Below are 210,246 nucleotides of genomic sequence, written 5' to 3'. Positions count from 1 at the left end.
CCTACGGTCATCCGCAGCCACGTCAGGAAAAGAAACTGAGTCGTACCGCCTTTGCCATTGCCGGCTGAAAGGAAACCCCATGTTCCTGTTGTTTCCCCTCCCGCGTTTGCTTTGAGACTGATCGCCCATCATGGCTAAACGGATCGCACCGACACGGATTGACGCCGATAACTCTTCCGGCAGCTTGCCTGCCGCTTGTACCGATTGGCGCACCGTGAGCAGATTCCATGTCGGCACGGGTCATAGAGAACCCACACCAGATGCCGGATATACGACTGCATGCGCTTTCCAGCTGCCAAACCTATCGTTCAGTTTCCTTGATTTCCGGGGGAGTCCATATATGAAGACGTTAGCCATGTCGTTCCCCATGGCTGGACGAAGCATGAAAAAGTCCCGATCTCGACTCAGCGTGCAGTATTTTGCTTCCCGCAGGGCCACTAGGATTTCCACATCTTGCCGTGTGTCCGCAACGATTGCCGATACATGGTCTGGAGCCATCGGCGAACCGGAAATGAAAGCGAGCAACGTACTCACCTTCGATAGCTGGGTTAAGAACCAATCAACATCTTGTGGTTGATTCGGTTTGATTCGAAGACACGCGGATGTTTTGACTGTGATGTCAGTGATTAGGTCTCCCGAAAAACTCCTATCAATCCCCCAGCCCAGTTCCATGTCTAGGCTGGGGATAGATGTCGCTTCTTCTGATAGGCCATCGATCTGGTAAATAACACCTGCGGGGGAGTTCTCAGTCTTTGGAATAATCGTTCGCTGGATCCCTGATCTGCATAACCAAATTTGCAGACCAGGTATTCTGAACCGAATTTCGCTGTATCTGGTTTGAGGGGTTACGTGGGCGCCGACGATGACCAAACTGGAAATCAATCGTTCAGACTCGCGAAAGCCGGCTTGGCCGATATTTATTTGCGCACCAGTCCTCAATGCGCGAAGCACGCTAACTATGTTGTTCGTTGTCGTTCCATGGATGGCTTGATAACGATGTTCTTCATTTCCAAAGATGGAGCCTCGAAGAGGGGTAAAAGTGTCGTTAAGTTGGAGTGTTGCCTTCCCGGATGACCACGAGAGTGTCCCCGGGATTTGTTCGGAACTTTCGTTTTCTGCTGGAAGACACCACTCACCGACAAAATCGACCGAGTCAGGAATCACATGTCGGGCCATATTATTTCTCCAGTTAATTAGTTATCTGTCAGGTTGATTGAAAATAAATGGTGAAGATAGAGATTCGCAGTAGCTGAATATTTTCGTATCGTCATCCGCTCCGCCTGTTCCACCCGGGTACGATGACCTTTTCCCCCTCAGGAGCGAACATGGACCTTCTTCTCGATCAGGTAGCCAGCAACTTCCCGGAAGGCGGCGACCTGCTAGCGCAAGGGCTGGGATGCTGAAACAGGGCGGCCTATCCGGCTGAAGGCTTCATGTGACTCGGCTGCTACACAAAAAAAACGCCGCAGTGACGCGGCGTTTTTTGTGGGTGCAGGGCAGCTCAGTCTTCGCCAGCCAGCTGCATGATGAAGCGCAGCACGTACCAGAGCATCAGGGCCACCGAGGCGAACAGGTGCAGGGCGGCGCCGGCGGGGCGGTCGGTGGGGTAGTGGCGGATGATGTTGGAGGTGTCGTAGAGGATGCAGCCGGCAGCGAACAGGATCATCAGGGCCGAGAACCAGATGCCCAGGGAGAAGCCCAGGATGATGCTGGCGACGATGGCGCCCAGGGCGATCAGGCCGCCGGTCCGGAGCATGCCGCCCAGGAAGGAGAAGTCCTTGGTGCTGCTCATGGCCGTCCAGGTCAGGCCGCCCATCAGCAGGGCGGTGGCGAACACGGCAGCGGTGATGGCGCCGGGCACGGCCACGCTGGCCAGGGTGAACATGGGCGAGAAGATGCAGGCTTCGGCGATCACGTAGATGCCCAGGGCGGTGAGCTGGGCCATGTTGCTTTCGGCCTTGTCCGCCATGGAAGTGGCCAGCCAGCCCACCACCATGAAGCCCCCCAGGATGGCCAGCCAGGCGAACTTGGAAGCGGAGATGAACTTCAGCATGACCACGCCGAAACCGCTCAGGTGCAGGACGAAGGAGAGCAGCGCAAAGGCCACGATGGCGCCGCCCAGGTACAAATAGGTGGTCTTGATGAACTGGGAGCGGCTGACTTCGCCCCCTTGGGCGTTGACTGACAGGTACTCATCCATGGTGGGTTTCCTCGCTGATGACGTGCTGATGGTGAAAATTGATGGCGGCGGGAACCTGCCGTTCCGCGCCGCCGCAAGCCGGGAATATGCCATTCATTTAGGGCGAAAACAACTCCGGCGGAATATCCCAGGAGCCCGGGGCTTTGCCCGCCGGGCCCCGGGCCGCATATCATGTGCCCATGGAAATCCTGATCGTAGATGACGAGCCGGCCATTGCCGACACCCTGGCCTATGCCCTGAAGACCGAAGGCTATGCCGCCGACTGGTGCGGCCTGGGCCGCGAAGCCATCACGCGCCTGGAGCAGCGCGCCTATGCCCTGGTGATTCTTGACGTGGGCCTGCCCGACATGAGCGGCTTCGATGTCTGCCGCCAGTTGCGCCGCCATTCCGAGGTGCCGGTGATCTTCCTCACCGCCCGGGCCGAGGAGGTGGACCGCATCGTCGGGCTGGAGCTGGGGGCCGATGATTACGTGGCCAAGCCTTTCAGCCCCCGGGAAATGGTGTCCCGGGTGCGCGCCATCCTGCGCCGGGCCCGGCCGGCCGCCCCGCCCCCGGCCGAGCCGCCGCCCCCGGCAGCGGCGCCCCTGTTCCAGGTGGACCGGGAGGGTCTGCGCATCGCCTGCCGGGGCCAGTGGCTCACCCTGACCCGCTATGAGTACCTGCTCCTGGCCTGTCTGCTGGAGCGCCCGGGCCGGGTCATGAGCCGCGCCACCCTGATGGACCTGGTCTGGCGCGATGCGGAGGAAACCGAGGAGCGCACCGTGGATACCCACATCAAGACCCTGCGAGCCAAACTGCGCCCCTGCCTGCCGGAGCGGGACCCGATCACCACCCACCGGGGCCTGGGCTACAGCATCGATCCATGAGCCTGAATTCCGCACCACAGAGGCCCGGAGGTACAGCGCCAGGCAGTCTTCAAGGCTTCATCCCCCTGCCTGGCGCAAGCCGGAAGCCAGGGCGGCAGGGCCACACAAGGACTGCCGCCGCGTTTTCCGTCTCTCTGTGGTTCGAATAAGGTTTCAAGGATGAACATCTCCGTCCGTCTCTTCCTCGGCTATTTCCTGGTGGTGGGCCTGGCCGCCTGGTTCGTGCTCAACACCTTCTCCCAGGAGGTGGAGCCGGGCATCCGCCAGGCCACCGAGGAAACCCTGGTGGATGCGGCCCATCTGCTGGCCGAGCTGGCTGCCCAGGATCTCGCCCACCAGCGCATCAACAGCGGCGCCTTCGCCGCCTCCCTGCGCGCCGCCCGGCACCGGCTGCCGGCCGCCACCATTTCCGGGGTGCGCAAGGAAAGCATCGATTTCCGGGTCTATGTGACCAACCCCCAGGGCCGGGTGGTGTTCGATTCGGAAGGCCAGTCGGTGGGCAGCGACTTTTCCCAGTGGCGGGACGTGGCCCGGGTGCTGCGCGGTGAATACGGGGCCCGGCACACCCAGGAGGACCCGGACGACCCGGGTTCCGCCGTCATGTACGTGGCCGCCCCGATCTACTGGCAGGGGGAGCTGATCGGCGTGCTGTCCCTGGCCAAGCCCATGACCACCCTGCTCCCCTACGTCCAGCGCGCCGCAGCCCGGGTGCGCCAGAGCGGCCTGCTGATGCTGGCCGCCTCGGCCTGCATCGGCCTGGTGTTTTCCCTGTGGCTGACCTGGTCCATCTACGGCCTGATCCGCTACGCCCGGGAGGTGAGCGCCGGCCGCAAGGTGGAAGCCCCCACCGGCGGCGGCCGCCAGTTCTCGGAACTGGCCCGGGCCCTGGCCCTGATGCGGGAGCGCCTGGAAGGCAAGCAGTACGTGGAGAAATACGTGCAGAACCTGGCCCACGAAATGAAGAGCCCCCTCACCGCCGTGGTTTCCGCCGCCGAACTGCTGGAGGAACAGCCGCCGGAAGCCGAACGGCGCCGTTTCATCCAGGTGATCCGCGACCAGGCCCTGCGCCTGCAGCAGACCATAGAACGGATGCTGCAGCTGGCCCGGGTGGAACAGCTGCAGAGCCCCGAGGGCAGCCGCCTCCTGGACCTGGCGGAGCTGGCCCGCCAGGTCCTGGAAAACCGCCGCACCGCCCTGGAGGCCCGGGACCTGGAAGCCCGCCTCCAGGCCGAAGGGGAATTCCCCTGCCGGGGCGACGCCTTCCTGCTGCAGCAGGCCCTGCTCAACCTGATCGACAACGCCATCGACTTCTCCCCCCCGGGCGGCCTGCTGGACATCCAGCTGGAGCGCCAGGGCCCGCTGCTGCGCCTGCACGTGGCCGATCAGGGGGAAGGGGTGCCCGATTACGCCCTGCCGCAGATTTTCGAGCGTTTCTATTCCCTGCCCCACCCGGCCACGGGCCGCAAGAGCACCGGCCTGGGCCTGCCCCTGGTGCGCGAGGTGGCCCGCCTGCACGGGGGCGAGGCCCGCTTTGCCAACCGCCCCGAAGGCGGCGCCCGGGCCAGCCTGGAGCTGCCGGCGGCCTGAATCCGCACCACTTCACCCTGACTTCACCCTGCCTTCCCGGACGCTTCCCGCGCTGTTCACAGGTCCTGCCTATCCTGCCGGCATCAACCACCACCGGAGAAGGACATGGACCGCAAACTCTTGTACAAGCTGCTCAGCATCGGCTTGCTGACCCTGCTGCTGATGCTTCCCCTGTTCATGATCGAGGATCAGATCAGGGGGCGCAGCCTGCGCCAGGACGAAGTCAAGGAAAACATCGCCCGCAGCGCCGCCGGGGCCCAGACCCTGGTGGGCCCGGTGCTGGCCATCCGCTACCGGGAGCGGGGCGCCCCGGAAACCCGCAAGGACCCGGACACCGGCCAGATCACCACCTCCCGCCCTATCCATGAGCACCTGCTCACCCTGCCCGCCAAGGCCCTGGACATCCGCGGCAAGGCCACGGTGGAGCGCCGCAGCCGGGGCATCTACCAGGCCCGGCTGTTCCACCTGGACCTGAGCTTCGCGGGCAACTTCCAGGTCCCCGGCCACCTGGGCCTGTCGTCCCAGGTGGAGCTGGTGGACGCCCAGGCGGTGCTGCTCCTGGGCCTGGCCGATCCCCGGGGGGTGAGCAACGATCCGGAAGTCAGCATCAACGGCCAGATCCGGCGCTTCGAGGCAGCCCAGGACGGGCTCCTGGAACAGACCCTGCCCGGCAAGCGCCTGGAGCTGGACCTGGGGCCCCTGCCCCTGGATGAGGCCAAACGCTTCGACTTCTCCTTCCCCCTGAAGCTCACCGGCACCGAGGAGCTGGCCATCGCCCCCAGCGCCGAAGCCAATACCATCGAGCTCACCTCGGACTGGCCCCACCCCAGCTTTCAGGGCCGCTTCCTGCCCCGGGAACGGCGGGTGGATGGGCAGGGCTTCGCGGCCCGCTGGGAAGTTTCCCACCTGGCCCGCAGCCTGGAAGCCACCTTGCAGGCCAACGACGCCCGCTTCGCCAATGACTCCCGCCGGGAGGTGCTGGGCATCAGCTTCATGGACCCGGTCAATGTGTACCTGCAGGCGGAGCGGGCGGTGAAGTACGGCAGCCTGTTCATCGTGCTCACCTTTGCCGCCTTCTTCCTGGGGGAACTGCTGCGCCGCCGGCCCGTGCATCCCATGCAGTACCTGCTGGTGGGGCTGGCCCTGGCCATGTTCTTCCTGCTCCTGATCGCCCTTTCCGAGCATTTCTCCTTCCTGCTCGCCTACCTGATCTCCGCCGCCGCCTGCATCGGGCTGATCTGCACCTACCTGGCCGGGGTCCTGGGCGGCCGCCGTCCGGCCCTGGCCTTCGGGGCCGGCTTCACCGGCCTGTACGGGGTGCTCTACGGGGTGCTGCAGTCCGAGGACAACTCCCTGCTCATGGGCAGCCTGCTCCTCTTCATCGCCCTGGGGGCCATCATGCTCAGCACCCGCCGCCTGAACTGGTACCGGCTCGGGGAGCCCGGCCACGGGGAAGGAGAAGCCTGATGCAAGCCCTGCGCCTGCCCCGCCCCAGCGGCGCCCTGCTGGCCTGGACCCTGCTGCCCCCCCTGGCCGGCGTGGCCCTGCACCTCAAGCACCCGCTCCTGTACCTCTGGCGGGACTGGGAAACCGCCATCCTCCTGGGCCTGGCCCTGCTCGGCCTGTACGGCGCCCGACGGGCCTGGCACCAGGCCCAGACCCGGCGCCAGCGCCTGGAACCCGGCCTGCGCCTGCTGGCCTGGCTGGCCCTGGCCCTGCTCACCCTGGGCCAGGAGGCCTGGTTCCGCTGGCAGCAGTACCAGGTGTTCCAAGGGGGCGTGGCCATGGAGCGCATGGGGCGGCATTTCGTGGTCGGCTTCCGGGACTTCGCCGAGCTGGCACCCCTGGCCGAACAGGGCCTGATCGGCGGCATCTACCTGAGCCGGCGCAACATCCGGGGCCTGGAGGCGGGCCAGCTGCGCCGGGAAATCGACGCCCTCCAGGCCCTGCGCCGCCGGGCGGGTCTGCCGCCCCTGTTCGTCATGGCGGACCAGGAAGGCGGCAGCGTCGCCCACCTGTCGCCCCTGGTGGAGGCCCAGCCCGCCCTGGCCAGCCTGACCCGGGAGCCGGAAGGGCTGGAGGGCCGGGCCCGGGCCTATGGGGAACGCCAGGGCAAGGCCATGGCCGCCCTGGGGGTGAACATGAACCTGTCGCCGGTGGTGGATCTGCACCCGGGGCAGAAAGGCAACTGGCAGGACAAGCACACCCGCATCGAACGGCGCGCCATCGCCGCCGATCCCCGGCTGGTGACCCGGGTGGCCACGGCCTACAGCGCCGGCCTGAGCGCCAGCGGCGTGCTGCCCACGGTGAAACATTTCCCCGGCCTGGGCCGGGTCAAGGGAGACACCCACCTGGTCCGGGCCAGCCTGTCCCTCAAACCGGAGCAGCTGCGCGACGACTGGCTGCCCTTCCAGGCCGTCACCGCCAGCACCGGCGCCGCCATGATGCTGGCCCATGTGCATCTGCCCCAGGTAGATCCCCTGCAGCCGGCCTCCCTGTCCCGCCCCCTGGTCCAGGAGCTGCTGCGCCGCCAGTGGGGCTACCAGGGCCTGCTGATCACCGACGACCTGAACATGGGCGCCGTCTACGGGGACGGCATAGACCGGGCCGCCGTGGCCGCCCTGGACGCGGGCGTGGACCTGCTCCTGGTGTCCTACGACCCGGACCAGTATTTCCGCGCCCTGTACGGAGCCGCCCGGGGCTGGCGCCGGGGGGCCGTCGGCGCCCAGCGGGAGGCCGCCAGCGCCGCCCGCCTGGATCGCCATTGGCGGCAAAGCCGGGCAGAGGACTGACGGGAGCCGGGGGCGAGGGTGTAAAATCCCGGGTTTTTCCAGCCCACCCGCCCCATGCGTCAGCTGCTTCTCGACCTGCTTCCGGAAACGCCCCCCTCCCTGGACAACTTCGTCCCCGGCGGCAATGGCGAAACCCTGGCGGCCCTGACCGCCTGGCTGGCAGGAGGCCACGGGGAATCCAGCCTGCTGCTCTGGGGCGAACCGGGTTCGGGCAAGAGCCACCTGCTCCTGGCCAGCGGTTTCTGCTACCGGGATGCACGCCAGGACCCGGACCTGGCCGGGCTGGAGGAGCTGCCGGAAAACCTGGCGGTGGATCACGTGGAAGCCCTGTCGGCCCCAGGCCAGATCGCCCTCTTCAACGCCTTCAACCGGATCCGGGCCGCCCGGGGCCGGCTGCTCACCGCAGCCGCCCAGGCGCCGGCCCACCTGGCCTTGCGCGACGATCTGCGCACCCGCCTGGGCTACGGCCTGATCTACCGCCTCCTGCCCCTTTCCGACGCCGAAAAGGCGGCGGCCATCCAGCACCAGGCGGCGGAACGGGCCATGAAGTTCCCCCGGGAAGCCCTGGATTACCTGCTCCGCCACGCCCCCCGGGACATGCGTGCTCTGTCCGCCCTGGTGGTGGCCCTGGACCATTACTCCCTCGAACAGAAACGCCCCATCACCCTGCCCCTGCTCAGGGAGGTGCTGGCCTCACCCCTGGAAAACTGACATGCAACTCGCACTTTTCGATCTGGACAACACCCTGCTCTCCGGCGACTCGGACTTTGAATGGGCCCAGTTCCTGATCAGCAAGGGGGTGCTGGACCGGGAGGTCCAGGAAGCCAAGAACGTCCAGTTCTACGAACAGTACAAGGCCGGCACCCTGGACATCTACGAGTTCCTGGCCTTCCAGCTGGCGCCCCTGGCCCGCCACGAGCGCGCCGAACTGGATGCCTGGCACCGGGAATTCATGCAGACCCGCATCCGCCCGATCATGGGCGCAGCCGCCCGGTCCAAGGTGCAGGAACACCTGGAGGCCGGCCACCTGTGCCTGCTGGTGACCGCCACCAACAGCTTCGTCACCGGCCCCATCGCCCGGGAATTCGGCATTCCGCACCTGATCGCCACCATCCCTGCCTGGGAAAACGGGGCGTTCACCGGGCTTTCCCGGGGCATCCCCTCCTTCAAGGAAGGCAAGATCACCCGGGTGGAGGAATGGCTGGAGTCCCAGGGGCTCTGGTGGGGCAGCTTCAGTGACAGCTGGTTCTACAGCGATTCCCACAACGACCTGCCGCTCCTGGAACGGGTGAGCCGCCCGGTGGCGGTGGACCCGGACGACAAACTGCGCCAGACGGCCCTGACAAAAGGCTGGGAAATCATCAGCCTGCGCGGGAATGCAGTATGATGGCGCACTTTCCAGAATGATCCACGGATGATCCGCAAATTCATCAGCCGGGTACTGAAACTCGGCAACGACAAGAAACCGGCCGGCAAGCGCGAGGCCGCCATCATTCCCCGTTCCAGCCACGGCATCAGCCGCGACCAGATCAGCCCCGGCAGCCGCCGGGTGTGCGACACCCTGCAAGCCGAAGGTTACAAGGCCTACGTGGTGGGCGGCGCCGTGCGCGATCTGCTGGCCGGAGCCAAGCCCAAGGATTTCGACGTGGCCACCGATGCCACGCCGGAACAGGCCAAGCGCTGCTTCCGCCGCTCCCGCATCATCGGCCGCCGCTTCCAGATCGTGCATGCCTACATGGGCCAGGAGATCATCGAGATCACCACCTTCCGGGGCGCCCTGGGGGACGATGCCAAGACCGATGCCCACGGCCGGGTGCTGCACGACAATGTATTCGGCTCCATGGCCGAGGACGCGGCCCGGCGTGATTTCACGGTCAACGCCCTGTACTTCGATCCGGCCAGCGAGCAGATTCTCGACTACCACCACGGGGTCGCCGACCTGAAGCAGAAGACCCTGCGCATGATCGGCGAACCCAAGGTGCGCTACCGGGAAGACCCGGTGCGCATGCTCCGGGCCGTGCGCCTGGCAGCCAAGCTGGGACTGTCCATAGACCCGGAGGCCCGGCACCCGATCCGGGAACTGGCCAGCCTGCTGGAAAACGTCCCGGCGGCCCGGCTCTTCGACGAGATGCTGAAGCTCCTCACCAGCGGCCACGCGGTCAAATGCCTGCAGCAGCTGCGCGCCGAGGGCCTGCACCACGGGGTCCTGCCCCTGCTGGACGTGATCCTGGACCAGCCCCTGGGCGAGAAATTCGTCATGCTGTCCCTGGCGGACACGGACGAACGCATCCGCCGGGGCAAGACCTCCTCCCCCAGCTTCCTGTTCGCCACCCTGCTCTGGCACGAGGTGCTGAGTGTCTGGGAACGGATCAAGAACGGCGGCGAATCCCCCATTCCGGCCCTGCATCAGGCCATGGAGGAAGTCCTCAACGTCCAGGGGGAAAAGCTCGCCATCACCCGCCGTATCGCCACCGACATCAAGGAAATCTGGGCCCTGCAGCCCCGCTTCGAACAGCGTTCCGGCAAACGTCCTTACGGGGTTCTGGAACATCCGCGCTTCCGCGCCGCCTACGATTTCCTCTGCCTGCGGGCCGAGGCCGGCGAACTGGATCAGGAGCTGGCCCAGTGGTGGACCGATTTCCAAGCCGCCGAAGGGGAAACCCGGGCCCAGATGCTGCTGCCCGACCAGGGCGGCGCCCGCAAGAAACGGCGGCGCCGCAAGAAGCCAGGCCAGGGCGCCGGGGAAGGCCCAGCCGACACTGCCGCATGAGGAACCGCGCCTACGTCGCCCTGGGCGCCAACCTGGGCGACCCCCAGGCCATGGTGCGGGCCGGTATCGCGGCCCTGGACAGCCTGCCCCTGACCCGGCTGCAGGCGGCTTCCTCCCTTTACCTGACCGCCCCGGTGGGGCTCCTGGACCAGCCCGACTTCGTCAACGCCGTGGCGGCCGTGGAGACCGGGCTGGAAGCCGAAGCCCTGCTGGCGGCCCTGCTGGACCTGGAACAGGCCCGGGGCCGGGTGCGCAGCGTCGCCAATGCGCCCAGGACCCTGGACCTGGACCTGCTGCTCTACAACGATCAGGTCCTGAACTCCCCCCGCCTCACCCTGCCCCATCCCCGGCTGCATCTGCGCGCCTTCGTGCTCGCCCCCCTGGCCGAAATCGCCCCCGACCTGCAACTGCCGGGCCGGGGCAGCCTCGCCGCCTGGCTGCCGGCCGTGGCCACCCAGCAGATCCGGCGGCTGCCATGCTGAACCAGCCGGTGTTCTGGCAGGCCACCGGCCTCCTGGTCCTCTCCAACCTGTTCATGACCTTTGCCTGGTACGGCCACCTGAAACATCTGGCCGACCGCCCCTGGTGGATTGCCGCCTTCCTGTCCTGGGGCATCGCCCTGTTCGAATACCTGCTGCAGGTCCCCGCCAACCGGATCGGCCACACGGCCCTGAGCCTGGCGCAACTGAAAATCCTGCAGGAAGTGATCACCCTGTCGGTATTCGTCCCTTTCGCGGTAATCTACATGCAACAACCACTGAAGCTTGATTATCTGTGGGCTGCCCTATGCCTTTTGGGTGCGGTCTACTTCATTTTCCGGGCCTGAGGAGGCCTCCAAAAAAAACCCAGACAACAACGAGGGAGACGTAAATGTTCGGTTTGTTCGGCCCCCGCCAGGATCAAGTTGCCCTGGCCCGCATCGCTGCCCTGGAACAGGAAAATACCGCCCTGACCCAGCGCCTGCACGACATGGAACAGCAGGTCGAGGATGCGGAAAAACGATGTAATTCAGCCCTTTGCGTGACCCAGGGCTGGGAGCACCTGCTGCGCAACCTGGAAAATTTCGGCGGCAGCCTGGGCGTATCCCAGCAGACCCTGGCCCTGCTCGCCGGAGAACTCAAGGAAGAGAAGACCGAAGCCCTGCATGCCGCCAGCGTCTCCGCCGCCAGCCGTGACCTGATGCAGAAGATCAGCCGCGACCTGGCTGTCCTGGCCCAGGAATCCCGCCAGACCATGAGCATCGTCGATGGTCTCAACAGCAGCACCGAGCAGATCGGCAGCATCCTTTCCCTGATCAAGGAAATCGCCGACCAGACCAATCTGCTCGCCCTCAACGCCGCCATCGAGGCGGCCCGGGCCGGGGAAGCCGGCCGGGGGTTCGCGGTAGTGGCCGATGAGGTGCGCAAGCTGGCAGAACGCACCAGCAAGGCCACCAGCGACATCTCCAACCTGGTGAACAACATCCAGCGGGATACCGGCAACGCCCACTCCAGCATGGAAAACCTGGCCCACATGTCCGCCGACTTCGGCAGCGACGGGGCCGAGGCCGCCGAGCGCATCGAAGGCATCATCGAAACCTCCCACAAGATGGAATTCGCCATCGCCGTGGCCGCCCTGCGCAGCTTCACGGAACTGGCCAAGATGGACCACCTGGTGTTCAAGTTCGAGATCTACAAGGTGTTCATCGGGGTTTCCGACAAGAAGCCCGAAGATTTTGCCAACCACTGCATGTGCCGCCTGGGCAAGTGGTATTACGAGGGCGAAGGCAAGCAGTGTTTCTCCCGCCTGGATGGCTACGCGGCCATGGAAAAGCCCCACATCGCCGTCCACCAGCATGGCCGGGAAGCCGTACAGAAGCTTTACGCCGGAGATTTCCAGGGGGGCACCGATTCCGTGGCGCGCATGGAAGCAGCCAGCATGGACGTGCTTGAATGCCTGGAGCGCATGGCCCGGGCCGGGGCCGACAACCCCGACATCCTCTGCATGGAACACTGAGTGGAAGCTTGCAGGCGCCGGGGGACACCCTGGCGTCTGCACATGCACAAGAATCGGTTTTCGCTGTTAGGATAACGCCCCCGATTCATTGAATACCCCCATGTCCGCACAGACCCAAACCCGCCGCCTGACGCTCCTGGATCTGGCCAAGATGCGCCAGAACGGAGACAGGATCACCGTACTCACCTGCTACGACGCCAGCTTCGCCCAGCTTCTGGACGAACAGGGCGTGGATGTGCTGCTGGTGGGAGACTCCCTGGGCATGGTGCTGCAAGGCCAGGATTCCACCCTGCCCGTGACCCTGGAACACATGGCCTACCACACGGCTGCCGTGACCCGTGGCAGCCAGCGCTGCCTGGTGGTGACCGACATGCCCTTCGGCACCTCCCAGATCAGCCCCGAGGAAACCTTCCGCAACGGCGCCCGGCTGATGGCCGCCGGCGCCCACATGGTCAAGCTCGAGGGCGGCGCCGAAATGGCCGCCACGGTGGAATTCCTGACCCGGCGCGGCATTCCCGTCTGCGCCCACATCGGCCTCACGCCCCAGCATGTGCACCAGCTCGGGGGCTACCGGGTCCAGGGCCGGGACGAGGAGGCCGCCAGCAAACTGCTGGAAGACGCCCGCGCCCTGGAAAAGGCCGGCGCCAGCCTGATCGTGCTGGAAGCCATTCCCGCACCCCTGGCCGCCGCCGTCACCCAGGCCCTGACCATTCCCACCATCGGCATCGGCGCCGGGGCCGATACCTCGGGGCAGGTCCTGGTCCTGCACGACATGCTGCACATCAGCGGCGGCAGGAAGCCCCGCTTCGTCAAGAACTTCATGGCCGGCGCCGGCAGCATCCAGGAGGCCATCGCCGCCTATGTGCGCGAGGTCAAGGCCGGCACCTTCCCGGGCCCCGAACACACTTACTGATCCATGGAAATCCACGCTCCCATTCCAGCCCTGCGCCATGCCCTCCAGGGACGCGGCCGCATTGCCTTCGTCCCCACCATGGGCAATCTGCACGAGGGTCACCTGACCCTGATGCGCCAGGCCCGCCAGCACGCCGACACGGTGGTGGCCAGCATCTTCGTGAACCGCCTGCAATTCGGTCCCGGTGAAGATTTCGACAAGTATCCACGCACCTTCGAAGCCGACTGCGCCAAGCTGCAGGAAGCCGGCGTGGACGTGCTGTTCGCCCCGAGCGAATCCGACCTGTATCCGGAACCCCAGAACTTCTTCGTGGAGCCCCCCGACCTCCAGCACCTGCTGGAAGGAGCATTCAGGCCCGGCCACTTCCGCGGCGTGGCCACCGTGGTGCTCAAGCTCTTCAACTGCGTCCAGCCCCAGGCGGCCCTGTTCGGCAAGAAGGATTACCAGCAACTGATGCTGATCCGCGCCATGGCCCGGCAACTGGCCCTGCCCATGGACATCGTGGGGGTGGATACGGTGCGGGCCGAAGACGGCCTAGCCCTCTCCTCCCGCAACGGCTACCTCAGCCCTGCGGAACGCCAGGAAGCCCCCCGCCTGATCCGTACCCTGGAGCACCTGCGTGAGCAGCTGTTGCGCCAGGGCATCAGTGCACGGGAGGCACTGGAGCAGGAAGCCGCCGCCAGCCTGGACAAGCACGGCTGGAAGACCGATTATGTTGCAGTGCGACAACAATCCGACCTGCACCCGCCCCGGGACATGGATCAGAAATTGGTGATTGTTGCCGCTGCGCGCCTGGGTCATACCCGGCTCATTGATAATCTTGAGGTTTGACAAGGGTTTGACGGCTTTTCCAGCCCGGATTCTCTGTTTGACAGCAGGGATTTAGCCGCTACAATGCGGGTCCCCCAACACCTTGTGACGGATGACGCCATGCAAAGAATCATGCTCAAGTCCAAGCTGCATCGGGTAACCACTACCCATGCCGACCTGCATTACGAAGGCTCCTGCGCCATTGACGAGGACCTGCTGGAAGCTGCCGATATCAAGGAATACGAGCAGATCGACATCTGGAACATCAATAATGGCGAGCGTTTCACCACCTACGCCATCCGTGCCGAGCGCGGCTCAGGGATCATTTCCGTTAATGGCTCCGCCGCCCGCAAGGCCGCTCCCGGGGACCTGCTGATCATCGCCACCTTTGTCAGCATGAGCGATCTGGAACTGGCCAAGCACGAGCCCAAGCTGGTCTATGCTGATGCCAGCAACCGTATCGCCCGCACCAGTCACGAGATGCCCCTCCAGGCCGCCGCCGCCTGATCGACCTCCCCCGACTGCCCCAAACCCGGCCCTGCCTTGCACAGCCGGGTTTTTTATCGCCGCAAACCCGCAGGACATCGGGGAGACACAGGAAAAGAAGCAAAAAAAACGCGACTCCGGGGAGTCGCGTTAAATCCACACCAAAGGAGGAGGGTGGAGGAGACAAGGGTCGAAACCGGCATCGAATCCTGCTTGCTTTTCGATCGTTTCGTTGGGTTCATTATGAACCAAGCCAAAAGGGATAGCAAGCCTGATTGTGCATTGCACAACACAACCTAAAATCATCACATAGAACAAATTTATTGAATTTAAGTAATTGATATTAAACGATTTTAAACAACAAAATTAAATAAATAAACCATTATTTAACAATAAGAACCATAATTACAGACGCATTTAGGCAAAGCTGTTTGTGCAACGCAACAAGGCAGACAAAGGCCAGCTCGGCTAAAATGCCGGGCCTTTTACAGGAGACACCAAAACATGGAATGCACAGTGAAGTGGCTGGGCCAGGAAAGCGGTATGTCTTTCATGGCAGAAACCGGCAGCGGCCACATGGTGGCCATGGACGGCGCCCCGGAAGCCGGTGGCCGCAATCTGGCGCCACGCCCCATGGAAATGCTGCTGGCCGGCACGGGCGGCTGCACCGCCTTCGATATCGTGATGATCCTGAAGAAGGGACGCCATCAGGTGAGCGGCTGTGACGTGCGCCTGGAAGCCGACAGGGCAGAAACCGATCCCAAGGTATTCACCCGCATCCACTTCCATTTCCGGGTCAGCGGCCACAACCTCAAGCCCGAAGCAGTGGCCCGGGCCATCGACCTGTCCAAGGACAAGTACTGCTCCGCCTCCATCATGCTGGGCAAGACGGCCAGCATCACCCACGACTTCGAAATCATCGAAACCCATTGAGACAAAGCCCCACCCGCTCCCGGGTGGGGCTTTGTCTGCACCAGCCCAGCCAGGTTCAGATGCGATAGGCGGTCCGGGTCATGACCTTGGCGGACAGGCGCATCAAACGCTTCACCGGCTCCGGCAGCGGCGCCCCGCCCAGCCGCACGGCGGTTTCGGCATGCTTCACCTCATCCACCTTCATCTGCTCCAGGATTTCCCAGGAACGCCGGTCCTGGGCCGGCAGTTTTTCCAGATGGCTGTCCAGGTGGGCTTCCACCTGCCGCTCCGTTTCCGCCAGAAAACCCAGGTTCCACTTGTCGCCGAATTTTCCGGCCAGTATCCCTATGCCCAGGGCCCCGGCATACCAGAGGGGATTGAGCAGGCTCTTGCGCCCGCCCAGCTCCCGGATGCGTTGCTCGGTCCAGGCCAGATGCTCGGTTTCCTCGTGGGCGGCCTCCTCCAGGGAAGCGCGTATTTCCGGGCTTCTGGAAGTCAGCGCCTGCCCCTGGTAGAGAGCCTGGGCACAAATCTCCCCCACATGGTTGATGCGCATCAGCGCCGCCGTATGCCGGCGCTGACCGGGGCTCTGCTCAACTTCGGGTTGCTCGGCACCGGGCACGGGACGCACGCTGCGGGCCTCGGCAAAAACCGTGCGCAATCCCTTGTCGAATTCAACGATGAGCCTGTCACTCCAATTCATCTTCCATCCTTTCTGAGCTGCACCCACAAGGTTTATGATTTTCCCCTCAACCACCGGGAGTCATCCATGAAAAAAATCCTGCTCGCCCTGCTGGGCCTTGGCTTCACCCTGCCCACCTTCGCCGCCCAACCTGCCAAGGCAGGTCTGTGGGAATACAGTTTCCGCATGGAAATGCCCGGCATGCCCACCCAACCCATGACCCACAAGGTCTGCCAGAGCGCCCAGGACATGGAAGCCAGTCCGGTACCCCAGGACGACCACTGCAAGCTGAAGAACTACAAGCTCTCCGGCAACACGGCCACCTGGCAGGTCGAATGCCAGGGGGAGGCTGGGGAGAAGATGAGCGGCGAAGGCAGCGTCACCTTCCAGAACGACAGCGCTTACAGCGGTGAAACCCGGATGCGCATCCAGGCCAAGGGCCAGCCCGCCATGGAGATGAAGCAGAAGTTCAGCGCCAAGCGGGTGGGCGACTGCAAGAAGTAAGAAGGCTCAGGGCCTGCCTCCCAGAGGCTGCCCCTGTTTCTTCAGGGCCCGACGGATATCTTCCACGGCATAGTTCAGCACCCCGTCGGGACAGAAGAAGTCGGTGAACAGGGCCGCATGCTGGCGGTTGCTTGTCGCCTCGCGCACCGGCAGCCAGCGCTCCGAACGGGCCCTGGACCAGGTGCCGTCAGAGCGACCGGAAGCATAGATGCGCCGCTCACGGGTCTGGCAGCGCATTCCTTCAAAGGTGATGTTGCGCACGCCGGAAGGAGCAATGGCCATCAACACATAGCGCACCACCCCGTCGCTGCCCACGGTGATTCCCGGCACATCCACGTAAAACCGGCTGGAGGCCGTGGCGCTCACGTAAAACTCCTGGAACTGCCCATCCTGGGGAAAGGGGGGCAGCTGGACTTCGATCTCCTGCCAGGGTTTCTGTTCGAACTCATCATCCCCGGCATCCGCCCAGGCCACGCCGCTGACCAGCCAAAGCCCCGCCAGCAATGTCAGCACACGCCTAATCATGGTCATCCCGCCCCCCTGCCTCCAGCCCTTCGGCCAGGTCTTCACGGCGCCCCCGCCGACGCTTGTCGGCATCGAGAAAACGCACCAGCTCGTTGAGGGCCTGGGAATAGACACCCCGCTTGAACTCGATCACGGTATCCAGGGGAACCCAGTAATCATGCCAGCGCCAGGCATCGAACTCCGGGTGGGTGCTGGCCCGCAGGGAAACGTCGCTATCCCGCCCCACGAGGCGCAGCAGGAACCAGATCTGCTTCTGGCCCCGATAGGAGCCCCGCCACTCCCGTTTGATCCAATGTGTCGGCACTTCATAACGCAGCCAGCCCTTGGTCCGACCGAGGATAAGCACGTGTTCGGGGCGCAAACCCACTTCCTCGTGCAGTTCGCGATACATGGCCTGCTCCGGCGTTTCGCCGCGCTTGATGCCACCTTGCGGAAACTGCCAGGAGTGTTCCCGAATCCGTTTACCCCAGAAAACCTCGTTCTTGGCGTTGCATAGAATGATGCCGACGTTCGGGCGAAAGCCCTCCCGGTCAAGCATAACGATATCCTGCTGAATATTTGGTTGGGCCCAATTCTTTCACAACTGTGACGCCCATGCAAAACTGCCCTCGGGTGTAAAATCCCGCCTTTGCCAGATTCCGGATTTGTTTCCCATGCGTTCTTCCCAGTTTTTCTTCACCACTCTCAAAGAAGCCCCTGCTGACGCCGAGGTCATCAGCCAGAAGCTCATGCTGCGCGCCGGCCTGATCAAGCGTGCCGCCTCCGGCATCTATACCTGGATGCCCCTGGGCCTGAAGGTGTTGCGCAAGGTGGAAGCCATCGTCCGGGAAGAAATGAACCGGGCCGGGGCCCTGGAACTGCTGATGCCCGCCGTGCAACCCGCCGAGCTGTGGCAGGAATCCGGCCGCTGGGAGAAGTACGGCCCGGAGTTGCTGCGCTTCAAGGACCGCCACCAGCGTGACTTCGTCATCGGCCCCACCCACGAGGAAGTGATCACCGACGTGGTACGCCGGGACGTGAAGAGCTACCGCCAGCTGCCCCTGCACCTGTACCAGATCCAGAGCAAGTTCCGGGACGAGATCCGCCCCCGTTTCGGCGTCATGCGCGGCCGGGAATTCCTGATGAAGGACGGCTATTCCTTCCACAGCAGCTTCGAGGACCTGAAGCGGGAATACCAGGTGATGTACGACACCTACAGCCGCATCTTCACCCGCCTGGGCCTGCACTTCCGCGCCGTGGCGGCGGATACCGGCTCCATCGGCGGCACCGGCTCCCATGAATTCCACGTGATCGCCGAGACCGGCGAGGACGACATCGCCTACTGCCCGGATTCCGACTACGCCGCCAACGTGGAACTGGCCGAAGCCCTGGCGCCTGCCACGCCCCGCCCGGCCGCTGCCGCCGGCCTGACCAAGGTCAGCACCCCGGGCAAGACCGCCTGCGTCGACGTGGCCGAATTCCTGAACATTCCGCTCTCAGCCCTGGTCAAGGCCATCGCCGTGGTCAGCGAGCCCGAAGAAGGCCCCAAGACTTTCGCCCTGCTGCTCCTGCGCGGCGACCATGAGCTCAATGAAATCAAGGCAGGCAAGATCGCCGGCCTCAACCCCTTCCGCTTTGCCACGGAAGAAGAGGTGGAACAGTTCCTGGGCTGCAAGCCCGGCTACATCGGCCCCGTCGGTGTGGATACCGGCAAGGTGCGCGTCATCGCCGACCGCACGGTGGCGGCCATGGGCAACTTCGCCTGCGGCGCCAATGAAGCCGGCTTCCACCTGACCGGCGTCAATTTCGGCCGGGACTGCCCGGAACCTGAGGTAGCCGACCTCCGCAACGTGGTGGCCGGCGACCCCTCCCCGGATGGCAAGGGCGACCTCGCCATCTGCCGCGGCATCGAAGTGGGCCACATCTTCCAGCTGCGCACCACCTACGCCAAGGCCCTCAACTGCAGCTACCTGGATGAGCAGGGCAAGAGCCAGATCATGGAGATGGGCTGCTATGGCATCGGCGTGTCCCGCATCGTCGGCGCCGCCATCGAACAGGGACATGACGACAAGGGCATTATCTTCCCCGCCGCCATCGCCCCCTTCCAGGTGGCCATCGTGCCCATGGGCTACCACAAGAGCGAAACCGTGAAGGCGGCCGCCGACCAGCTCTACGGCCAGCTCAAGGACGCCGGCCTGGACGTGCTGCTGGACGACCGGGACGAGCGGCCCGGCTCCATGTTCGCCGACATGGAACTGATGGGCGTGCCCCACCGCATCGTGGTGGGCGAGCGGGGCCTGGCCAACGGCCAGCTGGAATACAAGGGCCGCAAGGATGCGGAAGCCACCATGGTTCCCGTGCCCCAGGTACTGGCCATGCTGCAGGAGAAGCTGTGCGCCGCCTGACGGCCCTGCTGCCCTTTGTACTCCTGGCCCTGGGCCTGCCAGCCCAGGTCTGGGCGGGGGCCCAGCAGTACGAGCCCCTGTCGGCGAGCGTCCAGGCGGCCCTGTCCGGCGCCATCGCCGACAAGAAACCGCCAACCAGTTCCTTCAAGGATTATTCGGAGGCTGTGGACTGGCTATCTGCCATGGCCCCGCGCCTGGAAAAGCGCATCCCCAACCAGGAGTATCGACTCGAACTGCTGCGCGCCATCCACTACGAGGCCACCCGGGCCGGCCTGGACCCGCAGCTGGTTCTGGGACTGATCCAGGTGGAGTCGGGCTTCCGCAAGTACGCGGTGTCGTCGGCTGGCGCCCGGGGTTACATGCAGGTCATGCCCTTCTGGATCAAGGTCATCGGCCAACCCACGGACAACCTGTTCCACATGCGCACCAATCTGCGCTACGGCTGCACCATCCTGCGCCACTACCTGGATATCGAAAAGGGCGACCTGTTCCGTGCCCTGGGCCGTTACAACGGCAGCCTGGGCAAGGCTGAATACCCCAACCTGGTCCGGGGCGCCTGGAACCAGTGGCGCTACGAGCGCCAGCTGGCCATGGGCCAACCGGCGTCGCCCAAACCCTGAGCGGCTTCCCGCTGAGCCGCTGCTACCTGGCTCAGCGCCCCATGCCGGGCAGCATGCCCTTCATGCCACGCATCAGCTTGCCGATGCCGCCCTTGGTGAATTGCTTCATCATCTTCTGGGTCTGCTCGAACTGGTTCAGCAGGCGGTTCACTTCCTGCACCTGCACCCCCGCCCCCATGGCAATGCGCCGCTTGCGGCTGGCTTTGATCAACTCAGGCTTGGCCCGCTCCGCCGGCGTCATGGAGTTGATGATGCCCTCCACCCGACGGATCATCTTGTCCTCGGTCCCCGCCGGCAACTGACCGGCAGCCTGGGCAATCTGAGCCGGCATCTTGTCCATCAGGGCGGCCATGCCACCCATCTTGCGCATCTGCCCGATCTGCTCCTTGAAATCGTTCAGGTCAAAACCCTTGCCGGATTTCAGCTTCTTGGCAAAGGCCATGGCCTTTTCTTCGTCCAGCCCCTTCTTGGCCTCCTCGATCAGCGACAGCACGTCGCCCATGCCCAGGATACGCGAAGCCATGCGCTCCGGATGGAAGGCCTCGAGCCCGCTCAGCTTTTCCCCCACCCCGGAAAACTTGATGGGCTTGCCGGTCACATGGCGCACGGATAGGGCGGCCCCGCCCCGGGCATCACCATCGAGCTTGGTCAGCACCACCCCGGTCAGGGGCAGGGTCTCATTGAAGGCCCGGGCCGTATTGACCGCGTCCTGACCCAGCATGGCATCCACCACGAACAGGGTTTCGATGGGGTTCAGAGCCCCATGCAGCGCCTTGATTTCGGCCATCATCGCCGCATCGACGGCCAGCCGGCCGGCCGTATCCACCAGCACCACATCGCAATAGTGCCGCCGGGCCCAATCCACGGCTGCCAGGGCAATCGCCTCGGGCTTCTCTGCAGTGGTGGAAGGGAAGAACTCGACGCCGGCCTGCTCGGCCACCGTCTGCAACTGCTGAATGGCCGCAGGACGGTAAACGTCACAGGAAACCACCAGGACCTTCTTTTTCAGGTTTTCCTTCAGGTATTTACCCAGCTTGCCCACCGTGGTGGTCTTGCCCGCCCCTTGCAGCCCCGCCATCAGCACGACGGCGGGAGGCTGGGTGGCCAGATTCAGGCCTTCATGAGCCGCCCCCATGAGCCGGGTCAGCTCCCCATGCACCACCCCCACCAGGGCCTGACCTGGAGTCAGGGAAGCGATCACTTCCTCGCCCAAGGCCTTTTCCTTCACGGCCGCGATGAATTCCTTCACCACCGGCAGGGCCACGTCGGCCTCCAGCAGGGCCATGCGCACTTCGCGCAAGGCATCGGCGATGTTCTCCTCCGTCAGACGGGCCTCCCCACGGAGGGTCTTCATCACTTTCGCAAGGCGCTGGGTCAGGTTGTCAAGCATGGCAAATGGGCTTCGAGTAGAATTTTGGAATGGCGACTATTGTAAATCAGCTCATCCCTCTTGGTCTGGCAGGCTTTCTCTATCTGGTGCTCGGCCGCCACTTCTGGCTCACCCGCTGGTCGGAATCCCTCCCCTCATCTCCCACTGGCCTGGACGCCCCGGCCTGGGAAAAGCTGGCCATCGGCACCACCTTGCTGCTCCATGCCGTCGGCCTGAAACTGGCCCTCTTCAACGATGACGGCATGCAGTTCTCTTTCAGCCTGGCCTTCAGCCTCATGGTCTGGCTCGCGGTCCTGATCTACTGGCTGGAGAGTTTCCGGGTCCGCATGGATGGCCTGCAGCCCATGGTCCTGCTGACCGGCGTCCTGGCAAGCCTGTTGCCCCTGCTGTTCTCCCAGACCCACACGATCACCCACGCCCAGGCCCTGGGTTTCCGGGTGCACTTCCTCTCCGCCATGCTGGCTTACAGCCTGTTCACCCTGGCGGCCGCCCACGCGGTGTTCATGGGCTTTGCCGAGCGGCGCCTGCACCAGCGGCAGCTTTCCCGACGCATGGCCAGCATGCCCCCCCTGCTGGCCATGGAATCCCTGCTGTTCCGCATGCTGACCATTGCCTTCGTGCTCCTGACCCTGGCCCTGGGCAGCGGCCTCTTCTATTCCGACCTGCTGTTCGGCAAGGCCCTGCCTTTTGACCACAAGACCTTCTTCGCCATCGCCTCCTGGATCATCTTCGCCATCCTCCTGGGCGGGCGGCATATCTACGGCTGGCGCGGCCGCATGGCCCTGCGCTGGACCCTGGCCGGCTTTGCCGTGCTGCTGCTGGCCTATGTGGGCAGCCGCTTCGTGATCGAGGTGCTGCTGCACCGTCCTTGACAGCCCCCCGGGGCCTCCCCATAGTACCCGGGTCCCGGCTTCCCATCCCTCCCCTTGGAACAGATTCCCCTTTCGGTGCTGGTCACCATCCTGGTCATCCTGCTGGCCCTGTCGGCCTTCTTTTCGCTCAGCGAAACCGCCATGATGGCCGCAAACCGCTACAAATTGCGCCACCGGGCCCAGCAGGGACACCTGGGTGCGAAACTTGCCCTGGCCCTGCTGGCCCAGACCGACAGGCTGCTTGGGGTGATCCTGCTGGGAAACAACCTGGTAAACACCGGCGCCGCCACCCTGGTCAGCCTGATCACCATCGAATTGTTCGGCAACGACAAGTGGATACTGGGCATGGCGACCCTGCTGGTTACCTTTGCCATTCTGGTGTTCTCGGAAATCACGCCGAAAATCATCGGAGCCACCCATGCTGACCGGATCAGCCAGGTACTGGGCTACATCTTCACCCCCCTGATCCGGATTTTTTACCCGGCCATCTGGTTCGTTAATCTGTTCGTCGGCGCCCTGCTGCGTCTCCTGAGACTCTCCCGACATGCCACAGCCGAGGCCCCCAAGCTGACGCCGGAAGAGCTGCGCACCCTGGTGATGGAGAGCCGGGAGCTCATTCCGCCCACCCACAGCACCATCCTGGTCAACCTCTTTGATCTGGGCAAGATTGCCGTGGAGGATGTCATGACCCCCAGGGGCGCCATCGAAATCCTGGATCTGGATGCCCCCCGGGAAGAACTGCAGAACCGCATCGCCACCAGCCAGCACCTGCGGCTGCCCGTCTGCCGGGAATCCCTGGATCAGTTGCTGGGTGTGCTCCCCATCCGACGGGTCACGCCCCATCTCCACGACCTGGATTTCTCTGAAAAAGAGCTGCGGCAACAACTTTTGCCCCCCTACTACATTCCTGCCGGAACGCCCCTGTTCGCGCAACTGGGTTTTTTCCAGGAGAACCGGCAACGCCTGGGGTTTGTCGTGGACGAGTATGGAGAAATTCTTGGCCTGCTGACCCTGGAAGACATCATCGAGGAAATTGTCGGTGAATTCAGCAGTTCCGTGGCCGGCGCCCCCCATGAACTGACCTGGGACGACGAAGGTTGCATCATGGTCGAAGGAAGTACACCGCTACGGGACCTGAACCGGAAGCTTGATCTGCATTTTCCCCTGGACGGCCCCAAGACCCTGAACGGTCTGATTCTGGAGCATTTCGAAGACATTCCCGAAGCCGGGGTGAGCTTCAAGTTGCATGGAATAGCCGTGGAAATCATCCAGACTCAGGACAGGAGCGTAAAAACAGCAAGAATCCAGCGCCTCTCCGGCCCTTGAAAACATTGCCAAAAATCAGCACCTCCAGGATGCATCCAGCCCCCAAGCTTTACAAAGCCTTGAGCTCGTTGCATCATCCCCATTCATTTAATACGCATTTATTTCCTTCGTCATGGTTGCTGCTTCCACATCAAATCTGAGTGCTTTGGCGCGCGCCCTGGTTCAGGGAGGCCGGTTGAAGGAAAACGATGCGGAGCAACTGCTGACCCAGTCTCTCAACAACAAGACCTCGTTTCCTGAAGAACTGGTCAACAACAACAAGATTCCCGCCATCGAACTGGCCCAGTTTGCCTCGGAAACCTTCGGCGCCCCCCTGTTCGACCTGTCCGCCTTCGAAGAAGCTCACGTCCCCAAGGGCGCTGTTGATCCCAAGCTGATCCGCACCCACCGCATCATTCCCTTGTTCAAACGGGGGAACCGCCTGGCAGTCGCCACCGCAGACCCGGCCAACCTTCACGGCCTGGAAGAAATCCGTTTCCAGAGCGGCCTGAGCATTGATCCCATCGTGGTGGAGATCACCAAGCTGCTGCCCCTGGTGACCAAGCTGTCCGAATCTGCCGAAGAGTCCATGAAAAATCTGGGGGGCGAGGATGTCAACCTGGACTTTCTGGAAGAAGGTGGAGAAGCCCCAGCCGAAGAAAGCACCGCCACGGATGTGGACGACGCCCCGGTTGTCAAATTCCTGCAGAAGATCCTGCTGGATGCCATCAACGAGGGGGCGTCGGACATCCACTTCGAGCCCTACGAAAAATACTACCGTATCCGTTTCCGGGTAGACGGCAACCTGCGGGAAGTGGCTAATCCACCCCTCGCCATCAAGGACAAGCTTGCCTCCCGCATCAAGGTGATCTCCCGGCTCAACATCGCCGAAAAGCGGGTGCCCCAGGACGGACGGATGAAGCTGGTGCTCTCCAAGACCCGGGCCATCGACTTCCGGGTCAGCACCCTGCCCACCCTGCATGGCGAGAAGATCGTCATGCGTATTCTGGACCCCACCTCCGCCACCTTGGGCATCGAAGCCCTGGGCTACGAAGAGGACCAGAAAGCGGCCCTGCTTGACGCCATCGGCCGCCCTTACGGCATGGTGCTGGTTACCGGCCCCACGGGCTCGGGCAAAACCGTGTCCCTGTACACCTGCCTCAACATCCTCAACGAACCCGGCATCAACATTTCCACGGCGGAAGATCCGGCGGAAATCAATCTGGCCGGCATCAACCAGGTCAACGTGGACGACAAATCGGGCCTGACCTTCGCGGCGGCCCTCAAGTCCTTCCTGCGCCAGGATCCGGACATCATCATGGTGGGGGAAATCCGCGACCTGGAAACGGCGGAAATCGCGGTCAAGGCCGCCCAGACCGGCCACCTGGTGCTGTCAACCCTGCACACCAATGATGCCCCCCAAACCCTGACCCGGCTCATGAACATGGGGATACCCACCTTCAACATCGCCTCCAGCGTACTGCTGATCACGGCCCAGCGCCTAGCGCGAAAGCTCTGCAACTGCAAGCAGCCCATGGATGTTCCCAAGCAGGCCTTGCTGAACGCCGGTTTCAAGGAAGCAGACCTGGACGGCTCCTGGACCCTCTACGGCCCCGGCGGCTGTGACCGCTGCAAAGGGAGCGGCTACAAGGGCCGGGTCGGCATCTATCAGGTCATGCCCATTTCAGAAGAGATTCAGCGCCTCATCCTGGCCAGCGGCACCGCCCTGGACATTGCCGCCCAGGCCGCCAGGGAAGGGGTGAGAACCCTGCGCGAATCGGGTTTGCTCAAAGTCAAACAAGGTGTCACTTCTCTCGATGAAGTGCTCGGCACCACCAATATCTAATAGGGAAGGGCGATTACCATGGCAACAGCAGGTAAAACCAGGCCGAATCTAGGCGTCAAGGAATACACCTTTCTGTGGGAAGGCAAGAGCAAGGACGGCAAGATCGTGCGCGGGGAAATGCGTGCCGCCACGGAAACCGTGGTGCAGAACACCCTGCGTCGACAAGGGATTCTGGTTTCCAAGATAAACAAGCAGCGCTTCAAGGGCGGCGGCAAGGTAACGGACAAGGACATCACCCTATTCACCCGTCAGCTGGCCACCATGATGAAATCCGGGGTTCCCCTGCTGCAGTCCTTCGACATCGTCGGCCGGGGCCATGCCAACCCTGCCGTGGGCAAGCTGCTCCTGGATATCAAGGCAGACGTGGAAACCGGCAGTTCCCTCTCTGCGGCCTTCCGCAAGTTCCCCCTCTATTTCGACGCCCTGTTCTGCAATCTGGTCGCTGCGGGGGAACAAGCGGGTATCCTCGACTCCCTGCTGGATCGCCTGGCCACCTACAAAGAAAAGATTCTGGCCATCAAGAGCAAGATCAAGTCAGCCCTGTTCTACCCCGTAGCCGTGATTGTGGTGGCCTTCATCATCACCGCAGTCATCATGATCTTCGTCATTCCCGCCTTCAAGGAAGTGTTTAAGGGCTTTGGTGCCGACCTGCCAGCCCCCACCCTGTTCGTCATGGCCATATCTGATTTCTTCGTGGATTACTGGTACCTGATCTTCGGCGGCGTCGGTGGCGGCGTCTTTGCCTTTTTCTATTTCTGGAAGAGATCTGAAAAGGTACAGATGTTCATGGACCGTCTGCTGCTGAAGACTCCAGTCTTTGGCGATCTGGTCCGTAAGTCGGTCATTGCCCGCTGGACCAGGACCCTGGCCACCATGTTTGCCGCCGGGGTGCCCCTGGTGGAGTCCCTGGAATCCGTGGGCGGCGCCTCGGGCAATTACGTCTATAAAGTAGCCACCCGGGAAATCCAGAACGAGGTCAGCACCGGCACCAACCTCACCACTTCCATGCAGAACACCAATCTGTTCCCCAACATGGTGGTGCAGATGGTGGCCATTGGCGAGGAATCCGGCTCCCTGGACTCCATGCTCTCCAAGATTGCCGACTTCTTCGAGGCCGAGGTGGACGATGCCGTCGACGCTCTGTCCAGCTTGATGGAACCCATCATCATGGTCATTCTCGGCACCCTGATCGGCGGCATGGTGGTTGCCATGTACCTGCCCATCTTCAAAATGGCGGCTGTTATCGGATGACCTCCCTGCTACATGAGCCAGTCCCATTCTGCGTTACGCTAGCCACGCTGGGTCTCCTGGTCGGCAGCTTCCTCAACGTGGTCATACACCGCCTCCCCAAAATGATGGAGCGGGACTGGCTGGCCCAGTGTGCGGAACTGCGCGGAGAAGCTGCAGCTGAGGGCGAGACCTTCAACCTATCCACCCCCAGATCCCGCTGTCCCCATTGCGGTCATCAGATCACGGCCCTGGAGAACATTCCTGTCCTGAGTTACCTGTTTCTGCGGGGAAAATGCAGGGGCTGCCACGCTCCGATAGCGTTACGCTATCCCCTGATCGAGCTCGGCGCCGCCCTGCTGAGCGGTTACGCTGCCTGGCATTTCGGCCCGGGTTGGCAGGCGGTCGGTGCCGCTTTGCTGCTATGGACCTTGCTGGCACTGGCCATGATCGACATGGACACCCAGCTGCTGCCTGACAGCCTCACCCTGCCCCTGCTCTGGCTGGGGCTGCTCTTCAATCTGGAAGGGCATTTCGCTTCTCTACCGGAAGCCGTCGTGGGTGCCATGGCTGGCTACCTGTCCCTCTGGTCAGTGTATTGGCTGTTCAAGCTCGCCACCGGCAAGGAAGGCATGGGTTACGGGGACTTCAAGCTGCTGGCGGCCCTGGGGGCCTGGATGGGCTGGACCCTGCTGCCCAGCATCATCCTGCTTTCTTCCCTGGTTGGCGCCCTGGTGGGCATCAGCCTCATGGTCCTGGCCAGGCATGGGCGCAACATTCCCATTCCTTTTGGCCCCTATCTGGCTACAGCCGGAGGCATCGCCCTGTTCTGGGGCAAGGACCTGAATCGCCTCTACCTGGGCATGGCTATCTGAATCGGGCTTGATTTTCCGGAGCCCGCCCCCAGCTACCGCAGCGCAACAGAGTGTTCAGGCAGTGCCTGGCACTCGGTTATAATGCGAGGCTCTTCTGGAGATTGACCATGCCCATCTACGAATATCGCTGCACCTCCTGCGGTTTTCAGAAAGAACATCTGCAAAAGCTCAGTGATCCCACCCTGAGCACCTGCCCTGAATGTGGCCAGGAAACCTACAGCAAACTCCTCTCCGCCGCCGGTTTCCAGCTCAAGGGCAGCGGCTGGTATGCCACGGACTTCAAGAGCAAACCCGCCAGCCCGCCGCCCTGCCAGGGGGGCGAAGGCGCCTGCCCTTCCGGAGCCTGCTCGGGTAACTGACCCCCACCGTGTTCAAGCGCTACTTCATCACCGGTTTGCTGATCTGGGTCCCCCTGGCCATCACGGCCTGGGTACTCTCCATGATCATCCGCGCCATGGACCAGTCCCTGCTGCTCCTGCCGGAAGCCATACACCCCATCAACCTCCTGGGTTTCCATATTCCCGGCGCGGGTACGGCATTGACTTTGGCGATCATCCTCATCACCGGGCTGCTGGCCGCCAACTTCATCGGCCAGAAGCTGGTCAGCTGGTGGGAGCAGATTCTCGCCCGCATCCCGGTGGTGAACTCCCTCTACAACGCGGTCAAACAGGTTTCGGACACCATCCTGTCCCCCAATGGCAACGCCTTCCGCAAAGCCCTGCTGGTCCAGTACCCCCGCCAGGGGAGCTGGACCATCGCTTTTCTCACCGGCCAACCGGGTGGGGACGTGGCCAACCACCTGGATGGCAAATACGTCAGTGTCTACGTTCCCACCACCCCCAACCCCACCTCGGGCTTCTTCCTGATGATGCCTGCCGAGGACGTGGTGGAACTCAAGATGAGCGTGGACGAAGCGCTCAAGTACATCGTTTCCATGGGCGTGGTTCCCCCATCCCCCAAGCCGCGCCGGCGCGGCAAGACAGAATCCCCTCAATCCATCTCTTCTGGAACACCCTGATGCGAACTCATTATTGCGGCGAACTCAACGCCACTCTCTGCGACCAGATCGTCACCATCGCCGGCTGGGCCCATCGCCGCCGGGACCACGGCGGCGTCATCTTCATCGACCTCAGGGACCGGGAAGGACTGGCCCAAGTGGTGTGCGACCCGGATCGCGTCGACGCCTTCAAGGTTGCCGAGTCGGTGCGTAACGAGTTCTGTCTGAAGATCACCGGCAAGGTGCGCCCGCGGCCAGCCGGCACGACCAACGCCAACCTGGCCTCCGGCGAAATCGAGATTCTCTGCCATGAAATCGAAGTCCTGAATCCTTCCGTCACCCCCCCGTTCCAGCTGGATGACGAGAACCTGACGGAAAACGTCCGCCTGACCCACCGGGTCATCGACCTGCGCCGGCCGCAGATGCAGAACAACCTGATGCTGCGCTACAAGACGGCCCGTGCCTTCCGCCGTTTCCTCGACGACAACGGCTTCATCGACGTCGAAACGCCGATGCTGACCAAGTCCACCCCGGAAGGTGCGCGCGACTATCTGGTGCCGTCGCGCGTCCATCCCGGCCAGTTCTTCGCCCTGCCGCAGTCGCCGCAGCTGTTCAAGCAGCTGCTGATGGTCGCCGGTTTCGACCGCTACTATCAGATCACCAAGTGCTTCCGCGACGAGGATCTGCGCGCCGACCGCCAGCCGGAATTCACCCAGGTCGATATCGAGACCTCGTTCATGAGCGAGGCCGAGATCACCGCTCTGATGGAAAAGCTGATCCGCACCGTGTTCAAGGAAGCGATCGACGTGGACCTGCCCGAATTCCCGCGCATGACCTATGCCGAAGCCATGCGCCGTTTCGGTTCGGACAAGCCGGACCTGCGCGTCACCCTCGAACTGGTCGATGTTGCCGACGCCTTCAAGGACGTCGCCTTCAAGGTCTTCGCCAACATTGCCAACAGCGAAGGCGGCCGCATCGCGGCCATGCGCATCCCCGGCGGCGCTTCGCTGACCCGCGGCGAAATCGACGAATACACCAAGTTCGTCGGCATCTACGGCGCCAAGGGCCTGGCCTACATCAAGGTCAACGACGTCAGCCAGGTCAATGAAACCGGCCTGCAGTCGCCGATCGTCAAGAACCTCTCCGAAGCCTCGCTGCGCACCGTGCTCGAACGCACCGGCGCCCAGTCCGGCGACCTGATCTTCTTCGGCGCCGACAAGGCCAAGATCGTCAGCGACGCCCTCGGTGCCCTGCGCATCAAGATCGGTCACGAGAAGGGCTTCGTCACCGGCGCCAAGTGGGCACCGCTGTGGGTCATCGACTTCCCGATGTTCGAGTACGACGACGAGTCCAAGCGCTGGACTGCCTGCCATCACCCGTTCACCAGCCCGAAGGACGAACACCTCGAATTCCTGGTCACCGATCCGGGCAAGTGCCTGGCCAAGGCCTACGACCTGGCGCTGAACGGCTGGGAACTGGGCGGCGGCTCGGTGCGTATCCACCGCGCAGACGTGCAGGAAAAGGTTTTCGCTGCGCTCAACATCGGCCCGGAAGAGCAGCAAGCCAAGTTCGGCTTCCTGCTCGACGCACTGAAGTACGGCGCCCCACCGCACGGCGGCCTGGCCTTCGGCCTGGATCGCATCGTTACCATGATGACGGGTGCCGAGTCGATCCGCGACGTGATCGCCTTCCCGAAGACCCAGCGCGCCCAGTGCCTGCTCACCGACGCCCCGTCGGCGGTCGACGAGAAGCAGTTGCGTGAGCTGCACGTCCGCCTGCGCCAGAAGGTCGAAACCCAGGTGGAAGTCAGCCCGCAAGCCTGATCTCAGGACTTGCCCCGCATCACATGCCCGCTTCGGCGGGCATGTGGCTTTCTGGATGTAGCTTTTTCTGCTTACACTACCCACTCCCCATCCCATTGCCCCGCCCATGACCTGGTTCCGCACCCTCCTGTTCCTGCTCGGCCTCTGCCTCGCCCCTGGCGCCTGGGCTTTCTTCAACGAAGACAGCATCACCGTCCGGCAACTACCTCCGGAAGGACAGCAGGTCCTGCAGCAGATCAAGAATGGCGGCCCTTTCGCCTACCCGAAGAAGGACGGCAGCGTTTTCAACAACTTCGAGAAGCGTCTGCCGCGGCAAGCCCGGGGCTATTACCGGGAATACACGGTCCCCACCCCGGGCGTCAGAAACCGGGGTGCCCGCCGCATTGTCACCGGCGGCCATCCGCCCCGGGAGTTTTACTACACCGACGATCACTACAACAGCTTCCGCCGTATTCAGGAATAGCCCATGAACCCCCAGACCCCACTGCAGGATATCGCCCGTGCCGGCCCCTACCGTCTGCCCCCAGGCCAGGAGACCGGGCTGCTCGCCAGCGCTGCAGGCCTCGGCCTGCAGCACCTGATCTACCGTCCGGAAGGGAGCCCGGACACCCGAGCCTGGCTCACCGGTCTGGGGCAGACCCTGGGCTTTCCGGCACACTTCGGGGCCAACTTCGATGCCCTGTACGACTGCCTCACCGACCCCGACATCCTCTCCCAGCCGGGACTGCTGCTGGTCCTCGGCAATCTCACCCCTTTGGGAGAAGCAGTGGATATCCTGATTGCCATCTTCCAGGCCGCCAGTGACGAATGGCGGGACCAGGAACGCCCCCTCTGGGTGCTGTTCGACGCCCCCGACCTGGACCTGGACCCACTGCCCAAGGCATGAACACCGCGCCCCGCTACAAGAAGCCTGTTTCCGTGCTGGTGGTGATCCACAGCCCGGAGCTGCAGATTCTGCTGCTGGAACGGGCGGCGCACCCGGGCTACTGGCAATCGGTCACGGGCAGCCAGGAGGACGGGGAAGAGCTGATCCAGACCGCCCTGCGGGAAGTGGCGGAGGAAACCGGCATCCAGGCCACGAAGGAAACCCTGTGCGACTGGCGACAGCAGCAGGATTACGAAATCTTCCCCGAATGGCGGCACCGCTACGCTCCCGGCGTCACCCGCAACACCGAACACGTCTATTCCCTGCAAGTCCCCTCCACCCAAGCGGTGCGGCTGGTCCCCGGAGAACACCGGGACTACTGCTGGCTAGACCTCCACGCCGCCGCCGCCCGCTGCTTTTCCTGGAGCAACCGGGACGCCATCCTGGCCCTGCCCACCCGCCTCGGCCGCTGACCAGGCCCGCAGGCAGTCCGGGCAGAGGCAATCCCGATAGGGAGGTGGATGCTCCAGGGGCGGCAGCGCCATGCACCAGCAACGCCCGACCCGGGCGCCGCAGGAAAAACCCCGGCCGCAGGCAGGACAGCGTTTTTCCTCCTCATGATTTCCCATCACAGCCCCCTCTTGAAAGCCTCAGGCCCAGACCTATATTGGTGACAAAGATGCTGCTTCCAGCCAGTTGTTCCATGACATTTCAAGGAGGAAAAGATGAGCAATATTACCCGTCATGATCCCCTGGATGAACTGTTCCGGGGCTTCTTCGTCCGCCCCATGGATCTCCATGCCGGCAATGGCCAGGCCAGCACGCCCTCCATCCGCATGGATGTGAAGGAACAGGAAAAAGCCTACCTGGTCCACGCCGAACTGCCCGGGGTCAGAAAGGAAGACATCCACGTCACGGTGGATGGCAACCAGGTTTCCATCAGTGCCGAAGTCCGCCAGGAACACGAGGAAAAGGAAGGGGAGCGCATCCTCCGGGCCGAACGCTATTTCGGCAAGGTATCCCGCTCCTTCCAGCTGGCCCAGGACATCGACGACAGCCAGGCGGTGGCCAAATTCAACGATGGGGTGCTGGAACTGACCCTGCCCAAACGGGCCGCCACCAGCAGCAAGCGCCTCGCCGTACTGTAGGCCCCCTGCCCCTAGGACAAGACCGGAATCCATTTCCGGTCTTTTTCTTTAAATACACGGGGGTTACAATCCGCCGCTATTTCCCCCGGAGACTTCCATGCCGTTCGAATCCATCGCCCCTGACATCAAGGCCGGCATCCTGGCCGAAGCCCTGCCCTACATCCGCAAGTTCCACGGCAAGACCATCGTGGTCAAGTACGGTGGCAACGCCATGACCGAGGAACACCTGAAGCAGTGCTTTGCCCGGGACGTGGTGCTCCTGAAGCTGGTGGGCATGAACGTGGTGGTGGTGCACGGCGGCGGCCCCCAGATCGAGAACCTGCTCACCCGGGTAGGCAAGAAGGGGGAATTCATCCAGGGCATGCGCGTCACCGATGCCGAGACCATGGAAGTGGTGGAAATGGTCCTGGGCGGCCAGGTGAACAAGGACGTGGTGAACCTGATCAACCAGGCGGGCGGCAAGGCGGTCGGCCTGACCGGCAAGGATGGCAACCTCATCCGCGCCAAGAAGCTGATGCTGCCCAACAAGGACAACCCGGGCGACCTGATCGACGTGGGCCAGGTGGGCGACATCACCGCCATCGACCCCTCCCTGATCGGCCTCCTGGACTCAGGCGCCTTCATCCCGGTGATTGCCCCCATCGGCGTGGGCAAGGATGGAGAAACCTACAACATCAATGCGGACGTGGTGGCCGGCAAGATCGCCGAAGTCCTGAAGGCGGAAAAACTGGTGCTGCTCACCAATACGCCCGGAGTGCTGGACAAGGCGGGCAAGCTGCTCACCGGCCTGACCCCCACGGACATCGATAACATGGTGGAAGACGGCACCCTGTCCGGCGGCATGCTGCCCAAGATTGCCTCAGCCCTGGATGCCGCCCGCAGCGGCGTCAAGAGCGTACACATCATCGATGGCCGGGTGGAGCACGCGCTGCTGCTGGAAATCCTCACCGACCACGGGGTCGGCACCATGATCCGCAGCCACTGACCCGGCTCAGCGCCCGTCCTGCAGGACCTCCACCAGCTCCTCCTGAATATCCAGGAGGTCCTGCTCCCCGATCCCCAGGTGCTTCACGGCCCGGTCGAACAGCAGTCCCACCTCCACATCCCGCTCTTCCAGGATTTCCGCCGCCAGGTACTCAGCCACCTGGGTCACGGCAATCAATGACAGGGCCTCTATGGGCAGCACACTCTCCGGCAGGCCATAGGCCTGTGGATCATGGTGATGGCGGACAGCCCGGGCGAGCAGATCGGAAAGCCCCCAGTTCCGCGCCAGCAGGGCCCCGACGATGGCGTGATCACACTGGAAGCGCTGCATTTCCATTTCCGCCAGGGGCAAGCCCTGGGCGTTGGCCTCTTCCAGCAGGCCCGAATAACTCTTGAAACGGCGCATCAACACCGGAATCGCCGCGTCATGAAACAGGGCATAGGTATAGGCCGCATCCCGGGAGATGCCGTACAGCCGTCCGGCAATCACCCCGGAACCCACGGCAATCATGGAAGCCCGATCCCAGAAACGCTCCAGCAGGGACTCCGGCAAGCCGGAAGACATGCTGCTTTTCAGGGCCGCAGCCACCACCACGCAGACGATGTTGCGCACCCCGAGCCGGGCGATGGCCTGGGGCACACTATCCACATGGGCATTGCCCCGGAACAGGGGGGAATTGGCCAGCTTGATGGTCATGGCCGCCATGCCCACATCGCTGGAGATGAGGGAAGCCAGCCGCCGGGTATCCGGCTCGTCCCGCTGGGCCTCGCTCATGACCTGCATGACATGGCTGGGACAGGGAGGAATATCGAAAGACCCGAGCACTTTTTCCAGCTCGGCCGGGGTCAGGGTTTCAGTTACCGGCGCATCCATGGAAACCTCTTTGGCCTGTTATATTCACCAGAAACACCCGGCCAAGTTACGACGGGCGCTCCGGAAGCGCAACCAGACTTTAGTGGTATATCCAGAATAGCAACAAAGAATCATATGCTTGCAAAAACACTCACCTGGATCTTCGATCTGGACAATACCCTGCACAACGCCAGTGCCCACATCTTTCCCCACATCAACCAGGCCATGCGGCGTTACATCCAGACCCACCTGGAACTGGATGAAGAAGCCGCCAACCGCATCCGCATGCACTACTGGCAACGCTACGGCGCCACCCTGCTAGGCCTGATGCGCCACCACCAGACCGATCCCCATCACTTTCTCCGGGAAACCCACCAGTTCCCCGAGCTGAAACAGATGCTCGTCTTCGACCGGGCCGTCAAGGCCATGCTCCGGCGCCTGCCTGGCCGCAAGATTCTCTACTCCAACGGTCCCGCCCATTACGCCGAGGCCGTCCTGCAGATCACGGGTATGGCCCCCCTGTTCGATGCCGTCTATCCGGTGGAAGCCACCCGCTTCCAGCCCAAACCTGCCCCCAACGGCTTTCGCCTCCTGCTCAAGGCGGAGCGGCTTGATCCCCGGCGCTGCGTCATGGTGGAAGACAGCCTGGAAAACCTGCGCACCGCCAAGCGGCTGGGCATGAAAACCGTGTGGATCAGCCGGACCACCCGCTGCCCCGCCTACGTGGACGCCCGCATGGCTTCGGTACTGGCCCTGCCCTCCTACCTGGGACGACACTGAAGCCGGAACCACACCGCAAACCCGCCGACCCGATCGGCGGGAGCGTGCCTCAACCCTGCTCGCGCATCCAGGTAGCAGCGTCCAGGGCAAAGTAGGTCAGGATGCCATCGGCTCCAGCCCGCTTGAACCCCAGCAGGCTCTCCATGACACAGGCCCGCTCGTTCAGCCAGCCGTTCTGGATAGCCGCCTTGAGCATCGCGTACTCGCCGCTGACCTGGTATACGAAAGTCGGAACCTGGAACTCGTCCTTCACCCGCCGCACGATATCCAGGTAAGGCATGCCCGGCTTCACCATCACCATGTCAGCCCCCTCTTGCAGGTCCAGAGCCACCTCCCGCAGGGCTTCGTCACTGTTGGCCGGGTCCATCTGGTAGTTGTACTTGTTGCCCTTACCCAGATTGCCGGCCGTTCCCAGGGCATCCCGGAAGGGACCGTAGAAGGCCGAGGCATACTTGGCGGAATAGGCCATGATCCGGGTATGCACATGCCCGCCGGCCTCCAGGGCGGCACGGATGGCGCCAATCCGGCCATCCATCATGTCCGAAGGGGAAACGATGTCCGCCCCGGCTTCGGCGTGGGACAGGGACTGGCGCACCAGCGCCTCCACAGTGATGTCGTTCTGGACATACCCCTGTTCATCGATGATGCCATCCTGACCATGGGTGGTGAAAGGATCCAGGGCCACGTCCGTCATCACCCCCAGCTCGGGAAAACGGGCCTTCAGGGCCCGCACGGCCCGCTGGCACAGCCCCTCTGGATTCCAGGCCTCCCGGGCATCCAGGCTCTTGGCCGCCGGATCCACCACCGGGAAGATGTCCAGGGCGGGAATCCCCAGCTCCAGCATCTGCTCGCCCACCCGCAGCAGTTCATCGATGGAAAGGCGCTCCACCCCGGGCATGGAAGGGATGGGCGCACGCCCCGGCAGTTCATGGACAAATACCGGGTAGATCAGGTCATCGGCACTGAGGCGATGCTCCCGCATCATGCGCCGGGAAAAATCATCACGGCGCATGCGCCGGGGACGGGTCAGGGGAAACTGGTAGGAGACGGACATGCTGAACCTCTAGCTGCTGGCACCAGGTGCCGGAATCCCCAGGGCCAGGGAACAGCCCTGGGATGAAAAATTTTTACGGGATTCTGGAACTTCTTCAGACAGCGTCACTCTGAGCTTGCAGATGGTGGTTTGCGCCGTCTCCCGCTTCACCTCCCTGAGCGGGTGCCTTAACCCCATTAAGGCATTTAGCCCCCGGTCCTCCCTTGACCGGGGGTTTTTTCTTGGGCTCGGGCACGGGAATATCCAGCCAGCGGCCCAGGACTGCCTCGCACTCTTCGATACCGGTCTTCTTGAGACTGGAAAAGAGCTGCACGGTACAGCGCTCACTGATCTCCCCTAGGGCCTGGCGCACCTTGCGTAGCACCGCCGTCTGCTCCTGGCGGGAGAGCTTGTCGGCCTTGGACAGCAGTACGTGGATGGGACGCCCGGAGGGCAGGAACCAGTCCATCATGCGCTTGTCCAGGTCCGTGAGTGGATGGCGGCTATCCATGATCATCACCAGCCCGGCCAGGGGCGAGCGCTGCTGCAGGTAGGGGCCCAGCAGGCCCTCCCACTGGCTGCGCACCGCTTCGGGAGCCTTGGCATAGCCGTAACCAGGCAAATCCACCAGATACTTCCCCGGTTTGACCGTGAAATAGTTCAAGTGCTGGGTCCGCCCCGGGGTCTTGCTCACGTAGGCCAGACGCACCCGCCCGGCTAGGGTATTGATTGCCGAAGACTTGCCGGCATTGGAACGGCCGACGAAAGCCACCTCCACCTCGGCGTCCTGGGGCAGGTCCCGCAGATGCGCAACGGTGGTGAGAAAAGTGGCTTGCTGGAGAAGAGGCATGAAGGCTCCGAATCCCTTAAGGACAGTACATAATTAATCGAGTTGATATAGAATAGCAGGTTTGTAAATATCGACACTTGGCAGACTTACTCGCCTCTCTCGCGTAAAAGGAGTTTGGACATGATTCGCACCATGGCGCTGGCGGCACTTCTTGTGGCCGGTTTCACCGTTAATGCAGCAGAGGAAGCCGCGCCCAAGGCTGATCCGGCCAAGGGCAAGGTCCTGGCTGAGAGCATCTGTGTAGCCTGCCACGGCGTCGACGGCAACAGCCCGACCGCACTGTACCCGCACCTGGCCGGCCAGGGCGAAGCCTATCTGATCAAGCAGCTGCAGGCCTTCAAGAGCGGCGCCCGCGTCGATCCGGTGATGACCGGCATGGCCGCCACCCTGGTGGATGATGCCGCCGTCCGCGACGTGTCCGCCTGGTATGCCAGCCAGCAGGCCAAGCCTGCCGTCGCCACCAACGAATCCCTGGTCGCCCGGGGCAAGCAGCTCTGGCGTGCAGGTGATGCCGCCAAGGGCGTCCCTGCCTGCGCCGGTTGCCACGGCCCCGCTGGCAAGGGTCTGCCGGCCCAGTACCCCCGTCTGGCTGGCCAGCATCCCGAGTACACCGAAACCCAGCTGAAGCGTTTCCGGCTCGGAGAACGCGCCAACGATCCCGAGCAGATGATGCGCGCCATTTCCGCCAAGCTCTCCGACGCCGACATCAAGGCTGTTTCCGAGTACGCCGCCGGCCTGCGCTGAACCTCGCTGTGCCCCCTGCAAAAACCCGCCCATCGGCGGGTTTTTTATTTGCAGCCTAATTCCCGCCAATGGACTTGGCATGAACCAGCAAGCCCTCTAGACTCTGCACACAAAACAACAGGAGGAAGACCATGCAGACCTTGAAGCAATTGCTGGAAGAAAAGGGCGGGCTCCCCGTCGTCGTCTCGCCCAAGGACAGTGTCTATCATGCCCTGAGCGTCATGGCCGACAACGATGTAGGCGCCGTTCTGGTCATGGACGGGGAGAAGCTGATCGGCATCTTCACGGAACGCGATTACGCCCGCAAGGTGATCCTGCTGGGCAAGAACTCCAAGGACACCCGGATCGAAGAGATCATGACCCAGAAGGTGGCCTACGTGACCCCCGCCAACAGTCTGGAAGAGTGCATGAGCCTGATGACCCAGCACCGCTTCCGCCACCTGCCGGTGCTGGACGAGAACCAGGAAGTGATCGGCGTGGTTTCCATCGGCGACTTGGTGAAAGCCACCATCAGCCACCAGAAATTCATCATTGCCCAGCTGGAGCACTACATCACCGGCTGATCACTGGAAACGGGCCAGTTCCGCCTCGGAAAAGCCCGCCGCCAGGCGGGCTGCTTCATTGAAAGGGCGCCGGGGCCGGGGCGCGTCATAGGCCTGCAACAAGGCCTGAAAGGTGGCTTCCGGCTCCAGCCCCCGCTCGGCGCAAAGGTGCCGGAACCAGCGATCTCCAAGGGCCACATGCCCGACCTCTTCGGCCAGGATTACCTGAAGGATGGTCACTGCCCGCCGGTCGCCCACCCCCTGAAACTTACGTATGATGGCCGGCGTCGCATCCAGGCCCCTGGCCTCGAACAGGCGCGGCACCAGGGCCATGCGCACCAGAGGATCATGGGCCGTACGCCGAGCCATCTCCCAGAGCCCGTCATGGGCCGGCAGATCCCCGTAACGGCAGGCGCAGCTCTGTTCCATGTGCTCACAGACCAGGGTGAAATGCCTGGCCTCCTCGGCCGCCACCTGCAGCCAGCCGTCGAGAAAATCCCGGGGCAGGGAAGGAAAGCGCAGCAGCGCATCCAGGGCCAGGTTGATGGCGTTGAACTCGATGTGGGCAATGGCATGCAGCAGCGCCGCCCGCCCCTCCCGGCTCACCGCATTCCGCAGGGGCACCTGTTCGGGGGCCACCAGCAGGGGCTGTTCCGGACGCCCGGGCTCCAGGGGCAGAGCCGGGTCGGGGCTCCCCAGGGGCAAGGCCCGGGCCTGCCAGGCATGCCAAAGGGCCTCGACGCGGGTACACTTCAAGCCGGGACTGGGCTCCAGGAATGCGGCCCGGGCCTGCTGGAAAAAGGTTTCGCCCTGATTCATGCCCCACCATCCTTCTGCCAAAAGGCCGAGTTTACCCCTTGCTCCCGAACGCCCTCAAACGTAAGCTATCAGCATGACCGACCCAGCCTCCACCAACGCCCTGCATTTCCGCATCCTGGAAGACATCGCCAAGGACCTCTCTGGCGACGTCAATTTCCCCACCTACCTGGACGCCAGCCTCACTGTCCGCAACGTGCTCAAGGATCCCCTGGTCTCGGTGGACAAGGTGGCCCAGGTGGTTGGCGTCGAACCCCTGATCGCCTCAAAACTGCTGCGCCTGGCCAACTCGGTGGCCTACAACAGCTCGGGCAAGAGCATTTCCGATCTGCGCCAGGCCATCCAGCGGGTGGGCTTCGAAACCGTGCGCACCACCTCCCTGAGCGTGGCCATGGAACAGATGCTGCGTTCCCGCAACCTGGTCGCCTTCGAGGATATTGCCCGGCTCACCTGGGAGCATTCCCTGCAAGTGGCGGCCATCGGCCGGGTCCTGGCCCGGCGCATCGGCCGGGTCAATCCCGAAGACGCCATGCTGGCCGGCATGGTGCACGACATCGGCGTGTTCTACCTGCTCTACCGGGCCGCCGAATATCCGGAATACAAGAACTGTCGGGAAGACCTGCTGAGCCTGGTGATCGGCTGGCACGAAAGCATAGGCGAGAGCCTGCTCACGGCCCTGGGGCTGCCGGACCACATCATCAGCGCCATCCGGGAACACGACCAGCTCAAGCACGTGGCCAATCCCTGCTCCCTAGCCGATGTGCTCTACTTCGCCAACCTGCTGGCCGGCGGCAATTTCGAGTGGCTGGGCCAGACCAGCGGTCAGGCGGACACGGAACAGACCGCCGCCGACCGGGCCCGCTACGCCGATCTGCTCGACGAAGCCTGGGACGACATCCGGGCAATCCAGGCCGCCCTGAGCACCTGAGCGGCTGCCGGCGGGAATCTTTCGCCGGTACCGGGCTCCAACCTGGGTGTTTCGAGGTGCGCTCCCATGCTGATCAAGAACAACGACCCCGCCGCCCCCTGCCCTTCCGAAATCACGGGAAAGGACCTGTACCAGGGACGGCGCCGCTTCCTGCGCCAGGCCGGCGCCCTGGGAGGCGCCCTGTGGCTGGGACAGGCCGAAGCCAACCCGGCCCCGGCACAGCTGCCTCCGTTCAAACCCGGCCAGCCCCTGCCTGACGAGCCCCTGACGTCCCTGGACACCCTCACCAGTTACGGCAATTTCTACGAATTCGGCCCGAACAAGGACAGCCCGGGACGCAACGCCCACACCCTGAAAACCCGCCCCTGGAGCGTGGAAGTGGATGGGGAAGTGCTCAAACCCCGCCGCTTCGACCTGGACGAACTGCTGCGCCTGGCCCCCCTGGAGGAACGCATCTACCGGCTGCGCTGCGTCGAAGGCTGGAGTGCCGTGGTGCCCTGGATAGGCTTTCCCCTGGCGGAACTGATACGCCGGGTCCAGCCCACGGGAAATGCCCGCTACCTGGAATTCTGGAGCCTGGCCGACCCGGTACAGATGCCCTTCGTCCAGTATCCCACCCTGGATTGGCCTTACCGGGAAGCCCTGCGCCTGGACGAGGCCATGCATCCCCTGGCGATCCTGGCCGTAGGCCTGTATGGACAGGTACTACCCAAGCCCAACGGCGCCCCAGTGCGCCTGGTGGTGCCCTGGAAATACGGATTCAAGAGCGGCAAGTCCATAGTCCGCATCCGCTTCCTGGAACAGCAGCCGCGAACCTCCTGGATGAAGGCCGCACCGGACGAGTACGGTTTTTACGCCAATGTGAATCCCGCTGTTTCCCACCCGCGCTGGAGCCAGGCCAAGGAACGCCGGCTGGGAGAGTTCTTCCGCCGTCCCACCCTGCCCTTCAACGGCTACGCTGCCCAGGTGGCCTCCCTGTACGCCGGCATGGACCTGCACCGGAACTACTGAAATGAACCTGAAAACCCCATTTGCACCACAGAGACACAGAGAACAGCGAGGCAAAACAAGTCTTTGTGTTACCAGGCTGCCACACCTTCAGGTGGCGCAGGACAACAGGATGGAGCCTGCAAATCCTGACTTTCTCCCCGCCTTTGGGCCTCAGTGCTGAGGAGGTCAGGATGAATAGCGCCAGAACCCCCTGGACCCCGGGTCCGACCCAGCTGCTGCTGATCAAGCTGCTACTCATCGCCCTGTGCCTGCTGCCCCTGGCCCGGCTGTTCGGCGACCTGGGCCCCAACCCGCCGGAGTTCGTCAGCCGCCACACGGGCACCTGGACCTTCAACCTGCTCCTGCTCACCCTGAGCGTCAGCCCCCTGCGCGCCTGGACCGGCGCCCACTGGCTGCTGCGCCTGCGGCGCAGCCTGGGCCTGCTCACCTTCGCCTATGCCTTGCTGCACTTCGCCAGCTTCGCCCTGTTCGACCATGAACTGGCTATCCAGGCCATCGCCACCGACATCGTGGACCGCCCCTTCATCGCCGTGGGCTTCGCCGCCCTGCTGCTGATGCTGCCCCTGGCCCTGACCTCCAGCAACCGGGCCATTGCCTTGCTGGGCGGCCGGCGCTGGCAGGAGCTACACCGCAGCATCTACCTGATCGGCATCCTGGCGGCCATCCACTACCTGTGGCTGGCCAAGATCACCACCTACTTCTACCCCCTGACTTACACGCTGCTGCTCGTCCTGCTGCTGGCCTGGCGGGTGGGCGCGCGGCTAAAAAAGGCCAGCGCCCCGGCCCCGGGATTCCGGGGTGGGTCCCAGCCCATCAAGTTTTTCAGGGAAAAGCCGGACAGGTAAGAAAGCAGCGCCTCAGCGCCGCTCGAAGCGGATGATGCTGCGCCCGTCGGCAATCTGCCGGGGCTCGGGCTTCCAGGCGTGTCCGTAAATGACTTCGAAGGTGGCGGGCAGGCGTCCGTCGGGACGGCGCCAGGTTTCGTAATGGGCCTCCAGGGCCTGACGCAGGCCCCGCCCCGCCAGACTGCGGCGCCGGTCCTCCATGGCGCAGCCGGCCCCGGCACCACGCAGGTCGGCCAGCAGGGCATCCAGGTCCGCATAGGTGAGGGTAATCACTTCCATATCCACCACCGGATCGGCAAAACCGCTCTCCAGGAGCATGTCTCCCAGATCGTGCATGTCGGCAAAACGCTGGGTGTGGGCATAACCGTCCCGGAAACCGCCACGCAGCTCCCGCAGGGTGTCCGGCCCCAGGGTGGAGAACATCAGCAGCCCCCCGACCCGGAGGCTGCCCAGCACCTCCCGGAACAGGGGACGGGGCTCCTCCAGCCAGGGCAGCAGCATGTTGGCCCAGGCCAGGTCCAGCCGTCCCGGGGCCAGGGGCAGCTGCTCCGCTGTAGCCACCGCGAACGAGGCAGCGCCTTGGGATCGCCCGAACCAGCGCCGCCAGCCTCCGGGGCGGGAATCCCGGGGCAGCATGGCGGCTTCCTGGTCCAGCCCCAGGCAGCAGGCCTGGGGATAGCGGGCCTGGAGGCCCGGCAGGGACAGCCCGGGACCACAGCCCAGGTCGGCTATCCAGCGGGGTTCCAGGCGCACGTAGTCGAGGCGCTCCTGCATCCGCGCATCCACCTCCCGGGCCAGGAAATCGGCCTGGGCATAGCGCCCCGCGACGCGCCGGAAATTGCGCCGTACCCGGGCCCGGTCGATGAACTCGGCCACTGGAAGACGGACCGGGAGGCTCAGACGGCGCGCAGGCCCAGGCGCTCGAACAGGACTTCGTCCCGGGATACGTCCGGCAGGCCCGTGGTCAGGAGCTTGTCCCCGTAGAACATGGAGTTGGCCCCGGCCAGGAAGCACAGGGCCTGGAGCTCGTCGCTCATGTCCTGGCGGCCGGCGGACAGGCGCACGTAGGAGGCGGGCATGGTGATGCGGGCGGCGGCAATGGTGCGCACGAACTCGAAGGGATCCAGGGGCGGCAGTTCCCCCAGGGGCGTGCCCGGAATCGGCACCAGGTTGTTGATGGGCACGGATTCCGGCGGCTGCGGCAGGTTGGCCAGCTGCACCAGCATGGCGGCCCGGTTGCGGCGGGATTCGCCCATGCCGACGATGCCGCCGGAACAGACGCTGATGCCGGCGCTGCGCACCTGTTCCAGGGTATCCAGGCGGTCGTCGTGGGTGTGGGTGCGGATCACCTGGCCGTAGAATTCCTTGTCGGTGTCCAGGTTGTGGTTGTAGTAGTCAAGGCCGGCTTCCTTGAGCTTTTCCGCCTGGCCTTCCTTGAGCATGCCCAGGGTGACGCAAGTCTGCATGCCCAGGGCCTTCACCTCGCGCACCATTTCCAGGACCTTGTCCAGATCATTGTCCTTGGGACCCCGCCAGGCCGCGCCCATGCAGAAACGGGAAGCCCCCTTCTCCTGAGCCACCTTGGCGGCTGCCACCACGTCCTCGATGGGCATCAGCCGTTCCCGTTCCACGTCGGTGTCGTAACGGGCCGACTGGGAGCAGTAGCTGCAATCCTCCGAACAGCCCCCGGTCTTGACGGACAGCAGGGTCGAGCGTTGAATGGCGTTGGCATCGAAATGCTGGCGATGCACCTGCTGGGCGCGCCACACCAGGTCCATGAAAGGCATTTCGTACAGGGCCAGCACCTCCTCCACCGTCCACAGACGGTGAGCGGAAACGGGGGATGAGTCCGGGGCCTGGGCCACGGGAGCCGGAGCAGCAGCTTGCATATCGGGAGTCCTACGGAAGATGAACAGAGCACGGCACCCGGATGCATTTCCGGCCATCGGCGACAGCCGGCCCCGGGGGCGCGTAATTATGGATAATCAGCCATGGGCCATGGAAAGTCAATTTTGACACGGACCGCCCTGGCAGGGTTCAGGGAATTTGCCGCCCGGCTGGCCGATGCGCTGCTGCCTTCCTCCTGCCTGCTCTGCGGTAGCCCCTGCTGCGGCGCCCCCCTCTGCCCCGGCTGCCTGGCAGACCTGCCGCCCCTGGCGACCCGGCACTGCCCCCTTTGCCTGGAAGCCACCACCCACGGGGAACGCTGCGGCGCCTGCCTGGCCCGGCCGCCCCACTTCGATCAGGTGCACGCCCTGTACCGCTACGCCTTTCCCCTGGACCACCTGATCAGCGACCTGAAATACCACGCCCGCTTTGCCCTGGCCAAACACTGGGGCCGGCAGCTGGCCGGGCTGACGCCTCCGCCGGACCGGATCATCCCCCTGCCCCTGCATCCAACCCGGCTGGCAGAGCGGGGCTACAACCAGGCCCAGGAGATCGCCCGGCATCTGGCCCGCAGCCTGGAGCGGCCCCTGGACCCGGACAGCCTGGAAAAATCCAGGGCCACCCGCCCCCAGGCGGAACTGAGCCACAAGGAAAGACAGGGCAATCTCAAGGGCGCCTTCGCCTGCACCCGGGACATGGACGGCCTGCATCTGCTGCTGGTGGATGACGTGCTGACCACCGGGGCCACCCTGGACGAAGCTGCCCGGGTCCTGAAACTGCACGGTGCGGCCCGGGTCGAGGTGGCGGTGGTGGCACGCACCCCCCGGCATTGATCAGCGCAGCTTGCGCTCCACGAAGGCGCGCAGGTCCGGGCTCAGGGAGCCGCTCTGGGCCGCCTGGCGGAACGCCTCCCTGGCCTCGGGCTCGTGCCCGGCCTCTTCCAGGGCCAGCCCCAGCCCCACCCACCAGCGGCCTTCCCGGGCAGACAGGGACAGGGCCTGGCGATAATGCTGGGCAGCCTTGAGGGGCTGCCCCAACTGGCGTAACAGGGCTCCGGCCAGGGCCTGGTACTCCCCATCACCTGCAGCCCAGGGCAGACCTGGCTCCAGACTGCTCCAGGCCCCCTGGGCATCCCCCTGCTCCAGCTCGAGACGGGCCAGCAAGGTGCGCCAGGACAGCTGGCGGGGATTGAGGCGTACCCCCTCGCGCAGCAGTTCCATGGCCCGGACCCGGCTGCCCTGCTCCAGCAGCAGCTGCACCCAGAGCTGACGTACCGGCCCGTGGGCGGGATCGTCCTGGAGGGCCAGACGCAGTTCCTGGGCCGCCTCGCCGCCCTGGCCCCGGGCCACCAGCTCCAGGGCGTTGCGGTAACGGAACTCGGCCTTTTCCGCCGCCGTGGCCTGGCGCTGGGTCTTGTCGATACGCCCGGGCGCAGCCGCCGGAGCCGCCGGAGCCGCCGGGCGGAAGGCTGGAGCTGGAGCTGGAGCTGGAGCTGGAGCCGGAACGGGTGCGGGTGCGGGTGCGGGTGCGGGTGCAGCAGGCAGGGTAAGGCTGGGGTCCAGCCCCGGGGTGGCCATGGCAGGCACAGGTTCCGGCGGCGGCTGGGATACAGCAGCATCGGCTTCCCCGGCGGGGGGGACGGTCACGACGGCAGCCGGTGCGGAAACCGGCGCGGCGGCAGGCGGGGTCTCCGGGGTTGGCGCTGGCTGCCCCTGAGAGGCGAGCAGGGCCTGGAGCCCGGACCAGACCCCCGGCTGCCAGGCCAGGGCGGCAGCGGCTGCCGCAACAGCCAGCAGCAGCAACAGGATCAGGAGTGGCCGGAAACTGCGGCGGCGCCCCAGGGGCACCACCTGCTCGGGCAGGCCGGCCCGGTCGCTGCCTATGGCCTGGCGCTGGTCCAGGTCCTGGAGCATGCGGTTGATCAGGCTCACCGGCGCACCCTCACCACCAGAAGCCCGTGCGGGCCCCTTCGGTATCCCGGGCCGCCGCCTTCACATGGCCCGGTTTGACCAGCCGGGAGCCTTCGCCGTAGGCGGCCATCAGGGCCTTGTTGGCGAGGATGTTCACCAGCCTGGGCGTGCCCCGGCTGGATTTGTACAGGGCCCCCAGGGCCCGGTCGGTAAACAGGTTGCCGCCGGTACTGGCGCCGGCCACCCGCATCCGGTGCGCCACGTACAGGGGAATTTCCTCGGGCAGCAGCTCCCCCAGTCGATAGTGGAAGGTGATGCGCTGCTTCAGCTGGCGGATGGCCGGGTCGCTCAGGTGGCTGTCCAGCTCCGGCTGGCCGAACAGGACGATCTGCAGCAGCTTGCGTTTTTCGGTCTCCAGGTTGGAGAGCAGGCGCAGGGTTTCCAGGCTGTCCCGGGGCAGGGCCTGGGCTTCGTCGATGCACACCACCACCCCCTTGCCCAGGCGCGCGAATTCCAGCAAGGCGTCGTTCAGGAGCTTGGTGAGCAGGTGGGCGTTGTCGTTGCCCTCCAGGGGCAGCTGGAATTCCTCGGCCAGGGCCACCAGGAGTTCCGTGGGGGTCAGGTTGGGATTGGGCACATAGGCGGTCACCGCCTTGCCCTTGAGGGCATTGAGCAGGCGGCGGCAGAGCAGGGTCTTGCCCGTGCCCACCTCGCCCACGATCTTGACGAAGCCTTCGCCGCTGTTGACCGCCACCAGCAGGGTGTTGACCGCCTCCTGGTGGGCCCGGGTGCCAAAGGCGAACTGGGTGTCCGGCGTCAGGCTGAAGGGCGCCTCGCGCAGACCGAAATGGGCCAGGTAGGGCGGCACGGGGACGGCCCCGCCGTTACTGACGGCCATGGTCCTGGCCGCGCCCTGCCGTGACCGGATCGGCCAGGGCCGGATACTTGCGCGGGTCGTAATCCTTGAGGCGCTGGTTCAGGGCATCCATGTCCTGCTGCCAGTCCCCCTCCCCGCGGATCACCGTGGGCTTGATCAGCACCACCATTTCCCGCTTGCGGGTGGCCCGGTTGGTCTGTTTGAAGAAATGGCCGAAGAAGGGAATGTCCCCGGCACCGGGCACCTTGCTCTCGTCGGCCGCCTGTTCCTGGGACATCATGCCGCCGATGGCGACGATCATGCCGTCCTTCACCCGCACGATGCTGTCGGTTTCCTTCACCCGGCTGGAGGCGAACGGCAGGGTGTAGGTGCCGGCCTGGCTGCCCAGGTTCACCACCAGCTCCTTGGTGGTCACTTCCGTCACCGCCGGGCGGATGTGCAGGGTGATCATGCCCGCATCGTCGATCTGGGGCGTCACGTCCAGGGCGATGCCGGAGAAGAAGGGCTGGGCCGTGATGGTGGGCGGATTGAAGGTGTTGTTGTTGCCGCTCCCCACGGTGGTGGTCCCCGGCTCCACCCCGGTCACGTAGTAATCGTCGGAGCCCACCTTGAGCACGGCCTTCTGGTTGTTCAGGGTGGCAATGCGGGGGTTGGACATCACATAGACCGTGCCCTGGGTCTCCAGGAACTGGATGATGGAAGCGAAATCCGAGGTCTGGAAGGAGAGCCCCAGGGCTCCCGCCACCGGGAAGCTGTTGAGCAGGCCGGAAGCCCCGCTCAGGGCCACGCTTTCCCAGTTCCGGGTGGTGCCTTCGGTGCTGGAATAGGTCTCCGAGGTCAGGCGGCGCAGCTGCCCGTCCTGGCTCTGCACCGGCCACTGGTTGTTGTTGGCGTTCATGCCCCAGCGCTGGCGGCCGAACTTGTCGAAGGCCGTCCAGTTCACCCCGCTCTGGAAGCCGTCGTTGAGTTCCACCTCGATCAGCTTGGCTTCCAGCATCACCTGCCGCTCCACCCCGGCCTGCATGGCCTTGAGGAGTTCATTCACTTCGCGCAGCTCGGCAGGCAGGGCCCGCACCATCACGGTGCCGGACTGCTGGTTCATCAGGAAGCGGCGCCCCTCGGGGCACTCCAGCTTGCTCAGGCGCAGCCCCAGCATCTGCCCCATCAGGCCGCTATTGGCACCGGCGCCGGTATCGCTGGTGACCTCGTACTTGCAGTCCAGGGCCGTGGCGATGCCGACCCCCAGCTCCAGCCAGAAATCCGAGACCTGGCCGGTAAACACGTTGGTGGTCTCCGCCGCCACATTGTTGCGCGTAGCGCTGGAAGAGGAGCCGGAAGTACCGTTGCCGGAGCCATTGTTGCTGGCATTGGAGGACACTACCCGGGTGGCGGAAGTGCCGCCCCGTTTGCTGGCCAGGTAGCTGACCTGGAAGATGCGGGTCTGGGGGGTATTGGGCTGCACCGCGATGCGGTTGCCCTGGATGCGGAAGTCGTAGCCGTAGAGGTCCCGGATCACTTCCAGGGCTTCCCGCACCGTCACGTTCTTCAGGTTCAGGGTGATGCTGCCGCTCACGTCCGGGGGCAGCAGCATGCTGTAGCGGGTGCCATCCACCAGGGCCAGGAACACCTGGGCCGCCGGGGCTTCCGCCACGGCCAGATCGAAGCGGGGCTCCAGGGGCTGGGGCGCCACCGCGGCCGGCAGCTGGATGGGCGGCAGCAGGGCCGCGTCTATGGCCGCCCGTTCGGCGGGCGGATTGGGCTTGGGCTGCTGCAGGCTGGACTGGATGCTGTCGTAGGTTCCCTCCCGGGGCAGCATGGGGGAACAGCCGGAGAGCAACAGGGCGAGCAACAGGCCCGACAGGAGCAGACTTTTCCCCTGATGGGGCGCATGGGTTTTCTTCATCATCTCATTTCCCTCCTGGGGCCGATGGGCGCTGCACACCGGGGGTGAGGCGCAGTTCCTGGCGCCCTTCCGCCCCTTCCAGGAGCACCGAGGTCGCACCGATGCGGACCAGGCGCAGGCCGCGGATTTCCTGCCCCAGATGCAGGTTGTTGCCATTGATGGTGGCCAGGGGCCGCCCTTCGGGGCCCCGCTTGATGGCTTCCAGACGCAGGGCGTCCGCCTCCCCCGGGGTTTCCCGGGCGGCCCAGTCCGCAGGCCGGGTCGGATCGCGCAGGGGCAGCTCCTGGGCATGGAGGCCAAGACTGCAGGTCAGGAGCAGCAGGGCGGACAGGGTTTTCATAGTTCCAGCCAGTGGGCATCCATGCTCAGGGTGGACACCGTCAGGGTCAGCTCCGCCTCCGGGTAGGCGGGGACGCTGAGCTGGGCCCGCTGCCACAGGAGCCGCTGGGGCTGGGCCTCCAGGGTCTTCAGGTAGGCCAGGATGTCCAGGTAGTTGCCCCTGAGCTTGAGTTCGAAACCGTGCTGGTACACATCCAGGCTCCGGGGCGGCAGTTCGGCCTGCTTCTCGGCGGCGGTCCGCTGCTTGTCCCTGGCGGCCAGGATGCCCTGGGCCGGCAGGGTCTTGAAACCGGCCACCCGCACCCCCGGATGGCGCCGCACCAGCCCTTCCAGCAGGGCGGCAGCCCGATCCGGCGGCACCAGGGATTCGTTGAAGGCGGCCAGGCGCGCCTCGGCTTCGGCAATCTGCTGCTCCACGACCGCCAGCTCCTGGCGCAGGGGAGCATCGGGATCGCTGGCCACCTGCTGGCTGAGGATCTGGATCTGGGTCTGCAGGACCGTCAGATCCGCTTCCTGGGCAGCGGCCTGGCGCCCGTAGGAAGCAGCCCGGGAAAACATGGGCTGGGCCCAGAGCACCCCGCCCAGATAGGCCAGCAGACCGATGGCAGCGGCGGCCACCAGGCCCCGTTCGCGCACGCTCAGGGCCTGGTAACGGGCGGCCCAGGCCTGCCACAGTTTCTGCATGCTTGCGGGCAGGACCATCATCTGCGCTCCCGGGAAAGTTGCCCGCCCAGGGTGAAGCTCCAGTGGGGCGGGACGGCCGTCGGCGCCACCGGATCGGGCAGGACCTGGTTCAACTCCAGGGCCGCGAAGGTGCGCCCCTTGAGCAGGGGCTCCTGGTCCATCTGTTGGATGAACTGGGGCAGCAGGGGTTCGGTGCGCATGCGCCCCTGGAGCAGCACCTGCTGCCCCCCCTCCTGGAGATCGAAACCGGTCAGCCACAGGCCTTCAGGCACCCGCCGGGCGAAAGCCCCCAGGTAACCGGAAAAACCGTCCTGCTGCCCCAGGTCGCCGCTTTCCAGGGCGGCCAGCACCTCCCGCTTGCTCTCAAGCACCGCCTTGCGCTCGGCCAGCTGGCGCTCCAGGGCCGGGCTGATGCGGCGACTGGCCTGCATGGCGCCCAGCTGGGAGAGCTGCTCCTGGGCCACCCGCATCTGCTGTTCCTGGGCCCCCAGGCGGTGCAGTTCCACCCCTTCCCGCTGGCGCCCCCAGCCGGCCATGAGCAATACCAGCATCAGCACCAGGCTGGAGGCCAGGGCCACGTGATTCAGGGTGAGCAGCTCCACCTTGGGGCGCAGCTCGGGGTTGAGCAGGTTGATCTGCTGGCTCATGGCTGGGACTCCTGGCGCAGGGCCGCCCCCAGGGCCAGCAGGTGGCGGGATTGCTCGGCCGGCTGCTGCAGGGTGGGACAGGCTTCCAGGTCCAGGACCTGGGACAGGTCCATCTGATCCACGGGCACGTACAGGGAACTGCCCAGGTAATCTAGGAGGCCGCTCAGTTCAGGCCGGGGGGCGAGCAGCAGGCGGCTCACGGAGATGAAGCTGTACTGGCGGTCAAAGGCATCCAGGGTGCGCTGCAGTTCCAGGCCGACGCGTTCGAACAGGGTCTGGCGCCGTTCCAGATCGGCCCCGGTGAACTGCTCCAGGGGAATTTCGATGCGCCGGCTGGCATAGAGCTCCCCCTTGAAGGTGAGCACCAGCAGGCCCCCATGCTGATCGAAGCTGAGGCTGGCCAGCCCCCGGTTTTCGTCTTCCAGCAGGGCGGCCACGTTGCGCAGGGCCAGTTCGGGAATGTCGATGGCCTGGAGATTGAGATGGGCCCGGTCGTAGCGGGCCATGATCTCCCCCACCTGCTCATTGCGGGCCACGGCCACGAACACCATGTGGGGCCGGCCCGGAGCGTGGCTTTCGGTGGGGATGTCCAGCACATCGAAGGTGGCTTGCTCGGCGGGGAAGTCGATGAAGTCCTTGAGCTGCCAGCGCAGGGCTTCCTTCCATTCATGGCGAGGCACGGCCGGCGCATTCATCTGCAGCAGCTGGTAGCTGCCCGGCGGCATCAGGGTGGTGATCCGGTAGGCGGACAGGCCCCGGCTGCGGGCCAGCCGTTCCATTTCATCCATCCCCGTCGTCAGGGCCTCCACCCAGAGCACCCGGGCCCGGCCCTGGCCGCCTGCCAGCACATGCACCGCCGCCGGGCTGCCGGCAGCCGGACACAGGGCCACCCAGCCGGGTTTGCTGCGCTTGGGACGGAGCGGGAACAGGCGGGACATGAAAGAAGGAATCTGCCTAAGGTAGTAACAGGCGCAATATCAACACACTTCACTTTAAATGTGAAGTGCAAACCCATTATTTATTAAGGATTTTTCCTAAAATCAAGCACATTTCCCCGTTTCGGCACCGACGCTGCCAGGCTCAGCGCAACTCGCGCCGGAAAATCACCGGGGAGCGGGGTCCGCAAACCCCGAAGCAGGCGCGCACCGTAGGCACGGCCAGATCCAGCCAGCCATTGCCGCCCCCCAGGATGCCCAGGGGGATGTCCAGGTAGCCGTAGTTACCCGCCCCCGGCGCCGACAGCCGCAGGCCGGCATCCCCCTTCACCACCTTGTGCGTGGCCCCGTTGCTGCCCTGCAGGGTGGCGAGGGTTTCCCCGGCCGCCAGCTGGTTGCGGGCCCCCGGCGGGTAGAACAGCAGCCCCCCGTTGTCCTTGGTCGGCAGGGTCAGCAGGGTGCAGCTGTCCAGCAGGTTCCGGGTCCAGCCGGTGGCGCTCCAGTACTGCACCTGGGCCGGCACCGGCAGGGGCAGGTACTCGGAGCCATAGGCGTTGGCGGCCCACAGCCGGCCATGACGGATCATGGTGGAGTTGCTCGCATCGTCCGTCACCTGGGCCGGGGTACTGGCCAGCAGCTTGGCCCCATCATCGTCCTTCACCTCCACCTTCAAACGGTAATCGTCAAAGGGCCCGTCGGGAGGGCTCGCCTTGGCGAAGCGGTAGGTATCCTCCAGCTTCCAGACGCCGGCTGACCAGAGACTCTTATCCGGCATGGCGGGCAAATCCGGCTGATCCAGGCGCAAGGGGGCACTTGCCCCGCCATTGATGGCCGTCACGGTGACACTGCCGGCCTTGTAGCGCGCCGTCACCGGATCGCTGGCGGATGCCGCGCCGCTTCCCTTGGCATGGGCCTTGATCGCCAGGGAAACCTGGAGGCTGTCGTCACCCATGTAGGTGAAGCCCCCGGCCGCACATCCAGGGGTCAGCGTCCCGGCAAAGGAAAAGTGGCTGGGATACCAGCGCCCCAGGAGGGGAGTTTCCGCACTGCCAATGTTGCAGCCGTAGCGCACCTCCCCATCCTTGAGGATATTTCCAGCGCTCCCGGTCAGGCAGTCCGGTACCGCCTTGCCCTGATCCACCGCTGTAAAGTTCTCATCCACTACTGCATTCTCGGGAAAGCGGATGTTGCCCACGTCCCGGTACTGGAAGGTGCCGCTGGCCTTGCTGCCGGTGGCCGCATTGAAGCTGCCGGTCAGGGTGCCTGCGGTGATGAGATCGCTGTCATCGCCAGAGGCCGTCACCAAGCCTTCTTTGATCACCGGGGTGCCGTCATAGCCACTGGCCACATCGGCCTGGGCGTCCAGGGTGAAGTCCGTGCCGGCCACTGCCGCCGGGGTGCCACTGGCCCCGGCATTGTTCATCAGGGGAGCACTCACCGTCAGCTGCTGCGGGCGAATGGCAAAGTTGTCGTAGGAACAGGAAGGGGCGCTGCTGCCCACCTTCATCCGCACCCGCACATTCTTGGCCGCGGCGGCGTAGGTAAACTCGGCCTCCTTGCGCCCCTTGTCGGCGGCGGCAAACACCAGGTTCTGAGCCGTGTTCAGACCCGCGCCCGTGGGACAGCTGGAGCTCGAGGTATCCACCAGGTCCACGGCCACGGTGCCCGTATAAGCGGCATTGACGATCCCGCCCCCGGACAGGGCCAGCACATCCAGCTTGAAGGCAGTCTGGGCAAGCTTGGTGTAGATGGGGGTCTTGGGGTCCGCTTTTTGTTCCACCGCATCGAAACTGCAGGAGGCGGAGGCGAAATTCATGGTGCAGTTTTCCGTCGCCCCGTTGAAGCAGCGCAGGCCGTTGCTGGGCGTCGGGTTGATGCTGTTGTAGCCGATGGCTACATCCCCGGCCGTGGCGGAGCTGATCTGGGTGGACGTGGCACCGCCGGAAAAGGTGAAGGTGCTGCCCCCCGGGGTGAGGCGGGCCGTCACGGTCCCTGGATAAAGCTTGGTGCAATCCACATCCAGACAGGCCAGCACTTCCACCGACTCAGGGTTGCAGATGGAGGCGGTGCCATCATGGATCACCCGCAGATGATCGAAAGCGCCGCTGCAACTGCGCCCCAGGGTCATGTCAGCCTGGACCTCGGCCTGGGACAGCTCGTAGTTGTAGAGCTTGACCTCGTCGATCTTGCCGCGGAAATTACGGGCCGGCATGAAGGGACAGCCCGCCGAGGTGGAGACGTCGCCGCCGATGTAGAAGTTGCAGCCATTGGGCTGCAAGGTCCCCTTCCAGCTGCCGGTGTTGCCGTCCCGTACCCCGTTGATGTAGATGTACTGGCGGCCGCTGACCGAATCGAAGGTGATGGCCACGTGGGTCCATTTATTCAGGGGAATGGTGCTGGCCGAGGTGAGGTTGGAAGGATTCCACCACCAGTAGAGCTTGCCGCTGGGGTTGATGTGGAACTCATAGTTCTTGTCGTTTGACAGGATGGAGTACAGGTCGCTGGAAGGCCGGGCCGTGGGGTAGATCCAGGCCGTGGCCGAGAGCTTGGTGCTGTAGTCGAAGCGGGAATCCCCGGGCACCATCACCACCCCGCCCCCGTCAAAACTGCCCGCATTGCAGAAGCTTCCGTCCACGCTGGCAAACTGGGACTCGATGGTGGGGTCGGGAGTGACCACATTGGTGCCGGTGCTGGCAGTGGTGGCCATGCGCCGGCCGTGCAGGGCCGTGCCACCGCTATCCACCACCTCCCCGTCGGCGCCCGTCCAGGAATCTTCCACCTCGTCCATGCGGAAGTGGGTAGTGGCCTGGGACAGGACCAGGATGCTGCGGCTGACGGAAATGGCCCCGGGCGAGGACAGGGTATTGGTCAGGCTGCCCTGCTGGTTGAGGCGCACCACCAGGGTCATCTGGGCACTGGCCTTGCCGGCCAGGGAAGGCAGGGTCCATGTAAGGCTCTGACCGCTCACCACGACGCTGCCCTGCTGGGCCACGTGATTCACGTAAACCATGCCGGCCGGCATGACATCGGTGAGCACCAGGTTGTTCAGGGGGTCGTCATTGGGATTGCTCACCGAGAGGGTGAAGGAGACCACGTCCCCCACCACGGCAGAGGCGGCGCTGGACGTCTTGCCCAGCACCGGCGGCAGGGTGGTCTTGCACAGGGCCAGACTGCCGCCGCTGCTGTTGCTGTAGCAGGCGCTGTTGAGGGGCAGGCAGCTTCCTCCCCCGGAAAGACAGCACACCCCGCCGGCCCCCGACTGCCAGCCGTTCAACTGGATACTGTTGCTGCTGTTGCGGGTGGTCCTGGCGCAACCATTGACCCGGGTGTTGTAGCCCAGGCTGATGATCCCGGTGGCCACGGCATCCCCCCCCACGGTGAGGCTGCTGCCCCCCAGGTTGATGGCGCCGGCAGTGGCCTCCACCCCGCCGCCGATGCTGCTGCCGCTGGCGCCGGCAGCCGCCACCGCAGCCGCCTTGACGGAACCGGCAATGGTGCTGTTGCTGGCCAGCAGGGTGAAGGTGCCGGAGGTGGAGATCAGCCCCCCCACGTTATTGCCACCGGCCAGGGTGACGCTGCCGGAACCCCCTTCGGCGCGGATGTCCCCGGCCACGCTGGCCCCGTAGCCCAGGCTCACGGCCCCGCTGCTGGCGGTGATGCTGCTGCCGTACACGGCATTGCTGCTGGTATCGGTGACGCTGGCGGCGCTGACCGGGCCGTTGATCCGGGCGGCCGCTCCCACCAGCAGCGCCCCGGACGAGGTGATGCTGCCATCGACGGTGACATTGGAACTGGCGAGGGTCAGGGTCCCGGTGCCCATGGTGATGCTGCCCGTGATGCCGCTGCCGGAATTGAAAATGGCCGTGCGGTTGCCGCTGACCTGGAGCTGGGCCACGAGACTGCCCTGGGTGCTGAAGTTGCCGCCCACCACCAGGGTCAGCTGGCTGGCGGAACCGCCGCCGTTGATCACCGCATTGCTGGCATCGAAAGCACCGGTGAAACTGATCCGGGCCGGCCGGCTGTCGGCCTTGATGCTCACCGTGTCGTTCCAGGCCAGGGTCACCGCACCGCAGGAAAAGTTGTAGACTCCGCCGCTGTAACCCCCGTAACTGCAGCCCTTGGGCATGCTGGCGCCGCTGCTGGCAAACAGGTAGGCGGCCGCCTGGGCCAGGCCTGCCCAGCCCCCCAGCAAGCACAGGCAGCACAGCAGGCCGGCCCGCAAGCCCCATTGGCGCGCAAATGTCATGGCGGCTCTCCTCTCAACAGTCGTAAGGGGGGGCGGTGATGGCCGGATCCCGGCACTTCTCCAGGGTCACTTCCACCACCCGTTCCACCCCCAGGGGCGGCGCCGCCCCGTTACCCGCCGTGGCGGTAATCCGGTAGAGGCGGATCTGCCGCCCCCCTTCAGTATAGGGACCAAAGGCGGTGCAATTCACCGCGATGGTCATACCCGGGAATTCTGCCAGGGGCGGCAGGGTGCTGGCGGCAAAGCAATTGGGCAGATCATCGCTTTCGCCATTGGGGTCGAGCTGGAACATGCCCCACTCCGCCCCGGCCTGGGCCCCGTGGGCGGCCTTGCTGCCCATGATGTTCTGGGCCGAAGTGGCCTGGCCGCCAGTACCGAGAACCGCGAACAGGCCTGCCAGGGCTGCGAACAGCACCAGCAGGAAGATGGCGGAAATCAGGGAGACCCCCGCCTGGGTCCGCCGCCGGAGAGGATGCCTGACCGTGTTCATGGGGTGTTGTCGATGGGAATCTGCTGCTGCAGGCTGACCGTCTCGCCATTGAGGGTCAGGGTCAGCCGCAGGGAAACCAGGCCGTTACGCTGCAAGGCCCCCGGAATGTAGGCGAAGGAACAGCCGCCGGCCGGGTCCAGGTTATCCACCAGGACGGCGGCATTGCCGGCCGCCAGGGCCTCATTAGTATCAGGCTGGCTGTCATGAAAACCATAACCCCAGTGGCGGCGGATCACCCGGTTGGCGGGGTCGCAGACGAAGGTGACCGGCTGGCCCACCACGTGAAAGCGGCTGGCCGGGGATGCGAAGGGAAAGCCGAAGGGCGCCGCGGCCGTGATCTCGGTCAGGGCCGCGCCGGTGGCGCTGGGGGCACGGCGGTTGTCGCCCGCATACACATCCCCGCCCGGCACCCCCAGGTTGAACACCACGATTTCTTCCCCGGCGGCTACCCGGACCGGGGGACCCAGCACATCGAAATGGTCGGCGCTGGCGCCAAGGCCGAAATCCAGGGGAAAATCCGCCCCGCCCCCGGACTCGGCCCGGTAACGGCCCGCATCCATGATGGGCACGAATTCCAGGTAGTTGCCGGAAACCCTGAGGCTGTTGGGCAGGGCCGCGCGGATTTCCCGCTCCATGCGCCCCAGGGCCGTGTCCGCCGCATCGGCCAGCTGCATGCGGGCGGACACCTCCACATAGGCATCGATCTGGTGCCGCACGAACATGCCCACCATGGCCAGCAGCAGGCCGCCGATGACCATGGCCACGATCATCTCGATCAGGGTGAAGCCCCTGGACTCAGTAGCGTGGCGCATAGCGGAACCTGTAACCGGTCACATCCAGACTTTCCGGCCCCCGGGTGACGCGCACCGTCACCCGCAGCACGGCATCATTGGCAAGCCCGAAATCCGCCCCCGCCTGGGTGATCGTCACCAGGGTGGCGTAGCCGTCCATCACCTGGCCGCCGATGGCGTCGCTGGCGGCCCCCTGGCCATAGCCCCCGTAATCGGCCACGTGGTCGAACACCGCCCCGGGGCCGCCATTCCGGCTCTCGCCCCCGGGCACCGGGGTCACGCCGCTCTGGGCCATGCCGGCCGTGCAATCCCCGAAGCCCATGGCGCTGGCTGCGTTGGGGTCATCCGGATCGCACCAGGTGAAGGGCTGCTGCAGGATTTCCTCCAGCAGGGACTCGGCCACCGCCAGGGTCTGGCGGGTCACCATGGGGTCGGCGGAATCCTGCACGGCCCGGTTGAAACTGGCCAGCAGCCCTACCACCCCGATGCTGATCACCACGATGAAGATGATCTGCTCGATCAGGCTCAGCCCCCGGGCCCGACGCCAGTCAATGGACATAGCCGGTCTCCGCCTCGATGCTGATGCCGGGCACCTGGTCGATATTGAGCACCTGGGTGGCGGCAAAACTGGGCCGGCCCAGGCTGTCGAAGCTGAAGGGCTTCGGCTGTGGCGCAAAGCTGACCCCACCCGGGGCCTGCACCGTCAGGGCGTTGCCCCCGGGGCCGCGGAGGGCGGCGCCAGTGTTGCAATCCCCGGCCCCGGCGGCCGCGGCGATGCGAAAACTCACCTGGGTGGTATCGGGAAAATCAACGCACACCCGGCGCCGGGCGGCAATGGCGGATTTCTGGGCATAACGCAGGGCCACCAGGGTTTCGTCCCGGAAACCCCGGGCCTCGAAACCGGTCTGGCCGGAAAAGCGGGGCACCACGACGGCCGCCAGGATGCCCAGGATGATCATGGTCACCACCAGCTCCACCAGGGTGAAACCCCGCGCGGCCTTCAGCATGGCCGGCAGTTTCCTGCCCCGGGAAGAAAAAACCCCGTAACGGGTACGGGGTTTTCCTGGCCTGGCCACCGGCATTGGCGCTTAGCAGCCGGTAACGGTCAGGGCGTAGGTGGGCGGCACGACGGGGTTAGTGCCCGTCTTGCTGGCGGCGGTATAGGTGACACTGCAGGAAGCCGGAGTGGTCGCACCGGAGTGCTGGATGATGGTGGTGCCGGACGTGGCAATCTCGGGACTCAGGTCCATCACCTTGACCAGTTCAGTCACGTTGGACGCAAAACCGTAAGCGGTAGTCACGCTGGCGCCCCCCACGGTAACGGTGCCGGTGGCCCCCAGGGCGTTACCGGTGGCCGCCTTGGCGTAGATCATGGCGTTGGCGCTGCGCATGGCCCCTTCGGTGGCCTTGATCACGGACTGACGGGCATCGGAGCCCAGGTCGATGAACTTGGGCAGGGCCGTGGCGGCCAGGATGCCCAGGATGACGATTACCACCACCAGCTCGATAAGGGTGAAACCTTTGGCTTTCATTAGTACTTTCCTCCTATTTTCAAATCAGAACCAATCATAATCCACAGTTTGCAGCAAAACCAGACTTTCAACAGGGATATGGCCTGCCGGCATCTCCCCCCGAACCCCGACGCGCCAGCGGATCTCCTGGCGCCCCGGCGGCCCACTGCGGGCCTGAAAGCCGCTGGCGTGGTTCAGCTTGTAGGCCAGCTCCCGGGTCTTCTGGTCGAAATACCAGCTGCCGCCGGGCAGCAGGTCGGCGGGCATGTCCTTGTATTCCCCCATGTAGCCCTGGGGCGGCTGGGCCAGGAAGGCCACGGGATTGCTGCCTAGCAGATCGCTGCCATCCCGGCCGGTCTGGCGCACCAGCCGGTCGGCAATCTGGTGCAGCAGACCAGTCTTGATGCGCACCACGGTGATGTCCACGGCCATGCGCTCCGCTTGCTCCTGGTAATGGCGGATCACCTGCAGGAAGGCCCCCGCCAGCAGGGCGAACAGCAGCACCACGACAAAGAACTCGAGGCGGGAAATGCCGGCCATGGGGCGGCGCATGTTCACCCCCCCTTACCCATGGCCACCTTGCCCAGGTCCCACAGGGGCAGGAAGATGCCCATGGCCAGGACCAGCACCATGATCCCCAGGAACACGATGAGGATGGGCTCGATCTGCTGGGCCAGGGTCTTGAGGTCATACTCCACCTCCCGCTGATACATCTCGGCGATCTCCTGCATCATGTCGTCCAGGGAGCCGGACTCTTCCCCCACCGCCACCATCTGGATCACCACCGGGGTGAACACCCCGGCGCCGATGGCGCTGCGCAGCACGCTCTCGCCCCGCTCCACCCCATCCCGCATGCGCTCGATCTTGTCGGAGATGAAGGCGTTGTCCACGGTCTGGGCCACGTTGGAGAGGGCCTGGATCACCGGCACGCCGCTCTTGGAGGCCAGGGCGAAGCTGCGGGCAAAGCGGGCCAGGGTGGCCTTGCGCACGATCTTGCCGGCGATGGGCACGCGCAGCTTGAACTTGTCCCAGGCATAGCGCCCCCCCCGGGTCGCCACCCAGGAGCGGAAGCCGAACACGGCCGCCACCACCAGCAGCAGCATGTAGATCCAGTTGGCCACCATGAAATCGGAAAAGCCGATCAGCACCCGGGTCATGAGTGGCAGTTCCGCCTTGAAACCCTTGAACACCTTGGCAAAGGCCGGGATCACCCAGATATTCACCACCACGATGGCCACCCCCATGGCGAGCACCACGAAACTCGGGTAGCGCAGGGCGGAACGGACCTGTTCGCGCATGAAGCGCTCGAACTCCATGTGGTGGAAGAGACGCAGGAAGATTTCCTCCAGCATCCCGGTCATTTCCCCCACCCGCACCATGTTGATGGAAAAACCGTCGAACACCCGGGGATGGCGGGCCATGGCGGCGGACAGCTCACGCCCGGAATCCAGGCTTTCGCGCAGGTCCTGGAGCACCTTCTTCATGCCCTGGTTCACCGCCGATTCCTGCAGCCCCGTGAGGGCCCGCATGATGGGCACCCCGGCCTTGAGCAGGGTGTAGATCTGGCGGAAGAAGAGCAGGATGTCCTCGTGCCTGACCTTTTCCTCGAACAGGCCCTGGAAGGAGCCCCCCAGCTTGATGCTGCGCCCGGCTGCCGCCGCAGCCTTCACCTCCAGGGGCGTCACCCCCAGCCCCTGTACGGCCCGGGCGGCCTCGTCCCGGCTGGGCGCTTCCAGCTGACCCCTGACCTCCTGGCCGCTGCTGTTCCTGCCCCGGTAGGTGTAGCTGGGCACCGCTTATTCCTCGTACTGGCTGCTGACCCGCATGGCTTCATCCACGGTGGTCTTGCCGCGCAGCACCTGACGCACCGCATCCCGGCGCAGGGTTTCCCCGCCCATCTGGCGGCGGGCCGCCGCCATGAACAGGGCCGGATCATCCTGGTTGGTGGCCTCCACCAGCTCGTCGCTCATTTCCAGGAACTCATAGACCCCGGTCCGCCCCTGAAAACCGGTGTTGTTGCAATGGGCGCAGCCGGCGCCGCGGAAATAGGTGTGTTGGCCCACCTGATCATGGAGCTCGTAACGCAACCATTCCTGCTCGTGGGGCTGCAGGACATGGGGCTCCCGGCAGTTCTCGCAGATGGTGCGCACCAGGCGCTGGGCCAGGACCATGTGCACCGACAGCGCCACCATGTAGCGGGGCACCCCCATGTCCAGCAGGCGGATGGGGGTGGTCATGGCGTCATTGGTATGCAGGGTGGACAGCACCAGGTGGCCGGTCATGGCGGCCCGCATGCCGATCTCGGCAGTCTCCTGGTCGCGCATTTCCCCCACCAGCACGATGTCCGGGTCCTGGCGCAGCACCGTGCGCAGCACCTTGCCGAAGGTCAGGTCGATCTTCTCGTGCACCTGCACCTGGTTCAGACCCGGCAGGCGGTATTCCACCGGGTCCTCGACGGTGATGATCTTCTTCTCGGGGCTGTTGAGCTCGTTCAGGGCCGCGTAGAGGGTGGTGGTCTTGCCCGAGCCGGTGGGGCCGGTCACCAGCACCATGCCGCTGGGCCGGTGCAGGGCATGGCGCAGACGCTCCAGGACCCGCTTCGGAATGCCCATCCGGTCCAGGGACAGGAGCCCCTGGTTCTGGGCCAGCAGACGCATCACCACCGATTCCCCGTACTGGGTCGGCAGGGTGGAAATCCGGATATCCACCGGCGCATTGCGCACCTTGATGTGGAAACGCCCATCCTGGGGCAGGCGCTTTTCGGAGATGTCCAGGCCGGACATGAGCTTGAGGCGCAGGGCCACGGCAGAGGCAATCTTGGCATCCGCCTCGGTCTGGATGTGCAGCACCCCATCGATGCGGAAACGGATGCGCAGGCTCTTTTCCTGGGGCTCGATGTGGATGTCCGAGGCCCGGGTGCGCAGGGCCTCCTCGAACACCATGTGCAGGAGCTTCACCACCGGCGCGTCTTCGGCGTTGCTGGAGAGACCCAGCAGTTCGCCGAACTCCACCGGAATGTCGGACATCTCCGCCGTCAGCTCCTTGGCCAGGCCGGAAATTTCCTCGGTGCGGTGATAAACCCGGTCCACCATGCCGAGCAGCTGGGACTCGGTCACCACGGCCAGATCGATGTCCCGCCGCACGATGCGGCTGATGTCGTCGTAGGCCTGCAGGTCGGTGGGATCCACCAGCCCCACCTGCAGCATGCCATTCACCTCGTCCAGCACCAGGGCCCGGTAGCGGCGGGCCTGGGCTTCGGGAATCAGCTTGATCAGCTCCGGCCGGGGCTGGAATTGGCGCAGGTCCACGAAAGGAATCTGCAGCTGCTTGGCCAGGGCCTTGGAAATGCCATCTTCGGTGACGAAGCCGCTGTCTACGAAAATGCGCCCGAGCTTGCGGCCACTGCGTTTTTGCTCATCCAGGGCAAATTTCAGCTGCTCATCGGTCAACAATCCCTGTTGAATCAACAGGTCACCGAGACGCACTTTCTCCGGGCGGGCCATGCCAGACTCCCAATCTGCACCACAATTCACTTGAATAAAGTGGCTTAATTACCTGATACTAAGCCAATTTTCAGACGGTACCCCGTTTCAGCCCGGAAAACAAGTGTTCGCCATCGTTCTGTTCGAGCCGGAAATCCCCCCCAATACCGGCAACATCATCCGCCTCTGCGCCAATACCGGCACCGAACTCCACCTGGTGGAACCCCTGGGTTTCAGCTTCGAGGACAAGGCCCTGCGCCGGGCCGGGCTGGATTACCACGAATACGCCCGGGTCCGCATTCATCCGGACTGGAGCGCCTGCGCAACCGCCCTGGCGGGACGGCGCTGCTTCGCCATGAGCACCAAGGCCAGCCATTCCTACGCGGAGGTGGCCTACGCAGCCGGGGATGTCTTCCTGTTCGGCCGCGAATCCCGGGGCCTGCCGGCGGCCATGCTGGAACAGTTTCCCGAAAACCGGCGCCTGCGCCTGCCCATGGTGCCCGGCAACCGCAGCCTGAACCTCTCCAACGCGGCAGCGGTGACGGTGTTTGAAGCCTGGCGCCAGCTGGGTTTCAGCGGCGGCCAGTAGCTCCGGTCAGCAGGATTCGTCCCGGGGATCCCGGGCCAGCAGCTGCTCCACCACGTCGCGGACCGCCACCCGCCCTTGGAGCACCGCCGCCACGGCGGCCGTGATGGGCATGTCCACCCCGAGCCGGGCGGCCAGACGATCCACTTCCAGGGCCGTGGGCACCCCTTCGGCCACGTGCCCCAGGTCGGCCAGCACCTGCTCCAGGGACTTGCCCGCCGCCAGCCCCAGGCCCACGCGCCGGTTGCGCGACAGGTCGCCGGTACAGGTGAGGATCAGGTCCCCTACCCCGGCCAGCCCCATGAAAGTCTCCTTGCGCGCCCCCAGGGCCACTCCGAGGCGGGCGATCTCCGCCAGCCCCCGGGTCACCAGGGCGGCCCGAGCATTGAGCCCCAGCTGCAGACCATCGCAAACCCCGGTGGCGATGGCCAGAATGTTCTTCACCGCACCGCCCACCTCGGCCCCCACCAGGTCGTCGGAAGCATAGATGCGCAGGTGCCCGCCATGCAGTTCCTGAGCCATGGCGCGGGCAAAATCGGCATCCCTGGCGGCCAGGGTGATGGCCGTGGGCTGGCCGCCCGCCACTTCCTGGGCAAAGCTGGGCCCGGACAGCACCCCGCAGGGCACCCCGGGCATTTCCTCCTGGACCACCTGATGGGGCAGCTTGCCGCTGCCGGCTTCAAACCCCTTGCAGACCCAGAGCAAGGGCAGCCGGACCCCCTGGGCGGCGAGGGCCCTGACAGTGGGCCGCAGACCGGCAATGGGGGTAGCCACCAGGATCAAGCCGGCCTGCTGCACTGCAGCCTGCAGGTCGCTGGTGATCTCCAGCGCATCGGGAAAGGGAAAACCGGGCAGGAAGCGGAGATTTTCCCGGCGGGCCTGCATTTCTTCCACCAGATCCGCCTCCCGGGCCCACAGGGTCACCGGATGTCGGGCGGCAAAGGCCAGAGCCAGGGCCGTTCCCCAGGCCCCGGCGGCAAGTACGGCGATCTTCATAGACCCCAGACTTGGGTGATGCGGACGTAGCCGCTGGCGCCGTCCCGGTGCTTGACCTTGGCCCAGCCCATGGGCGCCGCCTCAAGCAGTTCGAGAATGACCCATTTTTCGGCCTGGAACACCAGGGGCGATTCGGCACTGGCGCTCTGGCGCACATCCGCCATGGGCGCCGTGACCACCAGGGTACGGCGGGCAGCAAGGGCGTTGCGGTCAATCCAGGCGATCGTACCCTCGGCATCGCGCACCTTGGTCCAACCTTCCACCTGGACCAGCACCTCCAGGGGGGTGCCCTCCTTGACCATGAACAACTTCTTGCCCTGGGCCGAAGGCACATCGTAGAACAGCGCCACGGGCACGGACACGGAACGGTAATCCAGGGCCAGGGCCCCGCCGCTCAGGGCGAGGCCGGTGGCCAGGGCGGCAACAAGGCGGCGGACCATGGGGCCTCCCGGCATTACTGGATGGGAACCTCGTGGGGCTGCTGCCCCTGAGCCGCGGCCTGCTCCTGCAGGCGGGCCAGGTACAGGGCCTCGAAGTTGATGGGTTGCAGCAGCACCGGGGCGAAGCCGGCGCGCACGGTGGCGTCGGAAATGGCTTCACGGGCATAGGGCTGCAGGATGTTGGGGCAGGCCACGGCCAGCAGGGGCTCCACCTCGTGCTCGGGCACGTTCACCATGCGGAAGATGCCGGCCTGACCCACTTCCACCAGGAACACGGTCTTCTCACCCAGCTTGGCAGTGACGGTGACGGTGAGGACCACGTCGAACACCCCGTCCCCCAGGTGGGTACCCTGGGTGTTGAGCTGGATGTCCACCTGGGGCGCTTCACGCTCCAGGAAAATGGTCGGCGCATGGGGCACTTCGATGGAAAGGTCCTTGACGTACAGTTTTTCGATGCCGAAGGACGGGGCTTGCTGATTCTGTTCCATGAATGACTTTCTGAGAAAGGTGGTTCGGTAATGGGGTTCAGCCGGCCAGGAGCGGCAGCAGCTTGCCCTGACCATCCAGGGCGTAAAGATCGTCGCAGCCGCCCACATGGGTGTCGCCGATGTAGATCTGGGGCACGGTACGCCGGCCTGTTTTCTCCATCATGACAGCCTGCTGGGCCGGGTCCAGATCGATGCGGATTTCCTCGATCTCGGTGACGCCCCGGGCGCTCAGAAGCTGCTTGGCGCGGATGCAGTAGGGACACACGGCAGTGGTGTACATCAGGACCTTGGCGTGGCTCATTTCTTCTTGCTCCCACGCTTGATGGGCAGCCCCGCCTTTTCCCAGGCATGCACACCGCCATCCAGGTTGTTGAGCTTGGCAAAGCCCAGCTTCTGCAACTGGGCGCAGGCCTGGCCGGAACGGACGCCGGAGGCACAGACCAGCAGCAGGGGCTTGTCCTTCAGGGATTCCAGCTCCCCGGCCCGGGTGGCCAGGTCCTTGAGGGGGATGTTGCGGGCGTCGGGCAGATGCCCGGCGGCGTACTCGTGGCTGTCCCGCACATCGATGATCACCGCGTCTTCCCGGTTGATCAGCTGGGTGGCCTGGGTGGTGTTGAGGTCGCTGCCAGCCCGGCGCAGACCGGGCCAGACCAGCATCACGCCGCTGATGACGGCAATGGCGATGGTCAGGATGTTTTGCTGAATGAACTCCATGGGCACTTCAGGGGACTCCTTGAGGAATTAAGACGCGGACACGCCGCAGAACACTTCCCGCATCATGCCGATCAGCTGCAGGATGCGGGCATCGCCCACCCGGTAGAACACCCGGTTGGCATCCTTCCGGGTCAGCAGCACGCCCTTTTCCCGCAGGATGGCCAGATGCTGGGAAATATTGCTCTGGGAGGTGCCCACCACATCCACGATCTCCTGGACGCAGGCTTCCTGATCACCCAGCACGCAGAGGATCTTGAGCCGCAGGGGATGGGCGATGGACTTGAGGGCGCGGGCCGCCGTTTCGATGTGTTCCTGCTTGTCGATCAGATTGAAGGATAGGGGTTGCACGATATGCACTCGCTGGGCAATAACGGATCATTATAGAATAGTTTCTTTTCGCAGCCCCTTCCCCGTTCGCCTTTCTCGCCCCCGGCGGAGAGGACGGACCTGCCGGACACGAACTTGCATCCAAGATCCCGCCGCCTGCTGTCAGGCACCGCCCTGCTCGCCGCCCTTCTGGCCGGCTGGCCCCCCGGCGCCCTGCCCCAGAGCAACAGCGACATCGCCGACAAGAAGGAAGACCTGAAGGAACTGCGCGGCCGTATCGACGCCATGCGCAAGGAACTCTCCGCCAGCGAGGAATCCCAGGCCGATGCCGCCGACCAGCTGAAACAGGCGGAACGGCAGATCTCCGAAGCCCAGCGCAAGCTCCTGGAACTGAAGAAGAACCAGACCCGGCTGCAGAACACCCTGCAGGATCTGGGACGCCAGTCCCGGGAGCTGGAATCCACCCTGACCCAGCAGCAGACCCAGCTGGAAAAGCTCCTGCACCACCAATACCTGCAAGGCTCCCCGGACGCCCTGCAACTGCTGCTGAACGGCGACGACCCCAACCAGCTGGCCCGGGATCTCTACTACCTGTCCACCATCGCCCGCAGCCGCACCGAACTGCTGGGCAGCATCCGCGGCACCCTGAAAAAGCAGAAATCCCTCACCGAGGACGCCAAGGCCCGGGCTGCGGAACTGGCCCAGGTGGAAGCCGAACAGCAGGCCCAGCACGAGGAACTGCTGCAACAGAAGGCCGAGCGGCAGAAAATCCTGAACCAGATCGCCGGCAAGGTGAAAGCCCAGAAACAGGAAATCGGCAACCTGCAGCGCAACGAAAAACGCCTCTCCAACCTGGTGGACCGGCTCACCAAACTGCTCGCCGAGCAAGCCAGGAAACCGCCCCCACCGCCGCCCAGGCCGAGCGGCACGGACAAGCCGGCCAGCAACGCCGGCAGCAGCGGCCCGGAAAACAGGCATGTGCCCGCCGCCAGCTCGGGCAACTTCGCCCGCCTCAAGGGTCAGCTGCGCCTGCCCGCCCGGGGCCAGATCACCGGCCGCTTCGGCGCCCCCCGGGAAGGCAGCAGCACCTGGAAGGGGCTGTTCATCCGCGCCGCCGAAGGCAGCGAGGTGAAGGCCATTGCCAGCGGCCAGGTGGTCTATGCCGAGTGGATGCGCGGTTTCGGCAACCTGCTGATCATCGACCACGGGGCCGGCTACCTGACCGTGTATGGCAACAACGACGCCCTGCACAAACAGGTGGGCGACCGGGTCCAGGGCGGGGAAACGGTGGGCACCGTGGGCAACAGCGGTGGCAACCAGGATTCCGGTTTATACTTCGAGCTCCGCCATCAAGGCCAAGCACTCGATCCGATGAAATGGGTCTCCCTCAAATGAGCAAGTTCAAGTCCATCAGTCTCGTCGTCGGCGGCTTCGTCGCCGGCACCCTCATCAGCCTGCAAATGCCCGCCTTCGCCGAAAAGGATGTGAAGGCCGGCCTGCCGGTGGAAGAGCTGCGCACCTTCGCCGAAGTCTTCAATGCCATCAAGCAGGGCTATGTGGAGCCCATCGAAGACAAGAAGATGATCGCCAACGCGATCTCCGGCATGCTCTCCAACCTGGACCCCCATTCCTCCTACCTGGACCCGGAATCCTTCAAGGAGCTGCAGGTGGGCACCCAGGGCGAATTCGGCGGCCTGGGCATAGAAGTGGGCATGGAGGACGGCCTGGTGAAGGTGGTCTCCCCCATCGAGGACACCCCCGCCTACCGGGCCGGGCTCAAGGCCGGCGACCTGATCTTCAAGCTGGACGACACCCCGGTGAAGGGCCTGACCCTGAACGAGGCGGTCAAGCGCATGCGCGGCAAGCCCAAGACCCAGATCCGCATCTCCATCCTCAGGAAGGGTGAGGCCAAGCCCATCGAAGTCACCCTGACCCGGGAAGTGATCAAGGTCCAGAGCGTCAAGTCCAAGCTGGTAGAACCCGGCTACGGCTGGGTGCGCATCACCCAGTTCCAGGAAAACACCATTCCCTCCCTGGCCAAGCACCTGAACGAGCTCTACAAGCAGGGCGAGCTCAGGGGCCTGGTCCTGGACCTGCGCAATGACCCCGGCGGCCTCCTGAACGGCGCCGTGGGCGTCTCCGCCGCCTTCCTGGCCCCGGGCACCAAGGTGGTCTCCACCGACGGGCGCACCCCAGACGCCAAGCAGGAATACATCGCCGCCCCCGAGGATTACCTGCGCGGCACCCGGGAAGACCCCCTGAAGAGCCTGCCCGCCGCCGTGAAGAAGGTGCCGATGGTGGTGCTGGTCAACAGCGGCTCCGCCTCCGCCTCGGAAATCGTCGCTGGCGCCCTCCAGGACCACAAGCGGGCCGTAATCATGGGCACCCAGACCTTCGGCAAGGGCTCGGTGCAGACCGTCCTGCCCCTGCCCGGCAATGCGGCCATCAAGCTCACCACCGCCCGCTACTACACCCCCAGCGGCCGCTCCATCCAGGCCAAGGGCATCGAGCCCGACATCCAGGTGGAAGAAAGCAGCAACGGCCAGAAGGCCGCCCACCTGCGTGAAGCCGATCTGGAAGGCCACCTGGAAAACGACCGGGACGGCGCCCCCGCCAAGGAAGCTGCCCCCAAGGAGGCAGCCAAGCCCCAGGACAAGAAATCCGCCCCGGGCAAGAAGGGCAACGAACAGAAGGGCGAGGACGAGCTGCCGCCCCGCCTGGAATACGCTTCCCCCTCCGATCACCAGTTCCAGCAGGCCCTGAGCCTCCTCAAGGGACTGCAGATCATGCAGAATGTAAGCAAGTAAGCAGCAAGGGAGCCGGCCCGGCCGGCTCCCCAATTCACCGGAGGAAACTGCCATGACCGATTCCGACCTGCACAAGCGGCGCGAAATCCTCTTCTCCAGATTCCCCCCCGGCCAGATTCCCGAGGCCGCCGATCACCTGCACCGCCTGGAAAACCTGAGCACCGAAGCCAAGCTGGAAAAGCGGGCCGTGGATGTGAGCTACGACCTGCGGCACCACACCCTGGAAAACCTGGAAAACCAGCTCCAGGACAAGGGTTTCCATCTCGACAACACCCTGATGAGCAAGCTGGTACGGGCCCTGATCTACTACGTGGAAGAAACCCAGCTGCACAACCTGGGCGCCACCGAACGCCCCCTGAAGCAGTCCCAGGAAGCCTATGTGCAGGCCTGGGAACGCCATCCCCACGGGGACCACGACGAAACCCCGCCCGAGTGGCGGGAGTACAAGTGAACGACGGGCAACTACTCCGCTACAGCCGCCACATCCTGCTGGACGCCCTGGGCATAGAAGGTCAGGAACGCATACTCCGGAGCCGCGTCCTGGTGCTGGGGGCCGGGGGGCTGGGCTCTCCGGCAGCCCTCTACCTGGCCTCTGCCGGGGTCGGCACCCTGGTCCTGGCGGACGGGGATACGGTAGACACCACCAACCTGCAACGCCAGATCCTGCATACTGATGCCCGGGTCGGCCAGTTGAAGGCCCTCTCCGGCCAGATCGCCCTGGCTGCCGTCAATCCCGAAACCCGGGTCATCCCCGTCACCGAGCGCCTGGAAGGCACCGCCCTGGAGGCCCAGGTGGCCGGGGCCGACCTGGTGCTCGACTGCAGTGACAACTTCGCCACCCGGCACGCCCTCAACCTAGCCTGCGTCCGGCACCGCAAGCCCCTGGTTTCCGGTGCCGCCGTGCGCTTTGACGGGCAGGTGAGCGTCTATGACCTGTCCCGTCCCGAATCCCCCTGCTACCACTGCCTGTTTCCGGAAGGGGAAGAGGTGGAGGAAACCCGCTGTGCCGTGATGGGGGTGTTCGCCCCCCTGACCGGCATCGTCGGCAGCCTCCAGGCCAGCGAGGCCCTGAAGCTCCTGGCCGGCATCGGTGAAGCCCTGGTGGGACGCCTGCTGCTGGTGGATGCCCTGAGCCAAACCTGGCGTACAGTGAAGTTCAGGAAAGACCCGGCCTGCCCGGTATGCTCCGGCCAGCCGGCCTGAGCCCCTCCCCGTTCCCCCATCACCTATTCCTGCCAGCGCCCCCGGACCAGCACCTGGGTGGCCTCCACGGCGGACAGGGGCCGCCCGCACAGGTAACCCTGCATTTCCTCGCAGCCGCTGGCCCCCAGGAAGTCCAGCTGCTCCCGGGTTTCCACCCCCTCGGCAATTCCCTTCAGCCCCAGCTTGCGGGCAATGGACAGGATGGCCTCGACGATGGCGGCATCGTCCTGGTCAGCGGGAATGTCCTGGACGAAGGAGCGGTCGATCTTGATCTTGTCGATGGGAAAGCGTTTCAGGTAGCTGAGGCTGGAATAGCCCGTCCCGAAATCATCGATGGAGATCTTCAAGCCGATGGCCTTGAGGGCCCGCAGGACCTGGATCACCCGCTCGGAATCCTGCATCACCACCGATTCGGTGATCTCCAGCTCCAGGTACTCGGGGGCCAGGCCCGTCTCCCGGAGGATGCCTTCCACCATGCTGCACAGGTCCGGATGGCGGAACTGCACGGCGGACAGGTTCACCGCCACGGTCACCGGCGCCAGCCCCTGCTCCTGCCAGGACCTGTTCTGGCGACAGGCCTGGCGCAGCACCCATTCTCCCAGGGGCAGGATCAGGTTGCAGGCCTCGGCCACGGGAATGAAGCGGCCCGGGGGAATCAGCCCCTCTTCCGGATGCTGCCAGCGCACCAGGGCCTCGAAGCCCACCAGGGTCCGGTCGGCAAGACGGAACTGGGGCTGGAAGTGAAGCAGCAGCTCCTGGCGCGGCAGGGCCTTGCGCAGGCTGGATTCCAGCCACAGGCGCTGGGACACCAGCTCGTTCATCTCCGGCGCGAAGAAGCGGAAGCCGGCCCGCCCGGCGGCCTTGGCCTGGTACATGGCCAGATCGGCATTCTTCAGGAGTTCCTGGATGTCCTGTCCGTCGCCGGGATAAACGGCAATCCCGATGGAGGCGGACAGGCTGAGTTCCTGCCCCGGGACCTCGAAGGGCTCGGCCACCGTGGCCAGCAACCGCTCTGCCAGACGCGCCAGATCGGCGCTGCTGCCGCCGCCGCTCACCAGCAGCACGAATTCATCGCCCCCCTGACGGCTGACCATGTCATCGGCGGCAAGGCACTGGCCCAGACGTTGGGCCACCACCTGCAGCAGCCGGTCCCCCACGTCGTGGCCCAGGGATTCATTGACGTGCTTGAAGTGATCCAGGTCCAGGAGCATCAGCGCGATCTGGCCCCGCTGTTCCGCCTCCCGCCCCAGGATTCTGGCCAGCTGCTCGCTCAGCATCAGGCGGTTGGGCAGATCGGTGAGACGGTCGTACTGCTCCCGGTGCCGGGCCTCTTCCAGGGCCAGCCGGTAACTGCGCTGCCAGGAGAGGATCAGGCCGAACATCAGCAGGCAGAGGAACAGACCGCTCAGGATGTACATCAGCACCTTGCGCCACCAGGCCTGCAACACCCCGTCCACCCCCACGCCCACATTCACCACCAGGGGATAGTTGGCCACCTGGCGGAAGGCATAGACGCGGTTCACTCCATCCACGAAGGAATGAGTGCGGTAGACCCCGGCCCGGCGCCCCTGCTGCAGCTGCTCCAGGAGCCCCGAGGGACGCATCACCGAGCCCATGCGCTCGGGCACCCGGGGATAGCGGGCCAGCAGTCTGGGCTCCAGGTCGGAGACGGAGACCACCTCATCCTGGCCCCGCTGCAGCTGGGCGTAGAAATTCTCGAACAGGGTGGCCGGCACGGCCGCCTGAACCAGGCCCAGGAATTCTCCCCCGGGCCCTTCCAAGCGACGGGACAGGGTGATCACCCAGTTGCGGGTGATGCGGGCAAAAATGGGTTCGGAGAGCACCAGGCCGGCCCCCGGTTCCCGGCGCTGACGCAGGAAATAGGCTCGGTCGGTGATGGTGGCAGTAGACAGAGTGCCGCTGGCGTCGTGGATGAAATGGCCGTGGGCATCAGCGATGCGCAGGCTCTGGGATTCGGGAATGCCGGCCAGGACCTGGGCCAGGCGGTTATTGACGCCGGCACTGCCCTCCTGCTGCTGCCAGCGGCCGTAGTTGTCGGCCACGAACCGCAGGGCCACATCGATCTTTTCGATGGAGGCCTGGGCATGGCCCTCCAGGACCCGGCTCAGGATTTCCAGATTGTGCTCGGCAAAACGCAGTTCCCGTTCCCGCGCCCGGTAGCCGTCCAGTACCAGAAGCGCGATGAAACCGCCCAGGAACAACAGGCCCAGCAGGGCGTAGAGGCGCTCCCGGCGCAGGAAATCAAGGAGCGGCATGCAGCCCCCGCCATCTCCCCCGGGGCAGCGGAATCCGCCGCCAGCCTGTTGCGTCCATGCCCTCTCCCATCCCCTTGTTATGGATAGCCCGCCCGGCCAAAGCGCGTCCGGACGTGGCTGCCTTTATGACTTCGGCGGTATTGTTACCCCAGACGCCGGGATGCACAAGCTCCGCCGGGCTTCAGTCGGAGCGGAGCAGTGAGGGGAACTGGCGGCCCAGCTTGGCCAGCTTGGGCGGGATCAGGGCGGCGCAATAGGGCTGCTCGGGATGGCGGGCGAAAAACTGCTGGTGCTCCGCTTCTGCCGGCCAGAAGGGTTGGGCGGTGAGCACCTGCGTCACGATGGGCGCCGCAAAAACCGCCTCGGCCTGGAGCTGTGCCAGCACCTCCCCGGCCACCCGGCGCTGGGCTTCGGACTGACAGAAGATCACCGAACGGTACTGGCTGCCCCGGTCATGGCCCTGGCGGTCGGGCGTGGTGGGGTCGTGGGTAGCGAAGAACACCAACAGCAGCTCGGCAAAGCTGATCTGCTCCGGGTCGAACTGGAGGCGCACCACCTCCGCGTGGCCGGTCCGACCCGAACACACCTGGTCATAGCCGGGTGCGGGCAGCTCGCCGCCGCAGTAGCCGGATTCCACCCGGGACACGCCGCCCAGGGTGGCAAACACCGCCTCGGTGCACCAGAAACAGCCGCCGCCCAATACCGCCACTTCAGTTGCCATGATGTCCCTCAGTCCTGGAGCCTGGCCAGAAGCCGCAGGTCGCCGCCCACCTGGGCCAGGCTCTGCAGCTCCAGCTTACGACGCCCTTCCAGGCTGACAAGTTCCGGCAGATGGAACAGCCCCTGGGCTTTGTCGCCCAGCAGGCAGGGCGCCAGGTAGAGCAGCAGCTCGTCCACCAGCCCGGCCTGGAGCAGGGAGCCGTTCAGCTTGAAGCCCGCTTCCCCGTGCAGTTCGTTGATGCCGCGCCGCCCCAGCTCCTGGAGCAGGGCCGCCAGATCCACCTTGCCCCGGGCGTCGGGCAGACATACCCACTGGGCGCCCCGATCCAGCAGGGGCCGGGCCCGGAGCGGATCATCCACGGCGGAAGCCACCAGCACCGGCCCCCCGTCGAAGAGCCGGGCCGTGGCGGGCAGCTCCAGGCGGCTGTCCACCACCACCTTCAGGGGCTGGCGCCCGGTATCCACACCCCGCACGTTGAGACGGGGATCATCGTCCCGCACCGTGCCGATGCCGGTCAGGATGGCACAGGCCCGGGCCCGCCAGCGGTGTCCGTCCTGACGCGCTTCCGGGCCGGTGATCCACTGACTGGCGCCGTTGTTGAGGGCGGTTTTTCCATCCAGGCTGGCGGCCGCCTTGAGCCGCAGCCAGGGCCGCCCCCGGACCATGCGGGAGACGAAGCCGATGTTCAGCTCCCTGGCCTCCCGCTCCAGCAGACCGCTGGCAGTGGCGATGCCGGCCCCGGCCAGGCGCTGCAGCCCGGTCCCGGCCACCAGGGGATTGGGGTCCTCCATGGCGGCCACCACCCGACTCACCCCGGCGGCGATCAGAGCATCGGCACAGGGCGGGGTGCGGCCGTGGTGGGAACAGGGTTCCAGGGTCACATAGGCAGTGGCGCCCCGGGCCTGCTCGCCGGCCTGGCGCAGGGCGTGGACTTCCGCGTGGGGCTCCCCGGCGCGCACATGCCAGCCACGGCCCAGCACCTGGCCATCGCGGACCAGGAGACAACCGACCCGGGGATTGGGAGACGTGGTGCAGAGGCCGAGTTCCGCCAGCCGCAAGGCCTCGGCCATGTGGGCATGATCGGCAGGGGAGAAGGTCACGGAAAGGACTTCAGGCGGGATCGGCCTTGCGCCGACCGGAAGGGGAGACTTCCTTGATCACCCGGGAGAAGGCGTCCACGTCCTCGAAATTGCGGTAAACGGAGGCAAAGCGGATGTAAGCCACCTTGTCCAGCTTCTTCAGCTCGGCCATCACCAGTTCCCCCAACTGCTGGGAGAGGATTTCCCGCTCGCCGGAAGCCAGCAGCCGCTCTTCGATGCCGTCGATGGCACCGTCGATGGCTTCCACGGTCACCGGGCGTTTGCGCAGGGAGAGCTCCAGGCTGGCGCGCAGCTTGTCCCGGGCGAAGGGCACCCGGGCGCCGTTTTTCTTGACCACCAGGGGAAGCTGCACATCGGCCCGCTCGTAGGTGGTGAAGCGCTTGTCACAACGGGTACAACGCCGCCTGCGGCGCACCACGTCCCCCTCGTCGTTGATACGGGTATCAACGACGGTGGTATCGGTGGTGCCGCAGAACGGGCATTTCATTTAAGGCAGTCCAGAGTGGTGGGGCGGGAGTGGTGAGTGGCGCGTCCCTCGACCCACCACTCGCCGCGCTCGACTATGCCCCGTAAACCGGGAACTGCTTGCACAGGGCGCTGACCTGCTCGCGCACCTTGGCCAGCACGGCCTGATCTTCGGGGGCATCGAGCACGTCGGCGATCAGGTGGGCGATCTTCTCGGCCTCGATCTCGGTGAAGCCCCGGGTGGTCATGGCGGGGGAGCCGATACGGATGCCGGAAGTCACCATGGGCTTTTCCGGGTCCTTGGGGATGGAGTTCTTGTTCACGGTGATGTGGGCCTGACCCAGGGCAGCTTCGGCCGCCTTGCCGGTGATGTGCTTGGAACGCAGGTCCACCAGGAACACGTGGGACTCGGTGCGGCCGGAGACGATGCGCAGACCGCGCTCCTCGCCCAGCACCCGGGCCATGACGCGGGCGTTCATGATCACCTGCTCCTGGTACTTCTTGAACTCGGGGGTGGCGGCTTCCTTGAAGGCCACGGCCTTGGCGGCAATCACGTGCTCCAGGGGACCACCTTGCAGACCGGGGAAGATGGCGGAATTGAGGGCCTTCTCATGCTCGGCCTTCATCAGGATCACGCCGCCCCGGGGACCGCGCAGGGTCTTGTGGGTGGTGGTGGTGACCACGTCGGCGAAAGGCACGGGGTTGGGGTAGTAGCCGGCGGCGATCAGGCCGGCGTAGTGGGCCATGTCCACCCAGAAAATGGCGCCCACTTCCTTGGCGATCTTGGCGAAGCGCTCGAAATCGATACGCAGGGAGTAGGCGGAGGCACCGGCCACGATGATCTTGGGCTTGTGTTCCCGGGCCAGGGCTTCCATGGCCTCGTAGTCGATGGCTTCATTGGCGTCGAGGCCGTAGGCCACCACGTTGAACCACTTGCCGGACATGTTGAGGGGCATGCCGTGGGTCAGGTGGCCGCCTTCGGCCAGGCTCATGCCCATGATGGTGTCGCCAGGCTTGGCAAAGGCCATCAGCACGGCCTGGTTGGCCTGGGAACCGGAGTTGGGCTGGACGTTGGCGGCTTCAGCGCCGAACAGGGCCTTCAGACGGTCGATGGCCAGCTGCTCCACCACGTCCACATGCTCGCAGCCGCCGTAGTAGCGCTTGCCGGGATAACCCTCGGCGTACTTGTTGGTGAGCTGGGAGCCTTGGGCTTCCATCACCGCGGCGGAAACGTAGTTTTCGGAGGCGATCAGTTCGATGTGATCTTCCTGGCGGCGATTCTCGGCTTCAATCGCCTTCCAGAGTTCGGGATCAACCTTAGCGAGCGTGTCTTTGGCGGAAAACATGGATGTTGCCCTCAAGCCTTTGAAAAAGGGCTCAATTCTACAGGATGAAGCGGGGAAAACAGAACCGCCTGCTGCAGCGCAATAGCCGCCGGGGCGAAAGCCCCTATTTCAGCTCGTCCAGGGCCCCCGCCGCCAGGTGCCCAGTCTCGCCCCAGGACTCCAGCTGCCAGCCCCCGGGACCATGGCTGATCCAGTTGAGACCGGCGTTGGGAATGAGGAAATCCCGGGGAGTATCCAGGGGATTGCCGCGCACGAAACGGTTGATGATGTCCAGAACCCCGCCATGCATCACCAGCACCAGGGTCTGCCCCCCGTGCTCACTGGCCAGCTGGCAGAGGCGGTCGGTAACCCTGTCGTGGAACTGGCGCAGGCTTTCGCCCCCGGGAATGACGAAATCCGGCTCCCGGGCCTCATGCCGGGCGTACGGCCCGGGATGGGTGACCCGGGCCTCGGCGTAGGTGAGCCCCTCGAAGATGCCGTAGCGGCGCTCCCTCAGCTCAGGTGCAGGACGGGGCTGCAGCCCCAGGGCCGCGCCGATGTGCTCGGCCGTGCGCCAGGCCCGGGACAGGTCGCTGGCGTAGAGATGGTCTATGCCCCCCTGCCGGGCCAGCCAGCGCCCGGCGGCCCGGGCCTGGCTCTCGCCATTGTCGTTCAGGCCGATGTCCAGCTGGCCCTGCAGCCGGCGTTGGGTGTTCCAGGCCGTCTCCCCGTGGCGGATGCAGCAGAAGCGGGTCGTTTCCATCTCAGCCCCGGCTCTGCATGAAACGGTCCAGGGGGGTCTCGGCGACGCTGAACCAGCTGTTCTGGTTCTTGCGGTAGCGGTTCCAGGACTCATGCAGCTTGGCGAAGGCAGGATTGCGCCCGCTTTCCTCCGCGTAGAAGGCCAGGGTGGCCTCATGGGCGGCCTTGAGCACCTCCTCCGGATAACGCTCCAGCTTCACCCCCTGCTGCAGCAGCCTGGCCATGGCCAGGGGATTGCCGTGGTCGTACTCGGCCGTGGTGAGCAGATTGGCCTCTGCCGCCGCCACCCGGAAGGCGTCCTGGTAGGCCTTGGGCAGCCCCTCCCAGGCCTTGCGGCCCACGAAGAAATGAATCATCGGCCCCGGCTCCCACCAGCCCGGGGTGTAGTAGTGCTTGGCGACCTGGAACAGGCCGGTCTTTTCGTCGTCGTAGGGGCCCACCAGCTCGGCCGCATCGATGGTGCCCTTTTCCAGAGCCGGGTAGATGTCGCCACCGGCCAGCTGCTGGGGCAGCACGCCCAGCTTTTCCATGACCGCGCCGCCAATGCCGGCGATGCGCATCTTCACCCCCTGGAGGTCGGCCAGGGAATGGATGGGCTTGCGCCACCAGCCCCCCATCTGCACCCCGGTGCTGCCGGCCGGGAAGGAAACGATGCCATAGCTGGCGTAGAACTCGTCCAGCAGGGCCTGGCCGCCGCCGAAATAAACCCAGGCATTCATCTGCCGGGCGTTCATGCCGAAGGGCATGCTGGTGCCGAAGCCGAAGGTCTTGTCCTTGCCCACGTAGTAGTAGGAGCAGGTGTGGGTCATTTCCACGGTGCCCTGCTGCACCGCATCCAGGGCCTGGAGCCCGGGCACGATCTCCCCAGCCGGGAAGACGCGGATGTCGAAGCGGCCATCGGTGAGCTCCCGCAGCCGCTGGGTGAAATGCTCGGCATTGCGGAACAGGATGTCCAGGCTCTTGGGAAAGCTGGAGGTCATGCGCCAGCGCACGGCGGCATCGGCATGGACCGCCGGGGCGGCCGGGGCGGCGGCGGCCCCCTGCTTGTCCTTGCAGGCCCCCAGGCCCAGGGCGGCGACGGAAGCGGCGGCAGCGCTGCCGGCCCGGCGCAGGAAGTGACGACGTTTCATGGTGTATCTCCTTCGGCTGGCGCCTGTTTCAGGCTGCCACTGTCAGGGCGTCGAGCAGGATCGAGCCGGTGCGCTTGGAACCCCGCACCTGGACGTCCCGGCCCACGGCCCGGATATTCCGGAACATGTCCTTGAGATTGCCGGCGATGGTGATTTCCTCCACCGGGTGGGCGATGCGCCCGTCCTCCACCCAGAAGCCGGCAGCCCCCCGGGAGTAATCGCCGGTGACGTAATTGACCCCGTGCCCGAGCAGCTCCGTCACCAGCAGGCCCCGGCCCATCTGGGCCAGGAGGCCGTCCAGGTCGTGCTCGCCGGGCGTCAGGATCAGGTTGTGGCTGCCCCCGGCATTGCCGGTGCTGGGCAGCCCCAGCTTGCGCCCGGAATAGACGCTGAGGAAATAGCCCTGGAGCACCCCGTCCCGGACCACTTGCCGCTCCCGGGTGCGCACCCCGTCGTTGTCGAAAGGGGAGCTGGCCAGGGCGCCCGGCAGGTGGGGCAGCTCCTGGAGCTGGACGAATTCGGGAAACACCTGGCGCCCCAGGTGATCCAGGAGGAAGCTGGATTTCCGGTACAGGGCCCCGCCGCTCACGGCCTGGACGAAATTGCCGAGCAGGCCGGCCGCCAGGGGGGCTTCGAAAATCACCGGAAAGCTGCCGGTGCTGATCTTCTTCGGGTTCAGGCGGGCCACGGCCCGGCGCGCCGCCTGCTGGCCGACGGCCTCGGGGGCCTCCAGGGCGCCGGCATTCCGGTGGGTGGTGTACCAGTCATCCCGCTGCATGGCCTCCTGCTCCCCGGCAATCACCGAACAGGCAATGTAGTGGCGGGAGGTGGGATAGCCGCCCATGAAGCCCAGACTGTTGGCTGCCACGAACTGGGCCTGCTGGGTGGAGACGCTGGCCCCTTCGGAATTGTTGATGCGTTCATCGGTCTCGAAGGCCGCCGCCTCGCAGCGTCCGGCCAGTTCGATGGCGGCCTCCACCGGCAATTCCCAGGGATGGTAAAGGTCCAGGTCCATGGGCTCCGTGGCCAGCAGCTCCGGATCGGGGAGGCCGGCGCAATCGTCCTCAGCGGTGAAGCGGGCGATGTTGAGGGCCGCTTCCACGGTCTCCCGCAGGGCCCGGGGCGAAAAATCCGAGGTGCTGGCGTAACCCCGGCGCTGGCCCACGTAGACGCTCACCCCCATGCCCTTGTCCCGGTTGTACTCGATGGTTTCCACCTCGCCGCAACGGACACTGACGGACTGGCCGAATCCTTCGGAGACATCCACCTCGCAGGCCGTGGCCCCCTTCAGCCGGGCATGGGCCAGGGCGTCGGAAGCCAGTTGCTGGAGGGTGGCAAATTCGTTGGAAAACTGTTTCTCAGCCATAAGGGGAAGCCGCCGGGCGCAAAAAATCGCTATCATAGCAGCCCCTCATCAAGCCCATTCCGGCAGTTCCCGTCCGGGAAAGCCGCCCCCAGCCGCCATGCACTTCAACAAACGCCGCGAAGAAGCACCGGAAGACACCGGCCGCCCCTCCAAGACCCAGATCAAGCAGGCCATGCACGATCTGCAAGCCCTGGGGGAAGAACTGGTGAACCTGGGCCGGGACCAGTTGAAGCGCATGGGCCTGGACGAGGACCTCCTGGAGGCGGTGCTGGAATACCAGCGCATTCCCAAGTTCGAGGCCAAGCGCCGCCAGCTCCAGTACATCGGCAAGCTGATGCGCGGCCTGGACCCGGAACCGGTGCGCGCCGCCATCGCCGTGGTGCGGGGCGAATCCGCCGGCGAGATCGCCAAGCTGCACCGGCTGGAAAAACTGCGCCTGCGCTTCCTGGAAGATGAGGCCGTGCTCCAGGAAATCGCCGCCAGCTACCCGGCTGCCGACCTGACCCGCCTGCGCCAGCTGCGCCGGGCCGCCCTGAAGGAACAGGCGGACCAGCGCCCGCCAAAGAATTTCCGCGAGCTGTTCCAGATCCTGAAGGCCCTGGAAGAGGGCGAAACCCAGGCCGCCCCGGAGGAGCAGGACGATGAGTGAGCCACTCCGGATCGGCCTGGTCTCCATCAGCGACCGTGCCTCCAGCGGCAGCTACGAGGACAAGGGCATCCCGGCCCTGGAAACCTGGCTGGCCCAGGCCCTGCTCACCCCCTACACCCTGGAAACCCGGCTGATCCCCGACGAACGGGAGCGCATCGAAGCCACCCTGAAAGCCCTGGTGGACGAAGCCGGCTGCCATCTGGTGCTCACCACCGGCGGCACCGGTCCGGCCCTGCGGGACGTGACCCCGGAAGCCACCCTGGCTGTGGCCGACAAGGAAATGCCCGGGTTCGGCGAACAGATGCGCCAGATCAGCCTCAACTTCGTGCCCACCGCCATCCTTTCCCGCCAGGTGGCGGTGATCCGCAAGCAGGCCCTGATCATCAACCTGCCCGGCCAGCCCAAGTCCATCCAGGAAACCCTGGAAGGCCTCAAGGATACCGAGGGTAAATCCCTGGTGCCGGGCATCTTCGCCGCCGTGCCCTACTGCCTGGACCTGATCGGCGCCCCCTACGCGGAAACCCGCGCCACCGTGGTGGAAGCCTTCCGCCCCAAATCGGCCCGGCGTCCCGCCAGCTCCTGACGCCCGAGCCGGGACACCCCGGCCCGGCAATCCATGCCCGCCGCCCCCCTGCCCCGCCCCCCGGCGCTGGACCAGGCCCGCCAACTCCTCAGGGTGCTGGCGCCGGACTGGGACGCCAGCAGCGGCACCCTGCAGCGCCTGGCGCGCACCACCTCCGGCAGCAGCTGGCAGGCGGAAGGGGCGCCGCTCCCGGTCAGCCTGGGCCGCCACGGGCTGGCCTGGGGCCTGGGCCTGCACGCTGCCCCGCCCGCGCCCAAAAAACAGGAGGGCGACGGCCGCAGCCCGGCGGGCCTGTTCGCCATCCCCCAGCTATTCGGCCAAGCCCAGGCCCTCGCGGCCCTGGGCCAACCGGCCCGCCTGCCCTGTCTGCCCTGCCACCGGAACCTGTTCGCCGTGGACGACCCGGCCTCCCGGCACTACAACCGCATCGTCGATGGGCGCCAGGTGACCCGGGACTGGCAGTCGGCGGAGGCCATGGAACGGGACGACGAACGCTACGCCATCGGTGCCGTGATCGCCCACAATCCGGCAGGAATCCCCGGCGCCGGCTCCTGCATCTTCCTGCATGTGCACGGCGGACCGGGCCAGCCCACCGCCGGCTGTACCGCCGCCTCCCGGGAACAGGTGCAGGCCCTCTGCGCCTGGCTGGACGGCGCCGCCAACCCGCTGCTGCTGCAACTGCCGGCCGGGATTTACGCCCAGCTGGCCCCGGCCTGGGGCTTGCCGCCGGCACAGACCCCATGACAGCCGCCTGCGGGACCGCTAGACTGCCGCCCACTTCATCAGGCAGCGGGATGGCACAGTGCTGAATCGAATCTGGGTGGCTTTCATACTGGTGGGCTTCGCTGCCGCCGTGGCGCAGCTGCTCCAGGGAGACCTGGACGTCTTCAATCGGGTGCTGACCGGCCTGTTCGACACCGCCAAGACCGGTTTCGACATTTCCCTCGGCCTGGTGGGCATCATGAGCCTGTGGCTGGGGATCATGAAGATCGGCGAGAAAGGCGGCCTGATCGCCCTGTTCGGGCGGCTGGTGGCGCCCTTCTTCCGGCGCATCTTCCCCGACATTCCCCCGGCCCATCCGGCCGGCGGCAGCATCGTCATGAACTTCTCGGCCAACATGCTGGGGCTGGACAACGCCGCCACCCCCCTGGGCCTCAAGGCCATGCGCGAGCTGCAGGAGATCAACCCCAGGCCCGATACCGCCAGCAACCCGATGATCATGTTCCTGGTGCTCAACACGGCGGGCATCACCCTGATTCCCACCTCGGTGATCGCCATCCGCCAGAGCCTCGCCCTGCAGCAGGGACTCGTCAATTTCAACGCCGCCGACATCTTCCTGCCCACCCTGCTGGGCACCTTCGTCTCCTTCTGCGCCGGCCTGGTGACGATCGCCCTATGGCAGCGCATCAACCTGTTCTGCCGCCCGGTGCTGGCCTTCTTCGCCGCCTTCGCCGCCCTGCTGGGCGGGCTCTATGCCTGGCTCCAGGGCATGGCGCCGGAGGTCATGGCGCGCAGCATCGGCCTCCTGGGCAGCGGCATCATCGTTTCCCTGATCGTGCTGTTCGTGGCCGTCGCCGCCTGGCGCCGGATCGATGTGTACGAAACCTTCGTGGAAGGCGCCAAGGAAGGCTTCGGCGTGGCCATCCAGATCGTGCCCTACCTGATCGCCATGCTCGCCGCCATTTCCGTGTTCCGCAGCACAGGCTGCATGGATTACCTGATCGGCGCCATCCGTGCCGGGGTGCTGGCCCTGGGCCTGGACGACGCCTTCGTCCCGGCCCTGCCGGTGGGACTGATGAAGACGCTATCCGGCTCCGGCGCCCGGGGCCTGATGGTGGACGTGATGAACACCTACGGGGTGGATTCCTTCCAGGGCCGCCTGGCCGCCATCATCCAGGGCTCCACCGAAACCACCTTCTACGTGCTGGCCGTGTACTTCGGCAGCGTGAACATCACCCGCACCCGCTACGCCCTCGCCGGCGGCCTGATCGCCGACGCCGTCGGGCTCATCGCCGCCATCCTGATCGCTTATGCGTTTTACGGCTGAACCCGGAGCCCGGGCCAGCCGGCGATCCTGGGCACCGGGCACCTGATTATGGCGAAACGGCCTGGGGCAGGAAGAAGGGCGGCGTTTCCCAGGGCATGCGGCCCCAGGGGTGGTGCGGCGAGTTAACCCAGCGGGCGACCAGGGTTTCGTCGAAGGCAAAACCCAGACTGTCGGCCCGGGCCCGGCTGACCCACTGGCGGCGCCCCCGAGCCCAGGATTCTCCGTAGTCCCGCCAGCTCTCGAAGCAGTCGCTGGCTCGCTGGGCATTCTGACGGAGGATTTGCCAGTGGGTCTCTTCGTCCAGCCAGCCCAGCATGGCCGCGGCACGGACAGCAAAGGTGACCCGGGCGCAGGCAAAGGCCATGGCGTCGCGGGGATCATCCTCGGGATGCAAAGCATCGAGATCGATACGGAACCAGCGGCTATGGATGCTCTGGTTCAGGGCCGCACGGATACCGGCGTCGTCCAGAGTGCCGCGCAGGGCAAAGAAATGCAGCAGCAGCGGCCGCAACTGGCGGGCCAGTTCGTCTTCTGCACCGGGCAGGTCGCAATTGGCAAAACCGCCCTCGATGCGATGAAAGGCCATGGGATGGGCCAGCGCCAGGATACGGTTGTGGCGAGGATCCAGGGCATAGGGTTCAGGCAGGGTATCGAGCAGCTTGTTGAAGCGCTGCTTCACCAGGTAGAACATGACGCCCAGGATGAGCAGGCCGCCCAGGTAGATCATGCCCGGCCCTCCAGGGCATGGCGCACGGTAGGCGCGATTTCCAGGCCAGCCAGCAACTCCGGCTGCCGGCCCGCCACCAGCCATTGCACGAGCATGGTGGGCTGACGGTAATGGCGGATCACTTCCGGATAATGATGGGCCAGCTGGACCTGCTCCCTGGCATCGCTGATGTTGCTGACGAAATCCCAGCGTTGCGGCAGACGGGCGATGCCGATGCGACGGGCATCCTCCGGCGTGCCATGGGCACAAGGCAGGGAATTGAGGAAGCCTAGCAGGTCCTCGTGGTAACGCTCCACGGGCGGACGGTTCTGCTTGCCCTTGATCTGGTCGATGTCGAGCTGGCCATCGGCACTGACCACCGCACTGATGGTGATGTGCGGCTGGGCATTGCCGCTACGGTAGCTGAACAGGCGCAGGCGCCCCTGTTCGCAGGCCTGGGCGTAGTTCTCCCCATAGCCCCCGGTAAGCTCCCGGCGATCGGCGAACTGCCCCAGGCAGTGCTGCATGTGCTGGCTCTCGTAGGCCATTTCGGCACGCAGCAAGGGGCTGTGGGGCAGGAATTCGAAAAATACCCCATGCCGACCTTGCCATAGTCCGCGGACAGCCTGGGGGTGATGGGCCCGCAGGCCGGCGGCTGACCGGGCCGCAAAGGCCGCGTGTTCTGCCGCCCACAGGGCCAGAGCCTGGGCACAGTTGATGCGCGCCAACTTGCCTGCCAGGGAAGTGCCCTGGCGGGAATTGAGGAATTCGACCAGGCGGGCCTCCAGGGCCAGCAGGGCTTCGCTGGCCGGAGCGATCCACCAGAGCGCCGGCCCGCTGGCGGATTTGTGCTCAAAACGACGGCGAACCCAGGGCGGCAGCGATGCCGGATGAAACAGATTTTCCGCCTGCTCCAGGTTGTCGATTTTCTCGACGGCTGGCGCTGGCGCATCGAAACGCCCGATCACGTACCGGTAGAAGTGGTTCTGCAGCCAGGCAGCGATTTCCGGCCCGTCACCCCGCTGGGCCGAACGCTGCCCGATGGCCCCCTTGAGTTCCGGCGCATTGGCCACATCCCGGGGGGCATAGGCCGCCGCCGGACGGCTCAGTTCCAAAGCTTCCACCATGGTTTTTTGTCTCCGCCGCCCAGGGCCTGGCGACAAGCTGCCATATATTCACTTGCTTTCTGGCGATAGGGTTCATCGTCGTCCTTGAAGGGCAGGGCAAGTGCCTCTTCGTAAAGCGCGATGGCCTGCTCGTACTGACCTGCCTGTTCGTAGATACGGCCAGAGATCTGGAGGTAATCCACAAATTTCTGGGCACGCAAGGCAGGCAGCGCGGGCTCCAGTCGGGCCAGTGCATCGGCAGGTTGCTTGACAGCCATATTGGCAAGCAGGGTAATCAGCGTATCGAGATAGGAAGACTTCCCCTGGGAGCGCCCTTCTTCATCCAGCTCCGACCACCATTCCTCGAGACGCTGTAGCCAGATCGGCAGTTCATCGCGGCGCCCGAGGTGGACCAGTGTGTGCGTGACTTCGCAGATGTAGGCGGCCGGCTCATGCCGGCTGTAACCACGTTCCGATGCGAAATGCCAGAGCTGATCTGCGGCTTCAACAAAGGCTTCGGGACGCTCGGCACGGTAATGACTCCACATGACTCCATCGTAATGCTCAGCGAAAGGACTGCTCTCTATGCCTTTGTTATGTAGCACGATGGCCTTGTCGTAGTCCTGGCGGTTCTGGTACAGGATGGCCAGATTGTTGCAGAGCATCGAGTAGACATGGATATTGCCGTCGCGGTAACTGCCCCTGCCGCTGGCGAAGAAGGCTTCGAAACGCTGCAGCCCGGCTTCGTAATGAGCAATGGTCAGTTCCTTCTTGCAGGTGGACGACCAGTCCTGCTCCGGAAACTCGTTTTCCACGTCATGATCAAGCTTGACGCCGATGTTGTAATTCCAGCCCGCCGCCCCTGAAACAATCATGGGCAGTTCGAGGCCGGCCTGGGGACCATGCACATGCATGCGGCACAGGTAGGTCAGGTAGAGGGCATCGGTGTGCAGCCATTCCGGGGCCTGGGCGGCACGTTCCAGCAGTGGGGCGGCTTTGTGCCAGGCTGCCTCCTCATGTTCCAGCCAATAGGTGGCTTCAATCAGGTCCGCTGCCGGATGTTGCGGTGCACATTGGCGCGCCCGGGCCAGATGACGTTCGAAAAAGGCACAGGGGTCCTCATCTCCGAGCACCCAGCGGAGTTCTTCGACCTGGCTGGCATGGGCCAGCGTCAGGGCCCAGTAGGGCGTCGGTTCCGGCGCGGCGTCCAGCCAATGCTGGGCGTGGCGGCAGGCCGCCTCCATGGAACCTTCGTTTTCCATGAAGGTGCATTCAAAGGCCAGTTCGGCGGCAGCTCCAAGACGGCCAGCTTCGATCAGCCAGTCGAGCACCGTGGCGCTGAAACTGTCGTCGTCATCCTTGGTCAGGCGGAAACGTCCTTCGGCGCTCTTCTCCAGGGCGGCGGCGAGCTGCCCGCAGCGATAGAGCGAGCTGGCCTCCAGACGCGCCAGACGGACTTCCACGTCACGGCAACGGGCCTGGGCATAGGTCGCAGGCATGAGCTTGCGGACCTGGCCAGCGATGACCGGATAGGATTCGGGATCAAGCTCCACTAGGCTCTGGCCGAGGCGCAGCCAGTCCTCATGGTCGATGTCCTGGTCAGCGGCGGCGTTGAGCAGAGCCGAGCAGGCGTTTTGCGCCGCCTGCCGGGCCAGGGCGGCATTTTGCTCGGCCAGATGGCTGTGCCCCAAGTTCAGGGCATATACGGCATCATCCCAGGCCCGGAAGCGTTGCCGCCCTGGACGGGATATGGTGAGACGGTAGCGAGCCTCCTGGTATTTCCGGGAAAGTTCGTATTGCCCCACATCGCGCATCAGGTCGGCCAGATGGGTCCAGCTGTCCTCCGCCTGCTGCTCGTTGGACAGGCTGCCGAGCAGGCGGGCGGCATTCTCCGCCGCCAGGGGCAGACGGGGATCTTCGGGGCGCTCCCGCAGGGCACGAACCCGCCAGAAAGCCAGACGAACCCTGTTGTCCTCCCGCTCATCGGCGTTCATCGCGGCCAGGACGTGGGGCTCCTGGGTATCGATCAGGTGCAGCGCCGCATCGACTTCGTTGGTATAGAGCCACAGATGGAACAGGCCGTTGAGCTGATCCAGATTATCCACCCGGTAGCTGCGGCTACCCAGGTGGCTGGCCAGGGTCGCCTGCAGCAGATGGGCTGGGACCTGGGCTTCCTGCTCCTGCTCGATCAGCGCCTCGGTTTCGCGCAGGAACAGGTCCAGCGCCTCGCCCCCCAGTGCCAGGGGGGCGGCTTGATTCATGGTATTCATCGAATTCTGGCTACTCGGACTGGCCCGGAGGACCGAAGGGGAGGATTCTAGCCGGAACAGTATTGCAAGAGCATAGGCTTTTTGCATACCCTTGCCCCAAGCAGGGGCGAGAAGGATTTATTGCCAAACGAATACGACAGGGATACCAGAATTCCCGCATGCCGAGGTGGAAGCGGCATACGCCCGCTACGAGCAGCTTGCCGCGGAACGCGGGAACCAGTGAGGGACAAGAAAGCCAGCAGCCCAGGATGCCGCAGCCCGGCAGCCGGGGCGGCCCCGCCCCGATCAGCCTTTCGCCGGCGCGGCCACCGTGGCCCGGTAGCGGGCCAGCTCGTAATCGCCGCCCTGCTCCAGGAGCATGGCCGGGGTGAGATAGACCCGCCGGCCGTTGTAGTCGAATTCCAGGTTTTCCCGGGCATCGAAAGTGTTCTGGGGCAGGACGAAACGCACTTCGCCCTGAGGATTGTCGTCCTGCAGCCACAGCCCCGGGCTACCGGCGGCGATGGCGTAGCTGGAAGCAGCCCGGGGCCGCACCTCGACGCTGGCCACCCGGCGGGACAGGGTTTCTATGCCCACCTGGGCTTCATGTTCGGAGAGCCGGTGGTAGCGGCGCACCACCCCCACCACCCAGTTTTCCGCCCCTTCCGGCTGCAGGGAAAGCAGGGCGCCCACCTTGAGCCAGTCGCCCTTGACGTCCTGGATGGTGGCGCCGAAGCCGCCCCGGCTGACGTTTTCGACGATCCAGCTTTCCAGGGGCAGCCCCATGGGCTTGCCGCCGAATTCCGGGGAAAACACCACGAAGGCATTGACGAGGCCAGGCAGCACCGCCACCCGGTGCTTGACCCGGTGCCGCACGTGCTGGCGCTGGGGCGGCACCGGGGCCCAGTAGGAGGCCAGATGGCGCATCACCGGCAGCACGGTCTTGACCGGGTAGCTGCCGCCCAGGTTGAGGCTGGCGGGTATTTCGCCACCCCGCTCCACGTCGTGGATCAGGGCCAGAAGCCGGTTTTCCGCATCCCCGGGCTGGAAGAAGCGCAGGGTGCCGGAGATTTCCTGGGGCAGCCGGGCCAGGCGCACCGGCGGCAGGGGCTTGGCCGCATCCACCCAGTACACGCTCTGAGGGCTGCTGTCCCGGGCAAAGACGAAATCCGGCAGCAGGTGGGCGATCAGGCGCTCGGCCAGTTCGATTTCCAGGGGCAGCAGGCAGTCCAGGGAAGAGGCCTGGAACACCAGGACCTTCAGGTATTCCCCTGCCGGGGAAGCGACGCCCCCTTGGCCCGGATACATCTGCAGGCTCTTGTTGGAGAATCCTTCGCTGTCGGCCAGCAGGTAGGGGCGCCCCAGACGGACCCAGTGCTCGTCCGTCACCGGGCCATAGCGGAAGTGGGCCCATTTCAGCTCGGCCCCCAGGGCGGCGATGATGCGGGCCGTGAGCAGGGGCAGATGGGGCTTCAGCTGCTCGGCGTTCTTGTCCTTCTGGCCCGCCGCATCCAGGCAGGCTTCGTAGTGCCGGGCGAGCACGGTCCAGAAACCGTGGATGATGGTCCACAGGCGCTTTTCCTCGGAGCGGGACAGGCGGGGGGAATGCAGGTAGTCCCGGGCCAGGCGCTTCAGATGGGGCTGGGCCGCCTCATCGAGCTGGCGCACCACGGAAAACCGGGCCAGGGCCGGCAGCTCGCCGCCCTGGCAGGATTCCAGCCAGCCCATGATCTCGTCCAGAGCCCGGAAGGCATTGTCCGCCGGCAGTTCGGAGAGCACGCGCTTCAGTTCCCGGGGATCGGCCAGGGGATGGTCTGACTTGCCTTGAAAGAGGTTTTCGAGCATGGACGCAGCGGGGGCAGAGGTTGAATTCCGGGGGATGCGCAAGTATATACCAGCGGTCTGGGCTGCCGGCCTTGGGCTTGGGAAGGGCCTGAATTAGAATGGACCCTCCTTGGACCCGAGCCCCGATTGATTCATGCAAGCCTACCTAGACCTGATGCGCCACGTGCTGGAAAACGGCCAGGACAAATCCGACCGGACCGGAACCGGCACCCGCTCCGTGTTCGGCTGGCAGATGCGCTTCGACCTGGGCCAGGGCTTCCCGGTACTGACCACCAAGAAGCTGCACCTGAAATCCATCATCCACGAGTTGCTGTGGTTCCTCCAAGGCAGCACCAACATCGGCTATCTGAAGGAGAACGGGGTCCGCATCTGGGATGAATGGGCGGACGCGAACGGCGACCTGGGACCGGTGTACGGCCACCAGTGGCGCCACTGGCCCGCCCGGGATGGGGGTGAGATCGACCAGATCGTGCAGCTGGTGCAGAGCCTGAAGCACAATCCGGACTCCCGCCGCCACCTGGTGACCGCCTGGAACCCCACGGACGTGGACCGCATGGCCCTGCCTCCCTGCCACTGCCTGTTCCAGTTCTATGTGGCCGACGGCAGGCTGTCCTGCCAGCTCTACCAGCGCAGCGCCGACATTTTCCTGGGGGTGCCCTTCAACATCGCCTCCTATGCGCTCCTGACCCTGATGCTGGCCCAGGTGTGCGGCTACGCCCCCGGGGATTTCGTGCACACCCTGGGGGATGCCCACCTCTACAGCAACCACTTCGAGCAGGCCCGCCTGCAGCTGAGCCGGGCGCCCAGGCCCCTGCCCCGGATGTGGATCAACCCGGAAGTCACGGACCTGTTCGCCTTCCGTTTCGAGGACTTCCGCCTGGAAGGCTACGACCCCCATCCCCATATCGCCGCCCCGGTGGCCGTCTAGGATGAAACGACACACGCACCTCCCGTTTTCCCCCGGAAAAACGGCCGCGCGGAACTGACCCATGCCCGATCCCAAGACCCGTCCTGCCTGGCAGAGCCTGTTCGCCCACGCCGCCACCCTGCGCCCCCGCCACCTGCGGGAGCTGTTTGCCGAACATCCCCGGCGCTTCGAGGATTTTTCCCTGGGCAGCGGAGCGCTGCTCATGGATTTCTCCAAGCAGCGGATCACCCGGGAAACCCTGGAGCACCTGCACGAACTGGCCCGGGCCTGCGACGTGGAAGGCTGGCGGGAACGGATGCTGGCCGGCGAGCACATCAACCACACGGAAGACCGGGCCGTGCTGCACATGGCCCTGCGCGCCCCGGCCACGGCGGCACTGCCCACCCGGGGGGAATCGGTGCTGCCGGAGGTGCATGCCACCCTGGCGCGTCTGCGGGAGTTCTGCGAAGCCATCCATGGCGGCAGCTGGCGCGGCCATAGCGGCGACCGCATCACCGACGTGGTGAACCTGGGCATAGGCGGCTCCGACCTGGGGCCGCGCATGGTCAGCCGGGCCCTGGCCGCCTACCAGCAGCCGGACCTCAAGGTCCACTATGTTTCCAACATGGACGGGGCCGACCTGGCCCCCCTGCTGGCCCGCCTCAATCCGCGCAGCACCCTGTTCGTGGTGGTGAGCAAGACCTTCGGCACCCAGGAGACCCTGGCCAATGCCCGCACCGCCCGGGCCTGGCTGCAGGCCCACGTGAGCCGGGGCCCGGCGGTGGAGCGGCATTTCGTGGCCGTTTCCAGCAACCTGGAGGCCACGGCGGAATTCGGCATCCCTCCGGCCAACGTGTTCCAGCTCCGCGACTGGGTCGGGGGGCGCTTCTCCCTGTGGTCCCCGGTGGGGCTGTCGATTGCCCTGGCCATCGGCTTTCACCACTTCGAGGCCCTGCTCGCTGGTGCCCATGCCATGGACCAGCATTTCTGCACCGCTCCGGCCCGGGACAACCTGCCCCTGACCCTGGCCCTGCTGGACATCTGGAACATCAACTGCATCGGCGCCCACAGCCACGGGGTGTTTCCCTACAGCCAGTCCCTGGAGCTGTTCCCCGCCTACCTGCAGCAACTGGAGATGGAGAGCACGGGCAAGTCCGTGGATCGCCAGGGCCAGCCCATGGAGCGCAAGAGCTGCCCCATCATCTGGGGCAGTGCCGGCACCAACGGCCAGCATTCCTTCTTCCAGCTGCTGCACCAGGGGGGCCAGCCCATTCCCTGCGACTTCATCCTGCTCAAGGAAGCGGACTTCCCCCTGGCCGGCCACCACGCCCAGTTGCTGGCCAACGGCCTGGCCCAGTCCGCTGCCCTGGCCTTCGGCCAGACTGCCGCCGAAGCCCGGGCCGCCGGCATTCCCGAAGCCCTGGTGCCCTATCGCACCTTCCCCGGCAACCAACCGTCCACCACCTTGCTGCTGGAGCGGCTCGATCCCGGCACCCTGGGCCAGCTGCTGGCCCTCTACGAGCACAAGGTGTTCTGCCAGGCCGTGCTCTGGAACGTCAATGCCTTCGACCAGTGGGGCGTGGAGCTGGGCAAGCAGATGGCCAGCCAGCTGCTGCCCAGCCTGCAGGGAGAATCCTGCCCCGCCCACCTGGATGCTTCCACCCGCGGCCTGCTCCAGGCCCTGCAGTAGGAGAGTTCCCATGCCCCACCGTCCCCGTCTGACCCTGATCGCCGCCGTCGCCCGGGACCGGGTCATCGGTATCGAGAACCGGCTGCCCTGGCACCTGCCCGAGGACCTGCAGCATTTCCGCCGGGTGACCCGGGGCCATCCGGTGATCATGGGTCGCCGCACCTGGGAGTCCCTGCCCGATACCTTCCGCCCCCTGCCCGGCCGCCTGAACATCGTCATCAGCCGCCAGACTGCCTACGAGGCTCCGGGCGCCCAGGTGGTGGACTCCCCGGCAGCCGCTCTGGAGCGGGTGGGCGAGCTGCCGGAAGCCTTCGTGATCGGCGGCGAGCAGCTCTACGCCCAGGCCCTGCCCCTGGCAGACCGGCTGATCCTCACCGAAGTGGAAATGGACGTGGCCGGCGACGCCTGGTTCCCGGCCTTCGACCGCAACCAGTGGCTGGAGACCAGCCGCGAGGTACACGTGAGCAGCGACGGAATCACCTTCGCCTTCGTCACCTACGAACGGGCCTGAGCGCGCCGCCCGCACCGTAACGCCCAGCAAAAAGCCGCGCCCGGAAGCGCGGCTTTTTCATGGCTGCCGTGACGAGATTCAGGCGACGCAGTCCACGTGGTAGCGCCCTTCGGCATCCTTGACCAGGCCATGCACATCGGTCTCGAAGCCGGGGAACTGGCGGTTGAAGTCCCGGGCGAACTGCAGGTAGCGCATGATGGTGCGGTTGAAACGCTCCCCGGGAATCAGCAGGGGAATGCCCGGCGGATAGGGGGTCAGCAGCACGGCGGTGATGCGGCCTTCCAGGTCGTCGATGGCCACCCGCTCGATCTCCCGGTGCGCCATCCGGGCAAAGGCGTCGGCGGGCCGCATGGCCGGCTCCATGCTGGAGAGGTACATCTCGGTGGTGAGCCGGGCCACGTCGTTCTGCTTGTAGACCGCGTGGATCTGCTTGCACAGGTCCTTCAGGCCGACCCGCTCGTAACGGGGGTGCTTGGCGACGAACTCGGGCAGCACCTTCCACAGGGGCTGGTTCTTGTCGTAGTCGTCCTTGAACTGCTGCAGGGCGGTGACCAGGGTGTTCCAGCGGCCCTTGGTGATGCCGATGGTGAACATGATGAAGAAGCTGTACAGGCCGCACTTCTCCACGATCACCCCATGTTCGGCCAGGTACTTGGTGACGATGGCGGCGGGGATGCCGCGCTCGGCGAATTCCCCGTCCACGTCCAGACCCGGGGTGATGATGGTGGCCTTGATGGGGTCGAGCATGTTGAAGCCTTCGGCCAGGTTGCCGAAGCCGTGCCAGCGCTCGCCGGGCTTCAACATCCAGGCTTCCCGCTCCTCGATGCCTTCCTCGGACAGGTCATCCGGGCCCCACACCTTGAACCACCAGCCTTCGCCCCATTCTTCATCCACCTTGCGCATGGCGCGGCGGAAATCCAGGGCCTCGGCGATGGATTCTTCCACCAGGGCGGTGCCGCCAGGCTCTTCCATCATGGCCGCCGCCACATCGCAGGAGGCGATGATCGAGTACTGCGGTGAGGTCGACGTATGCATGAGGTAGGCCTCGTTGAACACATCCCGGTCCAGGTGGCTGTTTTCCGCGTCCTGCACCAGGATCTGGGAGGCCTGGGAGAGGCCGGCCAGGAGCTTGTGGGTGGACTGGGTGGAGAACACCATGGACTCCTTGCAGCGGGGCCGGTCGGCGCCGATGGCGTGGTAGTCGCCATAGAAGTCGTGGAAGGCGGCGTGGGGCAGCCAGGCCTCGTCGAAATGCAGGGTGTCGATCTTGCCGTCCAGCTCTTCCTTGATGGCCTCCACGTTGTAGAGCACCCCGTCGTAGGTGGACTGGGTGATGGTCAGCACCCGGGGCTTGCCCTTGGCTTCCTTGGCGAAGGGGTGGGCGGCGATCTTCTTCTGGATGTTCTCCCAGGTGAATTCGCTCCTGGGAATGGGACCGATGATGCCGTAGTTGTTGCGGGTCGGCATCAGGAACACCGGGATAGCCCCGGTCATCATGATGGCGTGCAGGATGGACTTGTGGCAGTTGCGGTCCACCACCACGATGTCGCCCGGCGCCACGGTGGAGTGCCAGACGATCTTGTTGGAGGTGGAGGTGCCGTTGGTGACGAAGTACAGGTGGTCGCAGTTGAAGATGCGTGCCGCATTGCGCTCGGAGGCCGCCACCGGGCCGGTGTGGTCGAGCAGCTGGCCCAGTTCCTCCACGGCGTTGCAGACGTCGGCGCGCAGCATGTTCTCGCCGAAGAACTGGTGGAACATCTGGCCCACCGGCGACTTCAGGAAAGCCACGCCGCCCGAGTGGCCGGGGCAATGCCAGGAGTAGGAGCCGTCGGCGGCGTAATGGGTCAGGGCCCGGAAGAAGGGCGGCGGCAGGGAATCCAGGTAGGCCTTGGCCTCGCGCACCACGTAGCGGGCAATGAACTCCGGCGTGTCCTCGTACATGTGGATGAAGCCGTGCAGCTCCCGCAGCACGTCGTTGGGAATGTGCCGGGAGGTGCGGGTCTCGCCATGCAGGAAGATGGGGATGTCCGTGTTGCGCAGGCGGATTTCCTGCACGAAGGCGCGCAGCTCGGCGATGGTTTCTTCCGGCTCCAGCACCAGCTCCTCGTCATCGATGGAGAGGATGAAGGCGGAGCCGCGGCTCTGCTGCTGGGCGAAGGAGGTCAGGTCCCCATAGCTGGTGACCCCCAGGACCTCCATGCCCTCTTTCTCGATGGCCCCCGCCAGGGCCCGGATACCGAGACCGGAAGCGTTCTCGGAACGGAAGTCTTCGTCAATGATGATGACCGGAAAATGAAAACGCATGGCAGAGCCCTCGGATTGCAGGCAGTGGATGGAAGATGGCATGACGGGACGCCCAGGTCGATGGAGCCATCGATTGTCGTCCCGTCAGATGAAAGGCAAATGAAACAACTAGATTTTGGGCAGGGTGACGCCCACCTGACCCTGGTACTTGCCGCCCCGGTCCTTGTAGGAGGTCTCGCAGACCTCGTCGGACTCGAAGAAGAGCACCTGGGCGCAGCCCTCGCCGGCGTAGATCTTGGCCGGCAGGGGGGTGGTGTTGGAGAACTCCAGGGTGACGTAGCCTTCCCATTCAGGTTCGAAGGGGGTGACGTTCACGATGATGCCGCAGCGGGCGTAGGTGCTCTTGCCCAGGCAGACGGTGAGCACGCTGCGGGGAATGCGGAAATACTCGACGGTGCGGGCCAGGGCGAAGGAGTTGGGCGGGATGATGCAGACATCCGACTCGATCTCCACGAAGGACTTGGGATCGAAGGCCTTGGGGTCCACCACCGTGGAATTGATGTTGGTGAAGACCTTGAATTCCGGCGCGCAGCGGATGTCGTAGCCGTAGCTGGAGGTGCCGTAGGAGACGATTTTCTGGCCATTGGCTTCGCGCACCAGGCTGGGCTCGAAGGGCTCGATCATGCCGTGCTGCTCCGCCATGCGGCGTATCCACTTGTCTGATTTGATGGCCATGATGGGGCAAATCCGCCGGAAAAAACAAAGGCGGGATTCTAGTACAGGCAGGCGTCACCATGGGCAACTCACTTCAGAATCCGAGAACTTTATTTTCCCTCGACATTTAAGTCTGCCAACCAACCCTCATGAACGTGAGTCCATCAGCCAACACGATTGATTAGAAAGCCCCAAGCACCTCACCACGCACGGCAGCAGCCACAAAGGGGCCGCACGGCCACCGAGAACACTGTCAGCACTGAGCCTTTCAGCTGTCCTCCCAAGGATTAATGAGCCGAAGACCGGTAGCCACGAAATCCTTGGTATTTCGAGTAACAAGTGTGGCTCGGTGTGCAAGGCAGATAGCCGCAATTTGTGCATCGGCAAGCGGCATCCGACGCCCCTCACGCTCGCAGCGAGCCAGTAGCTTGCCTGCGATTGCTGCAGCCTCGCCATCGTAAGCCACGACCTGGCCGCCGAAGTCATCATCCAGCATGGCCGTCACCAGTTCATTGAATCGGCTTTGGCGTTTGCCACTTGGTAAGCGTGCAATGCCATAGAACAACTCCTGCACCGTCACGCTGGTAAGCCATAGCCTAGCCGGGTCTTGTGCATCCACCCAGAGCAATACAGAAGGCTCCGGGGTGGTGCGCATCAGTTCGGACACCACATTGGTATCCAGAACGATCATGTGGTCGTGCCTTCATCGAACCGAGCTGGGCGCGCCGCATCGGTACGTAGGGGAAGATCAATATTAGCGCCGCCTTCGTCCGCAAAGCGGGCCCGTATGCGGCTCCCCAGGCCGCGATCCGGCTTGGAGGGCATCAGCGCCTGGCGCAGGATTTCACGCACTTCCGCTTCCATCGAGCAACCATGACGTGCAGCCACGACACGCAGCTTGTCCTTGATGGCGGAATCCAGGTTTCGAATGGTCAGAGTATTCATGGCGACCTCGCGACATTTAAAGCAACGCTGTCAATGCTAGCACTGTTTGGGAAAGTGGCGCTGCTGCCGGTGCTGAAAGACGACGCACGATGCGTCGCCTTTCTTGCACTGCTGCTCCAGAGTTATTGATCCGGAGAGCAAGATCAGTTGTTCTGTACAACGATGCTGGGGAACTTGGCGCTCATGTCCTTGGCCCGTTCCGCCACCTTGATCGCCACCTGCCGGGCCACGCTCCGGTAGATGTCGGCCGCCGGGGAATCGGGAGCGCCCACCACCGTGGGCTTGCCGCCATCGGCCATCTCCCGGATCTGCAGGTTGAGAGGCAGGCTGCCCAGGAGTTCGGTGCCGTAATCGGCGCACATCTGCTCGGCGCCACCAGTGCCGAAGATGTGTTCCGCATGACCGCAGTTGGAGCACACATGGACGCTCATGTTTTCCACGATGCCCAGGATGGGGATGCCTACCTTCTCGAACATCTTCAGGCCTTTGCGGGCATCGATCAGGGCGATGTCCTGGGGGGTGGTGACGATCACCGCCCCCGTGACCGGTACCTTCTGGGACATGGAGAGCTGGACGTCGCCGGTGCCCGGCGGCATGTCCACCACCAGGTAATCCAGCTCCTTCCAGTTGGTCTCGGTGAGGAGCTGGTCCAGGGCCTGAGCCACCATGGGACCGCGCCACACCATGGGGGTATCCACATCGACCATGAAGCCGATGGACATGGCCTGCACCCCGTAGGCTTCCAGGGGTTCCATGCTGCTGCCGTCCAGGGACACCGGCTGCTGACCGGCCAGGCCCAGCATCTGGGGCTGGGAGGGGCCGTAGATGTCAGCATCCAGGATGCCCACCCTGGCCCCCTCGGCGGCCAGGGCCAGGGCCAGGTTCACGGCCGTGGTGCTCTTGCCCACGCCACCCTTGCCGGAGGCCACGGCAATGATGTTCTTCACCCCGGGCAGGAGCTTCACGCCCCGCTGCACCGCGTGGGCAACGATCTTGCTGTAGACGTGGGCGGAAACATTGCCCACCCCGGGAAGGGCCGAGAGGGCAGCAATCACCGCGCTGCGGATGCCGTCCTCCTGGCTCCGGGCCGGGTAGCCCAGCTCGATGTCCAGGCTCACCCTATCCCCATCGATGCGGATGTTGCGGGCCGCCTTGCTGCTCAGGAAATCCTTGCCCGTATTGGGGTCCAGGACGGACTGCAGGGCGGCTTGCACCGCCTCCAGGGTTACTGCCATGATCTGTTCTCCGTGATTGAAGGTTGCTGCCGTATGGGCTGCCGTTCGACGGCGTTATTTCCGACTTGTTCACTCGAGTTTAAAGAAGTCGTGCTGCAATTGCCACCCTGCCCCCCCACTTCCCTGACTCCGGACTCCCATGGCCCTGATCGAAATCCACTCTGCCGAGGGCATCGGCACCCTGACCCTGAACTACAGCATCAAGCGCAACACCCTTTCGGAAGCCCTGATCGGGGAAATGAGCCGGGCCTTCGCGGCCCTGGAGCAGGAAGGCGTCCGGGTCCTGGTGCTGCGGGCCTACCCGGGCGCCAAGGTCTGGTCCGCCGGTCACAATGTGGATGAGCTGCCCCTGGGAGGCCACGACCCCCTGGGCTGGAAAGACCCCCTGCGCCAGATCATCCGGGAGATCGAGGGCTTTCCCGCCCCGGTCATCGCCATGGTCGAGGGCAGCGTCTGGGGCGGCGCCTGCGAGCTGGTGTTCGCCTGCGACCTGATCATCGCCACAGCCGACGCCACCTTCGCCGCGACGCCGGCCAAGCTGGGTGTGCCCTACAACGCCTCGGGCCTGCTCACCTTCATGAATGCCGCCTCGCCCCAGATCGCCAAGGAAATGCTGTTTACCGGCCGCCCCATCGCCGCCGCCCGCCTGGAACGGCTGGGGGTGGTGAACCACGTGCTGCCCCGGGAGGAGATTGAAACCTTCACCCATGCTCTGGCCCGGGACATCTGCCACAACTCTCCCCTCTCCATTGCCGTGATGAAGGAGCAGATGCGCATCCTCCATGGCGCCCACAGCCTGTCCCCGGCGGACTTCGAGCGCATGCAGGGACTGCGCCGGGTGGTCTACAACAGCGAGGATTACCGGGAGGGCATCCGGGCCTTCAAGGAAAAGCGCAAGCCCCTGTTCCGGGGGGAATGAGCGGGTTTCCGCGCGGCGGGCCCGGCCTTCCATGGGCGGCAAGCCGGGGAATCGGGATGCAAATTCGATTGACAGAAAATCGTTATTTGCTAATATTCCGGCGTTTTTCATTTCCCCGGATTTTCACACCATGCTGCGTTTTGACATCGCTCCCGTCTGCTCCAACGCCTACCGTTTCCAGGCCACCATGAGCTTTGCCATTGCCGCCATCTACCTGTTCACCCCCTACAAGTGGGTGGCCTTCCTGCTGGCTTTCGGCGGCCTCATGCGCGGTTTCGTCTCCCCCCACAAGTGCATTTCCTACAAGCTGTTCGAGGGCATCACCGGCAAGCTGGACTGGCACAAGAAGGTCAATGCCGGCGCCAAGATGTTTGCCGACAAGATCGCCGGCATCGCCGGTCTGGCCATGGCCATCACCTGGATGATGGACTCCGGCGTCGGCGTCATCCCGGCCACCGCCATCCTCATTTTTGCCTTCATCGACCTGGCCACCGGCTTCTGCGCCGCCTGCTGGGCCTATGGGGCCTGGTACAAGATGAAGGCAGCCTGATTCATCGTCTGACCTCCCTTCGGGCGGCCTGCGGGCCGCTTTTTTTGTTTCAGGCCGACCCATCCAGCTCCGGGACATAGGTCCGCACCGTATTGCGGCCCGCCGACTTGGCTGCGTACATGGCCACGTCCGCCCGCCGGATCAGCTCATCCCGGCCCGGACTGTCACCGTCGAACAGGCAGATGCCGATGCTGGCCGTGCAGCAGTAGCGCACCACCTGCTCCCCGCCAGACTCGCCCCGGGGCGTCAGCAGGTAGGGCTCGGCCAGGGTGATGCGGATCTTCTCGGCCACCCCCTCGGCCAGACGGGCTGCCTGGGCCAGGGAGGCCTCCTGCCCATCCACCCCTTCCAGGTTCTGCAGCATCACCACGAACTCGTCGCCGCCCAGGCGCGCCACCGTATCCACCCCCCGCAGACAGAGGCAGAGACGGCGGGCCACCTCCACCAGCAACTCGTCGCCCATGATGTGGCCGTAGCGGTCATTGAGCCCCTTGAACTGGTCCAGATCCAGGAACATCAGGGCCCCCAGCCCCTGGTTACGGAGCGCGGCCGCCAGGGCCTGGTCGAAACGGTCCAGGAACAGGCGCCGGTTGGGCAGGTTGGTGAGCGGGTCATAGAAGGCCAGACGCTGGATCTGCTCCTCCGCCGCCTTGTGCTCGGTGACATCGGTGAAGGCCGCCACATAGTGGGTGGTGGCCCCGCCTGCATCCCGTACGGCCGAAATGGTGGTCCAGGCGGCGTAGAACTCCCCGTTCTTGCGCCGGTTCCAGATTTCCCCCCGCCAGCAGCCTTCCCGGGCCAGTTCCTCCCAGAGGGCCCGGTAGAAGGGCTGGTCGTGGCGGCCCGACTTGAGGAAGGAGGGATTGCGGCCCAGGGCTTCCACATCGCTGTAACCGGTCATTTCGGAGAAGGCCCGGTTGACCCGGATGATGCGGTTGTCGGCATCGGTGATGAAGATGCCCTCCTGGCTCTCGAAGGTAGTGGCGGCAATGCGCAGCTCCGCCTCATTGACCTTGGCCCGGGTCACGTCGGTGATGAAGCCGTACCAGGTGATGACCCCGTCCTCGTCCCGCTCGGGCACTGCGTCCACCAGCAGCCACTTGAGCCCATCCCGGGGATGGTTGATCCGGTACTCGACCCGCCAGGGAGACAGCTCCCGGGCCGAAGTCTGCATGGAAGCGAAGAGCCGCTCCCCATCCTCGGGCAGCATCAGGGCCCGCACCTGGGCGGCGCTGGCCTCCACGGCCTCGGCGCTGACCCCGAAGATGTCCTGGATGGCATCGCTGGCGAAGGGGAAACTGCCATTGCCATCCCCATGCAGCCGGTACTGGAACACCACCCCGGGCACATGGGAGACGATCTTGCGCAGGCGCCGGTTGGCCGCGTGCTCGGCCGCCTGGGCCTCTTCGGCGACGATGGCGGCCAGGAGGCCGTTGAAGGCATGGGCGAGCTGGCCGATCTCGTCTTCCTGCCGGACCGGCAGGGGCTGGCGCGGCAGGGCGCCGCTGCGCATGGCGTCCAGGAGGCCGGAGGCCTCCTCCAGGGGCTTCAGCTGGCGCCGCAGCCACCAGGCGGCCACGCCCCAGGCCACCAGGGTCAGGACCAGGGACACCAGGATCAGGTGGCGCTGCATCTCCCGCACCGGGGCGAAGGCTTCCTCCGCCGGCAGCACCGACTGCATCAGCCAGCCGGTGGAGGGAATGATCCGGCTCGACGAAAGCTCCACCACGCCGCGGGAACTGCGGGCCACCCCGGACCCCTCGTAACCGCCCAGATAGCGGTCATACACCGGATTGATCCCGGGGGCCGGGCCGGGCTGCATCACCCGCCGCTTGTCCGAGGACGTCACATAAACCCGGCTCAAGGGCGCGGTGATGATGAAATCGCCGGTATTGCCGTACTTGGCGGCACTCACGTCGTCGAGAAAATTGGGCATGGCCAGGTTGGTGACCCCGAGCACCAGGCCGAGCACCTGGCCCCTGCCGTCCTTGATGGCCGCCGCCATGGTCACCACCGGCTGGCCGGTGCGCCGCCCCCGCAGGGGATCGGAAACCCGGGACACCCCGTCGTCCAGCACCTGGCGCAGGAAAGCGATGTCGCCGTAGGCGGTACCCACCCGCCCCAGATGTTCGGGAATGCTCGCCACCGCCCGTCCCTCCCGGTCGGTGACGATGGCCCCCCAGTTGAACAGCAGCGGGATCAGCAGGCGCTGCCCCAGATAATCCTGGATCTGCCGGGGCTCCGCCAGCATGGCGGGCCGGATCGCCGCCGCCATGTTTTCCACGGCGGTAAGACGTTCCCGGATGCTGCGATCCACCTCCCGGGCGGCCAGGGAAACCGTGGAGAACTGCTGGGCGGAGATGGTGCCCTCCATGTCCTGGCGCAGGAAATGCCCCATGCCCAGGGTACCCGCCCAGAGGGTGAGCACCACGGTCAGCAGGATACCGACGGTAACCCGGGTGCGCAGGGCGCGCCAGCGGGGCAGGGAAGGCAGAGGAAGCGGCATGGCAGCCAGAATATGAAATGGGTTCACCCCATGATAAGCCGGCCGATAGGCGGATGCACCTGCTGATTTTCCGGGACCCCATTCCCGGTGAACACCTTGGGCAATCCCCGCCGGCACAGTAAAATCATCCTCTTTCCTCAAAATCCGCCGGAAGCGCCATGGCCTCACAACAGCCCCGCAAGATTCTCGTCACCTCCGCCCTGCCCTATGCCAACGGCTCCATCCACCTGGGCCACCTGGTCGAATACATCCAGACCGACATCTGGGTGCGCTTCCAGAAGATGCGCGGCCACGAGTGCTGGTATGTCTGCGCCGACGACACCCACGGCACGCCGATCATGCTGCGGGCCGAGAAGGAAGGCATCACCCCGGAACAGCTGATCGAGCGGGTGCACGGCGAGCATTCCCGGGATTTCGCCGGCTTCCTGGTCAATTTCGACAACTACTACAGCACCAATACCCCCGAGACCCGGGAGTGCGCCAACCTGATCTACGGCCGCCTGAAGGATGCCGGCCTGATCGAGGTGCGCACCATCGAGCAGTACTACGACCCGGTCAAGGAAATGTTCCTGCCCGACCGCTTCATCAAGGGCGAGTGCCCCAAGTGTGGCGCCAAGGACCAGTACGGGGATAACTGTGAGGCCTGCGGCGCCGCCTACACCCCCAATGACCTGAAGCACCCCTACTCCGCCGTCTCCGGCGCCCAGCCGGTGCTGAAGAATTCCGACCACTACTTCTTCAAGCTCTCCGCGCCCCAGTGCCAGGAATTCCTGCGCCGCTGGACCCGGGAGGACGGCCGCCTGCAGCCCGAGGCCGCCAACAAGATGCAGGAATGGCTGGGAGCGGAAGGCGAGAACAAGCTCACCGACTGGGACATCTCCCGGGACGCCCCCTACTTCGGTTTCGAGATTCCCGGCGCCCCGGGCAAGTACTTCTACGTCTGGCTCGACGCCCCCATCGGCTACATGGGCTCCTTCAAGAACCTGTGCGCCAGGCAGGGCCTGAATTTCGACGAATGGTTCAAGCCGGATTCACAAACCGAGCTGTACCACTTCATCGGCAAGGACATCCTCTACTTCCACGCCCTGTTCTGGCCCGCCGAGCTGGCCCACGCCGGTTTCCGCACCCCGAGCCGCATCTTCGCCCACGGCTTCCTGACCGTAGACGGAGCCAAGATGTCCAAGTCCCGGGGCACCTTCATCACCGCCGAAAGCTACCTGGCCCAGGGCCTCAACCCGGAATGGCTGCGCTACTACTTCGCCGGCAAGCTCACCAACACCCTGGAAGACCTGGACCTGAGTCTGGACGACTTCGTCGCCCGGGTGAATTCCGACCTGGTCGGCAAGTACGTGAACATCGCCAGCCGCTCCGCCGGCTTCATCAGCAAGCGCTTCAACGGCCAACTGGCGCCCGCCGACGCCAACCTGCCCGCCATCCGCGCCATCCAGGAGGCCGCGCCGCGCATCGCCGAACTCTTCGAGGCCCGGGAAATCGGCAAGGCCATGCGCGAAGTGATGGCCCTGGCCGACGGCGCCAACCAGTACGTGGACAGCGTCAAACCCTGGGAGCTGGCGAAGCAGGAAGGCAAGGAGACCGAACTGCACGCCGCCTGCTCCAACAGCCTCAACCTGTTCCGCCTGCTCACCGTGCTGCTGAAGCCCGTGCTGCCCGGCGTGGCCGAGAAGGTGGAAGCCTTCCTCAACGTGGCGCCGCTCACCTGGGCCGACGCCGCCACCCTGCTGGCCGGCGGCCACGTGATCCAGCCCTACCAGCACCTGATGACCCGCATCGACCCCAAGCAGGTGGCCGCCCTAGTGGAAGCCAACAAGGCCAGCCTGGCCCCGGCCGACGCTTCTGCCAACACCGCTGCCAACAGCGCCGCCCCCGCCAAGGCCGCCGAGCATTCGCCCCAGCGCCATGGAGAAAAGCAGCAGAACGAGGCCCAGGTGGCCCAGGCCGCCGCCGAAACCGGCCCCCACATTTCCATCGACGACTTCATGAAGGTGGACCTGCGGGTGGCGAAGATCGTCGAAGCCAGCCATGTGGAAGGGGCCGACAAGCTGGTGCGCCTGATGCTCGACATCGGCGAGGAGAAACCCCGCCAGGTGTTCGCCGGCATCAAGGCCGCCTACGACCCGGCCCAGCTGCAAGGGCGTCTGACGGTAATGGTGGCCAACCTGGCGCCGCGCAAGATGAAGTTCGGCATGAGCGAGGGCATGGTGCTGGCGGCTTCCGACCCGGAGGGCAAGACCGGCGGCCTGTACATCCTCTCCCCCGACGCCGGCGCCCAGCCCGGGATGCGGATCAAGTAAGCCAACGTAAGCTTCCTGAAAGGCTGGTGGGCTAGCATCCACGCCCTATGCAAGCCGAATCATCCGCTCCCCGCCTGTTGACGCCGGCCCTGGCCGGCTACCTGCTGGCCGACCTGGCCGGCCTGCTGCTCATCGCCCTGGGCGGCAGCTTCCTGGTCACCGGCTCCCCCCTGATGTTGCTCGGCGTACCCCAGACCCTGCTCGGGGCCATCGGCTGCATCGTGGCCGGCTTCGTGCTCATGCTCTGGGCCCTGGCCCGGGTGCTGGTGGCCGTGGCCAGCCATGCCCAGTTGCGGCAACTCACCCAGACCAAACCCTGATCACCGTGAAAATTCCCTTCCACCCCAAGCTGCTGGATTGTCTTCCCGACTACACCCAGGCGCAGCTGGGGAAGGACGTGGCCGCCGGCATCACCGTCGGCGTCCTGGCCCTGCCCCTCGCCATGGCCTTCGCCATCGCTTCCGGCGCCTCCCCCACCGCCGGCATCTGGACCGCCATCGTCGCCGGCCTGATCACCTCCGCCCTGGGCGGTTCCCGGGTACAGATTGGCGGCCCCACCGGCGCCTTCATTCCCATCGTTTATGGCATCGTCGCCATGTACGGCTTTGGCAACCTGCTCATCGCCACCATGCTGGCCGGGGTGTTCCTGCTCGCCATGGGCATCTTCCGGCTCGGACAGCTGATCCGCTTCATCCCGGTATCGGTGGTGATCGGCTTCACCAACGGTATCGCCGTGGTCATCTTCATGGCCCAGCTCAAGGATTTCCTGGGGCTGCAGATCGCCGAGCTGCCGCCGGAATTCTTCGCCAAGATCAAGGTGCTGGCCGCCAACATCCAGTCGGTGCACCTGCCCACCCTGGCCCTGTCGGTGGCCTCCCTGATCTTCCTGCTGTTCTACAACCGCCTGGCCCAGACCCGGACCCTGGGCTTCCTGCGCCGGGCGCCGGGCCCCCTGGCGGTCCTGGTGCTGGCCACGGCCGCCACGGCCCTGTTCGAACTGCCGGTGGAAACCATAGGCAGCCGCTTTGGCGGCATCCCCCAGGAACTGCCCGCCTTCGCCCTGCCCTCCCTGTCCCTGGAAACCCTGGGCAAGCTGATCTCCCCGGCCATCACCATCGCCCTCCTGGGGGCCATCGAATCCCTGCTCTCGGCCCGGGTGGCGGATACCACCATCGAGGACCGGCATGATCCCAACCAGGAGCTGATGGCCCAGGGCCTGGCCAACATCGCCGCCCCCCTGTTCGGCGGTTTTGCCGCCACCGGTGCCATCGCCCGCACCGCCACCAACATCCGCTCCGGCGGCCGCACCCCCATCGCCGGCATCGTGCATGCCCTGGTGCTGCTGACCATGGTGCTGGTCCTGGCCCCCCTGGCCAGCCACATTCCCCTGGCGGCCCTGTCCGCCATCGTGGTGGTGGTGGCCATCAACATGGGGGAATGGCACGAGTTCAAGAAGCTGCGCCGCTTCTCCAACAATTACCGGGCCATCCTGCTGTCCACCTTCTTCGTCACCGTGGTCTTCGATCTGACCATCGCCGTGGAGCTGGGCATGGTGCTGGCCTGCCTGTTCTTCATCTACCGGATGTCGGAACTGACCCGCATCGAGCGCCTGCCCCTGAAGGAACATGAGCAGGAACCCGCCTTCCTGTACCCGGACGGCAGCCTGCGCATCACCGCCTGGCGGCTCTACGGCTCCCTGTTCTTCGGCGCCGTCAACAAACTGGAAATCCTGCTCGATCCCCACGCTGGCCACCCGGAAGTGGTGATCCTGGACATGCAAAGCCTGATCCAGCTCGACACCACCGGCCTGGAAGGCCTGGAAAACCTGCTCGGCAAGCTGAAGAAGCGGGGCTGCACCCTGCTGGTGTGCGGCCTCAATTCCCAGCCCGGCTCCCTGCTCTACCGCTCCGGCTTCATCGACCACCTGGGCGACGAGAACGTCTGCACCACGCTCACGGATGCCCTGGCCCGTGCCGAATACCTGCTCCCTCCCCTCCAGGAAGATGAAGTCTGAAACCATGCACCTGCTGATTTCCGGCCACGTCCAGGGGGTCGGCTACCGGGCCAGCCTGCAGCGGGAGGCCACGGCCCGGCATATCGAAGGCTGGGTGCGCAACCTGGCAAGCGGCCAGGTGGAAGCCCTGGTCTGCGGCTCCCCCTTCGCCATCGACTCCCTGCTGGACTGGGCCCGCCAGGGCCCCCCGGGCGCCCGGGTCGACGAAGTCGGCTGCGCCCCCAGCAGCGCTGGCGTCCCCCCCGGCTATGGCTTCCAGGTACACCCCAATCCCTGAAGGCCCCAGCCGCAGCCATCACCCTGTCATTTGACAGGGCCGAACTCCCTTCGCTACATTCCCCGGCTCTTCCCCAACCCACAAGGAGATTCCCATGGCCGTCCTCGTAGGCAAGCAAGCCCCTGACTTCACCGCCACCGCCGTGTTCGGCGACAACCAGATCAAGGATCTGAAGCTGTCCGACTACCGCGGCAAGTACGTGGTGATGTTCTTCTACCCCCTGGATTTCACCTTCGTCTGCCCCTCGGAGCTGATCGCCTTCGACCACCGCCTGGACGAGTTCAAGAAGCGCAACGTGGAAGTAATCGGCGTCTCCATCGACTCCCAGTTCACCCACCTGGCCTGGAAGAACACCCCGGTGGAAAAGGGCGGCATCGGCCAGGTCCAGTACCCCATGGTGGCTGACGTGAAGCACGAAATCTGCCGCGCCTACGACGTGGAGTTCGATGCCGCCGGCGTCGCCTTCCGGGGCTCCTTCCTGATCGACAAGGCGGGCGTGGTGCGCCACCAGGTGGTCAACGACCTGCCCCTGGGCCGCAATGTGGATGAGATGATCCGCATGGTGGATGCCCTGCAGTTCACCGAAGAGCACGGCGAAGTCTGTCCCGCCGGCTGGCAGAAGGGCAAGAAGGGCATGAACGCCTCTCCCGAAGGTGTGGCCCAGTACCTGGCCGAGAACGCCCAGGCCCTGTAATCCCCCGCAAGTGCTGGAAACGCCAAGGCCGCCCACGGGCGGCCTTGCTTTTACTGGCGCAGGAAAAAATCAGAACAGGCTGGCGTGAGGCTGACAGCAGGACAGGTGACCGGACAGGACCACCTGGTTGCGGCCCTGGCGCTTGGCCACGTAAAGGGCCTCGTCCGCGGCCTCGAGCAGGGCTTCCAGGCAGCGGGGCTGGCAATCGAGACAGGCCGCCACCCCGGCGCTGTAGGTGACCCGGAACGAGCCGCCGGGAACACTGAAGGAAATGCGGGAGAAATCTTCCCGGATCCGGTCCAGGATTTCCTTGGCATCCGCCGGGCTGACCCCCACCAGACCCAGCACGAATTCCTCGCCGCCGTAACGGCCGACGATGTCGCCCCGGCGCAGGCGCTGCTTGAGCAGCCAGGCCAGGCTGCGGATCACCTGATCCCCCACCGGATGCCCGTGACTGTCATTGACGCCCTTGAAATGGTCGATGTCGAGCATGGCCACGGCCACGCTGTCGCCGCCATTCTGGACAGCCTCCAGAGCCACCGCCAGGGCCTGCTTGGTGCTGGTGTGATTGAGCAGCCCGGTCAGGCTGTCGTTCAGCATGGAACGGCGCAGGGCCCGGTAGCGGTCGATCTTGCTCTTCACCACGGCATTCATTACCACCGGGTTGAAGGGCTTGGTGAGGAAATGGTCCCCCCCCAGGCGCAGGGCATCCACCTGCAGGCCGATGTCGGTCTCGCCGGAGAGATAGACGATGGGAATACTGAGGAATTCGTCGTGCTGGCGGATCACCCGGGCCGCCTCCACCCCCGTGCAGCAGGGCATGTACATGTCCATCAGGATCAGGTCGGGCTGGAACTGGCGGATGGCGGCCAGGGACAGGGAAGGATCATGCAAAACCCGGGTGGCAATGCCGTTTTCTTCCAGGCTGCGGCAGATCACCCGGGCGGCGGTGCGGGAATCCTCCACCACCAGCACCCGGTAGGGATCCTGTTCGCTGCTGCCGTTACGCTCCAGCACCTGCCCCACCACCCGCTGCAGGGGCGTGCCCTGGGTCAGACAATGATCGGCGCCGGCCCGCAGGGCCCGGTCCAGGGCCACGAAGTCCTCGGGCACCCCGAGGCAGATGATCTGGGCCAGGGGCCGCCGCTCACGCAGCTGGTTCAGGGCCCCGAGCCATGAGGAAATAGCCAGTCCCCCCAGGTCCACCAGGAAAACGCTGTCATCGGCGTCATCGGCCGTGGGCATCTCCCAGTTGCCCTGATGCACCGAAATGCCGAAGTAGCCGAGCTGGGAAACCAGCTCCTCCCAATGGGTCCCGGCCTCGCCGATCAGGGAGACGTGGGCCGTGACCGGCTGCACCTCGGGCAGGGGAGCGCCATCCTGTTCCCGGCGTTCCTGCAGCATCTCGCTGACGCCCGCATAGTGGCGCAGCAGTTCGCCCAGCCGGGCCACCCGCTGGCTCAGTTCCTCCATCACCTTGGCGGAAACCGGGTGGCTGGCTTCGTCCCCGAACAGGGCCAGGGCCTGCTGCTCCAGCTGGCGACTGGCGTGCAACAGCCCAGTCAGGGACTTGTCGATGAGAAAGTCCGTGAGGCTGTTGAGCAATAGCGCAAACTCGACGAAATTGTCGAAGCTGGGAAGGGCCTGGTAATGGGACCAGGCAAGCTGTATGGCTTTTTCCTTCTGCTGCAGGGCGGATATGGGAACCATGATAGCCCGCTAGTCTAGACTGCCCCCTCTGGCGTGACAAGCTAGACCAAAGTAGGGTAAGGCCGGTCGGTGAGCTTCAAGCGTACACGATTTCCACGTTTTCCGGGGCCAGCCAGGCCTGCAGGTCCTGCAGCAGGCCATCTTCCAGGCTGACCCGGTAGGCGGGCCCCAGGACCAACTCGCAGGCGGCCTTGCTGTTGCGGTAGTGGATGCGCACGGCGGCGGTACCGGGGAACGGGGCCAGGAGCACCTTCAAGCGCGCCACATCGGCCTGGCCGTTCATCTTCAGGACCAGGTTGCGGGCAAAACGGGCCCGGGCCTCGCCCAGGGTCATGAGCTTGTCGGCCACCACCCGGTTGCCGCCGGAAAAGTCGTCGTAACTGACCTTGCCTTCCACCACCAGCACCTCGTCGGTGATGATCTTGCGCCGCTCGGCTTCGAACAGTTCGTTGAAGACGGAGACTTCGACCATGCCGGTGCCGTCGTCGAGCTGCAGGAACAGCATCTTGCCCCGCTTGGTCATCTGGGTGCGCACCCCCATCACGATCCCGGCCAGGGTGGTCAGCTCCTTGGCCGGCTCCAGCTGGTTGAGGCGGCGACGCACGAAGCGGGACAGCTCCCTCTTGACGCTGTCGTAGGGGTGGCCGGAGAAGAAGAAGCCCAGGGCCTGCTTCTCCTGCATCAGCTTTTCCTTGTCGCTCCAGGGCTGGGCCTGGACGTACTGGGGTGCGTGCTCCTCGGCGGCCGGACCGGACTCGAACAGGCTCACCTGCAGGGCGTGCCGCTCCGCCTGCTCCGCCGCCTCCATGGCCAGGCCCACCGAGGAAAGCAGCTTGTTGCGGTCCGGGTCAATGCTGTCGAAGGCGCCGGCCTTGATCAGGGCCTCGATGGTGCGGCGGTTCACCTGGCGCTTGTCCACCCGCTTGCAGAAATCGAACAGGTCCTTGAAGGGGCCATTCTTCTCCCGGGCTGCCAGGATCACGTTCACCGCCTGCTCGCCGGTGCCCTTGATGGCCCCCAGGCCGTAGCGGATGGTCTTGCGGTCCACGGGCTCGAAGCGGTAGGCCGAGGCATTCACGTCCGGCCCGAGCATGGTGAGCTTGTTGAGCAGGCAGTCCTCGTAGAAGATCTTCACCGTATCGGTGTTGTCCATGTCCGAGGACAGGGTGGCCGCCATGAAGGCCGAGCAGTGATGGGCCTTGAGCCAGGCCGTGTGGTAGGTGACCACGGCGTAGGCGGCGGTGTGGGACTTGTTGAAGCCGTACTCCGCGAACTTGGTCATCAGGTCGAAGAGCTGTTCGGCCAGGGCCGGGTCATAGCCCTTCTTGGCCGCCCCTTCGGCGATGGTGGCCCGGTGCTTGGCCATTTCCTCGGGCTTCTTCTTACCCATGGCCCGGCGCAGCATGTCGGCGCCCCCCAGGGTGTAGCCGCCGATGATCTGGGAAATCTGCATCACCTGTTCCTGATACACGATCACCCCGTAGGTGGGGGAGAGGCAGCCGGTCAGGTCCGGGTGGAAGTAGTCGATGGCCTGCTGGCCTTTTTTACGCAGGATGAAGTCATCCACCATCCCGGAGCCCAGGGGGCCGGGACGGTACAGGGCGAGCACGGCGATGATGTCTTCGAAGCGGTCGGGGGCCAGCTTCTTCAAGAGCTTCTTCATGCCGTCCGATTCCACCTGGAAGATCGCCGTGGTGTTGGCGTCCTTGAGAATCTGGTAGGCGGCGGGGTCCTCGAAGCCCAGGCTCATCAGGTCGAGCTGCTCCCCGGTGAGACGCTGCACGTATTCCAGGGCCAGCTTGATGATGGTGAGGTTCCTGAGGCCGAGGAAGTCGAACTTCACCAGGCCGGCCTTTTCCACGTCGTCCTTGTCGAACTGGGAGACCGGGGAAGCATCGTTGCCGGTGGCCTGGTAGATGGGACAGAAGTCGGTGATGCGGCCCGGGGCGATCAGCACGCCCCCGGCGTGCATGCCCACGTTGCGGGTCAGGTCCTCGAGGCGCTGGGCCAGGTCGAACAGTTCCCGCACCGATTCCCCGTCCTGCTCGTCGGCCATCATCTCCTTCAGGGCCGGCTCCTGCTCCAGGGCCTCGGCCAGGGACACAGGCTTGTTCTGCACCACCGGGATCAGCTTGGAGATCCGGTCGCACATGGAATAGGGCAGATCCAGCACCCGCCCCACGTCCCGCACCACGGCCTTGGAAGACATGGTGCCGAAGGTGGCGATCTGGGACACGGCATCGGCCCCGTAGCGCTGGCGCACGTACTCGATCACCCGCCAGCGGTTGTCCTGACAGAAGTCGATGTCGAAGTCGGGCATGGACACCCGCTCCGGGTTCAGGAAGCGCTCGAACAGCAGGGCGTACTGGAGCGGGTCCAGGTCGGTGATGCCGAGACTGTAGGCCACCAGGGAGCCGGCCCCGGACCCCCGGCCCGGGCCCACGGGCACCCCGTTGTTCTTGCCCCAGTTGATGAAGTCCGCCACGATCAGGAAGTAGCCGGGAAAGCCCATCTGCACGATGGTGTCGGTCTCGATCTGCAGGCGCCGGTCATACTCGGGGCGGCGCTCGGCGCGCAGGGCCGGGTCGGGGAACAGCTGCTCCAGACGTTTCTCCAGCCCTTCCCTGGCCTGCTGGATCAGGTAGTCATCCAGACTCATGCCCTCGGGCGTGGGAAATTGGGGCAGGAAGTTCTTGCCCAGGGTCATCTCGATGTTGCAGCGCTTGGCGATCTCCACCGTGTTTTCCAGGGCCGCCGGCAGGTCGGCGAACAGCTCCGCCATCTGGGCCTGGGTCTTGAAATACTGCTCCGGGGTGAAAGGCCGGGGCCGGCGGGTATCTCCCAGGGTGTAGCCCTCGGCGATGCAGACCCGGGCTTCGTGGGCGGTGAAGTCGTCCTGCTCGAGGAACTGGACCGGATGGGTGGCCACCAGGGGCAATTCCAGTTCGGCGGCCAGATCGGCAGTGGCCTGCACCAGGGCTTCCGCCTGGGGCTGGCCGTAGCGCTGCACTTCCAGATAGAAGGCGCCGGGGAACAGGGCTTCCCAGGCCAGGGCCCGCTCCTGGGCCAGCTTGCTGTTGCCGGCCAGCAGAGCCTCGCCCACATCGCCCAGATGGGCCCCGGAAAGGGCGATCAGGCCGTCGCAGCCGATGCTGGAGAACCATTCCCGCTGCAGTTCCGCCTTGTCGCGCCGGTTGTCCACCGTGTAAGCCCTGGTCAGCAGCTCGGAGAGCTGCAGGTAGCCCTGGCGGTTTTTCACCAGGAGCAGCAGACGCTGGGGCCGGTCCGGCTCCTCCGGGTTGGCGATCCAGCAGTCGGCGCCGGCAATGGGTTTGACCCCCTTGCCCCGGGCGCCGGTATAGAACTTCACCAGGCCGAACAGATTCATCAGATCGGTGAGGGCCAGGGCCGGCATGCCATCCCCTGCCGCCCGCTTGACCGCATCCCCCACCCGCAGGATGCCGTCGGTGATGGAATACTCGCTGTGGATGCGCAGGTGGATGAACTGGGGCGTGGTCATGGGCTGATTTTCCTGGGGGCCGCCATTTTACCCCGCCCACCGGGAGACATATAGAATGGAATCCAAGGGAGAACTCATGACCGATAGACTTGCTGCACCAGAACACCCCGGGCGTCGCCGCTGGCTGGGCCTGGGTGCCGCCAGCCTGCTGCTGGCAGCCTGCGGCCGGGAGCCCGAGGCCGGCTACACACCCCGCTTCGGTCCGGCGCCCCAGGACCGGGAACGGGTCTATGTGTTCGGCGTGCATCCCCTGCACAATCCCCGGCGCCTGTTCGAAGTCTATGGTCCGCTGATGAACCTGCTCAGTGAGCGTATCGCCATCGCCAATTTCCGCCTCGAAGCCTCCCGGGATTACGCCGATTACGACCGCAAGCTGGCCACCCGGCAGTTCGACCTGGCCCTGCCCAACCCCTACCAGACCCTGAAGGCCATGGAACGGGGTTACCGGGTGTTTGCCAAGATGGGGGATGACCGCAACTTCCGCGGCATCATCCTGGTCAGGAGGGACAGCGACATCCGCCGGGTCGAGGACCTGCGCGGCCGGGCCGTGAGCTACCCGGCCCCCACGGCCCTGGCCGCCACCATGCTGCCCCAGTACTACCTGCACACCCATGGCCTGGATGTGAACAAGGACATCGAAAACCGCTACGTGGGCTCCCAGGAATCCTCCATCCTCAACGTGTTCCAGGGCCACACCGCCGCTGGCGCCACCTGGCCGTTGCCCTGGCAGGCCCTCTCCCGGGAGCGGCCGGAACTGGCCCAGGCCCTGGAAGTGAAGTGGGAGACGGAGACCCTGCCCAACAACAGCCTGATGGCCCGTAACGACGTACCGGAAGCCGTAGTGAGCGCCGTCCGGCAACAGTTGCTGCAGCTCCAGGACAGCCCCGAGGGTAAGGCCATACTGGCCCGCCTGCCCCTGTCCCGCTTTGAAGCCGCCGATGACGCCACCTATGCGCCGGTGCGGGAGTTCATCCACCGTTTCAGCACGACCGTGCGCCCCCTGGAATGACGGCCATGCCCCCCATCGCCGCCGCCCTGCGCCGCTTCTGGATCGGTTCCCTGCAACGCCAGCTGGTCCTGGGCATCGTCCTGGTGCATGCCCTGCTGATGGGCATCTTCGTCTTCGAGCTGGTGCAGCGGGAGCAGGCCTTCCTGCAGCAGCAGTCCCGGGACCAGGCCGCCAGTCTGGCCCGCACCCTGGCCACCAACAGTACCGTATGGGTGCTGGCCAGCGACCTGGCCGGCCTGGATGAACTGATCCGCTCCGTGGACCGCTATCCGGACCTGCGCTACGCCATGCTGGTGGACGCGGAAGGCCGGGTCCTGGCCCACAGCCGCTCGGACATCGCCGGCCAGTATCTGCTCGACCCGGTCAGCCAGCGACTCCTCAACGCCCCCTCGGAAACCCAGCTCCTGTACAAGGACGGGCAACTGGTGGACGTAGCGGAGCCGGTGCTGGTGGGCGAGGAGCGCCTGGGCTGGGCCCGGGTGGGGCTGGGCCAGGACCGGGTCCGGGAAAACCTGGCCCAGGTGGCCCGGCACGGGCTGCTGTTCGCCGCCATCGCCGTCCTGGCCGGAATCCTGTTTGCCTGGTTCATGGCCCGAGGGCTGACCCGGGACATCTCCACCCTGGTGCACACCGCCGAAGGCATACGCCAGGGGCGCCGGGATCAGCGGGCGGAACTGGACCGGCCCGACGAGCTGGGACAACTGGCGGCGGACTTCAACCTGATGCTCGACAACCTGACGGAACGGGAGCGCCGGCTGCAGGCCAAGACCGAGGAACTGTCGCGCTCCAACGCCGAGCTGGAACGCTTTGCCTACGTGGCCTCCCATGACCTGCAGGAACCCCTGCGCATGGTGGGCAGCTACGTGCAGCTCCTGGCCCGGCGCTATCAGGGCAAACTGGACGCGGACGCGGACGATTTCATCCACTACGCCGTGGATGGGGCCACCCGCATGCAGCAGCTGATCAACGACCTGCTCGCCTATTCCCGGGTCGGCACCCGGGGCGGCGAAATCCTGCCCACGGACAGCAACCGGGTGCTGGACTCGGCCCTGTTCAACCTGGGCCACGCCATCGAGGCCAGCGGCGCCCGGATCGAGCGGGAAGGCCTGCCTACCCTGCCGGCGGATGCCAGCCAGCTCACCCAGGTGCTGCAGAACCTGATCGGCAACGCTCTCAAGTTCAAGGGAGAAACGGCGCCGGAAATCCACATCAGCGCCCGGGACGAGGGGGAGTTCTGGCGCTTCTCGGTGCGCGACAACGGCATCGGCATCGACCCCGCCCAGTCGGAGCGGGTGTTCCAGATATTTCAGCGCCTGCACACCCGGGAGGAATACCCGGGCACGGGCATCGGCCTGTCCATCTGCAAACGCATTGTCGAGCGGCATGGCGGGCAGATCGGCGTGCTCTCGGCCCCTGGAGCGGGCGCAGAGTTCTGGTTTACACTGCCGAAAATCGCAAAACAGGAACATCTTGATGTTTGATGCCGACGAACGCTGCCCGGTGGACATCCTGCTGGTGGAGGACAACCCCGGCGACGTGCGCCTCACCGTGGAAGCCCTGCGGGAGAGCAAGGTCCTCGCCAATCTGCAGGTAGCCCGGGACGGCATCGAAGCCCTGGCCATGCTGCGCCGGGAAGGCCCCCACGCCGATGCCCGGCGCCCGGACCTGATCCTGCTGGACCTGAACCTGCCCCGCCTGGACGGCCGCCAGGTCCTGGAAACCATCAAGGCCGACACGGACCTGCGCCAGATTCCCGTGGTCATCCTCACCACCTCGGCCGCCGAGCAGGACATCCTCCAGGCCTACAACCTCCATGCCAACTGCTACATCACCAAGCCGGTGGACATGGACCAGTTCATCCGTGTGGTCCAGGCCATAGACAATTTCTGGCTCACTGTCGTGCGCCTGCCCAAGATCGATTGATCCGGTCTCCATGACGACCCAGCCCATCCGCCTGCTGCTGATCGAAGACAACCCCGGGGACGCCCGCCTGATCCAGGAGACCCTCAGGGATGCCCCGGTCAATGTGGAACTGGAGCACGCCGACAGCCTCAAGAAAGGCTTCGCCCTCCTGGACGAATGGCGTTTCGATGCAGTGCTGCTCGATCTATCCCTGCCCGACAGTCACGGCCTGGGGACCGTATCGCGCACCCGGCAGCAGGCCCCGGAACTGCCCATCGTGGTGCTCACCGGCCTCAATGACGAAACCACCGCCCTACAGGCCATGCGCGAAGGGGCCCAGGACTACCTGATCAAGGGTCACGTGGACAGTGCCCTGCTGCTCAGGGCCATCCGCTACGCCATCGAGCGCAACCGCATGCAGTCGGCCCTGCACGCCCTCTCCCTGCTGGACGACCTGACCGGCATCTACAACCGGCGCGGCTTCATGACCCTGGCCGAGCACCAGATGAAGCTGGCCCGGCGGCGCCTGGTGGGCTTCTACCTGATCTTCATCGACCTGGACGGCATGAAGCTGATCAACGACCAGTACGGCCACCCGGCCGGAGACCGGGCCCTGATCGCCACCGCCCAGCTGCTGTCCGACACTTTCCGGGGTTCCGACGTGGTGGCGCGCATGGGCGGTGACGAGTTCGCCGTGGTCACCACGGAGGCCAACGGCCATGGCCCGGCTCCCATCATCGCCCGCCTGGAAACGGCCGTATGCCGTTACAATGCCCAGCACCCTGCCGACCCTCCCCTGTCCATCAGCTGTGGCGCCGTATTCTTCGACCCGGAACAGGAAGTACCGCTGGAAAACCTGATCGAGGAAGCCGACCGGATCATGTACGAAAACAAACGCGCCAAGGCCGCCTGCCGCTGAGCCCCCGTTTCCTCCCCTCCATCCCCCTTGCCACCTGAAACCGTAGAGAACCCGCCATGGCCGGAGCCAGCCTGCTTGCCCTGATCGACGATATCGCCACCATCCTGGATGACGTGGCCGTGATGACCAAAGTTGCCGCCAAGAAAACCGCCGGCGTCCTGGGGGACGACCTGGCCCTCAATGCCCAGCAGGTGTCCGGCGTCCGGGCCGAACGGGAGCTGCCCGTGGTCTGGGCCGTGGGCGTGGGCTCCCTGCGCAACAAGGTGATCCTGGTTCCCGCCGCCCTGGCCATCAGCGCCTTCCTGCCCTGGGCCATCACCCCGCTGTTGATGCTGGGCGGCCTGTTCCTGTGCTTCGAAGGCACTGAGAAACTGGCGCACAAGTTCCTGCACAGCGCCGCCGAGGACGAGGCCCACCACGCCGAACAGCTGGCCGCCCTGGCCGACGCCCAGGTGGACCTGGTGGCCTTGGAGAAGGAGAAGATCCAGGGCGCCATCCGCACCGACTTCGTGCTCTCCGCCGAAATCATCGTCATCGCCCTGGGCACCGTGGCCGACCAGTCCTTCGGCACCCAGCTCGCCGTCCTGAGCGGCATCGCCCTGATCATCACCGTGGCGGTGTACGGCCTCGTCGCCGGCATCGTCAAGATGGACGACCTGGGCCTGCACCTGACCCGCAAAGCCAGCAGTACGGCCCAGGCCGTCGGGCGTTTTCTGCTGCTGGCGGCTCCGAAGCTGATGAAGCTGCTCACCATCGTCGGCACGGCGGCCATGTTCATGGTGGGCGGGGGCATTCTCACCCACGGCATTCCCGGCGCCCACGACCTGATCCATCATCTGACCGAAGCCGCCGGCCCCCTGGGACTGGCAGTCCCCACCCTGCTGGACATGCTCACCGGCCTGCTGGCGGGCGCGCTGGTCCTGGCCCTGGTCACCCTGGGCCAACGCCTGCGCCCGGGCCAGACCACCTGAACCCCGGGAGCGGGGCCGCCCGGCCCCGCATCCGGCTTGCCCGGCCGGTGCCGGGCGCTTAAGATGCGCTTCTTTGCCTCCGGGCGGCCCCGCCCGCCCCCCCGGTCGATGTCCCATCACTGCCGCTTTTCCCACCGTCCGGCCCTTCCTCCCCCCCTGCCTCTGCATCTCTGGCTCGCCCTGCTGTGTACCGCTGCCCTGGTTCTGGGTCTGGGCATCTGGGAACCCACGGCGCTGACCGGCAAGGATGAATTCTTCCTGGGCCTGCGCACCCCCATGGAAATGATGGAGCGCCAGGAATGGCTGGTGCCTTTCCTGGACGGGGCGCCGCGCATCCGCAAGCCGCCCCTGCTCTACTGGCTGGCCCGGGCCAGCTACGAAACCTTCGGCATCTCCCTGTTCAGCGCCCGCCTGGTAACCGTGCTCTGTGCCACGGCCCTGGTGGCCGCCACCGTCGCCATCGGGCGCCGCCTGCTGCTCGACAACCAGGCGGCTCTGGGCGCCGGGGTGCTGCTGCTCACCTGCCTGGGCATGGCCTCCGAATCCCGCCGGCTGATGCTGGACATCCCCGTGGCCGCCTTTTCCGCCTGGGCCTTCTGGGCCTTCCTGGTGTGGCAGGAGCGCCTGAAGCTACGCTGGCTGCTGCTGGCGGCCCTGTTCCTGGGCGCCGGCTTCCTGGTCAAGGGCCCCATCGTCGCCCTGGTCTGCGGCGGCGGCATGCTTGGCCTCATGGCGGCCCGCCGCTTCTCCTGGAACGAGCTGCTTTCCCGCTGGCCGGCCGTGCTCACGGCCCTGCTGTTGCTGGCAGCCGTGGCCCTGCCCTGGTTCCTGCTGGTCAGAGAGCTGCACCCGGAAGCCGCGGCCCTGGTCTACGCCGACGAGATGGAAGCCCGGCAGCTGGCCAGCTTCTCCCTGGACATGCTCCCCGGCCTGCTGCAGATCGCCCTGCCCTGGTCCTTCGTGGCCCTGGCCCTGATCTGGCAGGGACGCCGGGCCATCTGGCACGAGGCCGGCCCGGAACGGCTACTGCTGGTCTGGCTGCTGGCCACCTGCCTGCCTTTCCTGCTGGTGCGCACCTTCGACCGTTACCTGGTGGGCTCCCTGGTGCCCCTGGCCCTGTTCCTGGCCTGGCAGCTGCGGAACAGCGCCCACCTGCCCCCCTGGACAGCCCGGCTCGGCATGGGCATCGCCGTGCTGTTCGGCGCCCTGCTGGCAGCCCTGGCCTGGCGCTTCCAGCTCGGAGGCTGGTACTGGTGGCTGCCCGCCGCCCTGTACTTCGTCTGGGCCTGGGGTGGCCGACGGGAGCGCCTGCACTGGCTGGCCGCCCCCCTGCTGTACTGGATCGCCCTGCTCTGGGGCCTGTTCCCGGCCCTGGGGGTCAATGCCGTGCCGCCCCAGGTTCTGCAGATGGGGCAGAGCGGCCGGGCCATCGCCATGTATGACGGACCGCAACCCGCCCTGCTGCCCATCCTCAGCGGCCGTACCCTGGCCCACTGGCCCCGGGTGGATGCGGCCCGGGCCCAGGCCCTGATGGCTGCCGACGGCCGGGTGTTCGTCGAACACGAGGACCTGCCCCGGCTGCAGCGGCAACTGGCGGAAGCGGGCCTGATGGCCCTGCCCGAAGGGGAATACCGGGTCCTGGCCAGCCACGGTTCCGGCCTCCGTTTCGCCCGCCAGGGCGTCCGGCGCAGCGACTGGGAACAGGCCTGGCAGACCCGGGACCCGGCGCCCCTGATGACCACCATCCACTGGCTGCGCCTGGCCCCCCTGAGCGCCCCCCTGGCCGGAACCGGGCAACCGTGAGTCCGGTGCCGCGACTGGCCCTGGCCTTCGCCCTGGGGGTCCTGGGCTGGAGTGCCTGGCAGGCTCCCCGGCCGCCAGCCCCCGAGTTCCTCCTGGCCGCCCCCGGGGCAGCGCCGGCCCGGACGAGCGTGCCCCCGCCCACCAGCAGCATTCCCGGCTTCCAGGCGGAGCTGCTGCCGCAAGCTGCGGCCTCGGCCCACGCCGCCAGTCTGGCCCAGCTGCCCGACGGCACCCTGCTGGCCGCCTGGTTTGCCGGCAGCCGGGAAGGGGCCGCCGACGTGGCCATCTACCTGAGCCGCCGGGCCGCCACGCCCGGGGCTGCCTGGAGCCCTCCCGAAGCCATCGCCAGCCGCAGCGGTACGGCCCGGGAGCTGCGCCGCCACCTGCGCAAGCTAGGCAACCCGGTGCTGCATGTGGCGCCCGACGGGCGGCTGCAGCTCTATTTCGTCAGTGTCTCCCTGGGCGGCTGGGCCGGCAGCTCCATCAATCTCAAGGAATCCCGGGACGGGGGCCGGACCTGGAGCCCGGCGGTGAAGCTGGTCACCAGCCCCTTCTTCAACATCAGTACCCTGGTGCGCACCCCGCCCCTGGCCCTGGCCGACGGGGGCCTGGGCCTGCCCGCCTATCACGAATTCGTGGCCAAGCAGGGGGAATGGCTGCACCTGGGACCCGACGGCCGCCTGCTGGACAAGGTGCGCATGCCCCAGGAACGGGCGACCCTGCAACCCGCCGCGGTGCCCCTGGACCGGCACCGGGCCCTGGCCCTGCTGCGCGATGCAGGGCCAGGGCAAGGCCATGTCCTGGCCGCCGCCAGCGACGATGGCGGCAGCACCTGGGCGGCTGCCCCGGCCTTGCCCCTGGGCAATCCCAATGCCTCGGTGGCCCTGCTGCGCCTGGACGACGGCCAGCTGCTGCTGGCCAACAACCCGGGGCCCGGGCGCAGCCGCCTGGAGCTGGCCCTGTCCCCGGACCAGGGACAGAGCTGGCTGCCCCTGGGAGCCGTGGAGGCCGCTTCCGAGCAGGACGACAAGAACGCCGAGTTTTCCTACCCCAGCCTGCTCCAGGCCCGAGACGGCAGCATCCACCTGGCCTATACCTGGCGGCGCCAGGGCATCCGCCACCTGAGCTTCAACAGGGCCTGGCTGGAAGCCCGCCTGAAGGCCCCGGAACTGCCCCTGCTGGAGGGCCGGCCATGAACTTCGGCAACCCTCAGATCGCCCTCTACGGCTGGCTGGCCCAGGGGCTGTTGCTGGCGGCCCTGGCGGCCACCGGAATCGCTGGGGCCCGGGCCCGGGGCTGGCGCTTGCCGGAGCACGTCGCCCCGCTGCTCTGCCTCTGCGCCGGCATCGCTGCCTTCCTGCCCCTGCCCCCCGTGGGCGACCTGGCGGCCTGGAGCCACGGCGTCCTGGGAGCGCCATCCTTCACCCTGGTGCAGCTGGCCCTGCTACGGGTCCTGGGCCGGCCCCTGCCGCCCCCGCCGGGGCGGGGCCCCGGAGCCCTGCTGCTGCTCCTGGCCCTGCTCTTCTACCTGACTGCCCTGGGCCTGGGCCCCCTGGACCCCTACGGCTGGGGCTTCCACCCCCACTTCCTGTTTGCCGCCCTGCTGCCCCTGTTCATCTTTCTCTACCAGCAGCGCCAGGGAGGCTGGCTGCTCATACTCAGCCTGGACCTGATGGCGTACACTCTCGGCCTTTACGGCAATCTGTGGGATGCCCTGTTCGATCCCCTGCTGCCCCTGATCCTGGCCCTGCACCTGGCCCGAAAGAAAGTTTCATGAGCGATAACCCCAGTACCCCCGTCATTTCCGTCGTCATCCCCATCTACAACGAGGCGGAGAACCTGCCCGACCTGGTGGGCCGCGTCGGCGCCGCCCTGGAGCGCACCGGCAAGCCCTTCGAACTGATCTGCATCGATGACGGCTCCCGGGACGACTCGGCCCACATCCTCGCCGAACTGGCGGCCAGCACTCCCTGGCTGCAGCCCCGCTACCTGATCCGCAACTACGGCCAGACCGCCGCCCTGCAGGCGGGCTTCGACATCGTCCGGGGCGAGTACATCGTGACCCTGGACGGGGACCTGCAGAACGATCCGGACGACATCCCGGCCCTGATCGAGAAGATGGAGGCCAGCCCCGAGATCGACATGATTTCCGGCTGGCGCAAGGAACGCCAGGATGCGGCCCTGTCCCGCAAGCTGCCCTCCACCATCGCCAACCGCCTGATTTCCAAGGTCACCGGGGTGAGCCTGCATGACTATGGCTGCGCCCTCAAGGTGTACCGGCGCGAGATCATCGACCGCATCCACCTGTACGGGGAGCTGCACCGCTTCATCCCCACCCTGGCGGCCGAGGCCGGGGCCCGCATCGTGGAAGTGCCGGTGAAGCACCACGCCCGCACCCGGGGGGTGTCCAAGTACGGCATAGACCGGACTTTCCGGGTGGCCCTGGACCTGCTCCTGATCAAGTTCCTGATGCGCTACCTGCACCGGCCCCTGCACGCCTTCGGCGGCGTCGGCCTGTGGCTGCTCACCCCGGGGATACTGGCCCTGGGCTGGCTGGGCATCCTCAAGCTGCTGGGAGAGTCCATAGGCGGCCGGCCCCTGCTGCTGGTGGGCATCATGCTCTGCCTGATGGGGGTGCAGCTGATCGCCATCGGGGTGCTGGGGGAAATCCTGATCCGGGTCTACCACGAACCCTCGGGCCGGGATCTGTACCGGGTCCGGGAAGCGCCCCGGCCCCGGGCTCAGTCCTCCAGATAGGCCCCCTGGCTGCGGCCGTGCCCCGTATCCCGGTCGAACTGCCGTTCCCGGGCCTGGAAGTGCCGCAGCAGCTCCATTCCCCCGGCGTTGGCCCGGGTTTCCAGGCTGGCGCAGTCGGGCTGGGGCGGCAGCCCCGCCAGGTGCCGGTCGATGGCATGGGCCGCCTGACGCCCCAGGTCCACATGCCCCAGCTCATGCCGGCGCAGGGCTTCCAGATAGCTCGTAAAGCGGCGCTGCTGGCTGGCATCCCCGCGGCTCAGGCGAGGCAGGGTAATCTCGCTCTCCAGGTTCACCTGGACCCGCTCCATGCGGCAGCGGCCCGAGGCTTCCTGGAACCAGTAGAAGCGCCAGCGCACCTGCCAGCGGGTGTAGCCGTGGAACACCTGGCCATCCTGGCGCACCGGCGTGTAGCGGTTGATGGCCTGGCGCAGGGACTCACCGGGCTGGGCCGGGACCTCGTAGTAGCGGTAATCCAGGCGCTCCTCCACCCCCGCCAGGGCCAGACTCCCGGAGAGCAGCAAGGCCAGGCCCAGCAGCAAAGGGCCTGCCGACTGGAAGCCGGCGCGAAAATATGCCAACATATTGAACCTCATTTTTCCGATCCGCCATGGACACTCTGATCTTCCTGGGCGTGCTGGCCGTGGCCGTCGCCCTCATCATCTGGCGCCTGCGCAAGCTTACCCCGCCCCCGGTGCAACCCCTGCCCGCCGCCCGGCCCCGCCAGGAGAAACAGGCCGAACGGCCCGGCAGTGCCTTCGTGGAACCGGAAACCCGTTTCGTGGAAACCTCCACCCGCAAACCCTACCAGCTGCTCAACAGCGCCGAGCAGGTGCTCTACCACCGGCTGCGGGAGGCCATGCCCAACATGATCATCTTCGGCCAGGTCGGCCTGGCCCAGCTGGCCAACCTGCGGGGCCGCAAGGCCATGGAGGATACCCGGGCCATGCTCGGGCGCAGCGTGGATTTCCTGGTGTGCCGGGAAGATTTCGCCATCCTCGCCGCCATCGAGCTCACCTGGCCTACTCCCGAAGGGTACGCCAAGCCGGACCCGGAAATCGCCAAGCGGGCCGCCCTGGAACGGCTGGGCATTCCCCTGATCGTGTTCCGCCCCAACCAGCTCCCTGATCCCGACACCATCAGCCGGGAAATCGCCGAAGCCATCGTGCGCCGCAACCACCTGGAAGCGGAGCGGGAACGGCAGCGGGCCCAGAATTCCCAGTTCTCCCAGATGTCCCAGTTCTAGCAGCCCGCCGGGGCTGAACCTGGCCTGCTGCTGGCCGGCTGCCGGCCGGGCTCAGGCGCAGAGGGACTGGGCAATCAGCTGGCGGATGTTCCTGGCTTCGAAGGGTTTGTCGCAGATGGCCGAAACCCCGGCCTTCTCCACGGCCGCCAGGCGCCCCTGGTCATGTTCGCTGGTGATCATCAGGATGGGCACCGAGCCTTGCCAGCTCTGGGTGCGGATGTATTCCACCAGGGCCCGGCCGTCCATCTCCGGCATGTTGTAGTCGGTGAGCACCAGGTCCACCATGGTGTCGGCCAGCTTGATGACCGCCTCCCGGCCGTTTTCCGCCTCGATGATCTCCTCCAGCCCCATCTCCTCCAGCAGGCGCCGGATATGGCGCCGGGAAGCGTAGCTGTCATCCACCAGCAGCACCCGCAGGTGCTCCACCTCCACGGCATCGAAGGCCTCTTCCGGAGTGAGCAGGTCGATGGCTGAATGCAGGGCCCGGGCCAGCTGGGCTTCGGTGAAGGGCTTGGCGACGATGCAGCAAGCCCCGGATTGACGGATGGGGTCCAGCACCTGGGGCCGGGTCTCGCTGGAAATGAGGATGAAGGGCACCCGCTCCAGCTCCTCGTCGTGGCGCATGGCGGTCACCAGCTCCGTGCCGGCCATGTCCGGCAGGTAGAGGCTGCTGATCACCGCCCCGGGACGGGTTTCACGCATGGCGGCCAGGGCCTCGCCGGCCCGCTCGTAATGCTGCACCCGGCTCACCCCCAGGTGCGCCAGCATGCGCAGCACCAGCTGAGCCTGCATGTGGGAGGGTTCCACCAACAGGACCTGCAGGTCCCCCAAAGACATGTTCACCGCCATCGACGCCCCCACTGGTTTTATTGGAATGCCGCCGACTATAGCAAAAAGCCGGGCCTGTGCCCGGCTTCCCGCCCTCAGGGGAAATCAGCGCAGGCGCAGCAGCTGTTCGGCCACCCGCTGCCCGAGCCGGGCCGCCGTCTTCAGGTCCGATTCCAGCATCGCCTCGGCCCCCTGGTCCGCATTGGCCTGGGCCATGGCGCCGGAGGTGCAGCCCAGGCGGTTCAGGTCGTCCACCGAGCCCTGGCTGGAGTTGTTGCCGGGCAGGATATCCAGGCTGACCCAGATCATGCCGTGCTGGCAGGCCAGGATCATCAGCTGCACCAGGGTGTTGAGCTTGTCCCCGGACTGGGAGGCGGAGGTGGTGAAGCCGGCCGCCAGCTTGTCCTTCCAGCTCTGGGCGAACCAGCGCTTGCTGGAAGCGTCCATGAATTCCTTGAACTTGGCCGAGGCGCTGCCCATGTAAGTGGGGGCCCCGAAGATGATGGCGTCGGCGGCATCCAGCTCGGACCAGGCCGCCTCGTCCAGGGTGGTCACATCATAGAGTCTGGCTTCCACACCGGCCAGGGAGTTTGCCCCTCCCAGCACGGCGCCAGCCTGGCGGGCCGTATGGCCGTAGCCGCTGTGATAGGCGATGGCGATTTTCTTCATGGTGTCTCTCCGGGATTCAGATGATCAAACCCGGCAAGCCTACTGCAGTTCCCGCAGGATGCGGTAGGCACCGTCTTCCATGGGCACGAAAGCCAGGCTGCCCTGCTGCTCCAGCAAGCCGGGGAAAGCCTGGCCGTCCCGGGCCAGGAACACGGCCCGGATGCCCTCCCGGATGGGTGCACAGAGCCGCCCCCGGTAGACGATGGCATCCTGGGGTATCGGTTCCGAACGCCACAGGACCCGCACCGAGTCCGCCTCGATGCGCCCCTGGCGGACCAGTTCGGAGAGATGGAAGCCGGACAGGAAGGCAGCATCCACCTTGCCGGCCGCCACGGCCAGCCCGGCCCGGTCATGGTCGCCCACATAGACGATGCGGCCGAAGAAGCCATCCAGGGAACGGCCGGTGAGCGCGGGGAAGACCCGGCGCGGCAGCACTGCCCCGGAAGTGCTGCCCGGATCGGTGAGAGCCAGGGTGCCCCCCTGGAGGCTTTCGAGACTGCGATGGCGGCTGGCGGCCGGCACCACCAGCAAGGCCCGGTAATAGGGCCCCTGTTCCTGGAAAGGTCCGGCCCGCTTGGCGTAGGAGGCAAATACCTGGACTTCCGGGTTGGCCCCCCGGGCCTTCAGGTAGGAAGCCGGCCCGAGGACGGCGAAGTCTATGGTGGAGGCGGCCAGCCCTTCCACCACGCTGCCATAGGACTGGGGCTGCAGCAGCTCCACCGGTTTGCCCAGGCGGGCTTCGATGGCCGCCACCAGGGGCCGGTAGGCGCTCAGGTCCCGGCCCGCATCCCCCTGGGGCACCAGGGAAAAACGCAGGCGGGCAGGATTCTCGCACTGGGCCCCGACGCTGGCGCATCCGCCCAGAAGCAGGAATGCCAGGAGCAGGCAGCAGATCCGTCCCATGCCTTCAGTCCCGCCCATGCACGCCCAGGCGCCGCTCCAGGAGCGCCACCACTTCCCCGGCCGGCAAGGGCCGCTGCAGGTGGTAGCCCTGGGCCCCGTCGGCCCCGCTGGCCTTGAGCTGCACCAGCTGTTCCGGTGTTTCCACCCCGGTCACCAGGACCCGGAAGCCCTGCACATGGGCCAGGGTGATGATGAAGCCGGCCGTGCCCCCCGCCCCCTTGCCGCCTTCCCCTTCGCCGATACAGGAGGGCTCCACCTTCAGCCATTTGAGCGGCAGGGCACGCAACTGCTGGAACCCGGTCTGGCTCCGCCCGAAGCCATCCACGCGCAGGGACACCCCCAGATGGGCCAACGCTTGGAGCCGCTCCAGGGCCCCCGGATCCGCCCCAGGCAGCCAGTCGGCAGGAATCTCCAGCCCCAGCAGGGCGGCGCTGAGTCCCTGCCGGGCCAGCTGTTCCTGTACGGCAGCGGGAAACGCCGGATCGGCCAGGGTTTCCGGGGCCAGGTTGATGGCGATGGGCAGCAGGTGGCGCCCCTCCGCCCGCCACTGGCCCAGCAGCCTGCAGACCTCCGCCAGGACCCAGCGGTCCAGGCGCGGCAGCAGGCCCAGCTCCCGGGCCAGGGGCAGGATGTCCTTGGGGTAGATCAGGCCATGGCCCGGATGGGGCCAGCGCACCAGGGCTTCCAGCCCCATGGGCTGCAGATCATCCAGGGAATGCTGGAGCTGGTAATGGAGCTGCAGCCCCCCCGCCTCCAGGGCCGGCTCCAGGTCCCGGGCCAGCTCGTCCTGACGCACGGGAATGCCGTTCAGGGCCCCGTCAAAGAAGCGGAAAGTGCCGCGCCCGGCAGACTTGGCCGCATACATGGCGGCATCGGCGTGGGCCATCAGGGTGTTCAGGTCCTGGCCGTCCCGGGGGGCCAGGGCCAGCCCCAGGCTGGGACGCACCACCAGCTCGTGGCCCTCCAGCTGGCAGGGAGCCCCCACGGCCTGGATGATCTTGGCCGCCACCCGGGCCGCGTCCTCGGCACTGGCCAGTTCGTTGATGAGCAGCACGAACTCGTCCCCGCCCTGGCGCGACACCAAGTCCGAATCCCGCAGCACGGCGCGCAGACGCTGGGCCACGGTCTGCAGCAGCTGATCCCCGATGCGATGGCCAAGCTGGTCGTTTACGGCCTTGAAGTGGTCCAGGTCCAGGAATACCAGGGCGTGCAGGTGCCTTCCCCGGCGGGAGCCGGAGAGATGGCTGGCGGACAGCTCCGAAAACAGCATGCGGTTGGGCAGCCCGGTCAGGTGGTCATGGGAGGCCAGCTGGTAGGCCTGGCCCTTCTCGGTTTCCAGCTGCTGGATCAGGCTTTCCTTTTCCGTCTCGGAGCAGAGCACCCGGCGGTACAGGGCCCGCTGACGCCGGGCCAGCAGGGTCAGGGCCGTTCCAGCAGCCAGGAGCAGCAGGGTGAGGCCCCAGGCCCAGAGCAGGTGGCGCTGGCGGGAGGGCGCCAAACCCTGGAGCACACTGGCCTGGCTCTGGCTGATTTCCACCACCAGGGGAAATCGGGCCAGGGACTTGCTGACCCGCAGCTGAGCTTCCGTCTCCCCGGCGGCCGGCCCCCCCAGGCTGATGGACAGGTCGTCGGCTTCCACCAGACGGGTACCGCCCTGCCGGAAAATGCCGATGTGCCGGGCCCCCAGGCCCGCCCCCTGGTAGAGGCGCAGGAAATAGCCCAGATCGAGGAGCATCACCAGCTGCCCCTCCCGCCCCGCCGGACTGCGCAGGGCCAGGGCCAGGGGCAGCAGCCAGGCTTCCTCACCCCGGCCGCTGGGCTGTCCCAGCCCCAGGTCGCTGCCGGCCGGGGGCAGCTCCTGGTGCGCCAGGCCCTGGGCCAGGGGACTGGAGGCAAACTGCACCCGCCCGGCCCCGTTCAGGACCGCCAGACGCAGATAGGCTCCGTCACCGGCCAGGGCAGCCCGCAAGGCAACACCGGCGCCGGGCCCCTGGTCCAGGAGTTCCGCGGCCCGGTCGGCATAGAGATGGGGACGGGTCAGCACCTGTTCCAGGTTGGCCGCCACGATGTGGGCCAGGGTTTCGTTCTGCTGCCGCGCCGCCCCCAGGGCCAGCTGCCTTTCCTGTTCCAGCTGCCCCAGGGAAAGGCCCCAGATGGCCACCAGCAGGAGCAGGGTCAGCACCGACGGTCCCAGGAGCAGCAGGAACCAGCCCCAGCGCATGCCCGCCGGGGCGGTCCACCAGGGCCCGGCGGCTGATGAAACTGGGGAAGGAGAGGATGTTTCGGGCATCGCTGGAGCCACAATCCTGTGCGCGTACCCACCATGATGGCGCGCTCCGGTGACAGGCAGGTGACAGGCGCGTGACAACCCTTCCTTGCCGCAGGCCCCCGGGCCCTATAATGGGGCGTGCAATTTCCCTGAGCGGAGGCCCCGTGGACACCCTGTTGTTCCTGACCATCGCCACCGTGGCCATCGTCCTGCTGTTCGATTACACCAACGGCTTCCACGATGCGGCCAACATCGTCGCCACGGTGATCGCCTCCCGGGCCATGACCCCGGCCCAGGCCGTGGTGGTGGTGGGGGTATTCGAGTTCCTGGGGCCCCTGCTGGGGGGAACGGCAGTGGCCAACACCATAGGCTCCTTCGTGCAACTGGGGGATATCCAGCCCCTGCTCTCCCTGGCGGTGCTCCTCTGCGGCCTCTTGGGCGCCATCGTCTGGAACTTCATCACCTGGTGGAAGGGCATTCCCTCCTCCTCCTCCCACGCCCTGGTGGGCGGCCTGGTGGGGGCGGTCCTGGTTTCCGTGGGCAGCGAGCACGTGGTCTGGGGCTGGAGCGAGCTGCTCCAGGGCCGGGTCACCGGCGTCGTCAAGGTTCTGGCCGCCCTGCTCCTCTCCCCTCTGGCGGGCTTCTGGGCCGGCTACCTGATCCACCGCCTGATGCACGCCCTGCTCCGGGCCGCCCGCCCCGCCGCCAACTCCGGCCTGAAGCTGGCCCAGTACGCCACTGCGGCAGGATTGGCCTTTTCCCACGGAGCCAACGACGCCCAGAAAAGCATGGGCATCCTCACCCTGGTGCTCCTCACCGGCGGCTTCATCAAGGAATTTGCCGTGCCCTTCTGGGTCATGCTGGCCTGCGCCTCGGCCATCACCCTGGGCATCCTCTCCGGGGGCTGGCGCATCGTGCGCACCCTGGGCTTCGCCATCTACCGGGTACGCCCCATCCATGCCCTGGATTCCCAGCTCACTTCGGCAGCCGTGATCTTTGGCGCTTCCATGGCCGGCGCCCCGGTGTCCACCACCCACGTGGTGGCCACCTCCATCATGGGTATCGGCGCCTCGGAACGGCCTCGCTCGGTGCGCTGGTCCAAGGCCGGCGACATCATCATGACCTGGATCATCACCATCCCCGGGGCGGCCTGCTTTGCCATCCTGGCCTATGCCCTGGTGAATCTGTTCCTCAAGCCCGCAGCCTGATCGGGAGGCCCCATGCAAAACGACAGCCCATCCATCTTCCGCCGCCTCTACGACCGGGTCTTTCCCCGGATGCCCGACTTCTTCACCCTGCTCTCCGAGCAGTGCCTGCAGGTGGCCCATACCACGGGCCTGCTGGTGGAATTCATGGAAACCGCCGCCCCGGAGATCGGCCAGCAGATCCGCCAGGACGAGCATGAGGCGGACCGGATCAAGGTACGCAACCTGCACACCCTGAACGAGGCCTTCTCCACCCCCATGGACCGGGAGGATATCTACCGGGCCATCGTGGATCTGGATGACGTGGTGAATTACTGCAAGACCACGGTGAGCGAAATGGATGTGCTAGGGGTGCCCCCGGACAAGCACACCCTGGAAATGGCCATGCACCTGAAAATGGGCATGGATGCCCTGGTGATCGGCTACGGCAAGCTGGGGCGGCTGCCCTACTCGGCCGCCGAGGACGCGGATACTGCCAGGAAGGCGGAGCGCAAAGTGGAAAAGGCTTACCGCCGGGCCCTGGCCGACCTGTTCCAGGGGGAGGACTACATCAACATGTTCAAGCGGCGGGAAATCTACCGTCACCTCTCCAACGCCGCCGACCGCATGGCCAACTGCGCCAACACCCTGCACGACATCGTGGTGAAGATCTGCTGAGGGCCGGACCCGGTCCGACCCCGCTTCAAGGACTCGATTCAGGCACTCAACTGGCAGGGCTTGCCCACCTGGGCGGCCCGCTCCGCCACCCGGACAGCCAGCTCGGGCCGGCCGGCAAAACCCAGACGAGCGATGTCGGGATGCCCGCACAGGGCAGCCAGGGCGGCATCATCCCCCTGGACCAGGTTCACCACCCCGGCCGGCAGTCCCACCCGGGCCGACAGCTCCACCAGGGCATAGGCGGCCCCGGGCGCCTTGGGCGTGGGCTTCAACACCACCGTGCCACCGGTCTGCAGCACCGGCACCAGGAGCTGCGCCGCCTGGGCCAGGGGAGCGGCGTCATCCCAGGCCAGGGCCACCACCTGGCCCGCATCCGCCGGCTCTACCGCAGCGCCGTCCTGACGCAGGAAGGCCACGGTCCGGGACACTTCGGCCTGGGCCTCGGCCTCATCCTGCCCGGTTTCCTGGCGCAGCAGCTTGGCGAAATGGCCGCTGTATTGTTCCAGGCCCGCCGCCCAGGCCGTCAGCAGGGCCATCCTGGCGTCGCGCTCCCGGGCGGCCCAGGCCGGCGCGGCGGCCCCGGCAGCCCGGACCGCCTCGGCCACTTCGTCGGCACCGCACAGGGGGGTACGACGCAGGGGCTCACCGGTCAAGGCGTCCCGCACCTCGAAAAAGGACTGAACCATGGTGAGAAAGGCCCGGCCATTGATCCACAGGGGCAGGGCCGGCGGCCCATCAGGACTCAGCATCATGTTGAATGCGCTCCAATGCTAGAATAGTGCGGTGCACAACCGGGCCCAGGGGCCCGACGAATCGGCGAAAGGGCGCATGTTAGCCCCAAGCCCGAATGAACGGAAGCCAAGCAGCGTGTCTGAAGCCACCCCCAAGAATTCCATCCAGGTCATCGAGCGCATGATGGCGCTCCTGGACGTATTGGCCGATTGTGCCGATCCGGTCAGCCTGAAGATCCTGTCCCAGCGCACCGGACTGCACCCCTCCACCGCCCACCGCATCCTCGCCTCCCTGACGGGCAGCCGCTTCGTGGAACGGCAGGACGCCGGCACCTACCAGCTCGGCATCCGGCTCCTGGAGCTGGGCAACTTGGTGAAGACCCGCATCAACCTGCGCCAGGTGGCCCTGCCCTACATGCAGCAGCTGCACGAGAAGATCGGGGAAAGCGTCAACCTGGGCATCCGCCACGAGGACGAGATCGTCTATATCGAGCGGACCTCGGCGGGCCGCTCCCTGGTGCGGGTGGTGTATCTAGTGGGGGGGCGCGCCCCCCTGCACCTGACTTCGGTGGGCAAGCTGTTCCTGGCGGAAGACCCGCCCCAGGCCGTCAAGGAATACGCCAAGCGCACCGGTCTGCCGGGCAAGACCGCCCATTCCCTGGTGACCCTGGCGAGCCTGGAAAAGGATCTGGAGCGGATTCGCCGCCACAACGTGGGCTTCGACGACGAGGAGGCGGAAGTGGGCCTGAAGTGCGTCGCGGCGCCGATCCGGGACGACGAAGGGGGCATGGTGGCAGGCCTCTCGGTTTCCGCCCCCACGGAACGGCATCAGGACAACTGGCCCACCCTGGTGAAGGAAACGGCGGACGCCATCTCCCACGCCCTGGGCTACCTGCCCGGCAAGCGCTGAGGCCCGGCACTTGCCGGCGCTGCAAAAGAAAAACGCGGCTCGAAGCCGCGTTTTTCATGTGAGCAGTGCCTCGCTATCTCAGGCGCCGGTATTACGCGGTGTCGAGGCGCTCTCCATCCAGCGCTTGATCCGGTTGGCGTCGCCGACCCGGGTCATCTTGCCGGTGGAATCCAGCAGCACCATCACCACGGGCTTGTCGGCCACCCAGGCCTGCATCACCAGGCAGCGGCCCGCCTCGGAAATGTAACCGGTCTTGGACAGACCAATCTGCCACTGGGGATTCTTCACCAGGGCATTGGTATTGTTGAAGTCCAGGATGCGGTGCCCCAGGTCCACCCGGGCTTCCGCCATGGTCGAGTATTCGCGGATCTTCGGGTACTGGTGCGCCGCCATCACCATACGGGCCAGATCCCGGGCCGTGGACACGTTGTTTACCGAGAGCCCGGTGGGTTCTTCGAAATGGGTGTGGGTCAGACCCAGGGACCAGGCCTTGCGGTTCATGGCCGCCACGAAAGCCTGCAGGCCGCCCGGGTAATGGCGCCCCAGGGCGTTGGCGGCACGGTTTTCGGAAGACATCAGGGCCAGCAGCAGGGCCGTGTCCCGGGTCATGGCCGAGCCCACCTGCAGCCGGGAGCGGGTGCCCTTGAGGTAATCCACGTCCTGGTCGGAGATGCTGATCACCTCCTCCATGTTCAAGCCCGCGTCCAGGACCACCATGGCCGTCATGAGCTTGGAGATGGAAGCGATGGGCACCACGGTGCCGGGGTTCTTCTCCAGCAGGGGCTTGCCGCTATGCTGGTCCATGACCAGCACCGAAGCGGAGGCCAGGGACAGGCGACCGTCACTCCAGTCCTCGGGCAGGGCAGCCACCTTGCGGCTGGAAACGGACTTGCTGCTGGCCGCCACCTGCTTTGCCGATGCGCTGCCGGCCTTGGCACGCTGCTGCCCCTTGCCGGACGTCTTGGCCGCAGTCTTGCTGGCGGGTTTCTTGGCGCTGGCCTTCTTGCTGGCGGTGGTACTGCTCTTGGCCGTGCTTTTCTTTTCCGCGGCCAGGACGGACGAACCGGAGCCCAGAACGGTCATGGCACAGACAAGCAGGGATATGGTGAGTTTCTTCATGGGCCTCCCCCGAATAGGCGGGCAATTTTAAGGCAGTTTAGCAGCCCCTCATACAAAAGCAATAGAAAGAGGCAGTTACAAAGGAAAGCTGGAGTCGGTTCTAGAAAAAAGACCGCTCCGACTGAATTTCGGAGCGGTCTCTGGGACGGGACAAGGGGGCCGGACTCAGCTCCGGGCTGCGTCCACCACCGTCAGGGCGGTCATGTTGACGATCCGGCGCACGGTGGCGGTGGGCGTCAGGATATGCACCGGCTTGCTGGCCCCCAGCAGGATGGGGCCCACGGTCAGGTTATCCCCGGCCGCCGTCTTCAGCAGGTTGAAGGAGATGTTGGCCGCATCCAGGGTGGGCAGCACCAGCAGGTTGGCCTGGCCCTTGAGCCGGGAATTGGGGAAGGCCTGCAGACGGATCTGCTCGTCCAGGGCCGCGTCCCCGTGCATCTCCCCTTCGGCTTCCAGATCGGGGGCCTGTTCTTCCAGCAGTTGCAAAACCCGGCGCATTTTCTGGGAGGTGGGGGTCTCCTCGGTCCCGAAGCTGGAGTGGGAAAGCAGGGCCACCTTGGGGGCGATCCCGAAGCGGCGTACCTCTTCGGCTGCCAGCAGGGTCATTTCCGCCAGTTGCTCGGCGCTGGGATCGTAATTGCCGTAGGTGTCGCCGATGAACACGGTGCGTCCGGGCAGGATCAGCAGGTTCACCGTGTAATAGGTGCTGGCCCCCTCGCTCATGCCGATCACGTGCTTGACGTAATAGCGGTGCAGCTGATGCCGCCCGAAGGTGCCGCAGATCAACCCGTCGGCCAGCCCCAGGCGCACGGCCAGAGCGCCGCACAGGGTGTGACGGCGGCGCACTTCCCGCTTGGCGTAATCCAGGGAAACCCCCTTGCGCTCCATGAGGCGGTGGTATTCCTGCCAGAAGGCGTCGTAACGGGGATTGTTGTCCGGGTCCAGGACCTCGTAATCCAGCTCCGCCTTGATGCGCAGGCCGGCCGCCTCGATCTTGCTGGCGATGACGGCGGGCCGGCCGATCAGGATGGGCCGGGCCATGCGCTCTTCCGCCACCACCTGCACGGCGCGCAGCACCCGCTCGTCCTCGCCCTCGGCATAGACGATGCGCTTGGGGGCGGCCTTGGCCTGGGCAAACACCGGCTTCATGATCAGGCCCGAGTGGTACACGAACTCGTTCAGGCTCTGCAGGTAAGCCGGCCAGTCGGCGATGGGCCGGGTGGCAACACCGGAATCCATGGCCGCCTGGGCCACGGCGGGGGCGATCTTGACGATCAGGCGGGGGTCGAAGGGCTTGGGAATCAGGTACTCGGGGCCGAAGGCCGACACCCGTTCGCCATAAGCGGCGGCCACCACCTCGCTCTGCTCGGCCCGGGCCAGCTCGGCAATGGCCTTCACCGCCGCCAGCTTCATCTCTTCGGTGATGGTGGTGGCGCCCACGTCCAGGGCGCCGCGGAAGATGAAGGGGAAGCAGAGGACGTTGTTCACCTGGTTCGGGTAATCGGAACGGCCGGTGGCGATGATGGCGTCGTCGCGCACGGCTTTCACGTCATCCGGCAGGATTTCCGGATTCGGGTTGGCCAGGGCCAGTACCAGAGGATTTTTGGCCATCCTGGCCACCATGTCCTGCTTCAGCACGCCACCGGCGGAAAGACCCAGGAACACGTCGGCACCATCGATGACCTCGCCCAGGGTACGGGCATCGGTCTGCTTGGCGTAGCGGGCCTTGATCTCGTCCATTTCCTCGACCCGGCCTTCGTAGACCACGCCCTTGATGTCGGTGACCCAGATGTTCTCCACCGGAATGCCGAGCATCACCAACAGGTCCAGGCAGGCCAGGGCAGCTGCGCCGGCGCCGGAAGTCACCAGCTTGATCTGCTTCAGGTCCTTGCCCAGGTAGGTGAGGCCGTTGAGGATGGCGGCGCCGACCACGATGGCGGTGCCGTGCTGGTCATCATGGAAGACGGGAATCTTCATGCGTTCCCGGCATTTCTTCTCGATGTAGAAGCACTCGGGGGCCTTGATGTCTTCCAGGTTGATGCCGCCGAAAGTGGGCTCCAGGGCCACGATCATGTCGATCAGCTTGTCCGGATCCCGCTCCTCGATCTCCAGGTCGAAGACATCGATGTTGGCGAATTTCTTGAACAGCACGCCCTTGCCTTCCATCACCGGCTTGGCGGCCAGGGGGCCGATGTTGCCCAGGCCCAGCACGGCAGTGCCGTTGGTGATGACGCCCACCAGGTTGGCCCGGGCGGTGAGGCTGGAAACCTCGGCAGGATCGGCGACGATCTCCTCACAGGCGGCCGCCACCCCGGGGGAGTAGGCCATGGACAGGTCGTACTGGTTGGTCAGCTGCTTGGTGGGCAGCACGGCAATCTTCCCGGGTTTGGGATGACGATGGTAATGAAGGGCGGCGTTGCGCAGCTGCTGCTTGTCCATGGCTTTTGTCTCGCATTATGAAAAACAGTTTTGTTTAGCGGGAAGAGTGTAGCACGCTGATCCATTCTAGTGCGTCTCGGAAAACCCTCATCTTGGGTCCCCATCAAAAAGTTAAGTTTCTGTTTAGAAGCCGTTATGCCATAATTACAGGCTTTCCTGCCGACGGCCGACTGGACCCCGAAGAAAGCCCAGCGACCGGCGCGGAGAACGGTTCGGACCCGCCATGAAAAATTGAAGAGGGCCCACTTTCCTGCTGATCCTGATCTTGAAGAGAGATTGTTATGACCGCACCGTTGAATGCTCCCGCCTACGTCAAAAATGAGCGACTGAAACAATGGGTCGCCGAAATCGCTGAGCTCACCCAACCCGACCAGATCTACTGGGCCGATGGTTCCCAAGAAGAATACGACCGCCTGTGCGCCGAAATGGTCAAGGCCGGCACCCTGATCAAGCTGAACGAACAGAAGCGTCCGAACTCCTATCTGGCCTTCTCCGACCCCTCCGACGTGGCCCGCGTCGAAGACCGCACCTACATCTGCTCCGCAAAGAAGGAAGACGCCGGCCCCACCAACAATTGGGAAGAGCCCGCCAAGATGCGCGAGACCCTGAACGGCCTGTTCAAGGGCTGCATGAAGGGCCGCACCATGTACGTCATCCCCTTCTCCATGGGCCCCCTGGGTTCTCCCATCGCCCACATCGGCATCGAAATCACCGACTCCGCCTACGTGGTCGCCAACATGCGCACCATGACCCGCATGGGCAAGGCCGTCAGCGAACTGCTCGGTACCGATGGCGAGTTCGTGCCCTGCGTGCACTCCGTCGGCGCCCCCCTGGAGCCGGGCCAGCAGGACGCCAAGTGGCCCTGCAACCCCACCGTCAAGTACATCGTGCACTACCCCGAAACCCGGGAAATCTGGTCCTACGGCTCCGGCTACGGCGGCAACGCCCTGCTCGGCAAGAAGTGCTTCGCCCTGCGCATCGCCTCCAACATGGCCCGGGAACAGGGCTGGCTGGCCGAACACATGCTGATCCTGGGCGTGGAATCCCCCGAAGGCGAAAAGACCTACGTGGCCGCCGCCTTCCCCTCCGCCTGCGGCAAGACCAACTTCGCCATGCTGATCCCGCCCAAGTCCTTCAACGGCTGGAAGATCACCACCATCGGCGACGACATCGCCTGGATCAAGCCCCGCGTCGATGCCGACGGCGTCACCCGCTTCTACGCCATCAACCCGGAAGCCGGCTTCTTCGGCGTCGCCCCCGGCACCAGCGAGAAGACCAACTACAACGCCCTGGCCACCCTGAAGGAAAACATCATCTTCACCAACGTCGCCCTGACCGATGACGGCGACGTGTGGTGGGAAGGCCTGACCAAGGAAGCCCCGGCCCACCTGATCGACTGGCAGGGCAATGACTGGACGCCGGAAGACGGCAAGGCCGGCAAGAAGGCCGCCCACGCCAACTCCCGCTTCACCGCCCCGGCCGCCCAGTGCCCCTCCATCGACCCGGCCTGGGAAGATCCCGCCGGCGTGCCCATCTCCGCCTTCATCTTCGGCGGCCGCCGCGCCACCACCGTGCCCCTGGTGTACCAGGCCTTCAACTGGAACTTCGGTGTCTATATGGCCGCCACCCTGGGCTCCGAGACCACCGCTGCCGCCTTTGGCGCCCAGGGCGTGGTACGTCGCGACCCCTTCGCCATGCTGCCCTTCTGCGGCTACCACATGGGTGACTACTTCAACCACTGGCTGAAGATGGGTCACACCGTGGATGCCACCCCCAAGATCTTCTGCGTGAACTGGTTCCGCATGAACGAAAAGGGCGAATTCATGTGGCCCGGCTTCGGCGACAACATGCGCGTCCTGAAGTGGATCGTGGAACGCTGCAAGGGCACCGTGGCCGCCAAGGAAAGCACCCTGGGCTGGATGCCCCGCTTCGAGGACATCGACTGGACCGGCACCGACATCGCCAAGGATGAGTTCGATGCCCTGACCCAGGTGGATGCCGATGCCTGGAAGAAGGAACTGGAACTGCACAAGGAATGGTTCGACAAGCTGGGCGAGAAGCTGCCCAAGGAACTGACCCTGAAGCGCGAACTGTTCGAGCTGGGCCTGTTCAAGAACGCGGCCTGAATCTTAGCCGCTGCCTGACCGACGGCCACCTCCGGGTGGCCGTTTCCTTTTCATCCCTGAAACCTCATCATGGGACCCCCTGAGACATGGAAAAGCCCGAGCGGGGCCAAGCTAGCGCCGCTGCCGGGTCGTGCAAGGCAAGTGACAAGGTCTTGCAATCCAGCCTTCCCCTGTGTCTCTGTGGTGGGGAATTCAGGTTAATCCGGAGGAATCCCATGCGCCCAGCCGCCCGCCGCAATCAGGACATCGCCCCCTTCCACGTGATGGAGCTTCTGGCCCGGGCCCAGGCCCTGGAAGCCCAGGGCCGGGACATCGTGCACATGGAGGTGGGAGAGCCGGATTTCCCCACCCCGGCCCCCATCGTCCGCGCCGCCCAGGCGGCCATCGCCGCCGGCAAGACCTACTACACCCCGGCCCTGGGCCTGCCTGAACTGCGCCAGGCCATCGCCGATTTCTACCTGAGCCGCTACGGGGTGCAGGTCCCGGCCCGGCGCATCGTCGTCACCGCCGGAGCCTCCGGCGCCCTGACCCTGGCCCTGGCCTGTCTCACCGAACCCGGCAGCCGCTGGCTGCTGGCGGACCCGGGCTACCCCTGCAACCGCCACTTCGTGCGGGTCTTCGAAGGAGAGCCGGTAGCCGTGCCGGTGGGCCCGGACGACAACTTCCAGCTCACCCCGGCACTGCTGGCCCGGCACTGGGACGAACAAACGGCCGGCGCCCTGGTGGCGAGCCCGGCCAATCCCACCGGCACCCTGCTCTCCGCCAGCGAACTGGAGGCCCTGGCTGCGGCGGTACGGGAACGGGACGGCCACCTGCTGGTGGACGAGATCTACCACGGCCTCAGTTACGGCCAGGACTGCCCCAGCGCCCTGGCCACCGGAGAGGACCTGTGGGTGATCAACAGCTTCTCCAAGTATTTCCAGATGACCGGCTGGCGCCTGGGCTGGCTCGTAGTGCCGGAACCTTATCTGCGGGACGTGGAAAAACTGGCCCAGAACCTCTTCATCGCGCCCTCCACCCCGGCCCAGCACGCCGCCCTGGCGGCCTTCGCGCCGGAGACCCAGGCCATCCTGGAAGAGCGCCGGGCCATCCTGGGCGCCCGGCGGGACTACCTGGCCCCGGCCCTGGAGCGCCTGGGTTTTCGCCTCGCGGCCCGGCCGGAAGGGGCGTTCTATCTCTGGTGCGACAGCTCCGCCCTGGCCGCGGACAGCTTCCAGCTGGCCACCCGCCTGCTGGAAGAAGCCGGCGTGGCCGCCACCCCGGGCCTGGACTTCGGCCAGCACCAGCCGGAGCGCCACATGCGCTTTGCCTACACCACCGACCAGGCCCGCCTGGAGGAGGCGGTGGCGCGCCTAGGCCGTCACCTGGGCCGGTAGTTCCAGGCCGGGAAAGCGGCGGGCCAGTTCCCGCCAGTCGAAATAGGGCCCCGGGTCAGTCTTGCGGCCCGGCGCCACATGCTCGTGGCCGGCCATGGCGGTGATGGGATAGGCCCCGCAGATGGCCTGCAGCAGGGGCCAGAGGGCCTGGTACTGCTGCGGCGCAAAGGGCTGGCTGGCGCTGCCTTCCAGTTCGATGCCGATGGAGTAGTCATTGCAGTTGCCCCGCCCCTGCCAGGCCGACAGGCCCGCATGCCAGGCCCGGGCTGCGCCGCTGACGAACTGCACGACCTCCCCATCCCGGCGCAGGAAGAAATGGGCTGACACCTGGACATCAGCGATGGTGGCGAAATAGGGATGCCCGGCCGGGTCCAGCCGGTTGGTGAAGAACTGCTCCACGTAGGGCCCGCCAAATTCTTCCGGGGGCAGGCTGATGTGGTGCAGCAGCACCAGGGAAACCTGACTACCCTCAGGCCGGGGCCCGAAGTTAGGGCTATCCACCCGACGTGCTCCGGACCACCAGCCGTCCCGCCACTGCCCCGGACCCTGCATCAGACCTCCATGCCCAGCCGGTCCAGGCGGTAGCGCAGGGAGCGGAAGGAGATGCCCAGTACCCGGGCCGCCGCCGTGCGGTTGCCCGCTGTCTTTTCCAGTGCCTCCTGGATGGCCTGGCGTTCCACCCGGTTGAGGAAGTCGTCCAGGGTCTCGCCGGCGCGCCCGGCCCGGGCCTCGGCCGCACACTCGTCCCCCAGCTGCAGGTCGGCCACGTCGATGCAGGTATCGGCACAGAGGGCCGTGGCCCGCTCCAGGATGTTTTCCAGCTCCCGCACGTTGCCGGGAAAGGGATAGGCCTCCAGGGCCTGCCGGGCAGCGGGCGTCAGCTCCGGCACCATGGGACCGCACAGCCGGGTCAGCATGGCCCGCACCAGCTCGGGAATGTCCTCCCGCCGCTCCCGCAGGGGCGGAATGCGCAATTCGATGACGTTCAGGCGGTAGTACAGATCCTGGCGGAACAGGCCCTGTTCGACGCAGTCCCGCAGATTCTTGTGGGTGGCGCAGATGATGCGCACATCCACGGGCTCTTCCACGGTGCTGCCCACCTTGCGCACCTTCTTTTCCTGGATGGCCCGCAGGAGCTTCACCTGCATGGGCAGCGGCAGATCCGCCACCTCGTCCAGGAACAGGGTGCCTCCCTGGGCGGCGTGGAAAAAGCCCTCCCGCTCGCTGTCAGCGCCGGTGAAAGCCCCCTTGCGGTAGCCGAAGAACTCGCTTTCCATCAGGTTTTCCGGGATGGCGCCACAGTTGACGGGAACGAAGGGCGCCGCTGCCCGGGCGCTGCGCTCGTGGACCTGGCGGGCCGCCAGCTCCTTGCCGCTCCCGGATTCGCCGGAGATGTAGATGGGGGCCTGGCTGCGGGCCAGCTTTTCGATCAAGGCGCTGACCTGGGCCATGGCGGGAGAAACCCCCATCAGCATGGGCCCGGCCTCCGCCGGCGCTTCCCCGGGCAGGCGCAGGGCTGACTTCACCAGGGTGCGCAGCTGCTCCAGGCTGACCGGCTTGGCCAGGTAATCGAAGGCACCGGCCTTCAGGGCAGCCACGGCGTTTTCGGCGCTGCCGTAGGCGGTGATGACGGCCACCGGGGTATCGCTGCCCGACTCGCTCAGCTGCCGCACGATTTGCAGGCCGTCCCCGTCGGGCAGGCGCATGTCGGTGAGGCAGAGCTGATAGCGGTTGTCCTTGAGCAGGGCCTGGGCCTCGCCCACGGAGCCGGCGCAGTCCGCCGCCAGCCCCATGCGGGACAGGGTCAGGTCGATGAGCTCCCGGATATCCGCTTCGTCATCAACCACCAGGACACGGCTCAAGGCCCCCCGGGCGGATCGTCGTTCATGGCCTGGAGCTGACACGGCTCACTTCTCCCCTTCAAGACAAAATGGCCCCCGGGGCCCTCGGAACCCAGCAGCAGGCGGGCCCCGTTGGCCTCGCTCAACTCCCGGGCGATATGCAGACCCAGCCCGGTACCCCGGGTGGCGGTGGTGAAGAACGGCTCGAAGATCTGCTCGCGCAGATCCCGGGGAATGCCCGGGCCGTCGTCGATGACGTGCAATTCTACGCCATCGCCGGGCAGTCTCACCTCCAGGCGGACCGCCCCCGGATGCCGGGTGGAATGACGCAGGGCATTGCCCACCAGGTTCCAGAGCACCTGATGCAGCTGTCCCGGCTCGAAACAGAGGCGGGACTCCTCGGGCACCTGGAGCTGCAGGACACTGCTGTCCAGGTGTTCCTGGGCCAGGATCTCGCGGGTGAATTCGCTCAGGTACAGGGGCAGGACGATGGACTCCTGATCCACGGCCCGCTGGCGCCCCAGCACCAGCACGTCCTGGATCACCCGGTCCAGGCGCTGGGTGTTGTCGCGGATGATGCGCAGCAGGCGTTCCTGCATGGGGCCCCGGGCCTCCTCGGCGAGCAGGTCGCTGGCATGGCTGATGGCCGACAGGGGATTGCGGATTTCATGGGCGATGCTGGCGGTCAGGCGCCCCAGGGAAGCGAGCTTCAACTGCAGGGCCTGTTCGCGCAGCTTGCCCAGGTCTTCCAGGAACACCAGGGCAGCCCCGTCGGAGCTGCGGGTACGCACGAAGCGGGCCGCCAGTTCCTGCCCCTCGGGCCGGGCCAGCTCCACCCGTTTGGGACCGCCGGCATCCCGCCAGGCCCGGTAACCCCGCGCCAGTTCCGGCTCGATGCGGGCCAGCAGGCCGCCCTCCCGGGCCACGGCGCCGAAGATGGACAGGGCCCGGGGATTGCTGCGCAGGACCCGGCCCTCCACATCCACCACCAGCACCCCGTCCTGCATGCGCTCCAGAACCCGGCGGCTGATGCGCATCTGGTTGTCCAGCTCCACCCCCCGGCGCCGGGCCAGTTCCTCGTTGCTGGCCAGCCGCCGCCCCAGCAGGTGGGCGGAAATGGCCGTGGCGAAGAAGCCCATGGACAGGAAACCGGCCTGGACCACCCGGGCCGTATCGATATTGCGGGTCAGCACCCCCAGCATTTCCATGCACAGCAGGGACAGGGTGGCCAGGGCCGCATAGAACAGGGCCAGCCGCCCCCGGGCCACCAGGCTGGCGCCGGCCACGGACACCAGCAGCACCACCCCCAGACCGCTGCGCAGCCCGCCCAGGACGAACATCAGCAGGTTGACGCCCACCATGTCCACCAGCACCTGGGTGGTCAGCTGGGCATGGAAGCGGACCCGCCAGAGCAGGGACAGCAGCAGCCCCAGGGCCACCAGCCCCCCATAACCGGAGCCCACCACGAGCAGGAACTGCCGCTCCAGGGCATCCAGCTTGAGCGACTCCTGCCAGGGCAGGAAGGGCATCAGCCCCAGCAGCAGGGCCAGCACCAGGCGATAGCCGTTGAACAGCTGGAAGGAACGCCAGGGCGGCGCCAGGGGCGCCTCTTCCATCATGTTCAGCATCATCCCGGCCCCAGACGCCGGTGGGCCTCACTACAATAGTGCAGGCCATCCCCGTCCCTGAGCATGTCGCTCACGGGGCCATACACGCCGCAATGGCTGCAGGCCACCATGGCCTCTTCCCCCGGCGGCAGGCGGGAGGGCGGCGCCGGGGGGCGACCCTTGAGGCGGCGCCAGATCCACCACCCTGCCAGGGCCAGGAGCATCAGGATCAGATATTTCATGGAATAAGGTTCAGGCAGATAAACAGGCGAGAGCATAGCAGCTTCATCCATCAGCCAAGGCATCCCCCAGACCATGACTAATGGCATAATCCCGCGACACTACCAAGGTGCTATGGAAAATGCATGAGAAGGCCGAGCGCTCCTACCTGCTGCTAGCCACGGGCCTGGCCCTGGTCTGGCTGCTGGTGCTCGTCCTGTTCAAGCCCTGGTTCGGCTGGGATGCCCGCCTGGGGGACATCCTGGTGCGCCAGGAAGCCGCCGGCCGCAGCCCGCCCCAGGATTTCATCCTGATCGACATCGACCAGAACAGCCTGGACGACCCGGAGATGCTCGACCTGGCTGGCAACTGGCCCTGGCCCCGGGCCATTCACGGGGAGCTGCTGGAGTTCCTGGCCCGCCAGCAGCCCCGGGCGGTGATCTTCGACCTGATCTTCAGCGAACCCGACCGCTTCCGCCTCAATAGTGATCAGGTGCTGGAGCAGGCTCTGCGCCGTCACCCGGCCTACCTGCCCCTGGTGGTCACCGACGGGGAGCCTTCCCGCCTGGCCGACCTGCCCCCCATCCTCCAGGCCCGCCCGGGTCCCCGGGCCGATCCGGATGCCGGACTGCCGCTGCTGGCTCCCAAGGCCGTCGCCCCCGAGGTCTGGCGTACCGGGCTGATCAACTTCCTGGCCGACGAGGACGGCATCGGCCGCCGCTACTGGCTGCGCTATCCGCACCGGGGCTGGACCCTGCCCGCCATGCCGGCCCGGGTGGCGGCGGACCTGGGCCTGCCCCTCCCCGACCAGGACACCCTGCCCCTGCATTTCTACGGCCAGCCCTTCCCACGGGTCTCCTACGCCCGGGTGCTCCTGGAAAGCCTGAAACAGTCGCCCCAGGGACTGCCGGATTTCAAGGACAGGATCGTCATCATCGGCGGCGGCGCCCCGGGCCTCAACGACCTGCGCCCCACCCCCTTCTCGGCCAGCACCCCGGGCCCCGCCATCCTCGCCACTGCCCTGGCCAATCTGGCCCGCCAGGACTACCTGCGCCCGGTCACCCCCCTCGCCTCCCTGGGCCTGGGCACACTGCTGATCCTGCTCCTGGCCCGGGCCACCCACCGCCAGGTGAGCCCCCTGCGCCAGGGCGCCTGGCTGCTGCTGGCCACCCTGGCCAGCATCGGCACGGCCTACCTGCTGCTGCACTACGACTACCAGTGGCAGCCCTTCTCCACCCTGCTCACCGCCTGGCTGTTCTTTGCCTTGTGCGCCCTGGGCGCCTATCTGCGGGAGCGGCTGCAGCGGGAATACGCGCTGCAGATGTTCGGCCGCTTCCTCGACCCCCGGGTGGTGCAGTCGGTGACGGACGGCGACATCATGGCCGCCGCCCAGGAAGGCAGCAGCCAGGAAATCACCGTGCTGTTCTCCGACATCCGGGGCTTCACCACCCTCTCGGAAACCCGGCCGCCGGAAGAAATCGTGCGCCTCCTGAACCGCTATTTCGACACCCAGGTGGAAGCCGTCTTCCAGGAAGGGGGCACCCTGGACAAATTCATCGGCGATGCCATCATGGCTTTCTGGGGTGCCCCCATGGCCACCCCGACCCATGCCCCCCAGGCCGTACGGGCCGCCCTGGAAATGCAGCGCCGGCTGGAAAGCTTCAAACTGGAGCTGGGGCCCCTGGGCGAGCACTTCGACATCGGCATCGGCGTGCACACGGGCCCGGCGGTGGTGGGTTTCCTGGGGGCCTCCCGGCGCCTGGACTACACGGCCATCGGCGACACGGTGAACCTGGCCAGCCGCATCGAAGGACTGACCAAGGGTGTGGCCCGCATCCTGGTCTCCGAAGCCACCCGGGACGCCTGCAACGCCCTGGCCCCGGGCCAGTTCCATTTCATTGACCGCGGCGAAGCCAAGGTCAAGGGGCGGGAACGCCCAGTCCGTTTATTTGAACCGAGGAGCACATGATGAAACCCGCAAGCCTTACCTTATTGCTGCTGGCCGCCGGCCTCGGCTCTGCCGCCTGGGCGGAAAACGCCACCCTGATCCGGGCATCCGACCTGAAGGCCAAACCCTTCACCGACGCCTCCACCGTCACCAGCCTGCCCGAGCAGAGCAAGGTGCAGATCCTCACCAATGAGGGCGGCTGGACCCAGATCAAGAGCAGCAGCGGCCAGACCGGCTGGGTCAGGCTCCTGAACGTGCGCCCCGACAAGCAGGGGGACTCCGGCACCAATATCGGTGCCCTGGGCAACGTGCTGCGCACCGGCAGCACCGGCAGCACGGCCACCACCGGCACCAAGGGCATCAACAAGGACGACCTGGAACGGGCCAAACCGAATCCCCAGGAAGTCAAGCGGCTGGACCAATACAAGGCCAGCGACAAGGAAGCCGAGCGCTTCGCCAGCGCCAACAACCTGAAGTCCCGGGAAATGAGCTACCTGGACGCCGGTGACGGAAAACGGAATTGAGGAGCCTGCCATGAACATCACCCAGAACCTCCGCCCCCTGGCCAGCGCCCTGGCCCTGTTCGCCGCCCTCGGCCTGTCCGGCTGCAAGACCATGGACATCGGCGCCGTCATCGAACACGGCGGCAACATCCTCCGGGCCCATAGCAAGACGGTCTCCCCCCAGGAAGAACAGCAGATGGGCGACGAATCCGCCGCCCTGCTGCTGGGCGCCGCCCCCCTGGTGAAGAACCCCGGCCTGCAGCGGCACGTGAACCAGGTGGGTCAGTGGCTGGCCCAGCAGACCGGCCGCAGCGACATCAAGTGGCGCTTCGGGGTCATCGATACGGACAACGTGAACGCCTTTGCCGCTCCCGCCGGCTACGTTTTCGTCACCCGGGGCCTGCTCGAGCGCCTGGACAATGAGGCGGAGCTGGCCGGCGTCATGGCCCACGAGATCAGCCACGTGATCATGGGGCACTACGTGGAAACCATGCTCAAGCAGGACCAGGGCCGGGCCTGGAGTGAAGCCGCCAATGCCGCCGCCGCCAACCGGGGCGCCGATGCGGCCAAGTACATCATCAATACCGCCCGGGGTGTATATAGCGCCGGCCTGGACAAGAGCGACGAGTACCAGGCCGACCGCATGGGTGTGGTGATCGCGGCCCGGGCCGGCTACGACCCCTTCGGCCTGCCCCGGGTGCTGCAGATGTATGCCGCCAGCAGCGGCCAGAGCGGCTTTGACCTGCTCTTCTCCACCCACCCGGCCGCCGATGACCGGCTCGACAAGCTGGCCAGCGCCATGGGCGACAAGTTCGATGCCCTGGAGTCCAAGGGCATCAAGAACACCGCCGCCTTCAGCCGCCTGACGGCCAACCTCTCCCCGAAACGGCGCTGAGCCTGTCCCGCCTCCAGGCCTCCGGCCTGGAGGCCCCCCTCAACCGGGGTTGCGGATATCCAGCAGCTCCCGTAGCTGGCCCAGGGTGGCATCGTCCTTGACCACGGCGGCCAGCCACTTGTCCAGGGGCATCTCCGCCCAGTTCGCGGCCCGATCCGCCAGGAAGGCCACCGGACTATGGGGTTCGTTGAGGCGGAAGTAGTTGGCCACGGCCCGCAGGGCGGCGATGGCATCGTTGCGGTTCACGATCAGCCCCCCGTTGCTGCTGAAGGCCGCCCCCCCGGACATGGCGGCAGGCAGGCTGTCGCCCGTCCCCTGGCCCTGGCCGGCAGCGGGAGCCGCGGCCCGGGTTTCCGTCCGCCCGCCCAGGCGGCCCAGCAACTTGCCCACCAGCTCCTCGCAACCCAGCACCGCGTTGCGCAGGTCCCGGAGACTGGGAGCGTTGTTGCCGAAGCGCTGCTCGACGGTGGCCTCCAGGGCCACCAGGGCCGTCACCGCCTCCTGGAGCTGCAGCTGCAGCTTTTCGTAATAGCCCCGGCCCGAGGCCATCACCGCCTTGTCAAAAATCTCCCCGGTAATGCGCCCCTCGGCCACGGCCCGCTCCCGGGCTTCCGGGTCCTTGAGGCCGAGATTGTCGATGGCCCGGGATTCCTCCCACTTCAGCCATGAATAGCCGCCGGAAGTCCGGTCGGTCAGAGGGATTTCCCGCACCACCAGAGGCATCTGCCGGTTCAGCCACTCAATCTTGCTGGCCCGCTCCTCCAGATCATCCGGGTCGTAACTGGGATAACAGAACTCCCAGAAATCGGAGCACAACCCGTCCATGATCGCCACCCCCTGAGCCAGCCCCTGAAAGCCCTTGAGCCGGGTCAGGGCCTCGGTGTACCAGGCCACCACCTGCATGTCCTTGCTCTGATGCAGGAGGATGTCCTCCGCCAGCTCCTTGACCCGGGGCCACTGGGCCGTCTTCAGCTCCGTCTCCCAGTCCCCCTGGGAGAGAGCCGGATCATCCTGCCGCCGGGCCTCGCGAATCTCGTCGAAAAGCACCGAAAAGGACATATCCACTCCACAAATGTCTTCCCCGGGAATGGGCTCGAGAAACTGGCTGGCAAGGTTGGTGTTCATGAGCGTCTGGAACTCGCGGCGTTAGGTGAAGGCGCGATTATCACGCATGTCATCCGCAAAATGGAATGCAAGAGGAATTCCCAGGTGGAATGGCGGATGAAGAAAAGCGACCGCCCTCCCAAGCCAGGGGCCCCAGCAGTGCAAATCCATCCTCCCTGGCAGTGCAAGGGCCAGCAGAGAGGCAAAAACGGTAAGTGTTCGGCTTTGCTCCGCTCGACGGCGCTGCCGGCGGAATAGGTTCTGCCACTTCTTGCAACCATCGCTGAAGGCAGCGGGCGGATTGAGCCGATTAAGGCGGGTAGACCTCGCCAGCCCGGTGGCAATCAGTATGTCGCAAATCGAGTGGAACCTTGATTTCGAGCGCAAAGGCATTCACATTACCATCCATTAATTCAGGATATTTTTCGACAGGACCTATCCAATAGTTGAATTGCGTGCAGACTGCCAGTCCGCCCAGCCTCTTCAAGCGCCTCCAGATAATAACGACGACTTTCAGTAGGAGTCTCTTCAAGCTGTCGAACCATTTTATCTAGAGTGTCAGCAGGCAAATTATCATCGAATATATCCACTAGCGTCGGCGCCCATTCGGTTTGCTGGCTCAATTCTTCTATATTTTCAAGTATGGCAGTGAATACGAGCAAGTAGGGAAAGGAACGCAGCGTTCGCCAGACACTTTCCTGAACGGAGGAATCATCTACATTAAGATAAGTCATGACCAATTCCCGGGCCACCTCCATGGACGGCCTCCCATTGACGGCATCAACCAGTGCCCAATATTGCTTTACACGGGTCTTATATTTCCCTGCCGGCGTATCCGCCAAGTCTTTGAACATTCTCAAAGATGCAACCCACTCATCAAGCGAACTGAACTCGACGGGACTGACGCCCCCCGGAGAGTGACATGGAGCATCCCAATTCTTGTCGTTTCTACAGAAGTCATCAAAGCGCACATCAATCTGGAGTGCGATCCTCTCAAGACTTTCCCAGCTTTCCTCCACATCCAGGAACGAGCTCAATTCCGTTCCTTCGACAAACAATGCGTGGTAGTCCTCGCCAAAACCGCCCCCTGAAGAGGCTATGTATTTATGACAAAACGGCTGGATGTAGCCTTCAACGTCCGCAGCAAATATTTGATCAGAAAACTTTTCTTTCAAGAGCCATGTGAAGGATAGCGCCCTGGACTTCAGCAATTCAATCTCACACACAAAAGCATTATTCTTCTCTGGCGACAAATGATTCCGACTAATCAGCCAATACAGAAATGCAGCAACAAAACGACGGGCACCAGCCTCTCCTTTCTCTGGATCACAAAAACCATCGGCCACATAATTTCCGACCTTTATAAACGGCAAGTTTTTCCCACTCTCATCAACCAAACCATTAAAATCAGCCAGCAATTTATCGAGGTCCATAGCTTTTACTTACCAGGCTACCCAAAAATATTCCTGTCGAAGCCAGCCAGTTTTCGCATGCCATTCACAGCCTGGCGATCAAGGAGGCTAACAAAATTATTCAGAGCAAAAAATATCTACCCGAAAAAACAGTTAATAAACAAACCGCTATCAACACCCCCCGCCTTCGATGCAACCGCAGAAACCCTACTGACAAATTGTTCCTTGAGATTAAACTCATCGTCTTGCACTTCGTAGCCAAACTCCTTGAGCTCTATTAGCATGCAAGTTGAGACAATATCGAGAAACGACGCAAGCGAGCCAGCAATTTTTTTATTAACTTGCTGAACACTGAAGAACACCGGGCACTCTTGAGACGAAGTGTCCGCAAAAAAAACATCTCCGTTTCTTTCGCCAAAAATAACCCACTCCTTTTTCCAAGCAGCATTTGGTATTGCAACCCCATTGCTCGTCACCCATCGCCAGCCTTGGTGTATGGAGCAAAGCTCACCCCAGCCAATAAGTTGAAATGCAAATACTCCGCCAACAGCAGGCTGACCGTTCATCAAAACATGCTGATACCAATCCAAGAGCTGTCCAGTAATGAGAAATTTGCCGTCAATGCACAGCGGATTCTTTTGGGGAGAAAAAACCAGCTCACCAATACTGTAATCATGCTCCGCAAACACTGAGCAAAAATTCTTCGCAGACTCGACCATATTTACCACCATCATTATTGGCAACTGCGCGAAACTTTCTTTGATTTTTGTCACGACAGCGATTCCGCCCACTGACCACCAAAAGGCGACTCCTCCCCGAAGAAAGCCAGGAAGCGGCTAAAAACAGCCCCCCAACCATCAGTCACAGAATGGGATGCAAGAATACCTAAAAAACCCTGGATAGTTTTTTTCCAAAAAACACTTGGCCTCCTCACCAGCAAAAACACCTAAAAAGTTTCTACTTTTCGCAAAAAAACATCTCGACGGAACACTATTTTTAACGACTGCCAAGTGAGACACTGGGCGACGAGGATCGTATTTTCCAATCTTCTTTATCTCCAGCTCTGGAAGCGTCGCCTCATCAAGCTTCCACAGGCTAGGCATTAAATCCCGAGCGACAAGATCATGCAGCCCCGCCTCAACAAGGTCTTCTGGCTCATTTATATCACCACGATCGATATAATGAAAAATATCTCCAGCAGGATCCCATGACCTCCATTCAACCCTGACAATTTTTCTTTTTTCTTGAGGCACGAACAAAATCCCCTGGGTATTCGAAACTATATTATCTTTCACTCTTTCGGTGCAGATCAGGCTATTCGAAGCCAAGTACGCATCAGGAACAAAAGGACCGGTTCTTTCAACATACCCCACCCCACTCTCATCTTGTGAAGCAAAACCCGCCCACAAAACATGAGCATAGTCGCCCCACATCCCTTTCCCTGCAGCACAAGGAACTTCGTTATCAAGCAGATACACCATAGGCCCCTCCAGAAAGCACAAATACCTTTTTTAGCCATTACCCCAACGGCATATTTTTCCAAATTTTCACTTTTTATCTTTAACCTTACCTGACCCATCAACCCCGTCGCATGCACCGTCAAGAAGGATAATGCACCGAAAACCCTCTCACTTATCCGCCGCGTGTTCTCAACATGCTCGCCCTCGACCAGAAACAACCCACCTTTACCCAGAAAAAGCTCTGCATGCAAAGGCCCTGTGGGTGAGCTAGACCGCATTCTTGGCGATCAGAATAGCCTCTTTCAATGAAGACAGAAAGCCATCTACCGTCTTATTTGAATCAATAAACAGAGGTTCATCCCAGTTGATTTGTTTTACGACCCTAATAACAAAACCACCGGCATCGGAAAACTCTGGATACCAACCAATGTCCAAGAGCACCTCATTCTCGTATGCTACTTGAGCAAGATCCTCCTTGAGACAGTCAACTTGCTCCAACAAAGGTTGCGATTGATCGAGAAACCACAAATCCCAAAGCAATACCTCGCCGGAACCCCAATCAATTATCTCTGGGGACATAAAATCTACCTCGTAAGTTTTCCAAACTCTGCCTCGGTGATTGGGTGGTGAGGCCGCTCAGCCGGCCGGCGGCATCCCGGGCATAAACGAGGGCGAGACCGTCCTGAGTTTCCCGCAACAGGTGGTGGGCCGCGTCGTAGGCGAGTTCCAGCTCGCTTTCGCGGTGGGAACCCTCGGGGTCCAGCTGTTCGACGCGGGCGCCGACCAGGCGGTCGAGGCCGTCCCAGATGAAGTGATGAACCTGGCTAGGGCCGGCGATGCGGACCAGACGATCGCGCTCGTCGTAGGCGTACTGCAGGGTGCTGCCATCGGGACGCTGGCGCCGGACGATCTGGCCGAGAAGGTTGCGCTCGAAATGGGTCTGACGCCCGGCCCAGTCGGTCTCGCCGACGAAAGCATCAGGGTGGGTTTGGACATCCTGTTAAAGTTTTTGAGGTGCTTTTGCTAAGCTCGCCAAGATTTAGTAGATGCGCTTAGATCATCAGCCAAATAGGCAGAAAGATATTCGTCGAGATTTTTATATCTCGATTCGCCGTTTGAATCATAAACCCATAACTCCGGCTCGTCTTCCAAATCGAGCCACAATAAGAATATAGAATCATTCCCCAAATCGCTACACGAAAAAACAGACAATCGTTCCGGTCTAAATAGGCTGCACGCATGATCTGGCCACCCATCCTTTAAAGCCTCAATCTGGGTCTTGAGTGAATTTATCAAGGAGTCATTGGTGTCACTTAACAAACCTTCCATGTCGCCAATGCTTAACCATGTTCCATGAGTCGCATATTGCCAGCGCCCGCATATCTCAAACCGCTTTCTAAGCATGGGCGTAAAATCTCGAAAAACCCCTTTTTCCAAAGTTGGGATTCCAACCATTAAAACCTCTGGCTTGGCTGGCCCAGGGAACCCCATTGGATTAGGGTAAGCCATAATCTTGGCAATAACCGCCTGTATTTTCATGTGGGTCATTTGAGAAACCTTAGTTCAAAACAACACTTGAATAAGTGGTTCCAGGCTTAATCGCCTGAGTGGCGCCACCAATATAACTATTCACGGTCGGATTTAACGGATTAATTGGGCCTGCCGGAGCACCGCCCCATCCCACATCTGGCGTATGTCCTGGAGCCATCCCTTCATATGCTACCGGATCTGCCGCTTTCGCTGCCGCTGCAGCTTGGTCTGCCGCTCGCCTCATTTCTGGGGTTACAGGTTGTCTCGTCATAGAACCTCCATTAGCCTCAATTTGCTTGTTCCAGTCAGCAACGTGCTGCTTTAAAGCGAGGTCCTCCGGCGACCCAGGTTTAAATTTATTTTTGATAGTTAAAACACCGTTTTCGTCAACAGAAGCACATTTAGCCAAGCCAAGCGGATCCACCCACTGCAGCGGATCATGCACATAAGCATGGGTTCGTAATCCGCCGGCGAGGCCGATGGGGTCGGGGCTGAGGTACTGGCCGGAGTGGGGATCGTAGTAGCGGTGGAGGTTGTAGTGCAAGCCGCTTTCGGGGTCAGCCCACTGGCCGGGGAAGCGCAGGGGGCAGTCGGGGACGGTCTCGGGGTAGCGGGTGGGTTGCAGTTCGCTGCCGTAGTCCCGTTCCCGGGGGCTGCCCCAGAGGGTGTGGCCGGCCTGCCAGACGATCTGGCCTTGGCTGTTGTAGAGGGTGTGGGGCGTGCCGTTGGGATCGCAGGCGATCGGGTAACAGCGGCTGTCGTCGGCTGCCAGCACCTCCCGGGCGAGGGGGTCGAAGCGCTCGGCCCGGTAGTGCCAGAGGGTGGTGTCGAGGAGGTCGCGGTCGGGGCCGAAGCGGCGGCTCTCGATCAGGCGGTCAGCCATCCAGAGATAGGTTTCCCGGGTGCCGTGCCGACGCCGGGTGGCTTCGCCGGGGTTGCTGCAGAACTTGGCGATACGGCGCCCAAAGACGTCGTAACGGTAGTGCCAGTGTTCGCCTTCCGGGGTTTCCAGCCGGCGCAGGTGGTCGAACTCGTTCCAGTGGTAGCGCCAGGTGCGGGGCCGGAAACCGGGGCGGTTTTCGGTACGTTCGACGAGGCGGCCGCAGGCATCGTAACGGTAGCGCCAGGGGCCGGCTTCTATCAGTTCGTCGGCCCGGTAGGCGAAGGGCTGGGCGGGCAGGTTGGCGTCCAGGGCGGGGGCGTAGCGGACTTCCCGGTGGGCGAGATTCTGGAGCGGGTCGTAGCGGAAGTGCTCGCTTTCCTCCCGTTCGTAACCGCCCTGCTGGGGATGGCGGCGAGTGGCCTGGACGACCTGGTCCCGGGCATCGTAGTCGTAGTGGGTGTGCTGGCGCAGCTGCCCCTGGAAGCTTGCGCTGCGGTCAGTGCAGCGGCCGTCCAGGTCCCAGCGGTAGTCGAGCTGCTGGCCGGGGAAGGCGTCCGCCGTGCCGGCGGAAGCGAGGCCGGCGCCGCCGCGCTGCTGGAGAAGACGCCCGTTGGGGTCGTGATGCTGCTCCTGGAAGAAGCGGTCGGTGGGGCGGACAGGACCGCCCGGAGAAGACACGCCGGCCAGGGGGCCGGCTGGGGCGGATGAGCCCGCAGAGCGGGGTAAGCTTGCCCCGGCGGTGGGATCGGCTGCATCCCGGTAGCGGCAGGCGGTTTCCAGGCCGCGGGGGTCGTAGGTGAACTCGAAGTGGTGGCGGTTGCTGCGGTAGCCGGCGACCTGGCCGGCCAGGTCATACTGCCAGGCCCGTTCGCCGGCCGGGGTGGTGAGGCCGCTCAGGCGGCCGGCGGCATCCCGGGCATAAACGAGGGCGAGACCGTCCTGGGTTTCCCGCAACAGGCGGTGGGCCGCGTCGTAGGCGAGTTCCAGCTCGCTTTCGCGGCGGGGACCCTCGGGGTCCAGCTGTTCGACGCGGGCGCCGACTAGGCGATCGATGCCGTCCCAGATGAAGTGATGAACCTGGCTGGGGCCGGCGATGCGGACCAGACGATCGCGCTCGTCGTAGGCGTACTGCAGGGTGCTGCCGTCGGGACGCTGGCGCCGGACGATCTGGCCGAGAAGGTTGCGCTCGAAATGGGTCTGACGCCCGGCCCAGTCGGTCTCGCCGACGATCTGGCCAGCGGCATCGCGCTGGTAATGCCATTCCTGGCCGAGGGCATTGCGCACACCACGCAGGCGGGCGGCGGCATCCCAGAGGTAGTGGGTGGCGTGGCCGAGGGAATCGATTTCCTCGTGCAGCAGATCGAAGGCGCCGTGACGGTAGCGGGTGAGGTGGCCAAGCGGAGAGCGGTATTCCTGGAGCAGGCCTTCACGGTCGTAGCGGTACTGGTGCTTGCCGCCATCGGGCAGGAGAACGCTGCGGACGGATTCGCGGGGGTTGTCGGGGCCGGGGGCGTAGTCGTAGCGGGTGGCGTGGCCGAGGGGATCGGTACGGACCACGAGACGCAGGTAAGCATCGAGCTGGAATTCGGTGACCTGGCCCAGGGGGTCCTCGTGGCGGCAGAGGGCGCCCCGGGCATCGTAGTGCCAGCGGGAGACGGCGCCGTCGGGGCCGGTTTCCTGGCTGAGCAGCCCTTCGGTGGTGTAGCGGTAGCGGGTTTCCCGGCCCTCCACCTGCCAGGCGACCACGTTGCCCTGAGGGTCGTGGTGCCACTGCTCGGGGCCTTCGGGGCCCTGCAGGCTCAGGAGCTGCCCCTGTTCGTTCCAGCTCAGGCGGAGGCTGCGACCATGGGGATCGGTGATGGCCAGGAGGCGCCCATGACCATCGTGACGGTAAGTGGTGATCCGCCCGAGGGGATCTTTGCGCTGCAAGGGCCAGCCGGATTCGTCGTATTCCGTCTGCCAGCAACGCCCCAGGGGGTCGGTACTGGAGATCAGGCGGTTGTGGGCGTCGAAGCGGCTTTCGTGACGTTCGCCCAGGGCGTTGATGAAGATGGTTTCATGGCTGCCGTCGGCCGCGGCGGGCAGGTACTCGAAACGATCGGCATACAGTTCGCTGTTGGTACGGGTGGCGATCACCCGCCCCTGCTCATCGAGCAGCAGGTCGGCCTCGGTGGGGCCGCTGTCGTGCCAGTGATTGAGCCAGCCTTCGGGGCTGTAGCCGAAGTGGAATTCACCTTCAAAGCGGCTGGATACGTCAGTGAGCAGCCGGCCCCGGTAACGATAGTCCACCAGGGGGGCGGCCGGTGCATCCGGTGATTCCTGAAGGTGGCTGACGCTCTCGAGCAGGCCGTCGGTATTGCAACGCACCTGCAGGGTGAAGCCGTTGCTGTGGCGGACGCGCCACAGGTGACCGAGGGCGTTGTAGTCGTAGTCGATGTAGTTGCCGTTGCGGTCTTCGGTACGAATCAGACGGGCAGTGGAGTTTGCGTCAGCGGCAGGGGCGAACACGTGGGTCCGCTGGCTGCGCTCGTCGAACACCCAGGGCCGTTGCCGGCTGCCCCCCAGGCGGTAATAGGGAGCCCAGACATTGATGGCGTCGAAACGTTCGGCAGCCGCGGGATAGACCAGTTGCTGGCCTTCCGGATCGTAGTAGACGACAGTGGCTGCGCCTGCCGCGTCGGTCTCGAACTCGAGCCGCTGGGACCAACTGCAGATCCAGCGTTCGCCAAACAGCCCGCGGACCGGCGTGTGGCCGGCATAGCTGCGATCGAGGGTGATGGGCAGGACGTGCGGATAGGTGAAATCACAGCGGTAGTCCGCGTATTCGCCAGTGGCGGCATCCACCGGCTCGCCGAAGAGCTTGCGCAGGACTTTGTCGAACAAGCCGCCCTTCTTGCTGGATGAGCGGGCAGTAAATACCTCAAAGCCGGTGATCAGCAACTGCTCACCGATGCTCAGATCAGCATCTATCGGCCCATACTGGCCCGTTGTCTGATCCGCAAAGATGGTCCGGCACCCCTCCTGAATCACGGCAGAACACGTAATCTTGTGACCAATCCGGGCCAAAGGCAGGCTATTGACGGAAATGGTCTTGCTGCCTTCGGCGATCTGGGGAAGGGGGTTGGGATGCTTCTCGCACTCGACTTGATCGGTGACGCGGGCCACCTTCTTGCCTTCAAAGTAAACGTTGGGTGATCCCGTCTTGATCTTTCCGCTTTTGCTCCCGGTCTTGCTGACACCGCCTCCGACAGCGGCACCGACGAATCCGCCGACGGCCCCGGCAAAGAAAGGGATCAGCGCGGCTGCGAGACCGCCCGTGGCGACACAGGCGACGGCGATGGCAGCAATGGCTGCCCCAGCTACAACCCCCGCGACAATACCCGCCAAGGCACCTCCAAAAGCACGGGCATGCCAGACTTCGTGATCCACGTGAGCAGGCCGGCGGCCTCGTCCGGCAACTCTCGTCATGCCGAAATCAGCCAAACGGTCTGCCACCCATTCGTCAGCGCCGATGGCGGTGGCAAATGCCGCTCCAAGCATGGCCCCGGCGACCGGCGCAACCAGCCGGCCGGCAACACATTTCACGGCGGTCCCTGCGGCAAGCTCGGCGCCTATCCCATAGGCGAGCAAACCATATGAAGCGACGTGACCAGTGGTAGCGATTCCGTTGACGACTTCGGCATTTCCCTCCCGTTGGGCCAATGCATCGAGTTTGGCCTGGCTTGAGGGTTCGGGGGCGGAGGTACTCATCGGTTGGTGTAATCGGAGGCCGGGTCAGGCAAAGGTGAAGCCGAGGAAGGCTTCCTTGACCTGGGCGCGCACTTCGTCCGGATAACGCCCGGGGCTGGTGCTGGTCAGACTCAGGATGCAAGGCTGGTCATTGATCACCAGGACACTCTGAAATATCTGTGTGTTCTCGTTTTTCCAGCTGAACTCCAGGAAACGAGCCGGTCGTTCGGCCAGCACAAGGGCTTCCTCATGTTCCAGGACGAAACCCTTGAGCGTGGTACGGAATTTCTTCATCTGTACCGCCATGTAATCGTCGAACTCCGTGCCATAGGGCAGCTCGTCGCGGCTGATGACGATGTTGAATCCTGGCACCTCAGACAAGGCGGGCAGTAGGGCGTTGTAGCTCCGGTCACTCCATTGCCCAGGCAGCACCAGGGTGCCTTCGTTGATGCGGTATTCCATGAGGCTGATTCCTTGTTATTTACTCTGGGTCTTTGACGTTGGGATTGATGTCCACATGGGTGGGCCCATTGATCAGGATGGTGCCGTCACTATTCATGACGATGGTGCTGCCCCCCACCTCAAAAATGATCTGTGTTGCAGCACGCAGGGTTATCTTTCCCTGCTTGGATTCGATCAGGATGTCTCCCGGCAAACCCTCCCCTGTGGGTGTCTGCCCTGTGGTGGTGATGGTGGTGTTGCCACCGATGGTTTCTGTATGCGTCCCACCTACGGTCTGGCTGCGGTTGTTGCCGATGCTGGTGGACTCGTCATGCTCCACTTCGATGCGCTGGTTGCGCTCCGCATGCAACCAGACCTCCTCCTGCCCCTTCTTGTCCTCGAAACGCAGGGCATTGGCGTTCTCATACCCCCCGCCCTTGCTCGACCGGCTCAGGATCCCCGTCTGGGTCTGGTTGCCCGGCAGTTCCCAGGGCGGCATGTTCGCTTCGTTGTACACACGCCCCGTGATGATCGGTAGGTCCGGGTTCCCGTCCAGCCATTGCACCAGCACTTCCTGCCCTATCCGCGGCACGCTCATGGCGCCGAAGTTGCTCCCCGCCCAGGTGCTCGCCACCCGCACCCAGCAGGAGCTCTTGTCGTCGTATTTTCCTTCCCGGTCCCAGTGAAACTGCACTTTCACCCGGCCGTATTTGTCGCTGTAGATCTCTTCTCCCGGCGGGCCTACCACGATGGCGCTCTGGATGCCGTAGATCTTCGGTTGCTGGCTGTTGTGCCCCACCCCCGCCCGGAACGGGATCAGCTTGCGGATCACCGTCGCCCGGTTGTGGTACACCGCTTCGCCCCCCACTTCCTGCAGGTAGTTGTTGTCTCCGTGGTGCAGAGTTTCCAGGATCAGGAAGCGCCGGTCCGCCGCGTCTTTCTTGTTGTGTTCGAAGTGCCCGGAGAGTTCGAAGCACCGCCCCGGCTGCAGCTGCCGGCAGTTGCCGCCCAGCAGGAATTCCTTGCCCAGCAGTTCGATTTCTTCCATCTGCCGGGTCGCCAGCCGGTTGCCCTGCCCCAGGTCCACAAAGCCGAAGGCCCCCGAGTATTTGTAGATTTCGTGGTCTTTCACCTGCCCCTGGCGGTTGTGGGTCTCCGTGCTGGCGTGCATGGGCTTGGGCTGCTTGAAGTCGAAGCTGGACAGGGACACTTTCCCCGAGACCACCCGCCGCACCGGCGACCAGTCGGTGATGGAGTCGTGCTCCAGCACCGTACTATCGTTGTGGAAGCGCACGATGGGGCCGTCGTCGATGTCCGGCGCCAGCCTCGAGTCGTCGTGGATGATCAGGGTGTGGCTGTTACGGCTGTGCTCGTACCAGTAGAACCACCCTTCTTCTTCCATCCGGCGGTGCAGGTAGTTGTAGTCCGTCTCGTCCCACTGGACCCGGAAGGTGTGGGTCTTGCCCCCCGCGGTCCGGAATTCCGCCTTCTGTTCCGCGTAGTCCCCGAAGATCTTTTCCAGGGCCTGCCGGGTCGTCTTTTCGTGAAAGATGTAGTTGTTCTGCCGCCGCTGCAGGAACGCCGTCCAGGGCCGCAGGGTCATCGCGTAATAGGCCAGTCCCCCGTCCGTGCGCAGCAGGCTGAAGTCGAAGACGTGACCGTTGAAGTACCGGGGCCCACCGCTGGCTCGCTTCAGTTCCACCGTCACCATCTTGCCCATCACGTCCTTGAGCTCCACCCGCGCGTCGTCGCTGATCAGCTCCAGGGTGTAAGTGAAGTCGCTCGACAGGCTTTCCGTCCCGTCAAAACGGTTCAGGAGCAAGCGCGCCGACGGGCCGTCTTCCTTGGGGAAATAGACCTTCATCAAGCGCGTGTCCTGACGCAGGGTCAGCCGCTCGAAGATTTCCTGCTCCAGCATGTGACGACTCCGGATGATATGTACGGGTAGGGAGGCCGGCACCCGGACAGAGTGCCAGAACAATAAAAATGGCATATGCTATTGGAGTCCATGCTTATCTGTCCAGCATTACCAAAGTCATAGCAAATACCCAGCAAAACACTTAATTCATTAATAAACAAAGCACTAGCAACAACACCAACACCCAGCCCACACCCTACGAAAGACATAAACACCTCATTCTTGCCACGCAAGAAAAGCCCAGCCATCAAAAACCATCCCCCCGGAATACAGCCATGCCCACCGAAGCCCAGCGGATAGCCCTGCGCCAGGCCACCAGACTCAACTTCGAATTCATCACTTACCAGCGGGAAACCCGCCTGTCCCGCCTGCATTCGAGCACGGCCCAGAGCTGCCCGGCCGGCTGGGACGCGGGAATGGAAACCCTGGACGGGGAATTCGACCTGGATGATCCCCTGGCCCTGCAGTTGATCCGGCAACTGCAGGTGCAGCAGCCGCAACAGCTGGCGCAGCATTCCTGGCTGGGGGAGTACTTGCTGGGCCAGTGGGGCGGCGCGGGCCTGGGTTCGGAACTGACGGGCGCAGCCCTGGGGCCCGGCAACATCCTCGGCAATTCCACCACCCTGGCCCAGGCGGGCGATGTCTTCGCCCAGGAGATCAGGAACAAGGCCCGCCTGCAGGCGGGCGCCCGCCAGGTGGCGGCAGGCACGGCCCAGAGCGTGCGCATCAGCCCCCACATGGAGCTGTACAACGCCAACAAGGGCAAGGGGCGACCCCGGGTGCGCCTGCGGGTGAAAGGCCTGCCCCTGCAAACCCTGACCCCCATCCGCCCGGCTGCCGACTGGCGCCCGGGAGCCAAGGGCTCCGCCCATTCCACCGCCTGGCGCAACACCTCGCCCCAGGACCTGCGCCGGGCCGGCACCGTGGCCGCCACAGACTCCATGAGCCGGCGCTTCGGCTGGGCCACGGGCAAGGTCGGCACCGGCATCCTCACCTTCGCGCCAACCCTGGCCCTGGATACCTACAACAACATCCAGTTCGAAGTGGATGCCCAGGGCCAGCGCCACATCGCCGGCTTCAAGGGGCGCAACTTCGTGGCCGACTCGGCCAAGAACCAGCTGGGCAATGCTGCCGGCCTGGCGGCCGGTATCGGCATCGCCCGAGGAGTGGGGTTCGCGGCCGCCCAGGGGATAGGGGTGGCCCTGGCCCTGAGCGGCTGGCCGGTGATCCTGCTGGGGCTTGGCGTTGGCATCCTGGTTCAGGCCGTCTGGAGCAACAGCGATACGGCCAAGGACCTTCAAGCCGCTCTCCAGTAACCCCCCGCGAATGCCGGGCGGCTGGCGACACTTTCCCTACGCTGAAAGAACCGCAGAACAGGGCTTCAACACGCCTGAAATTCCCCTGGTTCATCCATGAAAACAAGGACTAATGAAGCGCTCCCCTTTCAGCTCAGGCATATGGCGCTGACCTACCTCGGGATGGGCATCACGATTCCCTTTGCTGCCCTCGCTCCCTACGGCATCGAGCCGGGAATCTGGGCCTACACTGCCTTTGCTGCGGCTGCCGGGATGTTCGGGGCCTGGGAACAATACCGTTCGCGCCAGGGCACCCTGAGCTCCATGGGCGGGAACATATGGGTCACCCTGCTCGTGCTTTCCATTGTCCTGGGCTGCATCGGCGCCTGTTTCTCCATCCTCATGGGGGCAGCAGAACTGGCCGTCCGGGTGGCCCTGTACAGCCTCGTGGGCATGGCGCTGGCGGGCCTGATCGGGGTCCGGAACGGGCGCCTCGCCATGAGTGCCAATCCGGAAGCCTGGCTCCAACAGAGGGTGGATCTTAAGCAGCAGCTGCTGAAGCACGCTCCACCTCCTCCAGTGAGCACCTGGCAAAAGCTGCTCATCCCCCTTGGGATTGGCGGTGCAGCAATAGTCGATGCCTTGGGCTTCGGGCGTTTTTCCCTACTGCTTCTGCTGCTGCCGCTCTTGCTAGCCATCGCCACCTTCACCATGTTCAAGTGCGGCGCCGAAATTACCCAGCTCTGGCAGCTCAGAAAGTACGAGCGCCAGCACGGCCTGCACTTCAGCCGCTTTCCCCTGGCGGCCATCCGGGAGCAACGACGCCAGCTCCCCCTGGCCCGCTGGCTCTGCCACCCCGAAGCGCTGGCCACACCCGCCACCCCCGAGGCGCCCGCCGCCTCGACCTCAGCCGGAAAAAAACGGCGCAGGACAAAAAAATGAGCCCGCAGAAAATCAACAAGATCAAGAACGGCATCGGCCTTGCCATCATCACCGGCATCATCGCCTTCATGGCTTTATTTGCATGGCACTCGAGGCACGAGGCCGAAACGACCTGCGCCATGGCCCGGCCCGGGATGAGCATGGATGAATTCAACCGGGCCAATGGGGATATAGCCGGCACCAGGTTCTCCTCGAACAAGGAAGGCACTGAGTATTCACGGGCATTTCCTGGAATTGCGCCGGAAACCACCGTGTTCTGCGTCATCCACACCCGGGACAACATCATCACGGACAGCCATCTGCGTCTCTATGGTGAGCCGCTGCCAGAGGAGCCCCAGGAGCCAGAAGAAGGGGCCAGGGGAATGGAGGAATAAAAATGGCCGACAACAAAACCCATAGTGTCAGGAACGGCATAGTCATCGCCATCACCACGGTCATCACCGGCATCATCGCCTTCATGGCTTTATTTGCATGGCACTCGAGACACAAGGCCGAAACGACCTGCGCCATGGCCCGGCCCGGGATGAGCATGGATGAATTCAACCGGGCCAATGGGGATATAGCCGGCATCAAGTTCACCTTGATCACCTCGAACAAGGAAGGCGCTGAGTATATACGGGCATTTCCTGGCATTGCGCCGGAAACCTCCGTGTTCTGCATCATCCACACCCGGGACAACATCATCACGGACAGCCATCTGCGTCTCTATGAGCCGCTGCTAGAGGAATCCAAGGAGCCAGAGGAAGGGGCCGGGCGCTGACCCGGAACAGTACCCCGCGACTGCCAGGGGGAAATCGCCTCAGCCGACCGCCCCGTGGCTCAGCACCACGAACTCCACGTCATCCACGTCCCGGCTGCGGACGGGGGCGTCCAGCCAGGAGTTGAGGCCCAAGCGCAGGGGTTGGTCCCGGGCAATGACGGGAGGGGGAATTTCTTCCTTGCGGAGGACCAGGCGCACGTCACAGTCGGTGGTCAGCCCCAGGCAGAACTGCAGCAGCTCCCGCAGGGCCGCCAGTCCCCGTTCGCCCGGCATGAACTGCAGGAATTCCGGATAGCTCAGGGGCCCCAGCTCCATGCGGGTCTTGTTCTGCCTATCCCACTGGCGCTCCCCGACGAAGGCTGAACTGCCCAGGCTGTTGGCCTGGTGCCCGAGCCGGGTCTGTTCCTCCTGGGGAAAATGGATCCACTGGCCGATGTACTGGTCCAGCCTGGCAGGCACGGCAAAGTAGCCGGAGACCACGGCAGCGATATTCACGGCCGAGATGGGTTTTTGCGACAGTAGCCCCGCGTAGTGGATGAGGAACCGGTCGGGTATCCCCTGCCCTTCGTGGATCAGGCGCTGCTGCAGGTGACGCAGCCCCACTCCGACGATGTCGAGGATGTTGCGCGAGAACCGGTCCGGCCCGCCGGCTTCATAGGGCAGGTAGAACAGGTGCTTGCGCCAGGCCTGGTAGAACAGGCTTACGGCCCGGTGGGTGAAGATGTCCAGGAAGCGGTGGGCGCTGTGGTCCCGGTACTGGTTGCGCCGCTCCAGCAGCAGTTCCGTGTAGGCGGTGGGCAGCACCCCGGCGGGACCGGTCATGCCCATGAAGGCCACGGTCATGGAGAGCCGCTCGTCCTCCTGGCCAGGGGACACCGCCTCCTCGCCCTCGGGGGGTGGCGTATCGGTCAGCCCGGGCGCCCGGGCAACCTCCCGCTCCACCCGGGTGATCTCGCTGGGCGGAAAGGCCAGGGAGAGCAGGGAACGGAAACGCAGCTCCGGCGGAATCTCCCCTTCCTGGTCGTCCGCCCTCCCCAGGCCCAGCAGTCGCACGGCCTGGAAGAACTTGAAGCGAGGGCCGTCGGCGACGAGCTCCCGGATCAGATCACGATGGCTTCGCCGGCTCGGGCTGGCCATTGAGCGATGTCCTGTTCCTGCTGGCGGCTGCGCAGCTTGAGTCGGGTGAAATTGTTGGGGCCGCAGTAGAGGGCGAAGAAACGCTCCAGCACGGCGCCGAAGATGACCATGCCGCTGCCCACGAAGGCGTTTTCGTCCAGGGTGAGGGTGATATCCACGCCCCGCACGAAGCCCGAGAAGTGGCGGCTATGCACCCGGGTGGTGGCGGGCCGGCTTTCGATGGTGACGATGCCCTGGATCTGCCGGGAAATCATCGAGGACTGGGTGTGGTTGTAGAGGCTGAGCAGTTCCTGCAGCGCCGCCCGCCCCTGTTCCACGATGGACAGGTGGTTCAGGGAGAGGTGGGAAATCAGGCGCCAGTGCAGGCTGGCCTTGGCCGGGGGGCGCAGGGTTGCGGTGGGCTTGCGCAGCAGGCGGACCCGCTTCACCAGGGCGAACTGGGGCAGAGTGAAATCCGCCTGGGTGCCGCCGCTGCTGCCGCCGAACTGGAGCTGTTCCGGCAGGTCCCTGTTGCTGCAGGTCAGGTCCAGGGAAAGCACTTCCAGCTCCGGCCTGTGGGGGGTGAAATGGCTGTCCACAAAAGCGATTTCCAGATCGGTACCCTTGTCTTCCTCGAGCACCGCCGCCTCCCGGGTGGCGTACCAGTAGAAGCGCTGCTCCTCCCCGGCGACACCGTGCTCGATGGCGTAGAAGGGCGGCACCCGCCGGGCGCTTTCGTGGCTGCCGTCCTTTTCCACGTAGGCCACCGAATCGATGCTGATGATCTCGTAGGCCCGGGGCCGGCGGCCATCGGCCGAGACCGGGTAGGTGGTGCGCTGGTGGCTGATGCGGATGGGATCGGCAGCCTGCTTGAAGAGGTTGATGGCCGGGGTGCAGCCGAGCTTGAAGTTGGCGGCTCCCAGGGTCTGGGCCAGACGGGTATGGCGTTCGCCGTCCCCGAAATTACTCAGGAAGATCTGGATGCGCAGGCTGTCGCCCTCGTGCTGCAGAGCCGGATGGTCCAGGCCCGTGAAGTCCACGAACAGGAATTTCTCGGGAAAGGCGAAATACTCGGTGAGCAGCCGGTAGCCCATGAAGGAGCGCTTGTCGTAATCGATCAGTCCCTCGTCGGCAGCAAAACCCACCGGTGCAATGCAGCTGGCGGGCAGCAGGGCCGTGTGCCGGGGATCGTCGCTGCCGTCGCTGACCCGCAGCTGCAGGGTGTTCATGAGCAGCAGTTCGTAGAGCAGGGCCATCAGACCCGGGTCCCCGTCCAGGAAGAAACGCAGGCGATCCAGGCCCAGCTTCTTGAACTGCTGCTGGCCGTGCAGGCGGAAATCCAGGCTGATGGTGGCCGCCGCCTGGGGGCAGAGCCGTTGCAGGTAGTCGGAGCCCTGGTTCACCTGCAGGCGCACCTGGTTCAGGGTCAGGGGCCAGAGCTCAGTGGGATAGCAGGTGCGGAACTGGCAGGTGACGCCGCCCACCGGCGGAGAAAGCACCGGGTGGTGGCGGGGCACCACGGCCTTCTGGCTGATTTCCGAACTGCCCGGGTCCACTTCCAGCTGCAGGATGGTGCAGGAGGGGAAGGGCTGGGTGTAATGGGGATAGAGGACCTGCAGGAAGGCCTCGGTGATTTCCGGAAACTCGTCATCCAGCTTGCGGTGGATGCGCGCCGCCAGAAAGGCGAAGCCCTCGATCATCCGCTCCACGTGGGGATCTTCGCTCTGATTGCCGTCCAGCAGCAGGCGCCGGGCGATCTTGGGATAGCGCTGGGCGAATTCTCCGGACAGTTCCCGCAGGTAGGTCAGCTCCCGCTCGTAGTAGGGCAGCAGTTCTTTGAGCATTCAGGTTTCCCGGATCTGGCAGGAATTGGAGGAGGGCTGCAAGGTGGCATTGAAGCTCACCGGGGGCCGGGAAGGCAGGATGCGCAGGATGGCGTCGACCCGGAACTTGAGCATGCGCTCGATGCCGCTGGGCGCCTCCAGGCTGACCTTCACCCCTTCGAGACGGGGTTCATGACGCTCGATGGCGATGCGGATCTTGTCGCGCAGGAAATCCCGGTCGCCCGGGTCCAGGAGGCTGAGGCTGGAGAGGTCGGTAATGCCGAAATCCAGGACCGAATCCAGGACCTCGGGGTATTCGTCGATCAGCTCGTCCACATCCACGCAACGGGAATTGAGCAGGGCCTCCAGATCCCGGGCCACCGCGTGCTTGAGGCGCCCCAGGTCGGCGGCCAGCTGCTGGGTGGTGTCCGTGGGAATCCGCGGCTGGTCGTCGAGCAGGCGGTCCAGCACGGAAGGCCGGACCAGCAGGCGCTGGTGTTCGGAACGCATGGAAAAAGGCGGCCTAGATGCGGGTGCGGGGCGGCTCGGCGGCCCCCGGTGCCAGGGGCTCCGACAGGGCGGGGCGGGCCTGGAATTCCTTCAGGGTGTCGGTCTCCCCCTGCAGCAGCCACAGGTAGACGAAGAACAGCACCGTCACCACCAGAGCCAGCAGGGCGAAGTACAGCCACAGGGGCAGGTCGTCGCGGACATATTGCTGGAAGCGCTGGGGCAGCCGCCAGTGGGGCGCGAACTCGCTCTTGCCCCGGGCATGGGTGATTTCCTGGCCGATGCGGGTGATCAGGTAGTTGAGCTTTTCGCTGCCTTCCAGCAGGTACTTGCCCTGGAAGCCGAGCAGCAGGCAGGTGTAATACACCTCCAGCACCTCCAGGTTCGCTACCGGGTCCAGGCGCAGCAGGTCCAGCTTGTCGAAGAAGCGCTCCCCCGCCAGGTGCTCGCCGAACAGGCGCAGCTGCAGGGGGGCCCGCTCCCATTGTTCACGGATTTCGAACTCCGAGGCCAGCACGATCTCGTCCATCAGGGCGCAGAAGGCGTACTTGGCTTCCTCGATGGCGGCACTGGCCTTGCCCAGGTTGCGGGCCTGGGTTTCGAACTGGGCCAGGGCCTGGTCCACCCGGGGCCCGAAGTCCGCCGGAGCCCCCGGGGAGTTGCCGTTGCGCAGCATGAAGAGCAGGTAGATGCAGTCCTCCAGGAGTTCCTGGAGGCTGCGGCTGAATCCCTGCTCGACCAGGACGGCCTGGGGCTTCTCGACGGGAGGGGAAATGACGGCGGTGCTCATGGTTCGTTCCTGGTCAGCGGAAGACGGCGAACAGTTCCAGCTTGAGGCTGCTCAAGCTCTGGGGCACATAGATGCAGATGCTGCGGGCCTTGCACATGCGCTCGAAAATGGCCCCCTGGGGTTCGAGAATGAAGTAGTGGTTGCCGACCCGGACCGGCAGGGCCGCCGGGGTCTGGGGCGCATGGGCCAGCTGCACCCCGGGCAGGGCGGAGTTGAGGATCTTCTCCACGTCGTCGGGGGAGCCTGCCTTGAACTTGAGGGGCACCATCTCGAGGATCTGGGTGGTAGGCATTTCGGAGGAGACGGACAGGTAGTAGTCCACGTTCTCCACCAGCCGCTCGCTGTCCAGCCGCCCCACATGGAAGGAAGGCTTGGTATTGACCAGGGGAATCAGCGCGTAGCGGCTGGAAATCACGGTTTCCAGGAGCTCCCGGATCAGCTCGTCCAGGCGGGAGAAAACCTGGGTCAGGTGCTCGTGCTGGTAAGCGGGGATGTCCCCCAGGGTGCGCTCGGAGGAGAAGGTCATCAGCTCGCCGCAGAGCTGGGCAAACAGCTGGTACAGGGCCTCCGGATGGGTGGCGACGCTGGCATAGTGGTTGAGCAGGGGGAACGCCCGGTTGATGGTGTGCAGCAGCCAGAAGGAAGCGATATCCGAAGTGCCGTATTCCACCACGCTCTTGACCCGCTCCCGGTGGCTGGCGGTCAGGGCGTGGCTCTTCACCAGCAGGATGTCCAGCAGGCGGCGCATGGCAATGGCCAGCCAGGGGCTGCCCCCCACTTCCACCAGGGGCGGGATGTAGTCCTCGTCCAGCTCCCAGTCACCCAGGGCATTCTTGACGATGCGCCCCACCGCCAGGCTGAGGTGCCCGTCCCGGTTCTCCTCCGCCACCATCAGGCGCACATGGGGATGCAGGAAGGTCAGCTCCGACTCCAGGGCCTCGGTATACAGATCCACCGCCGCACCCCGGCTGATGGTGTAACGGGGCAGCCGGGTCATCTGCCCCCCGGGCTCGCCGCTGTTGCCGCCAAAGGGATTGAGCAGGGGCAGGCAGGCATAGAGCACCGTTTCCGTCCCCAGCTGCGGGATATCCGCCAGGTTGCGGGCCAGGGGCAGGGGCATGGACGCCGGCGCGTTAATCTGGGTGCCGTCCTGAAACACCGCCTCCAGATCGTCGAGCTGGGCAATGCCGCCCCGCAGGGCATCCACATCCAGGAGCACCCGCCGCACCCCCCAGGGATGAGCCCGGGACAGGCGCATGGCCTGGGCCAGGCTGGTTTCAAAAAACAGGTCCTGTTGCTGGAAATGCTGGGGGCGCAGGAACAGCCCCTCGCCCCAGAGTATGCGATTGAAACCGGGCATGGGAATCCTATTGGGGACCGTAATAGACGGGTTGGCTGTTGTTCTGGTACTGGGGCTGGCCGTAGTAGGGCTGCTGCTGGGCCGGGTAATACCCGGGCTGCTGCCCATAAACAGGCTGGGCCTGCTGGCCATAGTAGGGTTGGGCCGGCTGACCGTAATAGGGCTGCGGCTGCGGCTGGGCCCCCACGTTCACCGCCCCCACCCCGCCGGCGCCGATCTGGACCTGGGCCGGCGCTATGGGCGTGTTGGCGTTGATGTTCACCGTCGGCATGCCCTGGGGCCACCAGCTGGAACCCTGGGACTGACCCTGGGGCGCAGCCGCCGGCGCCGCCTGGTAGCCCTGAGGCTGGGCCGCCTGATAACCCGGTGCCGGCTGGGCTGCCTGGTAACCCTGGGCGGGTTGCGCGGCCTGGTAGCCCTGGACTGGCTGAGCGGCCTGATACCCTTGATTTGGCGCCTGCTGATAGCCCTGAGCCGGTTGATAGCCCTGGTTCTGCGGGTAACCCGCGGCCGGCTGCGCGGCCGGATGCCCCTGGGCGGGGGCCTGGTAACCAGGCGAGGTGGAAACCACTCCGGGAGAGGAGTAGATGGGAATGGTCTGCAGCCCGCCCGGGTTCTGGGGGGCAGGCTGGGCTGCAGGCTGGGCCGCCAGCGGCGCCGTCCGGCGGCCAGCAGTGGTGCTGGCATAGCTGCCGCCGCACTGGGGTTGCAGGTTGGGACTCCAGCCAGGCAGGGCCAGGGGCTCCACCTCACCCAGGGTCAGGAAACAGTCGCTGGCGCGGATGATCAGCCCCTTGCTGCGCACCGCCTCAGCCGGCACCAGCTGCCGCCAGTAGAAGGGATCGGGATTGCGGAAGAAGCCCACGACCCCCACGTAGCGGGTCTCGTTATGCAGCTGCCCGGGACTCACGTAGGCCGAACCCGGCACCACCACCACGTCGGTCTTGTCGATCAGGGCCGGCCCCAGCAGCTGGGCCTCGGGACGCCCCTGGGCCAGCAGGTCATAGGTCAGCCGGGAAAACTCGCTGGCATCCCGCAGCTGATAGATGCGCACCACCACGGAAAGGGATTTCCCCTTGTCATCCCGGTTCAACACCGGCGCCCCTTCGGTGCGGACGTTGTAGGCGTAGCCATTGGGGGAAACTGAACAGGCCGAGGTCATCAGCGAAAGAACCGCCGGAACGAGGATCAGCCGGGAATCGACAAGCCGAAAGCGGGGCCACCGTCCCCGCCCGATCACTGTGCGCTGCATGGATGCGTTACCTTGAAAAAAAATGCAGGCGGCAACCACCCGGGGCCAGCCTGTCGCCATAAAGTTACATGGATATGCATTTTTTGAAAAGCCATTTGTTAAGCCTCTGAAGCGCTATTACTTTAGTCAAATTGACTATGCCATAAGGGCTGCTGTATGTTCCCGTCGTTTCTCAGAATCGTCAGAGTCCACCCCCTATGCTTGCCCCGGCACTCCCTTTGCGCGCCCTCCGGAGTAAACCTCCGTGCCCCGCCCCCCTGCCGCCGGCAAGCCAGGGGCAGCCCCCCGCCGGAGACCGCCCGGAGCCCCTCCGGCCATGACGGCCACCGGCCTGTTCACCCTCATCGCTGCCATCAGCGCCCTGCTGTTCCTGCTCAGCTGGGTGGGCTGGCGCTTTTTCGTCTCGCCCCAACGCGCCGCGCCAAGCAGCCCCGCCGCCGAACCCTGGCATACCCGCCTGGCCGGCCGCTTGCCCTCCATGCAACTGCCCCAGTGGCGACCCGGCGCCACCCTGGGCCGGCAACTGGGTCTGGGTCTGCTGACCGGCGTCGTGAGCGTGGGCAGCATCCTGCTCCTGGCCGACCAGGTCTCCCCGGACCCCTTGATGGTGTTCGAGTCCGAACGGCAGGCTCACATCCAGGCCGCCCTGAACCCGGAACGCCTGGTGCCGCCGCCGCCCCTGCCGCCCCTGATGTTCATCAGCAGCGAGCGCCCCGCCCTGGAAAGTGCGGATCGGGACTGGAACAAGCTTAATCCTGATTTCATGCAGCAGATCCTGCTCGTCCTGGCCCGCCTGGAAGGGCGCGGCTATCCCTTCGCCCTGCTGGAAGGCTACCGAAGTCCCGAGCGCCAGGAAAAGCTGGCCGATCTGGGCAGCCACGTCACCAGTGCCCGGGCCTTCCAGAGCAAGCACCAGTTCGGCCTGGCCGTGGATCTGGCGCCGGTACAGGGCGGCAAGCTGATCATCAGCGAGCGGGACCCCTGGGCCATGGAAGCCTACCTGGCCCTGGGCGAGGAGGCCGAGAAGGCCGGACTGACCTGGGGCGGCCGCTGGTGGTTCAAGGACTACGGTCACCTGGAGCGCAGCGGTCCCCTGATCGACAAGCAACGCCTGGTCCGCTGAGCCCGAGCGGCCGAACACCCATGCCTGAGGAAGAAGTTGATGTGGAAGTTGTTGCGTAACAAGAAGCTGGCCTCGTCCCTGGGGTTCCTGATCCTGATCGCCCTGATCTGGTTCATCGGTCCCTGGCTGGGCCTCGCCACCCAGGAATCCCGGCTGCTGTGGATCGTGGTGGTGATGCTGGTCTGGGTGGTGAGCCTGCTGATCGGCAAGATGATCTCGGACCGGGCCGGCAACCTGCTGGAAAAGGTGCTGCGCCGCCAGACCGATGAGGCGGTGATCGGCGCCGACCCGGAACAACGGCGAGAAGTGGCCCAGCTGCGCCAGCGCCTGCTGGGGGCCATCGACACCCTGAAGACCTCCAAGCTGGGCAAGGTGAGCGGCAAGGCCGCCCTGTACGAACTGCCCTGGTACATGATCATTGGCCACTCGGCGGCCGGCAAGAGCAGCGCCATCCAGCACTCCAGCCTGGATTTCCCCTTTGGCGACAAGCAGGCCATCCAGGGGGTGGGCGGCACCCGCAACTGTGACTGGTTCTTCACCACCGACGGGGTGTTGCTGGATACGGCAGGGCGCTACTCCACCCAGCGGGAGGACCGGGGCGAATGGCTGGAATTCCTCAAGCTCCTGAAGAAATACCGCTCCAAGGCCCCCAGCAACGGCATCATCGTGGCCCTCAGCTTTCCCGAACTGATCCAGCACCAGGGCGAGCAGTTTTCCCTGTACGCCCGGCAGGTGCGGGAACGGATCAACGAGATCGACGACGCTTTCGGCATCAAGGTGCCCATCTATCTGGTATTCACCAAGATGGACCTGCTGGGCGGCTTCGCCCAGTTCTTCGAGGACTTTTCCGAAGAAGAGCGCCAGGGAGTCTGGGGCGCCACCCTCTCCCACGACCAGGGTGCCGCCTTCGATGCGGCCCGGGTCGTCGGCCAGCAGTTCGACGCCCTGCACCGGGGCCTGGTGCAGATGGGCTTCGACAAGCTGGCCCACAACCGGGGCAACATCAACCGCCCCGCCCTGTTCGCCTTCCCCATCGAATTCCACGCCCTGCGCGAACCCATCTGCAAGTTCGTAGACATCCTGTTCCAGGAGGACCCCTTCCACAGCAAGCCCCTGCTGCGCGGCTTCTACTTCACCAGCGCCCTGCAGGAAGGTGAGCCCCAGCAGGCAGCCAGCAACCGCATCTCGAAGATCTTCAGTCTGGCCCGGCCCGGCTTCAACGCCGCCCGCCCTCCGGTTTCCAACAGCTTCTTCCTGCGCGACCTGTTCCGGGAAGTGATCTTCCCCGACCACCACCTGATCACCCGCCAGACCCGCTCCAGCAGCGGCCGCTGGCGGTTCGCCGGGATGGTGGCGGGACTCAGCTCCCTGGCCCTGCTGAGCGGCATGCTCACCTGGTCCTACGTGGGCAACCAGAAGCTCGTCAGCAGCGCCCAGGAGGAACTGCTGGTGGCCCGCAAGCTGAACGAAAGCGGCGAACTGGTGGACCGCCTGAAGGGGCTGCAGGTCCTGCAGCTGCGCCTGGAACAGCTCTACCAGTACCGCAAGGAAGGACATCCCTTCAAACTCGGCATGGGCCTCTACCAGGGAGAGGAACTGGAACGAACCCTGCGCCGGGAGTATTTCACCGGGGTCCGCGCGGTGATGCTGATGCCGGTCAAGGCCGCCCTGGAAGAGCGGCTGGGCAGCCTGGGCAAGGCGCCTCCGCCGCCCCCGCCCGCCGCCAAACCGGAAGCCCCCCCAGCCCCCCCCAAGGCGGCCCCCAAGGCGCCCTCGGGAGGCGGCCTGCCCTACATCCCCATCCTGCATCGCCCGCAACAGTTCCAGGGCGGCTTCTTCAAGGCCGCCTATACCCCCGGCACCCAGGCCTTCGTGCTCAGGACCGCCACACCTGCCGGTGCGGCCAACCCGACCCCGCCGGTCATGGCCCCCAAGCCGACAGCGGCCAAGGATAGTCAGCAGCACCTGGAAGAAGGCTATAACGCCCTCAAGACCTACCTGATGCTGAAGCACCAGGAGCGCATGGACATGCCCCACCTGGCCGACCAGCTGCCCAAGTACTGGCGTCCCTGGCTGGAACAGCACAAGGGCCGGGGCCAGCCGGACGAGGTCAACCGCCTGGCGGAACGGGTGGTGGCCTTCTACGTCTCCCAGCTGGCGGAAGAAGACCTGCCCCTGATCGAAAACCGGGAAGACCTGGTGGGCCAGAGCCGGGAAACCCTGCGCGCCGCCTTCCAGCGCCTCTCCGCCGTGGAACGGGTGTACAACGAGCTCAAGGTCCGGGCCAACACCCAGTTCGCCCCCATGACCGTGGGCCGCATGCTCAACAGCCGCGACCTGAACCTGATCGCCGGCAGCAGCAGCCTGCCCGGTGCCTTCACCCGGGAAGCCTGGGAAAAATACCTGCGCGAAGCCTTCCTGGATGCCAGCAAGGGCGAGGTGAAGGGGGACGACTGGGTGCTGGCCACCTCCTCCCTGGACAACCTGAGCCAGGGCGGCAACGTGGAGCGCAACCGGGAAGAACTGGAACAGCTCTACAAGGCCGAGTACGCCCGGGAATGGCAGAAGTTCCTGCAGGGCATCGTGATCCAGGAGTTCGGCAACATGGATCATGCCGCCCAGTCCCTGGGCCGCCTGGCGGACCTGCAGAACTCCTCCCTGCGGGCGCTCCTGACCAAGGCCGCCTACGAAACCTCCTGGGACAATCCCTCCCAGCTCTCCAAGACCCTGGAAAACGCCAAGAACTCCGTCCTGGAACGTACGGAAAAACTGGTGCTCGGCACCAGCACACCGCCGGGCACACCGCCGGCCAGCCAGCAGCTGGGTGAGCTGGGAGCCCAGTTCGCCCTGCTCGCCGCCCTCACCAACCCCGGCGAAGGCGGGCGTCCGCCCCTGGCCGCCTATCTGGAGGCCCTGGGCAAGCTCAAGACCAAGCTGGCCCTGCTGGCCGCCAATCCGGACCCCGGCCCCCAGGCCCGCCAGCTGATGCAGGCCACCCTGAGCGGCAGCGGTTCCGAATTCGCCGAGGCCCTGGCCCTGGTGGACGGCCCCCTGCTGAGCGGCCACAACAGCGACGCCACCGCAGCCCTGCGCCCCCTGCTGCTGCGGCCCCTGATCCAGGCCTACGCCACCCTGATTCCCCCGGTGGAACAGGACATCAACCAGGCCTGGCGTACCGACGTCCTGCCCGCCTGGCAGGCCCTGGCCAGCAAGTACCCCTTTGCCGACACCGCCAACGAGGCCTCCATGGCGGAAATCGCCAAGTTCCTCAAGCCCGGGGATGGCACCCTGTCGGCCTTCGTGGACAAGCAGCTGGCGGGCCTGGTGGTCCGGCGTGGCGACCAGCTGACGCCGCGTACCTGGGCCAACATGGGCGTCGGCTTCAGCCCCGCTTTCCTGTCAGGCGTCTCCCGGCTCAGTGCGGCCGGCAGGACGGTGCTCCAGGAGGGCGACAACACCCGCTTCGAACTGCAGCCGGTGCCCACCCCCGGCCTCAGCGAAATCATGATCGAGCTGGACGGCCAGGCCCTGCGCTACCGCAACGGGCCCCAGCTGTGGACCGTGTTCTCCTGGCCCGGGGGCGGCGGCAACCTGCCCCAGGGCGCCCGCATCCAGGCCATCCACCTGAACGGCGCCCCGGTGGTGGTGGCCAACCACGGCGGCCGGCTCGGCTTCATGCGGCTCCTGGCCCAGGCCCGGGTGAGCGAGGGCGGCAACGGCAGCAAGCAGCTGGAGTGGCGCATGAAGCGTCCCGACGGCGTGGAAGCCGAGGCCATCCGTTTCAACTTCCGGCTCGTCAGCGGCGCCAACCCCCTTTCCCTGTCCGAACTGCGACGGCTGGGCCTGCCAGACAAAGTCACCCACTGAGACCCCTGCATGCTATTACCCTTCAATCGGGCAGAAGCTCAAGCAGCAGCCACCCACACCCTGTTCGGCAAGCTGCAGAACCGTGCCGATTTCGTGCGCGTCAACGCCAACCACCCGGCCGCCCTGGAGCTGGACCAGCTGATCCAGCAATCCTACGAGCGGGCCACGCCCCTGGATGAGCAGCCAGCCAGTCCGGCCAACTTTCTCTACACCACCCGGGACCGGCGCTACACGGCCATCGGCGTGGCCATGCCCAGCCGCGACCAGGCCGGGCGCAAGTACCCGCTGGTGGCGGCCGCCATCCTGCCCCGGGAGGCCCTGGAAGCCGACCTGCCCCTCTCCCCCATCGCCTACGAGGTGTTTTTCGACGGCCTGCGGGAACAGGTCATCAATGCCGTGGAAAACTCGGTGGAGGCCCTCTCCTGCCGCCAGTTCCTGGAAACCACCCTGCGCTCCTACGAGGCCTCGGCCAGCGATGACCTGCAGCTGGCCCGCAACGTGGTGGAACGTTTCCTGGACAGCTGGAGCTGCGCCCAGGTGCAGGGCTTTCTGGCCGGGGACCTGCCTGGCACCACCCTGCACCAGGCCCTCCTCAACATGGCCTTCTACCAGGCCCACCTGCGCCACTTCGACAACCGCGCCACCAACCAGCTGATCGGACTGCCCCTGGGCCAGCAGAAGGGCGAACAGGCCCTGCTCGCCAGCCTGTGGCTGAACATCCTCGCCAGCCTGTTCCCGGCCCGCAGTCGCCAGGAACCCTGGAACTGCAGCTATTTCATCCACAGCCCCGCCGGCGGCCCGGCGCGGCTGGTGGTGAGCCTGGGGCGCATGCCCGACGGCTTCACCGGGGCCATGCTGGGCACCCCCACCCCGCCCTCACTGATGCTCGACCTGAGCCAGGAACAGGGAGCCTGGAGCAGCCACCGCATGTATGCCGAGGTGTCCTACGCCCTCAGCCGCATGCTGGCCGACCCGGAAGTCCGCCTCGCCCCCCTGTGCAGCCTGCTGGAAGGCATAGGCCGGCAACTGGACCGGGACGGCTGAACCCGACCAGACAACGATTTGAACATTCACTGAAAGCGAAAGGAAAACACATGGCCAAGGAAAGTACACAGAAGAAGCTGTCGCGGGTACGCCCGCCGCGGGTCCAGATCACCTATGACGTGGAGATCGGCGACGCCATCGAGACCAAGGAGCTGCCCTTCGTGCTCGGCGTCCTCGGCGATTACAGCGGCCGGCCCAAGAATCCCCTGCCCAAGATGAAGGACCGGAAGTTCGTGGAAATCGATCGGGACAACTTCGATGAAGTGCTCAAGGCCATGGAGCCGCGCCTGACCCTGCGGGTGGACAACCAGCTGAAGAAGGACGACTCCCAGATGGGGCTGGAGCTGAACTTCAACAAGCTTGAGGATTTCGAGCCCCAGAACGTGGTGGCCCAGGTGGAGCCCCTGAAGAAGCTGCTGGAAGTCCGCACCCGCCTGGCCGACCTGCGCAACAAGATCAACGGCAACGACCGGCTGGAAACCCTGCTGGACGAAGTCATGCGCGACACCGAAAAGCTGAAGAAAATCGGCGCCACCCGCAGCAAGAAGGAGGATTGATCCATGAGTACCGAAATGGCAAGCGCCGCCGCAGAAGCAAGCACCGCCAGCAGTGAGGGCCTGGGGCTCCTGGACCAGATTGTCGAACAGAGCCGGGTGGCCGTCAGCGAAACCGAGCGGATCAGCGCCCGGGACCAGATTGCCGAACTGGTGGACGAAGTCCTGGCCGGCACCCTGACCGTCTCCGCTGACCTGGCCGCCAGCATCGACCTGCGCATCGCCGAGCTCGACCAGCTGCTCTCCGACCAGCTCAACGCCATCATGCACCACCCGGAATTCCAGAAGCTGGAAGCCTCCTGGCGCGGTCTCAAGTATCTGGTGATGCAGTCCGAAACCAGCCCCATGCTGAAGATCCGGGTCCTCAATGCGAGCAAGCGGGACCTGGTCAAGGATTTCCGCGCCGCCTCCGAGTTCGACCAGAGCGCCCTGTTCAAGAAAATCTACGAAGAGGAATACGGCACCTTCGGCGGCGCGCCCTACGCCGGCCTGGTGGGCGACTACGAGTTTTCCCGCCACCCGGAAGACTTCTACCTGCTGGATCAGCTCTCCCACGTGGCCGCTTCGGCCCACGCACCGCTGATCACCGCAGCAGGCGCCGGCCTCTTCGGCCTGGAAAGCTTCACCGAAATCGGCCGCCCCCGGGACCTGTCGAAGATCTTCGACACCGTGGAATACGCCAAGTGGAAGTCCTTCCGGGAATCCGACGACTCCCGTTACGTGGGCCTGGTCCTGCCCCACGTGCTGGGCCGCCTGCCCTATGGCCGGGAAACCCTGCCCCTGGAGGAGTTCAACTTCGAGGAGGACGTGGACGGCTCCGACCACTCCAAGTACCTCTGGTCCAACGCCGCCTACGCCTTCGGCGCCCGGCTCACCGACGCCTTTGCCCGATTCGGCTGGCTGGCAGCCATCCGCGGCGTGGAAGGCGGCGGCCTGGTGGAAGACCTGCCCACCCACACCTTCCGCACCGACGACGGGGAAATCGCCCTGAAGTGCCCCACCGAGGTGGCGATCACCGACCGCAACGAAAAGCTGCTGTCCGACCTGGGCTTCATCGCCCTGGTGCATTGCAAGAACACCGACTACGCGGCCTTCTTCGGCGGCCAGTCCACCCAGAAGGCCAAGACCTACAACACCGACTCGGCCAACGCCAACGCCCGGCTGTCCACCCAGCTGCCCTACATCTTCTCCGCCTCGCGCATCGCCCACTACATGAAGGCCATCATGCGCGACAAGATCGGCAGCTTCGCCTCCCGGGAGAACGTGCAGGACTTCCTCAACACCTGGCTGGCCCAGTACGTACTGCTGGACGATTCCGCCTCCCAGGAGGCCAAGGCCAAGTATCCCCTCCGGGAAGCCCGGGTGGACGTGGTGGAAGTCCCTGGAAAACCAGGAGTTTACCGGGCCGCTGCCTTCCTGCGTCCGCATTTCCAACTCGACGAATTGACGATATCATTACGCCTTGTTGCAGAGCTGCCAAAACCAATCCGGTAACACAATTCATCAACAATCAGCTGTTTCATAGTTTTGACATGGAGAAACAAGATGGCCTTTGACGCATTTATCAAGATTGACGGTATCCCCGGCGAATCCACCGACGACAAGCACAAGGAGTGGATCGAAGTCATCCAGTTCGACCACAAGATCGAACAACCCGCCTCCAGCACCGCCAGCTCCGTCGGTGGCGCCACGGCCGAACGGGTCAACCACGGCACCTTCAACTTCGTGCACCTGGTGGATAAGGCCGCTCCCAAGCTGCTGGAAGCCTGCTGCACCGGCAAGCACCTGAAGGAAATCACCATCGAGCTCTGCCGCGCCGGGGGCGACAAGGTGAAGTACATGGAAATCAAGCTGGAACAGGTCCTGGTTTCCAAGGTCGAGAGCATGGGTGCCGCCGAGGAAGAACAGGGCTACCCCGTCGAAAAGGTCAGCCTCTCCTACGGCAAGATCAAGTGGACCTACACCCAGCAGAAGCGTGCCGACGGCTCCGCCGGCGGTAACGTCAGCGCTGGCTGGGACCTCACCGCCAACAAGACCATCGCCTGATACCTCCCGGGGTCCGTCAGGCCGGGGCCGCGCCAGGCAACTGTTGCGGCCCTGTTTTTTTGCCGGTGCCGGCAAGCACCGGACGTATCACCGCAAGAGGAATGAACATGATGCCCTCCCGCTCCAGCCTCGCCTTCCTGGCCGCAGCAACCCTGCTCCTGGGTGGCTGCAACAGCAACGAGCCCAAGCCCGACCCCCAGCCCAACCCCGGCGTGCCCGCCGTGGCCCAGCCGCCCCGCCCCCTGCCCCTGCATCCGGCCGCCGTCCCCAATCCCAGCATCATCATTTTTGAAAAAATGTCGATCAAGGTGGACGACCCCGGCCGTTTCCAGCTTGCCCAGCTGATAGAGCGGGCCCGCATCGCCCAGCGCATCACCATCACCGGCTACTGCGACCGGCGCCAGATCGCCAATCCCACCGATGCCGCCATCGCCCGCGCCATCGCCGTGCGCGACGAACTGATCGCCCTGGGTATTCCGCATCGCAACATGGCCGTCACCATCAACATCGGCGTGCCCCAGAAACACGCGGCCGAAATCCGCTTCGACTGACCCACGCCCCAGCCTTCTCCGGACAAAGCGCTTCCCATGACCCTGAACCTCAAATCCCTGATCGGAAAACTCGACGCCCCCGCCCGCAGGGCCATGGAATCCGCCGCCAACCGGGCCCTGGCGCGCACCCATCACGAGATCGACATCGAGCACGTGCTGCTGGAACTGCTGGACTCCCCCAGCGGCGAGCTGCTGGCGATCCTGAAGCACTACCGGGTGGACACGGACCGGCTGCATACGGACCTGTCCACCAGCCTGGACAGTTTCCGCACCGGCAACACCCGCAACCCGGTCCTGTCCCACAACATCCTGCGCTGGCTGGAGGCCGCCTGGCTGGCCGCCAGCGTCAACCACGGGGCGCAGCAGCTGGGGGGCGCCTACCTGCTCCTGGCCCTGAGCTGCGATGAGGAGCTGAAGCGCCTGCTGGGCAGCTCCTGCGCCGCCCTGAAGCGCATTCCCCCGGACGACCTGCGCGACAACCTCCCGGCCCTGCTCCAGGCCCACGCCAACGGGGCCGATGCGGGCCCTGAAGAAGCCTCCCGCTCGACTCCCCAGGCCAAACGTGCCAGCCCCAACCTGGACAAATACACGATAGACCTGACCAGCCTGGCCCGGGCCGGCAAGATCGACCCGGTCCTGGGCCGGGACGGGGAAATCCGGCAGATGATCGACATCCTCATGCGCCGCCGCCAGAACAACCCCATCCTCACCGGGGAACCCGGGGTGGGCAAGACCGCCGTGGTGGAGGGCCTGGCCCTGCGCATCGTCCAGGATGACGTGCCGGAAGTGCTGCGCAATATCAACCTGCGCACCCTGGACCTGGGCCTGCTCCAGGCCGGCGCCAGCGTCAAGGGCGAGTTCGAGAACCGCCTGCGCTCGGTGATGGACGAGGTCAAGGCCAGCCTGCAGCCCATCATCCTGTTCATCGACGAAGCCCACACCCTGATCGGCGCCGGCGGTCAGGCTGGACAGAACGATGCGGCCAACCTGCTCAAGCCGGCCCTGGCCCGGGGCGAGCTGCGCACCATCGCCGCCACCACCTGGTCGGAATACAAGAAATATTTCGAGAAGGACGCCGCCCTGGCGCGCCGCTTCCAGCTGGTGAAGATCGAGGAACCCCCCGAGGACGCGGCGATCCAGATGGTGCGCGGCGTCGCCGACGCCATGGAGACCCACCACAAGGTGCGCATCCTCGATGCCGCCGTGGTGGAGGCGGTGAAGCTGTCGAGCCGCTACATCAGCGGCCGCCAGCTGCCCGACAAGGCCATCAGCGTGCTCGACACGGCCTGCGCCCGGGTGGCCCTGTCCCGCAACAGCAAGCCCGCCGTGGTGGAAGACGTGGAGCGGCTGATCCAGAACCTGGAGCGGGAAACCGCCGCCCTGCAGAAGGAACAGGACCCGGCCCACGACAAGCGCCTGAAGGAGCTGGCCGCCCAGCGCAAGCTGCTGGAAAAGGACCTGGAACACCATCAGGCAGGCATGGAAACCCAGCGCCGCATCGTAGACGAGATCACCGCCCTGCGCGCTCAGCTGGCCGAACAGCCGCCCGCCACCGGCCGCAAGGGCAAGACCCCCGCCTCCCGGGAGGCCAGCCTGCACGAACAGCTGCTCGCCTGCCAGCACCAGCTCCAGGAACTGCACCAGCAGCAGGCGCTGATCTACGAATGCGTCGACGGGGCCACCATCGCCGAAGTCATTTCCGCCTGGACCGGCATTCCCCTGGGGGGCATGGTGGCCGACGAGGTGGACACCGTGCGCAAGCTGCGCCCCCTGCTGGAGCAGCGGGTGGTGGGCCAGAGCCATGCCCTGGAACTGATCGCCCGCCGTATCCAGGTGGCCAAGGCCAGCCTGGAAGACCCGGGCAAGCCCAAGGGGGTGTTCCTGCTGGTGGGCCCGTCCGGCGTGGGCAAGACCGAGACCGCCCTGGCCCTGGCCGACACCCTGTACGGGGGGGAGCGCAACCTGATCACCATCAACATGTCCGAATACCAGGAAGCCCACAGCGTTTCCGGCCTCAAGGGCTCGCCGCCGGGCTACGTGGGTTACGGTGAAGGCGGGGTGCTCACCGAGGCAGTGCGGCGCCGCCCCTATTCGGTGGTGCTCCTGGACGAGGTGGAAAAGGCCCACCCGGACGTGCTGGAGCTGTTCTTCCAGGTGTTCGACAAGGGCACCCTGGAAGACGCCGAGGGCCGGGAGGTGGATTTCAAGAACACCATCATCATCCTGACCTCCAACGTGGGGTCGGAGCTGGTGATGCAGGCCGTGGAACACGGGGTCACGGTAGCCGGGGAGCAGCGCCAGCCCACCCCGGCCGACCTGGTGGACCTGCTGCGCCCCAGCCTGCAGCGCAGCTTCAAGCCCGCCTTCCTGGGACGCCTGGCGGTGGTGCCCTACTACCCGATTTCCGACGAGATCATGGCCCTGATCGTGGGCCTCAAGCTGGAAAAGGTAAAACAGCGCCTGCTCCTCAACCACGGTGCCAAGCTCAACTACGACAAGGCCCTGGTGGAGCAGATCGTCAGCCGCTGCAGCGAGGTGGACAGCGGCGCCCGGGATGCGGAGGCGATCATCACCGACACCGTGCTACCCCTGATTTCCGAGCAGATCCTGGCGCGCATGGCCGAGGGTCAGGGCATCGAGCGGGTGGACCTGAAAGTGCGCAAGGACGAACTGCAGGTCCTGGTGAAATAGGTCAAATCCCGGGGCCGGCGGCTGCCGGACCCGGGATTTGCAGCCGGCTCAGGCCGGGTCCAGCTTGGCGTATTCCAGGGACAGCCACTTCACCCCGGCGCTGCCGAAATTCACCTGGACCTTGGCGTCCTCGCCCCCCCCTTCCGCATCCACGATGACGCCAAAACCGAACTTGGCATGGCGCACGTTCATGCCCACCCGCAGGCCGCCGGGCAGGGTCGCGCTAGCCGCCGGGACCAGGCGCGGCGCCTCCCGGCCGCTGCTCCAGGCCGGCGCCGCCGGCCGGGCCCGGGAAAGGAGCTTCAGGAGCCCCTGGGGAATTTCCTCCAGGAAGGCGGAAGGTACGCAGTAGCGGGTCTGGCCGTGCAGCATGCGGCTCTGGGCGTGGCAGAGGTAGAGCCGCTTTCGGGCCCGGGTGATGGCCACGTACATCAGCCGGCGCTCCTCCTCCAGGCCGTCCCGGTCCTGGGCGGCGTTTTCATGGGGAAACAGGCCCTGCTCCAGGCCGGTGATGAACACCGCGTCGAACTCCAGTCCCTTGGCCGCATGCACGGTCATCAGCTGCACCGCTTCCTGCCCTTCGCCGGCCTGGTGTTCGCCGGATTCCAGGGAGGCATGGGTGAGGAAGGACACCAGGGCGCCGGCCTCGCCCACGGCCCCCTCGTCATCCACGAAGGTGGCGGCGGCGCTGACCAGTTCGTCCAGGTTCTCCAGCCGTTCCTGGCCTTCCTTTTCGTTCCGGTAGAACTCGGCCAGGCCGCTCTTTTCCAGCACGTGTTCCACCATCTCCGGCAGCCGCAGGCCTTCGGTTTCCTGACGCAGCTGCTCGATCAGGCGGATGAAGCCGCCCACGGCCACCCCGGCCTTGCCGGTCAGGGAGGCCGCCGCGTTGTAGAGGCCGGAATTCATCTGGTGGGCCGTGGCCTGGAGGTTTTCCAGACTGCGGGCACCTATGCCCCGGGTGGGGAAATTCACCACCCGCAGGAAGGCCGTGTCATCCTCGGGATTGGCGATCAGGCGCAGGTAAGCCAGGGCATGCTTGATTTCCTGGCGCTCGAAGAAGCGCAGCCCCCCATAGACCCGGTAGGGAATGGCCCGGGTGAACAGCTCATGCTCCAGGACCCGGGACTGGGCGTTGGAACGGTAGAGCAGGGCGATCTGGGTCCGGTTGAAGCCTTCATCCACCAGGGCCCGGATCTCGTCCACCACGAAGCGGGCCTCGTCCAGGTCGGTAAAGCCCTCGAACACCCGGATCGGTTCCCCCTCCCCGGCATCGGTCCACAGGTTCTTCCCCAGCCGCTCCCGGTTGTGCTTGATCAGGGCGTTGGCGGCATCAAGGATGTTGCCGTGGGAGCGGTAGTTCTGCTCCAGGCGGATCACGTTGGGGCCGGCAAAGTCCCGTTCGAACTCGCGCATGTTCCCCACTTCCGCCCCCCGGAAGGCGTAGATGCTCTGGTCGTCGTCCCCCACGGCAAAAACCGCGGCGCCGCCCCCGGCCAGGAGTTTCAGCCAGGCGTACTGGAGCTTGTTGGTATCCTGGAATTCGTCCACCAGGATGTGGCGGAAACGCTCCTGGTAGTGGCGGCGCAGGGGTTCGTTGCGGCTCAGGAGCTCGTAACAGCGCAGCAGCAGCTCGGCAAAGTCCACCACCCCCTCCCGCTGGCACTGGGCCTCGTACTCGGCATAGAGCTCCACCTTCTTGCGGGTGTGGGGGTCGTAGGCCTCGGCCTGGGCCGCCCGCAATCCCTGCTCCTTGTGGGCATTGATGAAGTGCATCAGCTCCCGGGGCGGATACTTCTCGTCATCCACGTTGAGGTTCTTCATCAGCCGCTTGATGGCGGCCAGCTGGTCGGCGGAATCGAGGATCTGGAAAGTCTGGGGCAGCCCCGCGTCCCGGTAGTGGGCCCGCAGCATGCGGTTGCACAGGCCATGGAAGGTGCCGATCCACAGCCCCCGGGGATTGATGGGCACCAGGGCGGAGAGCCGGGCCAGCATTTCCTTGGCCGCCTTGTTGGTGAAGGTCACGGCCAGCACCCCATGGGGGCTCACCTGCCCGGTGGACACCAGCCAGGCGATGCGGGTGGTGAGCACCCGGGTCTTGCCGCTGCCCGCCCCCGCCAGGATCAGGCCATGGACCGGCGGCAAGGTCACAGCCTGGTATTGGGGCGGATTGAGATGGGCAAGCAGATCGGACATGTGGAAAACCCTGATGGCGAGGCTGTAAACAAAACTTAAAATTCGCGCCCATTGTAGCTGCCCCGGGCCAGGCGTTGCTTTTGTGCAACGCACAAATTTTGTTACACGATTTTCGGAAACAAGGCTCGAATCAGCCACCATACGTGGATTACAATTCGTACCGCAGCGCAGCAAAAATATTCACGAGATATGGCTGCCAGCGCCGCATGAGCCCATCGGCTCGAGATATTGAAAGGAGAACACCCATGAAAGCCCCGAAAATCCTGCCCTGGATCGCCAAGAAAGCCGGCATCAGCGAAGCCCTGGCCCTGAAGCTGTGGCGCCGTGCCGCCGGCGAGGCCGAGCAGCTGACCGGCAAGTGCGACGGTTCCGAGTACTGGGGCCTGGCCGTGGAGCGCTTCATCGACCTGGCCGATGAGGAAGCCACCCAGCAACACGCCGCCGAACAGCTGCTGCCCGCCCCCCGGGTGGACTGGATGTGGAAGCACCAGAGCCGCATGTCCCTGCTGTCCCTGATGGCTGCCCAGAACGCCTACCGCTTCTGGCAGCACACCTGGCAGAACTTCTACCTGCCCAAGGGCATGCAGAACCGGGCCGCCTGAAGCCCCCTCCCGCCGTCCCCCAGGCGCCGCCTCCATCTCCGGATGGGCGGCGCTTTTGCTTTGTGGGCCCGCCCCCGGAGGCAGGAAGCCCCGCCGTTCGCGGGTATAATCGCGCCTTTGGCATTTTGCCCCCATCCGTCCACACCCGGAAAAGCCTCGTCATGCAGCAAACCTATACCCACGCCGATATCGAACGCGCCGCCCAGGCCCACTGGCAGAAGACCGGCGCCGCCCGCGCCGTCGAAGATGCTTCCCGCCCCAAGTACTACTGCCTGTCCATGTTCCCCTACCCCTCCGGGAAGCTGCACATGGGACACGTGCGCAACTACACCATCGGCGACGTGCTGGCCCGCTATCACAAGATGCAGGGGTTCAACGTGCTGCAGCCCATGGGCTGGGACGCCTTCGGCATGCCGGCGGAAAACGCCGCCCTGGCCAACAACGTGGCGCCGGCCGGCTGGACCTACGACAACATCGATTACATGCGGAAGCAGCTCCAGTCCCTGGGTTTCGCCATTGACTGGGAGCGGGAATTCGCCACCTGCACGCCCCAGTACTACCGCTGGGAACAGTGGCTGTTCACCCGCCTCTTTGAAAAGGGCCTGATCTACAAGAAGCTGGGCACCGTGAACTGGGACCCGGTGGATCACACCGTGCTCGCCAATGAACAGGTGATCGACGGGCGCGGCTGGCGCTCCGGTGCCTTGGTGGAAAAGCGCGAGATCCCCATGTACTACATGAAGATCACCGCCTACGCCGAAGAACTGCTGGCCGACCTGGACAAGCTCGACGGCTGGCCCGAGCAGGTGCGCCTGATGCAGAAGAACTGGATCGGCAAGAGCACCGGCGTGCGCCTCGCCTTCCCCTACGAGCTCGACGGCAAGAGCGACAAGCTGTGGGTATTCACCACCCGCGCCGACACCCTGATGGGCGTCACCTTCGTCGCCGTCGCCGCCGAACACCCCCTCGCCACCCGCGCCGCCGCCAATAACCCGGAACTGGCCGCCTTCATCGAGGAATGCAAGCGGGGCGGCGTCGCCGAGGCCGACCTGGCCACCATGGAAAAGAAGGGCATGCCCACGGGCCTGTTCGTCCAGCATCCGCTCACCGGCGAACAGGTCGAAGTGTGGGTGGGCAACTACGTGCTCATGAGCTACGGCGAAGGCGCCGTAATGGCCGTGCCGGCCCACGATGAGCGGGATTTTGCCTTTGCTCAGAAGTACAGCCTGCCGATCAAGCAGGTGATCCAGGCCGCCGGTGAATCCTTCAGCCTGGACGGCTGGCAGGAATGGTATGGCGACAAGACCAAGGGCGTCTGCGTAAACTCCGGCAAATACGACGGCCTCGCCTACGAAGCCGCCGTGGACGCCATCGCCGCCGACCTGGCCGCCAAGGGTCTGGGCGAAAAGAAGACCCAGTTCCGCCTGCGCGACTGGGGCATTTCCCGCCAGCGTTACTGGGGTTGCCCGATTCCCGTCATCCATTGCGACAGCTGCGGCGACGTGCCGGTGCCCGACGAGCAGCTGCCCGTGGTGCTGCCGGAAAACGTGGAAATCACCGGTGCCGGCTCGCCCCTGGCCAAGATGCCCGAGTTCTACGAGTGCACTTGCCCGAAATGCGGCAAGCCGGCCCGGCGCGAAACCGACACCATGGACACCTTCGTGGAATCGTCCTGGTACTTCCTGCGCTACGCCTGCCCGGACAACACCGGCGCCATGCTCGACGAGCGTGTCAATTACTGGTGCCAGGGCGGCATCGACCAGTACATCGGCGGCATCGAGCACGCCATCCTGCATCTGCTCTACGCCCGCTTCTTCACCAAGCTGATCCGCGATGTGGGCCTGCCCGGCGTGGCGCCCATCGACGAGCCCTTCAAGCACCTGCTCACCCAGGGCATGGTGGTGGCGCCCACCTTCTATCGTGAAGGTGAGAATGGCAAGAAGCTGTGGATCAACCCAGCAGACGTGGACGTCAAGACCGACGACAAGGCCCGCCCCATCGGCGCCACCCTCAAGGCCGACGGCCAGCCGGTGATCATCGGCGGCACCGAGAAGATGTCCAAATCCAAGAACAACGGCGTGGACCCGCAAGCCCTGATCGACCAGTACGGCGCCGACACCGCCCGCCTGTTCATGATGTTCGCGGCGCCCCCCGACCAGTCCCTGGAATGGTCCGATGCCGGCGTCGAAGGCGCCTACCGCTTCCTGCGCCGGGTCTGGAAGGCCGTGCATGAGCATGTGAGCGCCGGTTGCGTCGCCGCCTGCGGCAGCAGCGCCGAACTGCCCGAGGCCCTGAAGGACCTGCGCCGCAAGCTGCACCAGACCATCGCCAAGGTGAGCGACGACTACGGCCGCCGCCAGCAGTTCAACACCGCCGTGGCCGCCGTCATGGAACTCCTGAACGCTTACGACAAAGCGGACCTGAGCGACACTACCGGCCGCACCCTGGCCCAGGAAATCCTGGAAGCCGTGACCCTGATGCTGTTCCCCATCGCCCCCCACATCGGCCAGGCGGCCTACGCCGAACTGAGATCCGGCGCCGATGCGGCCCTGGCCGCCTTCCCCAAGGTGGATCAGGCCGCCCTGGTGCAGGACAAGATCGAGCTGATGCTCCAGGTGAACGGCAAGCTGCGCGGCAGCCTCCAGGTGGCCGCAGCGGCCGACAAGGCCAGCATCGAAGCCGCCGCCCTGGCCCATGAGATGGCCGTCAAGTTCATGGAAGGCAAGCCCGCCAAGAAGGTGGTGGTAGTGCCCGGCCGCCTGGTGAATATCGTCGTCTGACCCTGGAGAAGCCCATGCGCCCGGCCCTGTTCCGTTCCAGCCTGATCCTCTGCCTGGCCCTGGCCCTGGGCGCCTGCGGCTTCCACCTGCGCGGCGCGGTGGAGCTCCCCTACCAGAGCCTGTATATCGCCCTGCCCCAGAATTCGGTGCTGGGTGCCGACCTGCGCCGCCTGATCCGGGCCAACCAGCCGCAGCTGCTGGTGGAGGACCCCGCGACCGCCGGTGCCGTGTTCCGGCAGCTCTCCAGCAACCGGGAACGGATCATTGCCGCCATGAACACCCAGGGCCGGGCCCGGGAATACCAGCTGCGCCTGCGTTACGCCTTCCGCATCGAAGACGCCAAGGGCGCCCCCCTGGGACCGGTCAATGAAATCCTGCTGGCCCGGGAAGTGACCTACGACGACAACCAGGTGCTTTCCAAGGACCAGGAAGAGAACTTCCTCTGGCAGGACATGGAACGGGACCTGGCCCAGCAGATCCTGCGCCGCCTGGCGGTGGCCCAGCCCCTGCCCGGCAAGACCGAAACCGACTGATGCAGATCAAGGGGGAGCAGCTCGCGGCCCAGCTCGAACAGGGGATCAAACCCCTGTACGTGGTCTGCGGCGACGCCCCCCTGCTGGTCCTGGAAGCCGCCGACACCATCCGCCATAGCGCCCGGCAGCAGGGCTACACGGAGCGCGAGGTGCTCACCGCCCTGGCCGGCTTCGACTGGGGCCAGCTGGCGGCCGCCACCGACAATCTCTCCCTGTTCGGGGGCCGCAAGCTGGTGGACCTGCGCATTCCCAACGGCAAGCCAGGCAAGGATGGCAGCGCCGCCCTGGCCAGCTACTGCCAGCGCATGAGCCCCGACAACGTGCTGCTCCTGACCCTGCCCCAGCTGGACTGGAAGGAAGAAAAGGCCGCCTGGTTCACCACCCTGGCCCAGGCCGGCATCGTGGTCCGCCTCAACGCCCCGCCCCTGGCGGAACTGCCGGGCTGGATCGCGGGTCGCCTGCGGCGCCAGCAACAGCAGGCCGAGGCAGAGGGGCTACGCTTCATGGCAGAACGGGTGGAAGGCAATCTGCTGGCGGCCCACCAGGAAATCCAGAAACTGGCCCTGCTCTACCCGGCCGGACACCTGAGCCTGGAACAGATCCGCGAGGCGGTGCTGAACGTGGCCCGCTACAACGTGGATGACCTGCGCGAAGCCCTGCTGGCCGGGGACCTGTCCCGCCTGACCCGCACCCTGGAAGGCCTGCAGCAGGAGGGGGAATCCCCGGTGCTGGTGCTCTGGGCCATGACCGAGGAAATCCGTACCCTGGCCCAGGCCAAGGCCGGCCTGGCCCGGGGTCAGGCCCAGGACAGCCTGTTTCGCGAACTGAGGGTTTGGGGGCCGCGCCAGGGACTGGTGCGCCGGGCAGTGCAGGCCCTGGGCGGCCGGGCCTTGAAGGAGGCCCTGGAACTGGCGGCCCGCCTGGACCGGAGTATCAAGGGGCTGGACGCCGGCGGCAGCGGCAATGTCTGGGAAGGTTTCCTGCGCCTGGGCTTGCTGCTGGCCCGGCGCTGAAGGCCGGCCCCGACGCAGCACAACCCGTAAAAGCCTTACTTGGCGGGGCCCTCGACGGCATCGGGACCCAGGTCCTCCCACAGGCACTCGTGGATGGAACGCACATCGGTGAGACCGTGGGCCTGGCATTCGGTCACCAGGCATTCACCCGGGCACTCCTCGGCCACCACCACCACCTGCATTTCCGTATCCACATGACGTTCGCCATCCCAGTAACAGCAGGTGGCGCAGACCTTGACCTCGGCCGGCAGTATCAGTTTTTGCGTCATCAGACCCCCGAACGGGATTTCCTTAGTAAATGTGTGGATAAGAGTTTACCTGCTCCGGAAAGGTTCCGTTCAGATTTGCACCTATAATCGCCATTTTGGATCCTTGCCCCTCCCCATGGACATCAAGCAATACATGCAGACCCTGGGCCAGCAGGCCCGGGCCGCCTCCCGCCGTCTGGCCAGCGCCAGCACCGCCGAGAAGAACACCGCCCTGGAAGCCATCGCTGGCGCCATCCTGCGCGACAAGGAAGCCCTCCTGGCCGCCAACGCCAGGGACCTGGACGCCGCCCGGGCCGCCGGCCTGGAGCCCGCCCTGGTGGATCGCCTGACCCTGACCGCCAAGGGCGTAGACAGCATGGCCGAGGGGGTGCGCCAGATCGCCCACCTGGCCGATCCCATCGGCGAAATGACCGACATCAAGTTCCGTCCCTCCGGCATCCAGGTAGGCAAGATGCGCGTCCCCCTGGGGGTCATCGGCATCATCTATGAAGCCCGTCCCAACGTCACTGCCGACGCCGCTGCCCTGTGCCTGAAATCCGGCAACGCCGCCATCCTGCGCGGCGGCTCCGAGGCCATCCACTGCAACCGGGCCATCGCCGCCCTGGTCCAGGAAGGCCTGCAGATCGCCGGTCTGCCGGCCGACGCGGTGCAGGTGGTGGACACCACCGACCGGGCCGCCGTGGGCGAGCTGATCACCATGCGCAAATACGTGGACGTGATCGTGCCCCGCGGCGGCAAGGGCCTGATCGCCCGCCTGCTGGCCGAAGCCCGGGTGCCCATGATCCAGCACCTGGACGGTAACTGCCACGTGTACCTGGAAGCCGAGGCCGACCCCAACAAGGCCCTGCGCATCGTGGAAAATGCCAAAACCCAGCGCTACGGCACCTGCAACACCGCCGAATCCCTGCTGGTGGACCGGGAGGTGGCGAAGATGCTGCTGCCCATGATCGGCCACATGCTCAGCGAAAAGGGCGTGGAAATCCGCGGCTGCGAGGAAACCCGGGCCATCATCGCCAACGCCCAGCCGGCCACGGATGAGGATTACTACACCGAATACCTGGCCCCGGTGATCTCGGTGAAGGTGGTGTCCGGCATCGACGAGGCCATCGCCCACATCAATCAGTATTCCTCCCACCACACGGAAGCCATCGTCACGGAAAACCACACCCTGGCCATGCGCTTCCTGCGCGAAGTGGACTCGGCCTCGGTGATGATCAACGCCTCCACCCGCTTTGCCGATGGCTTCGAGTACGGTCTGGGGGCCGAAATCGGCATCTCCACCGACAAGATCCACGCCCGGGGCCCGGTGGGTCTGGAGGGGCTGACCAGCCAGAAATGGGTGGTGTTCGGCAATGGCCACGTGCGCGGCTGAAAGCTGCGCCAGCTCCACCATGCTCACCTCCCAAGAGGTAGCCGAGCGGGATTCGCCTTGTAAGGGCGAATCCCGTCCGCTTTACGACGCCATCGTCGCCGCCCCCGGCTTTGCCCTGGGGCTCTCCTGCAGCGCCGCAGCCCTGACCGGCATCGAGTTTCTCGAACCCTGCACGCCCCAAGCCGCCCGCAGCCCCCAGGCGGCGGAAGCGGCCCGGCAGCTGGAAGCCTGGCTCGCCGACGCCCGCTTTCAATTCGACCTGCCCCTGGCCCCCCGGGGCACCCCCTTCCAGCACCGGGTCTGGCAGCAGATCGCCGCCATTCCTTTGGGCGAAACCCGCAGCTACGGCCAGCTGGCCCAGGCCCTAGGCAGCGCCCCCCGGGCCGTGGGCGGCGCCTGCGGCGCCAATCCCCTGCCCCTGATCGTGCCCTGCCACCGGGTCCTGGCCGCCCATGGCGGGCTGGGCGGCTTCAACCGGGCCCGGGGCGGTTATCTCCTGGACGTGAAACGCTGGCTCCTGACCCATGAAGCAGGACCCGGCCACTGAAGCCCCCGCCCCCCTGCGCCCGGAGGACTTGGCAGACATCGACATGTTCTGCGACGCCCTGTGGCTGGAAGACGGGCTCGCCAAGACCACCCTGGAGAGCTATCGGGCCGACCTGAGCGCCCTGGGCCGCTGGCTCGCCACGGAAAATCGCCCAGCCCTGCTGCAGGCGGCCGAAGCAGACCTGCTGGCCTTCGTGGCCCTGCTCTCCCAGGAGAAAAAAGCCACCTCCCAGTCCCGCTACCTTTCCAGCCTGCGCCGCTTCTACCGCTGGCAACTGAGCCGCGGCCGCATCGGCGCCGACCCCTCGGGCCGGCTGTCCCGCCCCATCACTCCCGGGCGCCTGCCCAAGACCCTCTCGGAAGCCCAGGTGGAAGCCCTGCTCCAGGCCCCGGACGTGGACACGCCCCTGGGCCAGCGCGACCGGGCCATGCTGGAAACCCTCTACGCCACGGGGCTGCGGGTCTCGGAGCTGGTGGGGCTGAAACTGCACGAAATCGGCTTCAACCAGGGCGTGCTGCGGGTCATGGGCAAGGGCAGCAAGGAACGCCTGGTGCCCCTGGGAGAAGAAGCCCTGGACTGGCTGCAGCGCTTCATCCAGGAAGGCCGCCGGGAACTGCTGGACGGCTGCCCCTGCGAAGCGGTATTCGTCACCGCCCGGGCCGCCCCCATGACCCGGCAGATGTTCTGGACCCTGATCAAGGGCTACGCCCCCCTGGCCGGCATCCCCAGGGAACAGCTCTCCCCCCACGTGCTGCGGCACGCCTTCGCCACCCATCTGCTCAACCACGGGGCCGACCTGCGGGTGGTGCAGCTGCTCCTGGGCCATGCCGACATCACCACCACCCAGATCTACACCCACGTGGCCCGGGAACGGCTGAAGCAGCTCCACAGCGTGCACCATCCCCGGGGCTGAGCCACTACAATCCCCGCCCATGAAACACGATCCCCACGCCCCCGAAACCCCCGCCACCCAGTTCCTGCGCCAGCACCGGACGGCCTTTTCGCCCCATCTCTACGACTACGTGGAACATGGGGGTACCGCCGTATCCGCCGCCTGCCTCAACGTGGACGAACATGCGGTGGTGAAGACCCTGGTGTTCCAGGACGAACACGCCAAACCCCTGATCGTGCTGATGCACGGGGATTGCAAGGTTTCCGCCAAGGAGCTGGCGCGCCAGGCGGGAGTGAAGAAGGTGGAGCCCTGCAAGCCGGAAGTAGCCCAGCGCCATACCGGTTACATGGTGGGCGGCACCAGTCCCTTCGGCACCAAGAAGACCATGCCGGTATTCCTGGAAAAGACCATCCTGGACCTGCCGCTGATCTACATCAACGGCGGCCGCCGGGGCTTTCTCGTGGGCATCCACCCCCACGACCTGCTCACCCTGCTGAAGCCCACCCAGGTAAGTGTGGCGCTGGAGAAGTAGGGGGACTGCAAAACCCTGGTTTCACCACAGAGGCACGGAGACACAGAGGAAAACAAGACCGGGCTGGAGTTTTTGGGGCAGGCGCCGACAGCGGTGCAAGTCGTTCGAGCCCCCGGGAGGGTTTCAGGATGATCAGGCGGAGCGTTCGATGATCACGCCCACCCGCTTCACCCCCTTCATCATCCCCAGCTTGGCCACGGAGATGCGCACCCACTGGGCGGCGTAGTCCTCCAGGATCAGGGTGGCCACGAATTCGGCCAGCTTTTCCAGCAGGTTGAAATGGCGGGCAGAGAGTTCGTTGCGCAGGCGCTCGGTGACCACGGCGTAGTCTATGGTGTCGCGGATGTCATCGCTGGCCCCGGCCGAGGCGGTGGATACACCCATCTGGATGTCCAGCACCACCGTCTGGGGCATGGCCTTCTCCCGGGGGTAGATACCGATCCAGGTTTCGGCGCGCAATTCCTCGATAAAGATGATGTCCATTGATGCTGGAGTGTAGAATCTGGCGCCGCATTGTACCCCAGCTAACCCTGTCCCCCCCTAGCCTGCCATGAGTCCCGCCCTGACCACCCTGATCGCCTGCCTCGCCGCCTACCTGCTCGGTTCCGTCTCCTTTGCCGTGCTCAGCGCCAGGCTGTTCCGGATGGCCGATCCGCGCACCTACGGCTCCGGCAACCCGGGGGCCACCAATGTGCTGCGCAGCGGCAACAAGAAGGCCGCCCTGTTCACCCTGCTCGGGGATGCCCTGAAAGGCACCGTGGCCGTGCTGGCTGCCAAGTTCCTGGAACTGCCCGCCCAGACCATAGGCCTGGTGGCCCTGGCCGTGTTCCTCGGCCACCTCTACCCGGTCTTCCTCAAGTTCAAGGGGGGCAAGGGGGTGGCCACCGCCGCCGGGGTGCTGCTGGCCCTGGCTCCCCTGGTGGGCCTCGCCACCCTGGCCACCTGGATCGCCACCGCCCTGCTGAGCCGTTACTCTTCTCTGGCCGCCATCGTCGCCGCCCTGCTGGCGCCGGCCTACGCCATGCTGTTCGACGGGGCGGATGGCTACACCGGCGTGGTCCTGGCCATGAGTCTGGCCCTGGTGGCCAAGCATTTCGTCAATATCCAGCGCCTGCTGGCAGGCCAGGAAAGCAGGATCGGGAGCAAGAAAAAAGCCTGAGAGGGCTCAGGCTTCAGGAAATCGACGCTGGGCGCTCAGGCGCCCATCAGTTCGTTCAGGGGCCAGCGGGGCCGCACGGCAAACACCCCGGCGGGCCGGGGCTGGGCGCCGGCCATGAGCCGCATGGCGCCGGCGAAGGCGATCATGGCGCCGTTGTCGGTGCAGAATTCCAGTTCCGGGTAATAGACCCGGTAGCGACGTTTCCTGGCCGCCTCGTTCAGGGCCTGACGCAGCTGCCGGTTGGCGCCGACACCGCCGGCCACCACTAGGCGCTGCATGCCCGTGTGCTTGAGAGCGGCAATGGATTTCTTCACCAGCACTTCCACCAGGGCATCCTGGAAGGCCCGGGCCACATCGGCGGGAAAATCGGGCCGGTCCTCGGACTTGTCCCGTACCAGGGTGAGCACGGCGGTCTTGAGACCGGCAAAGCTGAAATTGAAGTCCCCCGAGTGCAGCATGGGCCGCGGCAGATCGAAGACCCCCGGCTGCCCCACATCGGCCAGTTTCGACAGGGCCGGCCCGCCCGGATAGCCCAGCCCCAGGAGCTTGGCGGTCTTGTCGAAGGCTTCGCCGGCCGCGTCGTCCAGGGTTTCCCCCAGGAGTTCGTACTTGCCGACACCGGCCACGGCCATCAGCTGGGTGTGGCCGCCAGAGACCAGCAGCGCGACAAAGGGAAACTCCGGCGGTTCCTGGGCCAGCAGGGGGGAAAGCAGGTGCCCTTCCAGGTGGTGCACAGGCAGGATGGGCTTGCCCAGGCTGGCGGCCAGCCCTTCGGCGAAGGCGCAGCCCACCAGCAGCGCCCCGGCCAGGCCGGGTCCCTGGGTGTAGGCCACGGCGTCGAGCTCCGCCAGGGAACAGCCGCTAGCCCCCATCACCTGGCGCAGCAGGGGCACCAGGCGGCGGATGTGGTCCCGGGAAGCCAGCTCGGGCACCACCCCGCCGTATTCGGCGTGCAGGGCGATCTGGGTGTGCAGGGCGTGGGCCAGCAGCCCCCGCTCGGTGTCGTAGACGGCCAGGCCGGTCTCGTCGCAGGAAGATTCAATACCAAGAACTCGCATGGGGCGCGATTTTAGCACTTGTCCAGGCCAGGCACCGCGAGTAGAATGCTGACCTTTCGTCCATTCGTGACGGAGCCAAATTTACTGGGCAAGCGACGCTGCCCAACCGGAAGGGGGTGATTTTAATGCCGAGCATTCGCGTCAAGGAAAACGAGCCGTTCGAGGTAGCCATCCGCCGCTTCAAGCGTGCTGTCGAAAAAACCGGTCTGCTGACCGAACTTCGCGCCCGTGAGTTTTACGAAAAGCCCACCGCCGAACGCAAACGCAAAGCTGCTGCCGCCGTCAAGCGCCACCACAAGCGTATCCGTAGCATGACCCTGCCGCCGAAGATGTACTGATCGTACTTTTTCCACGCAGACCTGGAAGCCGCCCGTCCCACGATAGGCGGCTTCTTGCATTTCCACTTCCCGGAGATTCCCCATGAGTCTGAAAGCCCGCATCACCGAAGACATGAAAACGGCCATGAAGGCCAAGGAAACCGTGCGCCTGGGCGCCATCCGCCTGCTTCTGGCCGCCATCAAACAGAAGGAAGTGGATGAGCAGATCGAGCTGGACGAGACGGGCATCGTGGCCGTCATCGAGAAGATGACCAAGCAGAGGAAGGACAGCCTGAGCCAGTACGAAGCCGCCGGCCGCACCGACCTGGCCGAGGTGGAACGGGCGGAAATCACCGTCCTGGCCGCCTATCTGCCGGAAAAGATGGGCGAAGCCGAGATCAATGCCGCCATCGACGCCGCCGCAGCCGCCACGGGCGCCGCCAGCGCCGCCGACATGGGCAAGCTGATGGGCGTACTGAAGCCGCAGCTGGCCGGCAAGGCCGACATGGCCCTGGTTTCCAAGCTGGTCAAGGCCAAGCTGGGCTGATCCCCGCCCCATGATCCCCGAATCGTTCATCCAGGACCTGCTGGACCGGGTCGATATCGTGGACCTGATCGACGGCTACGTCCGCCTCAAGAAGGCGGGCGCCAACTACAGCGCCTGCTGCCCCTTCCACAACGAGAAGACCCCCTCCTTCACGGTGAGCCCCACCAAGCAGTTCTACCACTGCTTCGGCTGCGGCGCCCACGGCACCGCCATCAGCTTCCTGATGGAATACCAGGGCCTGGGGTTCGTGGACGCGGTCAAGGAACTGGCCGGCAAGGTGGGCATGCAGGTGCCGGAGCAGGAACGGGGCAGCCGCCCGGAAGAACGGGGCAGCCTGCGCCAGCTCACCGAACTCATGGCCCGGGCCGCCCAGTACTACAAGGACCAGCTGAAGCAGAGCCCCAAGGCCATCGACTACCTGAAGGGCCGGGGTCTGACCGGGGAAATCTGCGCCCGCTTCGGCATCGGCTACGCCCCGGACGGTTGGCAGAACCTGGCCGCCATCTTCCCCCACTACGACGCCCCGGAACTGGCCGCCGCTGGCCTGGTGATCGAGAACGAACAAGGGCGGCGCTATGACCGGTTCCGGGACCGGATCATGTTCCCCATCATCAACCCCAAGGGGGAGGTGATCGCCTTTGGCGGCCGCATCATCGGCCAGGGAGAACCCAAGTACCTGAACTCCCCGGAAACCCCCATCTTCGAGAAGGGCCGGGAAGCCTATGGTCTGCCCCAGGCCCGCCAGGCCCTGCGGGAGGAGAACCGGGTGATCGTGGTGGAAGGCTACATGGACGTGGTGGCCCTGGCCCAGCATGGGGTCGGCAATGCCGTCGCCACCCTGGGGACCGCCACCACCCCCACCCACGTGCAGAAACTCCTGAAGCAGGTGGACCGCATCGTCTATTGCTTCGACGGGGACAACGCCGGGCGCAAGGCCGCCTGGCGCGCCCTGGAAAACAGCCTGGAAGCCCTGGCCGACAACAAGTCGGTGGGCTTCGCCTTCCTCCCCGACCCGGAGGACCCGGACAGCTACGTGCGCCAGTTCGGCAAGGATGCCTTTCGCACCCTGATCGCCCAGGCCACGCCCCTCTCGGACTTCCTGCTGCGGGAACTGGGGCAGCGTTGCGACCTGACCAGCTCGGAAGGCAAGGCCCGGCTGATCCACGAGGCCAAGCCCCTGCTCACCCGCCTGCCCACGCCGCTGCTGCGCCTGCAGCTGGTGAAGCGCCTGGCCGAAGCCAGCGGCTTTTCCCAAACCGAGGTGGAGCGCCTCTGCGACATCCGCGGCTACGCCCCGCCCGCGCCGCCCAAGGCGCCCCGTCAGGCCCCCTCCCTGGCCCGCATCCTGCTGCGACTGGCCCTGCAGCGCCCCGCCCTGGCCGCCCGCATCCCCCTCACCCACCTGAGCCCGGGCCCGGAGCGCAGCATCCTGGAAGCCATCGCCCAGAGCCTGACCAGCCTCGCCCCCAACCCCGGCTACGCCCAGTTGCGCGAAGCCCTGCGCGGCCACCCCCTGGAAAGCCAGGTGGACACCCTGGCCGGGGAACTGATCGGGATGGAAATGGACGAAGAGCTCGTGGAGTCCGAATTCGCCGCAGCCCTGGAGCGCCTCCAGGAGGGCGACCAGAAGGTGGCCTTCGCCGCCCTGCAGGCCAAGGCCAGGCAATTTGGCGTGGCCGGCCTCAGCGAGGAGGAGAAACAGGCCTACCTCACCCTCCTTTCCCAGAAGAAAGAACACTAAGTTATGGTAGAATTTACGGTTTTCCGAATTCCGCTGGCAGGTGGTCATGGCTAAAGACAAGACGAAAGAAACCGCGAAGGCGCTGCAAAAAGTGCGCGCAGCAAAGGCGAAGGAAAAGGCAGCCGAGCAGATCCTGGACGAGAACGCTGGTGTCGAAACTCCTGCGGTGGATGCCGAAACCCGCAAGATGCGGCTCAAGGCCCTGATCAAGCTGGGCAAGGAGCGCAGCTACCTGACCTACGCCGAGATCAACGACCATCTGCCCGATGACGTGGTGGATGCGGAGCAGATCGAGTCCATCATCAGCACCTTCAGCGACATGGGCATCAAGGTCTTCGACGAGGCTCCGGCCGCCGAAGAGCTGCTCATGTCCGATGCCGCGCCCGCCGCCACCGACGACGAGGAAGTGGAAGAGGAAGCCGAACAGGCCCTGTCCACCGTGGACTCCGAATTCGGCCGCACCACCGACCCGGTGCGCATGTACATGCGCGAAATGGGCTCCGTGGAACTCCTGACCCGGGAAGGCGAAATCGAGATCGCCAAGCGCATCGAGGAAGGCCTGAAGCACATGGTCCAGGCCATCTCCGCCTGCCCCAGCACCATTGCCGAGATTCTCGACATGGCGGACAAGGTGGAGCGGGACGAAATCCGCATTGATGAACTGGTGGACGGCCTGGTGGACCCCAATGCCGCCTCCGAGGAAGAGCAGGCTGCTGCAGCCGCCGCCGAGGAAAGCGACGAAGACGCCGAGGCAGAAGCCGACGGGGACGACGAGGATGAGGACGAGGACGCCGAAGGCAAGGCAGCCTCCGCCTCCCTGGCCCAGCTCAAGGCCGAGGCCCTGGAGCACTTCGCCAAGATCCGCTCCGACTACACCAAGATGCTCAAGGCCCTGACCAGCAAGGGCACCCAGGACAAGACCTACATCAAGCTGCAGCAGCAGATCAGCGACGAACTGCTGTACATCCGCTTCACCTCCCGCACCATCGAGCGCTTCTGCGACAGCGTGCGCGGCATGGTGGATAGCGTGCGCGAGTGCGAGCGCAACATCCAGCGCATCTGCGTGGACAAGGTGCGCATGCCCCGTCCCCACTTCATCAAGAGCTTCCCGGGCAACGAGACCAACCTGGAGTGGGTGGACAAGGAAATCGCCGCCGCCCCCAAGACCTACGTGGCCATCCTCACCCGCAACGCCCCCAACATCAAGGAAGAACAGCAGAAGCTGCTCGACCTGCAGGAGCGCCTGGGCCTGTCCCTCAAGGAGCTGAAGGACATCTACAAGCAGATGACCACCGGTGAAGCCAAGGCCCGCCGTGCCAAGCGCGAGATGACCGAGGCCAACCTGCGCCTGGTGATCTCCATCGCCAAGAAGTACACCAATCGCGGCCTGCAATTCCTCGACCTCATCCAGGAAGGCAACATCGGCCTGATGAAGGCGGTGGACAAGTTCGAATACCGGCGCGGCTACAAGTTCTCCACCTACGCCACCTGGTGGATCCGCCAGGCCATCACCCGTTCCATCGCCGACCAGGCACGCACCATCCGCATCCCGGTGCACATGATCGAAACGATCAACAAGATGAACCGGATTTCCCGCCAGATCCTGCAGGAAACCGGGCAGGAGCCCGATCCCGCCACCCTGGCCGAAAAGATGGAGATGCCCGAGGACAAGATCCGCAAGATCATGAAGATTTCCAAGGAGCCCATCTCCATGGAAACCCCCATCGGTGACGACGACGATTCCCACCTGGGCGACTTCATCGAGGACACGGCCACCCTGGCCCCCGCCGATGCGGCCATGTACTCCAGCCTGCGGGAAGTGACGGCGGAAATCCTCGACACCCTGACCCCCAGGGAAGCCAAGGTGCTGCGCATGCGCTTCGGCATCGAGATGAACACCGACCACACCCTGGAAGAAGTGGGCAAGCAGTTCGACGTGACCCGGGAGCGCATCCGCCAGATCGAGGCCAAGGCCCTGAGAAAGCTGCGCCACCCCACCCGTTCCGACAAGCTGCGCAGCTTCGTGGATACGGGCAACAACTAAGGCCGGAGGGGCCTGACAGGCGATTGTCATGCCCCGCCGCTAGCCCTACAATCACCGCTTTTTGCAGTACGGGCCTGTAGCTCAGTCGGTCAGAGCAGAGGACTCATAATCCTTTGGTCCAGGGTTCAAGTCCCTGCGGGCCCACCAGACACCCGGCGGGAGGCCGTTCCGGCAACGGCTTCCTGCCCGCAGCACCCGCCGTCCCCACGCCGCTAAAATGGCGCCCTCACCATCATTCAGATCAACGGAATGCCCATGAAGCCCATTGCTCAACTCGTCCTGGCCTCCACCCTGCTGTTCGGCGCCCAAGCCCACGCGGAAAACTGGACCCTGATCGGGGAAACTGCCGAGAAGACCTACATCTACGCGGACAAGGATTCCGTCCGGAAGAACGGCGACATCGGCAAGATCACCATCCGCACCCCGGAACGCTACCTGCTGACCTGGGAATTCGACTGCGACCGGGAAGTGATGCTGGAACAAGGCCAGCACACCCCCATTGGCGAAGACCCCAGCCGCCGCAGGGCCTACGAGCTTACCTGCCGCTGGTTCAGCTGGTAATCCCCAGCACCCCGCGCCAGCATCCTGACGCCCGCCCTTCCCTTCCGGGATGGGGCGGGCGTTTTCCATCAGTCGCCGCCGCCGGACGGCTCCGGCACTTCCGGCACCAGGCGTAGCCCCTGGCGCAGGGCCGCTTCCAGTTCATCGGGCGGCAGGGGCCGGGAGAGCAGGTAGCCCTGCATGGATTTGCAGCGCTCCTGGCGCAGGAAATCCAGCTGCTCGCTCTTTTCCACCCCTTCTGCCACCACCCCCAGCTTGAGGCTCCTGGCCATGCCGATGATGGCGCCGGCAATGGCCGCATCGTCGGGATCGTCGCTCACGTCCCGGACGAAGGAACGGTCGATCTTGAGCTTCACCACCGGGAAACGCTTCAGGTAGGAGAGGCTGGAGTAGCCGGTGCCGAAATCGTCGATGATCAGGTGGAAGCCCGCCGCCCGGAGCCGGTCCAGGGTGCGCATCACCGCGTCGGTGTTGAGCATGAGCACGTTCTCGGTGATCTCGAACTCGATGTCCCCGGGCTGCAGGCCGTACTCCTTGACCTTCTCCATGGCGATCTCGTAGAGCCCCTCGCGGCGGAACTGCACCGGCGACAGGTTGATGGCCACCGGCACATGCACCATGCCCGCATCCCGCCAGTGCCGCAGCTGGCGGCAGACCTCGTCGAGAATCCACTCGGTGATGGGCACGATCAGGCCCGACTCTTCCGCCACCGGGATGAAGTCATTGGGGGGCACCAGGCCGAAACCGGGCCGCTTCCAGCGCAGCAGGGCCTCTAGCGCCACCACCTGACCGTCGGCCACGTCGGCCTGGGGCTGGTAGTGGAGCACGAATTCCTTGCGCAACAGGGCATGGCGCAGGGCGTTTTCCACCTCGTGCCGGCTGCGCGCCGCCACGTCCATTTCCGGGGAGAAGAAGGCATAGCCGTTGCGGCCGGCCGCCTTGGCCTGGTACATGGCGGTATCGGCATTCTTCATCAGGCTGTCGATGTCCTGGCCATGCTCCGGATACATGGCCACGCCGATGCTGCCGCTCACGTTCAGTTCGTGCCCCCCCACCCGCACCGGCTCCACCAGGGCCCCGAGGATGTTGCGGGCCAGGTGGGCAACGCTGTCCTCGCCCTCCACCTCCAGGAGCAGCAGCACGAATTCATCGCCCCCCAGACGGCTTACCGTATCGCTGGCCCGCACCTGGCCCAGGAGCCGGTTGGTGACCACGCGCAGGAGATCGTCCCCCACGTTGTGCCCCAGGGTGTCGTTGATGCTCTTGAACCGGTCCAGATCCAGGAACATCACCGCCAGCCGCTTGCGGTTGCGCCGGGCGAAGGTGATGGCCTGGCTGACCCGGTCGGTGAGCAGCACCCGGTTGGGCAGGCCGGTAAGGAAGTCGTGCTCCGCCAGATAGCGGATGCGCTGCTCCACGGCCTTGCGTTCGCTGATGTCGGAGAACAGGGCGATGAAGTTCTCGATCTCCCCGTCCTTGCCCCGCACGGCGCTGATGGAGAGCCACTTGGGATAGGTGGAGCCGTCCTTGCGCCGGTCGATGATCTCCCCGGACCAGCTGCCCTTGTTGAGGATGGTGGCCCACATGGCGGCGTAGAAATGGCTGTCGTGGGCGCCGGAACGCAGGATGGACGGCTTCTGGCCGATCACGTCCTCGGGGGTATAGCCGGTGGTCTGCACGAAAGCGGGGTTCACCGAGATGATGCAGTTATGGCGGTCGGTGACGATGATGGATTCGGTACTGTGCTGGAACACCTGCTTGGCCAGGGCCAGGTCCCGTTCCGCCTGCTTGCGGTCGGTGACGTCGCGACCGATGATCACCAGCCCCCGGCGGGAACCGTCGCCATGGAAGATGGGCGCCTTGATGGTGTCGAATACCAGCTCCCGGCCGTCCTCGGCCTGGAGGATCTCGTCGGCCCGCACCACCTGACCGCTCTCCCAGGCCTGCAGGTCGGTCTTGCGGAACAGGTCGAGGATGTAGGCCTGGGCGGGATTGCTGCTGGCCAGCTCCTGGTCGGTCTGGCCCCGGTAGCTGCCCTGGCTCACATCGAAAATCTGCTGGGCCGCGTGGTTGGCCTCCACCCAGCGCCCCTCCCCGTCCTTGAACAGGACCAGATCAGGCATGTTGTCGATCAGGGTCCGCAGACGCTGCTCCGCTTCGTACATGGCGCTTTCCCGGCGTGCCGCCTGGGTCACGTCCACGATCTGCACCATGCCGAACATGCCCTCCTCCCCCTGGTCCAGGGGCAGGGCGCAGATCTGCTGGCGCAGCAGCTCCCGGCGCCCGCCGGAGAGGGTCAGCCAGAGGGGAAACAGCTCCTTGTGCAGCATGGAAGAGAGCAGGAAGGAACGCCCCTGGCTGACCACCTGCTCCAGGACGGAGAGCAGATAGGAACCCTGCAGTTCCGGAAATATGTCGTCCAGGCGCCGGCCCAGGGCCGCTTCCCGGGCGATGCCCGCGGTCTTGACCATCCAGCCGTTCCAGACCAGGACCCGCAGCTCCCGGTCGAACACCACCTGGCCGGTCATGGCCTGTTCCAGGGCTGCCGCCGCCAGACGGCTGCTCAAATCCGGATTGCGTACTGCCGATTGCATGCCAGCTCCCTCAGAGATGGGCCGAAAGGAAATTGCCCACGGCCTGCTTCAAGGCCCCCATGGCCTGCTGGTCGAGCAGGAAGCCCACATAGCCGTCGATATCCTTGTCCTTGATGGAAAACAGCATGTGCAGGAGCATCATTTCGCTGCCCTCCATCTGTTCCAGCACCTCGGCCGCCTCTCCCTTCACTAGGCTCGGCACCCGGGTGGTCAGGGCGCAGCCCAGCAGCTCACCCACCGCCGTCAGGCAGGCATTCAGGACCAGGTTGCCCACCTCGATCAGGGCGTCCTGGGCCATGTCCCCCATGCGCATTTCCGCCACATGGTCGGGCACCACGGCGCGCACCAGGTCGTAACTCTTGACCTCGGTAAACATCAGCAGGGCCCGGGACTCGAAGGCACCCCCATAGGGCTGCACCACGGCACAGACCCGGTCCGCCGGTGCCAGACCGAAGGAGGCCAGGGCCGCGGCCTTGTCCACCACCCGCAGCTCCGGCACCGAAAGCATCACCTCGGCCCCCACCATGCCGCTCAGCACGGCAGCGGCCGAACCCACGCCCACGTTGAAGGCTTCGGCCAGAGCATCCCGCTCCAGCTCGCTCCAGTCAGTGGTCATGGGGATTCGTGACCCACCGCCGCCAGCAGCGCCTCGACGGAAACCGGGGTCACCGGCTTGGAAATGAAGGCCACCCCCAGGTCGGCGGCCCGCTGCCGTACCGGCTCCTGGACATTGGCGGAGAACAGGGCCATGCGCCCCCGGGCGCCCTGGGCCCGCAACTGTTCCACCAGGCCGAAGCCATCCACCCCGGGCATGTTGATGTCGATGGAGAAAATGTCGAACGGCTCCTGGCTGGCCAGGGCCAGGGCCTCGGCCCCGTTGGGAGCCTCCGTCACCGACCAGTCCGGGTGCTTGTCCAGGATCACGGCGCGAATGATGGTACGCGCCACCTTGCTGTCATCTACGACCAATACCTTCATGCCCGCCCCGCCCTGATATCTTTGATCAAAATTGATTGATTATCCCGCTCGTGCCCCGGCCGTCAAGCCGGCCGGACCCGGCTCAGCGCTGGATCAGCTCCACCTTGTAGCCGTCCGGGTCTTCCACGAAGGCAATCACGGTGCTGCCGTGCTTCATGGGCCCTGCCTCGCGCACCACCTTGCCACCCCGGGCCTTGATCTCGGCGCAGGCCGCCGCCGCATCAGGGACCTCCAGGGCGATATGGCCAAAGCCGTTGCCCAGCTCGTAGGCCGCTGTATCCCAGTTGTGGGTCAGCTCGATCACCGCCCCTTCGGATTCGGGGCCGTAGCCCACGAAAGCCAGGGTGAAGCGGCCCTCGGGATAATCCTGACTGCGCAGCAGCTGCATGCCCAGCACCTCGGTATAAAACTTGATGGACTTTTCCAGGTCACCGACCCGGATCATGGTGTGCAGAATGCGCATGGAGTTTTCCTTGAATAGGGTGGCTACAGGGCCGGCAGACCCGGGGCCAGCCGTTTCAGTTCGGCCCGGGCCCGGCGCCAGTCCGGATAAAGCTGCTCCACCACAGACCAGAAGCGGGGGCTGTGGTTCATTTCCTTCAGGTGGGCCAGTTCGTGGGCCACCACGTAATCGATCAGGGCCAGGTCGAAGTGAGCCAGGCGCCAGGACAGCCGTATCTCCCCGCGGCTGTTGCAGCTGCCCCAGCGGCTCCGGGCCGAGGACAGGAACAGGGGCGGCGTGGGCACCCCCAGACGCGTGGCGTAACAGGCCAGACGCTCCTGGAACAGGGCCTTGGCCCGGGGTTTGAGGAGCTGTACCAGGGCCTGCTCCAGGCTGCGTCCCGGGGGCACGGCCAGTTCCACCCCTCCCGGGACCCAGCGGCTGCGCCCGGCATCCGGACGCAGCTGCAGCGCTAGCCCGGCCCCGAGCCAGGGAATGGAACTACCCGCCGCCAGGGGCGAGGCGCCAGAACGCCCCTGCCAGGCCGCCAGCTTTTCCAGCACCCAGGCCCCGTGCTTGTGCAGCAGGGCCTCGATGTCCCGCAGGGAAGCGCCCACCGGCGCCCCCACCCGCAAGCCCCGGTGATCCACGCTCAAGCCTATGGTGCGGCGCCGGCTGCGGCGCAGCTGGTAGGACACCGACTGCCCCAGGATCTCCAGGCGGCAGGGCTTTTCCCCTGCACTGCCGCTACGGAACAGGCTAGGCCGGCCCGGCATCCGCGCCACCTGCGGCCGGCGGGTAACGGTGCGGGGAGAGCACCCGCATCTCCCCTTCGATCCAGGCTTCCACCGCCCCGTTGACCTGGGCATCCTTCAAGCCCTGGGTCTCGATGGCCGGACCGATGCTGACGGTGATGGTGCCCGGACGGATCAGCAGGGCCTTCTTGGGCCAGACCTCACCGGCATTGTGGGCTACCGGCAGCACCGGGGTCCCGGTCTTGGTGGCCAGGTAGGCCGCCCCCGGCTTGTAGCGCACCTGCTGACCGGGGGGCACCCGGGTGCCTTCGGGAAACACCACCACCCAGATGCCCTTGGCCAGCCTGTCCTTGCCCTGCTCCAGCATCTGCCGCAGGGCTTCCTTGCCAGCGCTGCGGTCGATGGCGATCATGCGCAGGGCCGCCAGGCCCCAGCCGAAGAAGGGAATCCGCAGCAGCTCCTGCTTCAGGACGAACACCGTGGGGACGAAGATTTCCTGCAGGGCCACGGTTTCCCAGGCCGACTGGTGCTTGGCCAGCACCAGCACCGGCTGGGGCGGAATGTTCTCCCGTCCCTTGATCACCATCTTCACCCCCAGCACCCAGCGGGCCAGGCCCATGAACCCATGGCGCCACAGGCCCACCACGAAAAAACGGGCCCGCAGGGGCAGCAGGGTGAGCAACACCAGGGCCACGCCGAAAGGAATGGTGAGCAGGGTCACCAGGAACCAGAACAGGGAGGAGCGCAGCAGGATCATGAGCGCCCCAGGATGAAATCCACGGCAGCCGCCAGATCGGCGAACTCCAGGGTTCCTTCGGGCAGACCGCCCTCCTCCCGGGTCCGCTCCCCCTTGCCCGTATGCACCAGCAGGGGCAGGCAGCCCATGGCCGCCCCGGCCTGCAGGTCGCGCAGGGAATCCCCGACGCAGGGCACCCCCTTCAGGTCGGCGTTGAAGCAGTCGGCAATGCGCTTGAACATGCCCGGCTTGGGTTTGCGGCAGTCACACTGGGAATCGGCCGCGTGGGGGCAGTAGAAGATGGCATCCACCCGGCCCCCGGCTGCAAACAGGGCCTTGTGCATCTTCTCGTGGATGGCGTTCAGGGTGTCCATGTCGAACAAGCCCCGGCCCACCCCCGACTGATTGGTGGCCACCAGCACCTTGTAACCGGCCTGATTGAGGCGGGCGATGGCTTCCAGGCTGCCGGGAATGGGCTTCCACTCCGCCGGGCTCTTGATGAACTGGGCGGAGTCGAAGTTGATGACCCCATCGCGGTCGAGGATGACGAGCTTCATGGCCGCAGGCTCAGGCCGACAGGCGGGAAAGGTCGGCCACCTGGTTCATGGCCAGGTGCAGCTTGGCCAGCAGCCCCAGACGGTTGGCGCGCAGGGCGGGATCCTCGGCATTGACCATGACCCCGTCGAAGAAGGCATCCACCGGGGCGCGCAGGGCGGCCAGGGCGGTCAGGGACTCGGTGTAGTCGCCGGTGACGAAAGCGGCGTCGGCACGCGGCACCACATCCACCAGCGCCTCGTGCAAGGCCACTTCGGCGGCTTCCTTGAGGAGGGCATTGTCCACCACCGGCTCGACCGGGTTTTCCACCTTCTTCAGGATGTTGCCGACCCGCTTGTTGGCGGCCGCCAGGGCGGCGGCTTCCGGCAGCGCCGAGAAGGCGCGCACGGCGGCCAGGCGCTTGGGAATGTCGCCCAGGCGCTGGGGCCGTTGCGACACCACCGCATCGACTTCCTGGGCCGTGTAGCCCTGCTCGCGCAGGCTGCCGGCCAGGCGGTCGTAGATGAAGTCAGACAGTTGCCCGGTGGCCGGCTTGAAGCCCTCGACGCTGTCGAACTTGTCGCCGACGGCGGCGAGCATGGCTTCCAGGGGCAGGTCCAGGTTGCCCTCGGCGAGCATGCGGATGACGCCCAGCGCATGGCGGCGCAGGGCGAAGGGGTCCCGGTCGCCGGTCGGAATCTGGCCGATGCCGAACATGCCGACCAGGGTTTCCAGCTTGTCAGCCAGGGCCACCACCGTGCCGACCTGACCGCGCGGCAGCGTGTCGCCGGCGAAGCGGGGTTTGTAATGGTCTTCGATGGCATCCGCCACGTCGGCGTTCAAGCCGTCGTGCTGGGCGTAGTAGCGGCCCATGATGCCCTGCAGCTCGGGGAACTCGCCCACCATGTCGGTGAGCAGGTCGGCCTTGGCCAGCACGGCGGCCTGTTCGGCCTGCTGCACCAGGACACCGCCACCCAGCTTCTCGGCGATGGCACGGGCGATGGCAGCAACCCGCTGGACGCGCTCCCCCTGGGTGCCCAGCTTGTTGTGATAGACCACCTTGGAGAGGCCGATGACACGGCTTTCCAGCGACTTCTTGCGGTCCTGATCGAAGAAGAACTTGGCGTCGGCGAGGCGCGGGCGCACCACCCGCTCGTTGCCGCCGATCACGGCGCTGGCATCGGCCGGGCTGATGTTGCTGACGACGAGGAACTTGTTGGTCAGCTTGCCGGCGGCGTCCAGGAGCGGGAAGTACTTCTGGTTGGCCTTCATGGTGAGAATCAGGCATTCCTGGGGCACGGCAAGGAATTCCTGCTCGAACTGGCCAATCAGCACGTTGGGACGTTCCACCAGGGCAGTGACTTCGTCCAGCAGGGCGTCGTCCTCGATGGGCTTGCCACCCGCCTGGGCGGCGGCAGCGGCGAGCTGGCGGGCGATTTCGGCGCGGCGCTCGGCAAACGATGCAATCACGGCGCCGTCGCGCTTCAGGGTTTCGGCGTAGCTGTCGGCGTCGGCGATGACCACCGGATCGACGGCCGCTTCAAAACGATGGCCCTTGGTGGCCTTGCCGGATTGCAGGCCGAGCACGGAAACCGGCACGACTTCGCTGCCATGCAGGGCCACCAGACCATGGGCCGGGCGGACGAAATTGACACTGCTCCAGCCGTCGGCCAGTTGGTAGCTCATGACCTTGGGAATCGGCAGGGCGGCCAGCGCGGCTTCGACGGCCTTCTGCAGGCCTTCGGCCAGGGTCGCCCCCTTGGCCAGGCTGTCGTAGAAGAGGATGTCGGCCTTGCCGTCGTTTTCGCGGCGCAGGTTGGCGACGGCGCTTTCGGCGGCACCCGCATCCACTCCCAATCCGGCCAGCTTCTTCAACAGGGCCGGCGTGGCCTTGCCACTGGCGTCCAGACCAACCGCCACCGGCATCAGCTTCTGCACCACCGGCTTGTCAGCGGCGACGGCGGCAACGCCGGTCACGTGCGCGGCCAGGCGGCGCGGCGAGGCGTAGGCGGTGACGGTCGCCCCCTCGGCGGCGAGGCCATCCTTCTTCAGGGAAGCAGCCAGGGCCGTGGCAAAGGCTTCGCCCAGCTTCTTCAGGGCCTTGGGGGGGAGTTCTTCAACAAACAGTTCTACGAGGAGATTCTTCGACGACATATCAGGCAGCTTTCTTGGCGTTCTGTTCGGCAAGCTTGGCGAGGACTTCATCGGCCCAGGCCCGGGGGGCCATGGGGAAACCCAGGCGGGCGCGGGATTCCAGATAGCTCTGGGCGACGCTGCGGGCTAGGTTGCGGATGCGGCCAATGTAGGCGGCGCGTTCGGTCACCGAGATGGCGCCGCGCGCATCGAGCAGGTTGAAGGTGTGGGCAGCTTTCAGCACCTGCTCGTAGGCCGGCAGGGCCAGCTGGGCGCCCATCAGGTGCAGGGCGGTTTCCTCATGCTTGCCGAAGGCGTGGAAGAGGAATTCCACGTTGCTGTGCTCGAAGTTGTAAGTGGATTGCTCGACTTCGTTCTGGTGATACACGTCGCCATAACTCAGGCCGTCGGTCCAGACCAGGTCATAGACGTTCTCGACGCCCTGCAGGTACATGGCCAGACGCTCGATGCCGTAGGTGATCTCGCCGGTGATGGGCTTGCAGTCGATGCCGCCGACCTGCTGGAAGTAGGTGAACTGGGTCACTTCCATGCCGTTCATCCACACTTCCCAACCGAGACCCCAGGCACCCAGGGTCGGGTTTTCCCAGTCGTCCTCGACGAAGCGCACGTCGTTCTTCTTCAGGTCGAAGCCGAGGGCTTCCAGGGAGCCCAGGTACAGCTCCAGGATGTTGTCGGGAGCGGGCTTGAGCACGACCTGGTACTGGTAGTAGTGCTGCATGCGGTTGGGGTTTTCGCCGTAGCGGCCGTCCTTGGGGCGGCGCGAGGGCTGCACGTAGGCGGCTTTCCAGGGCTCGGGGCCGATGGCGCGCAGGAAGGTGGCGGTGTGGCTGGTGCCGGCGCCGACTTCCATGTCGTAGGGCTGGAGCAGGGCGCAGCCCTGGTTGCTCCAGTACTGCTGCAGGCGCAGGATGATTTCCTGGAAGGTGGGTTTCTTGTCAGAGGCGTTGCTGGCGGTCATGGGACGCACTTGGAAGACGGAAAGGCGCCAATTTTACTTGCTTTTGCGCCTCCGGCGGACGCTTCCGCCCCATGAAGCCGGGAAACTCCGGCATGGCGGCCCTGGCGGGCCGCCCCTTTCCCTCACAAGCGGAAGTGCCCCACTTCGCCTTCCAGGGCATCCGCCAGGTCGGTGAGCTGACCGGCGTTGCCGTTGACCCGGTTCGCCACCTGCTCGGTTTCTTCCGCCACCTGGGCCGCGGCCTCCACCCGCTGGGCGATGTTCTGGGCCGCCGCCGACTGCTCATGCACGGCGGAGGCGATGTCCCGTACCGACAGGGCGATCTGGCGGGTCACCTGGTCGATCTTCTCCAGGGCGGCTTCGGCGTTGGAACTGGCCTCGCCCCCCTGGCGGGCTTCCTGGACCGCGGTGCTGATCACCTTCTGCACCCCGCTCACCCCGTCGCTGACCCGGCCCAGGATCTGGCCGATTTCGCCGGCCGACTTGGCCGACTGCTCCGCCAGCTTGCGCACTTCGTCCGCCACCACGGCGAAGCCGCGCCCCACTTCCCCGGCCCGGGCCGCCTCAATGGCGGCGTTCAGGGCCAGGAGATTGGTCTGCTCGGCGATCTGGCGGATGGCATCCACCACCCGCCCGATCTCGGTGGAATGGGCGCCCAGCACCTCCACCTCCGCCAGGGCGGAGCTGACCCGCTCTTCCACCTGGCGCATGGCGGTGATGGCCTCCAGGGTGACCTGCTTGCCCAGGGCCACCTCGCTCACGGCGCTGCTGGCGAAACTGTCGGTCTGACGGGCCGAGTCGGCCACCTGGTCGATGGAAACGGAGAGCTCCTCGGAGCTGGCGCTCATGTCGCTCACGGTTTCGGAAAGCTGGCCGATGCTGCCCTGGAGCTGGGCCGCCGAGGAGGCCATGTCCACCGCACACCCCTTGAGGCTGCCCGATGATTCCCGCAAGGTGCCCACCAGGGTCCCCATGGCCGCAGCCGTGTCATTGACCTGCCGGGCCACCAGGTGGATTTCGTTGGCGGAGCCCGGCAGCACCGGAATGCGCCGGCCCAGGTTGCCCGATCCCAGATCCGCCAGCCCCCGGGTGACTTCGCCGATGGGCTTCAGCTGGGCCCGCACCAGGAGGGCGATGGCCCCCAGGAGCAGCAGGGCGAACAGCCCCAGCCCGCCCAGGATGATGTTGCGGATATGGTCGTAGGGCGCGGTGAATTCATCGGTCCACGAGCCGGTCGCCACGATCCAGTGCAGGGCCGGCACCTCCCGGAACACCACGATCTTCTGGCGCTGGCCGCCGGCCCCATCTTCCCAGTCGTAGAACATCAGGCCGTTCTTCTGGGCCAGCACCTTTTCCATGATCTCCTTGGCGCCGGAATTACCCAGCTCGGAAAAACCCTTGCCCTCGAACTTGGGATGCACCACGAAGCGGCCTTCCTTGTTGTCGCCGGCCACCTGGGCCACCACGTAGGGATAGCCGGTCTTGCCCACCACAATGGAGCGCAGCTTGTCCTTCAGGACCGCCACATTGGACTCCGCATCCATGCGCAAGGTGATCACGCCGATGATCTGGCCGGCGGCATCCTTCACCGGTTTTGCCGCCAGGGCGTACATCTTGCCGGAACGCTCCAGGGTACCGGCGTAGAGCTTGCCCTCCGACACCACCTTGACGTAGTTGTCGGTGACCTCCTCCCCGTCCCGGAAACGGCCATCCTTGTTCTTCAGCAGGGTGGTGGCCCGGAAGAAACGCTCCCCGTCCCGCACCAGGAAGGCCGGATCCTGCCCCGGATTGGCCTTGCGGAAATGCTCCAGGTACTCCTGATTGGCACTGGCGCGGATGCTGCCGAACACCAGCTCAGGGCGCTCCTGGCCGCCCAGCGTCACCTTCTGGCCGGTCAGACGCCCCTGGGGCAGATCGGCGGCAAACTGTTCCAGGGCGGCGGCAGCCCGCTGCTCCAGGGTGTCCTGGGCATATTCCAGGGTGCGGCTGATGAGATCCACTTCCACCTTCAGGGAGGATTCCACCTCCTGCACGGCAATCTGCCGGGTATAGGAGGACAGGAATACCGCCAGCACGGCGATGGAGAGCAGGCAAAGTACAGAAATCCCCAACAACAACTGCCTTCCGACCGGCAGCAGCAACAAACGACCCAACATATCTTTCTCCCGTGCGCGGCGCACCCTGGTTTTACATCATGTTTCAGTGCGCAGATTTATACGGGATAGCCCACCCACAGGCTTGATACGGGTCAAATACTTCCACAAAAATGAAACAAAAAGCACAAACTCACGACATCTCAAAAAATAAGCATATTCTTCTAATCTTTCCTACGCCCGACCCAGGCTGCGCCCAGGCATCCCAGGGCCAGCAGCAGGGCCCCCAGGTCCCCCAGCCGGGCATAGGGAGTCAGCCCCCCGTAACCCTGCACACTGGCCTCCAGCACGGCCGTGGTGAAGGGCTCCAGCACCGCCTGGACCCACCCGTCCGGCCCCACCACGGCGGTCATGCCGGTGTTGGTGGCGCGCAACATGGGCCGCCCGGTTTCCAGGGCCCGCAGCTGGGCAATCTGCAGATGCTGAGCCTGGGCCAGGGAGCGCCCGAACCAGGCGGTATTGGACATATTCACCAGCAGGGTGGCCTGAGGCACGGCCGGCAGCAGCTCCCGGCCGAACAGATCCTCGTAGCAGATATTCACCGCCACCTGCTGCCCGGCCAGTGCCAGGGGCGGCTGCGGCACGGGGCCGGCGCTGAAACTGGACATGGGAATACGGGCCAGCTGCAGGAACCAGGCAAAACCCGGAGGAATGAACTCACCGAAGGGCACCAGATGGGACTTGGAATATTGCTGAGTGGGAGCAGCGCCAAAACTCACGGCGCTGTTCCAGTAGGAGGCCCCCGCCCCGGTGGGCACTCCCAGGAGCAGGTCGCCCTCCTGGCGCCGGGCCAGCGCCTTGAGCTCGGCCAGGTAATCCTGGGGCACGTAATCCAGGAAGGCGGGCAAGGCCGTCTCGGGCAGCACCGTGAGCCGGGCCGGGTGGGCCGCCACCAGATCCCGGTACAGGAGCAGGGTGGCCTGGAAACGTTCGGGCTGCCATTTCAGGTCCTGGGCGATGTTGCCCTGCACCAGGGCGACACTGACGACCTCACCCCGGGCCTCGGTCCATGACATCTGCTGCAGCCCCCAGCCCCCCGCCAGCAGCAGGCAGAGCCCCGCCCAGCCCCGCAGTCCACCCAACAGACAGGCCCCAGCCAGGGCCGTGAGCAGGGTCAGCCCATAGACCCCGAACAAGGGACCGTAACCCGCCAGGGGACTGGGCGGCGCCTGGGCATAGCCCAGGGCCAGCCAGGGAAAACCGGTGAACAGCCAGCCCCGGAGCAGGTCCGCCAGGGCCCACAGCCCGGCAAACAGCAGGGCCTGACGCCCCAGGCCAGCGGGCAGGAAGCGGCGGAACAGCCCCCCGGCCAAGGCAGGGAAAAGGGCCAGGTAGGCACAGAACAACAGGGTGGCCAGGGCTGCCAGGGGCATGGGCATGCCCCCGAAGGCGGAGAGGCTCACATAGACCCAGGAGACGCCGCCCAGAAACAGCCCCAGGCCAAAGGCGCCGCCCCGCCAGGCGGCCTGACGCCAGCCGTCGGCCCGGCGCCAGAGCTGGAACAGCAGGGCCAGCAAGAAGGGTAACAACCAGAACTGAGCAAAGGGGGCAAACCCCAGGACGGCCAGCCCGCCCGCCAGGAAAGCCGTCAGCGGGGCCCATCGCCCCTGCAGCAAACGTCCCAGGCCCGCTGCCGGCTGCGGCAAGGGGCTCAAGCCCCGTCCCGGGGCCCGGGTTCGGCCTCGGCCGCTTCCCGGCGCGGGTCCACTACCAGGGTATACAGACGACGGCTGTCGGCACGCAGCACGTGAAAACGCATGCCATCCACTTCCACCAGTTCGTTGCGCTTGGGCACCCGGCCCAGCTGGCGCAGGATCAGGCCGCCCACCGTATCGAATTCGTCGTCGGAAAAATGGGTGCCGAAGGCCTCGTTGAAGTCCTCGATCTCGGTCTGGGCCTTGACCCGGTAACGGCCGGCCGCATCCAGACGGATGTTGTCGTGGGCCTCGTCGAAGTCGTATTCGTCCTCGATGTCGCCGACGATCTGCTCCAGCACGTCCTCGATGGTCACCAGGCCGGCCACGCCGCCGTATTCATCCACCACGATGGCCATGTGGTTGCGGGACACCCGGAATTCCCGCAGCAGCACGTTGAGGCGCTTGGATTCGGGAATGAACACCGCCGGCCGCAGCCAGTCCCGGAGATTGAAATCCTTTTCCAGGTGGATGCGCAGCAGGTCCTTGGCGAGCAGGATGCCCAGCACGTTGTCCCGGTCCCCATCCACCACGGGGAAGCGGGAGTGGGCGGCCTCGATGACCACGGGAATGATTTCGGAGAGGGGGTCGTTGACGTCGATGACGTCCATCTGGGCCCGGGGCACCAGCACATCGGTGACGCGGGTTTCGGAAGCCGCCAGGGCGCCCTCGATGATGGTGAGGGCATCGGCATCCATGAGGTTCCGCTCGTAGGCGGAGTGGAGGAGCTGGAGCACCTGCTCCCGGTCCTCGGGCTCCCTCAGGAGCAGGGAGGAAAGTCGTTCGAAAAAACTAGGTCGGGGCGAACTGGGACTGTCCATATCGTTGAATGTGTGACGGAAATTAGGCGTAAGGGTCAGGATAACCGAGGCTGGCGAGAATTTCCCGCTCCCGCTGCTCCATGGCCTCGGCGCTGTCGTCCTCCTCGTGGTCCCAGCCCTGCAGGTGCAGCATGCCATGGACCACCAGGTGGGCGTAGTGGGCTTCCAGGGACTTGCCCTGTTCGGCCGCTTCCCGGGCCACCACGTCCGGGCAGATCACCAGGTCGCCGAACACCCGGGGTTCGGTGTCGTAGGGAAAGGAGAGCACGTTGGTGGCGTAGTCCTTGCCCCGGTATTCCCGGTTCAGTTCCTGGCCCTCCTCCGCTTCCACCAGGCGGATGGTCACCTGGCCGCCCCCTTCCAGGGCCGCCCGGGCCCAGCCGCGGAACTGGGGACGAGAGGGTAGGCCTTCCTTGTTACAGGCGTATTGCACGGAAAGGTCGAAGCGGCGGCTGGCGGTCTGCATGTCAGTGAGCTGCGTGAGAATTCTGCTGGTTTTCGTAGGCGGCGACGATGCGCGCCACCAAGGGATGACGCACCACATCTTCCTTCAGGAAGCGGGTGATGGCGATGCCGCGCACGTCCTTCAGGACCTCTACCGCATCCTTGAGACCGCTCTTCACCCCCTTGGGCAGGTCGACCTGGGAGGGGTCGCCGGTCACCACGGCCTTGGCGCCGATGCCGATGCGGGTGAGGAACATCTTCATCTGTTCGGGCGTGGTGTTCTGGGCCTCGTCCAGGATGATGAAGGCGTGGTTCAGGGTGCGGCCGCGCATGAAGGCCAGGGGCGCGATTTCCAGGGCGCCCTTCTCGTAGAGCTTGGTGACCCGGTCGAAACCCATCAGGTCGTAGAGAGCGTCGTAGAGGGGGCGCAGGTAGGGATCCACCTTCTGGGCCAGGTCCCCGGGCAAAAAGCCCAGGCGCTCGCCGGCTTCCACCGCCGGGCGGGTGAGCACGATGCGCTCCACCAGGTCCCGCTCGAAGGCATCCACGGCACTGGCCACGGCCAAGTAGGTCTTGCCGGTGCCAGCGGGACCGATGCCGAAGGTGATGTCATGCTCCTGGATGTATTTGAGGTATTCCACTTGGCGCGGCG

The 210,246-nt window shown here is 65.3% G+C and carries 203 protein-coding genes and 1 tRNA gene (1 of these 204 cut by a window edge); 103 read left to right on the top strand and 101 right to left on the bottom strand.

Annotated features, from left to right (window positions below; translation table 11 throughout):
* From G474_RS23885 to G474_RS0107405, 3 genes are all read right to left on the bottom strand, one after another.
* Positions 1-213, bottom strand: a 213-nt coding sequence (locus G474_RS23885) for a hypothetical protein (RefSeq protein ID WP_211228074.1), incomplete at its 3' end; no start/stop codon positions are given.
* Between the two features lie 27 nt (positions 214-240).
* Positions 241-1,176, bottom strand: a complete 936-nt coding sequence (locus tag G474_RS23285) for an ApeA N-terminal domain 1-containing protein (RefSeq protein ID WP_156919189.1) — start codon at positions 1,174-1,176, stop codon at positions 241-243.
* Positions 1,177-1,501: 325 nt separating this feature from the next.
* Positions 1,502-2,200, bottom strand: coding sequence for a Bax inhibitor-1/YccA family protein (locus G474_RS0107405; protein WP_051282047.1), 699 nt, complete (start codon positions 2,198-2,200; stop codon positions 1,502-1,504).
* Positions 2,201-2,379: 179 nt separating this feature from the next.
* Between G474_RS0107405 and creB the strand changes: the two genes are divergently transcribed.
* The 14 genes from creB to G474_RS0107335 all read left to right on the top strand — a co-directional run bounded on the left by creB (position 2,380) and on the right by G474_RS0107335 (position 15,352).
* Entirely contained in the window at positions 2,380-3,066 is a 687-nt protein-coding gene (creB, locus tag G474_RS0107400; RefSeq protein WP_026686418.1) for a two-component system response regulator CreB, read from the top strand.
* Positions 3,067-3,225: 159 nt separating this feature from the next.
* Complete coding sequence (gene creC, locus G474_RS0107395; RefSeq protein WP_026686417.1) at positions 3,226-4,653, top strand: two-component system sensor histidine kinase CreC; 1,428 nt, start codon at positions 3,226-3,228, stop codon at positions 4,651-4,653.
* A 105-nt stretch (positions 4,654-4,758) separates the two neighbouring features.
* Positions 4,759-6,120, top strand: coding sequence for a cell envelope integrity protein CreD (creD, locus tag G474_RS0107390; protein WP_026686416.1), 1,362 nt, complete (start codon positions 4,759-4,761; stop codon positions 6,118-6,120).
* Positions 6,120-7,445, top strand: coding sequence for a glycoside hydrolase family 3 N-terminal domain-containing protein (locus G474_RS19975; protein ID WP_051282045.1), 1,326 nt, complete (start codon positions 6,120-6,122; stop codon positions 7,443-7,445). The genes creD and G474_RS19975 overlap by 1 nt, the downstream gene beginning before the upstream one ends.
* Positions 7,446-7,499: 54 nt before the next feature.
* On the top strand, positions 7,500-8,156 hold the full coding sequence (gene hda / locus G474_RS0107380; RefSeq protein WP_026686415.1) for a DnaA regulatory inactivator Hda: 657 nt from the start codon (positions 7,500-7,502) through the stop codon (positions 8,154-8,156).
* A gap of 1 nt (position 8,157) precedes the next feature.
* Positions 8,158-8,832: a histidinol-phosphatase gene (locus G474_RS0107375; RefSeq protein ID WP_026686414.1), complete on the top strand. Its 675-nt coding sequence runs from the start codon at positions 8,158-8,160 to the stop codon at positions 8,830-8,832.
* A gap of 27 nt (positions 8,833-8,859) precedes the next feature.
* Positions 8,860-10,215: a polynucleotide adenylyltransferase PcnB gene (pcnB, locus tag G474_RS0107370; protein WP_026686413.1), complete on the top strand. Its 1,356-nt coding sequence runs from the start codon at positions 8,860-8,862 to the stop codon at positions 10,213-10,215.
* The gene (folK, locus tag G474_RS0107365) at positions 10,212-10,697 is read left to right on the top strand and encodes a 2-amino-4-hydroxy-6-hydroxymethyldihydropteridine diphosphokinase (protein WP_026686412.1); all 486 of its coding nucleotides are present in this window, start codon (positions 10,212-10,214) and stop codon (positions 10,695-10,697) included. Before pcnB ends, folK begins: the two co-directional genes overlap by 4 nt.
* Positions 10,691-11,041, top strand: coding sequence for a DMT family protein (locus G474_RS0107360; protein WP_026686411.1), 351 nt, complete (start codon positions 10,691-10,693; stop codon positions 11,039-11,041). Before folK ends, G474_RS0107360 begins: the two co-directional genes overlap by 7 nt.
* A 44-nt stretch (positions 11,042-11,085) precedes the next feature.
* The gene (locus G474_RS24425; protein ID WP_026686410.1) at positions 11,086-12,210 is read left to right on the top strand and encodes a methyl-accepting chemotaxis protein; all 1,125 of its coding nucleotides are present in this window, start codon (positions 11,086-11,088) and stop codon (positions 12,208-12,210) included.
* Positions 12,211-12,310: 100 nt separating this feature from the next.
* Positions 12,311-13,123 carry a 3-methyl-2-oxobutanoate hydroxymethyltransferase gene (gene panB, locus G474_RS0107350; protein WP_026686409.1) on the top strand — a complete coding sequence of 271 codons (813 nt, stop codon included), beginning with the start codon at positions 12,311-12,313 and terminating at the stop codon, positions 13,121-13,123.
* A 3-nt stretch (positions 13,124-13,126) separates the two neighbouring features.
* Positions 13,127-13,954, top strand: a complete 828-nt coding sequence (panC, locus tag G474_RS0107345) for a pantoate--beta-alanine ligase (protein WP_026686408.1) — start codon at positions 13,127-13,129, stop codon at positions 13,952-13,954.
* A 99-nt stretch (positions 13,955-14,053) separates the two neighbouring features.
* A complete protein-coding gene (gene panD / locus G474_RS0107340) occupies positions 14,054-14,440 on the top strand; it encodes an aspartate 1-decarboxylase (RefSeq protein ID WP_026686407.1) in 387 nt (128 codons plus the stop codon).
* A 483-nt stretch (positions 14,441-14,923) separates the two neighbouring features.
* Positions 14,924-15,352 carry an OsmC family protein gene (locus G474_RS0107335; protein WP_026686406.1) on the top strand — a complete coding sequence of 143 codons (429 nt, stop codon included), beginning with the start codon at positions 14,924-14,926 and terminating at the stop codon, positions 15,350-15,352.
* A 55-nt stretch (positions 15,353-15,407) separates the two neighbouring features.
* On the opposite strand, the gene coq7 is transcribed toward G474_RS0107335, so the two are convergent.
* Complete coding sequence (gene coq7, locus G474_RS0107330; RefSeq protein ID WP_026686405.1) at positions 15,408-16,034, bottom strand: 2-polyprenyl-3-methyl-6-methoxy-1,4-benzoquinone monooxygenase; 627 nt, start codon at positions 16,032-16,034, stop codon at positions 15,408-15,410.
* A gap of 66 nt (positions 16,035-16,100) precedes the next feature.
* Here coq7 and G474_RS0107325 point away from each other — a divergent pair, with 66 nt between their 5' ends.
* A complete protein-coding gene (locus G474_RS0107325) occupies positions 16,101-16,517 on the top strand; it encodes a DUF3617 domain-containing protein (protein WP_026686404.1) in 417 nt (138 codons plus the stop codon).
* Between the two features lie 6 nt (positions 16,518-16,523).
* Here the strand turns inward: G474_RS0107325 and G474_RS0107320 are convergent, their stop codons facing one another.
* Positions 16,524-17,042, bottom strand: a complete 519-nt coding sequence (locus G474_RS0107320; RefSeq protein ID WP_169729506.1) for a CNP1-like family protein — start codon at positions 17,040-17,042, stop codon at positions 16,524-16,526.
* On the bottom strand, positions 17,035-17,580 hold the full coding sequence (locus G474_RS0107315) for an RNA pyrophosphohydrolase (RefSeq protein ID WP_026686402.1): 546 nt from the start codon (positions 17,578-17,580) through the stop codon (positions 17,035-17,037). Before G474_RS0107315 ends, G474_RS0107320 begins: the two co-directional genes overlap by 8 nt.
* A gap of 115 nt (positions 17,581-17,695) precedes the next feature.
* On the opposite strand from G474_RS0107315, the gene G474_RS0107310 reads away from it, so the two are divergent.
* Both G474_RS0107310 and G474_RS0107305 read left to right on the top strand, forming a co-directional pair.
* Positions 17,696-19,426, top strand: a complete 1,731-nt coding sequence (locus tag G474_RS0107310; RefSeq protein ID WP_026686401.1) for a proline--tRNA ligase — start codon at positions 17,696-17,698, stop codon at positions 19,424-19,426.
* The gene (locus G474_RS0107305; protein WP_026686400.1) at positions 19,414-20,046 is read left to right on the top strand and encodes a lytic transglycosylase domain-containing protein; all 633 of its coding nucleotides are present in this window, start codon (positions 19,414-19,416) and stop codon (positions 20,044-20,046) included. Before G474_RS0107310 ends, G474_RS0107305 begins: the two co-directional genes overlap by 13 nt.
* 31 nt (positions 20,047-20,077) lie before the next feature.
* Here the strand turns inward: G474_RS0107305 and ffh are convergent, their stop codons facing one another.
* Positions 20,078-21,436, bottom strand: a complete 1,359-nt coding sequence (ffh, locus tag G474_RS0107300; RefSeq protein ID WP_026686399.1) for a signal recognition particle protein — start codon at positions 21,434-21,436, stop codon at positions 20,078-20,080.
* Between the two features lie 29 nt (positions 21,437-21,465).
* Here ffh and G474_RS0107295 point away from each other — a divergent pair, with 29 nt between their 5' ends.
* The 11 genes from G474_RS0107295 to nudB all read left to right on the top strand — a co-directional run bounded on the left by G474_RS0107295 (position 21,466) and on the right by nudB (position 31,719).
* A complete protein-coding gene (locus G474_RS0107295; RefSeq protein WP_026686398.1) occupies positions 21,466-22,308 on the top strand; it encodes a cytochrome C assembly family protein in 843 nt (280 codons plus the stop codon).
* 54 nt (positions 22,309-22,362) lie between these two features.
* On the top strand, positions 22,363-23,634 hold the full coding sequence (locus G474_RS0107290) for an HlyC/CorC family transporter (protein WP_026686397.1): 1,272 nt from the start codon (positions 22,363-22,365) through the stop codon (positions 23,632-23,634).
* 112 nt (positions 23,635-23,746) lie between these two features.
* The gene (gene pilB, locus G474_RS0107285) at positions 23,747-25,459 is read left to right on the top strand and encodes a type IV-A pilus assembly ATPase PilB (protein WP_026686396.1); all 1,713 of its coding nucleotides are present in this window, start codon (positions 23,747-23,749) and stop codon (positions 25,457-25,459) included.
* A gap of 18 nt (positions 25,460-25,477) precedes the next feature.
* On the top strand, positions 25,478-26,710 hold the full coding sequence (locus G474_RS0107280) for a type II secretion system F family protein (RefSeq protein WP_026686395.1): 1,233 nt from the start codon (positions 25,478-25,480) through the stop codon (positions 26,708-26,710).
* Positions 26,707-27,561, top strand: a complete 855-nt coding sequence (locus G474_RS0107275) for a prepilin peptidase (RefSeq protein WP_026686394.1) — start codon at positions 26,707-26,709, stop codon at positions 27,559-27,561. The genes G474_RS0107280 and G474_RS0107275 overlap by 4 nt, the downstream gene beginning before the upstream one ends.
* A gap of 107 nt (positions 27,562-27,668) precedes the next feature.
* On the top strand, positions 27,669-27,920 hold the full coding sequence (locus G474_RS0107270) for an FmdB family zinc ribbon protein (RefSeq protein ID WP_026686393.1): 252 nt from the start codon (positions 27,669-27,671) through the stop codon (positions 27,918-27,920).
* Between the two features lie 8 nt (positions 27,921-27,928).
* The gene (locus G474_RS0107265; RefSeq protein WP_245589321.1) at positions 27,929-28,579 is read left to right on the top strand and encodes a DUF502 domain-containing protein; all 651 of its coding nucleotides are present in this window, start codon (positions 27,929-27,931) and stop codon (positions 28,577-28,579) included.
* Complete coding sequence (gene aspS / locus G474_RS0107260) at positions 28,579-30,381, top strand: aspartate--tRNA ligase (RefSeq protein ID WP_026686391.1); 1,803 nt, start codon at positions 28,579-28,581, stop codon at positions 30,379-30,381. Before G474_RS0107265 ends, aspS begins: the two co-directional genes overlap by 1 nt.
* A gap of 106 nt (positions 30,382-30,487) precedes the next feature.
* The gene (locus G474_RS0107255) at positions 30,488-30,844 is read left to right on the top strand and encodes a guanyl-specific ribonuclease (protein ID WP_043463529.1); all 357 of its coding nucleotides are present in this window, start codon (positions 30,488-30,490) and stop codon (positions 30,842-30,844) included.
* A gap of 3 nt (positions 30,845-30,847) precedes the next feature.
* A complete protein-coding gene (locus G474_RS21970; RefSeq protein ID WP_051282041.1) occupies positions 30,848-31,267 on the top strand; it encodes a barstar family protein in 420 nt (139 codons plus the stop codon).
* Positions 31,264-31,719 carry a dihydroneopterin triphosphate diphosphatase gene (nudB, locus tag G474_RS0107245; RefSeq protein WP_026686389.1) on the top strand — a complete coding sequence of 152 codons (456 nt, stop codon included), beginning with the start codon at positions 31,264-31,266 and terminating at the stop codon, positions 31,717-31,719. Before G474_RS21970 ends, nudB begins: the two co-directional genes overlap by 4 nt.
* Here the strand turns inward: nudB and G474_RS24420 are convergent.
* Positions 31,633-31,875 carry a cysteine-rich CWC family protein gene (locus G474_RS24420; protein WP_084513632.1) on the bottom strand — a complete coding sequence of 81 codons (243 nt, stop codon included), beginning with the start codon at positions 31,873-31,875 and terminating at the stop codon, positions 31,633-31,635. The genes nudB and G474_RS24420 overlap by 87 nt on opposite strands.
* Before the next feature lie 96 nt (positions 31,876-31,971).
* Here G474_RS24420 and G474_RS0107240 point away from each other — a divergent pair, with 96 nt between their 5' ends.
* Both G474_RS0107240 and argB read left to right on the top strand, forming a co-directional pair.
* Entirely contained in the window at positions 31,972-32,394 is a 423-nt protein-coding gene (locus tag G474_RS0107240; RefSeq protein WP_026686388.1) for an Hsp20/alpha crystallin family protein, read from the top strand.
* Positions 32,395-32,491: 97 nt separating this feature from the next.
* Positions 32,492-33,379: an acetylglutamate kinase gene (argB, locus tag G474_RS0107235; protein ID WP_026686387.1), complete on the top strand. Its 888-nt coding sequence runs from the start codon at positions 32,492-32,494 to the stop codon at positions 33,377-33,379.
* Between the two features lie 6 nt (positions 33,380-33,385).
* On the opposite strand, the gene G474_RS0107230 is transcribed toward argB, so the two are convergent.
* Positions 33,386-34,252: an HDOD domain-containing protein gene (locus G474_RS0107230; protein ID WP_026686386.1), complete on the bottom strand. Its 867-nt coding sequence runs from the start codon at positions 34,250-34,252 to the stop codon at positions 33,386-33,388.
* A gap of 114 nt (positions 34,253-34,366) precedes the next feature.
* On the opposite strand from G474_RS0107230, the gene G474_RS0107225 reads away from it, so the two are divergent.
* Entirely contained in the window at positions 34,367-35,011 is a 645-nt protein-coding gene (locus tag G474_RS0107225) for a pyrimidine 5'-nucleotidase (protein ID WP_026686385.1), read from the top strand.
* 49 nt (positions 35,012-35,060) lie between these two features.
* On the opposite strand, the gene hemB is transcribed toward G474_RS0107225, so the two are convergent.
* Both hemB and yihA read right to left on the bottom strand, forming a co-directional pair.
* A complete protein-coding gene (hemB, locus tag G474_RS0107220) occupies positions 35,061-36,065 on the bottom strand; it encodes a porphobilinogen synthase (RefSeq protein WP_084513631.1) in 1,005 nt (334 codons plus the stop codon).
* Between the two features lie 94 nt (positions 36,066-36,159).
* The gene (yihA, locus tag G474_RS19965; RefSeq protein ID WP_084513630.1) at positions 36,160-36,894 is read right to left on the bottom strand and encodes a ribosome biogenesis GTP-binding protein YihA/YsxC; all 735 of its coding nucleotides are present in this window, start codon (positions 36,892-36,894) and stop codon (positions 36,160-36,162) included.
* A 120-nt stretch (positions 36,895-37,014) separates the two neighbouring features.
* On the opposite strand from yihA, the gene G474_RS0107210 reads away from it, so the two are divergent.
* Positions 37,015-37,638 (top strand): c-type cytochrome, encoded by a 624-nt coding sequence (locus G474_RS0107210; protein WP_026686383.1) that lies wholly within the window; start codon positions 37,015-37,017, stop codon positions 37,636-37,638.
* Positions 37,639-37,769: 131 nt separating this feature from the next.
* Positions 37,770-38,201: a CBS domain-containing protein gene (locus G474_RS0107205; protein WP_026686382.1), complete on the top strand. Its 432-nt coding sequence runs from the start codon at positions 37,770-37,772 to the stop codon at positions 38,199-38,201.
* Here the strand turns inward: G474_RS0107205 and G474_RS0107200 are convergent, their stop codons facing one another.
* Complete coding sequence (locus G474_RS0107200; protein ID WP_026686381.1) at positions 38,202-38,999, bottom strand: ferritin-like domain-containing protein; 798 nt, start codon at positions 38,997-38,999, stop codon at positions 38,202-38,204. It lies immediately after the preceding gene.
* 73 nt (positions 39,000-39,072) lie between these two features.
* Between G474_RS0107200 and G474_RS0107195 the strand changes: the two genes are divergently transcribed.
* From G474_RS0107195 to G474_RS0107185, 3 genes are all read left to right on the top strand, one after another.
* Positions 39,073-39,924, top strand: coding sequence for an HDOD domain-containing protein (locus G474_RS0107195; protein ID WP_026686380.1), 852 nt, complete (start codon positions 39,073-39,075; stop codon positions 39,922-39,924).
* 66 nt (positions 39,925-39,990) lie between these two features.
* Positions 39,991-40,935 carry a protein-methionine-sulfoxide reductase catalytic subunit MsrP gene (gene msrP / locus G474_RS0107190; protein ID WP_051282039.1) on the top strand — a complete coding sequence of 315 codons (945 nt, stop codon included), beginning with the start codon at positions 39,991-39,993 and terminating at the stop codon, positions 40,933-40,935.
* 170 nt (positions 40,936-41,105) lie between these two features.
* Positions 41,106-41,780 carry a protein-methionine-sulfoxide reductase heme-binding subunit MsrQ gene (locus G474_RS0107185; protein ID WP_043463526.1) on the top strand — a complete coding sequence of 225 codons (675 nt, stop codon included), beginning with the start codon at positions 41,106-41,108 and terminating at the stop codon, positions 41,778-41,780.
* A gap of 12 nt (positions 41,781-41,792) precedes the next feature.
* Here the strand turns inward: G474_RS0107185 and G474_RS0107180 are convergent, their stop codons facing one another.
* Entirely contained in the window at positions 41,793-42,656 is an 864-nt protein-coding gene (locus tag G474_RS0107180) for a methyltransferase domain-containing protein (RefSeq protein WP_026686377.1), read from the bottom strand.
* 20 nt (positions 42,657-42,676) lie between these two features.
* On the bottom strand, positions 42,677-43,669 hold the full coding sequence (gene bioB / locus G474_RS0107175) for a biotin synthase BioB (RefSeq protein WP_026686376.1): 993 nt from the start codon (positions 43,667-43,669) through the stop codon (positions 42,677-42,679).
* Between the two features lie 123 nt (positions 43,670-43,792).
* Between bioB and G474_RS0107170 the strand changes: the two genes are divergently transcribed.
* Positions 43,793-44,500, top strand: coding sequence for a ComF family protein (locus G474_RS0107170; RefSeq protein ID WP_211228073.1), 708 nt, complete (start codon positions 43,793-43,795; stop codon positions 44,498-44,500).
* Here G474_RS0107170 and G474_RS21965 read toward each other — a convergent pair whose 3' ends face one another.
* From G474_RS21965 to G474_RS0107090, 16 genes are all read right to left on the bottom strand, one after another.
* Entirely contained in the window at positions 44,501-45,598 is a 1,098-nt protein-coding gene (locus G474_RS21965; RefSeq protein ID WP_051282037.1) for a tetratricopeptide repeat protein, read from the bottom strand.
* A gap of 10 nt (positions 45,599-45,608) precedes the next feature.
* Positions 45,609-46,475, bottom strand: a complete 867-nt coding sequence (locus G474_RS0107160) for an ExeA family protein (RefSeq protein ID WP_051282035.1) — start codon at positions 46,473-46,475, stop codon at positions 45,609-45,611.
* On the bottom strand, positions 46,462-48,360 hold the full coding sequence (gene mshL / locus G474_RS19955; protein WP_051282033.1) for a pilus (MSHA type) biogenesis protein MshL: 1,899 nt from the start codon (positions 48,358-48,360) through the stop codon (positions 46,462-46,464). The genes G474_RS0107160 and mshL overlap by 14 nt, the downstream gene beginning before the upstream one ends.
* A gap of 1 nt (position 48,361) precedes the next feature.
* The gene (locus tag G474_RS19950) at positions 48,362-48,697 is read right to left on the bottom strand and encodes a hypothetical protein (RefSeq protein WP_043463524.1); all 336 of its coding nucleotides are present in this window, start codon (positions 48,695-48,697) and stop codon (positions 48,362-48,364) included.
* On the bottom strand, positions 48,694-49,401 hold the full coding sequence (locus tag G474_RS0107145; RefSeq protein WP_026686373.1) for a type II secretion system protein M: 708 nt from the start codon (positions 49,399-49,401) through the stop codon (positions 48,694-48,696). The genes G474_RS19950 and G474_RS0107145 overlap by 4 nt, the downstream gene beginning before the upstream one ends.
* Positions 49,398-50,027, bottom strand: a complete 630-nt coding sequence (locus G474_RS0107140; protein ID WP_026686372.1) for a PilN domain-containing protein — start codon at positions 50,025-50,027, stop codon at positions 49,398-49,400. The genes G474_RS0107145 and G474_RS0107140 overlap by 4 nt, the downstream gene beginning before the upstream one ends.
* Positions 50,024-50,965, bottom strand: a complete 942-nt coding sequence (gene pilM, locus G474_RS0107135) for a type IV pilus biogenesis protein PilM (protein ID WP_043463522.1) — start codon at positions 50,963-50,965, stop codon at positions 50,024-50,026. The genes G474_RS0107140 and pilM overlap by 4 nt, the downstream gene beginning before the upstream one ends.
* A gap of 142 nt (positions 50,966-51,107) precedes the next feature.
* Complete coding sequence (locus G474_RS0107130) at positions 51,108-55,208, bottom strand: DUF6701 domain-containing protein (protein ID WP_156919188.1); 4,101 nt, start codon at positions 55,206-55,208, stop codon at positions 51,108-51,110.
* A 13-nt stretch (positions 55,209-55,221) separates the two neighbouring features.
* Positions 55,222-55,698 (bottom strand): hypothetical protein, encoded by a 477-nt coding sequence (locus G474_RS21960; protein ID WP_051282031.1) that lies wholly within the window; start codon positions 55,696-55,698, stop codon positions 55,222-55,224.
* The gene (locus tag G474_RS0107120; RefSeq protein ID WP_026686369.1) at positions 55,695-56,510 is read right to left on the bottom strand and encodes a PulJ/GspJ family protein; all 816 of its coding nucleotides are present in this window, start codon (positions 56,508-56,510) and stop codon (positions 55,695-55,697) included. The genes G474_RS21960 and G474_RS0107120 overlap by 4 nt, the downstream gene beginning before the upstream one ends.
* Positions 56,494-57,048 carry a type IV pilus modification PilV family protein gene (locus G474_RS0107115; protein ID WP_026686368.1) on the bottom strand — a complete coding sequence of 185 codons (555 nt, stop codon included), beginning with the start codon at positions 57,046-57,048 and terminating at the stop codon, positions 56,494-56,496. Before G474_RS0107115 ends, G474_RS0107120 begins: the two co-directional genes overlap by 17 nt.
* Positions 57,038-57,496 (bottom strand): pilus assembly FimT family protein, encoded by a 459-nt coding sequence (locus G474_RS19940; protein ID WP_043463519.1) that lies wholly within the window; start codon positions 57,494-57,496, stop codon positions 57,038-57,040. Before G474_RS19940 ends, G474_RS0107115 begins: the two co-directional genes overlap by 11 nt.
* Positions 57,497-57,577: 81 nt before the next feature.
* The gene (locus G474_RS24415; protein ID WP_026686367.1) at positions 57,578-58,021 is read right to left on the bottom strand and encodes a type II secretion system protein; all 444 of its coding nucleotides are present in this window, start codon (positions 58,019-58,021) and stop codon (positions 57,578-57,580) included.
* 24 nt (positions 58,022-58,045) lie between these two features.
* Positions 58,046-58,552, bottom strand: coding sequence for a hypothetical protein (locus G474_RS0107100; protein ID WP_043463515.1), 507 nt, complete (start codon positions 58,550-58,552; stop codon positions 58,046-58,048).
* A gap of 2 nt (positions 58,553-58,554) precedes the next feature.
* The gene (locus G474_RS0107095) at positions 58,555-59,793 is read right to left on the bottom strand and encodes a type II secretion system F family protein (RefSeq protein ID WP_026686365.1); all 1,239 of its coding nucleotides are present in this window, start codon (positions 59,791-59,793) and stop codon (positions 58,555-58,557) included.
* A gap of 3 nt (positions 59,794-59,796) precedes the next feature.
* Positions 59,797-61,503, bottom strand: coding sequence for a GspE/PulE family protein (locus G474_RS0107090; protein ID WP_026686364.1), 1,707 nt, complete (start codon positions 61,501-61,503; stop codon positions 59,797-59,799).
* A 103-nt stretch (positions 61,504-61,606) separates the two neighbouring features.
* On the opposite strand from G474_RS0107090, the gene G474_RS0107085 reads away from it, so the two are divergent.
* Positions 61,607-62,071 carry a tRNA (cytidine(34)-2'-O)-methyltransferase gene (locus G474_RS0107085; RefSeq protein WP_026686363.1) on the top strand — a complete coding sequence of 155 codons (465 nt, stop codon included), beginning with the start codon at positions 61,607-61,609 and terminating at the stop codon, positions 62,069-62,071.
* A gap of 6 nt (positions 62,072-62,077) precedes the next feature.
* On the opposite strand, the gene G474_RS0107080 is transcribed toward G474_RS0107085, so the two are convergent.
* Genes G474_RS0107080 through G474_RS0107055 form a run of 6 tightly spaced genes read right to left on the bottom strand, consistent with a single transcriptional unit; the run spans position 62,078 to position 65,054 of the window.
* The gene (locus G474_RS0107080) at positions 62,078-63,064 is read right to left on the bottom strand and encodes an NAD(P)H-dependent glycerol-3-phosphate dehydrogenase (RefSeq protein WP_026686362.1); all 987 of its coding nucleotides are present in this window, start codon (positions 63,062-63,064) and stop codon (positions 62,078-62,080) included.
* Positions 63,061-63,504: an SH3 domain-containing protein gene (locus G474_RS0107075; protein WP_026686361.1), complete on the bottom strand. Its 444-nt coding sequence runs from the start codon at positions 63,502-63,504 to the stop codon at positions 63,061-63,063. Before G474_RS0107075 ends, G474_RS0107080 begins: the two co-directional genes overlap by 4 nt.
* A 14-nt stretch (positions 63,505-63,518) precedes the next feature.
* The gene (gene secB / locus G474_RS0107070) at positions 63,519-63,992 is read right to left on the bottom strand and encodes a protein-export chaperone SecB (protein ID WP_026686360.1); all 474 of its coding nucleotides are present in this window, start codon (positions 63,990-63,992) and stop codon (positions 63,519-63,521) included.
* A 37-nt stretch (positions 63,993-64,029) separates the two neighbouring features.
* Positions 64,030-64,293, bottom strand: coding sequence for a glutaredoxin 3 (grxC, locus tag G474_RS0107065; protein ID WP_026686359.1), 264 nt, complete (start codon positions 64,291-64,293; stop codon positions 64,030-64,032).
* The gene (locus G474_RS0107060) at positions 64,290-64,706 is read right to left on the bottom strand and encodes a rhodanese-like domain-containing protein (RefSeq protein WP_026686358.1); all 417 of its coding nucleotides are present in this window, start codon (positions 64,704-64,706) and stop codon (positions 64,290-64,292) included. Before G474_RS0107060 ends, grxC begins: the two co-directional genes overlap by 4 nt.
* Positions 64,707-64,733: 27 nt before the next feature.
* The gene (locus G474_RS0107055; RefSeq protein ID WP_245589320.1) at positions 64,734-65,054 is read right to left on the bottom strand and encodes an ArsR/SmtB family transcription factor; all 321 of its coding nucleotides are present in this window, start codon (positions 65,052-65,054) and stop codon (positions 64,734-64,736) included.
* A 114-nt stretch (positions 65,055-65,168) separates the two neighbouring features.
* On the opposite strand from G474_RS0107055, the gene G474_RS0107050 reads away from it, so the two are divergent.
* From G474_RS0107050 to G474_RS0107035, 4 genes are read left to right on the top strand one after another with little or no spacing between them, the layout of a single operon-like run.
* Positions 65,169-66,428, top strand: a complete 1,260-nt coding sequence (locus G474_RS0107050; protein WP_051282029.1) for a murein hydrolase activator EnvC family protein — start codon at positions 65,169-65,171, stop codon at positions 66,426-66,428.
* A complete protein-coding gene (locus tag G474_RS0107045; protein WP_026686355.1) occupies positions 66,425-67,840 on the top strand; it encodes a S41 family peptidase in 1,416 nt (471 codons plus the stop codon). The genes G474_RS0107050 and G474_RS0107045 overlap by 4 nt, the downstream gene beginning before the upstream one ends.
* A gap of 52 nt (positions 67,841-67,892) precedes the next feature.
* On the top strand, positions 67,893-68,291 hold the full coding sequence (locus G474_RS0107040; RefSeq protein WP_026686354.1) for a hypothetical protein: 399 nt from the start codon (positions 67,893-67,895) through the stop codon (positions 68,289-68,291).
* On the top strand, positions 68,288-69,043 hold the full coding sequence (locus G474_RS0107035; protein ID WP_026686353.1) for a HesA/MoeB/ThiF family protein: 756 nt from the start codon (positions 68,288-68,290) through the stop codon (positions 69,041-69,043). Before G474_RS0107040 ends, G474_RS0107035 begins: the two co-directional genes overlap by 4 nt.
* Positions 69,044-69,066: 23 nt before the next feature.
* Here the strand turns inward: G474_RS0107035 and G474_RS21955 are convergent, their stop codons facing one another.
* The 8 genes from G474_RS21955 to pmbA all read right to left on the bottom strand — a co-directional run bounded on the left by G474_RS21955 (position 69,067) and on the right by pmbA (position 78,188).
* The gene (locus tag G474_RS21955) at positions 69,067-71,319 is read right to left on the bottom strand and encodes a putative bifunctional diguanylate cyclase/phosphodiesterase (RefSeq protein WP_051282026.1); all 2,253 of its coding nucleotides are present in this window, start codon (positions 71,317-71,319) and stop codon (positions 69,067-69,069) included.
* A gap of 181 nt (positions 71,320-71,500) precedes the next feature.
* Complete coding sequence (msrA, locus tag G474_RS0107025; protein ID WP_026686352.1) at positions 71,501-72,040, bottom strand: peptide-methionine (S)-S-oxide reductase MsrA; 540 nt, start codon at positions 72,038-72,040, stop codon at positions 71,501-71,503.
* Positions 72,041-72,048: 8 nt separating this feature from the next.
* Positions 72,049-73,140, bottom strand: coding sequence for a bifunctional diaminohydroxyphosphoribosylaminopyrimidine deaminase/5-amino-6-(5-phosphoribosylamino)uracil reductase RibD (ribD, locus tag G474_RS0107020; protein ID WP_026686351.1), 1,092 nt, complete (start codon positions 73,138-73,140; stop codon positions 72,049-72,051).
* Positions 73,141-73,150: 10 nt separating this feature from the next.
* Positions 73,151-73,627: a transcriptional regulator NrdR gene (nrdR, locus tag G474_RS0107015; RefSeq protein WP_026686350.1), complete on the bottom strand. Its 477-nt coding sequence runs from the start codon at positions 73,625-73,627 to the stop codon at positions 73,151-73,153.
* Between the two features lie 73 nt (positions 73,628-73,700).
* Positions 73,701-74,951: a serine hydroxymethyltransferase gene (gene glyA, locus G474_RS0107010; protein ID WP_026686349.1), complete on the bottom strand. Its 1,251-nt coding sequence runs from the start codon at positions 74,949-74,951 to the stop codon at positions 73,701-73,703.
* A gap of 103 nt (positions 74,952-75,054) precedes the next feature.
* Entirely contained in the window at positions 75,055-75,693 is a 639-nt protein-coding gene (locus G474_RS0107005) for a histidine phosphatase family protein (protein ID WP_026686348.1), read from the bottom strand.
* 1 nt (position 75,694) lies between these two features.
* Positions 75,695-76,822 carry a TRAP transporter substrate-binding protein gene (locus tag G474_RS0107000; protein WP_026686347.1) on the bottom strand — a complete coding sequence of 376 codons (1,128 nt, stop codon included), beginning with the start codon at positions 76,820-76,822 and terminating at the stop codon, positions 75,695-75,697.
* A 28-nt stretch (positions 76,823-76,850) separates the two neighbouring features.
* Positions 76,851-78,188 carry a metalloprotease PmbA gene (gene pmbA, locus G474_RS0106995; RefSeq protein WP_026686346.1) on the bottom strand — a complete coding sequence of 446 codons (1,338 nt, stop codon included), beginning with the start codon at positions 78,186-78,188 and terminating at the stop codon, positions 76,851-76,853.
* A 97-nt stretch (positions 78,189-78,285) separates the two neighbouring features.
* Between pmbA and yjgA the strand changes: the two genes are divergently transcribed.
* The 4 genes from yjgA (at position 78,286) to G474_RS0106975 (ending at position 81,467) form a co-directional block, all read left to right on the top strand.
* On the top strand, positions 78,286-78,837 hold the full coding sequence (gene yjgA, locus G474_RS0106990; RefSeq protein ID WP_026686345.1) for a ribosome biogenesis factor YjgA: 552 nt from the start codon (positions 78,286-78,288) through the stop codon (positions 78,835-78,837).
* Positions 78,830-79,420 (top strand): molybdopterin adenylyltransferase, encoded by a 591-nt coding sequence (mog, locus tag G474_RS0106985; protein ID WP_026686344.1) that lies wholly within the window; start codon positions 78,830-78,832, stop codon positions 79,418-79,420. The genes yjgA and mog overlap by 8 nt, the downstream gene beginning before the upstream one ends.
* Positions 79,421-79,453: 33 nt before the next feature.
* Complete coding sequence (locus G474_RS19930) at positions 79,454-80,164, top strand: L,D-transpeptidase family protein (RefSeq protein ID WP_051282024.1); 711 nt, start codon at positions 79,454-79,456, stop codon at positions 80,162-80,164.
* A 76-nt stretch (positions 80,165-80,240) separates the two neighbouring features.
* Positions 80,241-81,467, top strand: coding sequence for a nucleoside recognition domain-containing protein (locus G474_RS0106975; RefSeq protein ID WP_245589319.1), 1,227 nt, complete (start codon positions 80,241-80,243; stop codon positions 81,465-81,467).
* Positions 81,468-81,513: 46 nt separating this feature from the next.
* Here G474_RS0106975 and G474_RS0106970 read toward each other — a convergent pair whose 3' ends face one another.
* The 4 genes from G474_RS0106970 to G474_RS0106955 form a co-directional block, all read right to left on the bottom strand.
* Complete coding sequence (locus G474_RS0106970; RefSeq protein ID WP_026686342.1) at positions 81,514-82,194, bottom strand: DUF1266 domain-containing protein; 681 nt, start codon at positions 82,192-82,194, stop codon at positions 81,514-81,516.
* Positions 82,191-83,300 (bottom strand): hypothetical protein, encoded by a 1,110-nt coding sequence (locus G474_RS19925; RefSeq protein WP_043463511.1) that lies wholly within the window; start codon positions 83,298-83,300, stop codon positions 82,191-82,193. Before G474_RS19925 ends, G474_RS0106970 begins: the two co-directional genes overlap by 4 nt.
* Complete coding sequence (locus G474_RS0106960; RefSeq protein ID WP_026686341.1) at positions 83,279-85,540, bottom strand: tetratricopeptide repeat protein; 2,262 nt, start codon at positions 85,538-85,540, stop codon at positions 83,279-83,281. The genes G474_RS19925 and G474_RS0106960 overlap by 22 nt, the downstream gene beginning before the upstream one ends.
* A 294-nt stretch (positions 85,541-85,834) precedes the next feature.
* Complete coding sequence (locus G474_RS0106955; RefSeq protein ID WP_026686340.1) at positions 85,835-87,373, bottom strand: hypothetical protein; 1,539 nt, start codon at positions 87,371-87,373, stop codon at positions 85,835-85,837.
* Between the two features lie 133 nt (positions 87,374-87,506).
* Here G474_RS0106955 and G474_RS0106950 point away from each other — a divergent pair, with 133 nt between their 5' ends.
* From G474_RS0106950 to G474_RS0106940, 3 genes are all read left to right on the top strand, one after another.
* On the top strand, positions 87,507-88,301 hold the full coding sequence (locus G474_RS0106950; RefSeq protein WP_026686339.1) for a thymidylate synthase: 795 nt from the start codon (positions 87,507-87,509) through the stop codon (positions 88,299-88,301).
* Between the two features lie 61 nt (positions 88,302-88,362).
* Entirely contained in the window at positions 88,363-89,970 is a 1,608-nt protein-coding gene (gene pgi / locus G474_RS0106945) for a glucose-6-phosphate isomerase (RefSeq protein WP_026686338.1), read from the top strand.
* Positions 89,971-89,980: 10 nt separating this feature from the next.
* Positions 89,981-90,481: a dihydrofolate reductase gene (locus G474_RS0106940; protein ID WP_026686337.1), complete on the top strand. Its 501-nt coding sequence runs from the start codon at positions 89,981-89,983 to the stop codon at positions 90,479-90,481.
* Positions 90,482-90,559: 78 nt separating this feature from the next.
* Here the strand turns inward: G474_RS0106940 and G474_RS0106935 are convergent, their stop codons facing one another.
* The 5 genes from G474_RS0106935 to apbC all read right to left on the bottom strand — a co-directional run bounded on the left by G474_RS0106935 (position 90,560) and on the right by apbC (position 95,619).
* Positions 90,560-92,785 (bottom strand): arginine/lysine/ornithine decarboxylase, encoded by a 2,226-nt coding sequence (locus G474_RS0106935; protein ID WP_026686336.1) that lies wholly within the window; start codon positions 92,783-92,785, stop codon positions 90,560-90,562.
* Positions 92,786-92,893: 108 nt separating this feature from the next.
* Positions 92,894-93,460 (bottom strand): dCTP deaminase, encoded by a 567-nt coding sequence (gene dcd, locus G474_RS0106930; RefSeq protein ID WP_026686335.1) that lies wholly within the window; start codon positions 93,458-93,460, stop codon positions 92,894-92,896.
* A gap of 247 nt (positions 93,461-93,707) precedes the next feature.
* Entirely contained in the window at positions 93,708-94,130 is a 423-nt protein-coding gene (locus G474_RS0106925; RefSeq protein ID WP_026686334.1) for a type II toxin-antitoxin system VapC family toxin, read from the bottom strand.
* Positions 94,127-94,384, bottom strand: a complete 258-nt coding sequence (locus tag G474_RS22690) for a FitA-like ribbon-helix-helix domain-containing protein (protein WP_084513624.1) — start codon at positions 94,382-94,384, stop codon at positions 94,127-94,129. Before G474_RS22690 ends, G474_RS0106925 begins: the two co-directional genes overlap by 4 nt.
* A gap of 143 nt (positions 94,385-94,527) precedes the next feature.
* Positions 94,528-95,619 carry an iron-sulfur cluster carrier protein ApbC gene (apbC, locus tag G474_RS0106915; RefSeq protein WP_026686332.1) on the bottom strand — a complete coding sequence of 364 codons (1,092 nt, stop codon included), beginning with the start codon at positions 95,617-95,619 and terminating at the stop codon, positions 94,528-94,530.
* Positions 95,620-95,758: 139 nt separating this feature from the next.
* Between apbC and scpB the strand changes: the two genes are divergently transcribed.
* Together scpB and G474_RS0106905 are read left to right on the top strand one after the other, a co-directional pair.
* The gene (gene scpB, locus G474_RS0106910) at positions 95,759-96,538 is read left to right on the top strand and encodes a methylmalonyl-CoA decarboxylase (RefSeq protein ID WP_026686331.1); all 780 of its coding nucleotides are present in this window, start codon (positions 95,759-95,761) and stop codon (positions 96,536-96,538) included.
* Between the two features lie 130 nt (positions 96,539-96,668).
* Positions 96,669-97,088 carry a DUF4395 family protein gene (locus G474_RS0106905; RefSeq protein ID WP_026686330.1) on the top strand — a complete coding sequence of 140 codons (420 nt, stop codon included), beginning with the start codon at positions 96,669-96,671 and terminating at the stop codon, positions 97,086-97,088.
* Positions 97,089-97,137: 49 nt separating this feature from the next.
* Here G474_RS0106905 and G474_RS24410 read toward each other — a convergent pair whose 3' ends face one another.
* Positions 97,138-99,594: a sensor domain-containing diguanylate cyclase gene (locus tag G474_RS24410; protein WP_051282022.1), complete on the bottom strand. Its 2,457-nt coding sequence runs from the start codon at positions 99,592-99,594 to the stop codon at positions 97,138-97,140.
* 158 nt (positions 99,595-99,752) lie between these two features.
* On the opposite strand from G474_RS24410, the gene metG reads away from it, so the two are divergent.
* The 5 genes from metG to G474_RS0106870 all read left to right on the top strand — a co-directional run bounded on the left by metG (position 99,753) and on the right by G474_RS0106870 (position 104,891).
* Positions 99,753-101,906 (top strand): methionine--tRNA ligase, encoded by a 2,154-nt coding sequence (gene metG / locus G474_RS0106890; protein WP_026686329.1) that lies wholly within the window; start codon positions 99,753-99,755, stop codon positions 101,904-101,906.
* Between the two features lie 47 nt (positions 101,907-101,953).
* Entirely contained in the window at positions 101,954-102,226 is a 273-nt protein-coding gene (locus G474_RS0106885; protein WP_026686328.1) for a hypothetical protein, read from the top strand.
* A 5-nt stretch (positions 102,227-102,231) separates the two neighbouring features.
* Positions 102,232-103,920, top strand: a complete 1,689-nt coding sequence (locus G474_RS0106880) for a SulP family inorganic anion transporter (protein ID WP_026686327.1) — start codon at positions 102,232-102,234, stop codon at positions 103,918-103,920.
* Positions 103,910-104,197 (top strand): acylphosphatase, encoded by a 288-nt coding sequence (locus tag G474_RS0106875; protein ID WP_026686326.1) that lies wholly within the window; start codon positions 103,910-103,912, stop codon positions 104,195-104,197. The genes G474_RS0106880 and G474_RS0106875 overlap by 11 nt, the downstream gene beginning before the upstream one ends.
* 94 nt (positions 104,198-104,291) lie before the next feature.
* On the top strand, positions 104,292-104,891 hold the full coding sequence (locus tag G474_RS0106870) for a peroxiredoxin (RefSeq protein ID WP_026686325.1): 600 nt from the start codon (positions 104,292-104,294) through the stop codon (positions 104,889-104,891).
* Positions 104,892-104,960: 69 nt separating this feature from the next.
* Here G474_RS0106870 and G474_RS19915 read toward each other — a convergent pair whose 3' ends face one another.
* Positions 104,961-106,601, bottom strand: coding sequence for a GGDEF domain-containing response regulator (locus G474_RS19915; protein WP_084513623.1), 1,641 nt, complete (start codon positions 106,599-106,601; stop codon positions 104,961-104,963).
* A 76-nt stretch (positions 106,602-106,677) separates the two neighbouring features.
* Positions 106,678-110,121: a DNA polymerase III subunit alpha gene (gene dnaE, locus G474_RS0106860; protein ID WP_026686324.1), complete on the bottom strand. Its 3,444-nt coding sequence runs from the start codon at positions 110,119-110,121 to the stop codon at positions 106,678-106,680.
* Between the two features lie 76 nt (positions 110,122-110,197).
* On the opposite strand from dnaE, the gene G474_RS0106855 reads away from it, so the two are divergent.
* The 9 genes from G474_RS0106855 (at position 110,198) to G474_RS19890 (ending at position 119,482) form a co-directional block, all read left to right on the top strand.
* A complete protein-coding gene (locus G474_RS0106855; protein ID WP_051282053.1) occupies positions 110,198-111,130 on the top strand; it encodes a phosphate/phosphite/phosphonate ABC transporter substrate-binding protein in 933 nt (310 codons plus the stop codon).
* Positions 111,131-111,135: 5 nt separating this feature from the next.
* Positions 111,136-112,611 carry a sensor histidine kinase gene (locus G474_RS21945; RefSeq protein ID WP_051282019.1) on the top strand — a complete coding sequence of 492 codons (1,476 nt, stop codon included), beginning with the start codon at positions 111,136-111,138 and terminating at the stop codon, positions 112,609-112,611.
* Positions 112,604-113,053, top strand: coding sequence for a response regulator (locus G474_RS0106845; RefSeq protein WP_026686322.1), 450 nt, complete (start codon positions 112,604-112,606; stop codon positions 113,051-113,053). The genes G474_RS21945 and G474_RS0106845 overlap by 8 nt, the downstream gene beginning before the upstream one ends.
* A 10-nt stretch (positions 113,054-113,063) precedes the next feature.
* Positions 113,064-113,951: a diguanylate cyclase gene (locus G474_RS21940; protein ID WP_051282017.1), complete on the top strand. Its 888-nt coding sequence runs from the start codon at positions 113,064-113,066 to the stop codon at positions 113,949-113,951.
* Positions 113,952-114,007: 56 nt separating this feature from the next.
* Positions 114,008-114,922 (top strand): DUF808 domain-containing protein, encoded by a 915-nt coding sequence (locus G474_RS0106835; RefSeq protein ID WP_026686321.1) that lies wholly within the window; start codon positions 114,008-114,010, stop codon positions 114,920-114,922.
* Between the two features lie 63 nt (positions 114,923-114,985).
* Positions 114,986-116,725 (top strand): ArnT family glycosyltransferase, encoded by a 1,740-nt coding sequence (locus tag G474_RS0106830; protein ID WP_026686320.1) that lies wholly within the window; start codon positions 114,986-114,988, stop codon positions 116,723-116,725.
* The gene (locus G474_RS19900; RefSeq protein ID WP_051282014.1) at positions 116,722-117,921 is read left to right on the top strand and encodes a sialidase family protein; all 1,200 of its coding nucleotides are present in this window, start codon (positions 116,722-116,724) and stop codon (positions 117,919-117,921) included. Before G474_RS0106830 ends, G474_RS19900 begins: the two co-directional genes overlap by 4 nt.
* Positions 117,918-118,502: a hypothetical protein gene (locus G474_RS21935; RefSeq protein WP_026686319.1), complete on the top strand. Its 585-nt coding sequence runs from the start codon at positions 117,918-117,920 to the stop codon at positions 118,500-118,502. Before G474_RS19900 ends, G474_RS21935 begins: the two co-directional genes overlap by 4 nt.
* Positions 118,499-119,482, top strand: coding sequence for a glycosyltransferase family 2 protein (locus G474_RS19890; RefSeq protein ID WP_043463502.1), 984 nt, complete (start codon positions 118,499-118,501; stop codon positions 119,480-119,482). The genes G474_RS21935 and G474_RS19890 overlap by 4 nt, the downstream gene beginning before the upstream one ends.
* Here G474_RS19890 and G474_RS0106810 read toward each other — a convergent pair.
* Positions 119,467-120,063, bottom strand: a complete 597-nt coding sequence (locus G474_RS0106810; protein WP_043463498.1) for a DUF922 domain-containing Zn-dependent protease — start codon at positions 120,061-120,063, stop codon at positions 119,467-119,469. The genes G474_RS19890 and G474_RS0106810 overlap by 16 nt on opposite strands.
* Before the next feature lie 26 nt (positions 120,064-120,089).
* Between G474_RS0106810 and G474_RS0106805 the strand changes: the two genes are divergently transcribed.
* On the top strand, positions 120,090-120,725 hold the full coding sequence (locus tag G474_RS0106805) for a DUF2726 domain-containing protein (RefSeq protein ID WP_026686317.1): 636 nt from the start codon (positions 120,090-120,092) through the stop codon (positions 120,723-120,725).
* Positions 120,726-120,776: 51 nt separating this feature from the next.
* Here G474_RS0106805 and G474_RS0106800 read toward each other — a convergent pair whose 3' ends face one another.
* The 4 genes from G474_RS0106800 to G474_RS0106785 form a co-directional block, all read right to left on the bottom strand.
* Positions 120,777-121,562, bottom strand: a complete 786-nt coding sequence (locus G474_RS0106800; protein WP_245589318.1) for a response regulator — start codon at positions 121,560-121,562, stop codon at positions 120,777-120,779.
* Positions 121,563-121,658: 96 nt separating this feature from the next.
* Positions 121,659-122,222: a flavodoxin family protein gene (locus tag G474_RS0106795; protein WP_026686315.1), complete on the bottom strand. Its 564-nt coding sequence runs from the start codon at positions 122,220-122,222 to the stop codon at positions 121,659-121,661.
* Positions 122,223-122,261: 39 nt separating this feature from the next.
* Positions 122,262-123,125, bottom strand: a complete 864-nt coding sequence (locus tag G474_RS0106790; protein WP_026686314.1) for a phosphate/phosphite/phosphonate ABC transporter substrate-binding protein — start codon at positions 123,123-123,125, stop codon at positions 122,262-122,264.
* A 4-nt stretch (positions 123,126-123,129) separates the two neighbouring features.
* Positions 123,130-125,346, bottom strand: coding sequence for a putative bifunctional diguanylate cyclase/phosphodiesterase (locus G474_RS0106785; RefSeq protein WP_051282012.1), 2,217 nt, complete (start codon positions 125,344-125,346; stop codon positions 123,130-123,132).
* A 212-nt stretch (positions 125,347-125,558) separates the two neighbouring features.
* Here G474_RS0106785 and G474_RS0106780 point away from each other — a divergent pair, with 212 nt between their 5' ends.
* Both G474_RS0106780 and G474_RS0106775 read left to right on the top strand, forming a co-directional pair.
* Positions 125,559-126,602 (top strand): inorganic phosphate transporter, encoded by a 1,044-nt coding sequence (locus G474_RS0106780; protein WP_026686312.1) that lies wholly within the window; start codon positions 125,559-125,561, stop codon positions 126,600-126,602.
* A gap of 12 nt (positions 126,603-126,614) precedes the next feature.
* The gene (locus G474_RS0106775; RefSeq protein WP_026686311.1) at positions 126,615-127,256 is read left to right on the top strand and encodes a DUF47 domain-containing protein; all 642 of its coding nucleotides are present in this window, start codon (positions 126,615-126,617) and stop codon (positions 127,254-127,256) included.
* 38 nt (positions 127,257-127,294) lie between these two features.
* Here G474_RS0106775 and G474_RS0106770 read toward each other — a convergent pair whose 3' ends face one another.
* Complete coding sequence (locus G474_RS0106770; RefSeq protein WP_026686310.1) at positions 127,295-128,008, bottom strand: aldehyde dehydrogenase family protein; 714 nt, start codon at positions 128,006-128,008, stop codon at positions 127,295-127,297.
* Between the two features lie 76 nt (positions 128,009-128,084).
* Here G474_RS0106770 and G474_RS0106765 point away from each other — a divergent pair, with 76 nt between their 5' ends.
* A complete protein-coding gene (locus G474_RS0106765; protein ID WP_026686309.1) occupies positions 128,085-128,897 on the top strand; it encodes an IclR family transcriptional regulator in 813 nt (270 codons plus the stop codon).
* 78 nt (positions 128,898-128,975) lie between these two features.
* Here the strand turns inward: G474_RS0106765 and pbpG are convergent, their stop codons facing one another.
* Entirely contained in the window at positions 128,976-130,016 is a 1,041-nt protein-coding gene (gene pbpG / locus G474_RS0106760; RefSeq protein WP_026686308.1) for a D-alanyl-D-alanine endopeptidase, read from the bottom strand.
* A 165-nt stretch (positions 130,017-130,181) separates the two neighbouring features.
* Positions 130,182-132,455, bottom strand: coding sequence for an NADP-dependent malic enzyme (locus G474_RS0106755; RefSeq protein ID WP_026686307.1), 2,274 nt, complete (start codon positions 132,453-132,455; stop codon positions 130,182-130,184).
* 281 nt (positions 132,456-132,736) lie between these two features.
* Here G474_RS0106755 and G474_RS0106750 point away from each other — a divergent pair, with 281 nt between their 5' ends.
* Together G474_RS0106750 and G474_RS0106745 are read left to right on the top strand one after the other, a co-directional pair.
* Complete coding sequence (locus G474_RS0106750) at positions 132,737-134,581, top strand: phosphoenolpyruvate carboxykinase (GTP) (RefSeq protein ID WP_026686306.1); 1,845 nt, start codon at positions 132,737-132,739, stop codon at positions 134,579-134,581.
* Between the two features lie 215 nt (positions 134,582-134,796).
* Complete coding sequence (locus G474_RS0106745) at positions 134,797-135,957, top strand: pyridoxal phosphate-dependent aminotransferase (RefSeq protein WP_026686305.1); 1,161 nt, start codon at positions 134,797-134,799, stop codon at positions 135,955-135,957.
* On the opposite strand, the gene ampD is transcribed toward G474_RS0106745, so the two are convergent.
* Genes ampD through G474_RS0106725 form a run of 4 tightly spaced genes read right to left on the bottom strand, consistent with a single transcriptional unit; the run spans position 135,934 to position 139,647 of the window.
* Positions 135,934-136,509 carry a 1,6-anhydro-N-acetylmuramyl-L-alanine amidase AmpD gene (gene ampD / locus G474_RS0106740; protein WP_026686304.1) on the bottom strand — a complete coding sequence of 192 codons (576 nt, stop codon included), beginning with the start codon at positions 136,507-136,509 and terminating at the stop codon, positions 135,934-135,936. The two genes, G474_RS0106745 and ampD, sit on opposite strands and share 24 nt — an antisense overlap.
* On the bottom strand, positions 136,509-137,819 hold the full coding sequence (locus G474_RS0106735) for a sigma-54-dependent transcriptional regulator (protein ID WP_026686303.1): 1,311 nt from the start codon (positions 137,817-137,819) through the stop codon (positions 136,509-136,511). The genes ampD and G474_RS0106735 overlap by 1 nt, the downstream gene beginning before the upstream one ends.
* Complete coding sequence (locus G474_RS19885) at positions 137,816-139,429, bottom strand: two-component system sensor histidine kinase NtrB (RefSeq protein ID WP_156919184.1); 1,614 nt, start codon at positions 139,427-139,429, stop codon at positions 137,816-137,818. The genes G474_RS0106735 and G474_RS19885 overlap by 4 nt, the downstream gene beginning before the upstream one ends.
* Positions 139,426-139,647 (bottom strand): PP0621 family protein, encoded by a 222-nt coding sequence (locus G474_RS0106725; protein WP_026686302.1) that lies wholly within the window; start codon positions 139,645-139,647, stop codon positions 139,426-139,428. Before G474_RS0106725 ends, G474_RS19885 begins: the two co-directional genes overlap by 4 nt.
* 119 nt (positions 139,648-139,766) lie before the next feature.
* On the opposite strand from G474_RS0106725, the gene G474_RS19880 reads away from it, so the two are divergent.
* Genes G474_RS19880 through G474_RS19870 form a run of 3 tightly spaced genes read left to right on the top strand, consistent with a single transcriptional unit; the run spans position 139,767 to position 142,970 of the window.
* Positions 139,767-141,593: an adenylate/guanylate cyclase domain-containing protein gene (locus tag G474_RS19880; protein WP_211228072.1), complete on the top strand. Its 1,827-nt coding sequence runs from the start codon at positions 139,767-139,769 to the stop codon at positions 141,591-141,593.
* Positions 141,590-142,096 carry an SH3 domain-containing protein gene (locus G474_RS19875; RefSeq protein ID WP_084513620.1) on the top strand — a complete coding sequence of 169 codons (507 nt, stop codon included), beginning with the start codon at positions 141,590-141,592 and terminating at the stop codon, positions 142,094-142,096. Before G474_RS19880 ends, G474_RS19875 begins: the two co-directional genes overlap by 4 nt.
* Before the next feature lie 10 nt (positions 142,097-142,106).
* Complete coding sequence (locus G474_RS19870; RefSeq protein WP_051282004.1) at positions 142,107-142,970, top strand: M48 family metalloprotease; 864 nt, start codon at positions 142,107-142,109, stop codon at positions 142,968-142,970.
* A 39-nt stretch (positions 142,971-143,009) separates the two neighbouring features.
* Here the strand turns inward: G474_RS19870 and tssA are convergent, their stop codons facing one another.
* From tssA to G474_RS0106685, 5 genes are all read right to left on the bottom strand, one after another.
* The gene (gene tssA, locus G474_RS0106705; RefSeq protein ID WP_026686300.1) at positions 143,010-144,095 is read right to left on the bottom strand and encodes a type VI secretion system protein TssA; all 1,086 of its coding nucleotides are present in this window, start codon (positions 144,093-144,095) and stop codon (positions 143,010-143,012) included.
* Between the two features lie 392 nt (positions 144,096-144,487).
* Positions 144,488-145,507, bottom strand: coding sequence for a DUF7832 domain-containing protein (locus G474_RS0106700; protein ID WP_026686299.1), 1,020 nt, complete (start codon positions 145,505-145,507; stop codon positions 144,488-144,490).
* Positions 145,508-145,623: 116 nt separating this feature from the next.
* Positions 145,624-146,259 carry a hypothetical protein gene (locus G474_RS23280; protein ID WP_026686298.1) on the bottom strand — a complete coding sequence of 212 codons (636 nt, stop codon included), beginning with the start codon at positions 146,257-146,259 and terminating at the stop codon, positions 145,624-145,626.
* An 84-nt stretch (positions 146,260-146,343) separates the two neighbouring features.
* Positions 146,344-146,967 (bottom strand): hypothetical protein, encoded by a 624-nt coding sequence (locus G474_RS23275; RefSeq protein ID WP_156919183.1) that lies wholly within the window; start codon positions 146,965-146,967, stop codon positions 146,344-146,346.
* Positions 146,968-147,213: 246 nt separating this feature from the next.
* Positions 147,214-147,525: a hypothetical protein gene (locus tag G474_RS0106685; protein WP_043463488.1), complete on the bottom strand. Its 312-nt coding sequence runs from the start codon at positions 147,523-147,525 to the stop codon at positions 147,214-147,216.
* Between the two features lie 40 nt (positions 147,526-147,565).
* On the opposite strand from G474_RS0106685, the gene G474_RS24100 reads away from it, so the two are divergent.
* The gene (locus G474_RS24100) at positions 147,566-147,973 is read left to right on the top strand and encodes a hypothetical protein (protein WP_026686295.1); all 408 of its coding nucleotides are present in this window, start codon (positions 147,566-147,568) and stop codon (positions 147,971-147,973) included.
* Here G474_RS24100 and G474_RS22680 read toward each other — a convergent pair.
* Both G474_RS22680 and G474_RS0106675 read right to left on the bottom strand, forming a co-directional pair.
* Entirely contained in the window at positions 147,970-148,494 is a 525-nt protein-coding gene (locus G474_RS22680) for a hypothetical protein (protein WP_211228071.1), read from the bottom strand. The two genes, G474_RS24100 and G474_RS22680, sit on opposite strands and share 4 nt — an antisense overlap.
* A gap of 10 nt (positions 148,495-148,504) precedes the next feature.
* Positions 148,505-152,746, bottom strand: a complete 4,242-nt coding sequence (locus tag G474_RS0106675) for an RHS repeat-associated core domain-containing protein (RefSeq protein WP_169729505.1) — start codon at positions 152,744-152,746, stop codon at positions 148,505-148,507.
* A 21-nt stretch (positions 152,747-152,767) separates the two neighbouring features.
* Between G474_RS0106675 and G474_RS23755 the strand changes: the two genes are divergently transcribed.
* Positions 152,768-152,998: a hypothetical protein gene (locus G474_RS23755; protein WP_169729504.1), complete on the top strand. Its 231-nt coding sequence runs from the start codon at positions 152,768-152,770 to the stop codon at positions 152,996-152,998.
* Between the two features lie 135 nt (positions 152,999-153,133).
* Here G474_RS23755 and G474_RS0106670 read toward each other — a convergent pair whose 3' ends face one another.
* Together G474_RS0106670 and G474_RS0106665 are read right to left on the bottom strand one after the other, a co-directional pair.
* Positions 153,134-153,550 carry a DUF1795 domain-containing protein gene (locus G474_RS0106670; protein ID WP_026686293.1) on the bottom strand — a complete coding sequence of 139 codons (417 nt, stop codon included), beginning with the start codon at positions 153,548-153,550 and terminating at the stop codon, positions 153,134-153,136.
* Positions 153,551-153,569: 19 nt separating this feature from the next.
* Positions 153,570-155,447, bottom strand: coding sequence for a type VI secretion system Vgr family protein (locus tag G474_RS0106665; protein WP_026686292.1), 1,878 nt, complete (start codon positions 155,445-155,447; stop codon positions 153,570-153,572).
* A gap of 275 nt (positions 155,448-155,722) precedes the next feature.
* Between G474_RS0106665 and G474_RS19860 the strand changes: the two genes are divergently transcribed.
* The 4 genes from G474_RS19860 to G474_RS0106645 all read left to right on the top strand — a co-directional run bounded on the left by G474_RS19860 (position 155,723) and on the right by G474_RS0106645 (position 158,444).
* Positions 155,723-156,763 carry a hypothetical protein gene (locus G474_RS19860; RefSeq protein ID WP_043463486.1) on the top strand — a complete coding sequence of 347 codons (1,041 nt, stop codon included), beginning with the start codon at positions 155,723-155,725 and terminating at the stop codon, positions 156,761-156,763.
* Between the two features lie 141 nt (positions 156,764-156,904).
* Positions 156,905-157,684, top strand: a complete 780-nt coding sequence (locus G474_RS0106655) for a hypothetical protein (RefSeq protein ID WP_026686291.1) — start codon at positions 156,905-156,907, stop codon at positions 157,682-157,684.
* Positions 157,681-158,058: a hypothetical protein gene (locus G474_RS0106650; protein ID WP_026686290.1), complete on the top strand. Its 378-nt coding sequence runs from the start codon at positions 157,681-157,683 to the stop codon at positions 158,056-158,058. Before G474_RS0106655 ends, G474_RS0106650 begins: the two co-directional genes overlap by 4 nt.
* A gap of 2 nt (positions 158,059-158,060) precedes the next feature.
* Positions 158,061-158,444 carry a hypothetical protein gene (locus G474_RS0106645; RefSeq protein ID WP_026686289.1) on the top strand — a complete coding sequence of 128 codons (384 nt, stop codon included), beginning with the start codon at positions 158,061-158,063 and terminating at the stop codon, positions 158,442-158,444.
* A 39-nt stretch (positions 158,445-158,483) separates the two neighbouring features.
* On the opposite strand, the gene tssG is transcribed toward G474_RS0106645, so the two are convergent.
* From tssG to tssJ, 6 genes are read right to left on the bottom strand one after another with little or no spacing between them, the layout of a single operon-like run.
* Positions 158,484-159,581, bottom strand: a complete 1,098-nt coding sequence (tssG, locus tag G474_RS0106640) for a type VI secretion system baseplate subunit TssG (RefSeq protein ID WP_026686288.1) — start codon at positions 159,579-159,581, stop codon at positions 158,484-158,486.
* On the bottom strand, positions 159,545-161,404 hold the full coding sequence (gene tssF, locus G474_RS0106635; RefSeq protein ID WP_026686287.1) for a type VI secretion system baseplate subunit TssF: 1,860 nt from the start codon (positions 161,402-161,404) through the stop codon (positions 159,545-159,547). Before tssF ends, tssG begins: the two co-directional genes overlap by 37 nt.
* The gene (gene tssE / locus G474_RS0106630; protein ID WP_026686286.1) at positions 161,405-161,893 is read right to left on the bottom strand and encodes a type VI secretion system baseplate subunit TssE; all 489 of its coding nucleotides are present in this window, start codon (positions 161,891-161,893) and stop codon (positions 161,405-161,407) included.
* Between the two features lie 13 nt (positions 161,894-161,906).
* The gene (icmH, locus tag G474_RS19855) at positions 161,907-162,680 is read right to left on the bottom strand and encodes a type IVB secretion system protein IcmH/DotU (RefSeq protein WP_084513617.1); all 774 of its coding nucleotides are present in this window, start codon (positions 162,678-162,680) and stop codon (positions 161,907-161,909) included.
* Between the two features lie 13 nt (positions 162,681-162,693).
* Positions 162,694-164,040 carry a type VI secretion system baseplate subunit TssK gene (gene tssK, locus G474_RS0106620; RefSeq protein WP_026686285.1) on the bottom strand — a complete coding sequence of 449 codons (1,347 nt, stop codon included), beginning with the start codon at positions 164,038-164,040 and terminating at the stop codon, positions 162,694-162,696.
* 7 nt (positions 164,041-164,047) lie between these two features.
* Complete coding sequence (gene tssJ, locus G474_RS21930; protein WP_281171712.1) at positions 164,048-165,292, bottom strand: type VI secretion system lipoprotein TssJ; 1,245 nt, start codon at positions 165,290-165,292, stop codon at positions 164,048-164,050.
* Positions 165,293-165,608: 316 nt separating this feature from the next.
* Between tssJ and G474_RS22675 the strand changes: the two genes are divergently transcribed.
* The 8 genes from G474_RS22675 (at position 165,609) to tssH (ending at position 177,168) form a co-directional block, all read left to right on the top strand.
* Entirely contained in the window at positions 165,609-166,415 is an 807-nt protein-coding gene (locus G474_RS22675) for a M15 family metallopeptidase (protein ID WP_084513615.1), read from the top strand.
* A gap of 39 nt (positions 166,416-166,454) precedes the next feature.
* Positions 166,455-170,282 (top strand): type VI secretion system membrane subunit TssM, encoded by a 3,828-nt coding sequence (gene tssM, locus G474_RS0106600; RefSeq protein WP_084513614.1) that lies wholly within the window; start codon positions 166,455-166,457, stop codon positions 170,280-170,282.
* A 9-nt stretch (positions 170,283-170,291) separates the two neighbouring features.
* Entirely contained in the window at positions 170,292-171,326 is a 1,035-nt protein-coding gene (gene tagF / locus G474_RS0106595; RefSeq protein WP_026686282.1) for a type VI secretion system-associated protein TagF, read from the top strand.
* Positions 171,327-171,376: 50 nt separating this feature from the next.
* Complete coding sequence (gene tssB / locus G474_RS0106590; protein ID WP_026686281.1) at positions 171,377-171,883, top strand: type VI secretion system contractile sheath small subunit; 507 nt, start codon at positions 171,377-171,379, stop codon at positions 171,881-171,883.
* Between the two features lie 3 nt (positions 171,884-171,886).
* A complete protein-coding gene (gene tssC, locus G474_RS0106585; protein ID WP_084513613.1) occupies positions 171,887-173,374 on the top strand; it encodes a type VI secretion system contractile sheath large subunit in 1,488 nt (495 codons plus the stop codon).
* Between the two features lie 51 nt (positions 173,375-173,425).
* Positions 173,426-173,926, top strand: coding sequence for an Hcp family type VI secretion system effector (locus G474_RS0106580; protein WP_026686279.1), 501 nt, complete (start codon positions 173,426-173,428; stop codon positions 173,924-173,926).
* A 107-nt stretch (positions 173,927-174,033) separates the two neighbouring features.
* Positions 174,034-174,477, top strand: a complete 444-nt coding sequence (locus tag G474_RS23265) for an OmpA family protein (RefSeq protein ID WP_026686278.1) — start codon at positions 174,034-174,036, stop codon at positions 174,475-174,477.
* A 36-nt stretch (positions 174,478-174,513) separates the two neighbouring features.
* Positions 174,514-177,168 carry a type VI secretion system ATPase TssH gene (gene tssH, locus G474_RS0106570; RefSeq protein WP_026686277.1) on the top strand — a complete coding sequence of 885 codons (2,655 nt, stop codon included), beginning with the start codon at positions 174,514-174,516 and terminating at the stop codon, positions 177,166-177,168.
* Between the two features lie 48 nt (positions 177,169-177,216).
* Here the strand turns inward: tssH and G474_RS0106565 are convergent, their stop codons facing one another.
* On the bottom strand, positions 177,217-179,364 hold the full coding sequence (locus tag G474_RS0106565; RefSeq protein ID WP_026686276.1) for a UvrD-helicase domain-containing protein: 2,148 nt from the start codon (positions 179,362-179,364) through the stop codon (positions 177,217-177,219).
* Positions 179,365-179,609: 245 nt separating this feature from the next.
* On the opposite strand from G474_RS0106565, the gene G474_RS0106560 reads away from it, so the two are divergent.
* From G474_RS0106560 to holA, 4 genes are all read left to right on the top strand, one after another.
* Complete coding sequence (locus G474_RS0106560) at positions 179,610-179,966, top strand: hypothetical protein (RefSeq protein ID WP_026686275.1); 357 nt, start codon at positions 179,610-179,612, stop codon at positions 179,964-179,966.
* Between the two features lie 161 nt (positions 179,967-180,127).
* Positions 180,128-182,746: a leucine--tRNA ligase gene (leuS, locus tag G474_RS0106555; RefSeq protein ID WP_026686274.1), complete on the top strand. Its 2,619-nt coding sequence runs from the start codon at positions 180,128-180,130 to the stop codon at positions 182,744-182,746.
* 14 nt (positions 182,747-182,760) lie between these two features.
* Positions 182,761-183,279, top strand: coding sequence for an LPS-assembly lipoprotein LptE (locus G474_RS0106550; RefSeq protein ID WP_026686273.1), 519 nt, complete (start codon positions 182,761-182,763; stop codon positions 183,277-183,279).
* Complete coding sequence (gene holA, locus G474_RS0106545) at positions 183,279-184,292, top strand: DNA polymerase III subunit delta (RefSeq protein WP_026686272.1); 1,014 nt, start codon at positions 183,279-183,281, stop codon at positions 184,290-184,292. Before G474_RS0106550 ends, holA begins: the two co-directional genes overlap by 1 nt.
* Before the next feature lie 35 nt (positions 184,293-184,327).
* On the opposite strand, the gene G474_RS0106540 is transcribed toward holA, so the two are convergent.
* A complete protein-coding gene (locus tag G474_RS0106540; protein ID WP_026686271.1) occupies positions 184,328-184,561 on the bottom strand; it encodes a hypothetical protein in 234 nt (77 codons plus the stop codon).
* Between the two features lie 115 nt (positions 184,562-184,676).
* Between G474_RS0106540 and G474_RS0106535 the strand changes: the two genes are divergently transcribed.
* The 4 genes from G474_RS0106535 to ybaK are packed head-to-tail and all read left to right on the top strand — an operon-like array spanning position 184,677 to position 187,904.
* Entirely contained in the window at positions 184,677-185,933 is a 1,257-nt protein-coding gene (locus tag G474_RS0106535) for a glutamate-5-semialdehyde dehydrogenase (protein WP_026686270.1), read from the top strand.
* 19 nt (positions 185,934-185,952) lie between these two features.
* On the top strand, positions 185,953-186,480 hold the full coding sequence (locus tag G474_RS0106530) for a methylated-DNA--[protein]-cysteine S-methyltransferase (protein ID WP_084513634.1): 528 nt from the start codon (positions 185,953-185,955) through the stop codon (positions 186,478-186,480).
* Positions 186,458-187,393, top strand: coding sequence for a site-specific tyrosine recombinase XerD (gene xerD / locus G474_RS0106525; RefSeq protein WP_051281998.1), 936 nt, complete (start codon positions 186,458-186,460; stop codon positions 187,391-187,393). Before G474_RS0106530 ends, xerD begins: the two co-directional genes overlap by 23 nt.
* 19 nt (positions 187,394-187,412) lie before the next feature.
* A complete protein-coding gene (ybaK, locus tag G474_RS0106520) occupies positions 187,413-187,904 on the top strand; it encodes a Cys-tRNA(Pro) deacylase (protein WP_026686267.1) in 492 nt (163 codons plus the stop codon).
* Positions 187,905-188,036: 132 nt separating this feature from the next.
* On the opposite strand, the gene G474_RS0106515 is transcribed toward ybaK, so the two are convergent.
* A complete protein-coding gene (locus G474_RS0106515; protein WP_026686266.1) occupies positions 188,037-188,387 on the bottom strand; it encodes a dihydroneopterin aldolase in 351 nt (116 codons plus the stop codon).
* Positions 188,388-188,454: 67 nt separating this feature from the next.
* Between G474_RS0106515 and plsY the strand changes: the two genes are divergently transcribed.
* On the top strand, positions 188,455-189,063 hold the full coding sequence (gene plsY, locus G474_RS0106510) for a glycerol-3-phosphate 1-O-acyltransferase PlsY (RefSeq protein WP_026686265.1): 609 nt from the start codon (positions 188,455-188,457) through the stop codon (positions 189,061-189,063).
* 35 nt (positions 189,064-189,098) lie between these two features.
* Here plsY and tsaD read toward each other — a convergent pair whose 3' ends face one another.
* Positions 189,099-190,121 carry a tRNA (adenosine(37)-N6)-threonylcarbamoyltransferase complex transferase subunit TsaD gene (tsaD, locus tag G474_RS0106505; RefSeq protein WP_026686264.1) on the bottom strand — a complete coding sequence of 341 codons (1,023 nt, stop codon included), beginning with the start codon at positions 190,119-190,121 and terminating at the stop codon, positions 189,099-189,101.
* A 125-nt stretch (positions 190,122-190,246) separates the two neighbouring features.
* On the opposite strand from tsaD, the gene rpsU reads away from it, so the two are divergent.
* The 6 genes from rpsU (at position 190,247) to G474_RS0106475 (ending at position 195,331) form a co-directional block, all read left to right on the top strand.
* The gene (gene rpsU / locus G474_RS0106500) at positions 190,247-190,459 is read left to right on the top strand and encodes a 30S ribosomal protein S21 (RefSeq protein ID WP_026686263.1); all 213 of its coding nucleotides are present in this window, start codon (positions 190,247-190,249) and stop codon (positions 190,457-190,459) included.
* 82 nt (positions 190,460-190,541) lie between these two features.
* A complete protein-coding gene (locus G474_RS0106495; protein ID WP_026686262.1) occupies positions 190,542-190,985 on the top strand; it encodes a GatB/YqeY domain-containing protein in 444 nt (147 codons plus the stop codon).
* A 10-nt stretch (positions 190,986-190,995) separates the two neighbouring features.
* A complete protein-coding gene (dnaG, locus tag G474_RS0106490) occupies positions 190,996-192,726 on the top strand; it encodes a DNA primase (RefSeq protein WP_026686261.1) in 1,731 nt (576 codons plus the stop codon).
* A 46-nt stretch (positions 192,727-192,772) separates the two neighbouring features.
* Positions 192,773-194,770 carry an RNA polymerase sigma factor RpoD gene (gene rpoD / locus G474_RS0106485; RefSeq protein ID WP_026686260.1) on the top strand — a complete coding sequence of 666 codons (1,998 nt, stop codon included), beginning with the start codon at positions 192,773-192,775 and terminating at the stop codon, positions 194,768-194,770.
* A 70-nt stretch (positions 194,771-194,840) separates the two neighbouring features.
* Positions 194,841-194,917, top strand: a tRNA-Ile gene (locus G474_RS0106480).
* Between the two features lie 108 nt (positions 194,918-195,025).
* Positions 195,026-195,331 (top strand): hypothetical protein, encoded by a 306-nt coding sequence (locus G474_RS0106475; protein ID WP_026686259.1) that lies wholly within the window; start codon positions 195,026-195,028, stop codon positions 195,329-195,331.
* A 68-nt stretch (positions 195,332-195,399) separates the two neighbouring features.
* On the opposite strand, the gene G474_RS19840 is transcribed toward G474_RS0106475, so the two are convergent.
* The 14 genes from G474_RS19840 to G474_RS0106405 form a co-directional block, all read right to left on the bottom strand.
* Positions 195,400-197,925, bottom strand: a complete 2,526-nt coding sequence (locus tag G474_RS19840; protein WP_051281997.1) for a bifunctional diguanylate cyclase/phosphodiesterase — start codon at positions 197,923-197,925, stop codon at positions 195,400-195,402.
* 10 nt (positions 197,926-197,935) lie between these two features.
* Positions 197,936-198,541: a hypothetical protein gene (locus G474_RS0106465; RefSeq protein WP_043463482.1), complete on the bottom strand. Its 606-nt coding sequence runs from the start codon at positions 198,539-198,541 to the stop codon at positions 197,936-197,938.
* Positions 198,538-198,903 (bottom strand): response regulator, encoded by a 366-nt coding sequence (locus G474_RS0106460; protein WP_026686257.1) that lies wholly within the window; start codon positions 198,901-198,903, stop codon positions 198,538-198,540. The genes G474_RS0106465 and G474_RS0106460 overlap by 4 nt, the downstream gene beginning before the upstream one ends.
* Positions 198,904-198,985: 82 nt before the next feature.
* Entirely contained in the window at positions 198,986-199,366 is a 381-nt protein-coding gene (gloA, locus tag G474_RS0106455) for a lactoylglutathione lyase (RefSeq protein WP_026686256.1), read from the bottom strand.
* A gap of 23 nt (positions 199,367-199,389) precedes the next feature.
* Positions 199,390-200,121 carry a M48 family metallopeptidase gene (locus tag G474_RS0106450; RefSeq protein WP_026686255.1) on the bottom strand — a complete coding sequence of 244 codons (732 nt, stop codon included), beginning with the start codon at positions 200,119-200,121 and terminating at the stop codon, positions 199,390-199,392.
* The gene (locus G474_RS0106445) at positions 200,105-200,857 is read right to left on the bottom strand and encodes a lysophospholipid acyltransferase family protein (protein WP_026686254.1); all 753 of its coding nucleotides are present in this window, start codon (positions 200,855-200,857) and stop codon (positions 200,105-200,107) included. Before G474_RS0106445 ends, G474_RS0106450 begins: the two co-directional genes overlap by 17 nt.
* A complete protein-coding gene (gmhB, locus tag G474_RS0106440) occupies positions 200,854-201,393 on the bottom strand; it encodes a D-glycero-beta-D-manno-heptose 1,7-bisphosphate 7-phosphatase (protein WP_026686253.1) in 540 nt (179 codons plus the stop codon). The genes G474_RS0106445 and gmhB overlap by 4 nt, the downstream gene beginning before the upstream one ends.
* Positions 201,394-201,403: 10 nt before the next feature.
* On the bottom strand, positions 201,404-203,524 hold the full coding sequence (gene glyS / locus G474_RS0106435; RefSeq protein ID WP_026686252.1) for a glycine--tRNA ligase subunit beta: 2,121 nt from the start codon (positions 203,522-203,524) through the stop codon (positions 201,404-201,406).
* Position 203,525: 1 nt separating this feature from the next.
* The gene (gene glyQ / locus G474_RS0106430; RefSeq protein ID WP_026686251.1) at positions 203,526-204,482 is read right to left on the bottom strand and encodes a glycine--tRNA ligase subunit alpha; all 957 of its coding nucleotides are present in this window, start codon (positions 204,480-204,482) and stop codon (positions 203,526-203,528) included.
* A 122-nt stretch (positions 204,483-204,604) separates the two neighbouring features.
* The gene (locus tag G474_RS0106425) at positions 204,605-206,593 is read right to left on the bottom strand and encodes a methyl-accepting chemotaxis protein (RefSeq protein ID WP_043463478.1); all 1,989 of its coding nucleotides are present in this window, start codon (positions 206,591-206,593) and stop codon (positions 204,605-204,607) included.
* 206 nt (positions 206,594-206,799) lie between these two features.
* Entirely contained in the window at positions 206,800-208,290 is a 1,491-nt protein-coding gene (gene lnt / locus G474_RS0106420) for an apolipoprotein N-acyltransferase (protein WP_245589317.1), read from the bottom strand.
* Positions 208,287-209,150, bottom strand: a complete 864-nt coding sequence (locus tag G474_RS0106415) for a CorC family transporter (protein WP_026686248.1) — start codon at positions 209,148-209,150, stop codon at positions 208,287-208,289. The genes lnt and G474_RS0106415 overlap by 4 nt, the downstream gene beginning before the upstream one ends.
* 22 nt (positions 209,151-209,172) lie before the next feature.
* The gene (gene ybeY / locus G474_RS0106410) at positions 209,173-209,616 is read right to left on the bottom strand and encodes an rRNA maturation RNase YbeY (protein ID WP_026686247.1); all 444 of its coding nucleotides are present in this window, start codon (positions 209,614-209,616) and stop codon (positions 209,173-209,175) included.
* 1 nt (position 209,617) lies between these two features.
* Positions 209,618-210,246, bottom strand: the 3' portion of a protein-coding gene (locus G474_RS0106405; RefSeq protein WP_245589316.1) for a PhoH family protein. 367 nt of this gene lie beyond the right edge of the window; only the last 629 of its 996 coding nucleotides appear in the window; the start codon falls outside the window, past its right edge — the gene reads right to left on this strand; its stop codon occupies positions 209,618-209,620.

Origin of the sequence: Azovibrio restrictus DSM 23866 (assembly GCF_000429665.1) — a bacterium.
GTDB classification, from domain to species: domain Bacteria; phylum Pseudomonadota; class Gammaproteobacteria; order Burkholderiales; family Rhodocyclaceae; genus Azovibrio; species Azovibrio restrictus.
The sequence above is the reverse complement of the archived record's forward strand: the minus strand, read 5'-3'. Positions and strand labels throughout refer to the sequence as shown.

What these genes read in the sequence shown, in the direction of transcription:
- G474_RS23285 (WP_156919189.1), bottom strand. Translation starts at nt 1,176, where the DNA reads ATGGCCCGACATGTGATTCCTGACTCGGTCGATTTTGTCGGTGAGTGG.
- G474_RS0107405 (WP_051282047.1), bottom strand. Translation starts at nt 2,200, where the DNA reads ATGGATGAGTACCTGTCAGTCAACGCCCAAGGGGGCGAAGTCAGCCGC.
- creB (WP_026686418.1), top strand. Translation starts at nt 2,380, where the DNA reads ATGGAAATCCTGATCGTAGATGACGAGCCGGCCATTGCCGACACCCTG.
- creC (WP_026686417.1), top strand. Translation starts at nt 3,226, where the DNA reads ATGAACATCTCCGTCCGTCTCTTCCTCGGCTATTTCCTGGTGGTGGGC.
- creD (WP_026686416.1), top strand. Translation starts at nt 4,759, where the DNA reads ATGGACCGCAAACTCTTGTACAAGCTGCTCAGCATCGGCTTGCTGACC.
- G474_RS19975 (WP_051282045.1), top strand. Translation starts at nt 6,120, where the DNA reads ATGCAAGCCCTGCGCCTGCCCCGCCCCAGCGGCGCCCTGCTGGCCTGG.
- hda (WP_026686415.1), top strand. Translation starts at nt 7,500, where the DNA reads ATGCGTCAGCTGCTTCTCGACCTGCTTCCGGAAACGCCCCCCTCCCTG.
- G474_RS0107375 (WP_026686414.1), top strand. Translation starts at nt 8,158, where the DNA reads ATGCAACTCGCACTTTTCGATCTGGACAACACCCTGCTCTCCGGCGAC.
- pcnB (WP_026686413.1), top strand. Translation starts at nt 8,860, where the DNA reads ATGATCCGCAAATTCATCAGCCGGGTACTGAAACTCGGCAACGACAAG.
- folK (WP_026686412.1), top strand. Translation starts at nt 10,212, where the DNA reads ATGAGGAACCGCGCCTACGTCGCCCTGGGCGCCAACCTGGGCGACCCC.
- G474_RS0107360 (WP_026686411.1), top strand. Translation starts at nt 10,691, where the DNA reads ATGCTGAACCAGCCGGTGTTCTGGCAGGCCACCGGCCTCCTGGTCCTC.
- G474_RS24425 (WP_026686410.1), top strand. Translation starts at nt 11,086, where the DNA reads ATGTTCGGTTTGTTCGGCCCCCGCCAGGATCAAGTTGCCCTGGCCCGC.
- panB (WP_026686409.1), top strand. Translation starts at nt 12,311, where the DNA reads ATGTCCGCACAGACCCAAACCCGCCGCCTGACGCTCCTGGATCTGGCC.
- panC (WP_026686408.1), top strand. Translation starts at nt 13,127, where the DNA reads ATGGAAATCCACGCTCCCATTCCAGCCCTGCGCCATGCCCTCCAGGGA.
- panD (WP_026686407.1), top strand. Translation starts at nt 14,054, where the DNA reads ATGCAAAGAATCATGCTCAAGTCCAAGCTGCATCGGGTAACCACTACC.
- G474_RS0107335 (WP_026686406.1), top strand. Translation starts at nt 14,924, where the DNA reads ATGGAATGCACAGTGAAGTGGCTGGGCCAGGAAAGCGGTATGTCTTTC.
- coq7 (WP_026686405.1), bottom strand. Translation starts at nt 16,034, where the DNA reads ATGAATTGGAGTGACAGGCTCATCGTTGAATTCGACAAGGGATTGCGC.
- G474_RS0107325 (WP_026686404.1), top strand. Translation starts at nt 16,101, where the DNA reads ATGAAAAAAATCCTGCTCGCCCTGCTGGGCCTTGGCTTCACCCTGCCC.
- G474_RS0107320 (WP_169729506.1), bottom strand. Translation starts at nt 17,042, where the DNA reads ATGATTAGGCGTGTGCTGACATTGCTGGCGGGGCTTTGGCTGGTCAGC.
- G474_RS0107315 (WP_026686402.1), bottom strand. Translation starts at nt 17,580, where the DNA reads ATGCTTGACCGGGAGGGCTTTCGCCCGAACGTCGGCATCATTCTATGC.
- G474_RS0107310 (WP_026686401.1), top strand. Translation starts at nt 17,696, where the DNA reads ATGCGTTCTTCCCAGTTTTTCTTCACCACTCTCAAAGAAGCCCCTGCT.
- ffh (WP_026686399.1), bottom strand. Translation starts at nt 21,436, where the DNA reads ATGCTTGACAACCTGACCCAGCGCCTTGCGAAAGTGATGAAGACCCTC.
- G474_RS0107295 (WP_026686398.1), top strand. Translation starts at nt 21,466, where the DNA reads ATGGCGACTATTGTAAATCAGCTCATCCCTCTTGGTCTGGCAGGCTTT.
- pilB (WP_026686396.1), top strand. Translation starts at nt 23,747, where the DNA reads ATGGTTGCTGCTTCCACATCAAATCTGAGTGCTTTGGCGCGCGCCCTG.
- G474_RS0107280 (WP_026686395.1), top strand. Translation starts at nt 25,478, where the DNA reads ATGGCAACAGCAGGTAAAACCAGGCCGAATCTAGGCGTCAAGGAATAC.
- G474_RS0107275 (WP_026686394.1), top strand. Translation starts at nt 26,707, where the DNA reads ATGACCTCCCTGCTACATGAGCCAGTCCCATTCTGCGTTACGCTAGCC.
- G474_RS0107270 (WP_026686393.1), top strand. Translation starts at nt 27,669, where the DNA reads ATGCCCATCTACGAATATCGCTGCACCTCCTGCGGTTTTCAGAAAGAA.
- aspS (WP_026686391.1), top strand. Translation starts at nt 28,579, where the DNA reads ATGCGAACTCATTATTGCGGCGAACTCAACGCCACTCTCTGCGACCAG.
- G474_RS0107255 (WP_043463529.1), top strand. Translation starts at nt 30,488, where the DNA reads ATGACCTGGTTCCGCACCCTCCTGTTCCTGCTCGGCCTCTGCCTCGCC.
- G474_RS21970 (WP_051282041.1), top strand. Translation starts at nt 30,848, where the DNA reads ATGAACCCCCAGACCCCACTGCAGGATATCGCCCGTGCCGGCCCCTAC.
- nudB (WP_026686389.1), top strand. Translation starts at nt 31,264, where the DNA reads ATGAACACCGCGCCCCGCTACAAGAAGCCTGTTTCCGTGCTGGTGGTG.
- G474_RS24420 (WP_084513632.1), bottom strand. Translation starts at nt 31,875, where the DNA reads ATGGGAAATCATGAGGAGGAAAAACGCTGTCCTGCCTGCGGCCGGGGT.
- G474_RS0107240 (WP_026686388.1), top strand. Translation starts at nt 31,972, where the DNA reads ATGAGCAATATTACCCGTCATGATCCCCTGGATGAACTGTTCCGGGGC.
- argB (WP_026686387.1), top strand. Translation starts at nt 32,492, where the DNA reads ATGCCGTTCGAATCCATCGCCCCTGACATCAAGGCCGGCATCCTGGCC.
- G474_RS0107230 (WP_026686386.1), bottom strand. Translation starts at nt 34,252, where the DNA reads ATGGATGCGCCGGTAACTGAAACCCTGACCCCGGCCGAGCTGGAAAAA.
- G474_RS0107225 (WP_026686385.1), top strand. Translation starts at nt 34,367, where the DNA reads ATGCTTGCAAAAACACTCACCTGGATCTTCGATCTGGACAATACCCTG.
- hemB (WP_084513631.1), bottom strand. Translation starts at nt 36,065, where the DNA reads ATGTCCGTCTCCTACCAGTTTCCCCTGACCCGTCCCCGGCGCATGCGC.
- yihA (WP_084513630.1), bottom strand. Translation starts at nt 36,894, where the DNA reads ATGCCTCTTCTCCAGCAAGCCACTTTTCTCACCACCGTTGCGCATCTG.
- G474_RS0107210 (WP_026686383.1), top strand. Translation starts at nt 37,015, where the DNA reads ATGATTCGCACCATGGCGCTGGCGGCACTTCTTGTGGCCGGTTTCACC.
- G474_RS0107205 (WP_026686382.1), top strand. Translation starts at nt 37,770, where the DNA reads ATGCAGACCTTGAAGCAATTGCTGGAAGAAAAGGGCGGGCTCCCCGTC.
- G474_RS0107200 (WP_026686381.1), bottom strand. Translation starts at nt 38,999, where the DNA reads ATGAATCAGGGCGAAACCTTTTTCCAGCAGGCCCGGGCCGCATTCCTG.
- G474_RS0107195 (WP_026686380.1), top strand. Translation starts at nt 39,073, where the DNA reads ATGACCGACCCAGCCTCCACCAACGCCCTGCATTTCCGCATCCTGGAA.
- msrP (WP_051282039.1), top strand. Translation starts at nt 39,991, where the DNA reads ATGCTGATCAAGAACAACGACCCCGCCGCCCCCTGCCCTTCCGAAATC.
- G474_RS0107185 (WP_043463526.1), top strand. Translation starts at nt 41,106, where the DNA reads ATGAATAGCGCCAGAACCCCCTGGACCCCGGGTCCGACCCAGCTGCTG.
- bioB (WP_026686376.1), bottom strand. Translation starts at nt 43,669, where the DNA reads ATGCAAGCTGCTGCTCCGGCTCCCGTGGCCCAGGCCCCGGACTCATCC.
- G474_RS0107160 (WP_051282035.1), bottom strand. Translation starts at nt 46,475, where the DNA reads ATGGCCGTCAGTAACGGCGGGGCCGTCCCCGTGCCGCCCTACCTGGCC.
- mshL (WP_051282033.1), bottom strand. Translation starts at nt 48,360, where the DNA reads ATGATGAAGAAAACCCATGCGCCCCATCAGGGGAAAAGTCTGCTCCTG.
- G474_RS19950 (WP_043463524.1), bottom strand. Translation starts at nt 48,697, where the DNA reads ATGAAAACCCTGTCCGCCCTGCTGCTCCTGACCTGCAGTCTTGGCCTC.
- G474_RS0107145 (WP_026686373.1), bottom strand. Translation starts at nt 49,401, where the DNA reads ATGATGGTCCTGCCCGCAAGCATGCAGAAACTGTGGCAGGCCTGGGCC.
- G474_RS0107140 (WP_026686372.1), bottom strand. Translation starts at nt 50,027, where the DNA reads ATGAGCCAGCAGATCAACCTGCTCAACCCCGAGCTGCGCCCCAAGGTG.
- pilM (WP_043463522.1), bottom strand. Translation starts at nt 50,965, where the DNA reads ATGTCCCGCCTGTTCCCGCTCCGTCCCAAGCGCAGCAAACCCGGCTGG.
- G474_RS0107130 (WP_156919188.1), bottom strand. Translation starts at nt 55,208, where the DNA reads ATGACATTTGCGCGCCAATGGGGCTTGCGGGCCGGCCTGCTGTGCTGC.
- G474_RS21960 (WP_051282031.1), bottom strand. Translation starts at nt 55,698, where the DNA reads ATGAACACGGTCAGGCATCCTCTCCGGCGGCGGACCCAGGCGGGGGTC.
- G474_RS0107120 (WP_026686369.1), bottom strand. Translation starts at nt 56,510, where the DNA reads ATGCGCCACGCTACTGAGTCCAGGGGCTTCACCCTGATCGAGATGATC.
- G474_RS0107115 (WP_026686368.1), bottom strand. Translation starts at nt 57,048, where the DNA reads ATGTCCATTGACTGGCGTCGGGCCCGGGGGCTGAGCCTGATCGAGCAG.
- G474_RS19940 (WP_043463519.1), bottom strand. Translation starts at nt 57,496, where the DNA reads ATGCTGAAGGCCGCGCGGGGTTTCACCCTGGTGGAGCTGGTGGTGACC.
- G474_RS24415 (WP_026686367.1), bottom strand. Translation starts at nt 58,021, where the DNA reads ATGAAAGCCAAAGGTTTCACCCTTATCGAGCTGGTGGTGGTAATCGTC.
- G474_RS0107100 (WP_043463515.1), bottom strand. Translation starts at nt 58,552, where the DNA reads ATGCGCCGCCCCATGGCCGGCATTTCCCGCCTCGAGTTCTTTGTCGTG.
- G474_RS0107090 (WP_026686364.1), bottom strand. Translation starts at nt 61,503, where the DNA reads ATGGCCCGCCCGGAGAAAGTGCGTCTCGGTGACCTGTTGATTCAACAG.
- G474_RS0107080 (WP_026686362.1), bottom strand. Translation starts at nt 63,064, where the DNA reads ATGAAGATCGCCGTACTTGCCGCCGGGGCCTGGGGAACGGCCCTGGCT.
- G474_RS0107075 (WP_026686361.1), bottom strand. Translation starts at nt 63,504, where the DNA reads ATGGTCCGCCGCCTTGTTGCCGCCCTGGCCACCGGCCTCGCCCTGAGC.
- secB (WP_026686360.1), bottom strand. Translation starts at nt 63,992, where the DNA reads ATGGAACAGAATCAGCAAGCCCCGTCCTTCGGCATCGAAAAACTGTAC.
- grxC (WP_026686359.1), bottom strand. Translation starts at nt 64,293, where the DNA reads ATGAGCCACGCCAAGGTCCTGATGTACACCACTGCCGTGTGTCCCTAC.
- G474_RS0107060 (WP_026686358.1), bottom strand. Translation starts at nt 64,706, where the DNA reads ATGGAGTTCATTCAGCAAAACATCCTGACCATCGCCATTGCCGTCATC.
- G474_RS0107045 (WP_026686355.1), top strand. Translation starts at nt 66,425, where the DNA reads ATGAGCAAGTTCAAGTCCATCAGTCTCGTCGTCGGCGGCTTCGTCGCC.
- G474_RS0107040 (WP_026686354.1), top strand. Translation starts at nt 67,893, where the DNA reads ATGACCGATTCCGACCTGCACAAGCGGCGCGAAATCCTCTTCTCCAGA.
- G474_RS21955 (WP_051282026.1), bottom strand. Translation starts at nt 71,319, where the DNA reads ATGCCGCTCCTTGATTTCCTGCGCCGGGAGCGCCTCTACGCCCTGCTG.
- msrA (WP_026686352.1), bottom strand. Translation starts at nt 72,040, where the DNA reads ATGGCAACTGAAGTGGCGGTATTGGGCGGCGGCTGTTTCTGGTGCACC.
- nrdR (WP_026686350.1), bottom strand. Translation starts at nt 73,627, where the DNA reads ATGAAATGCCCGTTCTGCGGCACCACCGATACCACCGTCGTTGATACC.
- glyA (WP_026686349.1), bottom strand. Translation starts at nt 74,951, where the DNA reads ATGTTTTCCGCCAAAGACACGCTCGCTAAGGTTGATCCCGAACTCTGG.
- G474_RS0107005 (WP_026686348.1), bottom strand. Translation starts at nt 75,693, where the DNA reads ATGGAAACGACCCGCTTCTGCTGCATCCGCCACGGGGAGACGGCCTGG.
- G474_RS0107000 (WP_026686347.1), bottom strand. Translation starts at nt 76,822, where the DNA reads ATGAAACGTCGTCACTTCCTGCGCCGGGCCGGCAGCGCTGCCGCCGCT.
- pmbA (WP_026686346.1), bottom strand. Translation starts at nt 78,188, where the DNA reads ATGGCTGAGAAACAGTTTTCCAACGAATTTGCCACCCTCCAGCAACTG.
- yjgA (WP_026686345.1), top strand. Translation starts at nt 78,286, where the DNA reads ATGCACTTCAACAAACGCCGCGAAGAAGCACCGGAAGACACCGGCCGC.
- mog (WP_026686344.1), top strand. Translation starts at nt 78,830, where the DNA reads ATGAGTGAGCCACTCCGGATCGGCCTGGTCTCCATCAGCGACCGTGCC.
- G474_RS19930 (WP_051282024.1), top strand. Translation starts at nt 79,454, where the DNA reads ATGCCCGCCGCCCCCCTGCCCCGCCCCCCGGCGCTGGACCAGGCCCGC.
- G474_RS0106970 (WP_026686342.1), bottom strand. Translation starts at nt 82,194, where the DNA reads ATGATCTACCTGGGCGGCCTGCTCATCCTGGGCGTCATGTTCTACCTG.
- G474_RS19925 (WP_043463511.1), bottom strand. Translation starts at nt 83,300, where the DNA reads ATGGTGGAAGCTTTGGAACTGAGCCGTCCGGCGGCGGCCTATGCCCCC.
- G474_RS0106960 (WP_026686341.1), bottom strand. Translation starts at nt 85,540, where the DNA reads ATGAATCAAGCCGCCCCCCTGGCACTGGGGGGCGAGGCGCTGGACCTG.
- G474_RS0106955 (WP_026686340.1), bottom strand. Translation starts at nt 87,373, where the DNA reads ATGCTCGAAAACCTCTTTCAAGGCAAGTCAGACCATCCCCTGGCCGAT.
- G474_RS0106950 (WP_026686339.1), top strand. Translation starts at nt 87,507, where the DNA reads ATGCAAGCCTACCTAGACCTGATGCGCCACGTGCTGGAAAACGGCCAG.
- pgi (WP_026686338.1), top strand. Translation starts at nt 88,363, where the DNA reads ATGCCCGATCCCAAGACCCGTCCTGCCTGGCAGAGCCTGTTCGCCCAC.
- G474_RS0106940 (WP_026686337.1), top strand. Translation starts at nt 89,981, where the DNA reads ATGCCCCACCGTCCCCGTCTGACCCTGATCGCCGCCGTCGCCCGGGAC.
- G474_RS0106935 (WP_026686336.1), bottom strand. Translation starts at nt 92,785, where the DNA reads ATGCGTTTTCATTTTCCGGTCATCATCATTGACGAAGACTTCCGTTCC.
- dcd (WP_026686335.1), bottom strand. Translation starts at nt 93,460, where the DNA reads ATGGCCATCAAATCAGACAAGTGGATACGCCGCATGGCGGAGCAGCAC.
- G474_RS0106925 (WP_026686334.1), bottom strand. Translation starts at nt 94,130, where the DNA reads ATGATCGTTCTGGATACCAATGTGGTGTCCGAACTGATGCGCACCACC.
- G474_RS22690 (WP_084513624.1), bottom strand. Translation starts at nt 94,384, where the DNA reads ATGAATACTCTGACCATTCGAAACCTGGATTCCGCCATCAAGGACAAG.
- apbC (WP_026686332.1), bottom strand. Translation starts at nt 95,619, where the DNA reads ATGGCAGTAACCCTGGAGGCGGTGCAAGCCGCCCTGCAGTCCGTCCTG.
- scpB (WP_026686331.1), top strand. Translation starts at nt 95,759, where the DNA reads ATGGCCCTGATCGAAATCCACTCTGCCGAGGGCATCGGCACCCTGACC.
- G474_RS0106905 (WP_026686330.1), top strand. Translation starts at nt 96,669, where the DNA reads ATGCTGCGTTTTGACATCGCTCCCGTCTGCTCCAACGCCTACCGTTTC.
- G474_RS24410 (WP_051282022.1), bottom strand. Translation starts at nt 99,594, where the DNA reads ATGCCGCTTCCTCTGCCTTCCCTGCCCCGCTGGCGCGCCCTGCGCACC.
- metG (WP_026686329.1), top strand. Translation starts at nt 99,753, where the DNA reads ATGGCCTCACAACAGCCCCGCAAGATTCTCGTCACCTCCGCCCTGCCC.
- G474_RS0106885 (WP_026686328.1), top strand. Translation starts at nt 101,954, where the DNA reads ATGCAAGCCGAATCATCCGCTCCCCGCCTGTTGACGCCGGCCCTGGCC.
- G474_RS0106875 (WP_026686326.1), top strand. Translation starts at nt 103,910, where the DNA reads ATGAAGTCTGAAACCATGCACCTGCTGATTTCCGGCCACGTCCAGGGG.
- G474_RS0106870 (WP_026686325.1), top strand. Translation starts at nt 104,292, where the DNA reads ATGGCCGTCCTCGTAGGCAAGCAAGCCCCTGACTTCACCGCCACCGCC.
- G474_RS19915 (WP_084513623.1), bottom strand. Translation starts at nt 106,601, where the DNA reads ATGGTTCCCATATCCGCCCTGCAGCAGAAGGAAAAAGCCATACAGCTT.
- dnaE (WP_026686324.1), bottom strand. Translation starts at nt 110,121, where the DNA reads ATGACCACGCCCCAGTTCATCCACCTGCGCATCCACAGCGAGTATTCC.
- G474_RS0106855 (WP_051282053.1), top strand. Translation starts at nt 110,198, where the DNA reads ATGACCGATAGACTTGCTGCACCAGAACACCCCGGGCGTCGCCGCTGG.
- G474_RS21945 (WP_051282019.1), top strand. Translation starts at nt 111,136, where the DNA reads ATGCCCCCCATCGCCGCCGCCCTGCGCCGCTTCTGGATCGGTTCCCTG.
- G474_RS0106845 (WP_026686322.1), top strand. Translation starts at nt 112,604, where the DNA reads ATGTTTGATGCCGACGAACGCTGCCCGGTGGACATCCTGCTGGTGGAG.
- G474_RS21940 (WP_051282017.1), top strand. Translation starts at nt 113,064, where the DNA reads ATGACGACCCAGCCCATCCGCCTGCTGCTGATCGAAGACAACCCCGGG.
- G474_RS0106835 (WP_026686321.1), top strand. Translation starts at nt 114,008, where the DNA reads ATGGCCGGAGCCAGCCTGCTTGCCCTGATCGACGATATCGCCACCATC.
- G474_RS0106830 (WP_026686320.1), top strand. Translation starts at nt 114,986, where the DNA reads ATGCGCTTCTTTGCCTCCGGGCGGCCCCGCCCGCCCCCCCGGTCGATG.
- G474_RS21935 (WP_026686319.1), top strand. Translation starts at nt 117,918, where the DNA reads ATGAACTTCGGCAACCCTCAGATCGCCCTCTACGGCTGGCTGGCCCAG.
- G474_RS19890 (WP_043463502.1), top strand. Translation starts at nt 118,499, where the DNA reads ATGAGCGATAACCCCAGTACCCCCGTCATTTCCGTCGTCATCCCCATC.
- G474_RS0106810 (WP_043463498.1), bottom strand. Translation starts at nt 120,063, where the DNA reads ATGTTGGCATATTTTCGCGCCGGCTTCCAGTCGGCAGGCCCTTTGCTG.
- G474_RS0106805 (WP_026686317.1), top strand. Translation starts at nt 120,090, where the DNA reads ATGGACACTCTGATCTTCCTGGGCGTGCTGGCCGTGGCCGTCGCCCTC.
- G474_RS0106800 (WP_245589318.1), bottom strand. Translation starts at nt 121,562, where the DNA reads ATGTCTTTGGGGGACCTGCAGGTCCTGTTGGTGGAACCCTCCCACATG.
- G474_RS0106795 (WP_026686315.1), bottom strand. Translation starts at nt 122,222, where the DNA reads ATGAAGAAAATCGCCATCGCCTATCACAGCGGCTACGGCCATACGGCC.
- G474_RS0106790 (WP_026686314.1), bottom strand. Translation starts at nt 123,125, where the DNA reads ATGGGACGGATCTGCTGCCTGCTCCTGGCATTCCTGCTTCTGGGCGGA.
- G474_RS0106785 (WP_051282012.1), bottom strand. Translation starts at nt 125,346, where the DNA reads ATGCGCTGGGGCTGGTTCCTGCTGCTCCTGGGACCGTCGGTGCTGACC.
- G474_RS0106775 (WP_026686311.1), top strand. Translation starts at nt 126,615, where the DNA reads ATGCAAAACGACAGCCCATCCATCTTCCGCCGCCTCTACGACCGGGTC.
- G474_RS0106770 (WP_026686310.1), bottom strand. Translation starts at nt 128,008, where the DNA reads ATGATGCTGAGTCCTGATGGGCCGCCGGCCCTGCCCCTGTGGATCAAT.
- G474_RS0106765 (WP_026686309.1), top strand. Translation starts at nt 128,085, where the DNA reads ATGTTAGCCCCAAGCCCGAATGAACGGAAGCCAAGCAGCGTGTCTGAA.
- pbpG (WP_026686308.1), bottom strand. Translation starts at nt 130,016, where the DNA reads ATGAAGAAACTCACCATATCCCTGCTTGTCTGTGCCATGACCGTTCTG.
- G474_RS0106755 (WP_026686307.1), bottom strand. Translation starts at nt 132,455, where the DNA reads ATGGACAAGCAGCAGCTGCGCAACGCCGCCCTTCATTACCATCGTCAT.
- G474_RS0106750 (WP_026686306.1), top strand. Translation starts at nt 132,737, where the DNA reads ATGACCGCACCGTTGAATGCTCCCGCCTACGTCAAAAATGAGCGACTG.
- G474_RS0106745 (WP_026686305.1), top strand. Translation starts at nt 134,797, where the DNA reads ATGCGCCCAGCCGCCCGCCGCAATCAGGACATCGCCCCCTTCCACGTG.
- ampD (WP_026686304.1), bottom strand. Translation starts at nt 136,509, where the DNA reads ATGCAGGGTCCGGGGCAGTGGCGGGACGGCTGGTGGTCCGGAGCACGT.
- G474_RS19885 (WP_156919184.1), bottom strand. Translation starts at nt 139,429, where the DNA reads ATGATGCTGAACATGATGGAAGAGGCGCCCCTGGCGCCGCCCTGGCGT.
- G474_RS0106725 (WP_026686302.1), bottom strand. Translation starts at nt 139,647, where the DNA reads ATGAAATATCTGATCCTGATGCTCCTGGCCCTGGCAGGGTGGTGGATC.
- G474_RS19880 (WP_211228072.1), top strand. Translation starts at nt 139,767, where the DNA reads ATGCATGAGAAGGCCGAGCGCTCCTACCTGCTGCTAGCCACGGGCCTG.
- G474_RS19875 (WP_084513620.1), top strand. Translation starts at nt 141,590, where the DNA reads ATGATGAAACCCGCAAGCCTTACCTTATTGCTGCTGGCCGCCGGCCTC.
- G474_RS19870 (WP_051282004.1), top strand. Translation starts at nt 142,107, where the DNA reads ATGAACATCACCCAGAACCTCCGCCCCCTGGCCAGCGCCCTGGCCCTG.
- tssA (WP_026686300.1), bottom strand. Translation starts at nt 144,095, where the DNA reads ATGAACACCAACCTTGCCAGCCAGTTTCTCGAGCCCATTCCCGGGGAA.
- G474_RS0106700 (WP_026686299.1), bottom strand. Translation starts at nt 145,507, where the DNA reads ATGGACCTCGATAAATTGCTGGCTGATTTTAATGGTTTGGTTGATGAG.
- G474_RS23275 (WP_156919183.1), bottom strand. Translation starts at nt 146,967, where the DNA reads ATGGTGTATCTGCTTGATAACGAAGTTCCTTGTGCTGCAGGGAAAGGG.
- G474_RS0106685 (WP_043463488.1), bottom strand. Translation starts at nt 147,525, where the DNA reads ATGTCCCCAGAGATAATTGATTGGGGTTCCGGCGAGGTATTGCTTTGG.
- G474_RS22680 (WP_211228071.1), bottom strand. Translation starts at nt 148,494, where the DNA reads ATGACCCACATGAAAATACAGGCGGTTATTGCCAAGATTATGGCTTAC.
- G474_RS23755 (WP_169729504.1), top strand. Translation starts at nt 152,768, where the DNA reads ATGCCAGACTTCGTGATCCACGTGAGCAGGCCGGCGGCCTCGTCCGGC.
- G474_RS0106670 (WP_026686293.1), bottom strand. Translation starts at nt 153,550, where the DNA reads ATGGAATACCGCATCAACGAAGGCACCCTGGTGCTGCCTGGGCAATGG.
- G474_RS0106665 (WP_026686292.1), bottom strand. Translation starts at nt 155,447, where the DNA reads ATGCTGGAGCAGGAAATCTTCGAGCGGCTGACCCTGCGTCAGGACACG.
- G474_RS19860 (WP_043463486.1), top strand. Translation starts at nt 155,723, where the DNA reads ATGCCCACCGAAGCCCAGCGGATAGCCCTGCGCCAGGCCACCAGACTC.
- G474_RS0106655 (WP_026686291.1), top strand. Translation starts at nt 156,905, where the DNA reads ATGGCGCTGACCTACCTCGGGATGGGCATCACGATTCCCTTTGCTGCC.
- G474_RS0106650 (WP_026686290.1), top strand. Translation starts at nt 157,681, where the DNA reads ATGAGCCCGCAGAAAATCAACAAGATCAAGAACGGCATCGGCCTTGCC.
- G474_RS0106645 (WP_026686289.1), top strand. Translation starts at nt 158,061, where the DNA reads ATGGCCGACAACAAAACCCATAGTGTCAGGAACGGCATAGTCATCGCC.
- tssG (WP_026686288.1), bottom strand. Translation starts at nt 159,581, where the DNA reads ATGGCCAGCCCGAGCCGGCGAAGCCATCGTGATCTGATCCGGGAGCTC.
- tssF (WP_026686287.1), bottom strand. Translation starts at nt 161,404, where the DNA reads ATGCTCAAAGAACTGCTGCCCTACTACGAGCGGGAGCTGACCTACCTG.
- tssE (WP_026686286.1), bottom strand. Translation starts at nt 161,893, where the DNA reads ATGCGTTCCGAACACCAGCGCCTGCTGGTCCGGCCTTCCGTGCTGGAC.
- icmH (WP_084513617.1), bottom strand. Translation starts at nt 162,680, where the DNA reads ATGAGCACCGCCGTCATTTCCCCTCCCGTCGAGAAGCCCCAGGCCGTC.
- tssK (WP_026686285.1), bottom strand. Translation starts at nt 164,040, where the DNA reads ATGCCCGGTTTCAATCGCATACTCTGGGGCGAGGGGCTGTTCCTGCGC.
- tssJ (WP_281171712.1), bottom strand. Translation starts at nt 165,292, where the DNA reads ATGCAGCGCACAGTGATCGGGCGGGGACGGTGGCCCCGCTTTCGGCTT.
- G474_RS22675 (WP_084513615.1), top strand. Translation starts at nt 165,609, where the DNA reads ATGACGGCCACCGGCCTGTTCACCCTCATCGCTGCCATCAGCGCCCTG.
- tssM (WP_084513614.1), top strand. Translation starts at nt 166,455, where the DNA reads ATGTGGAAGTTGTTGCGTAACAAGAAGCTGGCCTCGTCCCTGGGGTTC.
- tagF (WP_026686282.1), top strand. Translation starts at nt 170,292, where the DNA reads ATGCTATTACCCTTCAATCGGGCAGAAGCTCAAGCAGCAGCCACCCAC.
- tssB (WP_026686281.1), top strand. Translation starts at nt 171,377, where the DNA reads ATGGCCAAGGAAAGTACACAGAAGAAGCTGTCGCGGGTACGCCCGCCG.
- tssC (WP_084513613.1), top strand. Translation starts at nt 171,887, where the DNA reads ATGAGTACCGAAATGGCAAGCGCCGCCGCAGAAGCAAGCACCGCCAGC.
- G474_RS0106580 (WP_026686279.1), top strand. Translation starts at nt 173,426, where the DNA reads ATGGCCTTTGACGCATTTATCAAGATTGACGGTATCCCCGGCGAATCC.
- G474_RS23265 (WP_026686278.1), top strand. Translation starts at nt 174,034, where the DNA reads ATGATGCCCTCCCGCTCCAGCCTCGCCTTCCTGGCCGCAGCAACCCTG.
- tssH (WP_026686277.1), top strand. Translation starts at nt 174,514, where the DNA reads ATGACCCTGAACCTCAAATCCCTGATCGGAAAACTCGACGCCCCCGCC.
- G474_RS0106565 (WP_026686276.1), bottom strand. Translation starts at nt 179,364, where the DNA reads ATGTCCGATCTGCTTGCCCATCTCAATCCGCCCCAATACCAGGCTGTG.
- G474_RS0106560 (WP_026686275.1), top strand. Translation starts at nt 179,610, where the DNA reads ATGAAAGCCCCGAAAATCCTGCCCTGGATCGCCAAGAAAGCCGGCATC.
- leuS (WP_026686274.1), top strand. Translation starts at nt 180,128, where the DNA reads ATGCAGCAAACCTATACCCACGCCGATATCGAACGCGCCGCCCAGGCC.
- G474_RS0106550 (WP_026686273.1), top strand. Translation starts at nt 182,761, where the DNA reads ATGCGCCCGGCCCTGTTCCGTTCCAGCCTGATCCTCTGCCTGGCCCTG.
- holA (WP_026686272.1), top strand. Translation starts at nt 183,279, where the DNA reads ATGCAGATCAAGGGGGAGCAGCTCGCGGCCCAGCTCGAACAGGGGATC.
- G474_RS0106540 (WP_026686271.1), bottom strand. Translation starts at nt 184,561, where the DNA reads ATGACGCAAAAACTGATACTGCCGGCCGAGGTCAAGGTCTGCGCCACC.
- G474_RS0106535 (WP_026686270.1), top strand. Translation starts at nt 184,677, where the DNA reads ATGGACATCAAGCAATACATGCAGACCCTGGGCCAGCAGGCCCGGGCC.
- G474_RS0106530 (WP_084513634.1), top strand. Translation starts at nt 185,953, where the DNA reads ATGCTCACCTCCCAAGAGGTAGCCGAGCGGGATTCGCCTTGTAAGGGC.
- xerD (WP_051281998.1), top strand. Translation starts at nt 186,458, where the DNA reads ATGAAGCAGGACCCGGCCACTGAAGCCCCCGCCCCCCTGCGCCCGGAG.
- ybaK (WP_026686267.1), top strand. Translation starts at nt 187,413, where the DNA reads ATGAAACACGATCCCCACGCCCCCGAAACCCCCGCCACCCAGTTCCTG.
- G474_RS0106515 (WP_026686266.1), bottom strand. Translation starts at nt 188,387, where the DNA reads ATGGACATCATCTTTATCGAGGAATTGCGCGCCGAAACCTGGATCGGT.
- plsY (WP_026686265.1), top strand. Translation starts at nt 188,455, where the DNA reads ATGAGTCCCGCCCTGACCACCCTGATCGCCTGCCTCGCCGCCTACCTG.
- tsaD (WP_026686264.1), bottom strand. Translation starts at nt 190,121, where the DNA reads ATGCGAGTTCTTGGTATTGAATCTTCCTGCGACGAGACCGGCCTGGCC.
- rpsU (WP_026686263.1), top strand. Translation starts at nt 190,247, where the DNA reads ATGCCGAGCATTCGCGTCAAGGAAAACGAGCCGTTCGAGGTAGCCATC.
- G474_RS0106495 (WP_026686262.1), top strand. Translation starts at nt 190,542, where the DNA reads ATGAGTCTGAAAGCCCGCATCACCGAAGACATGAAAACGGCCATGAAG.
- dnaG (WP_026686261.1), top strand. Translation starts at nt 190,996, where the DNA reads ATGATCCCCGAATCGTTCATCCAGGACCTGCTGGACCGGGTCGATATC.
- rpoD (WP_026686260.1), top strand. Translation starts at nt 192,773, where the DNA reads ATGGCTAAAGACAAGACGAAAGAAACCGCGAAGGCGCTGCAAAAAGTG.
- G474_RS0106475 (WP_026686259.1), top strand. Translation starts at nt 195,026, where the DNA reads ATGAAGCCCATTGCTCAACTCGTCCTGGCCTCCACCCTGCTGTTCGGC.
- G474_RS19840 (WP_051281997.1), bottom strand. Translation starts at nt 197,925, where the DNA reads ATGCAATCGGCAGTACGCAATCCGGATTTGAGCAGCCGTCTGGCGGCG.
- G474_RS0106465 (WP_043463482.1), bottom strand. Translation starts at nt 198,541, where the DNA reads ATGACCACTGACTGGAGCGAGCTGGAGCGGGATGCTCTGGCCGAAGCC.
- G474_RS0106460 (WP_026686257.1), bottom strand. Translation starts at nt 198,903, where the DNA reads ATGAAGGTATTGGTCGTAGATGACAGCAAGGTGGCGCGTACCATCATT.
- gloA (WP_026686256.1), bottom strand. Translation starts at nt 199,366, where the DNA reads ATGCGCATTCTGCACACCATGATCCGGGTCGGTGACCTGGAAAAGTCC.
- G474_RS0106450 (WP_026686255.1), bottom strand. Translation starts at nt 200,121, where the DNA reads ATGCCGGGCCGGCCTAGCCTGTTCCGTAGCGGCAGTGCAGGGGAAAAG.
- G474_RS0106445 (WP_026686254.1), bottom strand. Translation starts at nt 200,857, where the DNA reads ATGATCCTGCTGCGCTCCTCCCTGTTCTGGTTCCTGGTGACCCTGCTC.
- gmhB (WP_026686253.1), bottom strand. Translation starts at nt 201,393, where the DNA reads ATGAAGCTCGTCATCCTCGACCGCGATGGGGTCATCAACTTCGACTCC.
- glyS (WP_026686252.1), bottom strand. Translation starts at nt 203,524, where the DNA reads ATGTCGTCGAAGAATCTCCTCGTAGAACTGTTTGTTGAAGAACTCCCC.
- glyQ (WP_026686251.1), bottom strand. Translation starts at nt 204,482, where the DNA reads ATGACCGCCAGCAACGCCTCTGACAAGAAACCCACCTTCCAGGAAATC.
- G474_RS0106415 (WP_026686248.1), bottom strand. Translation starts at nt 209,150, where the DNA reads ATGGACAGTCCCAGTTCGCCCCGACCTAGTTTTTTCGAACGACTTTCC.
- ybeY (WP_026686247.1), bottom strand. Translation starts at nt 209,616, where the DNA reads ATGCAGACCGCCAGCCGCCGCTTCGACCTTTCCGTGCAATACGCCTGT.